Annotated in this window: 207 protein-coding genes and 3 pseudogenes (2 of these 210 cut by a window edge); 132 read left to right on the top strand and 78 right to left on the bottom strand. The window is 58.9% G+C overall.

Annotated elements, in window-relative coordinates:
* A protein-coding gene (locus ROLI_RS07770; RefSeq protein WP_187429769.1) for a 2Fe-2S iron-sulfur cluster-binding protein crosses the window boundary here: on the bottom strand, positions 1–484 show its 5' end (the start). 683 nt of this gene lie to the left of the window's left edge; 484 of the gene's 1,167 nt are visible here — the first part of the coding sequence; the start codon lies at positions 482–484; its stop codon lies off the left edge, out of view.
* A 434-nt stretch (positions 485–918) separates the two neighbouring features.
* Here ROLI_RS07770 and ROLI_RS07775 point away from each other — a divergent pair, with 434 nt between their 5' ends.
* Both ROLI_RS07775 and ROLI_RS07780 read left to right on the top strand, forming a co-directional pair.
* Entirely contained in the window at positions 919–1,623 is a 705-nt protein-coding gene (locus tag ROLI_RS07775; protein WP_187429768.1) for a CoA transferase subunit A, read from the top strand.
* On the top strand, positions 1,623–2,246 hold the full coding sequence (locus tag ROLI_RS07780) for a 3-oxoacid CoA-transferase subunit B (protein ID WP_187429767.1): 624 nt from the start codon (positions 1,623–1,625) through the stop codon (positions 2,244–2,246). The genes ROLI_RS07775 and ROLI_RS07780 overlap by 1 nt, the downstream gene beginning before the upstream one ends.
* Positions 2,247–2,372: 126 nt before the next feature.
* Here the strand turns inward: ROLI_RS07780 and ROLI_RS07785 are convergent, their stop codons facing one another.
* The 4 genes from ROLI_RS07785 to pcaQ form a co-directional block, all read right to left on the bottom strand.
* Positions 2,373–3,743 carry an aspartate aminotransferase family protein gene (locus ROLI_RS07785; protein ID WP_187429766.1) on the bottom strand — a complete coding sequence of 457 codons (1,371 nt, stop codon included), beginning with the start codon at positions 3,741–3,743 and terminating at the stop codon, positions 2,373–2,375.
* Between the two features lie 27 nt (positions 3,744–3,770).
* Complete coding sequence (gene doeB / locus ROLI_RS07790) at positions 3,771–4,766, bottom strand: N(2)-acetyl-L-2,4-diaminobutanoate deacetylase DoeB (protein ID WP_187429765.1); 996 nt, start codon at positions 4,764–4,766, stop codon at positions 3,771–3,773.
* Between the two features lie 2 nt (positions 4,767–4,768).
* Positions 4,769–5,944, bottom strand: coding sequence for an ectoine hydrolase DoeA (doeA, locus tag ROLI_RS07795; protein WP_187429764.1), 1,176 nt, complete (start codon positions 5,942–5,944; stop codon positions 4,769–4,771).
* Positions 5,945–6,331: 387 nt separating this feature from the next.
* Positions 6,332–7,261, bottom strand: a complete 930-nt coding sequence (gene pcaQ / locus ROLI_RS07800; protein ID WP_187429763.1) for a pca operon transcription factor PcaQ — start codon at positions 7,259–7,261, stop codon at positions 6,332–6,334.
* 87 nt (positions 7,262–7,348) lie between these two features.
* On the opposite strand from pcaQ, the gene pobA reads away from it, so the two are divergent.
* Positions 7,349–8,518 (top strand): 4-hydroxybenzoate 3-monooxygenase, encoded by a 1,170-nt coding sequence (pobA, locus tag ROLI_RS07805; protein ID WP_338469250.1) that lies wholly within the window; start codon positions 7,349–7,351, stop codon positions 8,516–8,518.
* 1,252 nt (positions 8,519–9,770) lie between these two features.
* Here the strand turns inward: pobA and ROLI_RS07810 are convergent.
* On the bottom strand, positions 9,771–10,805 hold the full coding sequence (locus ROLI_RS07810) for a LacI family DNA-binding transcriptional regulator (RefSeq protein WP_187430871.1): 1,035 nt from the start codon (positions 10,803–10,805) through the stop codon (positions 9,771–9,773).
* 135 nt (positions 10,806–10,940) lie between these two features.
* Here ROLI_RS07810 and ROLI_RS07815 point away from each other — a divergent pair, with 135 nt between their 5' ends.
* Genes ROLI_RS07815 through ROLI_RS07825 form a run of 3 tightly spaced genes read left to right on the top strand, consistent with a single transcriptional unit; the run spans position 10,941 to position 14,555 of the window.
* Positions 10,941–12,470 carry a sugar ABC transporter ATP-binding protein gene (locus ROLI_RS07815; protein WP_187430870.1) on the top strand — a complete coding sequence of 510 codons (1,530 nt, stop codon included), beginning with the start codon at positions 10,941–10,943 and terminating at the stop codon, positions 12,468–12,470.
* Positions 12,457–13,479 carry an ABC transporter permease gene (locus ROLI_RS07820; RefSeq protein WP_187430869.1) on the top strand — a complete coding sequence of 341 codons (1,023 nt, stop codon included), beginning with the start codon at positions 12,457–12,459 and terminating at the stop codon, positions 13,477–13,479. Before ROLI_RS07815 ends, ROLI_RS07820 begins: the two co-directional genes overlap by 14 nt.
* 26 nt (positions 13,480–13,505) lie before the next feature.
* Positions 13,506–14,555: a substrate-binding domain-containing protein gene (locus ROLI_RS07825; RefSeq protein ID WP_187430868.1), complete on the top strand. Its 1,050-nt coding sequence runs from the start codon at positions 13,506–13,508 to the stop codon at positions 14,553–14,555.
* Between the two features lie 913 nt (positions 14,556–15,468).
* Here ROLI_RS07825 and ROLI_RS07830 read toward each other — a convergent pair.
* Positions 15,469–18,219 (bottom strand): methyl-accepting chemotaxis protein, encoded by a 2,751-nt coding sequence (locus ROLI_RS07830; RefSeq protein WP_262386561.1) that lies wholly within the window; start codon positions 18,217–18,219, stop codon positions 15,469–15,471.
* A gap of 179 nt (positions 18,220–18,398) precedes the next feature.
* Here ROLI_RS07830 and ROLI_RS07835 point away from each other — a divergent pair, with 179 nt between their 5' ends.
* On the top strand, positions 18,399–19,823 hold the full coding sequence (locus ROLI_RS07835) for a DUF2235 domain-containing protein (RefSeq protein ID WP_187430867.1): 1,425 nt from the start codon (positions 18,399–18,401) through the stop codon (positions 19,821–19,823).
* Between the two features lie 204 nt (positions 19,824–20,027).
* Here ROLI_RS07835 and iolG read toward each other — a convergent pair whose 3' ends face one another.
* Genes iolG through iolD form a run of 5 tightly spaced genes read right to left on the bottom strand, consistent with a single transcriptional unit; the run spans position 20,028 to position 25,545 of the window.
* Positions 20,028–21,017 (bottom strand): inositol 2-dehydrogenase, encoded by a 990-nt coding sequence (gene iolG, locus ROLI_RS07840; protein ID WP_187430866.1) that lies wholly within the window; start codon positions 21,015–21,017, stop codon positions 20,028–20,030.
* Position 21,018: 1 nt separating this feature from the next.
* Complete coding sequence (locus tag ROLI_RS07845; RefSeq protein ID WP_187430865.1) at positions 21,019–21,849, bottom strand: class II fructose-bisphosphate aldolase; 831 nt, start codon at positions 21,847–21,849, stop codon at positions 21,019–21,021.
* A complete protein-coding gene (locus ROLI_RS07850; protein WP_187430864.1) occupies positions 21,846–22,688 on the bottom strand; it encodes a 5-deoxy-glucuronate isomerase in 843 nt (280 codons plus the stop codon). Before ROLI_RS07850 ends, ROLI_RS07845 begins: the two co-directional genes overlap by 4 nt.
* Positions 22,689–22,699: 11 nt before the next feature.
* Positions 22,700–23,677 carry a 5-dehydro-2-deoxygluconokinase gene (gene iolC / locus ROLI_RS07855; protein WP_187430863.1) on the bottom strand — a complete coding sequence of 326 codons (978 nt, stop codon included), beginning with the start codon at positions 23,675–23,677 and terminating at the stop codon, positions 22,700–22,702.
* Positions 23,677–25,545 carry a 3D-(3,5/4)-trihydroxycyclohexane-1,2-dione acylhydrolase (decyclizing) gene (gene iolD / locus ROLI_RS07860; RefSeq protein ID WP_187430862.1) on the bottom strand — a complete coding sequence of 623 codons (1,869 nt, stop codon included), beginning with the start codon at positions 25,543–25,545 and terminating at the stop codon, positions 23,677–23,679. The genes iolC and iolD overlap by 1 nt, the downstream gene beginning before the upstream one ends.
* A 123-nt stretch (positions 25,546–25,668) precedes the next feature.
* Here iolD and ROLI_RS07865 point away from each other — a divergent pair, with 123 nt between their 5' ends.
* From ROLI_RS07865 to ROLI_RS07875, 3 genes are read left to right on the top strand one after another with little or no spacing between them, the layout of a single operon-like run.
* Complete coding sequence (locus ROLI_RS07865; RefSeq protein WP_187430861.1) at positions 25,669–26,763, top strand: Gfo/Idh/MocA family protein; 1,095 nt, start codon at positions 25,669–25,671, stop codon at positions 26,761–26,763.
* Between the two features lie 28 nt (positions 26,764–26,791).
* On the top strand, positions 26,792–27,685 hold the full coding sequence (locus ROLI_RS07870) for a sugar phosphate isomerase/epimerase (RefSeq protein ID WP_187430860.1): 894 nt from the start codon (positions 26,792–26,794) through the stop codon (positions 27,683–27,685).
* 12 nt (positions 27,686–27,697) lie between these two features.
* Complete coding sequence (locus ROLI_RS07875) at positions 27,698–28,852, top strand: Gfo/Idh/MocA family protein (RefSeq protein WP_187430859.1); 1,155 nt, start codon at positions 27,698–27,700, stop codon at positions 28,850–28,852.
* On the opposite strand, the gene ROLI_RS07880 is transcribed toward ROLI_RS07875, so the two are convergent.
* Positions 28,845–29,843, bottom strand: coding sequence for a LacI family DNA-binding transcriptional regulator (locus ROLI_RS07880; protein WP_187430858.1), 999 nt, complete (start codon positions 29,841–29,843; stop codon positions 28,845–28,847). The genes ROLI_RS07875 and ROLI_RS07880 overlap by 8 nt on opposite strands.
* A gap of 186 nt (positions 29,844–30,029) precedes the next feature.
* Between ROLI_RS07880 and ROLI_RS07885 the strand changes: the two genes are divergently transcribed.
* The 5 genes from ROLI_RS07885 to ROLI_RS07905 all read left to right on the top strand — a co-directional run bounded on the left by ROLI_RS07885 (position 30,030) and on the right by ROLI_RS07905 (position 34,072).
* Positions 30,030–30,980 carry a sugar ABC transporter substrate-binding protein gene (locus ROLI_RS07885; protein WP_187430857.1) on the top strand — a complete coding sequence of 317 codons (951 nt, stop codon included), beginning with the start codon at positions 30,030–30,032 and terminating at the stop codon, positions 30,978–30,980.
* Between the two features lie 85 nt (positions 30,981–31,065).
* Positions 31,066–32,178, top strand: coding sequence for an ABC transporter permease (locus ROLI_RS07890; protein WP_187430856.1), 1,113 nt, complete (start codon positions 31,066–31,068; stop codon positions 32,176–32,178).
* A gap of 1 nt (position 32,179) precedes the next feature.
* The gene (locus ROLI_RS07895) at positions 32,180–32,959 is read left to right on the top strand and encodes an ATP-binding cassette domain-containing protein (RefSeq protein WP_187430855.1); all 780 of its coding nucleotides are present in this window, start codon (positions 32,180–32,182) and stop codon (positions 32,957–32,959) included.
* Between the two features lie 304 nt (positions 32,960–33,263).
* Positions 33,264–33,728, top strand: coding sequence for a hypothetical protein (locus tag ROLI_RS07900; RefSeq protein ID WP_222869584.1), 465 nt, complete (start codon positions 33,264–33,266; stop codon positions 33,726–33,728).
* Positions 33,729–33,730: 2 nt separating this feature from the next.
* Positions 33,731–34,072, top strand: a complete 342-nt coding sequence (locus ROLI_RS07905) for a hypothetical protein (RefSeq protein ID WP_187430853.1) — start codon at positions 33,731–33,733, stop codon at positions 34,070–34,072.
* Positions 34,073–34,133: 61 nt separating this feature from the next.
* On the opposite strand, the gene ROLI_RS07910 is transcribed toward ROLI_RS07905, so the two are convergent.
* Complete coding sequence (locus ROLI_RS07910; protein ID WP_187430852.1) at positions 34,134–34,538, bottom strand: hypothetical protein; 405 nt, start codon at positions 34,536–34,538, stop codon at positions 34,134–34,136.
* 80 nt (positions 34,539–34,618) lie between these two features.
* On the opposite strand from ROLI_RS07910, the gene ROLI_RS07915 reads away from it, so the two are divergent.
* Both ROLI_RS07915 and ROLI_RS07920 read left to right on the top strand, forming a co-directional pair.
* A complete protein-coding gene (locus ROLI_RS07915; protein WP_338469251.1) occupies positions 34,619–35,398 on the top strand; it encodes a peptidoglycan-binding protein in 780 nt (259 codons plus the stop codon).
* 710 nt (positions 35,399–36,108) lie between these two features.
* Positions 36,109–47,007 (top strand): hypothetical protein, encoded by a 10,899-nt coding sequence (locus ROLI_RS07920; protein WP_187430850.1) that lies wholly within the window; start codon positions 36,109–36,111, stop codon positions 47,005–47,007.
* A gap of 2 nt (positions 47,008–47,009) precedes the next feature.
* Here ROLI_RS07920 and ROLI_RS07925 read toward each other — a convergent pair whose 3' ends face one another.
* The 3 genes from ROLI_RS07925 to ROLI_RS07935 all read right to left on the bottom strand — a co-directional run bounded on the left by ROLI_RS07925 (position 47,010) and on the right by ROLI_RS07935 (position 52,006).
* Positions 47,010–48,317: an HlyD family type I secretion periplasmic adaptor subunit gene (locus tag ROLI_RS07925; RefSeq protein WP_187430849.1), complete on the bottom strand. Its 1,308-nt coding sequence runs from the start codon at positions 48,315–48,317 to the stop codon at positions 47,010–47,012.
* Entirely contained in the window at positions 48,314–50,509 is a 2,196-nt protein-coding gene (locus ROLI_RS07930) for a type I secretion system permease/ATPase (RefSeq protein WP_316247465.1), read from the bottom strand. Before ROLI_RS07930 ends, ROLI_RS07925 begins: the two co-directional genes overlap by 4 nt.
* A 63-nt stretch (positions 50,510–50,572) precedes the next feature.
* Positions 50,573–52,006: a TolC family outer membrane protein gene (locus ROLI_RS07935; protein WP_187430848.1), complete on the bottom strand. Its 1,434-nt coding sequence runs from the start codon at positions 52,004–52,006 to the stop codon at positions 50,573–50,575.
* A 141-nt stretch (positions 52,007–52,147) separates the two neighbouring features.
* Here ROLI_RS07935 and ROLI_RS07940 point away from each other — a divergent pair, with 141 nt between their 5' ends.
* Complete coding sequence (locus tag ROLI_RS07940; protein WP_187430847.1) at positions 52,148–52,825, top strand: OmpA family protein; 678 nt, start codon at positions 52,148–52,150, stop codon at positions 52,823–52,825.
* An 82-nt stretch (positions 52,826–52,907) separates the two neighbouring features.
* Here the strand turns inward: ROLI_RS07940 and ROLI_RS07945 are convergent, their stop codons facing one another.
* The 4 genes from ROLI_RS07945 to ROLI_RS07960 form a co-directional block, all read right to left on the bottom strand.
* Positions 52,908–53,660, bottom strand: coding sequence for a hypothetical protein (locus ROLI_RS07945; protein ID WP_187430846.1), 753 nt, complete (start codon positions 53,658–53,660; stop codon positions 52,908–52,910).
* A gap of 253 nt (positions 53,661–53,913) precedes the next feature.
* Positions 53,914–54,651, bottom strand: a complete 738-nt coding sequence (locus tag ROLI_RS07950; RefSeq protein ID WP_187430845.1) for an aspartate/glutamate racemase family protein — start codon at positions 54,649–54,651, stop codon at positions 53,914–53,916.
* A complete protein-coding gene (locus ROLI_RS07955; RefSeq protein ID WP_187430844.1) occupies positions 54,651–55,814 on the bottom strand; it encodes a Xaa-Pro peptidase family protein in 1,164 nt (387 codons plus the stop codon). The genes ROLI_RS07950 and ROLI_RS07955 overlap by 1 nt, the downstream gene beginning before the upstream one ends.
* Positions 55,811–56,857, bottom strand: coding sequence for a pyridoxal-phosphate dependent enzyme (locus tag ROLI_RS07960; protein WP_187430843.1), 1,047 nt, complete (start codon positions 56,855–56,857; stop codon positions 55,811–55,813). The genes ROLI_RS07955 and ROLI_RS07960 overlap by 4 nt, the downstream gene beginning before the upstream one ends.
* Before the next feature lie 415 nt (positions 56,858–57,272).
* On the opposite strand from ROLI_RS07960, the gene ROLI_RS07965 reads away from it, so the two are divergent.
* The 3 genes from ROLI_RS07965 to ROLI_RS07975 are packed head-to-tail and all read left to right on the top strand — an operon-like array spanning position 57,273 to position 58,685.
* Positions 57,273–57,950 (top strand): sugar phosphate isomerase/epimerase, encoded by a 678-nt coding sequence (locus ROLI_RS07965; protein ID WP_262386560.1) that lies wholly within the window; start codon positions 57,273–57,275, stop codon positions 57,948–57,950.
* 31 nt (positions 57,951–57,981) lie between these two features.
* Positions 57,982–58,470 (top strand): PfkB family carbohydrate kinase, encoded by a 489-nt coding sequence (locus tag ROLI_RS07970; protein ID WP_316247464.1) that lies wholly within the window; start codon positions 57,982–57,984, stop codon positions 58,468–58,470.
* Entirely contained in the window at positions 58,425–58,685 is a 261-nt protein-coding gene (locus ROLI_RS07975) for a hypothetical protein (RefSeq protein WP_262386559.1), read from the top strand. Before ROLI_RS07970 ends, ROLI_RS07975 begins: the two co-directional genes overlap by 46 nt.
* 231 nt (positions 58,686–58,916) lie before the next feature.
* Here the strand turns inward: ROLI_RS07975 and ROLI_RS07980 are convergent, their stop codons facing one another.
* Both ROLI_RS07980 and ROLI_RS07985 read right to left on the bottom strand, forming a co-directional pair.
* Complete coding sequence (locus ROLI_RS07980; RefSeq protein WP_262386558.1) at positions 58,917–59,051, bottom strand: hypothetical protein; 135 nt, start codon at positions 59,049–59,051, stop codon at positions 58,917–58,919.
* A gap of 18 nt (positions 59,052–59,069) precedes the next feature.
* Positions 59,070–60,098 carry an aldo/keto reductase gene (locus ROLI_RS07985; protein ID WP_222869582.1) on the bottom strand — a complete coding sequence of 343 codons (1,029 nt, stop codon included), beginning with the start codon at positions 60,096–60,098 and terminating at the stop codon, positions 59,070–59,072.
* 97 nt (positions 60,099–60,195) lie between these two features.
* Here ROLI_RS07985 and ROLI_RS07990 point away from each other — a divergent pair, with 97 nt between their 5' ends.
* The 5 genes and pseudogenes from ROLI_RS07990 to ROLI_RS08005 all read left to right on the top strand — a co-directional run.
* Complete coding sequence (locus tag ROLI_RS07990; protein WP_187430842.1) at positions 60,196–60,996, top strand: BtpA/SgcQ family protein; 801 nt, start codon at positions 60,196–60,198, stop codon at positions 60,994–60,996.
* A complete protein-coding gene (locus tag ROLI_RS07995; protein WP_187430841.1) occupies positions 60,993–62,087 on the top strand; it encodes a M42 family metallopeptidase in 1,095 nt (364 codons plus the stop codon). Before ROLI_RS07990 ends, ROLI_RS07995 begins: the two co-directional genes overlap by 4 nt.
* Positions 62,087–63,574: an FGGY-family carbohydrate kinase gene (locus tag ROLI_RS08000; RefSeq protein ID WP_187430840.1), complete on the top strand. Its 1,488-nt coding sequence runs from the start codon at positions 62,087–62,089 to the stop codon at positions 63,572–63,574. The genes ROLI_RS07995 and ROLI_RS08000 overlap by 1 nt, the downstream gene beginning before the upstream one ends.
* Positions 63,575–63,985: 411 nt before the next feature.
* Positions 63,986–64,198, top strand: a complete 213-nt coding sequence (locus tag ROLI_RS23940; RefSeq protein ID WP_187431548.1) for a transposase — start codon at positions 63,986–63,988, stop codon at positions 64,196–64,198.
* Positions 64,199–64,368: 170 nt separating this feature from the next.
* Positions 64,369–65,294 (top strand): annotated as a pseudogene (locus ROLI_RS08005) (IS3 family transposase); the annotation flags it as partial.
* Positions 65,295–65,805: 511 nt separating this feature from the next.
* Here the strand turns inward: ROLI_RS08005 and ROLI_RS08010 are convergent.
* On the bottom strand, positions 65,806–66,114 hold the full coding sequence (locus ROLI_RS08010) for a transposase (RefSeq protein WP_338469252.1): 309 nt from the start codon (positions 66,112–66,114) through the stop codon (positions 65,806–65,808).
* Between the two features lie 90 nt (positions 66,115–66,204).
* Here ROLI_RS08010 and ROLI_RS23945 point away from each other — a divergent pair, with 90 nt between their 5' ends.
* On the top strand, positions 66,205–66,384 hold the full coding sequence (locus tag ROLI_RS23945; RefSeq protein ID WP_405048998.1) for a hypothetical protein: 180 nt from the start codon (positions 66,205–66,207) through the stop codon (positions 66,382–66,384).
* Positions 66,300–66,797 carry a transposase gene (locus tag ROLI_RS08015; RefSeq protein WP_405048999.1) on the top strand — a complete coding sequence of 166 codons (498 nt, stop codon included), beginning with the start codon at positions 66,300–66,302 and terminating at the stop codon, positions 66,795–66,797. Before ROLI_RS23945 ends, ROLI_RS08015 begins: the two co-directional genes overlap by 85 nt.
* Before the next feature lie 89 nt (positions 66,798–66,886).
* Here ROLI_RS08015 and ROLI_RS08020 read toward each other — a convergent pair.
* Positions 66,887–68,137: pseudogene (locus tag ROLI_RS08020) on the bottom strand (IS3 family transposase).
* 60 nt (positions 68,138–68,197) lie between these two features.
* A pseudogene (locus tag ROLI_RS08025) lies at positions 68,198–68,389 on the bottom strand (transposase); the annotation flags it as partial.
* Between the two features lie 123 nt (positions 68,390–68,512).
* On the opposite strand from ROLI_RS08025, the gene ROLI_RS08030 reads away from it, so the two are divergent.
* From ROLI_RS08030 to rbsK, 4 genes are read left to right on the top strand one after another with little or no spacing between them, the layout of a single operon-like run.
* A complete protein-coding gene (locus ROLI_RS08030) occupies positions 68,513–69,562 on the top strand; it encodes an ABC transporter ATP-binding protein (RefSeq protein WP_187428911.1) in 1,050 nt (349 codons plus the stop codon).
* Positions 69,563–69,567: 5 nt separating this feature from the next.
* Positions 69,568–70,215, top strand: a complete 648-nt coding sequence (locus ROLI_RS08035) for an SGNH/GDSL hydrolase family protein (protein ID WP_187428910.1) — start codon at positions 69,568–69,570, stop codon at positions 70,213–70,215.
* Positions 70,216–70,230: 15 nt separating this feature from the next.
* The gene (locus ROLI_RS08040; RefSeq protein ID WP_187428909.1) at positions 70,231–70,677 is read left to right on the top strand and encodes an RbsD/FucU family protein; all 447 of its coding nucleotides are present in this window, start codon (positions 70,231–70,233) and stop codon (positions 70,675–70,677) included.
* Positions 70,677–71,585 carry a ribokinase gene (rbsK, locus tag ROLI_RS08045; protein WP_187428908.1) on the top strand — a complete coding sequence of 303 codons (909 nt, stop codon included), beginning with the start codon at positions 70,677–70,679 and terminating at the stop codon, positions 71,583–71,585. Before ROLI_RS08040 ends, rbsK begins: the two co-directional genes overlap by 1 nt.
* A 31-nt stretch (positions 71,586–71,616) precedes the next feature.
* On the opposite strand, the gene modC is transcribed toward rbsK, so the two are convergent.
* From modC to ROLI_RS08080, 7 genes are all read right to left on the bottom strand, one after another.
* Positions 71,617–72,696 carry a molybdenum ABC transporter ATP-binding protein gene (gene modC / locus ROLI_RS08050; protein WP_187428907.1) on the bottom strand — a complete coding sequence of 360 codons (1,080 nt, stop codon included), beginning with the start codon at positions 72,694–72,696 and terminating at the stop codon, positions 71,617–71,619.
* Positions 72,693–73,388, bottom strand: a complete 696-nt coding sequence (gene modB, locus ROLI_RS08055; protein WP_187428906.1) for a molybdate ABC transporter permease subunit — start codon at positions 73,386–73,388, stop codon at positions 72,693–72,695. The genes modC and modB overlap by 4 nt, the downstream gene beginning before the upstream one ends.
* Positions 73,385–74,161 carry a molybdate ABC transporter substrate-binding protein gene (modA, locus tag ROLI_RS08060; protein ID WP_262386404.1) on the bottom strand — a complete coding sequence of 259 codons (777 nt, stop codon included), beginning with the start codon at positions 74,159–74,161 and terminating at the stop codon, positions 73,385–73,387. The genes modB and modA overlap by 4 nt, the downstream gene beginning before the upstream one ends.
* A 236-nt stretch (positions 74,162–74,397) precedes the next feature.
* Complete coding sequence (gene arsJ, locus ROLI_RS08065) at positions 74,398–75,672, bottom strand: organoarsenical effux MFS transporter ArsJ (protein WP_187428905.1); 1,275 nt, start codon at positions 75,670–75,672, stop codon at positions 74,398–74,400.
* Positions 75,669–76,667 carry an ArsJ-associated glyceraldehyde-3-phosphate dehydrogenase gene (locus ROLI_RS08070; RefSeq protein ID WP_187428904.1) on the bottom strand — a complete coding sequence of 333 codons (999 nt, stop codon included), beginning with the start codon at positions 76,665–76,667 and terminating at the stop codon, positions 75,669–75,671. Before ROLI_RS08070 ends, arsJ begins: the two co-directional genes overlap by 4 nt.
* Entirely contained in the window at positions 76,664–77,512 is an 849-nt protein-coding gene (locus tag ROLI_RS08075; protein ID WP_187428903.1) for an ArsR family transcriptional regulator, read from the bottom strand. Before ROLI_RS08075 ends, ROLI_RS08070 begins: the two co-directional genes overlap by 4 nt.
* A 180-nt stretch (positions 77,513–77,692) precedes the next feature.
* Positions 77,693–78,481 (bottom strand): nitroreductase family protein, encoded by a 789-nt coding sequence (locus tag ROLI_RS08080; protein WP_187428902.1) that lies wholly within the window; start codon positions 78,479–78,481, stop codon positions 77,693–77,695.
* A gap of 124 nt (positions 78,482–78,605) precedes the next feature.
* Here ROLI_RS08080 and ROLI_RS08085 point away from each other — a divergent pair, with 124 nt between their 5' ends.
* From ROLI_RS08085 to ROLI_RS08115, 7 genes are read left to right on the top strand one after another with little or no spacing between them, the layout of a single operon-like run.
* Entirely contained in the window at positions 78,606–79,334 is a 729-nt protein-coding gene (locus ROLI_RS08085) for a 2Fe-2S iron-sulfur cluster-binding protein (RefSeq protein ID WP_316247405.1), read from the top strand.
* A gap of 3 nt (positions 79,335–79,337) precedes the next feature.
* On the top strand, positions 79,338–79,679 hold the full coding sequence (locus tag ROLI_RS08090) for a succinate dehydrogenase (RefSeq protein WP_187428900.1): 342 nt from the start codon (positions 79,338–79,340) through the stop codon (positions 79,677–79,679).
* Positions 79,676–80,014: a succinate dehydrogenase, cytochrome b556 subunit gene (gene sdhC / locus ROLI_RS08095; RefSeq protein WP_187428899.1), complete on the top strand. Its 339-nt coding sequence runs from the start codon at positions 79,676–79,678 to the stop codon at positions 80,012–80,014. The genes ROLI_RS08090 and sdhC overlap by 4 nt, the downstream gene beginning before the upstream one ends.
* A gap of 2 nt (positions 80,015–80,016) precedes the next feature.
* Positions 80,017–81,774, top strand: coding sequence for an L-aspartate oxidase (locus tag ROLI_RS08100; protein WP_187428898.1), 1,758 nt, complete (start codon positions 80,017–80,019; stop codon positions 81,772–81,774).
* A gap of 11 nt (positions 81,775–81,785) precedes the next feature.
* Entirely contained in the window at positions 81,786–82,130 is a 345-nt protein-coding gene (locus ROLI_RS08105) for a hypothetical protein (RefSeq protein ID WP_187428897.1), read from the top strand.
* On the top strand, positions 82,127–83,083 hold the full coding sequence (locus ROLI_RS08110; protein WP_187428896.1) for a fumarate hydratase: 957 nt from the start codon (positions 82,127–82,129) through the stop codon (positions 83,081–83,083). Before ROLI_RS08105 ends, ROLI_RS08110 begins: the two co-directional genes overlap by 4 nt.
* Complete coding sequence (locus tag ROLI_RS08115; protein WP_187428895.1) at positions 83,080–83,748, top strand: fumarate hydratase C-terminal domain-containing protein; 669 nt, start codon at positions 83,080–83,082, stop codon at positions 83,746–83,748. Before ROLI_RS08110 ends, ROLI_RS08115 begins: the two co-directional genes overlap by 4 nt.
* 74 nt (positions 83,749–83,822) lie before the next feature.
* On the opposite strand, the gene ROLI_RS08120 is transcribed toward ROLI_RS08115, so the two are convergent.
* Entirely contained in the window at positions 83,823–84,566 is a 744-nt protein-coding gene (locus ROLI_RS08120) for a sulfite exporter TauE/SafE family protein (protein WP_338469253.1), read from the bottom strand.
* Positions 84,563–85,468 (bottom strand): LysR substrate-binding domain-containing protein, encoded by a 906-nt coding sequence (locus ROLI_RS08125; RefSeq protein ID WP_187428893.1) that lies wholly within the window; start codon positions 85,466–85,468, stop codon positions 84,563–84,565. The genes ROLI_RS08120 and ROLI_RS08125 overlap by 4 nt, the downstream gene beginning before the upstream one ends.
* 149 nt (positions 85,469–85,617) lie before the next feature.
* On the opposite strand from ROLI_RS08125, the gene ROLI_RS08130 reads away from it, so the two are divergent.
* The 11 genes from ROLI_RS08130 to ROLI_RS08180 all read left to right on the top strand — a co-directional run bounded on the left by ROLI_RS08130 (position 85,618) and on the right by ROLI_RS08180 (position 95,368).
* A complete protein-coding gene (locus tag ROLI_RS08130) occupies positions 85,618–86,592 on the top strand; it encodes a tripartite tricarboxylate transporter substrate binding protein (protein ID WP_187428892.1) in 975 nt (324 codons plus the stop codon).
* A 95-nt stretch (positions 86,593–86,687) separates the two neighbouring features.
* Entirely contained in the window at positions 86,688–87,179 is a 492-nt protein-coding gene (locus ROLI_RS08135; protein ID WP_187428891.1) for a tripartite tricarboxylate transporter TctB family protein, read from the top strand.
* Entirely contained in the window at positions 87,176–88,690 is a 1,515-nt protein-coding gene (locus ROLI_RS08140; protein WP_187428890.1) for a tripartite tricarboxylate transporter permease, read from the top strand. Before ROLI_RS08135 ends, ROLI_RS08140 begins: the two co-directional genes overlap by 4 nt.
* A gap of 212 nt (positions 88,691–88,902) precedes the next feature.
* Entirely contained in the window at positions 88,903–90,513 is a 1,611-nt protein-coding gene (locus ROLI_RS08145; protein ID WP_187428889.1) for a glutamate synthase-related protein, read from the top strand.
* On the top strand, positions 90,510–90,887 hold the full coding sequence (locus ROLI_RS08150; RefSeq protein ID WP_187428888.1) for a hypothetical protein: 378 nt from the start codon (positions 90,510–90,512) through the stop codon (positions 90,885–90,887). The genes ROLI_RS08145 and ROLI_RS08150 overlap by 4 nt, the downstream gene beginning before the upstream one ends.
* Positions 90,884–91,945, top strand: a complete 1,062-nt coding sequence (locus ROLI_RS08155; RefSeq protein ID WP_187428887.1) for a Rieske 2Fe-2S domain-containing protein — start codon at positions 90,884–90,886, stop codon at positions 91,943–91,945. Before ROLI_RS08150 ends, ROLI_RS08155 begins: the two co-directional genes overlap by 4 nt.
* The gene (locus tag ROLI_RS08160; protein ID WP_187428886.1) at positions 91,942–92,703 is read left to right on the top strand and encodes a hypothetical protein; all 762 of its coding nucleotides are present in this window, start codon (positions 91,942–91,944) and stop codon (positions 92,701–92,703) included. Before ROLI_RS08155 ends, ROLI_RS08160 begins: the two co-directional genes overlap by 4 nt.
* Complete coding sequence (locus ROLI_RS08165) at positions 92,700–92,984, top strand: hypothetical protein (RefSeq protein WP_187428885.1); 285 nt, start codon at positions 92,700–92,702, stop codon at positions 92,982–92,984. Before ROLI_RS08160 ends, ROLI_RS08165 begins: the two co-directional genes overlap by 4 nt.
* 166 nt (positions 92,985–93,150) lie before the next feature.
* Positions 93,151–93,855, top strand: coding sequence for an ABC transporter permease (locus ROLI_RS08170; RefSeq protein ID WP_187428884.1), 705 nt, complete (start codon positions 93,151–93,153; stop codon positions 93,853–93,855).
* Positions 93,849–94,565 carry an ATP-binding cassette domain-containing protein gene (locus ROLI_RS08175; RefSeq protein ID WP_187428921.1) on the top strand — a complete coding sequence of 239 codons (717 nt, stop codon included), beginning with the start codon at positions 93,849–93,851 and terminating at the stop codon, positions 94,563–94,565. The genes ROLI_RS08170 and ROLI_RS08175 overlap by 7 nt, the downstream gene beginning before the upstream one ends.
* Positions 94,562–95,368 carry a substrate-binding domain-containing protein gene (locus tag ROLI_RS08180; protein WP_187428883.1) on the top strand — a complete coding sequence of 269 codons (807 nt, stop codon included), beginning with the start codon at positions 94,562–94,564 and terminating at the stop codon, positions 95,366–95,368. The genes ROLI_RS08175 and ROLI_RS08180 overlap by 4 nt, the downstream gene beginning before the upstream one ends.
* A gap of 106 nt (positions 95,369–95,474) precedes the next feature.
* On the opposite strand, the gene ROLI_RS08185 is transcribed toward ROLI_RS08180, so the two are convergent.
* Genes ROLI_RS08185 through ROLI_RS08200 form a run of 4 tightly spaced genes read right to left on the bottom strand, consistent with a single transcriptional unit; the run spans position 95,475 to position 97,944 of the window.
* Positions 95,475–95,969, bottom strand: coding sequence for a DUF6505 family protein (locus ROLI_RS08185; RefSeq protein WP_187428882.1), 495 nt, complete (start codon positions 95,967–95,969; stop codon positions 95,475–95,477).
* Entirely contained in the window at positions 95,966–96,670 is a 705-nt protein-coding gene (locus ROLI_RS08190) for a biotin/lipoate--protein ligase family protein (RefSeq protein WP_187428881.1), read from the bottom strand. Before ROLI_RS08190 ends, ROLI_RS08185 begins: the two co-directional genes overlap by 4 nt.
* Positions 96,667–97,737 (bottom strand): Mrp/NBP35 family ATP-binding protein, encoded by a 1,071-nt coding sequence (locus ROLI_RS08195; RefSeq protein WP_187428880.1) that lies wholly within the window; start codon positions 97,735–97,737, stop codon positions 96,667–96,669. The genes ROLI_RS08190 and ROLI_RS08195 overlap by 4 nt, the downstream gene beginning before the upstream one ends.
* Positions 97,738–97,743: 6 nt before the next feature.
* The gene (locus ROLI_RS08200) at positions 97,744–97,944 is read right to left on the bottom strand and encodes a DUF6494 family protein (protein WP_187428879.1); all 201 of its coding nucleotides are present in this window, start codon (positions 97,942–97,944) and stop codon (positions 97,744–97,746) included.
* Positions 97,945–98,081: 137 nt separating this feature from the next.
* On the opposite strand from ROLI_RS08200, the gene ROLI_RS08205 reads away from it, so the two are divergent.
* Positions 98,082–98,780, top strand: coding sequence for a hypothetical protein (locus ROLI_RS08205; RefSeq protein ID WP_262386408.1), 699 nt, complete (start codon positions 98,082–98,084; stop codon positions 98,778–98,780).
* On the opposite strand, the gene ROLI_RS08210 is transcribed toward ROLI_RS08205, so the two are convergent.
* Complete coding sequence (locus ROLI_RS08210; protein ID WP_187428877.1) at positions 98,774–100,729, bottom strand: 4Fe-4S binding protein; 1,956 nt, start codon at positions 100,727–100,729, stop codon at positions 98,774–98,776. The genes ROLI_RS08205 and ROLI_RS08210 overlap by 7 nt on opposite strands.
* 329 nt (positions 100,730–101,058) lie before the next feature.
* Here ROLI_RS08210 and ROLI_RS08215 point away from each other — a divergent pair, with 329 nt between their 5' ends.
* From ROLI_RS08215 to ROLI_RS08250, 8 genes are all read left to right on the top strand, one after another.
* Positions 101,059–101,634 carry a DUF3305 domain-containing protein gene (locus tag ROLI_RS08215; protein ID WP_262386402.1) on the top strand — a complete coding sequence of 192 codons (576 nt, stop codon included), beginning with the start codon at positions 101,059–101,061 and terminating at the stop codon, positions 101,632–101,634.
* Positions 101,631–102,233: a DUF3306 domain-containing protein gene (locus tag ROLI_RS08220; RefSeq protein ID WP_187428876.1), complete on the top strand. Its 603-nt coding sequence runs from the start codon at positions 101,631–101,633 to the stop codon at positions 102,231–102,233. Before ROLI_RS08215 ends, ROLI_RS08220 begins: the two co-directional genes overlap by 4 nt.
* Complete coding sequence (locus ROLI_RS08225) at positions 102,230–102,838, top strand: molecular chaperone (RefSeq protein WP_187428875.1); 609 nt, start codon at positions 102,230–102,232, stop codon at positions 102,836–102,838. Before ROLI_RS08220 ends, ROLI_RS08225 begins: the two co-directional genes overlap by 4 nt.
* A 51-nt stretch (positions 102,839–102,889) precedes the next feature.
* Complete coding sequence (locus ROLI_RS08230) at positions 102,890–103,081, top strand: twin-arginine translocation signal domain-containing protein (protein ID WP_187428874.1); 192 nt, start codon at positions 102,890–102,892, stop codon at positions 103,079–103,081.
* 78 nt (positions 103,082–103,159) lie between these two features.
* A complete protein-coding gene (locus ROLI_RS08235; RefSeq protein WP_187428873.1) occupies positions 103,160–106,126 on the top strand; it encodes a formate dehydrogenase subunit alpha in 2,967 nt (988 codons plus the stop codon).
* 15 nt (positions 106,127–106,141) lie between these two features.
* Positions 106,142–106,738 carry a formate dehydrogenase FDH3 subunit beta gene (gene fdh3B / locus ROLI_RS08240; protein ID WP_187428872.1) on the top strand — a complete coding sequence of 199 codons (597 nt, stop codon included), beginning with the start codon at positions 106,142–106,144 and terminating at the stop codon, positions 106,736–106,738.
* Positions 106,739–106,818: 80 nt separating this feature from the next.
* Complete coding sequence (locus tag ROLI_RS08245) at positions 106,819–108,000, top strand: formate dehydrogenase subunit gamma (RefSeq protein WP_187428871.1); 1,182 nt, start codon at positions 106,819–106,821, stop codon at positions 107,998–108,000.
* Positions 107,997–108,122, top strand: coding sequence for a hypothetical protein (locus tag ROLI_RS08250; protein ID WP_262386401.1), 126 nt, complete (start codon positions 107,997–107,999; stop codon positions 108,120–108,122). Before ROLI_RS08245 ends, ROLI_RS08250 begins: the two co-directional genes overlap by 4 nt.
* A gap of 2 nt (positions 108,123–108,124) precedes the next feature.
* Here ROLI_RS08250 and ROLI_RS08255 read toward each other — a convergent pair whose 3' ends face one another.
* Positions 108,125–108,781 carry a GntR family transcriptional regulator gene (locus ROLI_RS08255; RefSeq protein WP_187428870.1) on the bottom strand — a complete coding sequence of 219 codons (657 nt, stop codon included), beginning with the start codon at positions 108,779–108,781 and terminating at the stop codon, positions 108,125–108,127.
* A 132-nt stretch (positions 108,782–108,913) separates the two neighbouring features.
* Between ROLI_RS08255 and dctP the strand changes: the two genes are divergently transcribed.
* The 4 genes from dctP to ROLI_RS08275 all read left to right on the top strand — a co-directional run bounded on the left by dctP (position 108,914) and on the right by ROLI_RS08275 (position 113,397).
* Positions 108,914–109,900, top strand: a complete 987-nt coding sequence (dctP, locus tag ROLI_RS08260; protein WP_187428869.1) for a TRAP transporter substrate-binding protein DctP — start codon at positions 108,914–108,916, stop codon at positions 109,898–109,900.
* A 61-nt stretch (positions 109,901–109,961) separates the two neighbouring features.
* Entirely contained in the window at positions 109,962–110,510 is a 549-nt protein-coding gene (locus ROLI_RS08265) for a TRAP transporter small permease (protein WP_187428868.1), read from the top strand.
* Positions 110,510–111,826 (top strand): TRAP transporter large permease, encoded by a 1,317-nt coding sequence (locus ROLI_RS08270; RefSeq protein WP_187428867.1) that lies wholly within the window; start codon positions 110,510–110,512, stop codon positions 111,824–111,826. Before ROLI_RS08265 ends, ROLI_RS08270 begins: the two co-directional genes overlap by 1 nt.
* Before the next feature lie 56 nt (positions 111,827–111,882).
* Positions 111,883–113,397, top strand: coding sequence for a malonyl-CoA synthase (locus ROLI_RS08275; RefSeq protein WP_187428866.1), 1,515 nt, complete (start codon positions 111,883–111,885; stop codon positions 113,395–113,397).
* A 3-nt stretch (positions 113,398–113,400) separates the two neighbouring features.
* On the opposite strand, the gene ROLI_RS08280 is transcribed toward ROLI_RS08275, so the two are convergent.
* The 7 genes from ROLI_RS08280 to ROLI_RS08310 form a co-directional block, all read right to left on the bottom strand.
* Positions 113,401–114,360, bottom strand: coding sequence for a D-glycerate dehydrogenase (locus ROLI_RS08280; protein WP_187428865.1), 960 nt, complete (start codon positions 114,358–114,360; stop codon positions 113,401–113,403).
* 3 nt (positions 114,361–114,363) lie between these two features.
* Positions 114,364–114,558, bottom strand: coding sequence for a hypothetical protein (locus tag ROLI_RS08285; protein WP_187428864.1), 195 nt, complete (start codon positions 114,556–114,558; stop codon positions 114,364–114,366).
* 16 nt (positions 114,559–114,574) lie between these two features.
* The gene (locus ROLI_RS08290) at positions 114,575–115,915 is read right to left on the bottom strand and encodes an amidase (protein ID WP_187428863.1); all 1,341 of its coding nucleotides are present in this window, start codon (positions 115,913–115,915) and stop codon (positions 114,575–114,577) included.
* A complete protein-coding gene (locus ROLI_RS08295) occupies positions 115,912–117,279 on the bottom strand; it encodes a TRAP transporter large permease subunit (protein WP_187428862.1) in 1,368 nt (455 codons plus the stop codon). The genes ROLI_RS08290 and ROLI_RS08295 overlap by 4 nt, the downstream gene beginning before the upstream one ends.
* A gap of 22 nt (positions 117,280–117,301) precedes the next feature.
* Entirely contained in the window at positions 117,302–117,892 is a 591-nt protein-coding gene (locus tag ROLI_RS08300; RefSeq protein ID WP_187428861.1) for a TRAP transporter small permease subunit, read from the bottom strand.
* Between the two features lie 113 nt (positions 117,893–118,005).
* Positions 118,006–119,100 carry a TRAP transporter substrate-binding protein gene (locus tag ROLI_RS08305; RefSeq protein WP_187428860.1) on the bottom strand — a complete coding sequence of 365 codons (1,095 nt, stop codon included), beginning with the start codon at positions 119,098–119,100 and terminating at the stop codon, positions 118,006–118,008.
* Positions 119,101–119,402: 302 nt separating this feature from the next.
* Entirely contained in the window at positions 119,403–120,263 is an 861-nt protein-coding gene (locus tag ROLI_RS08310; RefSeq protein WP_405049002.1) for an IclR family transcriptional regulator, read from the bottom strand.
* Between the two features lie 207 nt (positions 120,264–120,470).
* Between ROLI_RS08310 and bhcA the strand changes: the two genes are divergently transcribed.
* The 12 genes from bhcA to ROLI_RS08370 all read left to right on the top strand — a co-directional run bounded on the left by bhcA (position 120,471) and on the right by ROLI_RS08370 (position 132,733).
* A complete protein-coding gene (bhcA, locus tag ROLI_RS08315) occupies positions 120,471–121,661 on the top strand; it encodes an L-aspartate--glyoxylate aminotransferase BhcA (RefSeq protein WP_187428858.1) in 1,191 nt (396 codons plus the stop codon).
* A 12-nt stretch (positions 121,662–121,673) separates the two neighbouring features.
* Positions 121,674–122,645, top strand: coding sequence for a beta-hydroxyaspartate dehydratase BhcB (gene bhcB / locus ROLI_RS08320; RefSeq protein WP_187428857.1), 972 nt, complete (start codon positions 121,674–121,676; stop codon positions 122,643–122,645).
* Positions 122,646–122,657: 12 nt separating this feature from the next.
* Positions 122,658–123,821, top strand: coding sequence for a 3-hydroxy-D-aspartate aldolase BhcC (bhcC, locus tag ROLI_RS08325; protein ID WP_187428856.1), 1,164 nt, complete (start codon positions 122,658–122,660; stop codon positions 123,819–123,821).
* An 82-nt stretch (positions 123,822–123,903) separates the two neighbouring features.
* The gene (bhcD, locus tag ROLI_RS08330) at positions 123,904–124,881 is read left to right on the top strand and encodes an iminosuccinate reductase BhcD (protein ID WP_187428855.1); all 978 of its coding nucleotides are present in this window, start codon (positions 123,904–123,906) and stop codon (positions 124,879–124,881) included.
* A 365-nt stretch (positions 124,882–125,246) separates the two neighbouring features.
* A complete protein-coding gene (locus ROLI_RS08335; RefSeq protein WP_187428854.1) occupies positions 125,247–126,248 on the top strand; it encodes an ABC transporter substrate-binding protein in 1,002 nt (333 codons plus the stop codon).
* A 58-nt stretch (positions 126,249–126,306) separates the two neighbouring features.
* Positions 126,307–127,092, top strand: a complete 786-nt coding sequence (locus ROLI_RS08340) for an ABC transporter ATP-binding protein (protein ID WP_262386400.1) — start codon at positions 126,307–126,309, stop codon at positions 127,090–127,092.
* A complete protein-coding gene (locus ROLI_RS08345) occupies positions 127,089–127,946 on the top strand; it encodes an ABC transporter permease (protein ID WP_187428853.1) in 858 nt (285 codons plus the stop codon). The genes ROLI_RS08340 and ROLI_RS08345 overlap by 4 nt, the downstream gene beginning before the upstream one ends.
* A complete protein-coding gene (locus ROLI_RS08350; protein ID WP_187428852.1) occupies positions 127,946–129,208 on the top strand; it encodes a cytosine deaminase in 1,263 nt (420 codons plus the stop codon). The genes ROLI_RS08345 and ROLI_RS08350 overlap by 1 nt, the downstream gene beginning before the upstream one ends.
* Positions 129,205–130,605 (top strand): FAD-binding oxidoreductase, encoded by a 1,401-nt coding sequence (locus ROLI_RS08355; protein ID WP_187428851.1) that lies wholly within the window; start codon positions 129,205–129,207, stop codon positions 130,603–130,605. The genes ROLI_RS08350 and ROLI_RS08355 overlap by 4 nt, the downstream gene beginning before the upstream one ends.
* 3 nt (positions 130,606–130,608) lie before the next feature.
* Entirely contained in the window at positions 130,609–131,190 is a 582-nt protein-coding gene (locus ROLI_RS08360) for an NAD(P)H-dependent oxidoreductase (protein ID WP_187428850.1), read from the top strand.
* On the top strand, positions 131,191–131,820 hold the full coding sequence (locus tag ROLI_RS08365) for an NAD(P)H-dependent oxidoreductase (RefSeq protein WP_187428849.1): 630 nt from the start codon (positions 131,191–131,193) through the stop codon (positions 131,818–131,820). It abuts the gene before it with no gap.
* Between the two features lie 139 nt (positions 131,821–131,959).
* Complete coding sequence (locus ROLI_RS08370) at positions 131,960–132,733, top strand: creatininase family protein (RefSeq protein WP_187428848.1); 774 nt, start codon at positions 131,960–131,962, stop codon at positions 132,731–132,733.
* 12 nt (positions 132,734–132,745) lie between these two features.
* Here ROLI_RS08370 and ROLI_RS08375 read toward each other — a convergent pair whose 3' ends face one another.
* Positions 132,746–133,507, bottom strand: coding sequence for a DeoR/GlpR family DNA-binding transcription regulator (locus ROLI_RS08375; RefSeq protein WP_187428847.1), 762 nt, complete (start codon positions 133,505–133,507; stop codon positions 132,746–132,748).
* A gap of 294 nt (positions 133,508–133,801) precedes the next feature.
* Here ROLI_RS08375 and glpD point away from each other — a divergent pair, with 294 nt between their 5' ends.
* The 10 genes from glpD (at position 133,802) to ROLI_RS08425 (ending at position 144,618) form a co-directional block, all read left to right on the top strand.
* The gene (glpD, locus tag ROLI_RS08380) at positions 133,802–135,406 is read left to right on the top strand and encodes a glycerol-3-phosphate dehydrogenase (RefSeq protein WP_187428846.1); all 1,605 of its coding nucleotides are present in this window, start codon (positions 133,802–133,804) and stop codon (positions 135,404–135,406) included.
* A gap of 13 nt (positions 135,407–135,419) precedes the next feature.
* On the top strand, positions 135,420–136,508 hold the full coding sequence (locus ROLI_RS08385; protein ID WP_187428845.1) for an ABC transporter ATP-binding protein: 1,089 nt from the start codon (positions 135,420–135,422) through the stop codon (positions 136,506–136,508).
* Complete coding sequence (locus ROLI_RS08390; RefSeq protein ID WP_187428844.1) at positions 136,508–137,593, top strand: ABC transporter ATP-binding protein; 1,086 nt, start codon at positions 136,508–136,510, stop codon at positions 137,591–137,593. Before ROLI_RS08385 ends, ROLI_RS08390 begins: the two co-directional genes overlap by 1 nt.
* Positions 137,593–138,468, top strand: coding sequence for a carbohydrate ABC transporter permease (locus ROLI_RS08395; protein WP_187428843.1), 876 nt, complete (start codon positions 137,593–137,595; stop codon positions 138,466–138,468). The genes ROLI_RS08390 and ROLI_RS08395 overlap by 1 nt, the downstream gene beginning before the upstream one ends.
* Positions 138,465–139,346 (top strand): carbohydrate ABC transporter permease, encoded by an 882-nt coding sequence (locus ROLI_RS08400; RefSeq protein ID WP_262386399.1) that lies wholly within the window; start codon positions 138,465–138,467, stop codon positions 139,344–139,346. The genes ROLI_RS08395 and ROLI_RS08400 overlap by 4 nt, the downstream gene beginning before the upstream one ends.
* Positions 139,346–139,753 (top strand): hypothetical protein, encoded by a 408-nt coding sequence (locus tag ROLI_RS08405; RefSeq protein WP_187428842.1) that lies wholly within the window; start codon positions 139,346–139,348, stop codon positions 139,751–139,753. Before ROLI_RS08400 ends, ROLI_RS08405 begins: the two co-directional genes overlap by 1 nt.
* 15 nt (positions 139,754–139,768) lie before the next feature.
* Entirely contained in the window at positions 139,769–140,041 is a 273-nt protein-coding gene (locus tag ROLI_RS08410) for a DUF2160 domain-containing protein (protein WP_187428841.1), read from the top strand.
* A 76-nt stretch (positions 140,042–140,117) separates the two neighbouring features.
* Positions 140,118–141,839 (top strand): ABC transporter substrate-binding protein, encoded by a 1,722-nt coding sequence (locus tag ROLI_RS08415; protein WP_187428840.1) that lies wholly within the window; start codon positions 140,118–140,120, stop codon positions 141,837–141,839.
* A gap of 143 nt (positions 141,840–141,982) precedes the next feature.
* Entirely contained in the window at positions 141,983–143,470 is a 1,488-nt protein-coding gene (gene glpK / locus ROLI_RS08420; protein WP_187428839.1) for a glycerol kinase GlpK, read from the top strand.
* Positions 143,471–143,475: 5 nt separating this feature from the next.
* Positions 143,476–144,618 carry an iron-containing alcohol dehydrogenase gene (locus ROLI_RS08425; RefSeq protein ID WP_187428917.1) on the top strand — a complete coding sequence of 381 codons (1,143 nt, stop codon included), beginning with the start codon at positions 143,476–143,478 and terminating at the stop codon, positions 144,616–144,618.
* Positions 144,619–144,622: 4 nt separating this feature from the next.
* Here the strand turns inward: ROLI_RS08425 and ROLI_RS08430 are convergent, their stop codons facing one another.
* Positions 144,623–145,822, bottom strand: a complete 1,200-nt coding sequence (locus ROLI_RS08430) for an ROK family transcriptional regulator (RefSeq protein WP_187428916.1) — start codon at positions 145,820–145,822, stop codon at positions 144,623–144,625.
* Positions 145,823–146,014: 192 nt separating this feature from the next.
* On the opposite strand from ROLI_RS08430, the gene ROLI_RS08435 reads away from it, so the two are divergent.
* The 16 genes from ROLI_RS08435 (at position 146,015) to ROLI_RS08510 (ending at position 169,326) form a co-directional block, all read left to right on the top strand.
* Entirely contained in the window at positions 146,015–147,037 is a 1,023-nt protein-coding gene (locus ROLI_RS08435; protein WP_187428838.1) for a sugar ABC transporter substrate-binding protein, read from the top strand.
* Between the two features lie 159 nt (positions 147,038–147,196).
* A complete protein-coding gene (locus ROLI_RS08440; RefSeq protein ID WP_222869401.1) occupies positions 147,197–148,228 on the top strand; it encodes an ABC transporter permease in 1,032 nt (343 codons plus the stop codon).
* Positions 148,228–149,004: an ATP-binding cassette domain-containing protein gene (locus ROLI_RS08445; RefSeq protein WP_187428836.1), complete on the top strand. Its 777-nt coding sequence runs from the start codon at positions 148,228–148,230 to the stop codon at positions 149,002–149,004. The genes ROLI_RS08440 and ROLI_RS08445 overlap by 1 nt, the downstream gene beginning before the upstream one ends.
* Entirely contained in the window at positions 149,001–149,645 is a 645-nt protein-coding gene (locus ROLI_RS08450; protein WP_316247402.1) for an AAA family ATPase, read from the top strand. Before ROLI_RS08445 ends, ROLI_RS08450 begins: the two co-directional genes overlap by 4 nt.
* 204 nt (positions 149,646–149,849) lie before the next feature.
* Positions 149,850–150,857 carry a type I glyceraldehyde-3-phosphate dehydrogenase gene (gene gap, locus ROLI_RS08455; protein ID WP_187428835.1) on the top strand — a complete coding sequence of 336 codons (1,008 nt, stop codon included), beginning with the start codon at positions 149,850–149,852 and terminating at the stop codon, positions 150,855–150,857.
* 52 nt (positions 150,858–150,909) lie between these two features.
* Positions 150,910–152,715, top strand: coding sequence for a phosphogluconate dehydratase (gene edd, locus ROLI_RS08460; RefSeq protein ID WP_187428834.1), 1,806 nt, complete (start codon positions 150,910–150,912; stop codon positions 152,713–152,715).
* A 13-nt stretch (positions 152,716–152,728) separates the two neighbouring features.
* Entirely contained in the window at positions 152,729–153,370 is a 642-nt protein-coding gene (gene eda, locus ROLI_RS08465; RefSeq protein ID WP_187428833.1) for a bifunctional 4-hydroxy-2-oxoglutarate aldolase/2-dehydro-3-deoxy-phosphogluconate aldolase, read from the top strand.
* 249 nt (positions 153,371–153,619) lie between these two features.
* A complete protein-coding gene (locus ROLI_RS08470) occupies positions 153,620–154,549 on the top strand; it encodes a carbohydrate kinase (protein ID WP_187428832.1) in 930 nt (309 codons plus the stop codon).
* A 94-nt stretch (positions 154,550–154,643) separates the two neighbouring features.
* Complete coding sequence (locus ROLI_RS08475) at positions 154,644–157,067, top strand: glycogen/starch/alpha-glucan phosphorylase (protein WP_187428831.1); 2,424 nt, start codon at positions 154,644–154,646, stop codon at positions 157,065–157,067.
* Between the two features lie 24 nt (positions 157,068–157,091).
* Positions 157,092–159,284, top strand: coding sequence for a 1,4-alpha-glucan branching protein GlgB (gene glgB, locus ROLI_RS08480; RefSeq protein ID WP_187428830.1), 2,193 nt, complete (start codon positions 157,092–157,094; stop codon positions 159,282–159,284).
* Positions 159,285–159,321: 37 nt separating this feature from the next.
* Positions 159,322–160,581, top strand: coding sequence for a glucose-1-phosphate adenylyltransferase (gene glgC, locus ROLI_RS08485; RefSeq protein ID WP_187428829.1), 1,260 nt, complete (start codon positions 159,322–159,324; stop codon positions 160,579–160,581).
* Between the two features lies 1 nt (position 160,582).
* The gene (gene glgA / locus ROLI_RS08490; RefSeq protein ID WP_187428828.1) at positions 160,583–162,043 is read left to right on the top strand and encodes a glycogen synthase GlgA; all 1,461 of its coding nucleotides are present in this window, start codon (positions 160,583–160,585) and stop codon (positions 162,041–162,043) included.
* Positions 162,043–164,130 carry a glycogen debranching protein GlgX gene (gene glgX, locus ROLI_RS08495; protein WP_187428827.1) on the top strand — a complete coding sequence of 696 codons (2,088 nt, stop codon included), beginning with the start codon at positions 162,043–162,045 and terminating at the stop codon, positions 164,128–164,130. Before glgA ends, glgX begins: the two co-directional genes overlap by 1 nt.
* Before the next feature lie 2 nt (positions 164,131–164,132).
* On the top strand, positions 164,133–166,157 hold the full coding sequence (gene malQ, locus ROLI_RS08500) for a 4-alpha-glucanotransferase (protein ID WP_187428914.1): 2,025 nt from the start codon (positions 164,133–164,135) through the stop codon (positions 166,155–166,157).
* On the top strand, positions 166,154–167,785 hold the full coding sequence (locus ROLI_RS08505) for an alpha-D-glucose phosphate-specific phosphoglucomutase (RefSeq protein WP_187428826.1): 1,632 nt from the start codon (positions 166,154–166,156) through the stop codon (positions 167,783–167,785). Before malQ ends, ROLI_RS08505 begins: the two co-directional genes overlap by 4 nt.
* Before the next feature lie 233 nt (positions 167,786–168,018).
* On the top strand, positions 168,019–169,326 hold the full coding sequence (locus ROLI_RS08510; RefSeq protein WP_187428825.1) for a cytochrome-c peroxidase: 1,308 nt from the start codon (positions 168,019–168,021) through the stop codon (positions 169,324–169,326).
* Here the strand turns inward: ROLI_RS08510 and ROLI_RS08515 are convergent.
* Together ROLI_RS08515 and ROLI_RS08520 are read right to left on the bottom strand one after the other, a co-directional pair.
* On the bottom strand, positions 169,323–170,795 hold the full coding sequence (locus ROLI_RS08515) for a CRTAC1 family protein (protein WP_187428824.1): 1,473 nt from the start codon (positions 170,793–170,795) through the stop codon (positions 169,323–169,325). The genes ROLI_RS08510 and ROLI_RS08515 overlap by 4 nt on opposite strands.
* The gene (locus ROLI_RS08520) at positions 170,792–172,051 is read right to left on the bottom strand and encodes an ROK family transcriptional regulator (protein ID WP_187428823.1); all 1,260 of its coding nucleotides are present in this window, start codon (positions 172,049–172,051) and stop codon (positions 170,792–170,794) included. Before ROLI_RS08520 ends, ROLI_RS08515 begins: the two co-directional genes overlap by 4 nt.
* A 201-nt stretch (positions 172,052–172,252) precedes the next feature.
* Here ROLI_RS08520 and ROLI_RS08525 point away from each other — a divergent pair, with 201 nt between their 5' ends.
* The 6 genes from ROLI_RS08525 to ROLI_RS08550 all read left to right on the top strand — a co-directional run bounded on the left by ROLI_RS08525 (position 172,253) and on the right by ROLI_RS08550 (position 179,187).
* Positions 172,253–173,275, top strand: a complete 1,023-nt coding sequence (locus ROLI_RS08525; protein ID WP_187428822.1) for a substrate-binding domain-containing protein — start codon at positions 172,253–172,255, stop codon at positions 173,273–173,275.
* 127 nt (positions 173,276–173,402) lie between these two features.
* Positions 173,403–174,725 carry a sugar ABC transporter permease gene (locus tag ROLI_RS08530; protein WP_187428821.1) on the top strand — a complete coding sequence of 441 codons (1,323 nt, stop codon included), beginning with the start codon at positions 173,403–173,405 and terminating at the stop codon, positions 174,723–174,725.
* An 11-nt stretch (positions 174,726–174,736) separates the two neighbouring features.
* Positions 174,737–175,501, top strand: a complete 765-nt coding sequence (locus tag ROLI_RS08535; RefSeq protein ID WP_187428820.1) for an ATP-binding cassette domain-containing protein — start codon at positions 174,737–174,739, stop codon at positions 175,499–175,501.
* Between the two features lie 3 nt (positions 175,502–175,504).
* Complete coding sequence (gene xylB, locus ROLI_RS08540) at positions 175,505–176,944, top strand: xylulokinase (protein ID WP_187428819.1); 1,440 nt, start codon at positions 175,505–175,507, stop codon at positions 176,942–176,944.
* A complete protein-coding gene (xylA, locus tag ROLI_RS08545) occupies positions 176,941–178,245 on the top strand; it encodes a xylose isomerase (RefSeq protein WP_187428818.1) in 1,305 nt (434 codons plus the stop codon). The genes xylB and xylA overlap by 4 nt, the downstream gene beginning before the upstream one ends.
* Positions 178,246–178,257: 12 nt before the next feature.
* On the top strand, positions 178,258–179,187 hold the full coding sequence (locus ROLI_RS08550; RefSeq protein WP_187428817.1) for a glucokinase: 930 nt from the start codon (positions 178,258–178,260) through the stop codon (positions 179,185–179,187).
* 15 nt (positions 179,188–179,202) lie between these two features.
* Here the strand turns inward: ROLI_RS08550 and ROLI_RS08555 are convergent, their stop codons facing one another.
* The 10 genes from ROLI_RS08555 to ROLI_RS08600 all read right to left on the bottom strand — a co-directional run bounded on the left by ROLI_RS08555 (position 179,203) and on the right by ROLI_RS08600 (position 189,977).
* Complete coding sequence (locus ROLI_RS08555; RefSeq protein ID WP_187428816.1) at positions 179,203–181,101, bottom strand: beta-galactosidase; 1,899 nt, start codon at positions 181,099–181,101, stop codon at positions 179,203–179,205.
* Positions 181,098–181,958 (bottom strand): SMP-30/gluconolactonase/LRE family protein, encoded by an 861-nt coding sequence (locus ROLI_RS08560; protein WP_187428815.1) that lies wholly within the window; start codon positions 181,956–181,958, stop codon positions 181,098–181,100. Before ROLI_RS08560 ends, ROLI_RS08555 begins: the two co-directional genes overlap by 4 nt.
* Positions 181,955–182,560 carry a 2-dehydro-3-deoxy-6-phosphogalactonate aldolase gene (locus ROLI_RS08565; protein ID WP_187428814.1) on the bottom strand — a complete coding sequence of 202 codons (606 nt, stop codon included), beginning with the start codon at positions 182,558–182,560 and terminating at the stop codon, positions 181,955–181,957. The genes ROLI_RS08560 and ROLI_RS08565 overlap by 4 nt, the downstream gene beginning before the upstream one ends.
* A complete protein-coding gene (locus tag ROLI_RS08570; RefSeq protein ID WP_187428813.1) occupies positions 182,557–183,462 on the bottom strand; it encodes a 2-dehydro-3-deoxygalactonokinase in 906 nt (301 codons plus the stop codon). The genes ROLI_RS08565 and ROLI_RS08570 overlap by 4 nt, the downstream gene beginning before the upstream one ends.
* 4 nt (positions 183,463–183,466) lie before the next feature.
* The gene (locus tag ROLI_RS08575; protein WP_187428812.1) at positions 183,467–184,237 is read right to left on the bottom strand and encodes an SDR family NAD(P)-dependent oxidoreductase; all 771 of its coding nucleotides are present in this window, start codon (positions 184,235–184,237) and stop codon (positions 183,467–183,469) included.
* A gap of 94 nt (positions 184,238–184,331) precedes the next feature.
* Entirely contained in the window at positions 184,332–186,416 is a 2,085-nt protein-coding gene (locus ROLI_RS08580) for an alpha-galactosidase (protein ID WP_187428811.1), read from the bottom strand.
* A complete protein-coding gene (locus ROLI_RS08585) occupies positions 186,413–187,261 on the bottom strand; it encodes a carbohydrate ABC transporter permease (protein ID WP_187428810.1) in 849 nt (282 codons plus the stop codon). The genes ROLI_RS08580 and ROLI_RS08585 overlap by 4 nt, the downstream gene beginning before the upstream one ends.
* A gap of 1 nt (position 187,262) precedes the next feature.
* Positions 187,263–187,628: an MmcQ/YjbR family DNA-binding protein gene (locus ROLI_RS08590; RefSeq protein ID WP_187428809.1), complete on the bottom strand. Its 366-nt coding sequence runs from the start codon at positions 187,626–187,628 to the stop codon at positions 187,263–187,265.
* Positions 187,629–187,683: 55 nt separating this feature from the next.
* Positions 187,684–188,598, bottom strand: a complete 915-nt coding sequence (locus tag ROLI_RS08595) for a carbohydrate ABC transporter permease (RefSeq protein ID WP_187428808.1) — start codon at positions 188,596–188,598, stop codon at positions 187,684–187,686.
* Between the two features lie 122 nt (positions 188,599–188,720).
* Entirely contained in the window at positions 188,721–189,977 is a 1,257-nt protein-coding gene (locus ROLI_RS08600; RefSeq protein WP_187428807.1) for an ABC transporter substrate-binding protein, read from the bottom strand.
* Positions 189,978–190,221: 244 nt separating this feature from the next.
* Here ROLI_RS08600 and ROLI_RS08605 point away from each other — a divergent pair, with 244 nt between their 5' ends.
* The 11 genes from ROLI_RS08605 to ROLI_RS08655 all read left to right on the top strand — a co-directional run bounded on the left by ROLI_RS08605 (position 190,222) and on the right by ROLI_RS08655 (position 201,134).
* The gene (locus ROLI_RS08605; protein ID WP_187428806.1) at positions 190,222–191,013 is read left to right on the top strand and encodes an IclR family transcriptional regulator; all 792 of its coding nucleotides are present in this window, start codon (positions 190,222–190,224) and stop codon (positions 191,011–191,013) included.
* Positions 191,014–191,017: 4 nt separating this feature from the next.
* Positions 191,018–192,076: an ABC transporter ATP-binding protein gene (locus ROLI_RS08610; protein ID WP_187428805.1), complete on the top strand. Its 1,059-nt coding sequence runs from the start codon at positions 191,018–191,020 to the stop codon at positions 192,074–192,076.
* A 372-nt stretch (positions 192,077–192,448) separates the two neighbouring features.
* A complete protein-coding gene (locus ROLI_RS08615) occupies positions 192,449–194,068 on the top strand; it encodes an AMP-binding protein (RefSeq protein ID WP_187428804.1) in 1,620 nt (539 codons plus the stop codon).
* On the top strand, positions 194,065–194,886 hold the full coding sequence (locus tag ROLI_RS08620; protein ID WP_187428803.1) for a tryptophan 2,3-dioxygenase: 822 nt from the start codon (positions 194,065–194,067) through the stop codon (positions 194,884–194,886). Before ROLI_RS08615 ends, ROLI_RS08620 begins: the two co-directional genes overlap by 4 nt.
* A gap of 30 nt (positions 194,887–194,916) precedes the next feature.
* Positions 194,917–196,077 (top strand): kynureninase, encoded by a 1,161-nt coding sequence (gene kynU, locus ROLI_RS08625; protein ID WP_187428913.1) that lies wholly within the window; start codon positions 194,917–194,919, stop codon positions 196,075–196,077.
* A 71-nt stretch (positions 196,078–196,148) separates the two neighbouring features.
* Complete coding sequence (locus tag ROLI_RS08630; protein ID WP_187428802.1) at positions 196,149–197,297, top strand: ABC transporter substrate-binding protein; 1,149 nt, start codon at positions 196,149–196,151, stop codon at positions 197,295–197,297.
* 74 nt (positions 197,298–197,371) lie between these two features.
* Complete coding sequence (locus ROLI_RS08635) at positions 197,372–198,289, top strand: branched-chain amino acid ABC transporter permease (protein ID WP_187428801.1); 918 nt, start codon at positions 197,372–197,374, stop codon at positions 198,287–198,289.
* A 1-nt stretch (position 198,290) separates the two neighbouring features.
* Entirely contained in the window at positions 198,291–199,274 is a 984-nt protein-coding gene (locus ROLI_RS08640; RefSeq protein ID WP_187428800.1) for a branched-chain amino acid ABC transporter permease, read from the top strand.
* Entirely contained in the window at positions 199,267–200,022 is a 756-nt protein-coding gene (locus tag ROLI_RS08645; RefSeq protein ID WP_187428799.1) for an ABC transporter ATP-binding protein, read from the top strand. The genes ROLI_RS08640 and ROLI_RS08645 overlap by 8 nt, the downstream gene beginning before the upstream one ends.
* The gene (locus ROLI_RS08650; RefSeq protein ID WP_187428798.1) at positions 200,019–200,708 is read left to right on the top strand and encodes an ABC transporter ATP-binding protein; all 690 of its coding nucleotides are present in this window, start codon (positions 200,019–200,021) and stop codon (positions 200,706–200,708) included. Before ROLI_RS08645 ends, ROLI_RS08650 begins: the two co-directional genes overlap by 4 nt.
* 24 nt (positions 200,709–200,732) lie before the next feature.
* A complete protein-coding gene (locus ROLI_RS08655; protein WP_187428797.1) occupies positions 200,733–201,134 on the top strand; it encodes a RidA family protein in 402 nt (133 codons plus the stop codon).
* Here the strand turns inward: ROLI_RS08655 and ROLI_RS08660 are convergent.
* Genes ROLI_RS08660 through ROLI_RS08670 form a run of 3 tightly spaced genes read right to left on the bottom strand, consistent with a single transcriptional unit; the run spans position 201,131 to position 203,150 of the window.
* On the bottom strand, positions 201,131–201,922 hold the full coding sequence (locus ROLI_RS08660; protein ID WP_187428796.1) for a metal ABC transporter permease: 792 nt from the start codon (positions 201,920–201,922) through the stop codon (positions 201,131–201,133). The genes ROLI_RS08655 and ROLI_RS08660 overlap by 4 nt on opposite strands.
* Complete coding sequence (locus ROLI_RS08665) at positions 201,919–202,671, bottom strand: ATP-binding cassette domain-containing protein (RefSeq protein ID WP_187428795.1); 753 nt, start codon at positions 202,669–202,671, stop codon at positions 201,919–201,921. Before ROLI_RS08665 ends, ROLI_RS08660 begins: the two co-directional genes overlap by 4 nt.
* Positions 202,668–203,150: a transcriptional repressor gene (locus tag ROLI_RS08670; protein ID WP_187428794.1), complete on the bottom strand. Its 483-nt coding sequence runs from the start codon at positions 203,148–203,150 to the stop codon at positions 202,668–202,670. Before ROLI_RS08670 ends, ROLI_RS08665 begins: the two co-directional genes overlap by 4 nt.
* An 83-nt stretch (positions 203,151–203,233) precedes the next feature.
* Here ROLI_RS08670 and ROLI_RS08675 point away from each other — a divergent pair, with 83 nt between their 5' ends.
* Positions 203,234–204,373 (top strand): zinc ABC transporter substrate-binding protein, encoded by a 1,140-nt coding sequence (locus tag ROLI_RS08675; RefSeq protein ID WP_187428793.1) that lies wholly within the window; start codon positions 203,234–203,236, stop codon positions 204,371–204,373.
* Positions 204,374–204,429: 56 nt separating this feature from the next.
* On the opposite strand, the gene ROLI_RS08680 is transcribed toward ROLI_RS08675, so the two are convergent.
* On the bottom strand, positions 204,430–206,457 hold the full coding sequence (locus tag ROLI_RS08680) for a PhoX family phosphatase (RefSeq protein WP_187428792.1): 2,028 nt from the start codon (positions 206,455–206,457) through the stop codon (positions 204,430–204,432).
* Positions 206,458–206,616: 159 nt separating this feature from the next.
* Positions 206,617–207,816: an FAD-binding domain-containing protein gene (locus tag ROLI_RS08685; protein ID WP_187428791.1), complete on the bottom strand. Its 1,200-nt coding sequence runs from the start codon at positions 207,814–207,816 to the stop codon at positions 206,617–206,619.
* Between the two features lie 151 nt (positions 207,817–207,967).
* On the opposite strand from ROLI_RS08685, the gene ROLI_RS08690 reads away from it, so the two are divergent.
* From ROLI_RS08690 to ROLI_RS08715, 6 genes are all read left to right on the top strand, one after another.
* Positions 207,968–208,597, top strand: a complete 630-nt coding sequence (locus tag ROLI_RS08690; RefSeq protein WP_187428790.1) for an ATP-dependent Clp protease proteolytic subunit — start codon at positions 207,968–207,970, stop codon at positions 208,595–208,597.
* Positions 208,598–208,731: 134 nt separating this feature from the next.
* The gene (clpX, locus tag ROLI_RS08695; RefSeq protein WP_187428789.1) at positions 208,732–209,997 is read left to right on the top strand and encodes an ATP-dependent Clp protease ATP-binding subunit ClpX; all 1,266 of its coding nucleotides are present in this window, start codon (positions 208,732–208,734) and stop codon (positions 209,995–209,997) included.
* A gap of 884 nt (positions 209,998–210,881) precedes the next feature.
* A complete protein-coding gene (locus ROLI_RS08700) occupies positions 210,882–211,244 on the top strand; it encodes a Rid family hydrolase (RefSeq protein ID WP_187428788.1) in 363 nt (120 codons plus the stop codon).
* Positions 211,245–211,314: 70 nt separating this feature from the next.
* On the top strand, positions 211,315–211,698 hold the full coding sequence (locus ROLI_RS08705; protein WP_187428787.1) for an NADH:ubiquinone oxidoreductase subunit NDUFA12: 384 nt from the start codon (positions 211,315–211,317) through the stop codon (positions 211,696–211,698).
* Positions 211,699–211,706: 8 nt separating this feature from the next.
* Positions 211,707–212,153 (top strand): outer membrane lipid asymmetry maintenance protein MlaD, encoded by a 447-nt coding sequence (gene mlaD / locus ROLI_RS08710; RefSeq protein WP_187428786.1) that lies wholly within the window; start codon positions 211,707–211,709, stop codon positions 212,151–212,153.
* Positions 212,153–212,506, top strand: a complete 354-nt coding sequence (locus tag ROLI_RS08715; RefSeq protein ID WP_187428785.1) for a DUF2155 domain-containing protein — start codon at positions 212,153–212,155, stop codon at positions 212,504–212,506. The genes mlaD and ROLI_RS08715 overlap by 1 nt, the downstream gene beginning before the upstream one ends.
* Here ROLI_RS08715 and aat read toward each other — a convergent pair.
* The 9 genes from aat to ROLI_RS08760 form a co-directional block, all read right to left on the bottom strand.
* A complete protein-coding gene (gene aat, locus ROLI_RS08720) occupies positions 212,470–213,102 on the bottom strand; it encodes a leucyl/phenylalanyl-tRNA--protein transferase (protein ID WP_187428784.1) in 633 nt (210 codons plus the stop codon). The genes ROLI_RS08715 and aat overlap by 37 nt on opposite strands.
* Before the next feature lie 12 nt (positions 213,103–213,114).
* Positions 213,115–214,467 (bottom strand): acetyl-CoA carboxylase biotin carboxylase subunit, encoded by a 1,353-nt coding sequence (gene accC, locus ROLI_RS08725; protein WP_187428783.1) that lies wholly within the window; start codon positions 214,465–214,467, stop codon positions 213,115–213,117.
* Between the two features lie 11 nt (positions 214,468–214,478).
* Positions 214,479–214,970, bottom strand: coding sequence for an acetyl-CoA carboxylase biotin carboxyl carrier protein (accB, locus tag ROLI_RS08730; protein WP_187428782.1), 492 nt, complete (start codon positions 214,968–214,970; stop codon positions 214,479–214,481).
* Between the two features lie 421 nt (positions 214,971–215,391).
* The gene (locus tag ROLI_RS08735; RefSeq protein ID WP_187428781.1) at positions 215,392–216,036 is read right to left on the bottom strand and encodes a VPLPA-CTERM sorting domain-containing protein; all 645 of its coding nucleotides are present in this window, start codon (positions 216,034–216,036) and stop codon (positions 215,392–215,394) included.
* Positions 216,037–216,315: 279 nt separating this feature from the next.
* Positions 216,316–217,071: an ABC transporter ATP-binding protein gene (locus ROLI_RS08740; protein WP_187428780.1), complete on the bottom strand. Its 756-nt coding sequence runs from the start codon at positions 217,069–217,071 to the stop codon at positions 216,316–216,318.
* A gap of 64 nt (positions 217,072–217,135) precedes the next feature.
* Positions 217,136–217,900, bottom strand: a complete 765-nt coding sequence (locus tag ROLI_RS08745; RefSeq protein ID WP_187428779.1) for an ABC transporter ATP-binding protein — start codon at positions 217,898–217,900, stop codon at positions 217,136–217,138.
* 11 nt (positions 217,901–217,911) lie between these two features.
* On the bottom strand, positions 217,912–219,111 hold the full coding sequence (locus tag ROLI_RS08750) for a branched-chain amino acid ABC transporter permease (RefSeq protein ID WP_187428912.1): 1,200 nt from the start codon (positions 219,109–219,111) through the stop codon (positions 217,912–217,914).
* A complete protein-coding gene (locus tag ROLI_RS08755; protein ID WP_187428778.1) occupies positions 219,111–220,142 on the bottom strand; it encodes a branched-chain amino acid ABC transporter permease in 1,032 nt (343 codons plus the stop codon). The genes ROLI_RS08750 and ROLI_RS08755 overlap by 1 nt, the downstream gene beginning before the upstream one ends.
* A 78-nt stretch (positions 220,143–220,220) precedes the next feature.
* The gene (locus ROLI_RS08760) at positions 220,221–221,585 is read right to left on the bottom strand and encodes a substrate-binding protein (protein WP_187428777.1); all 1,365 of its coding nucleotides are present in this window, start codon (positions 221,583–221,585) and stop codon (positions 220,221–220,223) included.
* A 235-nt stretch (positions 221,586–221,820) separates the two neighbouring features.
* Between ROLI_RS08760 and ROLI_RS08765 the strand changes: the two genes are divergently transcribed.
* The 5 genes from ROLI_RS08765 to ROLI_RS08785 all read left to right on the top strand — a co-directional run bounded on the left by ROLI_RS08765 (position 221,821) and on the right by ROLI_RS08785 (position 227,901).
* Complete coding sequence (locus ROLI_RS08765; RefSeq protein WP_187428776.1) at positions 221,821–223,110, top strand: helix-turn-helix domain-containing protein; 1,290 nt, start codon at positions 221,821–221,823, stop codon at positions 223,108–223,110.
* Between the two features lie 116 nt (positions 223,111–223,226).
* Positions 223,227–223,610 (top strand): response regulator transcription factor, encoded by a 384-nt coding sequence (locus tag ROLI_RS08770; RefSeq protein WP_187428775.1) that lies wholly within the window; start codon positions 223,227–223,229, stop codon positions 223,608–223,610.
* A gap of 3 nt (positions 223,611–223,613) precedes the next feature.
* Positions 223,614–223,892: a hypothetical protein gene (locus tag ROLI_RS08775; protein ID WP_187428774.1), complete on the top strand. Its 279-nt coding sequence runs from the start codon at positions 223,614–223,616 to the stop codon at positions 223,890–223,892.
* Entirely contained in the window at positions 223,892–226,585 is a 2,694-nt protein-coding gene (locus ROLI_RS08780; protein ID WP_187428773.1) for a sensor histidine kinase, read from the top strand. The genes ROLI_RS08775 and ROLI_RS08780 overlap by 1 nt, the downstream gene beginning before the upstream one ends.
* Before the next feature lie 125 nt (positions 226,586–226,710).
* A complete protein-coding gene (locus ROLI_RS08785; protein ID WP_187428772.1) occupies positions 226,711–227,901 on the top strand; it encodes a FliM/FliN family flagellar motor switch protein in 1,191 nt (396 codons plus the stop codon).
* 7 nt (positions 227,902–227,908) lie between these two features.
* Here ROLI_RS08785 and ROLI_RS08790 read toward each other — a convergent pair whose 3' ends face one another.
* A complete protein-coding gene (locus tag ROLI_RS08790) occupies positions 227,909–228,340 on the bottom strand; it encodes a TIGR01244 family sulfur transferase (protein ID WP_187428771.1) in 432 nt (143 codons plus the stop codon).
* Positions 228,341–228,950: 610 nt separating this feature from the next.
* Here ROLI_RS08790 and ROLI_RS08795 point away from each other — a divergent pair.
* Positions 228,951–229,160, top strand: a complete 210-nt coding sequence (locus ROLI_RS08795) for a hypothetical protein (protein ID WP_338469264.1) — start codon at positions 228,951–228,953, stop codon at positions 229,158–229,160.
* Positions 229,161–229,220: 60 nt separating this feature from the next.
* Positions 229,221–229,709 (top strand): transposase, encoded by a 489-nt coding sequence (locus ROLI_RS08800; protein WP_338469254.1) that lies wholly within the window; start codon positions 229,221–229,223, stop codon positions 229,707–229,709.
* Between the two features lie 275 nt (positions 229,710–229,984).
* Here ROLI_RS08800 and ROLI_RS08805 read toward each other — a convergent pair.
* The gene (locus ROLI_RS08805; RefSeq protein ID WP_338469255.1) for an IS3 family transposase occupies positions 229,985–230,686 on the bottom strand; it runs 428 nt beyond the window's last position. Within the gene, positions 229,985–230,686 belong to an annotated coding region that runs on past the window's edge; the region does not span the whole gene.

Raw genomic sequence — 230,686 nt, forward strand, 5'->3', positions numbered from 1 at the left:
ACCAGGTGATCAGCCCCGCGCATCCGTGGATCCAGACCACAGAGAGCAAGATGACCTGCAAAAGTCCGATTTCGGGGCGGTCCACCCAGAAGAACTTGAGCGCGATGGCATAGTCGAATGGTATCCCGTTGAGCTTGAGCGACATAACACCGACGACATGCGTGGCCAGCAACGGCACGACACAAATCCCTGACAGCAATTGTACCAAATCCTGCGGGTTTGTGCGCAGGGTCGGGCGGCGATAGATCGCCCAGAGCCCGATCAGGAAATGCACCACCAACGCCGTGAGCAACAGGCTGCCCATGACCGGGTTCGACCAGATCCCCGTCAGGAACGGTTTGGCCTTGTTCATAGCGTCGCCTGAAAACACGCCAAGGCTGAGGTTCAGCAGATGCGCGGTGACGAACGCCAGCATGAACAAGCCGGAATACACCCGCGCCGTGCGGATGATGAGCCCTGATCTATTCGCGCCCGCCCGTGCCATATATGTGTTCTCCTTGAGAGCGGGTGGGGCCCCGAGAAGGGTCGGCCACCCTGATTGGGATCATGCGGCGAAACTCTCGGGACTCTGCGCGCGCATTGCAACCCCGCGCGTGATCATTTGGGGTGTCCCGGCCCGTTGCAGGGCACCCGAATGCGGCGCGGCGATATCATCCAGCCGCAGTATGGCATCTGTGAAGGTTCTGAGGATGACACATTGGTTTGGAAGCCCGCTAGCGATCAAAGTGTCGCGGCGTTTATGGCGCACCCTGTGGAGCACACCGGATAGGGGCCCGCCGTGGGTCTTGATGCAGTGTTTTAACTCTAAGAGGTTGCAAGATGGCTCTATGCAGAAGATTGTCACGAACAGATTCGATCCCCCTGACCGACCCCCCTGATGCGGATCAGATCAGGCAGATGACAAGCGAAGGAAGCACAATGAGCAAGATCTATTCCACGGCGTCTTTGGCCCTTGAGGGGGTGCTGGAGGACGGCATGTTGATTGCCGCCGGGGGCTTTGGGCTCTGCGGTATTCCGGAGTTGTTGCTCGGCGCGATCCGGGATGCGGGCACGCGCGATCTGACCTTTGCCTCCAACAATGCGGGCGTGGATGATTTTGGCATCGGCATCTTGCTCCAGAGCAAACAGGTCCGCAAAATGATCTCCTCCTATGTCGGGGAAAACGCTGAATTCATGCGACAATATCTGAGTGGAGAGCTGGAATTGGAGTTCAACCCGCAAGGCACATTGGCCGAACGCATGCGCGCAGGCGGCGCGGGTATTCCGGGGTTTTACACCAAAACCGGCGTTGGCACGGTGATCGCCGAAGGTAAGGAACATAAGGATTTCGACGGTCAAACCTACATCCTGGAGCGCGGGATCGTGGCGGATCTGGCCATCGTGAAGGCCTGGAAGGCCGATGACACCGGCAATCTGGTGTTTCGCAAAACGGCGCGTAATTTCAACCCCCCGGCGGCGATGTGCGGGCGCATCTGCGTGGCGGAGGTCGAGGAGATCGTGCCGCGCGGGTCGCTGGAACCGGATATGATCCATCTGCCCGGCATCTACGTGCACCGCATCGTGCAGGGCACCCACGAAAAACGCATCGAACAACGTACCACCCGCAAGCAGGAGACCGCATAATGCCCTGGGACCGCAACCAAATGGCCGAACGCGCCGCACAAGAGCTGAACGACGGGATGTATGTGAACCTCGGGATCGGCATCCCGACGCTGGTGGCCAATTACGTGGGCGACAAAGACATCACGCTGCAAAGTGAAAACGGCATGCTGGGCATGGGTCCGTTTCCGTTTGAGGGCGAAGAAGACCCCGATCTGATCAACGCCGGCAAGCAGACGATCACTGAACTAGGGCGTACGTCCTATTTCGACAGCGCCACCAGTTTCGGTATGATCCGCGGTGGCAAGATCGCGGCGGCCATTCTGGGCGCGATGGAGGTTGCCGAGAACGGGGACCTGGCCAATTGGATGATACCGGGCAAGCTGGTCAAGGGCATGGGCGGCGCGATGGATTTGGTGGCGGGCGTGGGCCGCGTGATCGTGGTGATGGATCACACCTCCAAACATGGCGACAGCAAGCTGCTCAAGGCCTGCACCCTGCCATTGACCGGCAAGGCGGTGGTGGACCGGATCATCACGAACCTCGGTGTTTTGGATGTGGTGGCGGGCGGCTTGCGCATTGTGGAATGTGCTGAGGGCGTCAGCGAGGAAGAGCTGCGCGCGGCAACCGACGCCACGATTGTTTGACCCCTTCGTTGACGCCTTGTTCTTGGGATCGCCTGGGATAGGCTGACCTGTCTCTTTGACGAAACCCATTTGTGTGCCTGGTCGCGGAGCTGCGTCGGGTGTGCTCATGGCAACGGGTGAACGGCTTTAGCCTAAAACGGCCTGAACCGCGTCTTTGGTCGCGGCCACGATCTTATCCGCCTCGCTTTGCGTCAGGCAGAAAGGCGGCGCGAAACCGACGATATCGCCCTGTGGCATGGCGCGCGCAATGATACCGTTTTGAAGCATCTGTGCCACCACCTGTACGTTGATTTTACGGGCGGGATCGAAGAAGGCCCGCGCGTCACGATCTTCGACAAACTCCACGGCGCACAACAAGCCGGCACCGCGAATATCACCAACATGCGGATGTGTGCCAAGCGCGTCTTGTAGTGCCGCCAGAAGATAGGCCCCCATCTTCTCGGCATTCGCCACCAGCCCAAGCTTGTCGATCAGATTAAGGTTTGCCACGCCCGCCGCCGCCCCGATGGGATGCGCGGAATAGGTCCAGCCGTGACCAAAAGCTCCGTTTTCATCGGTACCTTGCTCCAGAACCTTCCACATCTTATCCGACACGATGGAGCCCGAAAGTGGCGCATAAGCAGAGGTCAACCCCTTGGCGATGGTCATCAAATCCGGCTCCAGCCCGTAATAATCCGACCCAAAAGGCGTGCCGAGCCTGCCAAATCCTGTCACCACCTCATCCACGATCAGCAGGATATCATGCTTGCGCAGCACGGCCTGGATCGCGTCCCAATACCCCGCTGGCGGTGGCACGATGCCCCCGGTGCCCAGCACAGGCTCGCCGATGAAGGCCGCGATCGTATCGGCCCCTTCGCGTGCGATCAGCGCTTCCAGTTCCGCCGCGCAATGGGCGGTAAATGCCGCCTCGTCCATGTCCAGATCGGCGCGGTGATAGTAATAAGGCGCTTGCGTGTGTAGGACGTGCGAGAGGGGCAGGTCGAATTTCTTGTGGAACAAATCCAGTCCGGTCAGCGATCCGGTCATCAGCCCGGAGCCGTGATATCCACGCCAGCGCGAGATGATCTTTTTCTTTTGCGGACGGTTCAGGATGTTGTTGTAATACCAGACCAATTTGATGTTGGTTTCATTCGCATCCGATCCCGAAAGCCCGAAATACACCTTGGACATATTGGCAGGAGCGCGCTCGATTACCATTTTCGCAAGCGTCACCGAGGCCTCCGTGCCATGCCCGGCGTAGGCGTGGTAATAGGCCAGTTCACGCGCCTGATCGGCGATGGCATCGGTGATCTCTGACTGCCCATAGCCCGCGTTCACGCAATAGAGCCCCGCAAAAGCATCCAGCAGGCGCGTCCCGTCGCGGTCCTCAATGTAGACGCCGGAACCTGTCGTGATGATGCGCGTCGGCGTCTCGCCGCGCGCATGTTGGGCAAGGTGGGTCGAGGCATGAAAGAAATTCTCGCGGTCCCATTCGGCAAGCTGGTCGTTTCTGAGCATCGGTTTTCCTTTGGTCGTGGAGATCATTCAGGGCGAGTGTTCTACAGAGAGCACGGTAAGGCAATCACCTGCCTGAATAAGGCCGGGATGATGGCGCGCGGTGACGATGCCGTCCATCTGGGCTGGCACGACCAATGGTGCGTGATTGAGGTGATGAATACCCCAGATACGGGCCAGGGTGTCACCTTCCGTCACCTTGTCGCCCAAATGGACGTGAAACTCGATAAGGCCCGCGTCCTGGGCGAAATGGAAACATGCGCCGTCCGGTTGTGACAGGTGGCGCGTCGGGGCCAGGTCAAGCTCTTCAGCCAAGATGCCCGCGTGGATCAGCAGGTTGCGCACGCCCTTGCGCGCGATGGCGGTGGTATCGGGCGTCGCCGTCCCGCCACCGCCCAATTCCGTGGTCACGAAAATTTTACCAAGCCCTTCGGCGGCATCATCATACATGCCCAGCGAGTCGATTTCGCGCATTTCCAGGCTGAACGGTGCGTTGAAAGCATCGCGCGCGGCGCGGCACTGTGCTTCCTGTGCCTTGTCTTCCAGCACATGCGAGGCCGCAAAAGGCAGGAAATCCAGCGTTTTGCCGCCTGAATGAAAATCAAGCACGATGTCGGCCATGGGCAGCAGAATGCGCTGGAAATAATCCGCGATCTTCTGTGTGGGCGTGCCGTCGGGTCGGCCCGGAAACATCCGGTTCATATTGCCCTGATCCAGCGGGGAGACGCGTGTGCCAGCGGCAAAGGCCGGCTGGTTCATGAAGGGCAGGATGATCACGCGCCCCTTGATTTCGCGCGGTTGCAGGCTTTGCGCCAAGGCGCTCAGGGCCAAAGGTCCCTCATATTCATCGCCGTGGTTGCCCCCGGTGAACAACGCCGTTGGTCCCGCACCGTTTTTGAGCACACAGATCGGGATCATGACCGAGCCCCAGGCGCTGTCGTCCCGGCTGTGGGGCAGGCGCAGATGTCCATGTTGCACGCCGTCCTGGTCAAAATCAACGGATGCGCAGATCGGGTTATCCCGCATATTCACCCTTTCACAACGAGTTCGCGCGGCGTGGTGCACAGGCACTCAGCGCCGGTTTCAGTGATAAAGATCGGTTCGGTAATTTCCAACCCGCCATCCTCCAACCAAAGCGCGGGCATGAAGTGGAAAGTCATACCGGGTTGCAGAACGGTTTTATCCCCTGTGCGAAAGGACATGGTGCGCTCGCCCCAATCGGGCGGATAAGACAGCCCAATCGCATAACCGCAACGGCTGTCCTTTTGAAATCCGAGCCGGTTGAGCGTGGCGTTGAAGGCAATGGCGATGTCTTCACATAAATTGCCGGGGCGGGCCTGCGCCAGACCGGCCTCAATCGCCTCCAAGACGGCCTGTTCTGCATCGCGGTATTTCTGTGGAGGCTTACCCAGGAAGAGCGTGCGCGATTGCGGGCATTGATACCGGCGATGCGCCCCGGCGATTTCGAAAAACGTGCTTTCCCCCGCGCGCAGCGGTTGGTCATCCCAGGTCAGATGCGGCGCGGTTGCATCCAGACCCGAGGGGGCCATGGGCACAATCGCCGGATAATCCCCCCAATGCCCCTGTGCGCCCTGCACGGAGGCGTGATAAATCTCCGCGATCAGTTCGTTTTTGGGCAGACCGGGCTCGGCGCGCTCCCGAATGACGGCATGCATCCGCTCCACGATACGCGCCGCGCGCCGCATGTAGGTGATTTCCGTCGCGGATTTGATTGCGCGTTGCCAATTCACCAGCCCCGTTGCATCCGCAAAATTGGCCATCGGGAGGCCTTGGGCCAGCGCGCCAAAGGCTGCCGCCGTGAAGTAATAATTATCCATCTCCAAACCGATCCGCGCACGCTCAAGCCCGCGCACCCCCAGCAGGGTCGATAAATCCGCCATCGGGTGTTTGTCCGGGTTCTGGACATAGCTGTCATCATACCCGTGGATGTTGTCGGGGTTCAGATAGGTGGTGCGCATCGCCCCGACCGCATCCATCGCGCGGCCCCACCATAGCGGATCGCCCGATTGTGTTATCAAAACCCCCTGATGCACGTAAAATGACCAACCGTCATACCCGCTTAGCCACGCCATATTCGAGGGGTCCGTCACAAAGAGCGCCTCAAGCCCGTCGGTTTCCATCGCCTTTCGGGTTTTCGCGAGGCGGTCATCATACTCGCTCCGCTCAAAAGATAGGGTCGCCATCCGGTTTATCCCTTCATAGGTCCGCGCCGTAATGTGCAGTCGCTGCCGGTCGCGCCGCTCTCCAGGCTCAGAGTATGATCACGCTGTGCGATCCGAGCAGAGATGTGGAATTATCCATTCTCGAACCTGTTTGGCAAGGGGCGCGCGCGCCAAACCGATATGGGCCGTCAGGGCGCAAGTCGCCGTTTGGCCTGCGGTCCAACCCCCGCCGCGCAGAGCCAAAAAATCCGCCGCTGTAAAGGGATGTGCCTAATTGGACGGAAATTGCAAAACTGGTTTTGGCCTGCCTTGGAAGGCTGGGAAAAATTCCGACGTGACGCGTTTCAACGTCGTTGCACCCCATTGAGCGATCATCTTGCCCCTCAAAAAGCGCGTTTTAGCCGATGTTCAGGGGTGTTCCATGTGATGCAGGTTGCGCCCAAGAACATTCTGTACGGCGATTTTGAACACCTGGAGCAGGGGCGAGGCGGTCTGATCAGGAGGGGTCATTAGCCCCACGGGGCCTTGGGTGATGGTGGTATCAAAGGGCAGTTCGATCAGCCTTCCTTCGGCAATGTGATGCCCGACGACGCCGCGCGACGTGATCCAGATCGCATCCGTTTGAAGCGTATAGGCCAGCCCGAAATCTGCCGATACCGCTTCGATGCGGTTGCGCAGGTGCCCGATGCCAAATCCGATCATCATGCGCTCGACCAAGGGATAAATAGCAGCACCTTTGGGTGGGTAAACCACGCGCCAGTTTTCCAGTTGCGAAACATCGGGCGTCGCCAGAGCCGGATGCTCAGGGCGTACCACGCAGGTCACGCGCTCATGATAAAGCTGGGTAAATGAAATATTTTGCAGTGTATCGGGTTGTCCCAACTGACCGATCACCAGATCCAGATCACCATGGCGCAGCCCGTCGATCAGGAACCGGTGTGGGCCATCAATAATGCTCAACACCGCATCCGGCGCCAGCCCGGCAAACTCCACGGCCACCGCTGGCATGAACCACGCGGCAACACTGGGCCACAGGCCAATGGAGAGCCGCTCTTGTCCGGCACTCGCCTGGTGTTCGAGCCCGTCGAGCCCTTGTTGCAGGCTGGCCAGTGACATTTGCGCGAAATGCACAAACAGATCGCCCTGCTTTGTCATGTGCACGCCGGACCGGCTGCGATGCATCAATCTGGTGCCCAGAATCTCCTCCAACTCCTTGAGCGTCTTGGAAATTGCGGGTTGCGTCAAACAGAGCCGGGCGGCGGCTGCTTTCAGACTGCGCTCTCTGGCGATCTCGACAAAACACTGGATGTGGCGAAATTTGATCCGACGGTCGATCACATTATTTCCAATTTGCGAAAGTAACAGGGCCAAAAACTCATTTTACTTATCCATTTGTGAAATTCAAGCTGCGCCAGGGAGAGTTTCATGAGGACACAAGTGGCGATCATCGGGGGCGGCCCGTCAGGGTTATTGCTCAGTCAACTGCTGCATCGCCGCGGGATTGATACGGTCGTGATCGAGCGCAAATCCAAGGATTATGTGCTGGGCAGAATACGCGCTGGCGTTCTGGAAACCGGGCTGGTGGATCAAATGCAACGTGCGGGTGCTGGTGCCCGCATGCTGCAAGAGGGGCTTGTGCATAAGGGGACGGTGATTTCCTATGGCGAGCGGCAGATCAACATCGACTTTGAAGCGCACACAGGCAAGCATGTGCTCGTTTACGGGCAAACCGAGGTCACGCGCGATCTATATGCTGCGCGCGAGGTCGTGAATGGGAAATTGATTTTCAACGCCGACCATGTGCAGATCTGTGACGTCGACACCGAGACCCCCTTTGTGAGCTATGTCAGTAAGGGCACAACGCATCGGCTGGAGTGTGATTTCGTGGCCGGATGCGATGGTTTTCACGGGGTCAGTAGGCAGACCATTCCCAGATCTGCGCGACGTGAATACGAGAAGGTTTACCCCTTTGGCTGGCTGGGCATTCTGGCAGAAACCCCGCCGGTCCATGATGAGATTATCTACGCCAGTTCGGAGCGTGGCTTTGCGCTCTGCTCGATGCGCAACAGACACCTCAGCCGCTATTACATCCAGTGCGATCTGTCTGACAGCGTGCAGGACTGGAGTGATGACGCCTTTTGGGAGGCTCTTAAGCGGCGTATCCCTGAGCAACATGCAGAGCGTTTGATCACGGGGCCGTCGGTGGAGAAATCCATCGCGCGGCTGCGCTCCTTCGTGAGCGAACCGATGCGTTGGGGGCGGCTTTTTCTGTGCGGCGATGCGGCTCATATCGTGCCGCCCACAGGTGCCAAAGGGTTGAACACGGCGGCCAGCGACGTGCATTACCTGTCTGAGGGTTTGATCAGATATTATGCCGACAAGGATACAAGCGGTATTGATGGCTACTCGGCACGCGCATTGGCCAGGGTGTGGAAAGCGGAACGGTTCAGTTGGTGGATGACGAGCCTGCTGCACCGCTTTCCGGATCAATCGGCGTTCGACCTGCGTATGCAGCGCGCGGAAATCGACTACCTGTCCGAGGATAAGAATGCGCAGGCAATTTTGGCCAGCAATTACGTCGGATTGCCCTACTAAAACATTTTGCATTTAATCTGCGGCATATCCGGCAGCTTTGAGGAGGTTCCGGCATTCGCTTGGATCAAACAGATCACAAATGTCGCCGAGGGCCTGGAAGAGTGCATCGAACGTTTTTAGCCCGATCGGTCTCAGATGGGCTTTGAGAAAGCCATCTCGATCATTGGCCGTCAGGGTATTGTGCAGCAATGTCCCGAGAGGTGGGGTTGAGGTCGCGGGAGTAGGGCGGCAAGAACAGGAACCAGCACGCGCTTTCTTAACGCCTGCGCTGCGCGGGGGCTTTTGTGGGTGGAAAGATTGCCCCTTGCCCGGCAGTTGATTGCAAAGCAATTAAGGAGAGGAGAGAATGGCTACCGTTCCGGGTTCCAACGCAGGTGTCGAAGGCGCGCCCGTCCAGTGCACCCGTGATCACCCACGGCGCGATCAGCGCAGCCCGGCGATGAAAGTCTGCGTACCCCGTTTTCCAAAGGGCGCGGTGCCAAGGAGGCGCTCGCCTATAGGTGCCCGTCCGCACAGCCGCGTGACATTGGTTTTTACGGCTGTCTCATCCACTGGCCGTCAGGGTATTGCGCAGCAATGTCCCCAGAAGCAATAAAGACCAGTCTGTGTGGCTCCTGGCGCATGCGCGGCTGGCGGTGGTTGATCCACCCCCGCCTTGCCCTGCGCAGGGCAGGCCGATTACGTTCCCGTGCGATAAGTCCTTTTTTCATATAAGAACCCGGCGCGTACCAAGGCGCGGTGAATTGATGAGAGGTGAACAGATACGCCAGACGTGTCTTCCAGCGCGCCGGATAGTTCATGCAATGTTATGTCTGGTTCGGCACGGATAACCCCGATTAAGAAATCCTTATACGGTGCCAGCTGGCCAAATCGGCCCACCGGCCTGCCCTGTGGTCTGGGCGTGACGTCGCGCCGCTCTCGTTTGTCCGCAGCATAACGCACCCCCGTTGCCGCACTGACACCAAAAATACGCCCTGCTGCACGACAAAAGATCCCAGCAGCAACATACCCGCAAATCCGGTGCCGAAGATCTAAAGAAAGAGGTTTGCCCATCATCCACCTCCACACTGAAAATGAAGCAGACAAAGACTCCTTTGGGAAACACAAATCAATTCAGATTAAACGCAAACCGCTTTAAGGCTGAGGTGGTCTGACCACCGCCAGGTCGGACATGCTATTGTAGCACAGCAGCAAATTTATATCCCGGCTTACTAAGGCGGATTATGAATTCTGCGGGTCGCGCCGTGTTATATCACAAGACAACGGGGCGCACCGTTGCGCCGGGGATGAGATGAAAGCCAATGTCGCGGCAGGCGGCGACCGGCTCGCCAGAAAGGCGCGCGATCATCATTTCCGCCGCGGCCTGTCCAAGCTTCAGATGCGACACATGCACGGAGGTCATCCGTTTCTTTAGAACCGAGGCGATGGCCAAATCGCCCCATCCCGCGATGCCCATATCGCCTGGAACATCCAACCCTTTTTGCTCACAATATTGCAGCCCCCCGAAAGCCATTGAATCGTTTTGATAAAATATGCATTCTACCGCACCGTCCGAGGCCAGCAGTTGTTCGGTTCCATAAAATCCAGGGTAATAACTGGCCGTGTCATGCAGGCAAAGCTGCTTCATGACCCTGCCGCCACCATCCTGCACCGCCTTGGTAAACCCATCGAGCCTTGCGCTGGCCGCGTTTGCGGTGTCATGCGAGGTGCCGACAAACCCGAGGGCGCGATACCCGCGACCGATCAAGAACCGCCCGACGTCAAAGCCGCAATCAAAATGGTTGATCCCGACGCTCATATCGAGCGGGCTGGAGTTCAAATCCCAGATTTCCACAACAGGGATGCCCGCATTGCGCAACATATCATGGGAACGGGGCGAATGGGATCGGCCCGTCAGGATCAACCCGGCGGGTTGCCAGGACAATACGGTCCGTATCCAGTTCTCTTCTTCCTGAGCCGCGTGTTGCGTCAGGCCCAGAACGGTTTGATGCCCAAATGAGCCCAGCTTGCGATCGATGCCTTCGAGCACCTGGGCAAAAACCTCATTCCCCAGATCCGGAATGGATACCCCGACGAACGTCGAGTTCTGATCCCCCGCAAAAACGCTCGCCAGCCGGTTGGGCAGATAGCCGAGCTGGTCGGCCTTGGCCATGACTTTGGCTTCGGTCTTTTTGGAATACCCGCCATCCCCGCGCAGCACGCGGCTGGCGGTCATCTTGGACACACCCGCCGCCCTGGCAACTTCGGACAGGTTAATCTTGCTGGTCTTACCTTGCTTTTCGTCCATTCGGTGACAACCTACGTTACCGGTAACTTTGTGCTTGACACGTTCGGCCTTTGGCGGCGAGCATGGCACAACGTTACGGGTAACTCAACTTCCTTCGATCTTGCCCGGACGTCGGTATCGCGTTTGGGGGCACGCATGACTGAAAAGCTGCATATGGGTTTGTTTTTTGACGGGATCGACAAGCATTTTGGCGGGACCTATGCACTGAAAGACGTCTCCCTATCGGTGGGGCGCGGTGAGATCGTCGCGCTTTTGGGCGAGAACGGTGCCGGTAAATCCACTCTGATCAAGGTGTTGGGCGGCATTTATCAGCCCGACAGCGGACGGATGTTGATCGATGGTTTGACCTATCAACACCGGCCTGCGGGTTTTGGCGAACGCCAGAAGGTCGCGTTTATCCATCAGGACCTCGGCTTGATCGAGTGGATGACGGTGGCGGAAAACATTGCTTTGGCGTTGGGATATTCGAGACGTGGGGGGCTGATCCTTTGGCGTGACGTGGAGGAGTTCGCCGTTGCCGCGCTCGCAAAAGTCGATTGCGATTTTGATCCCACGACCCGCGTTGAGGACCTCACACGGACCGAAAAGTCACTTGTCGCCATTGCGCGTGCGCTTGCCGTTGACAGCGAGTTTCTGGTGCTCGATGAGCCGACCGCTTCGCTGCCAGCCGACGAGGTTGAGCGCCTGTTCAAGGCGTTGCGCCCGTTGCGCGCGCGCGGTGTCGGGATGATCTATGTCAGCCACCGCCTTGATGAAATTTTCCAGATTGCCGACCGTGTTGCGGTCTTGCGTGATGGGGTGATGGTTGGCGTGCGCCGTATCGAACACACGACCCCCGAGGAGTTGGTGCAAAAAATCGTTGGGCGCAAAACCCGCGCCACGATCAAATCGCAAACTGCCCCTGAAGACCCCATTTTACGGCTTCAGGATGTGAGCGTCGGGGAGGTCGGTCCGATGAGCATCACGCTGCGGCGCAATGAAATCGTCGGGCTTGTTGGTTTGCGCGGCGCGGGTCACGAGGTCATATCACGCGCGCTGTTTGGGCTGGCGAAACACACCGGCTCGATCACCCTTCTGAACGAAACGCCGGACCTTGGGTCATCACAATCCGCCTTGGATGCGGGCATTGGGTTGATCGCACGCGATCGCACCGAAGAGTCCGTGGCCATGAACCTGACCATCCGGGAGAATACATTCCTCAACCCTGCCGCGATCGGGCGTGGGATTTTGAATCTTTTGTCGTCCGGCAAGGAAGCGAAAAGGGCGGCACAAATCGGTGCCGATCTGGGGTTGTCGCCAAATGATCCTAGCCTCGCCATTGAGGCGCTTTCCGGGGGCAATCAACAAAAGGTCGTGATCGGGCGCTGGTTGGCGACGGGGCGCAAGCTGTTGATCTGCGAGGACCCGACGGCGGGGGTGGATGTTGGCGCGAAATCGGAAATCTATGCGCTGCTCAATCGTGCATTGGAGCAGGGGGTGGGTATTCTGGTGGTCTCCACCGATTTCGAAGAGATCGCAACCATTTGCCACCGGGCCATTGTTTTTAGCCAGGGCAAGCTGGTTGAGGAGCTGACAGGCACGCGGTTATCGACGGAAAACCTCATTCAATCGGCCTCCGCCGGCAACATCGCCCCGCAAAAGGAGCATGCACATGCAGTCACTTGAATCCGGTGCTTTGGAGCCAACACGCGCCGAATTGCAGGGCCTCAGCCGCAGCAGAAAACTCCTGAGATTGCTGCCAACCTATGGCCTCGTCATCCTGACGGTTCTGTTGATCGTGCTGTTTTCGATCCTGTTGCCCAACACCTTTCCGACCATGCTGAACCTGCGCGCCATCGTATCGGACAAGGCGATCATTGCGCTCCTCTCGCTGGGGGCGATGATCCCAATGGCTGCCGGGCGCATTGATCTGACTGTCGGATACGGCATCGTGCTGTGGCACATCCTCGCCATCAGTCTGCAAACGATGATGGGCCTTCCCTGGCCGATTGCGGTGGCGGTCGTTCTCGTGCTCGGCGCTGTTGCTGGTTTTCTCAACGGCCTGCTGGTTGAGGTTGCTAAGATCGATAGTTTCATCGCGACACTTGGGACGGGCACGGTGCTCTATGCGCTCGCGCTTTGGCACACCGGCGGGCGGCAAATGGTTGGCGTCTTGCCAGATGGGTTCTACGCGCTGAACACCACGTTTGTTTTTGGCCTGCCGATCACCGGATATTACCTGATCGCGATCACCATCGTGATGTGGATCGTGCTCGAATATACGCCGGTGGGGCGATATCTTTACGCCATCGGGGCCAATCAGCGCGCCGCCCAACTCAACGGCATCCCGACACGCAAATATGTCATCGCCGCTTTCGTGGCTTCTGGCACACTTACGGCACTGGCGGGCGTGTTGCTGGCGGCGAAATTGCGTATTGGGCAGGCCTCAGTGGGGCTTGAATTTCTGCTGCCCGCGCTGGTGGGCGCGTTTCTGGGGTCAACGACGATCAAGCCAGGGCGCGTGAATGTCTGGGGCACAATCGTTGGTGTTGCCATTTTAGCCGTCGGAATATCCGGCATCCAGCAGTTTGGCGGCTCATTCTGGGTCGAGCCGCTGTTCAACGGCGTCACATTGCTGATCGCGATCGGCATTGCAGGCTATGCACAGCGTCGTAAGGGTGCAAACAAGCGCTGAAACAACCATGAAACCGGGAGGAAAACATGAAGAGACGAACAGTTATAAGGACCTTATTGGCCAGCACTCTGATCGCAAGCTTTGCCGTGCCATCGCTTGCAGAGACGGCCTTTGACGGACCCACGTCGGGGCCGAAAGCCGCCGAAGGTAAAACGATTGTGGTGCTTGCCGCAGATCTGAAAAACGGTGGCGTTCTTGGCGTCACAAACGGTGTCGAAGAAGCTGCCGATGTCATCGGCTGGGATATCCGGGTCCTTGACGGGGCCGGTTCGGTACAGGGTCGCACCGCGGCGATCGGGCAGGCGATGGCTTTGCAACCTGACGGTATCGTCATAAACGGCTTTGATGCGGTGGAACAACAGGCCGCCCTGGAAGGGGTGGTCGCGGCAAACATCCCCATGGTGGCATGGCATTCCGGTCCGAAAATCGGCTGTGATGCCCCCGGAGGTATCTTTGCCAATGTCTCCACGGATGCGATGACCGTGTCCGAAGTTGCGGCAAAATGGGCGATTGAGGACGCAGGCGAAGACGTTGGTGCCGTGATATTCACCGATTCTACCTATCAGATTGCCATCGACAAGGCAGATCGTATCAAGGAAACCATCGAGGCGATGGGCGGTACGGTTCTGGAATATGTCGACACACCAATTGCGGATACATCCACGCGGATGGGCCCATTGACGACCAGTTTGTTGCAGAAACATGGGGCAAGCTGGACGCATGCATTGGCGATCAACGATCTCTATTTCGACTTCATGGGACCGGCACTTGCAGCCGCTGGTATCCCCGGTGATGGCGCGCCGAAAGCGGGTTCGGCAGGGGATGGATCAGAGGCGGCATTTCAACGGATTAGAAGTGGGCAATATCAAACCATCACTGTTGCCGAACCGCTGAACCTGCAAGGCTGGCAGCTGGTGGATGAATTGAATCGTGCCATTCAGGAGGAGCCTTGTTCGGGTTACATTACGTCGCCGGCTCTGGTGACGACGGAGGGCTTGGCCAAACTCGGCGATAGCAACTCCTTTGATCCTGATAGCCCCTATCGTGCAGCCTATTCTGAGATATGGGGTAAATAGCTTTGGGGCGGCGGACCATTTTTTGGTTCGCCGCTTCAGGTTGAGTTGTTCCGCGCGCGCGATGCATGAAAACAATGAAGGCGCGCCATCCGGCACCTATTTGGAGTGGGCGCAACCTCTAGTCTTTGTGATCATAAACAAGTCGTTCCAGCACTTGCGAGGTGAGGGTAATTTGCTGAAATACGGGCTGTTTTGAAACCAGAGCTAAAGCGGGGTGTGCAGATGTGGTGCTGATTGAACCTGCGCAACTGGGAATGCAGAGCAAAACAAATGAGATCCGGTCGTTAGTCTAGCCACGAGCAGGCACCGGTATTTTTCCGCTTCAAACATCGCGCAATTGTCGCAAGGATGAACCTGAGAAGGGCGGGCTGGCGCAAACTCAGGACTTCGGCGTGACCGAACCTAAACAAGCCCGAAACCGGCGCCTACACGGCGTCGTGAATTGATAGCACATGCAACTTCGACCAGATCAATGGCAGTGAGGTATATCGGGAGTTTAATTTCGCGGATTTTTCGAGCCTGTGACCATGCACGATCCGCTTAACCGCTAATTTCTACATCAAGCACCCAAAATGGAAGATTAAATGATTGAGGAAGTTTGTGGTTTTGGATTGCTTGCGGGCGCGTTTTGAGCTCAAATCATTATCTCTTCGAAGAGCCGCACCGTCCACATTTTAGCTTGCTGAAAAGAGGACGGTGTCAGATCACATCGAAACTAATTCGCTTTAGTTCACAAGAATGGACTTGGTCCAATGATGACTTCAACATTGAGCGATAGGTCGCTTATCCGAAACCTGAGGTCGGAAGTGCCGATATTCGTTTGTTACGTCCGTCTTATATATAATATAAAATTGGGGTTTTCATTTTACCCATTCGGCCTTATCAAATTTGTCTTTATCAGAATTTCCAACGTCTAAAACTCATTCCACCCAGTATATGCATCGGCACCGACGGCTTTTTCGGGGATGGCTCGGATAGCGGATTGTTGTTTCGCCGGTTCTGGTTTTTTGATTTGTACCACATTTTTTTCTTCCTGGATCTGAAAACGCGACGTCGCTTTGCGCAGATCTTGAGCTTCTTTTGCAAGTACGTGGCTTGACGCAGTGACTTCCTCGAACGCAGCCGCTTGTTTTTGAGTATTGCTGTCGATCTGAGTGACCGCCGAAGTAATTTCGCTGATCCCTGCGGATTGTTCTGAAATGGCGGTTGTCACTGAGTCGACGCTTTCTGAAATGTTCACGACGGTCTTTGCAATGTTTTCCAGAGAGTCCTTTGCACTCGCAACATTTGTGACGCCCTCCGCCACGGCTGTATCGCTTTGCGTGATAACTTCGGCGATTTCCTTTGCTGCGTTGCTCGCTCTTTGTGCTAATTGGCGCACCTCAGAGGCCACGACCGAGAAGCCGCGTCCCGCGTCGCCAGCGCGCGCAGCTTCAACACCTGCGTTCAACGCCAGCAGATTGATTTGGAAGGAGATGTCGTTGATTACACCGATAACGCGGGATATTTCTTTCGAACCATCTGCAATACGATCCATTGACATCGCGGCCTCAGCAGCGATGATCTCGCTGTCTGACGCTGTTTTTCGAGCCTCTTTAGCGCTTGTGCTCACCCCGGCAATATTGGCGCTGACCTGCTTGATGCTGGCCGACAACTCCTCAAGGGCTGCAGAGGTTTCTTCGACAGAGGCAGCATTTTGTTCCGCTTGGCGCGAAAGCGAATCCGCCGTTTGCTGCAATTCACCAGACGATCCCGACAGGGTGGCACCACTTTCCGAAATTTCTCCGATCAAAGTGGTGAGCGAGTCGAGCATCTCATTTACGTTGCCCTGAAGGTCGGCAAAGGAACCTTGAAAATTGCCTTCCATCCGCTCCGTCAGATCACCTTTTGCGACGCGTGCCAAAAGTGCGCCGGTCTGAGACAGCCCGTCATCTACGGCCTCCATCAGCATGTTGATGTTCTGCGCCAGCTCGATCAAAGTTTCATCCGCGAAATCGGATGCAACGCGGCTTGAAAACTTACCGGCAATCGCGTCGTTTACGACCTCGCCGAAGGAGCTTCCCAGGTTGCGCATCATTTCCGCGCGCTCTTGGGCCGCAATCTGGTCGGCTTCTTCCTTTTCTCTGGCCATTTCGATTTCGCGCTGAGCGGATTTCTCCCGCTCGGCGTTCAATTCCGTCATCTTTTCAGTCGCTGCTTTCTGTTCTTCATTCATTTTTTCGATACGCAATGCATTCTGCCTGAACACCTCGGCCGCGCGGGCAAGTTCACCGATTTCATCCTGGCGCTCGGTTTCAGGCACTTGGGCTTCGGTCGCGCCATTTGCCACTTCGTTCACTGCGTTCGTCAATGTTTGCAGCGGGCGGGTAATGCTGCGGGACAATAAGATCGAGATGAAAAGCGCGATTGCAAAGATCGCAACTGAAACAATGATCGCAATCTTCAGAGCCCGCTGAAGACCAGCAAAGAGTTCAGCGTTATCTTGATGAAGCACATAAACCCAGCGCGCGCCGAGAAACTCCAAAGGGATTTGATAACCAAGAACATCTTCTCCTGTGTGCGAAATAACGTCAAAGCTGCCTTCTTTCTGCCCGGCAAGCCCATGGGTGATGACGTCAAGATCAACAGATGTCTCCAGGATGTCGTTGACCTCGGAGCGGCGGGTATCAGTTCTCATGATACCGTCAAGCCCCACAAGATAGCCATCCGCCGTTTCTCCAAGGCCTTCCAGGTCATTCGCGGCGTGGTTTAAATGCTCAATCGGCATTTGATAGGCCAGTACCCCGAGCAATGTGCCCTGTTCATTAAAAACGGGCCGGGAAATGAAGGCTGCGGGGGCCATGAAACTGGGTGCATAGGGCGCAAAGTCAATGAAAGCTGGGGGATCATCAGGTGTGAGGTTTATAGCACCCCGGAAAGCCTCGCCCAGGCCAGATTCACTCCATTTGCCCGTCAGGATGTTGGTTGCAAAATCGTTTTCCTTGAAGACGCTGTAGACCAGATTTCCCTCCGTATCGAAAAGAAACACATCATAGTAGCCCATTTGTTGGCGCAGCGCCTCGAAGGAAGGATGGTAAACGGCGTGAATAAATCCGTAACTGGATCCGGTATCCGCTTTGACCAGTTGGTTTTTTTCACCCAGAGGAAATTCGCTTTCGGTAATGTAGACGCGGCGCAACACTTCTTCGGGGTTCTCGAGTGCGTTATAGCCATCTGCAAGTGCAATCAACGCCTGACTGGTTGATGGTGCATTGGCGCGTATGTAGATTTCACGTTCAATGCCTTCCAGCAATGATATTACTCGTTTCGACTTCAACTGAGCAATGCCCTCCAGCTTTTCATTGGCACTTGCGTTGACGGTATTTTTTTTAGAAGCAACGTTGGTGATCGTAAGTGTGATGATCGTCAGGGCGACCAAAAGTGTCATGACCGCCGGGAGCTTTACGCCAATTCGAATGGCGCTGATTGACTTTGGCATCAAGAGCTTCCTTTTAAAAACCAGAGATGTCACAGGACTTCCAGAAATGCCCGCCGCGGTCATTTCCATTGTCGCTGCAACCTTGTTAGTCACGGGCATTAGACGGAAAATATTATCATTTTCTGAATCCGGATGAAGGCCGCCCGTGACATTCATTAAAATGCGCAAAGCTACGACCAGGCGCATGACCGTGACGTAGTCACAGAGAAAACGAGGGATCGGACCCTATCGGATCGCCAAACATGCCGTTTCCGCCCCTACACCAGCTTTGCGTGTCTCACAGCTTGACCCAAACGCCATTGTTCATTTGACCCTTAGGGCCTGAGCGTCAATATTCATCCCTAACTGAATTTCATGGGGCTGTTATGCCAAAAAACATTCTTATTTTTTCGGATGGTACGGGGCAGCTTGGCGGCATGCGCCCGGATCAGCGTCTTTCGAACATCTATAAAATGTATCGTGCGATGCGACCGGGGCCAACATCACCCATCAGCCCTTTTGAACAGGTCTGTTTTTATGATCCGGGTTTGGGCACGGGGGAATCCGGGAGATCAAGTCTCAAACGATTGCGCGACGCGGTTTCCGCAGCCCTTGGCACGGGGATCGATGAAAACGTTATCGATTGCTATGAGAAGATCATTTCCTATTACGAGCCGGGAGACCGGGTGTTGCTGTTTGGGTTTTCGCGCGGCGCTTATACCGTCCGGGCGGTTGCAAATGTCATGAACCTCTGTGGTATCCCGACCGCGATGCCGGATGGGACGCCCGTGCCACGCCACGGAGACAGGTTGCGCAAGATCGCCAGCGATGCCGTGAATTTCGTGTATAATCACGGAAATGGGTTTTCGCGCGGGCAGGAGCCTTATTTCAGCCGGCGTGAAGAGTTGGGGCGCAGGTTCCGCCGTAAATACGCCAGTTTCATACCGGGTGCGGCTGAGGATGTCCAAGGCAACGTGCAACCCCATTTCATCGGCGTTTTCGACACAGTTGCAGCTCTTGGAAATGGGATCGTCCTCGCGGCTGCGCTGAGCGGAATTGTGGTATTGGTCCTGGCGCTGATTGGTGTGATCCTGGCGGGGCTGCATTGGGGGGGTGTCGGGGTCCTTGGTGCGGCTTTGGCGTTGATCCTGTATCATTATGCAAAGCTGCGGTGGTCTCAATTCAAGTATTTTTCGCCTGACCCGGAGCGACCGTTGAAGGTAACGAGATTGCGCGATTGGGCGGGTATCTGGAGACATGGCCATCACGCGGTCTGGAACCGAAGGAATTACGATAAATGGCTGGATTCGGACGTTCAATTTGCCCGCCACGCGCTTGCAATCGACGAAAACCGCCGCGACTTCCCACGGGTCAAATGGGGCATGGCTTCCGAGGCCAGAAAGACCACAGGGCGCAAGCCTGCATGGCTCAAACAGATGTGGTTTTCCGGTTGTCACAGCGATGTCGGTGGCAGTTATCCCGAACCGGAATCGCGGCTTAGTGATATTGCTCTGGGCTGGATGGTTGAAGAGCTGCGCGATTGCGTACCGCAGGTGCAGATCAATGAACAGATGCTTCACGTGAGCCCGGATCCGATGGGAATGCAACATGCGGAGACCTTTGTCTTTCGTTTCTGGCGGTTTACGAAAAAATGGCCGGTGAAACCGCGTATTGTTGATGCCGGGTTTCCGCTGCATCCCTCCGTCTTGACGCGGCTGAATGCTGAAGCGGTGTCGCACTCTGGTGAGATGAAACCTTATAGGCCTGCCCAACTGAAGGCCCACCCGGAGATGAAACAGTTTTATGAGTGAGCTTTCAAAAAGGGTGCCTCGGGGCGTGTCGATGCCCGTTTTGCGCAGGTGTCCTCAGGTCTTGGAGGGAAGCGACGCAGGGTCACGGACGGTTGGATAATTGCGCTCATCGCATCACGACCAGGACGGTCAATGAGAGGCACCGCCTTGGTTCCACACCACGCCCATATTGCAATGCACCGAAAGCGCTGTCACGTCAGAGGCTTACGCGATTTTTATGACGGTATTCTCTGCAAGAGACTGCGCGGCGGCATCCGCAAGGACCTGAGCGTGCAGCCCATCGCGAATACCCGGCAGGATTGGTTCACCCGCCGCGACGCTTTTTACAAAATGCCCCAATTCAGCCCGATAGGCTGCCGCGTAGCGTTCCAGAAAGAAATGCTGGGCGGGAGCTTTTTGGAAGCCATGGTGCGTGGCAATCTCAACGGTATTTTCGAGCATATTTTCCGCGCGCAGCAGGCCCTTGGAGCCATGCACCTCAATGCGCTGATCATAGCCGTAGGTGGCACGGCGCGAGTTGGAAATCTGGCAAATCTTACCGCAAGCCGTACTCAAAGTCACAGCGGCGGTATCCACATCCCCTACGACGCCGATGTCGGGGTCCACCAGCGCGGCACCAACGGCATAAACGCTGACCGGTTCCGCGCCCAATAAGAAACGCGCCATATCCAGGTCATGGATCATCATGTCGCGGAAAATGCCCCCGGAGCTTTTGATATAGCTGAGCGGTGGCGGGGCGGGATCGCGCGACAGGATCGTGACGATTTCCACATCCCCGATGTCGCCCTGCATGATGCGGGCGTGAAGCGCGGCGAAATTGGGATCAAACCGGCGGTTGAAGGCGGTCATGAAGGGCACGCCCGCCGCCTCAACCATCGCCATGCAGGTTCGGATACGGTCGGCGGACATATCCACCGGCTTTTCGCAAAAGATGGCTTTACCCGCTTGCGCGGCGGCATGGATCAGGTCGAAATGCGTATCCGTCGGGGTGCCGATGATCACCGCATCCACATCCGCGCTGGCAATCAGCGCCTCGGGCGACAAGACCTGCGCACCGGTATTCGCGGCCAGCGCCTCCGCGGGTTCGACAAAGGCATCGGCCACTGCGGTCACTCTTGCAGCGTCGATCTGGCTGATCGAGCGCGCGTGAACCTGTCCGATGCGCCCGCACCCCAAAATCCCGATGTTCAGCATGTCATGCTCCTTTGAACCCTTTCAAAACCGTGCGTGTGGCCGCGACCAGCGGGTCATGGGTGTCCTTGAGGATCGCCACGCGGTCAAAACGGTCGGGATCGCTGTTTATCGCCACGCGCAGGGCCGCACCGAAGGCCATCCGCAATTCGGTGCCGATGTTGAATTTGCACACAGACGAGCTGCGTGACAGCAGGCGGCGTTGTTCCAGCGGCACGCCGGAGCCACCGTGAATGACCAGCGGCACGGTTGTCACCGCCTCGATAGCGCGGATGCGATCCAGATCGAGCCCGCCTTCCTTATCTTGCTGCAAATGCACATTGCCGACCGATATGGCCATGGCATCCACACCCGTGTCGCGCGCAAATTCTGCGGCCTCTTCCGGGTCCGTCCCGGCGGAGGATTCACCCCCCGCATAACCGACAAAACCGATCTCGCCCTCACAGGAAACGCCCGCCTTATGCGCCATTTCGGCAATGGCTGCGGTTTGCGCGATGTTCTGAGCCAGCGGCTTGCGCGACCCGTCAAACATGATGGAGGTAAATCCGCTCTCAATCGCGATTTTGCACTCTTCAATCGTATAGCCATGATCCAGATGCGCCACCACGGGCACGCTGGCCAATTCCGCCAGATGCCGGAACATCGCCCCCAGGATCGGCAAGGGTGTGTGCGCTCGACAGGACGGGCCGGCTTGCAGGATCACGGGGACTCCCTCGGCTTCTGCGGCGGCCACATAGGCGCGCATATCTTCCCAGCCCAAGGTCACCAAACCGGCCACTGCATGGCCGTTTTTCAGAGCGGGTTGGAGCACATCCGCGAGGGTCGCCAGTGTCATTTGAACTTCGCTACCATATCCATGATGCCCGGAATGGTGTGGAGTTGTTCAGCATGTGTGGGCTGAAAATATTGCTTCAGGCTGCGCTGTGACAAACCGCCCAGAATGGTGAAATAATACATCTCATAGCCCGGCAAAACGGCGCAAGGGTGATAGCCCTTGTCGATCATGATCGTTGACCCATCGACGATGTGATAGGCATCCCCGGCTCTACCTTCCTCGCGCTGCAACATCTGCACGCCCGAGCCGTAGTTCGGTTTGAATCGGAAATTATACGTTTCGTCATGGCGGGTTTCTTCAGGCAAACGGTCCGTGTCATGTTTATGCGAGGGAAAGCCAGACCAGCCGCCTTGGCCCACGGTATAAAGTTCGCTGACCAGCAAACGGCCAACCTTGTCGTGATGGCTCGCGCCAAGGATATGTTTGATTTTACGATGGGTTTTTGTGTCATCCGAGCCGTATTGCACCTTGTCGAGCCCGTCTGCGCGCACGTCAAACGGCTCCAGCACCTTGTCATATTTCGCGCCCGCAATGAAGGTTTCGGTGGCATCGCTCAGGCAGGTGATGCGCACCCGCGCGCCCACAGGGACGTAAACGCCTTCGGGCTCGCCATCCCAGACATCGACCGTGCGATTGCCCAGTTTCGCAAAAGCCGCGCCCTCCACATCGACATCCACAGTACCCGTCGCAGGCACGATGCAGGTCTCATATCCGGGCACAGCATATTCAAACACTTCACCCTTCCTGAGCTTCACGATATTGAAGTAATTGAGCGGTACAAGGTCGTGATCCGCACCGACAATCGGTTTGTTCTGGTTGTCATAAGGCGCAATATGCATGGCGTTTCCTTTTAGCTCTCTGTGGGGCCGGGGTGTGTGGCCAGAAAATCTTCGAGGCCCTTGGTGTCGGGCATGGCGGGGGCGCAGCCGGTTTTTGCGACCACGATAGAGGCGCAGGCAGACCCGCGCAAAACGGCGTCTTTCATCGCGCGCCCCTCGGACAGTCCAGCCAGAAAACCGGCCATAAAACTGTCGCCCGCCCCGGTGGGCTTGACCGCTTGGACCGGATAGATACCGGTGCGCAATTCCGTGCCATCCGCAAAGGTGATCGCGCCCGCGTGACCCATTTTATAGATCACAATCGCCGCCGTTGTCGCGGCCAAGGCACGCGCCTTGTCGAGGCCCTTGTCGATGTCGCCTGCCATGAAGCCGAACTCTTCGTCATTGCCGACGATGACGTCCGACAGGGCACCGGCACGTGACAACACATCTTCGGCAACCTCGGGGGTGGGCCAGCTATAGGGGCGGTAATCCACGTCGAAAATGATCGGCAGGCCTGCGGCGCGCGCCAGTTCAAAGGCGCGGAACGCGGCAGAGCGGGAGGGTTCAGCAGCAAAGACCGTTCCAGCCGTGATCAAAGCGCCAAAGCGGGTGTAATCCACGGCTTCGACATCGTTTAGGTTCATTTGGAAATCAGCGGCATTATTGCGATAGATCACGCTTTGATGGTTGTCGACGCGCGTTTCATATACCGCGAGCGATGTGCGTTCCTCGCCGCTGATGCGCGACACATAGGTGCGCTCGACGCCGTAGCGATCCAATTGCCCCTCGCAATACCAGCCCACCGCGTCATCGGAAACGGACGTCACAAGTGCAGCCTTGCAGCCCAGTTTCACCAGCCCAGCGGCGATATTGGCGCTGCTGCCGCCCATGCCCACGACCATGGTTTCAGCATCGCGCGTGGAGGTGCCCGCAGGCTCGGGGCACAGGTCCATGCCGACGCGCCCAACCACCAGAAAGTTACGCTGTGCGATCCCCTCAAGCGTCATCACACGCCCTTTCGCTGTTTGTCACGGCTGGCTTCCCAATCTTTGTGCGCCGCCGTCACCTTGGGGTTGTCGCTGACATGGGGCGTGCCGACCTCCCACCAGGTGTGGCCCTGCGTGGTCCAACCATCATAGGCGTCCACCTTCATAACGATTACATGGGTGCGCGGGCTGGCCTTGGCGCGCTTGAAGGCTTCGCCTAATTCGGCGGGGCTGGAGACCGTTTCGGCAATCGCACCCTGCGCTGCCGCATGGGCTTCAAAATCCACGCCAAAGGGTTCCGGAATGGTCGGGCAATCCGCGATCAGATTGTTGAAGCTTTCGTTGCCGGTGTTGTTTTGTAACTTGTTGATCACTGCAAAACCGCCATTGTCGAGCACAAGAATGATCAATTTCTTCTGGCTGAGCACCGAGGAATAGATATCAGAATTCAACATCATATAAGACCCGTCGCCGACAAAGACGATGGTATCCTTATCCGCCTCGCGCTCCACCTGGGCGATCCTTGCTCCCCAGGCCCCGGCGATTTCATAGCCCATGCATGAGAAGCCAAATTCCACATCCACCGTCCCAAATCCCAAGGTGCGCCAATTGGCGGTGACTTCGGCGGGTAACCCCCCGGCGGCGGCAACCACCCGGTCGCGCGGATCGCATAGCGCGTTCACCACGCCAATCGCCTGCGCATAGGAATTAGGCCGATTGCCATGCGCCACGTTGTCGGCGACATAAGCGTCCCATTTCACGCGTTCTGATTGCGCAAATGCCACCCAATCGGGGGGTGTTTTGTATTCGAGGCCTTTTGCCATCGCCAAAAGGCTGGTTATCGCGTCCCCGACGATGGGCAAAGAGCGGTGTTTTGCAGCGTCATGGCGGGCTGCATTGAGTGAGATGATGCGCGCATCCTTGGCAAAGGCCGTCCAGGAGCCTGTCGTGAAATCCTGTAGGCGGGTGCCGACGGCAAGGATCACGTCTGCGGCCTCGGCGATGGTATTGGCGCTGTCTGATCCCGTCACGCCGATGGGTCCGATGTTGAGCGGATGATCGTTCAGCAGGTTGGCCCGACCGGCAATGGTTTCAACGACCGGGATGTGATGCGCCTCAGCAAATTGCGTCAACTCAGCCACCGCGCGGGAATATTGCACGCCCCCCCCGGCGATGATTATCGGGCGTTTGGCGGATTTCAGCAGCTCAACCGCATCCGCGATTTCCGCCGGATCAGGGGTCAGCCGCCGGATACGGTGCACCTTCTTCTCAAAGAAAACAGCTGGATAGTCATAGACCCACCCCTGTACATCCTGCGGCAGGCCCAGGAAGGCTGGGCCGCAATCCGCCGGATCGAGCAGGGTCGCAAGGGCGGCGGGCAGCGATTGGATGATTTGTGCGGGATGCGTGATCCGATCCCAGTAGCGCGACACGGGCCTGAAGGCGTCATTCACGCCCAAGGTCGGATCGCCAAAGTTCTCCATCTGTTGCAACACCGGGTCGGGCAGGCGGGTCAGAAACGTATCGCCACACAGCAAAAGCATCGGCAGGCGGTTGGCATGCGCCAATGCCGCCGCCGTCAACAGGTTCGACGTGCCCGGACCGGCGCTGGCCGTGCAAAACATGAACCGCTGGCGCAGCCATTGTTTGGTGTATCCGGCGGCGGCAAACCCCATGCTCTGTTCGTTCTGCCCGCGAAAAAGCGGCAATGCGTCCTGAACGCCATAGAGAGCCTCGCCAAGACAGGTAACATTGCCATGCCCGAAAATGCCAAAGCCGCCGCCACAAACGCGCATTTCCGCACCGTCAACTTCAATAAACTGATTGGCCAGCCAGCGAATGGTGGCCTGCGCCGTAGTCAGGCGAAGGGTGTCTGATGTGGATGTCATTGAGCCAAGGCCTCCTCAGAAAATTCGACAGGCGGATAAAACCATCTTGCGGGATTTCGAATCCCACGATACTGATTTTGCAACCGGTTGCAAATTGAATTTCCAAATAGGGGGAAGCCCACAGTGCCTCAGATCGGAATTGGTATCCTTGGGGGTGGCTACATGGGCAAGGCCCATGCGGTGGCCATGTCTGCGGTTGGCGCGGTGTTCAATACGACGTTGCGTCCGAGATTGGAAATGGTCTGCGCGTCCTCGAGGTCGAGTGCTGATACATATCGCGAGGCCTATGGGTTTGAGCGCGCAACGGGCGATTGGATGGAACTGGTCGACGACCCGCGGGTCGAGGCGATTATCATCGCATCGCCACAAGAAACACACCGTGCGGTGGCCGAAGCCGCTTTCAAACTCGGCAAGCCTGTGTTTTGTGAAAAACCACTGGGGGCATCGCTTGAAGACAGTGCCGCGATGGTCGCTGCCGCACAAGCTGCGGGCGTGGTCAACATGGTCGGGTTCAATTACATTCGCACCCCGGCCAGCCAGTTTGCCCGCCAGTTGATCGCACAAGGCGACATTGGCGATATCACCTGGTTTCGCGGTGAGCATACTGAGGATTTTTACGCCGATCCCGACACGCCCGCGACCTGGCGCACCCAGGGTCGCGCCAATGGCACAATGGGCGATCTGGCCCCGCATATGGTCAATGCGGCGCTGGCCTTGATGGGGCCGGTCACGCGGGTCATGGCCGAGATTGAAACCGTCCATAAAACCCGTCCGGGCGGTGCAGTCGATAATGATGACCACGCGCAGATGATGTGTCGTTTTGCCAATGGAGCGATGGGGCAGATGTATTTCAGCCGCATCGCCACGGGGCGCAAGATGGGCTATGCCTATGAAATATCGGGCACAAAAGGTGCTATTCGGTTCGATCAGGAAGATCAGAATGCGATCTGGCTTTACCGGATGGAGGGACCTGAAGCGGGGCGCGGGTTCACCAAGATTCTGACCGGTCCGGCGCATCCCGATTATCTGCCGTTTTGCCAGGGACCCGGGCATGGGACGGGCTATCAGGATCAGATCATCATTGAGGCGCGTGATTTTCTGCACGCGATTGAAACGGGCGAAAACCTCTGGCCCACGTTTCAGGATGGGCATGACGTGAATTGTGTGATTGATGCGGCATTTCGCTCGGCGCGGGCACAATCCTGGCAAAATATTTAATCGGTATAGGCGGAGGAAAGGTCTCCAGATGACAATCAGAATTGGCAATGCACCCTGCTCGTGGGGGGTCGAATTTGCGGATGATCCGCGTAACCCGTCTTGGCAATCGGTGCTCAAGGACTGCGCGGCGGCGGGGTATAAGGGCATCGAACTGGGGCCTGTGGGCTTTATGCCGGAAGACCCGGCAATTTTGGGCGATGCACTGGCCGAAAACGGTCTTGAATTAATCGGTGGCGTGGTGTTTCGCCCGTTTCATGAGGTCGAGGCCTGGGCGGATGTGCTGGATGGTGCGACAAGGACCTGCAAGGCGCTGAGCGCGCATGGGGCGCGGCATCTGGTGTTGATCGATTCGATTTCACCGCGCCGAGCGCCGACCGCTGGTCGTGTGTCTGAGGCGGAACAGATGGAGGCCGCGGAATGGGCCGCCTACCGCGACCGGATCGCAACAATCGCGCGGATGGGAGCGGAGGAATATGGCCTGAGCGTGGGTATTCACGCCCATGCTGGGGGCTTCATCGATTTTGAACCGGAACTGGAACGCTTGCTGGATGAGGTGGATGAAAACATCCTGAAAATTTGCTTTGATACCGGGCATCATTCCTACGCGGGTTTTGATCCGGTTGCCTTTATGAAACGGCATATAACGCGCATTTCCTATATGCATTTCAAGGATATTGACCCGACCGTCAAAGCGGATGTGATCGCCAAGCGAACCGGATTTTATGATGCCTGCGGGCAGGAGATTTTTTGCAATCTGGGGCAGGGGGATGTTGATTTTCCCGCTGTGCGTCAGGTGTTGCTTGATGCGGGGTTTGAGGGCTGGTGCACGGTTGAGCAGGATTGCGATCCGATGCTGGACCCTGACCCCGTTGGGGATGCCCGGGCGAACCGTGAATATCTTGAATCTATTGGTTTTAAATAAGGAAACCGGCGTATGCAAAAACTGAACTGGGGAATGATCGGGGGCGGTGAAGGCAGCCAGATCGGACCGGCGCATCGCCTTGGTGCGGGGCTTGATGGCGCGTTTGATTTCGTTGCGGGGGCGTTGGATCACCGTCCCGAGGCGGGGATCACATATGGGCAACGCATGGGGCTCGCAGATCGTGCCTACGGGAGTTGGCAAGACATGCTGGCGGGGGAAACGGCGCGCCCAGACAGGGTGGATCTGGTCACGGTGGCCACGCCTAATGCGACCCATTTCGAGATCACCAAGGCGTTCCTGGAAAACGGGTTCAACGTGCTTTGCGAAAAGCCGATGACCATGACCGTGGAGGAGGGCGAGGAGATTGTTAAACTCGCGCGATCCACGGGTAAAATCTGCGCGGTGAACTACGGTTATACCGGCTATTCTCTGGTGCGTCACATGCGGGCGATGGTGGCGCGCGGCGACATCGGTAAGGTGCGACTGGTCAAGGCGGAATTCGCCCATGGCCATCACGCGGATGCGGCGGATGCGGATAACCCGCGCGTGCGCTGGCGCTATGATCCGGCACAGGTCGGGGTGTCCGCGCAATTTGCCGATTGCGGGATACACGCGATGCATATGGCGTCTTTTGTCTGCGGACAGGAAGTCACGCGCCTCAGCGCAGACACGGTGTCCTGCATTGATGTCCGTGTGCTCGAAGATGACGCTATGGTCAATTTCCGCATGGATGGTGGGACTGTCGGGCGGTTGTGGACCTCCTCCATTGCACTAGGGCGTCAACACGGTTTGACTCTGCAAGTGTTTGGCGAAACCGGCGGGTTGCGTTGGGCGCAGGAGCAGCCCAATCAGCTGTATCACATGCCGCTGAACGGGCGTTTGCAGGTCATTGAGCGCGGTGAAGGCAACCTGTCCCCGGAAGCGGATCGCACGAGCCGTGTCACGGTCGGTCATGCTGAGGGCATGCCACTGGCCTTTGCCAATATCTACAGCGATCTGGCCGAAGCGATCCGCGCGCAAAAGGAAGGCAGCCCCATGGACCCGGCCGCAAACCTGTACCCGCGCGCCGAAGATGGGTTGCGGTCCATGGCCGCCGTTTACGCCGTCGCGGCGTCGGGCCAGCAAGACGGCGCGTGGCTTGACGCGCGCCCGCCGATGTTCAGATAAGGGGACGCAATGTCCCCCGCTCCACCACGGAGCAGGGGAAGATGCGCGCCTCCGGGTAGCGGTCCGGCTCATCCAGCATGGCGACCATCAGCTCTATGGAAGACGTCACGATTTGCTGGATGGGCTGGTGGATCGTGGTCAGATTGATGTTCTGCCAACGCGCCATTTCCATGTCGTTCAACCCGATGATGCCAATGTCACCCGGCACATTCAGATGGCTGTCCTTGATCGCGGATAAGACCCCAATGGACAGAACATCATCGCCACAAAAATAGGCCTCTGCCGGATCAGATTTGAGCAACCGTAGCATTTCGGTGCGGCCGGCATCGAATGAATAGGCCTCTGCAAAAGAGGAGCTGCTGTCGATTTCCGGCATCGTCTTGAGGACTTCAAAAAACCCGGCGAAACGGTCCTGCGTTGAGGTCGCATTTTCCGGCCCGCCCAGAAACGCCAGTTTGCGGTAACCGCGCGCGATCAACGTGCGGGCGGCCATGCGCCCACATTCGACGTTATCGATCCCGACGACATGCACCTGCGGCGCACTGGAAGAGCGCCCGAAACTATGCACCACCGGCACACCGGCATCCCGAAAGGCGCGCGCAAAATCAGGCAACAGCGTCGAGGAGGCCACGACGACCCCGTCCACGGAATATTGCCGCAGCATCCGCACGGAGGCGTCCGGGTCGGTTTCATCGGTCAAATTGACCAGCAACGGGCGCAGGCCCCGATCCTGTAATCCGCGCGTAAAAAGATCAAACACCTGGAGGAAAATCGGGTTGTGGAAGTTATTGGACACCAGTCCGATCAGTTTTGTGCGCCCGGTGGTCAGTGAGGAGGCCAGCGCATTCGGGCTATAACCAAGTTCCTTGGCGGCTTTTTCGACCTTGCGGCGCATTTTTTCGGACACGGACGCCCCATCGGTAAACGCGCGCGATACCGCCGAGCGGGAAACGCCGGCGCGTTCTGCAACCTCTTTCAACGTGATGGCCATGTTCGTTCTATCCGTTCATTGCGGTGTTCTGGGCCTGTTGTCTTGCGATAGGCTGCCCAGAGTATGAATTTCAAAGGGTATTTTTGCAACCGGTTGCAAAAAATATTAAGGTATGCTTATCATGAGTCGTAAAGGCGGCAGAGGTCGCACTTTTGCCATGAGAACGATAATCCTTGGGAGGAAAACATGACATCACTGATGAAGAAACTGGTGCTGGCCACAGCCATTGTCGCCGCACCCTTCGTAACCGCCACCAGCGCGGCCGCTGAAGGCGAAAAATACATCCTGGTCAGCCATGCGCCAGACAGCGACAGCTGGTGGAACACGATCAAGAACGGCATCGCGCTCGCCGGAGAACAGATGGATGTCGAGGTTGAGTATCGCAACCCGCCGACCGGTGATCTGGCCGATATGGCGCGCATCATCGAACAGGCGGCGGCGTCCCAGCCAAACGGGATCATCACAACGCTGGCCGATTTTGATGTGCTCAGCGGACCGATCCGAAACGCCGTGGATCAGGGGATCAACGTCATCATCATGAACTCCGGCACGCCCGAACAGGTGCGCGAAGTGGGGGCTTTGATGTTTGTGGGCCAACCCGAATATGACGCGGGACTTGCGGCCGGATTGCGCGCCAAGGGTGATGGCATTGGCAGTTTTGTCTGCGTCAACCACGTGATCTCGAACACGGTTGTCGGTGAGCGATGCCGCGGGTTTGCCGATGGGTTGGGCGTGGATCTGGGCGACAGCATGATCGATTCCGGCCAGGATCCGTCGGAAATCAAAAACCGTGTCATCGCCTATCTCACGGCCAATCCTGAAACGGATGCGATCCTGACACTGGGGCCGACCTCTGCGGACCCCACCATTGCGGCCGTCAAGGAAATGGGCATCGCGGGCGATATCTATTTCGGCACCTTCGATCTGGGCACCGAGATTGTGAACGCGATCAAGGAAGGCATCATCAATTGGGGCATTGATCAGCAACCCTTCCTGCAAGCCTATCTGCCGGTCGTCGTGCTGACCAACTATGACCGTTACGGCGTTCTGCCGGGCAATAATATCAACTCCGGGCCCGGCTTCGTGACCAAAGACGCGCTTGGCAAGGTTGAAGAATTCGCGGGCCAATACCGCTGATTCACACCAACGGGCGGCCCCTGCATGACGCGGGGGTCGCCCCTTCTTTTCCGCTCCCCGACATAAACCCGCAAAGGTCATTCAGATGTCAGATGCCCCCGCAACAGACGAACGCGTCAAGGAAATTTCCGGCCTGCGCAAGGCCCTGATCCGTCCCGAATTGGGCGGGATCGTCGGCACTGTCGCGGTCTTCACCTTCTTCCTGCTCTTTGCCTTTGACAGCGGCATGTTCAACGCCCAAGGCATCATGAATTGGACGGTTGTGTCCGCGCAATTTGTCATCATCGCCGTGGGCGCCTGCCTGTTGATGATCTCGGGCGAGTTTGATCTCAGCGTCGGCTCGATGATCGGTTTTGCCGGCATGATGATCGCCATTTTCGGGGTGACCATGGAATTCCCGATGTGGATGGCGATCCTGATCACCTTTGTGATCTGTGTCGGCTTTGGCGCGCTCAACGGGTATATTGTGGTCAAAACCGGCCTGCCAAGTTTCATTGTCACACTTGCCACGCTGTTCATCCTGCGCGGTTTCACGATCTTCATCCCGCAAACCCTCGAGCGCAAAACCATCATCGGCGGGATTCGCGAGGCAGCAGAGGGCGATTGGCTCGCGCCGCTCTTCGGGGCCAAGATATTTGGTGGCTTTTTCCAAATGCTGGGCGATGCGGGCATTATCGATGTGTTCGAGCGCGGCACACGCCAGGGTCAACCGGTTGTCGACGGTATTCCGATGCTGATCGTCTGGGCGCTGTTTCTGGTGCTGATCGGGCACATTCTGTTGACCCGGACCAAGTTCGGGAACTGGATCTTTGCCGCTGGCGGTGATCCGGAATCGGCGCGCAATTCCGGGGTGCCGGTGGACCGCGTCAAAATCACAATGTTCATGTTCACCGCCTTTTGCGCGACTGTTTTTGCGACCTGTCAGGTCATGGAATTCGGCTCCGCCGGGGCGGATCGCGGGTTGCTCAAGGAGTTCGAGGCGATCATCGCGGTGGTCATTGGCGGCGCGCTGTTGACGGGCGGCTATGGCTCGGTCATCGGCGCGGCTCTGGGTGCGCTGATCTTTGGGGTGGTGCAGCAGGGGCTGTTTTTCGCAGGCGTGGAATCGAGCCTGTTCCGGGTTTTTCTAGGTGTGATCCTGCTCTTTGCGGTGATCCTGAACACCTATATCCGCCGCATCATCACAGGGGAGCGCTAAGATGTCCGATCCAATCATTCAAATGGTGAACATCGAAAAACACTTCGGGCGTGTGATTGCCTTGGCCGGGGTCTCTGTGGACGTCTTTGCCGGGGAATGCCACTGCCTGTTGGGCGATAACGGTGCAGGCAAATCGACCTTCATCAAGACCATGTCAGGTGTGCATAAACCCACATCGGGCGAGATCATCTTTGAGGGCAAACCGCTTGATTTTGCCGATCCGCGTGATGCGATTGCCGCCGGGATCGCCACGGTGCACCAGCATCTGGCGATGATCCCGCTGATGTCGGTTAGCCGCAACTTTTTCATGGGTAATGAGCCGGTGCGCAAAATCGGGCCGATTGATTTCTTTGACCACGCCTATGCCAATCGCGTCACCATGGAGGAGATGCAGAAGATGGGCATCAATCTGCGCGGTCCCGACCAGGCCGTGGGGACATTGTCGGGTGGGGAACGCCAGACCGTGGCCATTGCGCGCGCGGTGCATTTTGGTGCAAAGGTCTTGATCCTGGATGAGCCGACGAGTGCATTGGGCGTGCGCCAGACCGCCAATGTCCTTGCGACCATCGACAAGGTGCGCAAGCAGGGCATCGCGGTGGTTTTCATCACCCATAATGTGCGCCACGCCATGGCGGTTGGTGACAGGTTTACCGTGCTGAACCGGGGCAAGACTTTGGGCACGGCAGAACGCGGCGAAATCACGCCGGAAGAGTTGCAGGACCTGATGGCGGGCGGGCAGGATATGGTTGCGCTTGAGGGGTCGCTCGGGGGGACGGTCTGAGCCCAACGGGAGGGGCGCAAGACATTTGCGCTTTGACACCCAAAGGTGGCTCAACGACAAACGGATTACCGGGGCAAGCCTCGCCGATCACAGAGTCGACCATCCGAAAATCGCGATCCATGAAGGTTGCGACCCTGCATTCGTGCCAGCGAGCGGGGCGGTTTTGACCCCTTCAAAACGCGAGCCTTGACACAAATGCCTGTGTGTTCTCTTTTAGGTAGCATCCAAACTTATATTTTTTGGAAAGATTTCAGATCGCATCGCCCTTATTTTATAGCGGTGCAAAGCACGTTGGAGGTATTGCGTGATGAACTCCCTGCGGCTGCCGATTCATATTTTATGGATTTTCGGGCTGGCATTCATGGTATTGGCCGGCTGTGAGAGGCTGGCGGATCCTTACTCTGCGGAAGCCTACAAACAGGCGACATCGCTCAAGGCGCGCAGTTTGGCGTTGGTGGCCAAAGGCACCGAACCCTATTCCAAACACGAGCAGATGGCGGATGCCTTGCTGATCGATGCCGCATCGGCTTTTGAATTTGCCAAGGGGCGCGGCAAGGAGGCGTCGCAAACCGCCGCCAAACAATGGGCCATCATCGTGGATCCCAATGGCGGATCGCTGGGCGATTTTGTGGCGCAATGGCGCAAGGCACCCAACCAGCGCATGGGGCAGTTTTTCGTGGATGAATTCTCGGAAATCCTAAGCGTTCAGTTCGACCGCATCATTGAATTGGAAACCGGTCGTAGATCGACCAGCAGCGGGGAGGGTTGAGCATGCCAGACTTAGAGGATGCATGGGATGTATTTGGAGCAACGGTGCAAAAAGGTGCCGGTGATCTGGCCAAGAACCTGTTTTCGGACTGGCAGGAACCGGCCAAGCAGGATGCGGCGGAATTCATCGAACTAGCGCGCGACAAGCTGCCCAAATGGACCAGGGCCCTGGCGCAGGGGCATTTGAGCAAAAATGAGTTCAGTCTGTTGCTGAGAAGTCTGGAAGGGCTGGCCGAGCTGAACGCGCTCAAGGCGAAAGGTATTGCAAAACAGAAGCTTGAACAATTCCGTATGGGTTTGATCAGCATAGTCGTCAATGCAGCACTTGCCACTGTCGGGTTGTGAACGGGGGCGCGCTGATCTCACGTCCTATTGGATCGCATCGCCGGTCATGCGGGCGCGGTGATCACTCGCTGGCGTGTGTCAAAATCGCCGGGTCCAAATCATACCGTTCAAGCCAGTCCATCGCGGGCATATCCGTGGAGCCAAAATCGAATTCGACCAATGCACCGCCATCTTTGGTATCTAACAGAGCGCAAAAATCATTGTTTTCATACGGTGCTGGGAGGCCTGTGGGTGCCACGACAAGGGGGGTACCATCAGGGTCGGTCACCGTGCCGCATATGAAACGCCAATTCTCAAACCTGCCGCGAAAATCGACGTCGATCGCCACAGGTCGCTCAAGCTTACCGGAGGCCGCGTTTTCAATCAGCGTCTCCAAACTGGCCGGGGACCGGTTGATCCACCACAACAGGAGGGCCGAAAACACGACCACTGAGATCAAAAGCAAGGGTTTCTGCGATAACGTCATGGCGTGATCACTACCAGCAAAATCGGTGGGTCGCAATTTCGACTTCACCCCATCCAATCAATTCAGAAAAGGGATTTCAAATGCATATTTCTAATAATGGTTTCAATAAACTCTCCGCGTGGATCCGCGATGAGATCACATTTCCTGGCCCCGTCGCGCGCGGCAAGCGCGGTATGGTCGCCAAACGTGTTCAAGAATGGCTATGCCTTCATCATCACCAGGTCGCCGTGGATGCCGATTTCGGCGGGGTGACCGAAGATGCGGTCAAGGATTTTCAACAGGCCCAAGGTATCAAAGTAACGGGGAGTGTGGACAAGGCAACACATGCGGTAATGGTGGCACCCATGATTGCGGTTCTGTCGATGCCAGTGACGGCGGGTATGACGCTTTCTCAAACCGCTCTGGCCTTTTCCAAGGTGCATCTGGCGCAGCACCCCCTGGAAGTGGGCGGGGCAAACGCCGGCCCTTGGGTGCGCCTTTATATGGAAGGCAACGAGGGAAGGCCCTGGGCCTGGTGTGCCGGTTTCACGAGTTTTTGCATGCATCAGGCGGCGCAGACCTTGGGGAAGAGCGTTCCGATCAGGGGGTCGTTTTCCTGCGATACCCTCGCCGCGCAAGCCAAAAAAGCGGGTCGCTTTTTGGCGGAGCGTGATGCGAAAGCGAATGGTATACCGGCGGGGTCGCTCTTTCTGGTGCGGCGGACCTCAACGGATTGGACCCATGTCGGCTTTGTCAGCGCCGCGCAGGCCGGCTCTTTCCAAACCATTGAGGGCAATACCAATGATGATGGGGACCGCGAGGGGTATGAGGTCTGCGCGCGCCGTCGGGGCTATGGAAAAAAGGACTTTATCCTGCTCTGATCGTTCTGAAGGTTGCAATGTGATGCACCACGTCTTGTGCGGTGGCATGTTGGCGCGTGGGCCTGCGCGCCATGCCGGGGCCGTTTTGGTAAAAGCAACGCTCTGGCTTGGACCAGCTAAGATCGCGCCTCTTGCAGGTTTTTGTTTTGCCAGTAGGCCCGCGTTTTAGACCCTGCAACCGCCGGGTGGTCCGCAGGTTGCTTTGGCGGATTGGGCGAAGCTGTGAGCGGCTCCGTTCGAGCCCGCATGTCGAACGTCTGACGATCCCCTACAGGGCCATCGCGTCTTGGCAAAACGCGCGTTAACGGCCTTGCGGCTTGTGCGGCCGACGCCCGGCCTACACCCCCAATTGCATTCACGCCCTGGGTCAGGATCGATCCTAACATTTGGCTCCCCACTGCCGACAGAATTGCGAATGACGCAGGGTTTGCGCAGAGGCGATTGCCTCCAGCTTGAGAACCCCGCGTCAAATCAATGCGATTAACCGAAAAAACCATTCAAATTTGATATGTATTCCATTAAATTGTATCAAGAACTTAAAGCGGGTTTTAGCGGACCTTTCGAGTGAAGGTCGCGCGGTCTGCAAGAGCTGAGACGAGGCGCGACGAGCCGAGCATTTTTGAGGGTCCGGATGGGATCAACAGATGGCCAGGCTGAGCAGCGCGACAATGGTAATCTGATGTTTTTACATCCTTATGAGGTATGTTCGGTTGAGCGATAAATTTGAAATTTCCGCAGAGACGACACAACAGGAATTGGCCGATATGATGGCCAGCTTCAAGGATGGGCAGGCCGATATCGATGTTGTGTTCATGGACGCCTCATCCAAGGCGGATGTGTATTTTCCCGAAGGCACCGTGATGTCCAAGCCTCTGTTGCTCGGGGATGATCTGCTTTTTGTGCAGCCGGATGGCCGTATCGTCGGCCTGCTGGACGGGGCAAAGGGTGATTTTCTGGTCACCGCCGACACGCTGAGCGTACCGTCCCAGAACATCGTCACCGTTGCGTTGGATCAGGCCGATTGGGAGACCATCGCTGATGCAATCGAGGTCAGCGTTTTCGCCCTGGCCGGTGCCGGGGATGGCCCGGCGGGCGGATCGGGTGAGCAGGATCCGGTCGAAATTGGCGATCCGTTGATTGGCATCGGTATTTCGCCACTGCTGCCCCCGACGGATTTCGCTTTTCCAGAATTTCGCGAACGCGATTTCGGGGTGGATGATGGCGCGGCCTTAACGGGTGAGCCGGATGTGCAGCTGGCCCTGTTGGGTGAGGCGCGTCTGATCGAGACGGACGCGGCGCTTGGCTTCCGCTTTGCCGATTACGTCGGTATCAGCGCGGGGAATGCAGCTGATGGAGAGCAGATCAGTGTGATCACCATCACGGTGCCGAACCTGCCATTTGGAACCACCGCAACGGGCGGGTCTTTCGTGTCCAACGGGGCCACGCAAACCTTTACGTTTACCGGCACACAGGCGGAATATGAGGCGTTGACGCTGAACTTCCCATCCGATTTCTCAAGCGAAAGCCGGGTGGACGGCACGCCGGGTGATCTGGACGTTGGCATCACGGCCACATCAAGCTTTGGCGGCAGTTCTGACGTGAATTTCCCGATCACGATTGAGGCGGAAGAAGACCTCGGCTTTGCGGGCACGGGTGTTTTGCAAGCGCTTGAAACGGATGGGCCGCTCGATGCGCCGCTCATTGTGCGCCCTGCGGATGCTTTGAGACCAATCGTCACGGATCCCGATGGCTCCGAGTTGATCGACAACGTTGAACTTGTTTTGAATGGTTTGCCTGTCGGGAGCGAGGTTTCATTCGATGGCGGGACGACGTTCGGGCCGGTTAACGGTCCCATCACTTTTACCGGCACGCTTGAAGAATATGAAAATTTGCAGGTGCGGCTGCCCAATGACTTCTCGACCACAAACCCGGATACGACCATCAGCGGCGTTCTGAGTGCCACAACCACCGAAGGCGGCAGCCAGACACGCCCGCTCGAGATTATTGTGCAGGCCGAACCCGATGTCGACATCGCGGCACCACCGGCAACCGGGATCGAGGATGGCGACGGGAGCGGCGTTACCGTCGATCTTGATTTGAACATTGCGATCAGTGACAGTGATGGGTCTGAATCCGACGCCTTGGTCAAGATTGATTTCACGAATATGCCGCCGAACACCGTCTTCAGCACGGGTTTGTTCAATCCAACTACGGGTCGTTGGGAGGGTACGCAGGCAGAAGCCAACGCGTTGAGCGTCACTTTCGAGGAGGATTTTTCTGGCATCATCACCTCCGTGATCACCGCCACGACTGATGAAGGCAGCGTGACATCCTCACAGACGATTACGGTTACCCCCACGGGTGATGTGGATTTTGCGCCTGGCAATATTCAAGAGGCTGAAACCGACGCGCCGGTGATCGTGAACCCAGCGGTCACCTGGTCCGTGAGTGTCAGTGATACTGATCCAGCGTTGCCACGCGAAGTGTTAGAGTTTGTGAGGCTTGAATTAACGGGCCTGCCCGCGGGCGTGGTTGTGCAGGGCGTGCCAGCAACAAACATCACCTATGACCCGGTTGCGGGTGGCGGTTTTACGTTTGAGGGCACGCTCGCTGAATACGCTGTGCTATCCCTTGAGTTTCCAATCGATTATTCGACCGGGCCGAACCCGATCACCGGCACGCTTTTTGCGCGCTCAAATGAAGGTGATAACCAAAGACCGGTCGAATTGGTGATCAGGCCGGAAGGGGATGCCGCAATCGACGTCTTGCCCTTTGCCGATCTTGTTGAGGAAGAAACCGCGCAGAGTTTCACGCTGGGCCAGCTTCTCGACCCGCGCGCGACCGATCTGGATGGGTCGGAGGAAATCGAAACGCTGGTTCTGACCATTACCGGTCTGCCCGGCGATACAACTTATACCCTGGCGGATTTTTCAGGCCTGCCCGCCAATGCTGCGCTCACCACAGCGGCGGATCAAACGCAAACACTGACCGCGACCTTTGATACCGCGACCGTGGGCGATGTGCGCGCGGCCTTCGCGGCGGTCTCCGTGTCTGTTCCGGCGGATTTTTCGACGGCCAACCGGGACGATGTGACAGGTGCCACGACCCTGCCAATTACCGTTACAGCCGCAATTACCACGGATGAGGATGCCCAGAACGGCGTGGATGGACCCGTGGATGGTCAGGTCACGGCATCAGCGCAGGTCAATGTCGGTTTCGTCAATGACATCGCCCTGACCGTGCCCCTGCGTGTGGATGCGCAGGAAGATGGCGGCGTCAATAACAGCAGCAGCGGTGTGCGTGTCCCGCTGGGTCTGAGCATTGCGATCACGGATGACGATGGCTCGGAAACCGAAGTGCCGGGCTCGGTGTTCAGCGCGGTTGTGACCATTGATTTTGGCAATCTGCCCGCAGGCACCACCGTCACCCAAGGCACATTATCGGGCGCGCAATGGACCGGCACGGTGCAGGAAGCGCGCGATCTGGCGCTGGATTTGCCGGGCAATTATTCCGGCACGCTCACCGCGGATGTAGTCGTCACCACCCTTGAGGGCAGCCAGAGCGGCAGCCAGGTGATCGTAGTCACGCCCACGCCCGATATCAATTTTGCGATTACCGACATTATTACCGCCGAAACCGATGCAACGGTCGAGGTGAACCCCGCCCAGGCCTGGCAGGTTTCGGTCGGGGCTGGAGAAACGCTGCAATCCATCACCCTGGAGCTTTCGGACCTGCCGCCCGGTGTGGTGATCCAAAACGTTCCGGCCTCAAGCGTTTCCTATGATCCCGCGACTGGCGGCACATTTACCTTCACCGGTACGCCTGCGGAATACGGCGCGCTGCGTCTGCAATTCCCGACGGATTATTCAACCGAATCTGTGACAGGTCCGGCCTTGCCCGGCGGTGCTATTACCGGAAACATCGCGGCGGTATCCTCTGATGGGACGGCCAATGTGCCCGTGACCCTGCGCATCACACCCGAGGGGGATGTGCGTATTGACGTCACCGCAACGGCGACGCTTCAGGAAACCGATGCCACGGTGGATTTCGCACCCTCCAGTTACCTCGCACCTGTGCCCACTGATGCGGATGGGTCCGAGACCGTGACGCAGGTGGATGTGACGTTCAACGCCCTGCCTTCGGGCACGCTGTTCTCGATCGATGGCGTGACTTTCACGCCGGCCTCGGCCACATTGAATTTCACCGGCACATTGGCACAATATAACGACCTGATCATCCGCCTGCCTGCGGATTACGCGACGCAATCGTTAAGCGGCGGGCTGACCGGCACCGTGGTCGCAACCACCAATGAGGGTGGTATCGCGACCGAGAGTTTCGACGTCACCGTGGCCCCGGAAGGGGATATCACGCTGTCGGGGCCGCGCACCTTGGTATTGTCGGAAAACGATGCGCCCGGTGTGGTCGATTCTGATACGACCTCGCAGGCCCCGCTGCAGTTCGCCCTTGCCAGCGCCTTGAGCGCCGTCGCCAGTGATGCGGATGGCTCGGAATCCATTGCGTTGGTCGATGTGGCCTTGACCGGCCTCCCGACGGGCAGCCAGATATCCTTTGACAACGGCGCAAGTTTCGCGGCCCTGACCGCCAGCACCTTCCCGCTGAGTGTGTCATCGCTTGCCGCCTATGAGGACATTATCCTGCGTCTGCCGGATGATTTTTCAACTGAGAGCCCGGCCAGCACAATTTCGGGGCAGGTCACATTCACCACCGATGAGGCCCTTCTGAATGGCGAGACCTTGAGCACCCCGAACGGCGGTGTGGCCTCTGACAATTTCTTCATCACCGTGACGGCTGAGGGCGATGTTGCCATCACCGGCTCCGAGCCGACCGTGATCGAAGACCTTGGCGCGCCGATTGATCTGGGTCTGGCCGTTGGGATCACCGACATTGATGGCTCAGAGGTCGCATTGGGCGGTGTGTCGGTCTCCTTCGCGGGGCTGCCTGCGAACGGGCCGACGTTGCTCTCTGATGGCACGGTCCTGACTGCGACCTCCAACATATGGACCGGCTCGCCCGCTGATCTTAGCAATTTGCAGATCGCGAGCCTGCCGCAGCATTTCTCCGGTGTGATCACCGTCACGCCGACGTTTGTGACCAATGAAACCGGCGCTGCGGGGCAATCTGCGTCCTTCCTGGTCAGCGTCACACCGGTCGCGGAGCCGGTTATTTCGTTGAGCGTGGATGCAAGCGAAGCGGCCGTCACGGCGGTCGGCACGGATAATTTCGTGGTAAAGGAGGATGCCTCTTTTCTGCTGGTGATTGAGGCCTCCACACCGGATATGGATGGATCAGAAGCGCTGCGTGATATCACGATTGAAAACGTCCCCGCCGGGTGGCTGCGGGCGGGCGACGGGGCGGTCAACCTGGCACTCTTCGAGCAGGGTGCGGGTGATATTGCGAGCGCAACGATCACCGGCAATACGCTGAGTATCACGCTCAATCCGAATGTGACCAGTTTTGATGCCGCCCTGCGCGTCACCCCTTTGGCGGATGATGACAGGGACGTTGAAACAGTTGTTGGCGACGATCTTTTGGCCACGGTCACGGCCGTGGATACTGCCGCCGGTTTGACGAATAACATCGCAACCGCACAGGATGGCGTGGATCTCGACGTGGATGCGGTCGTGGATCAGATTACCCTGTCCACGGTTAATCGTACCGAAAATGAAAACATCAATAACTTCAAATTCATTGATGCAGGTATCCGGCGCTTGTCGTTGCAGGACACGGACGGATCGGAACGTTTTGACGCCGTCACATTCACGGTCACGGTGGATACACAAAGTGCCGCTTTTGATCCGGCCAATGACGCTGATCTGTTTTTGAACTTTCGCGGTCGCAACCGTTTCGTGGATGTCACCAAGACCGATGCGGTGGCCGGCGATAATGTCGTTGCCTTCGAAGTTGCCCGCGCGTCCGGTGTGTCAGATGCGGATTTTGCGCAAGCTATCACGCGCATGCGCTTGCGCCTTCCTGAGAACTTCTCCGGCGTTGCCACTTTGGAGGGGGATGTCTCCTGGAGCGAAACCCGCACCGGGGACAGTGAAATCGACACGGGCGACAATACCGCCTCTCAGGCGTTCCAGACCGTCGTGACGGTCAGGCCAATAGCAGAAGCCTCGCTGGAAGCGGGGCTCTTTGTGACGGACGGCAATTTTGTCGCCAGCGGCAGCCTCGAGGAGATCATCCCCCAGGTTCTGGCGCGCCGCAATGATGCCTCCGTTACTGGCACTGAGACAGTGACCCTGCTGGAGAGCACAGCAGATGGCTCCGGCCCCGGACAGGTGCAGGCCTTCTTGCATCTGAATGCCGACACACCGGATACCGACGGTTCGGAGGCATTGAACACGCTGGTGATTTCCAATCTGCCCTCCTCGTGGATCGGGATTACGCAGACCGCGTCCAACGTCACGCTGACACAGGCGGATTTCTTTACGCTGGATGGCAGCGGCCCGATTTCCGCGAGCGAATTTGCCAAGATCGACAGCGCCGCCTATGACGCCAATACCGGCGAGCTGACGATTACCTTCCAGGCGGATGTGGTGTCGTTTGAGGGTGCCATCCCTGTCTACCCGGCGCTTTATGAAGATTATGACGTGGATCGCGGTGCGGGGGACCCGTTTAACGCGGATGGTACCTTCTTTGGGGGGGATCTGAACTTCGAATTGAACGTGACCGATGGCAATACGCTGACCACAGCAGATGTTGAGGCGGATATCACCATTGATGTTGATGTCGACCCGGTCAATAACCGCGGCCAGGTGATTTTGTTCCAAATCGGAAACGAGCAGGTCATTGATGATGCGGGCGGTGTGCTCCCCTTTGGATTCACGCCGTTTATTGATGATATGGACGGGTCTGAGACGATTATTTCCACGGTGCTGCGCGATATTCCCCGTGGCATCACGGTCTATGTGACCGATCCAGCCAACCCCACCGGACCCAAGGTCCCCGCCTTGCTGACCCGCCTGAACAGCGACGGTACAGCGGATTGGAGCCTTGAAAACGATCAATGGCTGGATGTGGAGCTCAGAGGCATCCCGCTGCATTTTGCCGGAAAAATCCCGATCGAAGTCGATATCGTGACGCAGGAAGCGGATGGCGGCGGTATTGGCAAGACCACGCTGGTCGATGTGAACATTGAGGTGACCCCCGTTGCAGATGGCGGTGATCCTTCCGAAACCATCAGCACGACCGAAGACACGGCGGTGCTGGTGCAATTGGATGGCAATATCATCGACAACGCCGGCAATTCTGCGGGCTCGCCCGAGAGCATTGCAGGTGATTTCACGATCACGAATGTGCGCAGTGACGCCGAAGGCCGCCTGCCGCGCTTCTTTGACGGCGCGCCCGATCAAACCGGCGTGGATGGCGCGGGAAATCCGCTCTACAGCAATGAGATTTTGCCGCAACCCGGCACGGTGGACACCTATCTGATATCGCAAACGCAAGCAGCGACCCTGTATGTGCTGCCGGGGCAGGACAGCAGCACTCTGGCAGGGCAACCCCCTGTCGTGTTTGATGTCACAGTGACCTATGTCGAGGATATTGACCCGCTGAACCCTGGCGATCCCGTCAACCCCCAAGCGCAGACCACGGCAACCGGCACCGTGACGATCAACGTCAAGGGCATCGCGGATGATCCGGTGGTGGATCTACAGCAAGCCGACCCCGATCAAACCTCGGGCGGCATTGCGGAATCGGACATCAATGCGGTCTACCTTCCAGGGCAGACAACGGATGGGATTTCGAATGCGGATTTGGTCTATGCCTATGCGGGCTATGACAATACCATATTTTCCCTGACCGAGCGGGTCAGTGATACGTTCTTGCAGAATGGGTTTGCGGGTGTCGCCGATCCATTTACCGCCGCTGATCCGATTACCGGTGCACGCAGTGAGATCACATTTACGGATGGTGATCCGGACGGTTCGGAAACGATCTACTTTTTGATCTCCGACATTCCCGCCGGCATCAGGTTTGCCGGGGGCACTCCGGTTGATCCAACCGCAGACAGTTTTGTCGTCTCACAGTCGCAGCTTAACACTCTGACCATCCGCCCGACGGAGGTCACCGAGCCGACCTATTACAATATGACGCTCAACGCGATTATCCTGGAAGCCGATGCGGATACAGCCAGCATCCCCAGTGTCGGGCCAGGGGTCAGCGTTCAGAATGTACTGGATGCGATCGAAGCCTTGCCGGGTGGCGCGGTGCAATCCGAGCCGCTGTCCCTGCTTGTCTTGCCATCGGGGAACTTTGTCGGGCCGGTTGTGTGTCCGCCGGATGATCCGCGCGTTCTGCCCGTGCCGGAATTCCGCTTGGTTGGTGTTGGCGAAGAAGACACGGCAAATGCCTTTCAAATCGAAATTGTGCCGAATGGTCCCTGGACGTCGATTGCTGATCTGACGAACCTGCCGCTTGGTGTTTCGGGCGACGTTGGTCTGGGCCTGAGCATCCCACCGGGTGCTACGCTTTCGGCTGATCCGGCAAGTGCTGTGTTGTTTGACCCGGTTACCGGCCAATATGTGATTGATTTCGCCCAATTGGGCGGCACCGGAACCGTGACTACGGGGAGCATTATCTACACGCCTCCGCCCAATGAATCCTCGCCCGATCCGTTTAACCCCGGCGAGACCCTCGGGACTGCGGACCCTTACGATGCGCTGCCGAATATCGAATTCACGACCGTTCTGAACAATTACACATGCAATGTTTTCTCCAGCGATGTGGGTGAGTTGCTGACGGTGATCAACCCCGTGGTCGATGGACCGTTGATCACCTTTAATGGCCCCGATTCTGTCCTGGAGGACACGAATTTTGCTGCCAATATCGACATATCGAGTGCGGATGGCGGCGAGCGCCAGACCGGTGATGTCATCGTCACGTTGGGCGGGGATACGGGCGCGCAACTTTTTGGTCCCTCTGGTTTGATCACACCGGATGGTGGCTCGGGCGCACAATATACATTGACGCCCGCCGATCTTGCAGGGCTCGAAATACGGCCCACGACCCATTTCAGCGGGGCACTGACGCTGAGCGTCACGGCAACAACACAAGACGTCGATAATTCCACGCTGACCAGTACCGTGACACGTACAATTGATGTGATCCCCGTCGCGGATACGCCGGTGTTTGATTACAATCCTGATCAGACGCCCACTGAGACCGGCCTGCCGCTGGTTACGGATCCGACCGGTGCCGTGCCGATTGTCACGATCGTCGAGGACAAGCCGCAGCTGCTCTCCGACATTATCCTGCCGGGCATTGGGCCGGATCAGGACGGCTCAGAAGCGGTATCCGCCGTGATTGGTCCGCTGCCCGACTACGTGGTGCTTGGGGGGAGTTTCATCAATAACGGCGATGGGACATTCACGGTGTCACGCGAGAATTTTGCAACGCTGACGATCGGCCTGAAGGATGAACACAGCCGCACACCGGACAGCCTGGATGCGGATATTCTGGCCGAAGTGCCGATTAACATCAGCGTGAATACGCTGGAACTTGCCAATTTCGACCAGGCATCCGCCTCGACTCAATTCATTCTGCGCGTCTTGCCGGATGCCGATAAACCTGATCTCACGGCCAGCCTGTCATCCCCCACCGGTGTTGAGGGCGACAACGCCGTCTATACTGTGGAGCTTGTCGGGCGCACACCCGACCCGCATGAAACGGTTTCCTTTGAGATCGAGGTGCCCGCGGGCGGCACGATTTTCCTCGACGGGGTTGCGCAAACCACGCCTGCGAGCGGCATCGTAACGATCCCGGGCGTGCTCAGCGGCTCTGCGACGGATCCGAATGGGGCATTCTTTGCGCCAGCGGGTGTTGTTACGTTCAACGCAGGTCCCGATTTTTCCGGAACAGCCGGTCTGAATGTGACCGCCGTCTCCACCGATACCAATGCAACCTATGGCTATACGGATACCGAGGGTTCCGATGTCTCGGCGCTCGGCTTTGCCATTACGCCGACGCCGGATCTGGCGATCACCATCACGGACCCTGTGCTCGAGGTTCAGGAATCCGATGCGCCGCTGAGCGTATCGCCGGCGTCCAACGTTGTGTTGCTGGTCTCTGACGCGGATGGCTCCGAGGTCATCTCTTCCGTGACCTTCACGCTGGCAGGGGTTCCTGCGGGCACTACCTATGATTTCGGCAATGGCCCGGTTTCAGTGTCCGGGACCTTGAATGTGACCCTCTCGGAGGCCGAATTCGCAGCCCTGTCGGTGACCTTCCCGGCCGATTTTGCCACCAACGCAACACCTCTGGCGGCCACCGTCCGTGCCACCACCAATGAGGGTGGCGATGTGACAGAGACCTTTGATCTCGCCGTATTGGGCGAGGTGGATATCGACCTGAGCACGTTAGTGATCCAGACGCCGCAAGACGCATCCAACGCCTATGACGTGCCGCTCGGCATCAGCGCCAGCGTGACCGATACGCAAGCGACGCCCTCGGAAACGCTGGACGAAGTGGTCGTGCGTTTTGATGCGCCGCTGGCAGGCGGGATCACCGCATCCGCAGGGGTATTTTCCCCTGATCGCCAAACCCTGACACTCAGCCGTGCAGCACTTGCGCCAGCGGATTTTGCACTGTTGGTCGCGGCCTTGGCCTTGACAGTGCCGCCGGGTTTCGCAGATCCGATTACGGGCACCGTGACAGCAACCTCCAATCACGGCACAACCGGGCCAGAGCCTTTGGATGTGACATTGGTGGTAAATGCGCCGCCCGTGACCCCGCTGAATTTCGACGTGGCAATATCGCCAACACTTGGCGAAACCAGCGTCAATGTCGCCGAGCCCGAACTGCTATCGGGAATGCAAAACACCGCAGGTATTTCGCTTGCGGCATCCGGTCCGAGTGATGTGCCTGTGGCTCCTACAGGTTCCGTGGTTGCCGGAGGTGGCGAGGCTGATGCGGGCGAGAGCCCCGCTGCACTGCTGGCGGGCGTTTCGGCGCCAGAGGGCATGAAGATGCACGATAGCGGCACAACCGCAACGGGCCCGGATGGTTTGACGCGCGTGGTTCTGTCGGATGTGACGGGTGATGCCGGGCAGGGCGGTACAATCGCGACCGGCACTGAGGCCGATGAGGCGGTCATCTGGGACGCGGTGGACCGGCCCTACGCGGGAATTGCCGAGTTCCAACTCATGGGCGGCAGCGATTTCGTGGATCTGCGCGGCGCAACGACGGGCTTCACCGTCGATTTGGGTGCCGGTGCGGATATCGCTATCGGTTCGGATCATGCTGACGTGTTGCGCGGCGGGCAGGGCGATGATCGCCTTGAAGGTGGCGGTGGTCTTGATACGCTTACCGGCGGTGCGGGGGCGGATGATTTCGTGCTGTCCTCGGGTCCGATTGATCTGGCCGATATCATCACCGATTTTGGGGCAGGGGACCGGGTGGACCTCAGCAACGCGATCAACGGCGTTGATGATATCGGCGCGCTTGCAAGCTATAATGCGGTGACCGGGGATATGGACGTCGGTGGCGTGACCGCGTTCAATATCGCCTCAGCAGGCGGCGGTATTCCAAAGCAGGTCGAGGTGATCTTTGAGGACAGCGTTGGCGCGGCCCAGACCGCCATCCTCTGAGATCAACGCTCGCGCAGGGCCTCAAGACGGGCCTTGCGCAGCGGCTTCAACAGATAATCGAGCACGGTGCGTTCGCCCGTGAGGATGTCGATTGACGCGATCATACCGGTGCGAATTTCATTGGTTTCATTGTTGCGCCTGAGCGTATTTGTGTCGGTGCGCACGATGATCGGGAAATAGGTCTCGCCTGTGGTCTCATCGCGTTCCGCATCCGCTCCGATGCGCACAACCGTGCCATCCAGCGCACCGTAGATCGTGAAATCAAAGGAGGTGAGTTTCACCTTGGCCGGTAAATCAAGCCGGATGAAGGCGATGTCCTCGGGGCGCACGCGCGCTTCGACCTCCAGCTTGTCCCCGGCGGGCACGATGCGCGCCACCTCTTCGCCCGGCGCAATGACCGAGCCCAGCGTATTGACGTTGAGCACGGAAATGATGCCACCGACCGGCGCGCGCAGGCTGGTGCGTGCCAGCACATCGGAGGCGCGTTTGAGCGTTTCGTCGATGATGCTAAGTTCGTTGAGTGTTTCGGAACGTTCCGCGTTGATTTCAGCGCGCCGGTTCAAGTTCAATTCCAACACGCGCGCTTCGGCTTCGCCAAGCGCGGTTTTGGCCTGTGCGCGTCGGCTCAGCACGCCATCGCGCTCTTGGCGTTTGACGGTGCGTTCGCGCTCAATCGGGATAATCTGTGCACGGGGTACGACGCCGGAATCGCTGCGCAGCTGGATTTCCTCATCCAGCAGCGTCAGGCTTTCGTCGATGCGGGCCAGAGAGCTGGTCAATTCCTCGATTTCCTGGGCGCGTTGGGAAACCTGCGACATCAGGATCGTGCGCTGTGACAGATCGGCGGCTTTGCGGCTGTCAAACAGCGCCAGTTCCCGCAGCGCCAACGGGTGATCGCTGGCCAGATCAAGGCCCGAGAAATCGGGTGCATTGCGTTGTAGGAGTTCCGCCTCAAGCCGCATGGCGCGGGCGCGCAGGGCATCGCGTCGCGCCGTGATTTCGCCCATGCTGGCAGCGGCGCCGATGTCATCAATGCGGATCAAAACCTCGCCAGCCTCGACGGTATCGCCTTCGGAAATCAAGATATCGCGGACGATCCCCCCCTCAAGGCTCTCGACATTGCGCGCCCGCCCGGAAGGGACGACAACACCCGTGGCGCGCGCGACGATTTCAACACGTGCCCAACTGGCCCAGGCGATGGCGAGCGCGGCAAAGGCCACCAGCAAGATCAGAAAGATCGTCAGAAACCATCCGCGCCCGGCGCGTGGGGCGGCGGGGTCCTGCTCAAAATTCCACTCGGACCCGCTCATGGCCTCGACTCCGGTGCAGGCTGTTTCAAGCGTGCCAGCACGTCATCCTTGGGACCGTGCTGTTGCACTTCGCCCTGCGCCAGAACCGCGACATGGGTTACAAGCTGCAAGAGTGCCATGCGATGCGTGGAAATAATCAGCGTCATGGGGCGGCGTTGCAGAGCACGTTCGACACCCGCGATGAACAGGGCTTCGGATTGCATATCCATCGAGGAGGTCGGCTCATCCAATATGAGGACGCGCGGGCGCGGTAGCAGCGCGCGCGCCAGCGCGACCATCTGGCGCTGACCGCCCGACAGGTTGCGCCCGCGCTCCGCGATCTGCATAGCAAAACCATCGGGATGGGCGGCGGCAATCCGGTCCACACCCGCATCACGCGCGGCGCGCAGAATGTCCTCATCGCGCGCGCCGGGCAGGCCAAATGCGATATTTTCAGCCAGCGAGCCCGAAAATAAAACCGCTTCCTGTGGCACCAGTTGCACCATGCTGCGCAGCGTTGCGGGGGCGATCTGTTGCGTGTTCAGACCATCCAGCAAGAGCAACCCTTCGCTCGGAGGCCACAGCCCCGCGATCACGCGAATGAGAGAGGTCTTGCCTGCCCCAATCGGGCCAATCACACCCAGGCGGCTTTCGGCGGCAATAGAGAGTGTGACGGTTTTGAGGGCGGGCAACACCGCGCCCTGATAGGTCAATGAGACGCCTTTGAGCTCCAGCGCACCCGTGCGTGAGGTCGTGTTGAGTGCACGCGGACGCGGGTCCGCATCGGAGGGTTTGTTCATCAAGGCATCCAGCGCGCGCAGGGTAGAGAGCGCGAAGCTCCCCCTGACGAATAAACCGGTTACGGCGGCAGTGGGGGCCAGCGCGCGCCCCGACAGGATCATGGCCGCGATCACGGCCCCCATGGTAATCTGGCCTTCCAGGGCGAGATAGACGCCGATGACGACGATCCCAATCGAGGAGGCCTGCGTGGCCAGCGCGGTGGCGGTGGTGGCGAAGGTCGCCAGATTGCGGCTTTGGGCTTGTGCCTGGGCGGCCTGCGCGCTCTGGATTTCCCAGCGTGCCTGCATTCTTCCCTGACCTGAAATCGCCTTCAGGGTTTCGATTTCAGCCACGGATTCGGCGGCCACGGTTGTTTTGGCCCCTCCGGTTGCGCGGTTTTTCTCCGAGGCACCGCGCAGCGGGCTCAGGATCAAAAGGCCCATGATCAACACAAACCCAAGCGCCACAGCCGGGGGCAGGGCGAGCGGGCCGCCGATATAATAGATCAGCAGAATGAACAGCACGGCAAACCCAAGGTCGATCAGATTGGCCAGCGTCTGTGAGGAGAAGAACTCTGCGACCTGCTCGTAATCCTTGAGCGTGTTCATCAAGGCCCCCGAAGCCGGGACTTCACCGTCCAGTTGCAGGTTGGCGACATGGCGAAACACACTCGCCGACACGCTGCGATCAACCTTGCGCCCAATGCGGTCGATGATCCCGGCGCGCACAAGTTTCAGGATGGCGTCAAAAACCAGCGCCAACCCCACACCGGCAACCAGCGACCAGAGCGTGATCAATGCCGCATTTGGAAACACCCGGTCATAAACATTCATGGTAAAAAGTGGCACTGCAAGGGCGAGCAGGTTGATCAGGATCGAGGCCAGGATGACCTGCGTATATTCCGGCCAGTAGGGGCGCAGGGCCCCCCAGAGCCAATGCCGCTCACCATGGGTTCGCGTCGTATCGGGCTGCAACTGCGCTTGTGGCTGAAGCAGGATCGCATGGCCGCAGTAGCTCTCCTCAAGGGCGGTAATCTTGGCGGTGACCGCCTCGCAGGATTGATTGGCCCGGAAAATCACACATGTGCCGTCCGGGTTGCGCCTCAACAAAACGCAGGCATCCTTGCCATTCAACAGCAAAACAACCGGCAGGCTCTCATCTGAAATATCACTCAGCCGGCGTCGCACCAACCGCGCAGGCATCCCGTTACGCTCGGCCGCAAAGACCGCAAGATCAGGCGTCAACCGGCCATCCGCTGGCAGGGCGAGCCCGTTTGTAAGCGTTTCAAGCGCCACATCCCGCCCGCAATGGCGCATGGCTTCCGCAAGGCTGGCCGCCAGAGGGTCTTGTGGGGGTGTTTCAAGCGCCCAATCGGGAACCGCCGCGTTTTGGGGCGCGGGGCCGGCTTCTTGTGGCACAACACGAGCGGACACATGGGCCGTGCGCGATTTCTTCTGTTGAGGGGGATCGGAAATTTCAGACCTCCGTTTCGCGCGTTATTCCGAGCGCAGGCTTTTGCGCCAGTCTCGAAAGCTGATCGCATCGTCACGAGACCTATCACCAGGTGCGTTAAGACCAGGTGCACGCTGATCATTCACCGCATAGGCCGCACTGTCTTCGGGCGGGGTGATGCCAAGGGCGGGCAAAAGGATACCCGCAGCGGCAAGCAGACGGTATTTCACAAAAACTTCAAGGGAGCGCGCATTCATCAGATTAACCTCGGCCTGAAACAGAGCGTTTTGGGTGTTCAGAACGTCGATGAGGGAGCGCGCACCAACATCAAATTCCCGCTCATAAGAGGCCAGCAAGTCACGCGACAGGGTTGCCTGCCGGTCCAAAAGGCCGACGCGCCGTTGCGTCGATTTCAGATTGGACCATGATTGGCGTACTTCGCGCTCCACCAAACGCGATTGGGTCAACAGGCGGGCGCGCTGCTCACTGACGCGCCGGATCTGTTCTTCACGCTGGCCACGTTTGCGGTTGCCCTGAATTTCATAGCGCAGCACCAGACCGATGGAGGCGTCGTTAACCTCGCCCTCAAAGCCACGCACGTCTTCTCCGTAACGGGTCTCGGCCTCCAGATCGAGTGTGGGAAAACGGTTGGCATTCGCCTGGCGCGACAATGCCTCAGCGGCCCCGATGTCGGATTGAAAAAATAGGATCGTCGGGTTGTGGCGCCAGGCAGTCGCGAGCGTATCATCAAGATTGCCGGGCAGGCGCGCCCCGATTTCAGGTACGGATTGCAGATTGTCCGGCGTGACACCCACGGTTTCCAAAAACAGAATACGCGCGTCCGTATCGGTCAATTCGAACTGGATCAGTGTGTCTTCGGCCAGAAACAGGCGCTCTTCGGCCTGTTGCAAATCCGCAATGCCCAGAACGCCGTTGTCATAGGCGCTTTGAATTCTGGCCATAATATCGCGGTGGTATGCCAGATTGAGCCGGGCCTTTTCGGTCAGGGCTTGCGTGCGTATCACGTCACTGTAAACCCGGATGGCTTCCAAAGACAGGAATTCGGAGCGTTCAAGTACGCGGTAGGCCGCCGCATCAATGCGGTAGGCCTGGCGTTCTATCTCCGAGCGGGTTGATTTGCCATCATATAGACGCTGCGTGATCCGCGCGGAAACCTCATATCCGAACAACGCATCATCGGATGCGCCCTGATCGGTTGTGCGTGTCCCGTTATTGATGCTGCCTTCGGAGCGCCCCTCAAATTCAACCCGCGGCGCCCAGAAACTGCGCGCCTGATCAAGTTCAAACTCGATGGCCTGTTTGTTGGCCTCCGCGGCTTTGATCTCAGGGTTCGTCTCCAACACGAAGAGGATCGAGTCCTCCAGTGAAAGAGCACCAGCCTGGTGACCCCATGTCAGCGATGCGCATAGCGCAACGGTCGGCAGCGCCCGGAGGCCCTTCAGTAGACATCTATTCATGTTTTTGCACCGATTACTGCTCAGTCACCCACCGTTGTGTGGGTATTATCATTGCATTAACAATAGGATCAGAACCAGCCTTGTTGCAACTGTGCAGGCAGTGGAATACGTTCGCGGCGAACAACCCAGAGGAAAACCCGCATGTTGTGTCGTTTTTTTGCCACGCTTTTGTTAACTATTTCCATGTCATTGCCGATGGTCGCCCTTGCTCAGGACGTCGGAACGATCAATTTTAAGTTCGACGCCGATCAACTGGATGCGCAAGGTTTGGCGCAGGTCGCGCAGATCGCAGAGCAACTCAAGGCACGTCAAAGCTATAAGCCGACCGTGGTTGTCGGCTTTACAGATGCAGTAGGAACAACGGGTTACAACGATGGCCTTGGATTGCGACGCGCCCAAAGCGTCGCCGCAGCACTCCAGGCGCAGGGGGTTCCGGTGGACCGGATCGGTTCCATTGCCTCGCGCGGGGAGCGTGAATTGCTTGTTAGCGTTACCGGCGCGGAGCGGGCCAATCGCCGTGTGACGGTGTCGCTTGAGGAAATCATGAGTGCTTGCCGCAGCTATCGCGAAATTCCGCTTACGCCGGCCTCTATCGGCGAAGAATTGCAGACGGATTTGCGTGTGCGCCTTGCCGAGGCGGTTCAGTCTTTTGATCAGATGGCGATCACAAGGCGGGACGGGGCGGCGTTCCAGATGGCCGGTGCGGCCCGCGAAGATTGCGGTATTGCCGTGGGGTATGATGCGGATGCCGTGCGCAAGACTGAATATGCGCAGAAGTGTTTTTGCAGCTCAGCGCGTATGCAGGCCGCCCTCAGATAGGCGAGAGCCCGGCAACGGCCAGCGCGCGATCTAAAACATGCAAAATGTGCCGCTTTGGCGCCAGCGGGGAAGGGCGTGGCGGTCAGAAGTTGAACGACACGCCCGCCATGAACCCTTGTTGCTGCAGGTCATGCGCTGATCCGGATGCGTTGCGCTCCACGGACATGTAACGATATCCGAGAACACCTGAAACTGTGCCGGTAAATTCATAGCCAACACCACCGAGGACATCGATCATCGCCTCTGATCCAGTGCCAAATCCACCGGCATAGGCCCATCCCGTTGCAAACCAGTGATGCCCCAAGTCGGAGCGGCCCCGCATCCCAAGGAGCGGATCAAACCAGCTGTCGCCCGCGGATACCGTGGTCGTTGGCTCGATCCCGGCGGTCAGGTTCAGGTCGGTCGACACATCCCAATAACGTACCCCCCCGCCGAGCCAGAGCGTGGTGTCCGCATCCGTACCCAGCCTGTATTCACCCAAGGCGGTTCCGATCACGGCGCTGGACGCGGTGTCTGTGCCAGCGGGATCCGTGGCGCGTGTGGTTGCCCCAGAGAGGGCATTGACGTTGTGATAGCCCAGCGAGAGCCCGTATCGGCCCGTTGTTGCGCTGAACATGACCATTCCGGTACGGTCACGGTTGTTCTGCTGTTCGGGGAAGGTGATGTTGATGGCGGTGCTGGGCAGGTCCGCCTCATAGCCCCGAGGTGTGTTTTCGCCTGTTTTCCAGACCTGCGAGCTGGCTTGCTTGCCTTGATGGCCATAAGATTGCGCCATCGCATAGGGGGCCGCCAGCAGCCACAGGCAGACCTGAAGACTTAACAGAAAATTATGCATTGGAGACGCTTTTTGGCACGGGCGGCGGGCTTTCGCAGAGATGTGTTCACGGGCAACGGCTGTGTGACACTTCTTGCAATAAAGGAACGAATACAGGGTTAAGGGCGCGACAAAAAACGCGCCCCAGAGGGAAATGATTTCCTATTGCCGCTTATTGTCTCAAAAAACCGGCAAATCCGAAAATGCACCCGGCCAGAACATCACAAAGGGTATGGCGAGGATCACGCAGGCGTCTAAGCGTTGCGATGAACGCTTACAGCAAATCACCCGGTTGGCTGTCTTGATCGATTGCACCGGTGGCCTGCAGCATGTGCCATGCCAAAACGAGGTTACTGGACAGGATCGGCAAACCGGTTGACCGGCTCAGCTGCGGTATCACCTCCAGGGTGCGCAGGTTCGTGCAGGATAAAAACACGGCCTGCACATTGGTCTCTTCGGCAAGTCGGCAGGTGGCGTCATAAATGGATGCGCTGTCGATCTGGGCGACGCGGGCTTCTTGTTCCTCGCAAAAGCTGCCAAAGGCGGGCGTCTGGATGCCGTGTGCGGCGAGCGTTTCGCGTAACGTGTTCGATACGCTTTCGATATAGGGTGATAAAAACGCGATCCGGGTCACGTCCAACGCGCCGCAAACGGTGACAAGAGCGGAAAGCGGCTCGCTCACCTGCCTGGCCTGCGTGCCCTGACGCAAGCACTGGGCAATCCGGGATGCGCCGATCTGTGCGGTGCCGGAGGTGCAGCCGTAGCCAAGCATGTCAAAACACAACCCCCGCGGGAACAGCCCTGCCGCTGCGGCCAGATGGTCTTCCATCTGCGCGAGGGTTTCGGCGGTAACGGTTTGCGCCGAGGGCACCCGCGAGACATGCAGGCTGACCGAGGCGGGCAGCAACTGGCGCATATCATCCTCAAGCGTCACATCTGATTGCAGGACGATCAGGCCTAATTGAGGCCGTTTTTTTGTGTCCAGCACGTAAGGAAATTGTTGGGAGGCCATTAGGCAAGCCTTGGAAGGTTGCGCGGCGCAGGTGTGGAAAGGTATTCAGCCCCCGTCGCGGTGATCACGATGTTCTCCTCATGGACCAATGTCTGGCCGGGGTTGATTTCGATGCCGGGCTCCAGGGTCAAGACCATACCGGCCTTCAGAACGGTCTCATCCGCCGGAATAAGCGAGGGCCATTCGGTCAATTGCATGCCCAACCCATGGCCCAGGCGCCCGGCGTCCGAGCCACCGGCACCACCCGTTACGATGACATCCATCCTCTGGAAAAGCTCTGATGCGGTAACGCCGGGACGCGCGCAGGTAAAGGCCTGATCACTGGCCTCGAGCAGGCGTGCATAGGCGTCATCTACGGCCCGATCGACCGTACCAATCGCGAAGTTACGATCAAAATCGCAGTAATACCCGTCATGCACCACACCGGTGTCCAGCATCAAAACATCACCCGGACAAAGTGGGCGCGCCACGGCCGGGGTGATCACATCGCCGTATCCACCCGGACCTGCGCCCCCGGCCAGATAACCGACCCAATCCGCGCCTTCCTCAAGGCACAGGATCTGAAACTGACGGAACACATCCGCAAGCGGCACCCCGGTTTGCGCGATTTCGCCAATGCGCGCGAAACTCCGGTCGGCAATGGTGCAGGCTTCGCGAATCTTGGCGATTTCGTAGTCTGATTTGACCGCTCTGAGATCGCGCAGGATGGCGTGATCCGATACCATTCGGCGCGCACCGATGGCCCCCCGCAAAGCATCCCAAGAGGCCAGCGGCATGCGCAAATGGCTTTCCAATCCACTAGGCACACCGATCCGCGCTTTTGCAGGCAGGCATTCGGCAATGGTATCGACCAGAAGCGTCACGCCGTCATCGTCGTAATCCGGCGCGCGCCATGTGCGAATATCCGTGATCCAGCTCTGCGCCATCAAATGCGCGCCGATGGAGGGGATCACGGCAATCGGATCGCCGCTTTGCGGTAGGAGGAGAAACCAGGGCCGCGTCGGGCTTTCCCAGAACCGCGTCAGGAAACCAGTGAAATACCGCACTTCGGGCTCGGTGCTCAGGAACAGGGCATCAAGTCCTACAACCCCCATGCGTTCTTGTGCGGCCTGCAGGCGTTGGCGGAATTCGGCCTCGGGAAAGCCACGCGGCTTTGGGCTCACGTCTCTGGGCTTTCGCTCAGGATCAGCAGCACGCGAGCGTTTTCATCCAAGCTCAATGTGGAACGATGGCGGGAACTGGCCAGCAATCCCGCCAACCCTGCCGCACCTGAAGGCGTTGAGGCTAAACCGCTTTCTTCTGCCAGGCGCGCGCCCTCCAACCCTTCCTCTTCACTCAGCGTGACGAAAAAATCGCCGTCCCGCGCCAGGCCCTTCAGCGCAATATAAGATGGCTCCTTGCAATCCAGCCGCCCCATCTGTGAACTTGGCCCAGAGGTTGCAACCGGCGCACCCGCCTCAATCGAGGCAAAAAGCGCAGGAGCCGCTTCGGGCTCAACGACAACCACCCGCGGCCCGTCACCCCAGTGATCGCGCACCATCGCCGCCGCCGATCCGGCCAGACCACCGACTCCAGCCTGCAAAAACACATGCGTCGGGGTTTGCACCATCTGCTCAAATACCTCAGCCATAAGCGCCAGATACCCCTCCATCAGGCGGTGAGGGCGCTCGACATATCCGGGCCATGAACTGTCGGAGAGCAATATTGCACGCTGTGCCTTAGCGGCGCGCGCTGCGGCCTGCATGCTGGCCTCATAGTCCGCACCTTCGCGCACCACTTGCGCCCCGACCTGCGCCAGGCGATCTGCAAAAGACTGCGGTACCGTTTCCGCGATATAGACCACGGAATACGCGCCGAACGCGGCGGCACCAGCGGCCACGGACATCCCGTGATTGCCCGCACTTGCCGTGATATAAGTCGCGCCACGTGCGATCCCGGCAGCGTGATCACAGGCAATCACATAGGCCGCGCCAAGCGCCTTGAAACTACCCAACCCCATACGGCTGCGCTCATCCTTCAAAATGACCTCGGCGACGTCACAGTGCTTGGCGAGCGTCTCAGACTGCGTCAGCGGGGTGACGCCTGCACGCGGACAGCGTTTGAGCAGATCCACAGGGCGTTGCCAGTCAAGGCTGGGGGCGGGAAAATCGGTCAGAGCCGGATTTGACATACCGACCCGGCGAAACGGGTTTTTGAGAATTTTCATCCACCAAGGCTGCGATAAAACCCGAGGCTCGTCAATTCAGCGTTCTGAAAATATGCATGCAAAAGCGAACTGCCTCCGCAAACGGCTTGAGGTAGGCTCGCGTGTATGAAAATGCCCACATCCCCCCGCTTCGCAACGCGCCTGAATGCGTTCAAAATCGGTGCCGATGCCTATTGGCCTGGCAAGAATACCGTGACGACGGCCGATCTTCTGGCACGCGCGGCATCGGCGGATTTGAACGCGGCTGATCTCAACTGCCCGGACGATTTCACACAGGACCGCCCGCTTGATCTGTCGCATGCACTTGATGATAACGGTATGGTGCTCAATGGCTTGGCGATGCGGTATTACACCGATCCGCGCTATAAATTAAGCGCTTTCACGCATCCGCAGGCCGACGTACGCCGCGCCGCGATTGAGGAAACCAAACGGGGTCTGGGATGCTTTGGCGGAAATGGGCGGGCATCTGATGACGCTCTGGATGGGACAGGACGGGTTCGATTATTCGTTTCAAATGGATTATGCGCAGGCCTGGGACCACACGCTGGCCGCCCTGGCCGAAGTCGCCGATCACACCCCCGACATCGACATTGCGCTTGAATATAAACCTAACGAGCCGCGCGCCTTTGCGCTGATGCCGGATGCCGCAACCACCTTGCTGGCGATCAAGGACGTCGGGCGGCGCAACATGGGCGTCACGCTGGATTTTGTCCATGTGCTTTACGCCGATGAAAGGCCCGCCTTTGCCGCCGCTCTTGTGGCGCGCCATTCGCGTATCTTGGGCGTGCATCTTAATGACGGTTACGGCAAATGGGACAACGGGTTGATGGTCGGCGCGGTGCACCCGATCCAGACCATCGAGCTTTTGGTGGAGCTGGAACGCGCGGGCTATGACGGGGCGATCTATTTCGACACCCTCCCGGATCACTCTGGCCTCGATCCGGTTGAAGAGGCGCGCACCAATATCGCGGTGGTGCAAAAACTGCGCGCGATCGCCGCGTGTTTGGTAAATGATACCGCTCTGCAAACGGCCATCGCACGGCAGGATGCCCCGATGGCCATGCCTCTGGTACAGGGCGTGATGCTGGCGTGAGCGTGTTTGTGGCGGGATCGCTGATCTGGACGTGGTTCTCAATGCGCCCCATCTGCCCGCGCTGGATGAGACCGTCACTGGGTCCTCGGTGGAATATGTCTTTGGCGGTAAGGGTGGCAATCAAGCGCTCGCCGCCGCACGGCTTGGCGCGTCGGTGGCATTTGCCGGGTGCGCGGGTCCCGACAGTTTCGGCGATATGATCCGCACCACCCTGCGTCAAAGCGGGATCGACCTGAGCCAATTGCAACGGGACGCAGGCCCAAGCGGCATGAGTGCGGCCATTGTGGATGCGCAGGGCGAGTACGGCGCGGTGATCGTTTCCGCGGCCAATCTGCATATTCATGCGGCGGCCATCGCGGTGCCCGTGGGGACACGCGTGGTGCTGTTGCAAAACGAAATCCCGCAGGAAGTGAACAGGGCCTCGGCGCAAAGGCGCGCGCTGCGGGCGCTCAGGTCTGACTCAATGCCGCACCAGTGCGCGCATTGCCGGAGGCTTTCACTGACCTCCTCGATCTGGTGATTGTGAACCGGGTTGAGGGCGCGGCCTATGCGGGGTTGGACGTCACAACCCTTGAAACGCGCGGCGCAGCGGGTCTGCGGTATGAAGGCGCAGATTATCCCGGCCATCCGGTGGTGGTGATGTCGACCCATGGAGCAGGGAATATGTTTGTGGGCGCATTGGCCGCGCGCTTTGCGGCAGGTCACCCGATTTCGCAGGCTATTCCTTTTGCCTAGGCCGCTGCGGCCCTGCATGTGTCGCTACCCCTTTCGGAGCGTTCCGGGATTAACACCGCTCGGGTTGCGGATTTCTTCGCGGCTCAGCCCATGCGTTGAAACCGCGCAGCGATGGTGCCAAAAATATCGGCGTTCTCATATATCCTGAGATACGCAATCAATACGTCGACCGTGTCGTGCCAAGCATCATATTCCGCCTGCCACCGGCATATCGGCCACCAAACCTTGACATCATGCCACCCGGCCCAAAACTGTCACCCCATGGCGCGCCAGCATGGCGGCAAAATCATCCGGTCCGCAACCACGGTTCAGCGTCACAGGATCCTGCGCCATCCCCTCGTGATCACCGCGCCGGGTCCCCCTCATACCTATGCGCGTGGATCTTTATGTGGGCGCATCCTCGCGCATCAGGCCCTTGGCCTTTAGATCCTTCCAGAGCGCGTTCGGAATTTTGGCCTGCGCGGCTTGCAGGTTGGCGTGCATTTCGGATACGCCCTGACCGCCGGGAATGACCGACACATGCGCCGGATGCAGCAGGGGGAAATGAAACGCCGCATCCACCATGCGCACGCCGTGATCCTTGCAGGTGGCCTCGATGGCATTCACCCGCTCGATGATGGTCTGCGGTGCGGGATCGTAATTGTAAAACGCACCGGGCCTGGCACCCGTGGCGAGGATGCCCGAATTATAGGGCCCGCCGGTCACAATGCCGATGCCGCGTTTTTCACACAGCGGCAGGAAGCTGTTCAGCGCCTCCTGTTCCAGCAACGTATAACGTCCCGCCAGCAGGAAGAGGTCGAAATCACCGCGCTCAGCCAGCGTCTGGCAGACCTCCCATTCGTTCACACCGCCACCGATGGCCCGGATCATGCCCTGATCGCGCAAAGACACCATCGCGTCATAGCCGCGCCCGCCAAAGAACTCCTCGATCCGCATGTCCGAGGCTTCCTTTGAGCCGTGGCTGAAGACGCACAGATCATGCACATAAAGAATGTCGATCCTATCCACGCCGAGGCGCGAAAACGAGTGTTCCACGGACCGCATGACACCATCATAGGTGTAATCATATTGCTCGCGCCGTTGCGGCACGTCGAACCATTTGCCCACACCGGCGCGATGCTCGGGCGCGCAATGCTGCATCAGGCGGCCGACCTTGCTGGAGAGCACGTAGTCATCGCGCGGCTTGTCGCGCAGAAACGGATTGAGCCGGGTTTCCGACAGGCCCAGCCCATAAAGCGGCGCGGTATCGTAATAGCGCACACCGCCCTCCCAGGCCGCATCTAATGTGGCACGCGCATCGCCGTCCGAAATCGCGCGGTAAAGATTGCCAAGCGGTGCCGTGCCAAACCCCAGCTCGGTGAAGCTGACACCCCCGTTGTCGATCCGGTCCCAATGTCGTGTTTTCAGTGTCATGCTGCTCTCCGATTTGCTTTGATCGAACCATAGAACACTTTCCCTTTGCGTGAACAGGGCGCAAAACCTAAGCTGGGCGCGGGAAGAGGGAGAGATCATGAATACACTTTTCCAAGCCGCCTTTGGCACGTCCAAACCGGTCATCGGGATGGTGCATCTGTGCGCATTGCCCGGCGCACCGCTTTTTGATCCGGATGTTGATCTGGTCGCGGCGGCGCGGGCGGATCTGGACGCCTTGCAGGGCGCGGGCTTTGATGCGGTGATGTTTGGCAATGAAAACGATCGCCCCTATGAGTTTCAGGTGGACCCTGCCTCATCGGCGATGATGGCCTATGTCATCGGGCAATTGCGCGGTGAGATTACCGTGCCTTTTGGCGTCAATATGCTCTGGGATCGGATGGCGAGCGTGGCGGTTGGCGCCACAACCGGGGCGGGTTTCATCCGCGAGATTTTCACCGGCACATATGCCTCGGATATGGGGCTTTGGTCGCCGGATGCGAGCAAGGCCATGCGCTATCGCGACCGATTGGGGCGCTCGGATATGGCGATGTTGTTTAATGTCTCGGCGGAATTCGTCCATTCGCTGGATGCGCGCTCCCTGCCGGATCGCGCGCGCTCTGCGGTGTTTTCTTCCATCCCCGATGCGGTGCTGGTGTCGGGCCAGATCACCGGCGAGGCGGCGGCGATGTCCGACCTTGAAGCGGTCAAAGCGGTGCTACCCGACACGCCCGTGATGACCAATACCGGCGTCAAACACGAGACCTTCGCGGATGTTCTGCGCGTGGCGGATGGCTGCATCGTCGGCTCGTCGTTGAAAGTGGATGGGGATACATGGCAAGCCGTTGATCCGGACCGCGCCCGCGATTTCATGGACCGGGTAAAGGCCGCACGCGGATGACGGATCGCACCGAACATGACCTGATGGATTTGATGCAGGTGCCGGGGTTGTCGGGCCATGAGGACCGTGTGCGCCGCGCGATTGCTGCGCGACTGGAGGAGATGGGGCTGGCGACCCGCACCGAAAGGCTTGGCAATCTGGTCACCACATTTGAGGGGCCCGGCCCGTCCGTCATGGTGTTCACCCATATGGATCAGCTTGGCTTCATCGTGCGCCGGATCGAGGATAACGGCTTCATCCGGTTGGTGCGTCTCGGTGGGGTTCCCGAACGCGCGTTGCTTGCCCGAGAGGTGTTGATCTGCGCAGCGCAGGGGTGTGATATCCTGGGCGTGATCGCCAACAAAAGCCACCATGCCACCGAACCGGATGAAAAATCCAGGGTGCTCGCGACATCAGAGCTTTATGTAGATGCAGGCTTCACGTCGCGCGAGGATGCCGAAGCAGCGGGCGTCCGGATCGGCGCGCCTGTGGTCTATGCCCCGCGCGCCTTCGAGCTGGGGCCGGATCGCATTTGCGGCACAAGCGTGGATGATCGCGCGGGCTGTGCGGTGCTGCTGGAAGTCGCGCGGGCTTTGAAAGACCGCAGCGGTGGCCCGACCGTATATCTGGCATTTACCGTGCAGGAAGAATTCAACCTGCGCGGCGCACAGCCGGTGGCGCAGAGCTTGCAACCGGATATGGCGATCCAGATTGATCTGATGCTGGCCAGCGACACGCCGGAAATGGGCGCGCGCGGTGACATGGTGCTCGGGGGCGGTCCGGGCATGAGCCTCTATTCCTTCCATGGCTGCGGTACGTTGAACGGGGTCATTCCGCATCCCGCCATTGTCGATTTGATCGAAAGGGCGGCAGATGCGGCAGGCATCCCGCTCCAGCGCTCCGCACAGGTGGGCATCTTGACCGACCTGTCTTATGTGCAATTGGTGGGGCAGGGTGTGGCCTGTGTCGATCTGGAGTTTCCCATGCGCTATTCGCATTTGGCGCGTGAGGTTTGTGATCTGCGCGACCTTGTGACTTTGGCGGATTTGCTGGTGCCTGCGCCGGCGCGGATTGACGCTGATTTTTTACTGAACCGGGATGAATACACCTGATGGCTTATACGCTTGGCATCGACATCGGCACCTATGAAACCAAGGGCGTTTTGGTGGATTTCACCGGGCGCATCATCGCGCAGGCCGCGCGTGGACACAAGATGCTGGTGCCGCAACCGGGATGGGCAGAACACCGCGCCGAAGAGGATTGGTGGGGTGATTTCGTCTATGTCTGCCAGAGCCTTCTGGCCAATAGCGGGATAGACGCGCGTGAGATCAAAGCGGTTGCTTGCAGCGCCATCGGTCCCTGCATGCTCCCCGTGGACGCAAGCGGCGCGCCTTTGATGAACGGGGTTCTTTACGGCGTGGACGGGCGCGCAGAAGCGGAGGTGCGGGAGTTGAGCGCGCGCATCGGTGAAGACACCATCATCGCGCGTTGTGGCAACGCGCTGACGTCCCAATCCGTGGGGCCAAAAATCCTCTGGCTGAAACGGCATCGCCCCGACATATATGCGAAAACGGCGCATATCCTGACCTCCACCAGCTTTCTGGTGCAGCGGCTCACGGGCGAAACCGTGATCGATCACTACACGGCGGCGAATTTTTCACCGCTCTATGATATCGCCACGCAAACCTGGGTGGATGATTTGGCGGATGACATCGTGGGGCTGGAAAAACTGCCACGGCTGATGTGGTCGGGCGATATTGCTGGGCAGATCACGCCCGAGGCCGCCGCGGCGACCGGGCTGGCCGCAGGGACGCCCGTCACCGCCGGCACGATTGATGCGGCCGCAGAGGCGTTTTCAGTCGGGGTCGATAAACCGGGCGACATGATGATGATGTATGGCTCGACCATTTTCATCATTCTGCGCACCAAGACCCGCGTGGCAGACTCCGCGATTTGGTACGCGCCCTGGCTATTTGAGGGGGAGCATGCCTCTATGGCCGGGCTGGCCACATCGGGGACGCTGACCCATTGGTTTCGTGACCAAATGGCGCGGGATCTGGAGATGGCTGAGGCATTCTCCATACTGGCGCAGGAGGCGGGGACCTCGCAGCCCGGTGCCAATGGCTTGCTGTTCCTGCCCTATTTCTCGGGGGAACGCACACCCATCCATGACATCCACGCCAAGGGCGCGTTTTTCGGACTGAACCTGACGCACACACGCGGTGACATGTACCGCGCCTTGATCGAAGGCATCGCTTACGGGACGCGCCATGTGACCGATACATTTGCCGATCTGGGACAACGCCCGACGCGGCTACTTGCGGTGGGGGGCGGGACGAAAAACCGGCTCTGGTTGCAGGCGACATCTGATATCACGGATATTGATCAGGCGGTCTGCGAAAAAATCACCGGAGCGAGCTATGGCGACGCCTTTTTGGCGGCGCTGGCGATTGGCACTGTCGCGCGTGCGGACATCGCCGATTGGAACCCGGTTCAGGAAACCGTGCAGGCCAAGTCGGACCTGATCTATGAAAAGCACTACGCGCTGTTTCGCCGCCTCTATGAGCAGACCAAGGATATTGGGAGAGAGTTGGGGTAGGGTCCGCTGTGCGGGTAACGCTGCCACTAAAATCTAGGCCAAATATGGATTTATTTGGACGGAGGTGGTAAAAACCTTTATACAACTACCGGTCGAATTTGTTTCAAAGACGACACAGGTAAGATCGTGAACTCTGAAAAATTCTTGAATTTTGAATAGCTTGGGATGCTCAGGTTCGATCCGTACAGCTGAAATTGTTTCAAACGCTATTACACCGAAGTTCATTGTTATATCAAGCGCGTAGACCATCGCCAGCAGCGTCCCGTAGCCCATGTTAGAGCGGTCGCGGTATTCGCGGAAAATGAAGCTGGTGACGCTATCCGTGGCACTACATCGCGCCCATACAGAGGTTGTCGCAAGATTTCGGACCAGTCGTTAAGGTGGATTAATTTGTGAAAGAAGTGATCCCAAATGACGAAACGAAAGAATTATTCGCCCGATTTCAAAGCTAAGGTTGCGCTTGAAGCAATTCGCGAGGAGATGACGTTGGCGGAGCTGTCCAAGAAATATGGCATTCACCCGACGCAGATTGGGACATGGAAATGCGCGGCGATAGAGAACCTGGCGACGGCCTTTACGCGCCGAGGGTCCGTCGCTGAGCAGGTGCAGCCCCAGAACAGGTGAGCATTGCGGACGTCGACAAGTTGCATTCTGTCAACCGGCAGGTGATTGCCTGCAATCACTGAGAGGGGAAGATCGGCCAGCTGGTGGTGGAGCGGGATTTTTTGGCCCCCTCCCGGCAGCATGCTGCGCATGCGCCTGTCGGGCAGTGGATGCCTCGCATCAGTTGCTCGGGACGCGAGGCAAAAATGGTGAGTAAGGAGCACAAGCTGAGTGTACGCCGTCAATGCAAGCTGCTGACGCTGACCCGATCCCACTTGTACTATGAACCGAAGGGGGAGAGCGCTGAGAACCTACGGTTCATGGAAATCATTCACTGCCCGGCAGGGTTATGCGAAGCATGATCCCGAGAGGGGATAAGCAATTCCTCGAAACGCCATGGTAGGGGTCACGTCAAATGGCGCGGTGCATGCAACGCAACAACCACAAATGCGGTCGCCATTGCGTGCGCCCTCTCATGCGGCTCATGCGTTTGGTCCCGATCTATCAGGAACCCAACACGAGCAAGAAACATCCCCAGCATAAGATCTGGCCGTATTTGCTTAGGAAAGCCGTGATCGACCGCCCGAACCAGGTATGGTGTGCTGACATTACCTACATCCCGATGCGGCGTGGCTTTCTGTATCTGGTGGCAATCATGGATTGGTACAGTCGCAAAGCCCTTGCTTGGCGGTTGTCCAACAGCATGGACGCGGACTTCTGCGTTGAAGCCTTGAAAGAGGCACTGGCAAAGCACGGCAGGCCAGAGATATTTAATACGGACCAAGGCAGCCAATTTACCAGTGGTGCTTGGATCGACGTGCTCACGGATGCAAAGATCAAGATCAGCATGCCTCTCGTGACATTGCTACGCAATGCACTGACGGTAATAGATGGCAAAGCTGCCTGGCGGGACAATCGCATGATTGAAAGGCTTTGGCGATCACTGAAATACGAATGCGTCTACCTGAACGCCTTTGAGGCGGGTTCAGAAATGCGGGCGGGGATCAGCAAATGGCTGACCTATTACAACTCTGAGCGCCCACATTCGACCCGCGGCATATTGACCCCCAATGAGGCCTATGTCAGCAAAACAGAACCAATGAGATTGGCAGCCTAAATGAAACCCTGATCCATCTTAACAAGGCTGCAAACTGGTCGGAAAAGTAAGACCAACTCGCCGACTTCCTACAAGCGTCGTGTCGGAGATCTGGAGACCGCTTGCAGTGAGATTAGCGCACTTTGAGAAAACATTCAGCCACCTGCGGACCTATGACTGAGAAGTCTAAAGCTGGATGCTTACAGATTATTGGTGATATCAGCATCCAGTGGTCAAAGGTTGAAGATGAGTTAAAGGCGATACTTTGGTATTATGTCGGCACTGACCGACAAGTTTTTGATGTTCTTTTCGGCAAGTCAAGAGGAAGGGATATTGAAGATATATTAGTGAGTGTTGCCAAGATAAGAGAGCCGGTCGCCGTCGCTTCAGACGACATCAAACTTGCCGTTCAGCGCGTCAGAGTGCTACGCAGAAATCGAAACACTATCCTTCACCAAATGCGTCACTCCCATGTGGACGACATTGAGGAATTGCACCCAAAGCTATCAGGTGCGCTATGGGCTGTTGACGTTCACCGCATTTGGATGATTGTCGCCGCAATCGAGATGAGGGTTTTGAAGCTCTGGTCTGTTTTGCACGAGCGCATGGCTATGCCTCTGTTTTCCTTCATTTTGCCGAAGTAGTTTTCGATCAGATGCCGCCATTTGCAGGTCTTCTTGTCGAACTCTGCCGGGAATTTCCGGTTAGATTTCGGGGATATGACCGGGATGATGTCACGATCCAGCAGGTCATTTCGCAGCCAATCCGCGTCAAAGCCCCTGTCCACGAGAAGATGTCCGCCAGTCAGATTGCGGATCAGTGTCGGTTTCGCGCAGGTCATGGGCTTGTCCGGGCATCACCGGAAGGAGAGCGTGAAGTTCCGGGCTTGTGGATCGCGGCCAATTAGGGGGCTGAATTCTGGCTCTCTGTGATGAACAATCTGCGCAACCGGGGCGTCGAAGACATCCTGATCGCAGTCATTGACGGCCTCAAGGGCTTCCTCCCTCTCATCGCTGCAAGCAGCGATTGCCGGGCAATGGACGCCATCACGCGGCCTTCCCGGACACGACGGTCCAGACCTGCATCGTGCATCTTGTGCGCCATTCCCTGAACTTCTGCGGCTGGAAGGACCGCAAGAATGTCGCCAAGGATTTGAAGCGGGTTTATCGGGCGGTAGATGACGGGAACGCCGCCAAAGCCCTTGATGATTTCGAGGCTGAATGGGGCCAGAAATATCCTTCAATCGCCCCAAGTTGGCGTCGGGCATGGCAAGAAGTGATCCCGTTCTTTGCCTTCCCGCCTGCCGTGCGCAAAATCATCTACACCACCAATGCCATCGAAAGCCTTAACCGCGTCATCCGAAAAACCACCAAAACACGCGGCAGCTTTCCAACAGATGATGCCGCACCCAAGCTGATCTATCTGGCGATCCGCAGCTTCGAGAAGGCTGGTAGGTGCGTCAGACAATTGGTGGACGCTCGAAATCGGTTCGCTATCCTATACCCAGAACGGTTCAGCAAATAACCCGTCTCAACCGCATGAGCTGAGCCTCATACACAGAGTTTCGGATACTCACTCTTGAGCAGCCCCACTTGGGTGGTCCAGTTTGAAAATTATTGCATGATTGGCGTTTGGTCCATCGGAACGATGGCCTCTGGCGCAGGTGGGCGGTAGCCCAGAGCACTATGTGGTCGTTTTGTGTTGTAATGGTTCCTCCATCTTTCAATAATAATCTGTGCTTCCCGCAGCGAGTAGGAGATTTCGCCGTTCAACAATTCATCACGCATTCTTCCGTTGAAGCTTTCGCAGTATCCGTTTTCCCACGGTGACCCAGTCTCGATATATGTAGTCTTTGTTCCAACCTTTGCCCGGCAGGCGATGCAAAGCATCGCTGAGAGGGGGCCTTGATCCAATCCCTGACAACCTCAGCAATAAACTCAGGGCCGTTATCAGACCTGATGTAGGCAGGAACACCGAGCAGGATGAACAAGTCCGTCAGGGCGTCGATGACCTCGGTCGAATTCAACTTGCGCTTCACCCGGATCGCTAGACATTCCCTGCTGTGCTCATCCAAGATGTTGAGCGTTCTAAAGGCTCTGCCGTCGTCGGTTCGGTAATGCACGAAGTCGTATGACCAGACGTGATTACGATACTCGGGACGCAGCCGCACACAGGAACCATCATTGAGCCAGAGCCGTCCCTTCTTTGGTTGTTAACGTCGTTTCGTGAAACGACGGAATTGGCACTTTAAGCACCTCACGCCGCCAAAGCCGTTCGACACGTTTGTCGTTCACCTGCCAGCCTGCATCTCTCAACAGGGCCGCAATCCGACGGTAGACGCACTTCATGCCGCGCTTGAAGATACTGAAGTAGCCCTCAATCGTGTTGGTGTGGACGACGCCACGGCCATACTCGCCCTTGCTGTGGGTGGTGAAGTCGTGGTCTGCAGAGTGCTTTGCGATGCCAGTGTATTTCTTGGCCTCATCAGTGTAGACCTTGGCTTCTTTAGCAATATTGGTTTGCAGGATCGGGATCAGCGTTGCCTTAGTCACATCCTTGACCACGAAAGGCTTAGACTGGCCTGTGGTGCGGTCTACCAGAGACAGCATGGCATTCTTATGAGCGTAACCGCGTGTACGCTCTTTCTTTTTGTGCTTTTGACCGATGAAAGTTTCGTCAACTACTACCACACCACCGCCAGAGCCGAACATCGGGCCACCATCGGAGCGCATTGCTTCACGGATGCGGTGAGACATAAACCATGCGGTTTTGAGTGTTACGCCAAGGGTGCGGTGCAATTGATCGCTGCTAATGCCTTTTTTGCTGGCGCACATCAGGTAAATGGCTTGCATCCACAGACACATTGAAACGTTGCTGGCCTCGAAGATGGTGCCGACCTTCACAGTGAATGGCTTGCGGCACTTGTAACATTTGTAGGCACCAACGCGGGTGGACTTGCCGCCCATCTTGCTCACACGCTCACGCTCTGCGCACTTGGGGCAAGTTGCACCATGTGGCCAAATGCGCGCCTCAACATATGCGTAGGCGGCTTTTTCCCCTGTGAAATTCGGGGCGGGATAGAACAGACATTGGGGTGCTTCCTTATTACCTCCTATTTATATCTCTTTCGTCTGGGTACGCAAAGTATAACACCGCCCAACAAAAGCTGCCCAGCGGGCGTGGACAAGGCAAACCCCTTTCTCTAGCATCAGATTTCGAACTCGGGGGGTAGGCTGCGCATGGCAGGGGTCAAAATTAAAGACATCCAGAAATCCTATGGCGCAGTGCAGCTCATCCACGGGTTGAACGTCGAGATCGCTGATGGAGAATTCCTCGCGCTTGTCGGCCCGTCGGGATGCGGCAAATCCACTTTGCTGCGCATGATCGCCGGGCTGGAGCCGATCAATGGTGGGACGGTTGCGATTGGTGAACGTGTCGCCAATAACCTGCCCCCGGCGCAGCGTGATATTGCGATGGTGTTCCAGACCTATGCGCTTTATCCGCATAAATCGGTGGGTGAAAACATGGGGTCCGCGCTCAAAGTGACCAAGGTGGAGCGCTCCGAAATCCAGCGCCGCGTCAGGGAGGCCGCTGAAATCCTGAGCCTGACGGAATACCTCGACCGCAAGCCCCGGCATTTTTCGGGGGGGCAGCGCCAGCGTGTGGCGATGGGACGCGCCATCGTGCGCGACCCGCAGGTGTTTTTGTTTGACGAGCCGCTCTCCAACCTTGATGCCAAGCTGCGCATCCAGATGCGTATGGAAATCAAGGAACTGCACCAACGGCTGAAAACCACGACCGTGTTTGCCACCCATGACCAGATTGAGGCGATGACGCTGGCGGATCGTATCGTGGGGATGCAGGCGGGCCGGATCGAGCAGATCGGCACACCGCTCGAGCTTTATGACAACCCGGCCAATGAGTTTGTGGCGACGTTTATCGGTGCGCCCTCGATGAATCTGCTGGGCGCGCAGCGAAACGGGGGGGTGGCGGATCTTGCGGGACATCGCGTGCAGGTGAAAGGCAGTTCGCATAGCGGCGACGTGCGCCTTGGCGTGCGCCCCGAACATCTGCGTCTGGTGGCAGCGGGAGAGGGTGTCGCCATGCAGGTCAAGGTGGTTGAACCGACGGGATCAGAAACCATGGTCTTCCTGCGCCATGACGATCAGGATATCACGGCGGTCTTTCGTGAACGTCACGCCTTTGCACCCGGTGAAACCGTTCACCTTGCGCCCGATCCCGATCACCTGCACTGCTTTGATGCGGCCTCCGGTCAGAGGGTTGGGTAAGCGACATGGAAGCGCGCACAATCCTTTGTTTTGGGGACAGCAATACACATGGAACAAGGGCCTTTCGCGATGTCGCAGACCGGCGTCGGTTTGACAAACCGCTGCGATGGACCTCGATCATGGCGGCTGAACTCGGCTCTGAGTATGACGTGATCGTCGAAGGACACCCCGGCCGCACAAGTGTTTTTGACGACCCCATTGAGGGGTCTCACAAAAACGGGCAGGCTGCGCTGCCGGCGCTCTTGGAGAGCCACCGCCCGATCGATCTGGTGATCGTGATGCTGGGGACCAATGACCTCAAAGCGCGCTTCAACGTTGCCGCGCATGATATTGCGCTGGGGGTGGAGCGGGTTGTGCTTGACATCCGGCGCAGCGATTGCGGAGCAGCGGGTGCGGCCCCGCAGGTTTTGCTCGCAAGTCCGGTTCCGGTGATCGAAGCCGGGATTTTCAAGGAGATCTTTGCCGGGGCAGCGCAGAAATCGCAGGCCTTGCCCGCGCTGTTGCGCACCGTCGCAGAGCGACAAGGCGTGGCATTTGCGGATATGGGCCAACACGCGACGGTAGATCCGGTGGATGGCATTCATCTGGACGCAGCGGCACATGGTGCCATTGGTATGGCCATGGCGGCAGCCGTGCTGGACAGTTTGACGTAACAGGAGGGAGACGACATGCTCATTGGAATAGACCCGATCTTGAATGCGGATGTGCTTTATGCGTTGCGGGCGATGGGGCATGGGGATGATCTGATCATTTGCGATACGAATTTCCCCGCCGATAGCGTGGCGCGGCAAACCGTGCTGGGCGAGGTATTGCGCATGGATCACCCCGCGGCTGAGGTGGTGCGGGCGGTGCTGTCGGTCTATCCGATCGATACCTTTGTGGATGACGCCGCCGCGCGGATGGAGGTCGTCGGGGAGCCTGATACCTTGATGCCCGTAATGGAGGAGGTGCAGGCGCAGATCACGGTCGTGCAGGGTCCAAAGATGATCGGGGTGGAACGATACGCCTTTTATGAGCGCGCCAAACAGGCCTACGCCGTCATCCAGACCGGCGAGCGGCGGTTTTACGGCTGTTTCGCCCTGCGCAAGGGCGTGATCCCGCCAGAGGCTGCGTGATGGGCAAGGTCACGATACTCGGCGTTTTCGTTGCCGACACGGCGTACCGTGCGGATCGGATGCCGCGCATGGGCGAGACGATCATGGGCAATTCCTTCTCTCTGGGGCCGGGCGGGAAGGGCTCCAATCAAGCGGTGGCCTGTGCGCGCATCGGGGCGCAGACGCATATGATCTCCAAGCTCGGGCAGGATGATTTTGCCAAGCTGGCCCTGGACACCTGGGCCGAAGCGGGCGTGGTGGCGCATGTGGATCAGGTCAGCGAGAGTTATACCGGCGCGGCCTATATTTTCATCGAGGAGAGCACGGGCGATAATGCGATCATCATAGCGCCGGGGGCGGCGGCGCTCATCCGCGTCGCCGATATCGAGGCAAAAGCCGATTTGATTGCCGGATCGGATGTGTTTGTTACCCAACTCGAACAGCCGATGGATGCCGCTCTGCGCGCTTTGCAGATTGCACGACAGGGTGGGGTCACCACCATCCTGAACCCGGCCCCGGCGGCGGCCTTGCCCGACGGCATGCTCGCACTTTGCGATTATGTCACACCCAATGAGACGGAATGCGAGGCCTTGACGGGCATTGCGGTGGAGAGTGAGGCGGATGCGCGCCGCGCCGCGCAGGCCCTATGTGACCTGGGTGTCAAAACGCCGATCATCACCATGGGCGAACGCGGTGCCTATCTGCACGGCCATGGGCTGGTGCCGGCGGTGCGCGCGGGGGCAGTGGTGGAAACGACCGGGGCGGGCGATGCTTTCAACGGCGGGTTCGCAGCGGTACTGTCGGAAGGGAAATCCGCGCTGGAGGCAGTGCGGATCGGCTGTGCGACCGCGGGGATTTCCGTGACGCGCGCAGGCACAGCCCCGGCCATGCCGAGCCGGGCGGAGGTGGAGGCGTTGCTTGGTGCCTAGGTATCGGATACGAAGCACCTCAGGAACGGTGCTAGCCCACGGCATCCCGCGCGACGGAGACGGCTTTGATGACGGCGAAGACTCTACGTCCGGGCTGCAAATCCAACGCCTGCGCCGAGCGCCGTGTGACCCGCGCGAGGATCAGCGCCGCGCCTAAGGACAGCTGCACGATGGCACCGGGACCGGAGCCCATGCGGACCTCACGCACGTCTACTTCCAGGATATTGAGTGCAGAAATCCCCTGCGGTCGCTGCGTGGCCAGCATGACATCCTGTGCTTCGATCCAGATCCGCAGCGCCGTGCCCGGTGGCTGATCCACGCGCGGCAGGAGCAGCATGCTGCCTTCGGTTTCCAGCGTGCTCAGCCCATCGGCGTGATGTTCCTTGACCCGCGCCTCCAACATGGCCCCCGCGGAGCGCACCCCGATGGGCGTGACCGCAGGATCGCTGAGCACATCCGCGGCGCGGCCCTGACGCGCGATCCGGCCCGCCTCCAGCGCCACAACCGTTGTCGCAATCCGCGCGACCTCGGCGGCGGCGTGGCTGACATAGAGGATCGGGACCTTGACCTCATCACGCATCCGCTCGAAATAGGGCAGGATTTCCGCCTTGCGCTGCGCATCAAGCGCGGCCAGCGGCTCATCCGCCAGAATGATACCCGGACTTGCCAGCAGCGCGCGCCCGATCGCAACCCGCTGTTTTTCACCGCCCGACAGATCGCCGGGCCTGCGGTTCAGCAAAGCCCCGATGCCAAGCATCTCGACAATCCGGTCCATATCCCCGCGCGGCGTGGATTTTGGCGCGAACCAGCGCCCGTAATTGAGGTTTTGCCGCACGCTGAGGTGCGGAAACAGCCGCGCGTCCTGAAAGATATAGCCAAGCCGGCGCTTGTGCGGTGGCAGCCAATGGTTGCGCGCCGTATCAAAAAGCTCCCATTCACCGGCTGCAACACGGCCCTGATCAGGTTTCAACAGCCCCGCAACGGCATTGATGATTGTGCTCTTACCGGCTCCGGAACGCCCAAAAAGGACCGTAATCCCTGGCGGCGCTTCAAAGGCCACGTCGATGTCGAACCCCTCAAAGCGGTGGTTTAGGGATACAGAAAGGCTCATATGCCGCCCACCCGTGTTGCGGCCTTGCGGGCCAGCCATTCCGACAGCAAAAGCGCGGACATGGCGATGGCGATGGAAATCAGAACCAGCCGCCAGGCGGAGGCTTCCCCGCCCGGCACCTGCAGGAACGCATAGATCGCCGAAGGAACCGTCTGCGTCTGGCCGGGGATGTTGGAGACAAAAGTGATCGTTGCGCCAAATTCACCCATGGCCTTGGCAAAGGCGAGGATGGCTCCGGCGATGATCCCCGGCAGGATCAGCGGCAGGGTGACGGTCAAAAACACCCAACCGCGCGAGGCCCCTAAGGTGCTGGCCGCCTGCTCCAGTTTCGGGTCCACCGCTTCGATGGAAAGGCGCATGGCGCGCACCATCAGCGGAAATGCCATGACGGCGGCGGCAAGTGCGGCCCCGGTCCAGCGAAAGGCAAAGGTGATCCCGAATTGTTGCAGCAACCCGCCAATGGGTCCGGTGGTGCCGAATGTCATCAGCAGCAAATACCCCGTGACCACGGGCGGCAGGATCAGTGGCAGATGCACCAGACCATTGAGCAGTTGTTTGCCCCAAAAGTCACGTCGCGCCAGCACATAGGCCACCCAAAGCCCCAGCGGCAGGCTGAGCAGGGTCGCCCAGAGCGATACTTTGAGCGACAAGGCGACCGCGCGCCATTCCTCGGGACCCAGCCATTCCGTCATGGGGCGGGGTCTGCCATGATAAAGCCGTGGCGTTCGAAGATCACGCGGGCCTGCGCGCTGCGCAAATGGTTGATGAACCGCGCGACCGGGGTTGAGGACCGCCCCTTGGTGACCGCGACGGGGTAGAGGATGGGGGCGTGGCTCTCCTCAGGGAAGGTTGCGATCACGCTGATGCGTGGTTCGGCCTGCGCATCCGAGGTATAGACGATGCCAAAGGGGGCCTCGCCACGTGCGACCAGCGCAAGGGCCGCGCGCACGTTGTCGCTCTGGGCGATCTGCGGTGCCAGAGCGTCCCAGAGGCCAAAATACTGCAAGGCCGATTTGCCGTAGATCCCCGCCGGGACAGCCGCTACCAGCGCCATGGCGATGCGGTCCTGGCCAAGGGTTTCCATCAGGGCGGTGCCGGTGGTTTCAACCAGCGTGCCGCCTGCGCCGTGCCGGATCAGGACGAGGCGATTGCTCAGCAGATCAAACCGGCTGGCCGGGTCGATCCTGTTTTGATCGGCCAACCAGTCCATCCAATCCAGGCTTGCCGCGATGAAAATATCCGCAGGCGCGCCGAACGATATCTGGCGGGCCAGCACGGGGGTGCCAGCATAGGAAATGGTGGTTGTGGGACCCTCGAACGCCGCTGCGACCTCGTCCAGGGCTGTTTTCAGGCTGGCGGCGGCAAAAATCGTGATGTCTGACGCGCGACCCGGCATGGCCAGACAGGCAAGGCTGATGCTTATCATCACGCCAGATCGCAGCGCCCGCCAGATTGCGCATACCATCACAGGGATGCTCCCGCAGGCCTTTGAGAGAGACAGATAGGCTCATGATATTCGGCTGGGATGCTTGGAGCAAAGATCATGGGAGATACCCTGTTTCAGCGCGCGAGAGGTTGCAAGGCCCCGCAGTCGCGTCAAAGAGCCTGATGCGGGCATATCGTCGTGATTTTCGCGCCCTTGCGCGGCGTTGTCCACAGGGAGAGGAGGCAGTAAACGTATCCCTGGCAGGGTGGTGCGGATCAATTTGAGGCGGTGTTTATCGCAGGGCCGGATCGCGGGCGCAAACGCGCCGCGCCAAATGCGCTTAGCGCCAGGAGCAAAGCTGCCGTGGCGAGGCATAGGGCCAGACCGCCGATCTGGTAGCTCAGGCCTGACAGCAGGGTGCCCATCAGCCTGCCGAGGGCATTTGCCATATAGTAAAACCCCACATCCATGGTGACCCGCGCCCCGCTGCTGAAGGCGAGGATCAGGTAAGAATGCAGGGCGGAGTTCACCGCGAACACTGCGCCAAACCCAAGGAGCCCGATGATCAGGGTTACCGTGAGCCACGGCGCGGGGTCGGGTGTTACATAGACCAGAAGCGCCAGTGCTGCGGGGATGAAAATCAGGCTGGCCGCCCATGTGCGGGCGCTGTTGATGATGTCGCCCTCAGGTCGGTTCCGCGCGTTCAAAAGTCGGGGTGCTGCGGCCTGCACCGCGCCGTAAAGGATGATCCACAGGGCCATGAAACTGCCAATGGTAAAAAAGGCCGCGCGGTTTGAGGCCTCTGATCCGTCCGACAGAACGGCATAAAAATAGATCGGGATGCCGACCACGAACCACACGTCGCGGGCACCAAAGAGGAAAACCCGCGCAAAGCTGAGCCAGTTCACATTGGCGTCTCCAGAAAACACCTCGCGAAATTTCGCGTCCCTGCGCCCAACCGGCAGGCCGGAGGGCATTTTGAGCACGATCACCACGAGGATCAGGCTGAGCAGGGCGGCCATGCCCAAGACCGCCACTTTCAGGCCGACCAGCCCGAGCAGCACAGCGCCGATCAGAAAACCAAAGCCCTTCACCGCGTTCTTTGAGCCGGTCAGTAGGGCCACCCAGCGAAACAGCCCGCCTTGTTCGGCAGGGGCGAGCAGTTTGACGGCAGATTTGGCGCTCATCTTGGCGAGGTCCTTGGCCACGCCGGACGCGCCCTGAACGGCCATCACAAAGGCGACGGAGGCGGGCAGCGTCCAGCCTGGGTCCAGCTGGGCCAGAGCGATCAATGCGGCGACCTGCAAGCCAAGCCCCGCATAAAGCGTAGAGGTCAGCCCGAAACGTGCGGCAATCCACCCCGCGCTGAGGTTGGTCACCACCCCGGCGATTTCATAGAGCACAAAGAGATAGGCCAACTGCACCGGGGAAAACCCCAGCGTGTGAAAATGCAACAGCACCAGCATGCGCAGCGCGCCATCCGTGAGCATGAAGGCCCAATAGGCCGCCGTGACCGCAACATAGGCTGGCCCTGCGCGGGCCGTGCTCATAGCGTGTCGCCAACCATCAGGGCCACATCCACCAGACGGTTGGCATAGCCCCACTCGTTGTCATACCAGACGTAAACCTTCAGCTGTGTGCCGTTGATCACCATCGTGGAGGGCGCATCAATGATCCCGGATCGCGGATCATTGGTGTAATCCGCGCTGACCAAGGGCCGTGTTTCATAGCCCAGAATGCCTTTGAGCGCGCCCTTGGCCGCCGTCTCGAACAGAGCGTTCACCTCTTCCACGGTGGTCGCGCGTTCAAGCTCAAAGACGCAATCCGTCAGCGAGGCATTCAACAATGGCACACGCACGGCATGGCCATTCAACCGCCCGGCCAGTTCGGGATAGATCAGCGTGATGGCTGTGGCGCTGCCGGTCGTCGTGGGGATCAGCGAATTCAACGCAGAACGCGCGCGCCGCAGATCCTTGGCCGGACGGTCCACGATGGTTTGGGTGTTGGTCACATCATGGATCGTCGTGATTGAGCCATGTTTGATCCCGAGGGTTTCATGCACGACCTTGACCACAGGCGCGATGCAATTGGTGGTGCAACTGGCGGCGGTGATAATGTCATGGCGCGCTGGATCGTAAATGTCATGGTTGACGCCAAAAACCACATTGGCCGTGGGGCCGTCCTTGACCGGTGCCGACACGATCACCTTCTTCACGCCCGCCGCGAAGTAGGGGGCCAGCGCGGCTTTGCTCTTGAAGGCACCGGTGCAGTCAATCACCACGTCCACACCCGAAAACGGCAGGCGGTCGGGTTGCGGTTCAATGTGCACAGGCAGGCGGGTGTCGTTGATTGTGATGCTATCCGCGTCCGCCTTGAAGGTCGCAGGCCAGCGCCCGTGCACCGTGTCGAATTCCAGCAGATGCGCATGCATCGCCGGATCCCCCACCGCGTCATTGATCCAGGCGATCTCGGCCCCGCGTTCCAGCAAAGGGCGCAGCGCCAGCTTGCCGATCCGGCCCAAACCGTTCAGCGCATAGACAGTCATGAGCAGGTTCCTTCCAAAGGGTGCGCGGCGATGTCATCAACGGCCGCTTGCAGCGAAATACGATTATGGGTGGCTAAGGGCAGGGCCGCAAAAGCCTCGATCCGGTTTTTGAGCGCGCCATAGGCGTGTTGAAACGCCAACTGGCGCTCGGAAAGGGTACCAGTTGCCGCGACCGGGTCGGGCACGCCCCAATGACCGCTGATCGGCTGGCCATCCCATGCGGGACACTCTTCATTGGCGGCGGAATCGCAAACGGTGAAGACGAAGTCCATTCTGGGAGCCGTGGCGCTTTGGAACTCCGAGATGTGCTTTGCGCGCAGGCGTGACGTGTCATGGCCTTTTGCCCGCAAAAGATCCACGGCCACAGGATTGAGCTCGGAACCGGGCGCAGTGCCTGCGGAATAGGCCGTGAAGCTGGTGCCCTCCAGATCATGCAGGATGGATTCGGCGAAAATGGAACGTGCGGAATTGCCGGTGCAGATGAAAAGGACGTTATAGGGCGGGCCGGGCATGACGGGGCTTGTCTGCTCAGGTGACCTCGAAAAGGGGGGGCATAATTCGGGGCGACCCCGGCAGCAGTCCGTAAAGATATACTCAATCAGGGCGCCTGCGGCTTGGGTGTTGGCACGGTATCGCAAAGAGGTGCCCACCCGGTCTTGCGTGATGAGATGGGTCTTGCAAAGTGCGGAAAGATACACCGATGCGGTCGATGCCTTGAGCTCCAGTGCGGCGGATATTTCCCCCGCCGGGACCGCATCAGGAAAGCGGCGCATCAGCAGTCGGAACACCGCCAGGCGTTGCGGGTGGCTCAAGGCGGAGAGACGGGAAAGGGCTTCTAGTTCCATACTTCATGAATAACGGAATTATAGATGTGTTTACAAGACTATTTTTGTGAATTTTCTGTGACGCCACATCTGTGGGTGTCGCTGTGATCTGGCGCATCCGCTCACCCGCTCTGTTGGCCTGCGCGAGAGGCCTTTGCGCGAGATGTTGAGCGCAAGCTGCGTATGACTATGAATGCCCGTTCAATCGAGCTTGAAGCCAATGCTCCGGATAAATGTGCCAAAATCCATCCGCTGTGGCACGGCATACATTTTCGCTTTCGCCGCAGACCACCCGATACCCGATGTATCGCCCAGTCGCCGCTTGTCATAGGCCTCAATGCCCTGTTTTGGCGTGTCGGAAAATCGGTTCTTATGCACCGTATGCGCCAGCGACAGTCGCGGGTTGATCGCAACCGCCGGGGCCGGATGACCCAAACCCATGGCCGCTACCGGAAAGACATGATCGGGCAAATGCAGCAACTTTGCGACCTCCTGCAAATGGTTTCGAATGGTGCTGATCGGGCAACATCCCAGTCCCGCGCCCTCAGCGGCGACCATGAAGAAAGCCAGCGCGATGCCCGCATCCAGGCTTGCGTTGAAAAACGCATCCAGATGGTCATTGGGAAAGGGTTGATCATGCTGTTGCTGTATCTGGCGTTGCCGCCTGTTATTGGCCAGGAAAACCACCATCGCCGGGGCATCGGCAATCCAGTCCTGCGCGCTGAGCAGCGATTTCAGAGCCGCGAGCAGCTCGGGATCGGTCACGATCAATATGTCACGTTGTTGCAGATCGCTTTTTGAAGGGGCGCATAGGGCCGCCGCACAGAGCGCTTGCAGCAAGGGTTCATCGACCGGTTCCGCGGTAAAGTGGCGACAGGACGCGCGGGCGGCAAGACGCCTCAATGTTTCATTCTGCGCCAAGTTTTCGGGCAGATGCGGCACGTCGCCGAACCGTTTTGCGAACAGGGCGCCAAGCGATACATCAGACATCTCGGCGCATCTGAATGTTGTAAGGGGTTCTTACGAAAACCATTAGAAACTATTCCTTCGCGTTAGCAAATCTAGCAGTTATATCATAAGACAGATGCCAATAGTCACAAGTCAGGAATTGCCAGTGGATGGACACGCCGAGCTTCTCCAGGTTTCTGTCTGGCGTGGCACTGCACAGAGCGGGTATTTTCAGGAATTCGAAGTGCCGGGTTTGGAAAATCAGACCGTTCTCGACGTTGTGTCATGGATTCAGCATTACGCTGACGCAACGCTGAGCTATCGGTTTGCCTGTCGGGTCGGGATGTGCGGGTCCTGCGCGATGATGGTGAACGGGCAGCCGCGCTGGACCTGCCGGACGCATGTGAACAAGGTATTGAAAGACCGCAAGGTTGAGATCGCACCGCTACGAAACCTTCCGGTTATCAAGGATTTAGCGGCGGATATGGATCCGTTCTTTGACAAATGGGTTGCGGCGGGTGGGGCGCATGTGCCCAGCAGTACGCGCGATGATCCAATTGCGCCGATTGATCCGATTGACGCCACCCGCGTCGAGGCCAGTGCCGGGATCGAGTGCATCAACTGTTCGATCTGTTACGCAGCCTGCGACACGGTTGCGGGCAATGCCGACTATCTGGGTCCAGCCGCTTTGCAACGCGCCTGGACCCTGTTGAACGATGAAAAGCACGGCAATCGCGCGGGCATTCTCGCGGCGGTTTCAGGCTCGGGAGGATGCCACAATTGTCACTCCATGGGCAGCTGTACCGTTTACTGCCCCAACGATCTCGACCCGATGTCGGCCATTGCGGGATTAAAACGCGAGACCACGAAATCCTTTTTCAGGAGGTCGAGATAGATCATGCTGGATCTGAGGCTATACATGCTGCAACGCCTCACCGCGCTGATCATGGCGCCGCTGACGCTGGGACATATCGCGGTGATGATCTATGCGGTGCAGGGCGGGTTGTCGGCCGAAGAAATTCTCGGACGCACGCAGGGCTCCGTCTTCTGGTTCCTGTTTTACGGGGTTTTCGTGCTGGCCGTTGCCATCCATGCGGCGATCGGTCTGCGCGTCATCATCCATGAGATATTTGGCTTGCGCGCGCGGATACTTGAAGGGATCACCTGGGGGATCGGAATACTTTTACTTATCATGGGGATGCAGGCGCTCTTTGCGGTGACATGGACGGGTGCCGCATGAAGCCGGCGCGTGCGCATCCGCTGTGGTTTGCCTTTGTGCTGCACCGGGTTTCGGGGCTGGCGCTGGCGCTGTTCCTGCCGGTTCATTTCTGGGTTTTATCCTATGCGTTGACGCAACCGGAAAAGTTAAATCGATTTCTTAACTTTGCTGATCAACCGTTTGTTAAATTAGCCGAATTTGGCCTCGTGTTTTTCTTGGCGGTGCATATTTTTGGCGGGTTAAGGCTGATGGCGATGGAATGGCTGCCATGGTCCGCGCCGCAAAAAACGCTGGCGGCGGGGGCGGTCAGTATCGCTTTTCTGATCTCGGGCACATTCTTTTTGCAGGTGGTGTAGCCATGGCGCAAGATATCGAACGGCACGACACGGATATCCTGATCCTCGGCACCGGTGGCGCAGGTCTTTTTGCGGCTCTGCACGCCCAGCAGGCCGCGCCCGAAGGGAGCAAAATCACGATTGCGGTCAAGGGGTTGATCGGCAAATGCGGCTGCACGCGCATGGTGCAGGGGGGATATAACGTTGCCCTTGGTGGCGGCGATACCGTCGAGCGGCATTTCATGGATACGATCGAGGGCGGCAAATGGTTGCCCAATCAGGATATGGCCTGGCGTCTGTGCGAACAGGCGGTGGTGCGCATCCGCGAGCTGGAAAACGAAATCGGCTGCTTCTTTGATCGTAACCCCGATGGCACGTTGCACCAAAAGGCATTTGCGGGACAAACCGCTGACCGGACGGTGCATAAGGGTGACCTGACGGGGATCGAAATCATCAACCGGCTGATGGAACAGGTCTTGAGCCGCCCCGTCGAGAAGTTACAGGAACACCGCGCCGTGGGCTTGATCCCGACGAAAGACGGCTCTGCGTTGGCGGGCGTTTTGATGATCGACATGCATACCGGTGGGTTCCGCTTTGTACGCGCCAAAACGGTGCTGATGGCGACGGGCGGCGGGCCAAGCATGTATAAATACCACACGCCCAGCGGGGATAAGACGATGGACGGGCTCGCCATGGCCCTGCGCGCCGGTCTGCCGCTGCGCGATATGGAAATGGTGCAGTTCCACCCCACGGGTCTGCTGGCCGGGGAGCATAGCCGCATGACCGGCACCGTGCTCGAAGAAGGCCTGCGCGGTGCGGGGGGGCAGCTGCTCAACGGGGCCGGGCAACGGTTCATGTTTGATTATGATGCCAAGGGCGAGCGCGCGACACGCGATGTGGTCAGCAGGGGCATCTATGCCGAAATGCGCAAGAGCAATGATCCCAAGCAGGTCGGCATGTTCATTTCGATGGCGCATCTTGGTCCCGACAATGTGCGCGCCAAGTTCAAAGGCATGGTGAAGCGCTGTGAGGACAGCGGGTTCGATCTGGCCGGTGGTCTGGTCGAAGTGGTGCCCACGGCGCATTATTTCATGGGTGGGGTCGTGGTGGATGTTGATACGCGCACAGCACTTGAGGGGCTTTATGTCGCGGGTGAGGATGCCGGGGGGGCGCATGGCTCCAACCGTCTGGGCGGCAATGGTGTTGCGAATTCAACGGTTTACGGGGGCATTGCGGGGGATGTGATGGGCCGTGATATCCGCACCATGCCTGCGCTGCGCGACCCGGATGAGGACGTCCTGGCGGCGGAATATGCGCGCGCGCGCCACCCGCTGACGCAACCGCCTGATCTGGTGCAGCCCCTGCGCAATCGCTTGCAGGAGGCCATGTGGGAAGACGTCGGTGTGATGCGTGATGCCGCCGGGATGACCCGGGGGTTGGACCGTGTGCAGGCCATTCGCGCGGATCTTTTGAATGTGGGCGTGGCCGCGGATAATCTGGCGTTTAACCTGACATGGCATGACTGGCTGAACATGGCGAGCCTGTGCGAGGTGTCCGAAGTGATCGCTAAGGCGGGGCTGGCGCGGGAAAATTCACGCGGCGCGCATTACCGTGAGGATTTTCCCGCGCCGGGCGATTTGACTGCATCTTACTATACCGTCGCGCAACAGATCGAAGGTAGGGTGAGCGTCACCCGGCAAGACGTTGATTTTAATATCGTTCGACCGGGTGATACGATCCTTCCCGAGGGTGAACCCGAAACTTTGGTGGCCGCGCAATAGAAGGAAAAACTATGATTGCTGAAATCGTACAGGCCTTGTCTATTGCCGGTGTGGGCTCTTTGGTCACTCTCTTGATCCAAGGATGGTTGGACAGGCGGCAAAAGAAATTTGATAGGCACCTTGAAGAAAAGCGTGAAGCATTTGTCGGATTAGTCGGTGCAATGAAGGATGTTCACCAGAAAAGAAACGAACAAAATTTGGCAGGATTGGCCTATTGGAGAATGCGCTGTGATCTTGTAGCAAGCAGCTACGTAAGAAAGGCAATAGCCGAGCGCCTCGATTCAGACGGTACCAGACCAGAGCTGCATGAGCAGCTTGTGGAAGCCCTGCGCAGAGATATGGGGTTGGTGAAATGATCTCGATCGACCTGATACAAAAAACCGCCGAAACCCTGATGGACAAAGCGGCGATTGAAATTCCGCAGGATTATCTGGATGGGTTGCGCGCGGCGGCCAAGACTGAAGACGGGGATCTGTCGTCATTTGTTTTGCAGGCGATGTTGGACAATTACGAGGCCGCCAAGGAAGACCGCCGCGCCATGTGTGGCGATACCGGTGTGCCGCGATGGTTCGTGAAAATGGGTAACGCGGCGCGGATCGAGGGGGGGCCGATTGCGCTGGAAACCGCGCTGCGTCGCGCGACCGCCAATGCGACCAAGGGCGTGCCGCTGCGGCCCAACCGGGTGCATCCGCTTTGGCGCACGGATCACAACAATAACGTCGGCATCGGCGCGCCGGAGATCGAATATGGGTTCGAACCGGAGGGCGATTGGATCGATCTGATCACGGTGCATAAGGGCGGGCTGTTTGGCACCGATTACCGCATGTTGTTTCCCAGCGACGGCATCCAGGGGATCAAACGGTTTTATCTCGACAGTCTGGTGGCTTTTGGCAAACGGGGACTTGCGTGCCAGCCCGCGATCATCGGGATCGGGCTTGGGGGCTCGAAAGACACCTGCATGGTGCTGGGCAAGCGGGCCTCGGTCCTGCGCGTCGTGGGCAGTCGCAACCCGGATCCCAAAATCGCCGCGATGGAGGATGAATTCAAGGAGTTGGGCAATTCCATTGGTATGGGGGCCATGGGATTTGTGGGCAAAAACATGGTGATAGATTGCAATATTGAAGTGGGCTATTGCCATACCGGGGGCATGCAGATGTCGGTGCATGCGTTTTGCCTGTCCTCGCGCCGGGCGGTGGCACGGCTCTTTCCCGATGGCCGCGTGGAACATCGCACCGACCCCGATTGGTTCACCGATTACCAGCGCCGCGAAACGGTCGAGTGGGAACCGGCACAGGAGGCGGCACAATGAGCCTGCGCGAAGTCACACTGTCCACCACCCCCACCGCCGAAGCCGTTGCCGATTTGCGGTTGGGCGATATCGTTTACTTGGACGGCTTGATCTATACCGCGCGCGAAGGCGTCTATATGCGCGCGTTGGAGCAGCAGGCCAATATTCCGATGGCATTGCCCTCCCAAAGTGCGGCTAATTTCCATTGCTCACCCGCGGCCGTGATCCGGGAGGACGGTTCGTTTGATCTGGGCGCGGTGACGGCGACGGCCAGTTTTCGTTTTGCCAAATGGTTGCCGGAATGGATGGCCAAGACCGGTGCGCGGCTGATCATCGGCAAGGGCGGGATGTCCTCAAAGGACTATAAGGAATATTTCGTCCCCAATGGCGCGGTCTATCTGTCCACCGTCGGCTATGGCACCGGTGCGCTTTTAGGGCGCGGGGTGGAGCGTGTTGAGGCGGTGCATTGGCATGAGGAATTGGGCATTGCCCAGGCGATGTGGGTGATCCGGGCGCGCCGGATGGGGCCGTTTATCGTGGCCTCCGACATGCAGGGCGCGTGCCTGTTTGAGCGCGAAAACGCCAAGATCGTGCAGAACCTTGACCGGGTTTATGAAGGCACAAGACCGGCCGTTCTCAAACGCTACGGCGAGACGGATGACCGGTCTGACGAAGTCATTGGCTAACGCTTGCTGCGCGTTCTTTGCGCGCGAAGATTCAAGAACGCCGCCGCGTCTGAATGCGTTGACCCCATGCAGTTTCAGATCAATTCGCGTACCAGCAGCACCGTGCCTGAGACCAGACAGATGGCGATCAGTAAGCGGCGGAAGACATCATCGTTGAGCTTACGAAACACAAATATCCCAAATTGTGCTGCAAGGACGGCGGTGGGGACTGCGACGCATAGGTGCAAAAGGGTGCGCGCGTGAAAAGCACCGCCCCAGGCGAGCATCACCGCCGTCAGCGCCAGGACGACAACGTTAAAGGGTTGCAGCACGGCGCGTGTTTCAAATTTTGGCCAGCCGCGCAGGGAGCACCACATCGTTGGCAGCGCGCCCGACAGCGAAGCAGCACCCCCCAGGATGCCACCAAAGAATCCGACGATCATGTCGATCACCGGGGTCGGGCGGTCAATTTTGGGCAGATTGCGCCGGAAGGTGAAGAAACCACCGTATAGAATGAGAAAGAATGCGATCACGTATTTCAGAACGGAGACGTCAATCTGTTTCAGCGAGGCGACGCCAAGCGGGATGCCGACCAGGGCCGGCAGCAGAAACCGTGCCAGGCGGCGCGGGTTTTGGGTAAGGGAGTGGCGTACGATCCATAGGCCCTGCAGGCCGCTGATCACGGAAATGGCGACGGTGATGGCGACGGCCTCAACCGGGGGCATGATGGTCAGGAAAAACCCCAGCGCAAAGAGCGATGTGCCAAACCCCGCCAGCCCGTTGATGAACCCGCCCGCCAGCCCGCCGATGATTAGAAAAGTGAGTTCATGCAATGTCATGCAGGCGCGTCTTTCGAGGCACCGAATGCGCCGAGAGACACCGATTTCAGGCAAAGGTCGTGCAATTCGGCGAGGACCTGACCGCGCGCGGTATCTTGTGGGTAGGCAAGCCCCAGTCGCCGCACCGGCGCATCCGGGCCCAGCGACAGGCGTTTCAGCGGCAGGGGGCTGTTGGTTTGCACCGCGCGTCTTGGGGCAATGGCAACGCCGAGATTGGCATAGACCATGCTGGAGATGGCCTCCAGACCGTCCAGTTCCATTGTTTCGTTCACCCGGATGTTTTTCTTTTGCAGCCAGCTTTCGATCATATGACCGACAACGGCCTCGCGGTTAAAGCGAATAAAGGGGTGTTTGGCAAGCAATTCGAAGGGGTCGTTGCTTGTCGTGTCCAGCGAGGCCAACAGATGGAGCGGCTCTTCGGCGATATCGCGAAACGCAAAGCCGGGGGGCATCATCTGGGGCCGTGAGATCAGGGCCGCATCCAAGGCACCCCGCTCCAGCTGTGACATCAATTGGTTGGTTAAACCGGGGTATAAGCGCACGTGGACCTCTGGATAAGCGCGCATCAGCATAGATATCGCCAAGGGCACCAGCGTCGTCAGTGTGGTCGGCAGAGCCCCCAACCTGACCTCGCCGCGGATGCCGTTTTCACCCAGAGCCGAGGGCAATAATTGATCATAGGCCCGCACCACTTCGCGCGCCTTAACCACCAATGCCCGCCCCAGCGGCGTGAGTTCCGGGGTGCGTCGCGACCGGTCAAAAAGCTGCACGCCCCAGGTTTCCTCAAGCCCACGCATTTGCTGGCTGACCGCTGCGTGGGTGACACATACGGCATCGGCTGCGGCGCTGAACGTCTTGTTATCATGCACCGCGATCAGGGTGCGCAACGTTCGGATTGACATGTGCCTTGGGCCTTTTGCGTTAGTATTTCTAACGGAATATGTAACATATTATTACTTCTATAAAGCATGTCTTAACGTTACCAATTGTCAAGGGTGTTATCGGCTGCGCCCGGGGAGCTTTTAAAGCCGGTCTTTCTGGGAGGAAAACGATGTCATTCAAAACACTTGGTGCGGTTTGCGCTTTGAGTATCGCCACGGTTGGGGCGGCCTGGGCGGAATACCCCGAGCGCGCGATCAATATGGTCATTCCATACGGTGCGGGCGGGGCCACGGATATTTCCGCGCGCACCATCGCCGAACCGCTGGGCGCGGCTGTGGGCAAGCCTCTGGTGATGGCGAATGTCACGGGTGCGGGCGGGGCCACGGGGTCGGTCGCGGTGCAAAACGCGAAACCGGATGGATATACGATGCTATTTGCGCGCGTCGGCTCGCATTCGGTGAACCCGGCGATGAAGGCGACACTGCCCTATACGCTGGATGATTTCCGTTTCGTGACGGTCTATGAAATCAACCCCTTTGCCTGCGTGGTCTCGACAAATTCCGACATTATGTCGATGGAAGACGCGCTTGCCGCAGCGCAGGGCGATGGCCTCAGCTTTTCGTCTTCGGGCGTTGGATCGGGGCCGCATTTGGCGGCAACGATGGTGCTGGATGCCTTCGGGCTTGAGGATGCGGCCAATGCGGCGATCCACATTCCACAACAGGGGGGCGGGGCCGCCGCCACGGCTGTTCTGAACGGAACGGCTGATTTTCTATGCACCAATACCTCCGCGCTGGTCGGCTTTGTCAGCAATGGCCAGATGCGCCCGCTTCTGGTCACGACGGCTGATCCTGTGGCCGGTTTTGATGCGCCAACGGCCACGTCGCTGGGGCATCCGGAACTGGAACAGATGGTTGGCTGGACCGGCATCGCGGGTCCTGCGGATTTGCCCGATGATGTTGCCGCCAAATGGGGTGACTGGATGAGTGCTGCGGCAGGTGATGCGGAATTCGTGGAGAAGATGGAGGCCCGTGGGTCGATCATTCGTGTGATGTCCCCCGAAGAGGCCAATACCTTCATTCGCGCCCAATATGAAACATTTCGGAAACTTGTTGACGATCTGGGCATGAGGATTGAAGGCTAGGCGTATCGCCTGAAAAACGCATAAGGCATTGCGCCGGGCAGCAGATGCGCCCGGCGTTTTTACGTGGTCCGGGATGCGGACGCGAAGGGACAAGCATGACACAGCGACAAATGCAAATGCGACTTGGTCTGGGGGCGATCATCGCCGCGGCCTTCCTCATTCTCTACGCGATACCCCAGTGGATTTCCTCGCCAAGCAATGTGCGCAACATCGTCTTGTCGCCGCTATTCTGGCCCTATGCGTTGGCGGGGTTTACCGGGCTTGCCGGGCTTGGTCTTGTCGCTTCCGGTGCGCGCTTGCGTGGGCCGGACACACTGGTCAATGAACCGGTACAGGACACGGGTGCTGCGTGGATGCGTCTGGCGGGCATGGCTGTGATCATGGTGGCGACCATGTTTTTGTTGCCGCGTCTGGGCATGGTACTGACCTCCATGCTGGTCTTTGTGGCCACCGCCTTTCTGGTGCGCACACGCCATCCGATCACCGCGCTTGTCTGTGCCGTGATCATCCCGCTGGTGCTCTATGCGTTCTTTGCCCATGTGGCCGGTGTCGCCATCCCGCAGGGTGAAATCCTGAGGTTGCCATGAGTTTTCTGGACAGCCTCGCCGCAGGGCTCAGCCTTGTTGGCAATATCGAAGCGTTCCTAGCGTTATTCGTGGGCGTGGCCATCGGCGTGGTCGGCGGCGCAATTCCGGGGATGTCGGCCACCATGGCCGTGGCGCTGACCTTGCCCTTTACCTTTGCGATGCAACCGATCACCGGCATCTTGTTGTTGCTCGGCGTCTATAAGGGCGGGATATTTGGCGGCTCCATCCCCGCGATCCTGATCAAAACGCCCGGCACGCCTGCGTCTTCTGCGACCATCCTGGATGGCTATCCGATGGCCGAAAAGGGGCAGGCGGGCAAGGCGCTTGGCATGGCGCTCTGGGCCTCCTGCACGGCGGATGTGATTTCCAATCTGGCGCTGATCCTCTTTGCGGGCTGGCTGGCCTCCTTCGCGCTCAGCTTTGGACCGCCGGAGTTTTTCACGCTGATCCTCTTCTCGCTCACCATCATCGCCGGGGTTTCGGGCGAAAGCCTGCTGCGCGGCGCTTTGTCGGCCCTGCTGGGCCTGCTGCTGGCGACGATCGGGCTTGATCTGGTTTACGGCACCAACCGTTTCACCTTTGGCGATCCCAACATGATGGGCGGGCTCAATTTCATCGCGGTGCTGATTGGCCTCTTTGCCATTCCTGAAATCATCGCGATGGTCTGGCATCCGACGGCGCATGTCGGCAAGGCGCGCAGCCTGGGCAAGAACTGGGTCACTTTCGCGGAATACCGGCGCTGCTTCAAATCCATCGTGCGGGGCAGTTTCATCGGAGTGTTCCTCGGCTCCATTCCGGGCATCGGTGCTGCCCCCTCGGCCTTCCTCAGCTATTCCGAGGCGCGCCGCACCTCCAAGAACAAGGAGAATTTCGGCAAGGGCGAGATCGAAGGCGTCGCGGCTTCCGAGGCGGGCAATAACGGCGTGGCAGGGGCGACCCTGATCCCGCTCCTGGCGCTCGGCGTGCCGGGGGATGTGATCACAGCGATCATCATCGGGGCCTTTATGGTGCATGGGCTGCAACCGGGGCCGATGATGTTCATCCTGAACGTGGATATCATCTATGGGTTGTTTATCGGCCTGATCGTCAGCTCCGTTTTCCTGTTTCTGATCGGGTCGGTTGCCATCAGGGGGTTCAAATATGTCGCCGATATCCCCAAGCGCATCCTGATCCCGGCGGTTCTGGTGCTGTGCATCTATGGGGTTTTCGCGGTCAACAATAACATCTTTGACGTGGGTGTGATGTTCGTCATGGGATGGGTCGGCTATCTGATGGTGCGCTATCATATTCCTGCGGCACCCTTTTTAATCGCCTTTATCCTTGGGCCCTTGCTGGAGGATAATTTCCGTCAAGCGATGTTGATGTCGGGCAGTGATCCGACGATCCTGTTCCGCGGTCCCATCACCTGGTTTTTCTGGAGCCTGACGGTGCTGACCATTGTGGCCATCGCGCGGGCTGGTGTGCGTGCGGTGAAGGCAAGCCGGTTCCTGCCCGAGGATCCGACCCGCTGATCCCGGCCCTTGCGCCGCGCGCCGCCCCTATGTTTGCTGCCCATTGCGCCCTGACGCAGGAATGCAACATCTCGCGCCATAGATTGCTATTTTGCGAAAATCAGAAATTGTGATTTGGTCTATGGGTGTTGCGTGTCGCACTCTTGGCCGATGAAGCCCGTTTGGCGCGCACCGCTGCACTGCGCGCTCCCGGAACAACAAGGAATTCTGAGATGACAGCAACATCCGTCGCCACGCTGAGCACCTTGCCTGACCGCGCCCCACACTATGCGATCATCGGCGAGGTCGATCTGGTTGTGGTGCGTTTTGATGCTCAGGTGTCGGTCTTTTATGGCCGCTGCTTGCACCGGGGCGCGCTGATGTCGGATGGTCATGTGCGCGGCAAGAACCTCATTTGCGGCGTGCATGACTGGGATTATCGGCTGGACAGCGGCGTGTCCTCCTATGCCAATGAGGAGGCGCTCCCGAAGTTCAAATCATGGATTGAGGGCGACCAGATCATGGTCGATGCCGATGAGATCATCCAATGGGGTCATGACAACCCGCAACCTTATAATCGTGACGCTTATCTGGGGCTTTATGCCGATCCCAGCCACGGCGACACGGGCGAGCCCTATACCGGGTTGATCCAGCAATATGCGCGCGACGGTCTGAGCAAGACAGGCCACCACGGGGTGGTCGACGCCATGGGTGTGCCACGGGCGCAACTGCCCGATTGGGACGACATTCAACTGCTGACGGCGCAACTGGCCAAGCCTCCGCTTCTGGATGATGCGGTGGTGGGCACCGGCGTGATCATTGGTCCCAATGCGCAAAAGCCGCTGCATCTGGAGATTCCGCTGTTTGTGTCGGACATGTCCTTTGGGGCCTTGTCCGAGCCCGCCAAGATTGCTTTGGCGTGCGGCGCTCAAATGGCCGGGACGGGCATTTGCTCCGGCGAGGGCGGCATGTTGCCCGAGGAACAGGAAGCCAATGCGCGCTATTTCTACGAACTCGCCTCGGCGCGCTTTGGTTTCAGCTGGGAGAAGCTGGACAAGGTTCAGGCCTTTCACTTCAAAGGCGGGCAGGGGGCCAAGACCGGAACCGGCGGTCATCTGCCCGGTGCCAAGGTTCAGGGCAAGATCGCGGATGTGCGCGGCCTTGAGGAAGGGCAGGACGCGATTTCGCCGTCGCGCTTCCCCGATTGGGCCGACCCCGCGCAGATCAAGGATTTCGCCGATGAGGTGCGCGACCGTACGGGTGGTATTCCCATCGGCTACAAGCTGAGCGCGCAGCATATCGAAAAGGACATCGACGCAGCCCTTGCGGTCGGGGTGGATTACATCATTCTGGACGGGCGCGGCGGCGGCACCGGGGCGGCCCCGGTTATTTTCCGCGACAATATTTCCGTGCCGACCATCCCCGCGCTGGCCCGTGCGCGGGCGCATCTGGACCGGCTGGAGCGGCGCGATGTGTCGCTCGTGATCACGGGCGGTTTGCGCAAGCCTGCGGATTTCATCAAGGCCATGGCGCTTGGGGCGGATGCGATTGCCCTGTCCAATGCGGCGATGCAGGCGATTGGCTGTCTGGCCATGCGCGCCTGCCACACCAACAATTGCCCTGTGGGGATTGCCACGCAGAAACCACATCTGGTCAGCCGGATCGTGGTTGAAAAATCCGCGCGCCAACTGGCGAATTTCTTTGAGGCGTCGGTGGGGTTGATGCAGGTCATGGCGCGTGCTTGCGGGCACAATCATTTGTCTGATTTTAACCACGCCGACCTGACGACGTGGAAAAAGGAGATGGCGGACCTCTCCGGTGTGACATTCGGGGGCGTGGCATGAATGAAGCCGAGGCCATCCTGACGGGGCTGCGCATCTGGGGCGGCATCGGGGCCGCCGTCGCCGCTATTTTCCTGACCATCGGCATGGACCGGATTGATGAGGACGCGCGTGGGGCTTATGTGTTTCGCGTGCTTTTGATCCCCGGTGTTTTGGTGATCTGGCCGCTGGTCCTGTGGCGCTGGCGTCTCTATGAAACCGGTGCGGAAAAATGGCGAAACCGCTATGATCCGCCTCGGCGCGCCCATTTCACGGTGGGGTGGATATTGCCCATCGGCATCTGCGCAATCATCCTGACGGGGCTCAGCCTGCGCCAGACCTGGCCCGCCGATATCGCGCCGGTGCGATTGTCCGCCCCCGCGGAGGTATCCCAATGAGCGTGAAGTACATCCCGGTTCAGTGGAACAACAACAAATATATCTATGACGCGGTCATGCTGCTCGGCGTCGGTCTGTTTCTCTATGTGTTCCTCTATGCCGCACCGGGCCTGCTGAGCCATGAACGCCCCATAAATCCGCAGGTTCATAACGCGCGCGCCTTCGGGGCTTGCGCCTTTGTGATGCTGAGCGTGATCCTGTGCATCGGCCCGCTCGCACGGCTCGATCCGCGTTTCTTGCCGCTGCTCTACAATCGGCGGCATTTCGGGGTGATGACGGTCTTCGTGGCCATCACCCATGCGGGATATATCATCGATTGGTATTTCGCTTTTTCATCGTCAAACAAATACGAAGCGCTGCTCTTCGCCAATACCAGCTACGGGCAGTTGGCCGGCTTCCCCTTCGAGATCTTTGGCATTTTCGCTTTGTTCACGCTGATTGTACTGGCCGCCACAAGCCATGATTTCTGGATGAAATTCCTCAGCCCGCCGGTGTGGAAACGTATCCACTACCTGATCTATCCCGCCTATCTGTCCGTGGTGGCGCATGTGTCCTTTGGCATCCTGCAAGACCAGCAAAACCATACCTTTACGGTGATTTTCATCGGCGGCGCCGCTGCGGTTGGTGTGTTGCATCTGATGGCGGCCCTGCACGAACGCCGCGTGGATCAGGCGATAAAAGCCGATGCCGTGGATTGGGTGCCGGTTTGCGATGTGGCGCAGATGCGCGAGGGCTTTGCCAGGATCAAGCTGTTGGCCAATGGCGAGCGCGTCGCGGTCTATCTCAACGAGGGCAAGCTCAGCGCCATCTCCAACGCCTGCGCGCATCAGAACGGACCGCTTGGCGAGGGTCGGATCATCAATTGCCTCGTCACCTGTCCCTGGCATGGGTTCCAATATGATGTGACCTCGGGGCGCTCGCCCGCGCCCTTCACCGAAATGGTACCGACGTATAATCTCAAAACCGACGGGGCCATGGTCCTGCTCGATCCCCGCGCAAACCCGCCAGGGACCTTTGTCGAACCGGTTCCGGCACCGGGCAGGGAGGCCAAACTATGAGCGATGATAACAAGCCTTTCTTTGTTGGATACCTGCCCGTGCCGCAGGCTCTGCGGGGTCTGCTGCTGGCGATCTGTGTGTTGTTGGTCAGCGGGTTTGCGGGGTTCGGGCTGGCACTTGGTGTGGCGCAGGATGATCCGGGCGAGGGGGCGTTTCGGTTTGATTACGGTCGTCAAACGGTGACGGGCGTGATTGAATTGACCCCCTATCCGTTGCTGCGCGTGACGCAAGGGAATGAGCGGATCAAGCCTGGACATACGCTGATGCTGGCGGGCGGAGGGAAGAATAATGTGGACTCCCGCGCGATCCCGCTGGAGGGGCAATTGGCGCAAGCCTCTGGCGTCATTCTGGAACGCGGTGATCTGGATATGATGCAGCTGCGCGGGGGACGGGGTGGCCTCGACGCAGCCGAGGGCGCGGCCCCGCAGATGGAGGTCGATCAGCTGGGGCGCTGGAAACTGGCGGGTGAAATCTGTGACGGTAAATGTCTGGCGGGCGCGATGCGTCCGGGGCGTGGCCTTGCGCATAAGGCTTGCGCCAACCTCTGCTTGCTGGGCGGGGTGCCGCCTGTTTTTGTGTCCACACGCCCTGTCGAGGGCTCGCAGTTCCTGCTGATTACCGGGCCCGACGGAGAACGCCTGCCTGAAAAAGCATATGATTACGTCGCGCAATTCATCTCGCTTGAGGGGGATGTGGAGCGGCGCGGTGATCTTTTGGTGCTGCGGATGGACCCTGACACGCTGGAGGTCCTGAAATGATGCGCCGTATCGTTATGCTGGCGAGTGTCGCGCTGCTTGTGGCCGTGCTGTTTTATCTGTCGCGCTTCTGGTTTTTGGCGCTCTGGCCGCGGGCGGGGTTGTTCGGCATCGAGGCATTGCGCCCCCAGGGCGGCCTGCTCGCCGTTTGGCTGCGCGGGACAGTTGCAGCCCCTTTTGAGCTGCTGGTCTGGGCCGTCGGGAGCTTTGCTGTGCTGACCTTTGGCCAGAAACTCCATGACCGCATGACGTCGCCGGATCAGACGCAAGACCCTGATCCCTGAGGGACGTTTGTGCCGTGCTGGAACCGGCTTCGCGCCCCCGGTTCCTCACCATATCGCAGCACAAGGACGGCGCGATGAAGCCCCCAGGCGATTGCACCGGGACAGTTCATGCCCTAGGACGGTGCAAGTGAAATCTGAACGCCTTGCACATGAGCCAGCCTGACACATGAACGATATCTATGAAGGGCTGGTTTCGGCGTTCTGGCTGGTGGTGAGCCTTGATCCCGATCTGATGGACATCAGCCTGCGCTCTTTGCAGGTCAGCCTCACCGCGCTGGTGATCGCCTCTGCCATCGCCCTGCCGCTCGGCACTTTTCTGGCGATCCGCCGTTTCCGGTTTCGCCGCCTGACGATATCGCTGCTCAATGCGCTCATGGGCCTGCCACCCGTGGTGGTGGGGCTCATCGTTTACATTCTGTTGTCGCGTTCGGGCCCCTTTGGTGTGTTTGGACTGTTGTTCACACCCACAGCCATGATCATTGCGCAGGTGGTGATCATCACGCCGCTGATTGCCTCAATCACCCATCAGGCGATGCGCGAGCTTTGGGCGGAATACCACGACCTGCTGATTTCACTGAACACCACAAACTGGCAACGCATCAAAACGCTGATCTGGGACGGGCGGCGCAATCTTCTGACGGCCTCGCTGGCGGGGTTTGGCCGCGCCATTGGGGAGGTCGGCGCGATCATGATCGTTGGTGGCAACATCGACAATGCAACGCGTGTGCTGACCACGGCCATTGCGCTGGAGACGGGCAAGGGCGATTTCGCGCTGGCGCTGGCGCTGGGGTTCGTGCTCATCGCCCTGGCCATCGGGATCAACATCTGTATTCACTGGTTGTCACGCACCGAACGGGAGGGGCGCTGGTGAGCACGATCCTGCCTCTGAGCCTGGTTGATGTCGCCGTATACCGGCGCGGCAAACGCCTGTTGGGTCCGGTGAACCTGACGCTTAAATCCGACGGGCTGACCATGATCATCGGCCCCAACGGCAGCGGCAAAACAACCCTGTTGCGGGTGATGCACGGCGTTGAACGCCTTAGCAAGGGCTCGGCGCAATGGTCCATACCGGAGGCCGAGGCGCGCAACCACCAATCCTATGTGTTTCAGACGCCGATCATGCTCAGGCGCAGCGTGGCCGATAATCTGCGCTATCCGCTGCAGTTGCAGGGCATGGCGCGCGGTGACATCGAAGACCGTGTGGCCCAATGGAGCGCGCGCGTTAATCTGAAGGATCGCATGAGCCTCTCGGCGACACGGCTTTCGGGGGGTGAAAAACAACGGCTCGCGCTCGCACGGGCGCTGATCCGCAGGCCGGATGTTCTGTTTCTGGATGAGCCCTGCGCCAATCTGGACGGGGCCTCGACGCGGGATATCGAAAGCATCCTGCAAGGTGCGTTGACGGAGGGCACGCGTATCATCATGACCACCCATGACCTTGGGCAGGCAAAAAGACTTGCGAGTGATGCGGTCTTTATGCTGCATGGGTGCGTGCATGAAACCGGTGCTGCCGAGTCGCTTTTCAGCGCGCCGCAAACTGTCGAATTACAGGCATTCTTCCGAGGAGACATCATCACATGATCGCACGTATCGTCGCCCTTATGATCGCATTTGTTCTCGGAACCGCCGCCATGGCACAAGAGATCAAATTGGCCGTCACGACCTCATTTGAAAATTCTGGCCTTGCGGATGTGCTGCTGCCCGCGATCAAGCAGGATATTGATCTGGACGTGCAATTGCTGGTTGTTGGGACGGGTCAGGCGCTGCGCTTGGGGCAGGCGGGGGATGTGGATGCGATCCTGGTCCATTCACGCGCGGCCGAAGAGGCGTTCGTTGCAAAAGGCTACGGCACCTACCGGCGCGAGATTATGTATAATGATTTTGTCTTCATCGGGCCATCAAATGATCCAGCGGCAATCGCGCAGTCCCAATCCGCCGCCGAAGCTCTCAGGCGGATCGGCGTGATCAAGCCCGCTTTCGTCAGCCGTGGCGATGACAGCGGGACGCATAAGAAGGAAATCGCGCTCTGGCGCGCGGCGGATCTGGCCCCGGAAACCTTTGGGCCGTGGTATCGCGCCGTCGGTTCCGGCATGGGCGCGAGCCTCAACACAGCGGCAGGCCTGGATGCCTATATTTTGGCGGATCGGGCAAGCTGGCTGAACTTTGGCAATAAGGCGAATCTGGCGCTGCTCTACGCAGGGGATGCTTCATTGTTCAATCAATATGCATTTTTGGCCGTCAACCCGGAAAAACACGCCCATGTGCGCAATGATCTGGCGGTGCAGTTGGAAAACTGGCTGGTCAGCCCGCGCGCGGCCGACCTGATCAACAGCTACACGATCAACGGCGAAACGCTCTTTACCTTCAACGCCAAGCCGGAATGACCCTATCGCGCTTTGCGGAAAAAAACCTGCCTCCCCCGCGCTGTTTGAGATCCCGGATTTCTACGCGTTACGGACGGTAAAGTTTTTGAAAACCGCGTGAAAGGCTTCAGTGTTGATGCGGTTCTTCGTCCAGTGATCCATGGATGGCGAATTGCTCGATGCCCGCGTCCTGCGGTTCGATCATCCGGTAACTTTCCTTCACGCCCGCGGGAGTCAATTCGCGCGTGACCGTGAGCAGGGTATTGAACGCCTGATCCTCACAAAGGTCGATCATCTGGTTGATCTCTTCCATGGCCACGCCCATCGCGGCCTCCAGCGAAGGTGCGCCGTAGATATCGACAAAATGCTGTGCCAGGGTTTGGGCAATCGCGTCGCGCTCGTTTTCTTCGATCTGGGTCACGGCGACGAAGCTGCTGCGCCCAAAGGTTTCCGCACCCATCCAGCCGGTGGTAAAGGCCTGCTTGGCCTTGCCCGTCAGATCCCCTTCTGACCAGTTGGAAAACTCAAAGCCGCCCGAAATGCACCACTCACCGGTACGCGCGGGGCTGGCAAAGACACGGGTGTCGCTCTCGTCGAAATGAATGGCGCGGGCGAGTTTCATGGGGCCTCCGTCAGGGTTTGAGTGATCGGTATCATCACTGTCTGCGCGTCCTGCTGCAAGAGCAATCCGAAGGTTTCATCGACACCGATATAGGTGCCGGATTGCGCGCCAAACGATAGGGTGTCGCCCTTGCCATGCGCCAGGCCGGTCCATTCAATATGTATGGGTCGCACGCCATCTTCATCCCAGCGGTTGAGCCAGACCAGACTGTGGCGCACCCAGGCCTCCAGAAGATGCACGGCATCCACTTCGCTGCACCCCTCATCATAAAGCGTTGTTTTATCGGGGGTATCGCCTTTGTCTTGCCCCGCAGACCACAGCTCCAGCGTCAATCCGACCACAAGCCAGTCCGGCTCCTGTTCCGGCTCCTGCGGGGAGGCGGCTACCTGCATCGCGCCACAAACGGCACCGTTCACGCGGATATTGCCCTGCCACTCAAGATGCACCGACACCTCCGGCGGGGCCAGCGCGCCAAGGGCGTTCTGAAAGCCGATCCCGCAGAGCGGCAGCATGACCATCGCATCGCGCAGAGGCACTTCGGGCGCAAACACAATCGCGGCCTGCAGTCTGTCCAACGTGATGTCATAGGTCACAAGCCCGGCATCACATCCTGCACGCGCTTCCGAGCAGGCCGCCGCAAATGGATCAGCTCCAGCGGTTGCAAGCCCTTGAAACAGCGGTGGAAAAGCCGGTCCGCTCATGCTTTGTCGTCAGCGATGAGTGCACGGGCCACCACACGGAACGCTTCGGCCTGCGGGCTGTCGGGTTTGGACACAACGATCGGCGCGCCGCCATCCGCTGCCATACGAATGTCCAGATGCAGTGGGATTTCCGCCATTAGCGGCACACCCAGTTTCTTTGCCTCCGCCGCGACGCCACCATGGCCGAACACATGTTCTTCATGCCCGCAATTGGAGCAGATATGCGTGGACATGTTCTCGATCATCCCGAGAATTGGCGTGTTCAGCTGGTTGAACATATCAATGCCCTTGCGCGCATCCAGCAGGGCCACATCTTGCGGCGTGGAGACGATGATCGCCCCGTCCACATGGGCCTTTTGCGCCAGCGTCATTTGCACGTCGCCCGTGCCCGGCGGCAGGTCCACGATCAGCACATCCAATGCGCCCCATTGCACCTGGTTCATCATCTGCTGGAGCGCGCCCATCAGCATGGGACCGCGCCAGACCACGGCCTGATCATCGTTTGTCATCAAGCCGATGGACATCATGGTCACGCCGAAATTGCGCATCGGCAGGATCGTTTTGCCATCCGGCGAGGACGGGCGCCCGGACACGCCCAACATGCGCGGTTGCGAGGGGCCATAGACATCCGCATCCAGCAGCCCCACGCGCCGCCCTTCAGCGGCCAGCGCACAGGCGATGTTGGAGGCCACGGTGGATTTCCCCACGCCGCCCTTGCCCGAGGCGATGGCGATGATCCGGTCGATGCCGGGGATTTTCTGCGGACCCGACGGGGCGGCTGATTTCTGCGGTTTCAGATCGGGAGGGGCGGCAGGCGTGCTATGGGCGGTCATGACGACCGAGACGGTGCCGACACCCGCGAGCTGTTTGACTGCCGCCTCGGCTGCGGTCTGCACCTCGCCGTAAAGCGTGGCTTGAGACGGGGGGACTTCGATCACGAAGCGCACATCCTGCGTGTCACTGACCGTCAGCGCCTTGACCAGCCCCGCGGCCATGATGTCGGTGTCACTCACCGGATCGGTGATTGTTTTGAGTACGTTGAGTACGTCGTCGCGCGTCAGGCTCATGGGGAGTTATCCGTTCTGCGGGCCGGTAATCTGACCGGTGACTGTGTGTTCAAGGTCCAGACCCTCGATGCTCAAAACGACCTTGGCGGTATAGGTCTTGCCGGCGGCCCCGTCGGCATGGCGCATGGCTTCCTCGATCGCCTGCTGTGACGTCACACCGACTTGCTTGAGGAATTTGCGCATGGACATGTTGAATTCATCGTTCATTCTGGGTTCCTTTTCGAGGGGGAAGGTGGGTTCTGGGAAAACTTGACGGTTTGGCGGGACTGGTTTTAGGGTGACGCAACAACTGGTGACAAATGGGAGTGCCTGTGCGGGTCTTTTTGGCGATTGTTTTGAGTTTGATGATCCACACGCCCGCTCTGGCGGAACAGCCGCTGAGGCTGGCTGTTCCGGAGGCCTTGGCACAATCGGGTTTCGCGCAATTCGTGGTGCCGCGCTTCGGTCTCAAAACCGGTCTGCGCATTGAGCGTGTCGGCGAAAATGAGGACGCGCAAATGCGGTTTGTCACCGAGGGACCCGTACTGTTTGAAGGGCTTGGGGCGCAATGGTCGCTGACGCATGACGCCAGCCCGAAGGCGGAACGCTTTGCGGCCTGGCTGCGCTCTGACATCGGCAAGCGGACCATCGAAAGCTATGTCGCCCCGGATGGTGCAACGTTTTCCAGCACGGTCGAAAAGGCCGTGGTCGTGCCGGTGGTGCGCTACGGCGGGGATGCGGATGAAGGTGAAAAACTGTCCTTGCAAATGTGCGGGCGCTGCCACGTCATCAACGCCAAAAATCGCATGAACGGCATGGGCTCGACGCCGTCCTTTGCCGTGTTGCGCGGCTTTAAGGATTGGGGGGAACGGTTTGAGACCTTCCATCTGCGCAACCCGCATCCCAGCTTTACCCAGATCGCGGATGTGACCGACCCCTTTGATCCCAGCCTGCCGTCCCCCATCGTGCCGATGGAAATGACGCAGGCCGATTTGACGGCAATCCTCACCTATGTCGGCGAGATGACGCCTGCTGATCTTGGGGCTCCGTTGCAAACTCAGTGATCCTTGCGCTTGCTGAGGTAGTCATCCGTGGTGCGGATCGCTGGGCGTTCCTTGCCTGCGAAAGGATTGTTTTCGGAATGATATTGCGCCTGAATGCGGCAATTGTCGCACATCTGGATCATGCGCGCGGTTTCCGGCTTGGCAAACATCGCGTGCTTGCCAGCCAGCTTTTCCATGATGCGCTCCACGGTTGATTTGGAGCCGAATAACACGCCGCATTCCACGCAGGCAAACGGCTCTTCTTCATGCATGACCTTCTGCGTGAAGGCTTCATCGCTCAGGTTGAGTTGCGGGGTCAGGGAAATCGCATCTTCGGGACAGATGTTGGCGCATAGGCCACATTGCAGACAGGCGTTTTCTTCAAAGCGCAACTGGGGTTTATCGGGATTGTCGCCCAAAGCCCCCGCGGGGCAAAGTGACACGCAGGACAGGCATAGCGTGCAGGCGTCCTGATCCACCAAAATCGCGCCGTAAGGTGCAGCGTCGGGCAGCGGGATCATCTCGGCTTCCGGTTGCAAGGCCTGAGCGGCGAGCCGCGTCACCTGGCGTCTTGTCCCCAGCGGCAGGATCGGCGTTTGGACCCGCGCGAGGTCATGCTCGCCGTATAGGTTTTCGCTCAGCGCATCGGGATCATTGACATCGATCAACTGGACGGCCGCCCGCCCGGCGATTGCGATGGCCAGTGCCGCTTCGCTTTGCAGGACCGGACGCTCGGTGCGCGGGGCCAGCAGGATGGAGACGTCGCCAAACCCACAGGCCAGTGCCGCCAGCATTTCGGCATGGCCAAAACCCGCCGGTGCCGGGACCGACAGTGGGATCACGTCCGCCGGCAGCCCGCGCCCAAAGCGCGCGGCCAGCGAAATCATCTCCGACCCGAAGCTGTCATCATGCACCAGCAGGCGGGGCGTGTCGCCGCCCGCCTTACGGTAGGTCCCCGACAGAGTGTTCAACCGCGCAAAAACATCCGAGACCGGCGGCGCATCATAGCTGATCGCGCCGGAGGGGCAAAGTGCCGAGCAGGCCCCGCACCCGGCACAGATCATCGGGTCAATCGCCACATGCTCGCCCGCGGATGTGATCGCGCCCGTGGGGCAGATGTCGAGGCACTTCGAGCAGGCCGCTTGTTCGGCGCGCGAGTGTGCGCAGAGGGATTCCTCGAGCCGTATATAGAGTGGTTTTTCGAAGGTCCCCACCATCATCGAGGCCCCAAGGACGGCTTTTGCGACGGCAGGTTGGCTTCCGGGGTCCGCGCGCAGGTAACCATCTCGTTTTTCCGGCGCCGCAAAGAGGGCAGGTTGAGCGCTCAAATCCAGGATGACGTCACATTCTGTCAGCGCCCCGTCCTTTGGGGGTGTCCATTGTGCGCCCGCGCGACCCCCGGCGATGATCTGCTGGAACTGGTCGATGCGCAGGCTGAACTGGCCCAATGTACCGCTGGCGCGCGCCAGGGTGCCGCTCACGATATCATAGGGCAAACCGGGGCTTGTCTCCTGGGGCGCGGGCATCAGGAGCGTCACGGCCAGCGTGGCGGAAAGATCCTGCGCCGCCTGCAGCGCGGCCTCACCCGACCCGAGGATCAGGCAGGCCCCGTTTGAGACCACATCCAAGGTACGCTCGGCGGGCCGCGCCAAGAGAGCCTCTGCGGTCAGCGCCGCCATCTTTGCGCTTGGGTTTGCGCCCTCATCGCCCCATCCGGCCCGGTCGCGCAGGTCGACAAAAGCGGGTTCGGGGGCTGCGATCTCTTCGGCCAATTCCCGAAATAGCGGCGCTTCCTGCTGGCAGGCGATCAATACATCGCCCTTGGCGATCAGCGCTGCTGCCTGCTCGATCTGCGCGCCGCAAGCCTCGGTGAACATCATCGGACAGGCGAGCCCGGTGGCATCGCTGACCTTCTGCGCATCAATCGACTGGCTGCCAAGGCAATCGCATAAAATAATTGTTTTCGTCATCTCTCCCCCGTCGGCGCACGCCAGATCAGACATCGAGCCCGCGCAGCGCCGGTGCTTAGGTAGTCAGGTATTTAGGGGCGCGTAAACTGGATTCGACCCCTGCAATTCAGAAAACCGCAAGGCAAAGCGCGTGCCATCCCGTGCGCGACCGCCGCTGTGCATTTATGCAGGATCGACAAAGGCGCGGGATTTCATGGCCTTGGCAAAATGCAAAACCTCAACGGACCGGTTAAAACGCAAGATTGTGTGCGGGAGTATGCAAATTTCACTAGGATAATGTCATTCTTTTGGTACAGTGTCAGGACTTACAGTGCGCGAGGAGAAAATTGTTGGGGATCGTCTACCCAAATTCACAATCTGTGAAGCTTGGTGTCGTTTTGCGCCGCTCACCCGGTGTGACCGCCTGGGTGAGGTGGGCCTGGAAGGCGACCGCAGTCTTGCCCGGCGCGCCGCAGGCGTCCTGGAAAATCCTGCGACAGGAAGGCGATGTCACCGAATATCACGCGTCGACGCATGATCTGACGCTTTATGTTTCCGATACCGAAGCCTATGCGCATGAGCTTCAGGCCGAACAGCCGTCGGTCTATGTGGTCCTGCGCCCAATCGAGGTGGAGGCAGACGCAGCACCGTGGAATATCCTGCACGTCACAGCCTCGCCATATGAGGCGCAGGATTATTGTGACAGCGGTGAGGAAACGGTAGAGCGCGTGGAAATGCCGGCACCTGTTTTGGCCTGGGTTTCCGAGTTCGTGGAACAGTTCCACGTCGAAGAAGAATTCGTGAAACGCCGACGTGATCGGTTGGATGTGGATCGCAAGGATCATGGCATCGGGGACGCGCGGATTTCGCAGGTCTCCGATGTGTACCGCGCACCGACCGTTCCCCCACGCGGAGCACCGGAATGAGCGTGCAAGCAACCTTCTGGGCGCGACGTCGCGCAGCCGTTCAAGCGGAAGAGGCCGCCGAAATACGCGCGCGCGACTTGCGTGACGCCGAAGCCCTGGCGTTGGAGCAATCTGAGAAAGATGATGCAACCTTGCTGGCCGAGATGGGATTGCCCGATCCCGAAGGATTGGCGGCGGGCGATGATTTTGCGGCATTCATGGCCAAAGAGGTGCCCCAGCATCTGAAGAACAAAGCGTTACGTGTTCTGTGGCGCAGCAATCCCGTGCTGGCCTGTGTGGATGGGCTCAATGATTACGACGAGGACTTTCACGCAGCGGCACTTGCGGCGGAACCGATCAAGACAGCCTATCAGGTTGGCAAGGGCATGATGGCGCATATCGAGGAAATGGCGCGTCAGCAGGAAGCTGCACAGGCGTCTGCGCTGATGCCCGAGCCGGAAGAGGCCCCGGCAGAAGAGATCGCGCAGGAGACCGTTTCCCAGCAGCCCGTTGTGCAGGACGCAGAAGACCCCGTGATGCAAGCAGAGGCAGAGCCCGAAAGTGATCACGACGCCCCGCCACGTCGAATGCGTTTTCGTTTTGAGGAGGCATCGGTATGACACTGGCCGAACAGAGTTTTGAGATCGATCCCGAAGACCGCCTGCGCGCGGATCTTTACAATTTTCTTGGGCTGTTGCTGGCGCGCCCAGCGGGGCAGATGTTACTGGATCAAACTGCGGAGTTGAGCGGGGATGCAGGGCCGATTGGCGAGGCGATCAACGGTCTGGCGCGGGTGGCAAAGGCGACAAAGCCCAAATCGGCGGAGCGCGAGTTCAATGCGTTGTTCATTGGTCTGGGGCGGGGTGAATTGCTGCCTTATGCCAGCTATTACCTGACCGGGTTTCTGAACGAAAAGCCGCTGGCGAAACTGCGCAGCGACATGGCCAGGCTGCAAATGACGCGGGCGGATAATGTGTTTGAGCCCGAAGACAGCATGGCGGCTTTGATGGAAATGATGGGTGGCATGATCGTGGGGCGTTTCGGACGGCCCGCCGATCTTGAGCAACAACGCATGTTTTTTAACAACCATATCGCGCCCTGGGCCACGCATTTTTATACGGACCTGGAGGCCGCGAAAGCATCGGTTTTCTATGGATCGGTAGGGGCTGTGGGGCGTGAATTCATGGCCATCGAAAAAGAAGCATTCAGATTGACGGCAGGCTGACCTGCCAGGAGAGGGCGGGACGCCGCCGGGAAAGACGAAAGGGAGAGACAGATGACAAAGACATCACAGGGCGACACAAATCGTCGCGATTTTCTGAAACTGGCAGGCACAGCGGCCCCGGCGGCTGTGGCCGTGGTGGCAGCAGGCACCAGCACCGCAGAGGCATCCCCGGTGGACCCCCTGTCCGAGACCATGCAGGATACCGCCCACACCAGAGCCTATCTCGACAGCACACGCTTTTAAGCCATTCGCGCTTGGGGTGAACGCCTCGGCGCAAGAAAATAACCTAGCCACCTGAATGGGGCAGCAAGGGAGGACTACATGCTAAGGAAAAAGACCAATCGGGTCTCGCATCGCGCAGGACGCACCAACATCCTGTCTGACGTGACACATAAATCAGTCGACCGGCGCGCGTTTTTGCGCGGATCGGGTCTGGCCATTGGCGGCTTGGCCGCGATTTCCGCAACCGGGGGCGCGGTGACGCAGGCCTCAGCCGCAACAGCGGTTAACGGCGCGGTTGAGACCATCAAAACCGTCTGTACCCATTGTTCGGTCGGCTGCACGGTAATCGCGGAAGTCTCCAACGGCGTGTGGACCGGCCAGGAGCCCGGCTGGGACAGCCCGTTCAACCTTGGCGCGCATTGCGCCAAAGGGGCGGCGGTGCGCGAGCACGCCCATGGTGAACGCCGCCTGAAATACCCCATGAAGAAAGAGAACGGCGAATGGGTTCGCATTTCCTGGGAGCAGGCGATCAACGAAATCGGCGATGGCATGAACAAAATCCGCGAAGAGAGCGGACCGGATTCAGTCTATTGGCTGGGATCGGCGAAATCAAACAACGAACAGGCCTATCTGTTCCGTAAATTCGCAGCCTACTGGGGCACGAATAACGTCGATCACCAGGCGCGGATTTGTCACTCCACCACCGTGGCCGGTGTGGCGAACACATGGGGCTACGGTGCCATGACCAACAGCTATAATGACATCCACAATTCCAAAGCGATGTTCCTGATCGGCGGCAATCCCGCAGAGGCGCACCCTGTTTCACTGCTGCACATGCTGAAAGCCAAGGAGCAGAATAACGCGCCGTTTATCGTGTGTGATCCGCGCTTTACCCGCACGGCGGCCCATGCGGATGAATACGTGCGCTTCCGTCCCGGCACGGATGTGGCGCTTGTCTGGGGTATCCTGTGGCACATCTTCGAGAACAGCTGGGAGGATAAGGAGTTCATCCGCACCCGTGTCTGGGGGATGGATCAGATCAAGACCGAAGTCGCCAAATGGAACCCCGAAGAGGTTGAGCGCGTCACCGGTGCACCCGGCAGCCAGCTCAAGCGGGTTGCGCGCACGCTGGCCAACAACCGTCCCGGCACCGTGATCTGGTGCATGGGCGGTACGCAGCACACCAATGGTAACAATAATACGCGTGCGTATTGTGTGCTGCAACTTGCGCTTGGCAACATGGGTACGGCGGGGGGTGGCACCAATATTTTCCGCGGCCATGACAACGTGCAGGGGGCCACAGACCTTGGCGTTCTGGCGGATACATTGCCAGGGTATTATGGCCTGTCCGAGGGATCATGGGCGCATTGGGCGCGGGTCTGGGAAGAAGATCTGGATTACCTCAAAGGCCGGTTCTCGGATGCGTCCTTTGATGGCAAATCGATGATGAACCTGACCGGTATTCCGGTCAGCCGCTGGATTGACGGGGTTCTTGAAGACAAAGAGAACATCGACCAGCCCGACAATACCCGAGCGATGGTTCTTTGGGGCCACGCACCAAACTCCCAAACCCGTCAGAAAGAGATGAAGACGGCGATGGAGAAGCTGGACATGTTGGTGGTGGTTGATCCATTCCCGACGGTCACGGCGGTGCTTCAGGACCGCGAGGATGGCGTTTACCTGCTGCCCTGCTCGACACAATTCGAGACGCGCGGTTCCGTGACGGCCTCCAACCGGTCGCTGCAATGGCGCGACAAGGTGGTTGATCCGCTGTTTGAATCCAAACCGGATCATGTGATCATCTCGCTCTTGGCCGAAAAATTCGGTTTCCACGACAAGATCTTCCGCAATATCGCCATGGATGGTGAAGAGCCGAATGTTGAGGACATCACCCGAGAATTCAACCGCGGCATGTGGACCATCGGTTACACCGGTCAAAGCCCTGAGCGTTTGAAAATGCACATGGCGAACCAGCATACGTTTGATCGCACCAGCTTGCGGGCGATCGGGGGACCGGCAGATGGTGATTTCTACGGTCTGCCATGGCCAAGCTGGGGGACGCCCGAGATGAACCATCCGGGCACGGCGAACCTCTATGATATGTCGATGCCTGTCGCGGAAGGTGGTTTGTCCTTCCGGGCGCGTTTCGGTGTGGAGCGGGATGGGGACAACCTGCTGGCTGAGGGCGTGTCCAACCCCGGCGCGGAAATTCAGGACGGATACCCTGAGTTCACCATGCAGATGCTGGTCGATCTGGGATGGGACAAGGATCTGACTTCTTACGAACGGCGCATGATCGAATGGGTATCGGGTTTCTCCGACGTACGTCCCGGTGCCGAGGAAGTCGGTGAAACGTCACAACAAGGCGAATTACCTTCCGATTACGTGTCCAAAGTGGGCGGTGTAAACTGGAAAACCGACCTGTCGGGCGGTATTCAGCGGGTTGCGATCAAGCATGGCTGCTCACCCTTTGGCAACGCCAAGGCGCGCGCGGTTGTGTGGACCTTCCCCGATCCGGTGCCGGTGCACCGCGAGCCGCTCTATACCAACCGCCGTGATCTCGTGGCCGATTATCCGACCTATGAGGACAAGAAGTTCTGGCGCCTGCCAACCATGTATAAGTCGATCCAGGATCAGGATTTCTCGCAGGACTATCCGATCATCCTGACCTCCGGGCGTTTGGTTGAATACGAGGGTGGGGGCGATGAGACACGCTCCAACCCTTGGCTGGCGGAGCTCCAGCAGGACATGTTTGTCGAAGTGAACACCCGCGACGCCAATAACCTTGGTATTCGGGATGGCGAGCAGGTTTGGGTCGAAGGGCCTGAGGGCGGCAAGGTCAAGGTTATGGCCATGGTCACCGAGCGCGTCGAAAGCGGTGTGGCCTTCATGCCATTCCACTTCGGCGGCCATATGGAAGGCGTTGATCTGAGGGATAAATATCCCGATGGCGCGGACCCCTATGTTCTTGGTGAATCCACCAACACCGCACAGACCTACGGCTATGATTCAGTGACCCAGATGCAAGAGACAAAAGCCACTCTTTGCAAAATCTGGGCAGCATAAGGGAGGACATGAAAAATGGCCGCTAGAGCAAAATTTCTCGTCGACGCTGAACGCTGCATCGAATGCAACGCCTGCGTTACAGCCTGTAAAAATGAGCATGAAGTGCCATGGGGCATCAACCGCCGCAAGGTCGTCACCATCAATGACGGCTCACCGGGCGAGCGGTCGATTTCCGTGGCGTGCATGCATTGTTCGGACGCGCCTTGCATGGCCGTCTGTCCGGTGGATTGCTTCTATCAGAACGAAGAAGGCGTCGTTCTGCACTCCAAGGACCTCTGCATCGGGTGTGGGTATTGCTTTTACGCATGCCCCTTTGGTGCGCCGCAATTCCCGCAAGCGGGCAATTTCGGATCGCGCGGCAAGATGGACAAATGTACCTTCTGCCAGGGTGGACCGGAAGAAAACCACTCCACCGCTGAATTCGCCAAATATGGCCGCAACCGCATCGCAGAGGGCAAATTGCCGATCTGTGCGGAAATGTGCGCGACCAAGGCGTTGCTGGCCGGGGATGGTGACATCGTTGCCAATATCTACCGCGAGCGCGTGGTGGCGCGTGGCTTTGGGTCCGGTGCCTGGGGCTGGGGAACAGCTTACGATCAGAAGGGCGGCTAAGCCCGCTTGAACGACATGTTAATCTGCGGGGCGGCTCTACGGGGTCGCCTCGCACCGTCTTAGCCAGGTTGGATATGCCCATGCTCCGTCTTCTTTGTTTCTTGGTGTTTACGCTGACCTTGTCGGTCTCTGTCCACGCCCAGGAAAACGCGCCCACCGACCGCAGCGCCACCGGCGGTGCGCAGACACTCGAAGACATCATGAAGCGTCAGCAGGGTCTGAAACTGGACAACAGCTTTCGCAGCGACGTGACCGGCAGTCCCGATCGCGCCGCGCCCACAACCGATCAACTGGGAACACTTGGCGGTGCATCCGATCCCGATCTATGGCGCGCCTATCGCTTTAATTCCGCCGACATCACAACACAGGTGCGCGGTCATGCAGCGGAGGTGTTGATCCAGGACGGTGGCATGCGCTGGCTTATCTTTCGTGAAGGGCCGCTGCTCACTTACGGGTCCTGGCTGATGGGGGGCATGACGCTTTTATTGGTGCTGTTCTATCTGATCCGGGGCCGTATCAAGATCGATGGCGAAAAGACCGGGCGCACCATCCTGCGCTTCAAATCCGCCGAACGCTTTGCGCATTGGCTACTGGCGGGGTCCTTCATCCTGCTTGGGATCACCGGGCTGATCTCGCTGGCGGGGCGCAAAATCATCATCCCGGCCTTCGGACACGAGGCCTTTTCCATTATCGCGATTGGTTCCAAATGGGTCCATAACAATGTGTCCTGGGCGTTCATCCTTGCGCTGGTTCTGATCTTTGTCTTCTGGGTTGTGCACAATCTGCCGGATCGCACGGATATCAACTGGATCATCAAGGGCGGGGGCATCTTCGGCGGCGGCCACCCGCCGGCCAAGAAGTTCAACGCCGGACAGAAACTCATCTTTTGGTCGGTGATCATCTTGGGCGGTTCGATTGCGGTGTCGGGTGTTTCGCTGCTCTTTCCCTTCGAGTTGCCGATGTTCGCCGCGACCTTTGAAACCCTTAATGCCTTGGGTTTACCGCAGCTTGTCGGTCTGGGGGAATTGAACACCAATCTCGCGCCGCATGAGGAAATGCAATACGCTCAGCTTTGGCACGCCATCGTCAGCTTTGTGCTGATGGTCATCGTCATTGCGCATATCTATATCGGGTCGGTCGGTATGGAAGGGGCTTATGACGCGATGGGCAAGGGCGAGGTCGAATTGCAATGGGCGCGTGAACACCACAGCATCTGGACCGCCGAAGTCGAAGAAAAAGAAAAAAAGGCGGGCTCGACATGAGAGAGATATTGCTCGCCGGTCTGGCCATGATCGTGATTTCCGTTGCCGCCAGCTTCGGCCTCAAGGAGATCGGGTTTTCTTCGGCGGATCAAAACACCGGGCAGGCGGTCCGGCTGGATTGAGCCTACTGCGCGGCCGTTCTGAGTTCCACCATAAGGTGTCGGAACTTGTCCCCCTGGATACCAACGTGATCGCGCAGCGCAGTTGCCGCGCGCATTTCATCCGCTGATTTAAGTGCGGCGACGATCTCTTCGTGTTCGCGCATGGATTGTGCCATACGTCCGCGCAGCCGCAGTTGCAAACGACGGAACGGTTTGAGCCTGCGATGCAGCCGCAGGGCTTGTCCGGCGAGGTAGCTATTGCCCGATTGGGCATAGATCATATGGTGAAACCTCTCGTTCTCCCGGTAATAGGCGTCGGTGTCATTCTCGGCAATCGCCGCGCGGCACAGCGCATTGGCGCAGTCCAATTCTGCCAGTGCCTCCTCTGAAATCCGCAAGGCTGCGAGCCGCCCGCAGACCCCTTCGATCTCCGCCATGGTCTCAAACATCTCCATCAATTCGACGGGACCGGGCTGGCGCACGAAAACGCCGCGCCGGGGGAGTTGTTCGGCAATCCCCGATGCCACCAGCCGCTGCAGCGCTTCACGGATCGGGGTGCGCGAGACGCCAAATTGTTTCGCCAGCCGGATTTCATCAAGCCGGTCCCCATCGTTGAACTGCCCGGTAAAGACCAGTTCTTCCAAAGCGTCGGCAATCCGGTCGGCGTGCTTGAGTTCCATCAGGTAAATATAGGATTGGTTTGCGCACGCAACAATGGTGTTCTTGTATACAAAAATATTGACTCTGGATGCGAGGCGCTAAATGCTGGCGCATAAGCTGGGCACCGAAGGTCAGCGATCTGGGAGGATAATATGAAAACCAAACTGCTTTGTGCAGCCTTTGCGGCTGCTATTGCCACTTTTACCGTATCCGCGCAGGCGACGGAACTGCGTCTGTCGCATCAATGGTCCAATAAGGACGTGCGCCATCATGTCGCTCAAATCATAGCGGATGAGGTTGCGGCGGCTGATGTGGATCTTGAGATCAAGATTTTCGGCTCCAAATCGCTGTTCAAGCCGCGCGAGCAATATAAACCGCTCAGCCGGGGACAGCTGGACATGACCGTGCTGCCGCTCAGCTACGCCGGGGGCCAGCAGCCCGCGTTTAATTTGACGCTGATGCCGGGCCTCGTGAAAAACCACGACCACGCCGCGCGTCTGAGCGATAGCCCCTTTATGGAAGCCCTTGAGGCCAAGATGGCGGAGGATGACGTCATGGTGTTGGTACACGGCTATCTGGCGGGCGGATTTGTGGGCAAGGATAAATGCATCACCAAGCCCGAAGATGTGGTCGGCCAGCAGACCCGTGCGGCGGGCAAGGCCTTTGAGCAGATGCTCGCAGGGGCAGGGGCCTCGATTGCTTCCATGGCCTCTTCCGAGATCTATAACGCCATGCAAACCGGCGTTCTGACGGCGGCCAACACATCGTCATCCTCATTCGTGTCTTATCGCATCTATGAACAGGTGGCCTGTTATACGCCAGCCTCGGACGTCGCTCTGTGGTTCATGTATCAGCCGGTTTTGATGAATAAATCCACGTTCGAGGGGCTGACACAAGCCCAGCAGACGGCCTTGCGCGACGCTTCTGCAAAGGCCGAAGCATTTTATCTCGAAGAGGCCAAGAAGCAGGACGCCGCATCGGTAAAGGTGTTCCAGAACGCAGGTGTCGAAATCGCCCAGATGAGTGCCGAGGATTTTGAAGCCTGGCGCGCGATTGCGACCGAAACCTCCTATAAGGCCTTCGTCGAAGAAGTTCCCGATGGGCAGGCGCTGCTTGATATGGCCTTTGCAGTCGAGTGACCCAAAAGGGGCGGTGTTGATTCACCGCCCTTTTTTACCCCCCCTCATCAGGATCGACATCATGGCCGGCTCACATACTGCGACCAATAATGCGGTCGGGGACCACCCGTTTCTGCGCGCGGTCGCGGCTCTTTCAACGGTTGCGGGCTGGTGTTCGGCGGCGATGATCGTGGCCGCGGTCGCGATCACATGTCAGATGATTTTTGTGCGCTTCGTGCTCAACGGCTCGACCGTCTGGCAGACGGAAATGGTGATCTATCTGGTGATTGGTGCGACGCTTGTGGGCTTGCCTTACGTGCAACGCCTGCGCGGTCATGTGAACGTCGATCTGATCCCGCTGGCCTTGCCTGCGCCCGCCCGCAAGGGGCTCGCCGTGCTGACGTTGTCGCTCTCCATCGCCATTATCGCGGTGATGCTGTGGTACGGGTTTGACTACTGGCACTTCGCCTGGGATCGCGGCTGGAAATCGGACACGGTCTGGGGCGTGCGGTTGTGGATTCCCTATCTGGCGCTGCCTGTCGGTTTTGGTCTTCTGCTCTTGCAGCTTATCGCGGATCTGGTGGGGGTGTTGACCGGCACCGAGGCCCCGTTTGGTTTGGAGAACGACTGATGGACCCGCTCCTCCTCGGCGCTCTGGTCGCCATTTCCACCATCATCGTGCTTTTCTCCGGCGTCTCCGTGGCGATGGGTCTGCTGATTGTCTCAGCCGGGTTCCTGATCATTTTTGATGGCATGCGCAGCCTGGAGCTGATGCCCGAAATCCTCTTTGGCAAACTCGATAACTTCGCCCTTCTGTCGATCCCGATGTTCATTATCATGGGCTCCTCCATCGCCTCGACGCGCGCAGGCGCAGACCTCTATGAGGCGCTCGAACGTTGGCTCACCCGCGTCCCCGGCGGCCTTGTCATTTCGAACCTCGGGGCCTGTGCGCTGTTCGCGGCGATGTCCGGATCAAGCCCCGCCACCTGTGCAGCCATCGGCAAAATGGGCATCCCCGAAATGCGCAAACGGGGCTATCCTGACGGGGTGGCGGCGGGCTCCATCGCGGCGGGTGGCACGCTGGGCATCCTGATCCCGCCCTCCGTCACCATGATTGTCTATGGCATCGCCACCGAAACCTCGATTGGCCGCCTGTTCCTTGCCGGAGTCATTCCGGGTCTGCTGCTGGTGGCGCTTTTCATGGCATGGTCGCTCTATTCCACCTGGAAATCCGGGGATGCGGGCCTGCTCACGGCGGGCAATTACACATGGCGCGAGAAATTCGAAATTCTGCCCCGCGTGCTGCCTTTCATCGGCATCATCATCGGCGTGCTTTATGCGATGTATGGCGGTATCGCGACGCCTTCGGAAACGGCGGCGGTGGGCGCGCTCCTCTGCCTGATCATCGCCATGGTGATCTATAGGCTCTGGCAACCCTCCGCCCTTTGGGTCGTGCTGCGCGACAGCACCAAGGAAAGCGTGATGATCCTCTTCATTATCGCCGCCGCCGGCGTGTTTTCCTATATGCTCTCCAGCCTCTTCATTACGCAATCCATCGCCGAATGGATCGGTACGCTCGATGTCAACCGCTGGGTCCTGATGGGGACGGTCAATGTCTTCCTGCTGATCGCAGGTTTCTTCCTGCCGCCAGTTGCGGTGATCCTGATGGCAGCCCCCATCCTGTTGCCCATTATCACCACCGCCGGGTTCGACCCGATCTGGTTTGCCGTCATCCTCACCATCAACATGGAAATTGGCCTGATCAGCCCGCCGGTGGGCCTCAACCTCTATGTGATCAACGGGATCGCGCCGGATATCTCGCTCAAGACCATCCTCATGGGGTCGCTGCCCTTTGTGGCCTGTATGGTCATCGCGATCATCCTGCTGTGCCTGTTTCCGGGGCTCGCCACCTGGTTGCCCGATGCGGTCATGGGGCCATCCTTTTGATGGCATCTCGGGAAACAAGCGCGCATTGAAAATGACACCGCACTAAGGATTAAACGATGGCAAATCCGCTTTTTGATACGCTCTTTGGACATCATGTCGGGCAGGATACGGTTTTCTTGCAAATGCCGGACGGGTCGACCCTGACCCACTCGGCGTTTCTCGACATGGTGGGCCGCTTTGCCAACGCCTTTGCCGATATGGGGTTGAAGCCGGGAGATCGCCTCGCACTTCAGGCGAAAAAATCTCCGCAATCTCTCGCGGTTTACGCGGCGGCGGTGCAATCGGGAATCATTTTCTTGCCGTTAAACACGGGATACACGGCGGCGGAAGTTTCCTATTTCGTGGAAAACAGCGGCGCGCGCCTGTTGATCTGTGATCCCGTCAACGCGGGTGGGTTGCAAGCTGCGGCTGATTCCGTAGGGGCCGCGCTCCAGACGCTGGGCGCGGATGGTACGGGATCATTGCCGGATCGCGCGAGCCGGTTGAGCGGACAATTTGAGACCGCATCCCGCAGGGCGGATGATCTCGCTGCATTCCTCTATACCTCGGGCACCACCGGCCGTTCCAAAGGCGCGATGTTGACGCAGACCAACCTTCTGTCCAACGCGCAGACGCTGGTGGAGGCATGGCGCTTCACCCGGAACGATGTGCTGCTGCATGCTTTGCCGATCTTTCACACGCATGGGCTGTTTGTGGCCACGAACATACAGCTGCTGACCGGCGGCTCGATGATTTTCTTGCCAAAATTTGATGTGGAGACGGTGATCGACGTCCTGCCTCGGGCAACGTCGATGATGGGCGTCCCAACTTTCTATACCCGGCTGATGGATGATCCGCGTTTCACGCAGGACCTTGTGTCGCATATGCGCCTGTTTATCTCGGGCAGCGCGCCGCTTCTGGCCGAAACACATGTGCAATTTGAAACCCGCACCGGCCACCGCATTCTTGAACGCTACGGCATGACGGAAACCAATATGAACACCTCCAACCCCTATGACGGGGTGCGCAGGGCAGGGACGGTCGGCTTTCCATTGCCGGGTGTCGAATTGAAAATCACCGATCCTGCCACGGGTGCCACTCTGCCGGACGGTGATATCGGCCAGATCGAAGTGCGCGGCGACAATGTGTTCAAAGGCTATTGGCAGATGCCCGAAAAGACACGGGAAGAGCTGCGCGAGGATGGGTTTTTCATCACCGGGGACCTCGGTTTGATCGACGATCAGGGATATGTGCAGATCGTCGGGCGCAACAAGGATCTGATTATTTCGGGCGGGTATAACATTTACCCTAAGGAAATCGAGGCGTTGCTTGATGATCAGCCGGGCGTGTTGGAAAGCGCTGTGATCGGTGTGCCGCATCCTGATTTTGGCGAAACCGTGGTTGGTTTCCTGGTGCCACAAAAAGATCAGCAACCCGATGTGAAGCAGATCGAAAGTGCCGCATGCACTCAATTGGCGCGGTTCAAACATCCGCGTAAATTAATTATTCTGACCGAACTTCCCCGCAATACGATGGGGAAGGTGCAAAAGAATGTTCTGCGCGATGACTATGGCGGGCTCTTCAGTGCTTGAGCGTCAGAGCGTGTCTTTCGGCGTCTCACCGGTGAAAAAAGCATCGAGATTATCCAAGGCCCGGAACCCCATCGCGTCGCGGGTGCGGGTAGTGGCCGATCCGATATGAGGCAGCATGAAGATGTTGTCATGCGCGGCGAAAGCGGGGTTTCCGCCGGGCTCGACCTGAAAACAATCCAGACCTGCGGCGGCCAATTGACCGGTTTTCAAAGCCGCAAGCAGCGCGCTTTCATCCACCAGCGCGCCGCGCGCAGAGTTCACCATGACAGCGCCATGGGGCAGCAGCGCGAAACGTTCGGCGTTCATCAGATTGGTGGTCTCGGGCGTTGCGGGGCAGTGGAGCGAGAGGAAATCGGCGACACCGAGCAGGCTTTCAACCGTGTCGTGATAGATCGCACCCTTGGCCTGCGCTGTGGGCAGTTCAGAGCGATTGTAGTAATGGATTTCCATATCAAAACCCCGCGCCTTGGCCGCAAAGGCACGACCGACGCGCCCCATGCCGATGATCCCCAGACGCGCGCCCGTCACCTGCTTGCCGACCATAAAGGAGGGTGACCAGAAGTCCCACTTGCCCTCACGCACGATACGGTCGCCCGCCACCGCATGGCGCGCCGCGCCCAACATCAGCAGCATGGCCAGTTCGCCCGTCGCATCCGAGAGCACATCCGGCGTGTTCGTCACAGTGATCCCGCGCGCCTTGAGTGCGGGCAGGTCGCAATGATCCACACCGACGGAATGATTGGCGATGATCTTGAGACGCGGGTCCAGTTGAGCGGCAACATCCGCGCTGAAGTGTTCGGAGTGGCAGGGGATGATCGCATCGAACTCTGCACTCGCGGCAATGATATCCTGCGCGCTGCCCGGTGTGTCATCATGGTTAACGACCGTGTCATAATCGCGCGCCGCACGTTCCAGCGTGGCGTCAGACAGGCGGCGTGTGATCCAGAGGCGTGGCTTGCTCATGGGTTATTTCTTTCGGATGCATTCGTCCCAGTAATCGTAGATCGCCATGGCGCAGACGATGATCACGATCACCATGAAGGGGAAGCCGCCCCAGAACCCGGCAAACCCGGTGGAAATGCTGTGCGAGAGTTCGCCGACGAAGATCACCAGCAAAGCGGTGCCGATGAGCCCCACGATCACTTTGACGATATATGACATCTTGATGTCCTTTGCTTCAGGCGGCCGCAGCCGCGATGTGGTTTTGCAGCCAGCGCGCGGTGCGCAACAGGCGGTCGTCTTTTTGCGCGGGGCCAATCAATTGCACGCCGATGGGCAGGCCGGTTTCCCCGACCAGCAGGGGCAGGGTCACACAAGGCAAACCCGCCAGCGTCCAGAGCGTGCAGAAGATCGGATCGCCTGTGCCTGCGCCGAAACGGGGTGCTTCGCCCGCCGCAGCGGGGGCGATGATGGCGTCATAGTCGGTGAAAAAGTCGTCAAAAAACACCTCTGCCGAGGCTTTGACGGCCAGCGCATCCTCGTATTCGGTTTTGCTGATCTGGCGCGCGCGGGTGATAATCGGCTTTAACGTGTCGCTGATCTGATCCCAGTAGGTGTCAAAAACCTCCGCCTGATGCTGCGCGATTTCATATTCGTGGATGCGGGCCTGCACGGCGACGAGGTTGGAGAGCTGATCCGCAGGCTCCATACGCGTCACGCGCGGCCCCATGATCTCCATCACACCGTCCAGGCCCTCGCGGGCGGCCTCGGACAAACGATCATTGAAGGGCAGATCAAACCAGATGAAGTCGGGGTCGACGGGTGCGTTCTGCGCCGTGCCCTTCGCCATGGCGGGGCGCGCATTGGCGAAACTCTCCGGATCGCGTTGATCATATGCGGCGATCACATCCGCAAGCAGCGCGGCGTCTTCCAACGTGCGCGCGAAAGTCCCGATCTGATCCAGCGAGACGGAGGTTTGCAACACGCCTGTGCGCGGTATCATCCCGCGTGTTGGCTTGAAGCCAAAAGTGCCACAGAAAGACGCGGGGCGGATCACCGACCCGTTGGTTTGCGTGCCGATGGCCAGCGGTACATGGCCAGCAGCCACGGCGGCAGCGGACCCACTGGAAGACCCGCCCGGCGAATGATCGGGGTTATGCGGGTTGCGCGTTTCATTGGCATGCACAAAGGCCAGTTCCGTAGTCACGGTCTTGCCCATGATCACCGCGCCCGCTTCGCGCAGCATCTCGACGATACGTGCGTCATCCTCGCTTTGGCGGTGCTTGAAGATGGGCGTGCCGCGCTCAGTTGGCATATCGCGCGTATCGATGATGTCCTTGAGCGCGACGGGAATGCCATGCAGCGGACCGGTGGCCAGACCCTTTTGGCGCAGCGCATCACAGGATGCGGCCTGGGCCAATGCGGCCTCAGCGTCCAGATGCGCCCAAGCGTGGACCGCCCCGTCCGTCTCAGAGATATGGCTCAGGCAGGATTGCACAAGCTGCGCGGATTTGAGCTGGCCGGAGGCGATGTAGCGCGCCGCCTCCGTGGCCGAGAGTGTATGTGGTTTGAGCTTCACGGGATGTAGACACCGAAGAGATAATCAGGGAACCACAGGGCGATGCCGGGGAATTGATACATCAGCACCATCGTGAAGATCACGATGCCAAGGTAGGGCATGATCCCGCGGAAGATTTCCATCAGTTCAATCTGATTTTTCAGCACCCCTTTGAGATAATAGGCCGACATGGCCATAGGCGGGGTCAGGAAAGAGGTTTGCAGGTTCAGCGCCACCAGCATCGCAAAGAAATAGGGGTTCACCCCAAAGACTTCGAGCAGCGGCAGGAAGATCGGCACGAAGATGATAAGGATTTCCGACCACTCCAAAGGCCAGCCTAACAGGAAGATGATGACCTGCGCCAGAACGAGGAACTCCCAGGGTTCCAGATCCATGCCGCCGACCCATTGGGCGATGATGTCATGCCCGCCGAGATAGGAGAAAACACTCGCAAAGGTCCATGAGCCGACGAAGAGCCAGCAGACCATCGCCGTGGCCTTGGCCGTCAGGAAAACGCTTTCCTTGAGCTTGGTCCAGGACATGGACCGGTAGAGGACAGCCAGCACCATGCCCCCCAAGGCTCCCATGGCCGCAGCTTCGGCGGGGGTGGCGAGGCCGCCCAAAATGGAGCCCAGCACCAGCGCGATGAGCACTGTCAGAGGCACGAAGCTGACCAGCAGGTTCAGGTAGATTTCGCGTGGTGGGGGTACGTCGTCGGATGTTGGTTTCGGGGCGAGTGCGGGATTGAAATACACCCGCACGATCACATAAACGATGTAGAGGCCCGCGAGTATGAGCCCTGGGAAGACCGCCGCTGCATAGAGCCGCAGCGGCGACAAATCTCCGATGGCCGAGTACACGATCAGCATGATCGAGGGCGGGATAAGTATGCCCAGCGTACCGCCTGCGCAGATCACGCCAGCCGCGAAGCTCTTGTTATAATTGGCGTTTGCCATGGCGGGGAAGGCCAACAGGCCCATCAGCGTGACAACCGCGCCCACAATCCCAGAGGCCGTCGAGAAAACCGCGCAGGTCAGCAGCGCGGCGATGGCGAGCGAGCCTGGCAGATTGCGCGCGGCCTGATAGAGCGAGAAAAACAGCTTGTCCACGATGTTGGCGCGTTCCACCACATAGCCCATGAACAGGAACAGTGGAATGGCGACCAGCGTCGGGTTTTCCATCACCGAATAGGTATTCTGGTTCAGCAAATAGAAGATGTTATTGTCGAAAATATCGCTGAACTGCTCGATCGGATGACCCTGGTGGTAGGCGTAATAGCCAAAGGCCACGCCCATCGCGAGCAGCGTAAAAGCAATCGGGAAACCCAGCAAAACCAGCAGGATGAACAGGCCCAGCATCAACAGGGCGACTTCGGGATTTGTCATTTTGTTATCTTTCTACGCGCTGCTATTTCTTGGCAGGGTGGATGGCTTGAATTTCAGCGATATCGAGCTCTGAGAGCAAGTCTTCCGTCTCCTTGACGTCGACCAAACGTTCGGGCCACTTGCCTGTCCGCATGGCCATCACACAGCGCACCAATTCGGCGACACCCTGTATCATCAGCAACACGCCTGCGACGGGGATCAGGGATTTGAAGAAATAAATCTGGATGCTGGCGGGGCTGTTGAAGCTCACTTCTTTCCAACGCCAGCTGTCGGAGGCGATTTCATAGCCGAACCAGGCAAGCGCCGTGATGCCGGGAAAGAAAAACAGGAAATAGAGCACGAAATCGAGGCCAGCCTGCACCTTGACCGGAAACAGCCGGTAAACGACGTCTGCGCGCACATGTGTATCCTGTGCCAGCGCATAGGCCCCGCACATCAAAAACAGCGCGCCATACATCTGGATCATCATGTCAAAGGCCCAAACGGTGGGCGCATTCAGCACGTAGCGCACGAAGACCTCATAGGACACCGACAGCGTCAGGATCAGGATGCACCACCCAAAAGCGCGACCGACCCAGAGGCTCAATCCTTCAATGGCGTGAACGAATTTCATGGTTTTTGCTTCCCCTGTCGTGGCGGTTCGGGTGTCTGCAGGGACACCGAAACGGCAAAAAAGAGGCCGGGCATCCCAAGGGGACGCCCGAACTCATTTGGTCGCTTAGCGGATCACCCGAAGTAGTGGTTATAGGCCAGCTTGTAGTCAGGCTGGTTCAGGTTCAGATAGTTCATCACATCCTTGGCATAGGCCTTTTGCGATTCCATTACCTTGGCAAAGAACGGGTCGTCCTCTGCAATCCGGTTTGCAACCTTATCCCAGGCCGCCAGCTGTGCCGCCATCACCGAATCCGGTGTGCGGTAGACGTTCACGCCATCCGATTCCTGAAGTTTGATCAGATCGTCGGAATAGCGCTTGGTGTTGTTCCAGTAGAACCCGGAATTTTCCGCCATGGACGCGTTCTTGATGATCGCCTTGTGCTCGTCGGAAAGCGCTTCGAACTTATCCTTGTTGATGGTGACCTCAAAGCACTCCTGGCTCTGGTGGAATGATGCAAGGTGGTAGTGCTTGGAAACGTCCTGCATCCCGAAATCACGATCAGACGTGGGGTTGTTGAATTCCGCCGCATCGATCAGGCCGGATTTCATCGCGGGCTGGATTTCACCACCCGGAAGCTGCACCACGGACATGCCCATTTCGAGCAGAACATCCGCGGCCAAACCAACTGTACGGTATTTCAACCCGTTCATTTGCGATGCGTCGGTGATTTCCTGCTGGAACCACCCCAGAGGCTGTGCAGGCATTGGCGAGTTGAAGAAGGATACGACGTTCAGGCGCAATTCGCCCATCAACTCGTCAAATAATTCCTGTCCGCCGCCCGCATAGACCCAGCCCAGCATTTCCTGGCTCGACCAGCCAAAGCAGGGGCCTGTGCCAAAAAGCGACGCTGCTTTGGATTTACCGTACCAATAGGCCGACACGTAATGCGCGGCATCCAGAACGCCGCGATGAACCGCATCCTGCATCTGGCTGGTTTTGACCACCGCATCGACCGAAAGCACTTCGATGGTCAGTGAGCCGCCGGACATTTCATTGACGCGCGCCGCGAAGGACTGAGCGTTTTCAAGGAAAATACCACCGCCCCAGGCCGCTTGCATCTTCAGCGTGGTGCCGCTGTCTTGCGCAATGGCGGGGGTGGCGAGGGCAGCTGCACCGGCAACGGCGGAACCGCGCAGGAATTTTCTGCGGTTAAGATTGTCTGTCATATTTCCTCCCAAGGAATGGGCGCATTGGCCCGGATCTGTGTTGAACGCGTGGCGCGTTCTTCTAAGCAAAAATTCGAAAAACCAGGCGTTTTATCCTGGCGCGCCGCTTCAACAGTCTTCTCCCGATCATATTGTGCAACAGCCTTTTCGAACCTGCGTAGGTGAAGATAACCTGTGATACCGCGCTGGCAAGAAAAAACGGTCACAAAACAAAATGTTAGTACAACCTAAAAGCGAAACTTGCTGGCTTTCCGTGAACGTTGGTTTTTGGTCTCCTTTAGTTGTGATTACAGTGTCAGATGTTACTGCGCCTGGTGCAAGTTCGTATTTGCTAAGGCGTTACCGGTGTCGCTGTGCGGCGCCCGCCCGCCGATCAGCGTTGTGATTTCCAGCGCGGCCTGCGCGACGGTCGCCCCGAGGGCAGGGACCCGCAGTGCGTCAAAACGCGTGCTGGGCCCGGAAATCGACACGCCGGCCACTGGATCGGTATGCTCATCATATATGACCGCGCCGATGCAGGACATACCATCATGGCGTTCTTCGCAATCAAAAGACCACCCGCGGGCCCGGGTCACGTCGAGATCGGCAAAAAGCGCATCCGGTGTGACCAGCGTATTCTGTGTGAAGCGCGTCAGGCCTGTGGCCATCAGTAATTTTCGCACCCGGTCGTGTTGCAACGCGGAGAGAATGGCCTTGCCGGTGCCGGAGGCGTGCATGGATGTGCGTGTGCCGCGCGCAAAGAACGCGCGAATCGGATTCTGGGTTTCGACCTGACCGACAAAGACAACCTCGCTACCGTCTGCGATCGCGAGGTTCGCAGTTTCGCCGGTCAGCTCCATCAAATGCCGCATGACCGGACGGCTGACCGCGCTCAACCCCGTCCGGTTCATGAACGATATTCCCGTGCGATAGGCTTCAATACCGATCACCCAATCCTGCCGCGCGTCATCAAAGGAGACAAAGTCGTGTTTCTGCAGGGTTGTAAGAATACGATGTGTGGTGGCGGTCGGCACGCCGAGAGACAACGAAAGATCAGTTAAGGTGGCGCGGTCTGAACGCGAGACGGCCTTGAGAATGCCAAGTGCGCGGTCAAGCGATTGTAATGTCCCGGCGGAACTTTCACGAAACTGAGATTTGGGCCGTCCGCGCTGTCGCTTTTCCATCTGTGACATCCATCCGAAAATTTTCAATTTCTTATTTCATATTTGAAAAATAAATTCAATTATATTAATAAATTCGTTTTTGAAAAATATAAAGCCGTTTAAAAACAAATGGTAATGTAATAAAATCAAAAAATGAAAAATAATTTCGAGAAAATTGATTTAGGTGCGAAATGAGGTAGAAGGATGTAAGCCTCAAAGGAGTTCGACATGTCAGACCAAAACCCGCTGTTTATCCCAGGACCAACCAATATTCCTGATCGGTTGCGCGCTGCAATGAATGTACAGACGCGTGACCATCGGGCCCCGGACTTCGTGGAGACCTTTGCACCTGTGCTAGCAGACACCAAAAAAGTGTTCGCGACAACGGAAGGGACAGTGATCACTTTTCCGGCCAGTGGCACCGGCGGGTGGGAAGCCGCAGTTTGCAACACACTCAGTCCGGGGGACAAGGTTCTGGTTGCGCGCTATGGCATGTTCAGCCACCGATGGATCGATCTGTGCCAGCGTCACGGTCTGGATGTTCAGATCATCGAATGTGACTGGGGCTCCGGTGCACCGGCTGATAAATTCGAGGCCGCCCTGAGTGCGGATAAAACGCGCGAGATCAAAGCCGTTCTGGTCACGCATAATGAAACGGCAACGGGCGTGAAATCGGATATTGCTGCGGTGCGCGCGGCGATGAATGCCGCGAGCCATCCCGCGATGCTTTTTGTGGATTGTGTCAGCTCGCTCGCCTCGATGGAGTTCCAGATGGACGCCTGGGGTGTCGATATTGCGGTTTCAGGGTCGCAAAAGGGCTTCATGCTGGCCACGGGGATGGCGATTCTCGGTGTGAGCCCGAAGGCGCTGGAAGCGATGAAGACCGCAAAGCTCCACCGGACGTTCTTTGATTTTCGGGATATGTTGGCGACCAATGCGTCGGGTGGTTTTCCCTACACGCCGCCGCTACAACTGATCTACGGTATGCGCGAAAGCCTCAAGATGTTGTTTGAGGAAGGGTTGGAAAATGTCTATGCGCGTCACTTCCGCTTGGCGGAAGGGGTGCGCCGGGCGGTGGACGCCTGGGGACTGAGCCTTGTGGCGCAAAGCCCGGACCTTTATTCCGACACGGTCAGCGCGGTCTATGTGCCCGAGGGGTTTGACAGCAACGCTTTGACCGAGCAGGCCTTCAACGCTTACGGCGTGTCCTTTGGCATCGGCCTGGGCGAAATGAATGGCAAGGCGTTTCGGATTGGTCATCTGGGGAGCCTCACGGATGTGATGGTGCTGTCGGGACTGGCGACGATCGAAATGGCGATGGCCGATCTCGATTATCCGATCGAGCTGGGCAGTGGGGTGGCTGCGGCGCAGGAATATCTGCGAAAGCATCGCGCCGCCTTGATCAAGACTGCAGCCTGAGGAGCGCATAAGATGTTAGATATAATCACGGGATCTGATCTGACCATCGAACATGTGCGCGCAGCACATGAGCGGATCAAACCTTATATCCACGAAACACCGATCCTGACATCGTCCTATTTCAACGATCTCACTGGGGCCGAGCTGTTCTTCAAATGCGAAAACTTCCAAAAAGCCGGTGCGTTCAAGGTGCGCGGTGCGTCCAATGCGGTCTTTGGCCTGAGCGATGCGGTGGCAGAGAAGGGCGTGGCAACGCATTCCTCTGGCAATCACGCGCTGTCGCTCAGCTATGCCGCAGGACGGCGGGGCATCCCGTGCCATGTTGTGATGCCACGGACAGCGCCGGAGGCCAAGAAAGCGGCGGTGCGCGGCTATGGCGGGATCATCACGGAATGCGACCCTTCAACGACCAGCCGCGAAGCTGTTTTTGCAGAGGTACAGGCGTCAACGGGCGCGGAATTCGTGCATCCCTACAATGATCCGCGCGTGATTGCGGGGCAAGCGACCTGCTCGCTTGAAATGCTGAGCCAGATCGACAACATGGACGCCGTGATCGCGCCCATCGGCGGCGGGGGGATGATCTCCGGCACTTGCCTGACGCTCTCCAATCTTGCACCGAAAATGGAAATCTATGCGGCGGAACCGGATCAGGCGGATGATGCGGCGCGCTCGTTCCGCGCGGGGCATATTATTGCGGATGATGCGCCAAATACGATTGCGGATGGGTTGAAAGTGCCACTCAAAGAGAACACTTGGCATTTTGTATCACATTTCGTAACCGACGTTTTGACCGCTTCAGAACAGGAAATCATCGATGCGATGAAACTGACTTGGGAGCGGATGAAGATCGTGATGGAACCAAGCTGCGCCGTACCGATGGCCGCCATTCTGCGCAACCCGGAGGTGTTCCGGGGCAAGCGCGTGGGGGTGGTCATCACAGGTGGCAATGTGGATTTGGATAAACTGCCCTGGACCTTGGGCTAAGGAGGACGCGACATGAACAAGCAAGTGAATTTCGAAGACTACGAAGTCGGCTATGACATCCCCGCTGCGATCGGCATGGACGCCGCGCAAATCCAGACGCCAAGCCTGGTGCTCGATCTGGACGCGCTCGAGCGTAACATCAAGAAGATGGGCGATTTCGCCAAAAGCCACGGGATGCGTCACCGCGTGCATGGCAAGATGCATAAATCCGTTGATGTGGCGCTCTTGCAGGAGAAACTGGGCGGCAGCTGTGGTGTCTGTTGCCAGAAGGTGTCAGAGGCTGAGGTTTTTGCACGCGGCGGCATCAAGGACGTGCTGGTCTCCAACCAGGTGCGCCAGCCCGAAAAGATCGACCGTCTGGCGCGGATGCCCAAGCTGGGCGCGCGCACGATCTGTTGCGTGGATGATCTCGAAAATATTGCCGACCTTTCCGAGGCGGCGACGCGGCATGGGACCCAAATCGAATGCCTCGTGGAAATCGACTGTGGCGCGGGGCGTTGTGGCGTGACGACGACACCAGCCGTGGTGGAAATCGCCAAAGCAATCGACGCCGCAGAGGGTCTGAAATTCGCAGGATTGCAAGCCTACCAGGGCGCGATGCAGCACATGGACAGCTACGAGGACCGCAAGGGTAAAACCCAGATCGCCATCGACATGGTGCGCGACGCGGTGGATGCGCTTAAGGCCGAAGGTCTGGAGTGTGACATCGTCGGCGGGGGCGGCACGGGTTCCTATTACTTTGAGAGTGGTTCGGGCGTGTTCAACGAATTGCAATGCGGATCCTATGCTTTCATGGATGCCGATTATGGCCGTATCCTCGATGAAAACGGCAACCGGATTGATCAGGGTGAATGGGAAAACGCGCTGTTTATCCTCACCTCGGTGATGAGCCATGCCAAGGCGGATAAAGCCATCGTTGACGCGGGTCTCAAGGCGCAGTCTGTGGACTCTGGCCTGCCGGTAATCTTTGGGCGCACCGACGTGGAATACGTCAAATGTTCAGACGAGCATGGTGTGGTCGCCGATCCCGATGGTGTGTTGAAGGTGAATGACAAGCTCAAGCTGGTGCCCGGCCACTGCGATCCGACCTGCAACGTGCATGATTGGTACGTCGGTGTGCGAAACGGCAAGGTAGAAACGCTGTGGCCGGTTTCGGCACGCGGCAAAGCATTTTAAGCCATCCAATCGACAGAATACTGCGCGTCCGGACTCTCCGGGCGCGTCCATATGTAAAAGACAAAAAGACAGGAACTCCCAAATGTCCGAAGGATTGTTGATCGTAGGCGAAGAGGTCTGCGCGCAGGTGGTGAACAGCAAGGACGCCTTTGATGCCGTCGAGGCCGTGTTTGGTGCCATGGCCAGGGGAGATGCATATAATTTTCCGGTGATCCGCGAAGCCATCGGATACGCCGACGCGCTTTACGGGTTCAAATCCGGGTTCGACAAGGCGGGCAAAACGCTGGGTGTGAAATCGGGCGGATATTGGCCCGGCAACATGGCCAAGGGGCTGACAAACCACCAATCCACGATTTTCCTGTTTGATCCCGATACGGGCATGTTGCAGGCGCTGGTGGGGGGCAATTATTTGACGGCGGTGCGTACCGCGGCCTCCTCATCCGTTTCCATCGCGCATCTGGCGCGCAAGGACGCAAAGGTTTTGGGCATGGTGGGGGCCGGGCATCAATCCACCTTTCAATTGCGCGCCGCCGCAGAACAGCGTGATTTCGAGAAGGTCGTGGCGTGGAACCCGCACCCCGAGATGTTGCCGAAGCTGGGCGCGGTGGCCAAAGAGTTGGGTCTGGATTTTGAGGCGGTGACACAGGAAGAGCTGGGTGCGCAGGCAGATGTGATCATCACCATCACCTCCGCCTTTGAGCCGCTGATGATGAAAGATTGGATCAAGCCGGGCACGCATATCGCCTGCATGGGGACCGACACAAAAGGCAAGCAGGAGGTCGATCCCGCGATCCTTGCCAGTGCGCGCGTTTTTGCTGATGAAATCGCGCAATCCATTACCATCGGCGAGGCGCAACATGCGATTGCGGCCGGTCAGATCGCAGAGGCGGATATTACCCCCATCGGTGCGGTTATCAACGGCGATCACGCTGGACGCAGCAGCGCTGATGAAATCACCCTGTTTGATGGGACCGGTGTTGGCCTCCAGGATCTGGCTGTGGCTTCCGTCGCCGCGCATCAGGCCGAAAAACAAGGCAAGGCCACCCGCGTCGCTCTTTGACAGACGCACGCCTGACGTTTTGACCCGAGCCCGTCCGCAGATATTTGGGCGGGCTTTTTGGTGGGACGCATCAGGGCGTCGCGGTCCCCTTGGGATGCGCCCTACTTGCCTTATCGGAACGGCCCGCTTGTGATTTCGATGTTGTAGAAATGGATCAAAACCGCCGGGTTGATAGGTTTCTGAAGCCCCCTTTTTCCGGTGCCGTTGAACGCGGATTCCGACCCGCCTAAATTATTAACAAAACGATGGATTTCGCGTAGAGTTTGAGCAATTGTCTGAGTGTAAGAGTTTTTTTTGGTGCCGCAGGCTTCCCCTAAAAGCGCCTACTTCAGACGGTAAATACAAATCCAAAACCGGAGGTTGGTATGATCCTTTCAAAAATTCCCTACGCGCTGTGCGCTCTCGGTCTGAGTGCTACTGTCAGCTTGGCGGAGGGTGAATTGACCCCCACCGTTTTTGGCACCAACTGGTTGGCGCAGGCCGAACATGGCGGGTTTTATCAATCGGTTGCCGATGGCACCTATGCGGCATGCGGTCTGGATGTCGAGATCATCTCGGGCGGTCCACAGGTTAACAACCGCGCTTTGATGCTCGCCGGAAAAATTGATTTCCACATGGGCGGTGACATGCTTCAGGCCTTTAATGCGGTCAAGGAAGGCATCCCGGTTGTCTCGGTCGCGGCGATCTTTCAAAAACACCCGCAGGTCATTCTGGCCCATCCCGGGCAAGCAGAAAGCTGGGAAGATCTGAAAGACCTGACCTTGCTGATCGGCGACAACGGGTTCAGTTCCTATTACCAATGGATGATCGCGGAGCATGGTTTCACAGTAGAGCAACGCTTGCCCTACACGTTCAACCCCGCGCCCTTTATCGCGGATAAAGAAAAGGGAATGCAGGGGTATTTGAGTTCGGAACCCTATGCTGTCCTGAAAGAGGCCGGGTTTGAGCCAAATGTGTTTCTGATCGCGGATGCGGGCTATTCATCCTATGCGACCACGATCGAAACCATGGCGGCAACGATCGAAAACGCCCCCGAGAAGGTCGCGTGTTTTGTCGATGGATCGCTCACTGGGTGGTATAATTACCTCTACGGTGACGGCGCTGCGGCGGATGAGCTCATTCTGGCGGCCAACCCCGATATATCGCAGGATAAACTCGATTTCGCCAAAAAGATGCTGCTGGAACAGGGTATTGTGGACAGTGGAACCGCCCTTGAAACCGGGATCGGATCGATGACAGATGAGGTCATTGGCGATTTTTACGGTAAAATGGTCGCGGCGGGCGTGCTTGAAGACGGGCTTGACTGGAAGGCGGCCTATACGCTGGATTTCACCAACAAGTCTGTTGGCAAAGAGATCAAACCCTAATTAACCAAAGATCCGCATGCGGGCCGCCTGGCCTGCGTGACCCAGGGGCGGGATAGTCATGACTGAACCGATAACGTCACTGCACCAGCGGCCTGAATTGTTGCGCATGGAGCAGATCGACAAGACGTTTAACGGCGATGTCATAGCGCTCAGGGGTATGAGCCTGCAGGTGCGGGAGGGGGATTTCATCTCGCTTCTGGGGCCGTCAGGATGTGGTAAATCGACTGCGCTGCGGTTGATAAGTGATCTTATCCACCCCACTGCCGGGCGCATTTCATGGTATGGCGGACATGACACGGGCGACCTTGGTGTGGTGTTTCAGGAGCCGACGCTTATGCCCTGGGCAACCGTGGCCCAAAACGTCTGGCTGCCGTTCCGTTTGCGTGGCAAGCCTTATAGCGCGGTCAAGGATGACGTGCTGGAGGCGCTCAAACTGGTCGGGTTGGAGGCGTTTCAGAACAGTTACCCGCGCGAATTGTCGGGGGGGATGAAAATGCGCGTCTCCATCGCGCGGGCCATGGTCACGCGGCCCCGGCTGATTTTGATGGATGAACCCTTTGCCGCGCTGGATGAAATCACCCGGTTCAAACTGAACAATGATCTGCTGAAGCTGAAAGCGGCGATTGGATGCACGGTGGTCTTCGTGACCCATTCGGTTTTTGAATCTGTGTTCCTGTCGGATCGCATCATTGTCATGGCCGCACGCCCGGGGCGGGTCATCTGTGAGCTGGAGGTAGACGCACCCTATCCGCGCGATCAGGATTTCCGAACATCGCCGGAATATGCAGCCTATACCCGGCGCACCACCGACGCGCTGCATCAGGCGATGGGGGAGGCGGCATGAGCATTGCCGATCCCACCAGCGCGCCTGTGCCGGTCGATGCCGAGGAAACCGCCCGCCTCAAGCGCAGACGGTTTGAGAAATTCGGCAAATGGGTTTTGCCCGTGCTGGTGCTGGGGGTGATGTTGATTGCCTGGGACCGTACGGTGGTGTGGAACGAGATACCGCATTACATATTGCCCGGACCGGGGTTGGTGTTTGAAACCTTGATCAAGGATTGGGCGCTTTTGTTCGAGGCGCTTCTGGTCACCTTGCAGATCACCCTGATGGCGCTGGCCGTTGCGGTGGTGGGCGGTGTGGGGTTGGCCGTGCTTTTTACGCAATCGCGTCTGGTTGAGATGAGTTTCTACCCCTACGCGGTGATCCTGCAAGTCACGCCGATTGTGGCCATTGCGCCGCTGATCTTCATCTACGTCGACAGCCGCATCGCGGGGTTATTGCTCTGCGCATGGTTGGTCGCATTCTTTCCGGTGCTCAGCAACACGACCCTGGGTCTGAACTCAGCCGATCACAATCTGCGCGATCTGTTCCGGATCTATGGCGCGTCGCGCTGGCAGACGTTGCGGTTCTTGCAATTGCCCTCGGCGCTGCCGTATTTCCTTGGTGGGTTGCGCATCGCGGGCGGCTTGTCCTTGATTGGCGCGGTGGTGGCGGAATATGTTGCGGGGACGGGCGGGCTCAAATCCGGGCTGGCGTTTCGCATATTGGAGGCGGGATACCGGCTCAACATCCCGCGCATGTTCGCGGCCCTCATATTGATCGCGGTGGCGGGGGTCGTCATTTTTGCGGGCCTTAGTTTCCTGAGCCATATGCTGTTGCGCAAATGGCATGAAAGCGCATTGAAACGGGATCATTGATGGATTTTGCCAAACTGCCAGCGGGGCCTTTGACCCTGCAAAACCTGACCGTTGCGGACTGCCTCGTAGGCGGTTCGGGGGATTTGACGCGCATGGATTTACACCTGCGGGAGGGCAAGATCACCGACCAACCCGGACAGGTGGTCGACATGAAAGGCGCGATGGTCTTTCCCGCCTTCATCGACATGCACACCCATCTGGACAAGGGGCATATCTGGCCGCGTGCTGGCAATCCAGACGGCAGTTTTGCGGGGGCGCTTGCGACCGTCGGGGCGGACAGGCAAGCCAATTGGAGCGCAAAGGACCTGCGCACGCGGATGGATTTCGCGCTGCGCTGCGCCTATGCGCATGGCACCCGCGCGATCCGTACCCATCTCGATAGTATCCCGCCCCAGGACGATATTTCATGGGACGTCTTCAAAGAAATGCGCGCGCAGTGGAAGGGGCGGATCGACTTGCAAGCGGCCTGCCTTCTGGGTTGTGATCAGGTCTCGCGCGATGGTCCATTTGTGCATACCGCCGATCTGGTGGCGCAGGCGGGCGGCGTTTTGGGTATGGTGGCCTATCCGGTGGCCGACATCAAAGACCGCGTCCGTGCTTTCTTCGAACTCGCCGCCGCGCGGGGGCTGGAGGCGGATTTCCACGTCGATGAAACGCTTGATCCGACATCTGAGACGCTGCGCGTGGTGGCGCAAACGGTGCTGGATATGGGGTTTGACGCACCCGTGACTGTGGGGCATTTATGCTCACTGTCAACGCAGGATGCAGGCCGCGCGGCAGATACGATGGATCTGGTGGCGCGCGCCGGGTTGAATGTGGTGTCATTGCCCATGTGCAACCTTTATCTTCAGGACCGCCGCCACGGTACGCCCCGGTCGCGGGGCATCACGCTGGTGCATGAGATGAAAGCGCGCGGGATCAATCTGTGTTTCGCCTCCGATAATACGCGCGATCCGTTTTATGCCTACGGCGATCTGGATATGATCGAAGTCATGCGCGAGGCCACGCGCATCGGGCATCTGGATCATTCGGGCCACGACTGGGCGCATGCTTTTCTGACCAATCCGGCGGCGGCCTGCGGGTTTGAGGCACCCGGTCTGGTGCCCGGCGCGCCTGCCGATCTGGTCATATGTCGTGCGCGCAGCTGGACCGAGCTTTTCGCGCGCCCGCAAGCCGATCGCATTGTGTTGCGCGCCGGGGTCCAGATCGACCGCACCCTGCCGGATTACGCCGAACTTGACCATTTGATGAGGACATCATGACGCCAAATATTGCCGCCGCCAAAGCCGCCCTGTCACATCTGGATATCGAAGAAAACACCGCGGCGATCAAATCCAAGAGCCGCGATTTCTTTTGGTACTCCCCGGTGCTCAAGGCGCGCCTTGACGGTGTGGTCGCCGATTTCGTGGTCAGCCCGCGCAACGAGGGGGAGGTGATCGAGGTGCTCAAAACCTGCTACGCGCATGACGTGCCGGTCACCACGCGCGGGGCGGGGACGGGCAATTACGGTCAGGCGATGCCGCTGGCGGGCGGCTGCGTCATGCACCTGCGCCATATGTCGGCGGTGCGCGATATCCAGCCGGGGCGCGTGATCGTCGAGCCGGGGTGCCTGCTCAAGGACCTTGATGCGGCTTGCAAGGACCATTCGGGTCAGGAAATCCGCATGTTTTCCTCGACCTGGGCCACGGCGACCATCGGCGGGTTCATTGCCGGGGGCTCGGGCGGTGTCGGCTCCTGCACCTGGGGCTCGCTGCGCGATCTGGGCAACATCATCCGCCTGCGGGTCGTGACGATGGAAGAAGAGCCGCGCGTCCTGGAGTTTCAGGGCGAAGAACTGGCACGGGTCAGCCATGCCTATGGCACCAATGGGATCATCACCGAAATCGAAATGCCGCTGGCCCCGGCCTATGAGTGGATTGAGATGTTCGTGGCCACGGATGATTTCATGGATGCCGCGCGTTTTGCCGAAGAACTCGCCAATGAGGATGGTATCCTGATCAAGCTGGCCACGGTCTTTGAGGCCCCCATCGCCAAGGATTATTTCCAACGCGTCGCCCCCCATGTGGAAAGCGGCACAAACCTGATCGGGTTGATGGTGGCACCCCATTCCATGGACGGGTTCGCCACATTTCTGGGCCGCCGTCCCGGCGCGCGGCTGATCTATCGCAGTGACGCTTCGGATTGGGACCGTGGTCCGGGCATGGTGTTTGAATATGGCTGGAACCACACAACCCTGCGCGCGCTTAAGGTCGATCCGTCGATTACCTATCTGCAAGTGCGCTATGGGTTTCCTCAACATCTGCCGCTGATTGAACAGATGCGCGAGGCCTTGAGCCCGGAAGTCCTGCAACATCTAGAAGTGCTCAAAGAGGGCGGTAAGGTCATGTTCGCGGGCCTTAGTCTGGTGAAATTCACCTCGGAGGCGCGGCTCGATGAAATCGTGAAAATCCACGAGGAGGCTGGCGCTATGGTCTTCAACCCCCATCGCTACACGCTGGAGGAGGGGGGGCGGCAAACCGTCGATGATCGCCAGCTGGCGTTCAAGCGCGAGGCCGATCCCAAGGGGTTGCTCAACCCTGGCAAGATGATCGCCTGGGATGATCCGGATTGGGCGTTTGATGAGATGTATGCCTATCCGAAAATCCGCGCGGCGGAGTGAGACATGACACGTGCGCTGGTCCTATTTGCCCATCCCTGTGCTGAGAGTTTCTCAGCGGCTTTGCATGGGTGTGTCACGGATCGTTTGGCGGCGTGCGGCTGGGAGGTCGATGATTGCGATCTGAACGCTGAAGGTTTTGCGCCTGTTTTGACGGCTGAAGAACGGCGCGGGTATCACGAGGAGGGTTCAAACGCGGGCCCTGTTGCCGATTATGTCGCACGTTTGCGGGCGGCGGATGCGCTGGTGATGGTTTTCCCGGTGTGGAATTTTGGCTATCCCGCCATCCTCAAGGGATTTCTGGACCGGGTATTCCTGCCCGGCGTTTCGTTCAAATTAGAGGGCGGCCAGGTGGTCCCGAACCTGCGCAATATCCGCAAACTGGCCGCCGTGACGACCTATGGCGGGACGCGCCTGCGGGCTTTGATGGCCGGTGACCCGCCGCGCAAATCCGTGACCCGCGCGGTCTGGCACGTCTGCCGCCCCGACAAAACGCGATATCTGGCGCTTTATGACATGAACCGGGCCACGCATGAGCATCGCACAGCCTTCCTTACGCGTGTGGGTGCGGAAATGGAGGCATTCTGAATGCGGGCGCTCGTTGTCTATTGCCATCCAAAGGAGACCAGTTTCACCGCCGCCGTGCGCGATCAGGTGGTGTCAAAACTTGCGCAGGCCGGTGCGGAAGTTCGGGTTCAGGACCTGTATCAAGACGGGTTTAACGCAGTCATGTCCGCGACAGAATTTGACCGTTACGAAGACACCCCGCGAAACCGTGCGCCGGTGGCAAAGGCAACGGAAGATGTCCTGTGGTGTGATACGCTGATTTTTATCTATCCAACCTGGTGGTACGGGATGCCGGCCATGCTCAAGGGCTGGATGGACCGCGTTTTGTTACCCGATGTGGCGTTCTTGATGCCGGATGGAGACAGCGACAACATTCGTCCGGGCTTGACGCAAATCACCGGGTTGGGCGTGTTCACCACCTGCGGGGCGAGTTGGGGTTTGACCCAATTGATCGGATCACCGGGCAAACGCATCATTCTGCGCGGGATCAGGTCGATCTGCGCGCGCAGCTGCAAAACGGTATTTGCCGCGCATTACCTGATGGACAGCTCAACCGATGCCTCCCGCCGCGCGCATCTGGCACGGGTCGGGCTCAAAATGGAAAAATTCCTGCGCAGAACGCGTGATCGACCCAGAGCGGTGCGTGCATGATCCATATGTACGATTGGCACCGCACCGAAGGGCCGCAGTTAGAAATGCCCCGGCGTTCTGGCAGTTTCGGGGCGTGCGGAAATCGAGCTGGGCGGTTGCTTGGCTCTGAACGATCAGAATGGAGCGAGGGTTTAATATCATGAGCGTCAAATGCGACTGGGCCGATTTTCGAGCCCCTGATTTCGAGGCGATTGATCCGATGAAGACAATCGCGATCCTGCCAACGGCGGCGATTGAACAGCACGGGCCACATTTGCCCGTGGGCACCGATACCCTGATTGCGCAGGGGATGCTGGCGCGACTGCGCAGGGAGGCACCGGATGATTTGGATCTGCGTATCCTGCCGGTGCAAGCCGTTGGCAAATCGAACGAACACTTGTGGGCAGCGGGTACTTTGAGCCTGTCTGCGGCGACGGCGCTGTCGGTCTGGACGGAAATTGGCCTCTCTGTCGCCCGTGCCGGTATCCGCAAAATTGCGATCGTAAATTCGCATGGCGGAAATTTGGACTTGGTGTCGATCCTGTCACGCGAGCTGCGTGTGCAGGCCAATATGCTAGCGGTCAAATGCCAATGGGGCGCGTTTGGCACACCGGCTGGGCTCTTTTCCGAGCAGGAAAATACATTTGGCATCCATGGCGGGGATGTGGAGACGTCGCTCATGCTGCATTTGCGTCCGCAGACGGTGGACATGAGCAAGGCAAAGGATTTTCGCTCCACAGCTGAAACCAGCGCAATTTCCCCGATTGGCGCGATTTCATATGGGTGGATCGCCAGCGATCTGAATGCGGAAGGGACAGTTGGCGAAGCTCATCTGGCGACAGCCCAGAAAGGCGCGGCGACGGCGGCTCATCAGGTTGCGGGGTTCATAGATCTGCTGCGCAAGATCGAAGCCACGGGCTTGCCGCGCGCCTGACCGACAGCACGCTCAGCAAGCGACAACCACCCCGGTGCCCCATTCCGCGCAGCGTTTGGCCAGACCGGGCGAAAATGCCTGATCTGTGAAAACTGTGGTGAGATCGCGCATGGAGGCGATGCGGGCCGGGGCGGTGCGGGCGAATTTTGAGCCATCAGCGACGAGAAAGCACTTGCGGGACTGGTGGATGATCGACTGGCTGACACCGACTTCCTGGATATCAAAATCCAGCAGGTCACCGTCCTGATCCAATGCAGAACATCCGATGACCGCGACATCGAATTTGAACTGACGTATCGTATCCGTGGTGATTTTTCCCACGAGGCCGCTGTCGGACCGACGCAATGCCCCCCCCGTGACAATGATTTCACACTCGGGGTTTTCGACCAGAATACTGGCGATATTCATGTTGTTCGTGACCACCATCAGGTCGCGGTGGCGCAGTAATTCGCGCGCGACGGCCTCCGTGCTGGTGCCGATGTTCATGAAAATCGAACAGCCTTCCGGGATTTGCGCCGCGCAGGCCTGTGCGATCGCGAGTTTGGCGGGCTGGTTCAGGTTGCGCCGTTCTTCATATTCGATATTCGTGGTACCGGAGGGTAAAATCGCCCCTCCGTGTACACGTTCGAGTTTGTTCGCTTCTGCCAGTTCGGTGAGATCCCGGCGAATGGTTTGCAGCGTGACACCAAAGTGATCCGCAAGCGCCTCAACGGTCACTTTGCCTTCGCGTTGCGCGATTTTCAGGATGTCCGGATGACGGAACGTTTGCGACATGGATGTTCTCCTGCCAAAGAGATAAGCGTAAAGCGATTGTATTTCCAACATATTTTTCAAAGTGCTTTCAAGGCAGTGAGGAACGAGTGGAAAACCACGACCGTTTTTCGGTCACGAACCCTTAGAGGCTCAAACGATATGTGCCCTCATTTAACGGTGGATCCTGTAGCGTGCTTCAGGTGCCAAATCGGACAATGAATCCAAAACGAACAAAAACGAATAAAAACGCTTGATTGCGCAAACGCACTGCGTTAACCATCGCAAAGTTAATGCACGTATGGATTGGGGGATCTGGTGTCGCAGGCGAATTCATCACCAAAGACATATGACCTCTTTGTTGTTGGTGGCGGCATCAATGGATGCGGCATCGCACGCGACGCGGCGGGCAGGGGCATGAGTGTGGCGCTGGCGGAGATGAACGATCTCGCTTCGGCAACCTCATCGGCCTCCACCAAGCTTTTCCATGGCGGCCTGCGGTATCTGGAATATTTCGAGATCAACCTGGTACGCCATGCGCTGGCCGAACGCGAGGTGCTCCTGAGCGCCATGCCGCATATCAGTTGGCCGATGCGCTTTGTGTTGCCCTACCACAAGGATATGCGCTTTGAGGGTGATACGCCGACGTCGCGAATCCTCAATGTGATCATGCCCTGGATGAAGGGGCGTCGCCCGGCCTGGCTGATCCGCTTTGGGTTGCTGCTTTATGATAACCTGGGAGGGCGCAAGATCCTGCCGGCCACGAAAACGCTGGCCCTAAAGGGTAGCGTGGAGGGCGCGCCTCTCGAGGGTCGTTTCGAGAAGGCCTATGAGTATTCTGACTGCTGGATCGAGGACTCCCGGCTGGTGGTTCTGAATGCGCGCGATGCCGAGGCGCGCGGCGCGGATATCATGGTGCGCACAAAGGTCACAAGCGCGGCGCGTGTCGAGGATCACTGGGAGATTACCGTCGAGGATACGCAGGGCGGTGGCGTTAAATCGATCAAAGCCCGGATGTTGATCAACGCGGGTGGCCCTTGGGTGGGCGACATCATCCAGCAAAAGGTGCGGATCAATTCAACCGAGGGCGTGCGTCTGGTGCGCGGCAGCCATATCGTCACCAAACGGCTTTATGATCACGATAAATGCTATTTCTTTCAAGGCACGGACGGGCGGATCATCTTTGCCATTCCCTATGAAACGGATTTCACGCTGATCGGTACTACGGACGCCGAACACCATGATCCCAGCGTCAAACCCGAATGCACGGCGGAAGAGCAAGCCTATCTGATCAATTTCATCAATCAATACCTCAAGAAGGATATCGGCCCGGATGATGTGGTCTGGACCTACTCGGGGGTGCGCCCGCTTTATGATGATGGCGCAAGCAGCGCGACGGCGGCGACGCGGGATTACACCTTGAAGGTCGATGACACGGGCGGCGCGCCGATCCTGAATGTCTTTGGCGGCAAGATCACGACCTATCGCAAGCTGGCTGAGGATGCGATGGACAAGATCGTGCCGTTTTTTCCGGGCACCTCGGGGCATTGGACCGCTGGGGTTGCCTTGCCCGGCGGCGATTTCGCCGTGGATGGGTTTGACGGGCTGGTCACGCGCTTGCGCGGCGACTTCCCGTTCCTGAGCGCGTTCTGGGGCCGGCGTCTTGTGCGTGCCTATGGGACCGAGGCCTGGGACGTTCTTGCGGGTGCCACGGATGAGGCCGATCTGGGCCAGTCCTTTGGGGCGAGCTTGAGTGCGCGTGAGGTGCTCTGGCTGATAAACAATGAATACGCCCGCACCGCCGAGGACATCGTCTGGCGGCGTAACAAGCTTGGGCTGAGACTGAAGACAGAAGAAATTGCCGCCTTGGATGAGTTTATGAGCACACAACCGGGTGCGCAGGACAGCAAGGCCGCAGAATGAAGAGGGGGCGGACATGACCTTGATTTTGGAAGGGGTGTCCAAAACCGTTGGCGGGGAAACCCATATTTATCCAACGGACTTGGAACTGCAAAAGGGTACGATGAACGTGCTTTTGGGGCCTACGTCGTCGGGCAAAACATCCCTGATGCGCCTGATGGCGGGGCTGGATGTGCCGGCGACCGGTCGCGTGATCTGGCAAGGGCAGGACGTCACGGGCATGCGGGTGCAGGATCGCAAGGTCGCGATGGTCTATCAGCAATTCATCAATTACCCGTCCATGAGTGTTTATGATAACATCGCCTCGCCGATGCGGCTTTTGCGCCAGTCGCGCGCCGAGATTGATAAACGCGTGCGCGACACGGCCGATCTGATGAAATTGACGCCGATGCTGGATCGCAAACCGCTGGAATTGTCTGGTGGGCAACAACAACGCTGCGCGCTGGCGCGTGCTTTGGTCAAGAACGCCGGGTTGGTCTTGCTGGATGAACCGCTGGCCAACCTTGATTACAAGCTGCGCGAGGAATTGCGCGCGGAAATCCCGAAAATTTTCGAGGAATCCGGATCGATTTTTGTTTATGCGACGACGGAGCCCGAAGAGGCGCTGTTGCTCGGCGGGAATACGGCAGCGCTCTGGCAGGGCAATGTCACGCAATTCGGGCTGACGCCATCCGTCTACCGCAAGCCGATCAATGCGACGACGGCGCGGGTGTTTTCCGATCCGCCGATGAATTTCCTCAAGATCATCAAGAAGGACGGCGCGCTGTCCTTTGGTGAGGGGCAGGCGATCCCGGCCCCGTCCGGTTCGCAAAACCTGCCTGATGGGGCCTATATCGCCGGGTTCCGTCCCAACCATCTGGAACTCTCACCCCATGCCGCAGGCGCGATGGCGTTCAACACCAAGCTGAGCGTCACGGAGATCACCGGTTCAGAGACGTTTGTGCATCTTGAGCATCATGGCGAGCGGTGGGTCGGGTTGGTGCATGGTGTTCAAAGCCTGCAACCCGGTCAGGATCTGGAGGTCTTTCTGGACCCTGCGCATGTTTATATTTTCGGGCAGGACGGCAATCTGGTCGCCGCAGCCCCCTATGCAGAGGCCGCATAATGGCAAAGATCACGCTTGATAACCTGGCGCATTCTTATCTGGCCAAACCGACGTCCGAGGATGATTTCGCGCTCAAGGAGCTCAATCACGACTGGGTCGATGGCGAGGCCTATGCGCTGCTCGGTGCCTCGGGCTGCGGTAAATCCACCTTGCTCAACATCATCTCGGGGCTGTTGCACCCCAGTCAGGGGCGCATCCTGTTCAATGACCGCGATGTGACGCATGCGCCTACCGCCGAGCGCAACATCGCGCAGGTGTTCCAGTTCCCGGTCGTCTACGACACGATGAGCGTGCATGATAATCTGGCCTTTCCGCTGCGCAATCGCGGGGCTGATCCGACCTATGTGGCCGGGCGGGTGAACCAGATCGCCAAGATGATCGGTATGGAAGCCGAATTGAACCATAAGGCGCGCGGGCTGACCGCAGATGCCAAGCAGAAGATTTCTCTGGGCCGTGGCATGGTGCGCGAGGACGTGAACGCCTTGCTCTTTGACGAGCCGCTCACCGTAATCGACCCACATATGAAGTGGGAGTTGCGCACGCAGCTAAAATCCCTGCACCATGAATTTGGCCACACCATGATCTATGTGACGCATGACCAGACCGAGGCGCTGACCTTCGCGGATAAGGTGGTGGTCATGTATGACGGGCGCGTGGTGCAGATCGGCACGCCGCAGGAATTATTCGAGCGCCCCGCGCATACTTTCGTGGGCTATTTCATCGGCTCGCCGGGGATGAACCTGTTTGATGCGGAAATTGACGGGGCGGCGGCGCGTATTGCGGGTGTCACCGTGCCGTTGGGGGCCGGATACGCGCCCGCCAAGGGTAAATTGCAAGTCGGTGTTCGGCCTGAATTCATCAAGCTGAGCGGGGCGGCGGATGGAGTCCCCGCGCGGGTGAAACGTGTTGAGGATGTCGGGCGTCACAAGATCGTGCGCCTTGATGTCGAGGGGCGCGAAATCAGCGCTATCGTGGGGGAAGGCTCTGCGATTTCGGATGGGACACAGAACATCACTTTTGATCCCGATGGCATCAACGTCTACGCCGACGACTGGCGCATTGCACCGGAAGGGGAGGCCGCCTGATGAACAAGACAGTCAATCAAAAAGCGTGGTTTCTGGTATTGCCGGTGCTCGTCTTGGTCGCGTTTTCTGCCGTAATTCCGCTGATGACGGTGGTGAATTATTCGGTGCAGGATACATTCGGGAACAACGTGTTTTTCTGGGCAGGGCTCGAGTGGTTCGAGATCATGCTGGCCGAAGAGCGCATGTGGAATGCGCTTTGGCGGCAATTGATGTTCTCGGGCATCATTCTGGCCATCGAAATTCCGTTGGGAATATTCGTGGCGCTCAACATGCCCAAATCCGGCTTCTGGGCGTCGCTCTGTTTGGTGCTGATGTCCTTGCCCTTGTTGATCCCGTGGAACGTGGTCGGCACCATCTGGCAGATCTTTGGGCGCGTGGATATTGGCCTTCTGGGCTACACGCTTGATAAGATGGGCATTTCCTACAATTATACGCAGGATATATTTGCCGCCTGGGTCACGGTCATCGTGATGGATGTCTGGCACTGGACCTCGCTGGTGGCGCTTCTGGCCTATGCCGGTTTGCAATCCATCCCGGACGCCTATTACCAAGCCGCCAAGATCGATCAGGCCAGCCGCTGGGCCGTGTTCCGCTATATCGAGCTGCCCAAGATGGCGGGCGTGTTGATGATCGCGATCCTGTTGCGCTTCATGGACAGTTTCATGATCTATACCGAACCGTTTGTGGTCACCGGTGGGGGCCCTGGCAATGCGACGACCTTCCTGTCGATTGATCTGGTGAAAATGGCGCTGGGGCAGTTTGACCTTGGACCGGCGGCGGCCTTCTCGCTGATGTATTTCCTGGTCATCCTCGCGATTTCATGGGTGTTTTACACCGTCATGACCAACCTTGATAAACGGGATGGCATCAAATGACCGACACAACCGTTCAAACCGTAATCCCCGGCGATCTGGCCCCGAGCGAGGTGAAACCCGCGCGCCGCAAGCGGCCTAAGATCAACGGGTCCGCCGTCGTCATGGGGCTTTATCTGCTGTTCCTGTTGCTGCCGATCTACTGGCTGCTGAACATGAGCCTGAAGACGAATACCGAAATTCTTGGCTCCTTTTCGCTCTTCCCGCGTGATCTGACGCTGGCGAATTACGTCAAGATTCTGACGGATGAGAGCTGGTATATCGGCTATATCAACTCGCTGATTTATGTTGTGATGAATACGGTGATCAGCCTCGCCGTCGCGCTGCCCGCCGCCTATGCCTTCTCGCGCTATTCCTTCATGGGCGACAAGCATCTGTTTTTCTGGTTGTTGACCAACCGGATGGCTCCGCCTGCGGTTTTCGCGCTGCCGTTCTTTCAATTATACTCCTCTGTGGGGCTGTTTGACACGCATATCGCGGTGGCACTGGCGCATTGCCTGTTCAACGTGCCACTGGCGGTCTGGATATTGGAGGGCTTCATGCGCGGCGTCCCGAAAGAGATCGACGAGACGGCCTATCTAGACGGCTACTCCTTCCCGCGCTTCTTTGTGCAGATCTTCACGCCGCTGATCGCGTCTGGGATCGGTGTCGCCGCCTTCTTCTGCTTCATGTTCTCATGGGTGGAACTGCTCTTGAGCCGGACGCTGACCACAGTGGACGCCAAACCCATCGCTGCGATCATGACCCGGACCCAAGGGGCCGCAGGCATCGACTGGGGGGTGCTGGCGGCAGCCGGCATGTTGACCATCGTGCCGGGTGCGCTGGTAATTTATTTCGTGCGCAACTATATCGCTAAGGGCTTTGCCCTGGGGAGGGTGTGATGGCGTGCGACACTCTTTCTGATAGTGAAGCGATGATCGCGAAGATTGTAGCGTTTCTCGCGGAAAAAGGGGTCCGCCTGACAGATGTGAGCGCTGTGGAACTTGGTTATCCGCGTGAACAAGGTGCCGATACACTATTCGAAAATGCAATCGAGTGGTTGATCAGCGAAAACATAATCCGCCAACGCGCTCTTCACCGCACGCAGGGTGGCAAACTGCATGAGACCGTTGCCAAGTCTTGTGTTTTGACATCCCATGGCTTTGCCTTGTTGGCAGTCCCATTTGATAAGAATTTATCATTGGGCGCAGCGGTTAGACAAACGGCTGAGGAAGGCTCCGGATTTTCTAATGCCGGAAGCTTTTTTGGTGGACTTCTTGGCAGTTTCACCAAATCAGTAGCAAACTAAGAAGGGGATGAACTAATGGCCTGGATGGCATGGACCGTACCGACGGCGCTCTTTTTCGCTGTGATCGCAAGCCTGTTGATCATCTTCACAATTCTCGCCATCAAATATCCCGAGACGCCCCGCACGGGCATCTTGCGGATCGAAACAACGCGGGGGGATCGTTTGTTCATCACCCTGCTGGGCTCAGCCTTTATCAATCTGATCTGGCTGGGTCTTGAGGTCGCACCACAGCCCTATGCGCTGCTGGCGTGTCTGGTCTATGCCGTAGCGGTGTTCCGCTGGGTATGAGACAAGAAGAATGGGGCGTCCGAACCATCGGGGGCCTCAAATAAAAACAGTTCAATAATGTCTTGGGAGGACTCACATGAACTTTTCACTAAAATCAACCACAGCCATGGGTGCGCTGGTCGCGTCTCTGGCAATGCCGGCCTGGGCCGACATGGAGGCGGCGAATGCGTTTCTCGATAACGAGATCGCGGGTCTTTCCGTGCTCGACCGCGCCGCTCAGGAAGCGGAGATGCAATTCTTTGTTGATGCCGCGGCACCGTTTGCGGGCATGGACATCAAGGTTGTGTCGGAAACGATCACGACCCATGAGTATGAATCTCAGGTCCTCGCACCGGCCTTCACCGCCATCACCGGGATCAAGGTTACGCATGATTTGATCGGCGAAGGCGACGTTGTTGAAAAGCTGCAAACACAAATGCAGTCGGGCGAAAACATCTATGACGCCTATGTCAATGACTCTGATCTGATCGGCACGCATTGGCGTTACAAGCAGGTGCGTAACCTGACCGACTGGATGGCGGGCGAGGGTGCCGATGTGACGCTGCCGACGCTTGATATGGAAGACTTCATTGGTCTGTCTTTCACCACTGGCCCGGATGGCAAAGTCTACCAGATGCCAACGCAGCAGTTCGCGAACCTTTATTGGTTCCGTTATGATTGGTTCAACGACGCACAGAACAAAGCCGATTTCCAAGAGAAATACGGCTATGAACTGGGCGTTCCGGTGAACTGGTCGGCTTACGAGGACATCGCGGAATTCTTCACCGGTCGCGATCTGTCGCGCATGGGCGTTGATGGCGACGTCTTTGGCAACATGGATTACGGCAAGAAAGATCCGTCCTTGGGCTGGCGTTATACGGACGCGTGGATGTCCATGGCAGGCATGGGCGACGTCGGTGAGCCAAACGGTCTTCCCGTGGACGAATGGGGCATCCGGGTGAATGAGAATTCACAACCCACCGGTTCCTGTGTGGCCCGTGGTGGTGCGACGAACTCGCCCGCCGCTGTTTATGCCGTGACCAAGGCCATTGAGTGGCTGCAAAAATACTCGCCACCCGCCGCGGCAGGTATGACATTCGGCGAAGCGGGGCCAATCCCGGCACAAGGCAACGTGGCCCAGCAGATGTTCTGGTACACGGCGTTTACGGCCGCGACGGTTCTGCCTGATCTGCCCGTGATGAACGAAGATGGCACGCCCAAATGGCGCATGGCCCCTTCGCCGCATGGTGTCTACTGGAAAGAGGGCCAAAAGATCGGCTACCAGGATGCCGGCAGCTGGACACTGATGGAATCCACACCCGTTGACCGTGCCAAGGCCGCGTGGCTTTATGCACAGTTCGTGGTGTCCAAAACGGTCGATCTGAAGAAATCCGACGTGGGTCTGACGTTCATTCGCGAATCCACAATCGATGCGGAGCACTTCACCGAGCGCGCACCACGCCTTGGCGGTCTGGTAGAATTCTACCGCTCACCAGCGCGCGTTGCATGGTCGCCAACCGGCACCAACGTTCCGGATTATCCAAAGCTGGCACAGCTGTGGTGGCAGAACATCGGCGATGCAATGTCCGGTGCAAAGACCCCACAAGAAGCGCTTGATGCGCTGTGTTCCGATCAGGAGCGTGTGCTTGAGCGTCTTGAGCGTGCGGGTGTTCAGGGTGATCTGGGTCCGGTCCTGAACGAGGAAATGAGTGCAGAGCACTGGTTTGCTCAGCCGGGCGCGCCTTTCCCCAAGCTTGAGAACGAAGACGAAGAGCCACAGACCGTCAGCTATGACGAGCTGATCAAATCCTGGCAGTAAGTCTTTTGTTTTTAGCCGGGGCGCTTGGTTGCGCCCCGGCCGTTTTTTGACATCGCCGTCATCCTCGGGCTTGTCCCGGGGATCTTCAGCCACACAGATCCTCGGGACAAGCCCGAGGATGACGCACGCAGAAAGGGGACGCCATGACCCATATTCTCGCCATTGATCAGGGAACCACATCGTCCCGCGCCATCGTCTTTGACGGCGACATGAAGATCAAAGCCAGCGCGCAGGAAGAGTTCCCGCAGCATTTCCCCGATAGCGGTTGGGTCGAGCATGATCCGGGTGATTTATGGTCCACTACCGCGGGCACCTGCCGCGCAGCGATTGAAAAGGCCGGACTGGGGCCGGATGACATCGCTGCCATCGGCATCACCAATCAGCGCGAAACCGTGGTTGTTTGGGATAAAGAAACAGGCCAGCCGATTTATAACGCCATTGTTTGGCAGGATCGCCGTACGGCAGAGTATTGCCGCGAATTGCGCGACGCTGGTCATGATAAGATGATCACGGCCAAGACCGGGTTGCTGGCCGATCCCTATTTTTCCGGCACCAAACTCAAATGGATCCTTGATCATGTGGACGGTGCTCGGGAGCAGGCCAAAAATGGCGAATTGCTGTTTGGGACGGTGGATTGCTTCCTGATCTGGAAACTCACCGGCGGCGCGGCCCATGTGACAGATGCCACCAATGCCGCGCGCACCTCGCTTTATGACATTCACAAGGGCCGCTGGAGCACGTCGATCTGCGCGCTATTCGACATCCCGATGCAGATGCTGCCCGAGGTCAAAGACTGCGCCGCTGATTTCGGCATGACGCGCTCGGACCTCTTTGGCCGTCCGATCCCGATTTTGGGCGTGGCGGGGGATCAGCAGGCCGCCACCATTGGCCAGGCCTGTTTTGAGCCGGGCATGTTGAAATCTACTTATGGGACGGGGTGTTTTGCACTGTTGAACACGGGCGAAACGGCTGTGACCTCCAACAATCGATTGCTGACAACAATCGCTTATCAATTTGACGGCACGCCGACCTATGCGCTTGAAGGGTCCATTTTTGTGGCAGGGGCCGTGGTGCAATGGCTGCGCGACGGGCTCAAAATCATCCGCGCGGCGTCCGAAACCCAACCCCTGGCCGAACAGGCGGACCCCAATCAGAACGTCGTTCTGGTGCCGGCCTTTGTGGGCCTCGGTGCGCCCTATTGGAACGCGGAATGTCGCGGGGCGGTTTTCGGGCTGACCCGGAATTCGGGACCCGAGGAATATGCCAAGGCCGCCCTTGAAAGTGTGGGCTATCAGACCCGCGATCTTCTGGAGGCGATGCAGGCGGATTGGCAGGGTACGGGCGCAAAAGCAACGCTGCGGGTGGATGGCGGCATGTCCGCTTCCGATTGGGCGATGCAGTTCTTATCCGACATCATCGGCGCGCCGGTGGATCGACCGGAAGTGCTCGAAACCACGGCTTTGGGGGCCGCATGGCTCGCCGGGCAACGTGCGGGACTTTACCCTGATATGAAAGGTTTCGCGCAAAGCTGGGCGCTGGAGCAGAAATTCAGCCCCCAAATGGAGGACGGCGCGCGCAGCCGCAAATACGCCGCGTGGAAGCGGGCGGTGGCCGCGACCATGAGCTTTTGACGCTGATGGGGTTTGATTTCCTGTCGCCCGGCCGGATCGCGTTCGGGCGGGGAGCGCGCGCGCAAACAGCACAACAGACACGTGCATTCGGCCAAAACGTGATGCTCCTGCGCGGCAGTTCTGTGGCTTGGGTCGATACGCTTGAAAGGGACCTTCGGGACCGGGGCTGTGTCGTCTCCACCGTTTTGAGCAGCGGCGAACCGAGTGTGGCAGAGGTGCAAAACGCCGTACAAAAGGGGCGCAACGCCGGGATCGAGGTGGTGCTTGCCGTCGGTGGGGGGGCCGTGATTGATCTGGGCAAAGCGGTGGCTGCTTTAATGCCGGCCCCCGGCGATATCATGGATCACCTTGAGGGTGTTGGCGCGGGCAAACCGCTGGTGGTGGACCCAGTGCCCTTGATCGCGTTGCCCACGACCTCAGGCACGGGGGCCGAAGTCACCAAAAACGCTGTGATCACCGTGCCCGACGCGGGGCGAAAAGTCAGCCTGCGCGATGATCGCATGCTGGCCAGGCTTGCCATCATCGACCCCGCGCTGACCGATCAAATGGCGCGTGGCCAGACGCTTGCCTCGGGTCTCGACGCGTTGACGCAGGTCATCGAGCCTTATCTCTCCAGCCGTGCGAACCCTCTGACGGACGCGATTTGCCGCTCGGCAATTCCGCAAGGTGTCACGGCTTTGGCGCAATTGGCCCAAGGCGAAGATCCGACGGCGCGCGACCAGATGGCTTTTGTCAGCCTGTCCGGCGGGCTGGCGCTTGCGAACGCGGGACTGGGGGCGGTGCATGGTCTTGCGGGCGTTCTTGGCGGGCGGTTGGGCGCGCCGCATGGTCTGATATGTGGGCGCTTGTTGGGTCCGATCCTGGCCGCAAATGCCGCCAAAATGCGCGAAATGGATGCCGATCTGGCGCGGTTTGATGAGGTGGCACGCTGGTTGGGGCAGGGGTTTGACCGGGAGGCGGACGTGGTTTTTGACGCGCTTCCGGCGATTTTGGACAGCTGGCAGGTGCCGCGTCTGGACCAATGGGTGCGCGGGGATGTCGATCTGGAGGCCATCGCCCTTGAGGCGGCCTCGGCCTCCTCGATGAAATCCAACCCCTGCGGATTAAGTGTTCCAGCGCTGGTGCATGCCATGCAACGGGCGCTCTGAGGGATCAGATCGAGGACAGCCCCGCGTTGGTGTTCAGGAAGAACTGAGAGAATATCGGCCCGCTTGCGGCCCCGATGGCACGGGCGTTGAACCCGATCACGCCCTGTTCGATGCGCGGCACCAGCACCCCGCGCGTGTCCTGTGTGACCAGATAGCGGCGCACCCGTTCAACCAGATCAGAGCGTACCGCATCGGGAAACGCACCGTCGATCAGGATCGCTTCGAAATCGATGACGGAACAAATCGACAGGGCTGCTTTGGCAAGTTCCTGGGCGGTTTCACCGATCCAGGGGTCGACATAACGGCTCAGCGCGTCCCAATTCTGTGGAATTTGCCACAACTGTTTGGGATCAAGTCCGGCCTCCACCAGACGCCCCTCCAACAGGTGCAAAGAGGCGACATCGATCAATTGGCGGCTTTCGCCCAGAGGCCCCGTACTGCGCAGCGATCCTAATGCGCCCGCATTGCCCTGGTTGCCCTCGAAAACCGTGTGGTTGAGCACCACACCGCCCCCGACGAAAGAGCCGATATAGAAATAGGCGTAATCGCGGTATTCCTTGCCTAATCCATAAAGATGTTCTGCGCGGCAGGCCGCCGTGGCATCATTGCACACAAAGATCGGCAGTTCGGTGAATTTTGCCACCTCTTGCGCGAAACGGATGTTGCGCCAGGCGCTGAAATCATCCGCCTCCGGACCCGACAGGTCGTGCCATTTCCACAGCTCGAAGGGCGAGGCCACGCCGATGCCGCAAATTCTGGCCCGCTGCGCGTCACTCAAAGGACGCATCAGATGGTCCATGCCATCCTCGAGAAACCCGAAAACGGTTTCGGGCTGCGGGTAGGGGTAGGCGAGGTGCAGCTGCTCGATGACATCGCCCCTGAAATTGAGCAGCAATAGCTCCGCACTGCGTCGCCCGATCTTGAGGCCAAGCGCCAACACGCCTTCGCCCGATAAATCCATCGGCACCGAGGGCTTGCCCACCTTGCCCCGTTGCGGGTCACCCCGCGCCAACAGCCCGTCCTTTTCAAGTTTACGAAGGATCACGGAGACGGTTTGCGGTGACAGACCCGCCCTGCGCGCAAGGTCGCTGCCGGGCATCGGACCATGGCGCATGAACATCGACAGCAACAGGCGTTCGTTATAGTTGCGCACGCCGCGTTGATTCACGCCGCTGCTCAATCCCTTGACCTTGCTGCCGTCCATAAGGTCGCCCATGCTCGTTTTTACCTCATGAATATCAGCCTGTCTAATTAATAAATCAAGTTTATTTATTTATTGACAGAGGGTCTGAAATACTGTCGTGTCAGGACACCCCGGCCGAGGAAGATTCGACGGGGCGGGAGCATTTAAAGCATCTCGAAAAACAAGAATTCAAAATTTCCTTGGGAGGAAAACATGAAAAGACTTCTCGCCAGCACAATCCTGGGTCTGAGCGCATTGGGCGCGACAAGCGGCGTGGCGCTTGCGGATAACGTCACGGCCTGCCTGATCACGAAAACGGACACGAACCCGTTTTTTGTCAAGATGAAGGAAGGCGCAGAAGCCAAAGCCGCCGAGCTTGGCATGACGCTGAAATCTTTCGCAGGCAAGGTGGATGGTGATCACGAGACGCAGGTGCAGGCGATTGAAACCTGTATTCTGGATGGTGCCAAGGGTATCCTGATCACGGCCTCCGATACGTCATCCATCGTATCCGCTGTGACCCAGGCGCGCGACGCGGGTGTTCTGGTCATCGCGCTGGACACACCGCTAGATCCAATTGACGCCGCCGATGCGACCTTTGCGACGGATAATTACAAGGCCGGCGTTCTGATTGGTGAATGGGCGCGTGCGCAATTGGGCGATGCCGCAGATAGCGCAAAGATCGCGACGTTGGATCTCAATGTGAGCCAGCCCACGGTTGATGTTCTGCGCAACCAGGGTTTCCTGGAGGGCTTTGGCGTTGATCTGGCCGACCCCAATGTCATCGGTGACGAAACCGATGCGCGTATTGTCGGCAGCGATGTGACGGATGGCAATGAAGAGGGGGGCCGCCGCGCCATGGAAAACCTCCTGGCCAAGGATCCAACCATCAATGTGGTGCACACGATCAATGAACCCGCCGCTGCCGGTGCCTATGAGGCGCTTAAGGCGATCGGGCGTGAGAAAGAAGTGCTGATTGTATCGGTCGATGGCGGTTGCCCGGGCGTGCAAAACGTGGCTGACGGTGTGATCGGTGCGACCTCGCAGCAATATCCGCTGTCCATGGCCGCCTTGGGTGTTGAGGCCATCAAGAAGTGGGCGGATGAGGGCGTGAAGCCGGAACCCACACCGGGCAAGGCGTTCTTTGATACGGGCGTGGCACTTGTGACGGATGCGCCTGCGGAGGGCGTGGAGTCGATTTCCGTCTCCGAGGGCAAGGACCTCTGCTGGGGCTGACCTCTGCATAAAGCGGTGCGCGTAGATATGCGCGCCGCGGCGGGTGCGATTGACGCAAAGCGTCTCGGACCCGCCGTTTCGTGATATTCATCTACACCTGCCAAGTGGGAGAACCCCGTGTCAGAGCCCTCTGGAAATTCGCAAAATTTCGAAACCAACCTGAAGAAGAACCCCGAAAGCGTCGCCGAATTCACCGATACAAGGCGTGGGTTTGTGGCCACGATCCAGCATCTGTTGCATGTGAACCCTTCCCTGGTGCCGTTGATCGTCCTGCTCGCCTCGATGGTGATTTTCGGGCTGCTGCTGGGCACCAAATTCTTCTCTCCTTTCGCGCTGACCCTGATCCTGCAACAGGTGCAGATCGTGGGGATTGTGGCCGCCGCTCAGAGCCTGGTGATCCTGACCGCAGGCATTGATCTCAGTGTTGGCGCCATTATGGTGATGTCCTCGGTGGTGATGGGCCAATTTACATTCCGCTACGGTATTCCGGTCGAGGTCGCCGTGGCCTGCGGGTTGCTCTGCGGCACTATGCTTGGCTTCATCAACGGCTGGCTGGTGGCAAAGGTCAAACTGCCCCCCTTCATCGTGACGCTGGGCATGTGGCAGATCGTTCTGGCCACGAACTTCCTCTATTCAGCCAATGAAACCATCCGCTCGCAGGACATTGAGACACAGGCCCCATTGCTGCAATTTCTGGGCACCACCATCGAATTTGGCGGGGCGCGCCTGACCTATGGCGTGGTGTTTATGCTGCTGGTCGTTTTCTTTCTGGCCTATGCGCTCAAACACACGGCCTGGGGGCGGCATGTCTATGCCGTCGGGGATGATCCCGAAGCTGCCGAACTCTCGGGCGTGGACGTCAAACGCACGCTGATCTCTGTCTATATGCTCGCTGGTCTCATCTGTGCCTTTGCAGGCTGGGCGCTCATCGGGCGGATCGGATCGGTCTCGCCGACCTCCGGTCAATTGGCCAATATCGAAAGCATCACCGCCGTAGTGATCGGCGGCATATCGCTCTTTGGCGGGCGCGGCTCGATCATGGGCACGTTGTTTGGTGCGCTGATTGTGGGCGTGTTCAGCCTCGGGCTGCGCCTGCTGGGGGCGGATGCGCAATGGACCTATCTGCTGATCGGGGTTCTGATCATCGCAGCGGTCGGTGTGGATCAATGGATCAGAAAGGTATCGGTCTGATGGAACCTATTCTCAAAGGGCGCAATCTCGTCAAGCGCTATGGCAAGGTGACGGCGCTGGATCATTGTGATTTTGACCTGATGCCCGGTGAAATTCTGGCGGTGATCGGGGATAACGGCGCCGGAAAATCCTCCCTGATCAAGGCGGTCTCCGGTGCGGTGATCCCGGATGAGGGCGAGGTCTGGTTGGAAGGCAAGCAGGTTAAATTCACCTCCCCCATCGACGCGCGCAACGTCGGGATCGAGACCGTGTACCAGACGCTTGCCATGTCACCCGCCCTGTCAATTGCGGATAACATGTTCATGGGGCGCGAAATTCGCAAACCGGGGTTTCGCGGCAAATGGCTGCGCCAATTGGACCGTTCCGAAATGGAACGTCTTGCGCGTGACAAGCTGACCGAACTGGGTCTGATGACAATCCAGAACATCAACCAGGCGGTGGAAACGCTCTCGGGCGGTCAACGTCAGGGCGTCGCCGTGGCGCGGGCCGCGGCTTTTGGCTCCAAAGTTATCATTCTGGATGAGCCCACGGCGGCGCTCGGCGTCAAGGAATCACGCCGTGTTCTGGAGCTCATTCTGGACGTGAAATCACGCGGTATCCCGATCATACTGATCAGCCACAATATGCCGCATGTCTTTGAGGTCGCGGATCGCATTCACGTGCATCGCCTTGGCAAACGCCTTTGCGTGATTGATCCCAAGGATTATACCATGTCCGATGCCGTGGCCTTCATGACCGGCGCAAAGGAACCTCCCAGCGAGCAGGTCGCGGCTTGAGCCTGACGCTGGAGACACTCGCCGGGCTGAGCGACTTTATCCGCGAGGCGCCGCGTAAATCGGAGCGGCGTATCGTGGCAATCGCGGGCGCACCGGGCAGTGGGAAATCCACCTTGGCGCAGCGTCTTGCCGAGAAATTAACGTATATGGGCACTCAGGCGCAGGTTGTGCCGATGGACGGCTTCCACCTTGATAACCGCATCCTCGACGGTCTTGGCCTGTTCACGCGCAAAGGCGCACCGGAGACCTTTGACGTTCACGGTTTCAAACGTCTGGTCGCAGCTCTTGGCTCAGGTTCCCCAGTCTATTACCCCCTGTTTGATCGAACACGCGACCTGTCGATCGCAGGGGCCGGTGTGCTGAGCGCGGATTGCGACACGGTGATTGTTGAGGGTAATTATCTGTTGCTGGATGCACCCCATTGGCGCGATCTGTCCGATGTCTGGGATGTCCGGGTCAACCTGTCGGTGCCTTTGGATATTCTGCGCCAGCGCCTCACAGCGCGTTGGCTCGCGCAAGGCTTGGCACCGGATGCGGCCCTGGCGCGCGCTGAGGGTAATGATCTCGTCAATGCGCGCCGGATATTGGATGCGGCTTTGCCCTGTGATGCCGTCTTCAAAAACACCGGTACGCCCGCCTGATGTATCATTTCGGATGCGCGGTCGGATTTGTGTTATGCATACCCCAGATCACGCGCCGATGGATCATTCTGCGCTCGGTCGTATCATTACACGCGCTCATTGCGAATTCTGCCATTGATGTTTCGGTCAGAATGTGTTCGTTAGCGCTAACAAGTGCGGATTGCGCTCCTTTGCGCAAAGCAGAGTGAATTCTGGAGGAATAAGATGTCTCATACAGTCGCAATAAACGGGTTTGGACGCATTGGACGCGGCGTCTTGCGCGCAATGGTTGAAAACGAGGTTGCCGATATGGAAGTCGTTGGGATCAACGACCTTTCATCGCCGGAAACCCTCGCACATCTGTTGAAATACGACAGCGTCCATGGCCGTTTCAAAGCAGAGGTCGAGGTCAAGGGCGACGCGCTCATCGTCAATGGCCGCAGCATTCAGGTGAGCGCCATCCGCAACCCCGCGGAATTGCCATGGGACGGTGTCGATGTTGCGATGGAATGCACCGGGTTCTTCACCGCGCGTGAAAAGGCAGCGCAGCACCTTGAAAACGGATCGCGCCGCGTGCTGATTTCTGCGCCGGGTGCCGGAGCGGATCGCACGGTGGTTTACGGGGTGAATCACAAGGATATGACCAAAGACGACATCGTCATTTCCAATGCCTCCTGCACCACCAACTGCCTGGCCCCCGTCGCCTATGTTCTGGACCGCGAATTCGGGATCAAGACCGGGTATATGACAACCATCCATGCCTATACGGGCGATCAGCCCTCCCACGACGCGCCGCATAAGGATTTGTATCGCGGACGTGCCGCCGCCGTGTCCATGGTGCCGACGTCAACAGGTGCCGCCAAGGCGATTTCGCTGGTTTTACCGCATCTTGAGGGGCGTCTTGAAGGGTCTGCCATAAGGGTGCCGACGCCGAATGTCTCACTGGTTGATCTGGCGTTCATTCCAGAGAAACCCGCGACAAAAGACGCCATCAATGCCGCGATGAAGGCTGCGGCGGAGGGTGAACTCAAAGGCGTGCTTTCCTATGAAACCGACCCCACGGTATCGATTGATTACAACCATGACCCCCATTCTTCGAGCTTTGCAGCCCCCCAGACCAGCGTCACACAGGACGGGTTGGTGCGTGTTGTGAGCTGGTATGACAACGAATGGGGTTTTGCCAACCGCATGATCGACACTGGTCGCCGTCTGGCGGAATTGTCGAAAACCTGAACAGCCGCACACCGGGCTTGACCCGGTGCCTTTTGGTTTGAAGGACAGATAGATGATCTTGAATGACACAATTGCCCGCGTCACGGACCGCATCATCGCGCGCAGCGCAGGGCCGCGCGGTGACTACCTGACCCGTATGGCTGCGGCGCGTAAAAAGGGGCCCGCGCGCGGGCATCTGAGTTGCAGCGGGCAGGCGCATGCCTATGCCGGGGCCGGGGCGGATCAATCCGCGCTGGTCAATGAAAGCGCGGGCAACCTCGGCATTATCACCACCTATAACGACATGCTGTCGGCGCATCAGCCGTTTGAGCGCTTCCCGGATCTGATCCGGCACGCAGCCCGCGATGTGGGCGCCACGGCGCAGGTGGCGGGCGGGGTGCCTGCCATGTGTGATGGTGTGACGCAAGGCGAGCCGGGCATGGAGCTGAGCCTGTTTTCGCGTGATTTGATTGCTATGGCGACCGGCATCGCGATGAGTCACAACACTTTTGACGCCGCCGTGTATCTTGGCGTCTGCGACAAGATCGTGCCGGGTCTGATCATCGCTGCACAGACCTTTGGCCATATTCCGACCGTATTCCTGCCTGCGGGGCCGATGACTTCAGGCCTGTCCAACGATGAAAAAAGCCAGATACGCCAGAAATTCGCCGCCGGTGAAGTTGGCCGTGATGAATTGATGAAGGCCGAAATGGGTGCCTATCATGGACCGGGAACCTGTACCTTCTATGGCACGGCAAACACCAACCAGATGCTGATGGAATTCATGGGCATGCATTTGCCGGGGTCCAGCTTTGTGACACCCAACACGGGCCTGCGCGATGCGCTGACGAAGGCCGGGGCGCAACGCGCGCTGTCGCTTTCTGATCTGGGGGATAATTACCTGCCCGTCAGCGATGTGCTGGATGAAAAAGCCTATGTAAACGGGATCATCGGGCTCAATGCGACGGGGGGGTCTACCAATCTGCTGATCCACCTTGTGGCGATGGCGCGGGCGGGCGGTATCATTCTGGATTGGCAGGATTTCTCCGATCTCTCCGAAGTCACGCCGTTGCTGGCGCGGGTTTATCCCAACGGTCTGGCCGATGTGAACCATTTCCACGCGGCGGGCGGTCTTGGCTATTTGATCCGTGAACTTCTGGGCGCGGGTCTGCTGCATCCCGATACCAAGACCGTGGGCGGTGGCGGCCTTGAGGTCTATACGCAGGAACCGAAATTGCGCGACGATATGGTCGTTTGGGAGGAAGGCACCACAGAGAGCCTCAACCTCAAGATCGTGCGCCCGGCGTCCGATCCGTTCCAGAGCACGGGCGGTTTGAAGCGCCTGAACGGGACCCTTGGCAATGCGGTGATGAAGGTCTCCGCCGTCAAACCCGAGCACCAGATCGTAGAGGCTCCCGTGCGGGTGTTCAATGATCAGGAAGAAGTCAAAACGGCCTGCAAAGCGGGTGAGATCGTGCAAGACACCGTCGTGGTGGTGCGTTTTCAGGGACCCAAGGCCAATGGCATGCCCGAATTGCACAGCCTCACACCCTTGCTGAAAAACCTCCAGGCCAAGGGCATCAACGTGGCTCTTGTGACGGATGGGCGGATGTCGGGGGCCTCCGGGTCGGTTCCGGCGGCGATCCACGTCAGCCCCGAAGCGCTTGACGGCGGGGCCATTTCCAAGCTGCAGGACGGTGACGTTTTGCGTGTGGATGCGGTTGCGGGCGTTCTGGATATTCTGACGGAAGGGGTGCTTGACCGTGCGCCGGTAAGGGTCAATCTGGACGCAAATGAATTTGGCATCGGGCGCGAACTCTTCGCGCAATTCCGCCGCTCCGTCGGGTCTGCCGATACCGGTGCCAGCGTGCTTTTTTAAGAAGGAACATCCAATGACACCCCAAGACGCCAGCAAACGCGCCCGCGAAATCTGTGGCTTGGCCCCGATTGTGCCGGTTCTGGTTGTGGATGACGTGGCACATGCACAGCCCCTGGCCGAAGCGCTTGTCGCCGGGGGCCTGCCCGCGTTGGAGGTGACGTTGCGCACGCCTGCCGCTTTGGATGTTATCGCCGCCATGGCTAAGGTTCCCGGCGGGGTTGTTGGTGCGGGGACGCTTGTGACGCCACAGGATGTCAGAGATGCCAAGGCGGCGGGGGCGCAATTCGGTGTGTCTCCCGGTGCCACGGACGCGTTGATCGCGGCTTGTGAGGCAGAAGGGCTGCCGCTGCTTGCCGGGGCCGCGACGGCCTCCGAGGCGATGCGATTGCTGGAACGCGGCTATGATGTGTTGAAGTTCTTCCCTGCCGAAGCCTCGGGCGGGGCACCGGCGCTCAAGGCCCTTGGTGGCCCCTTGCCGCAAATCTCCTTTTGCCCCACCGGTGGCGTCAGCACGCAAAACGCACAAAGCTATCTATCCCTATCCAATGTGATCTGCGCCGGGGGCAGTTGGGTGGCACCGCCTGCCATGGTCACATCGGGCGATTGGGAAGGCATCCAGACCCTTGCGCAGGAGGCGAGCCAGATCAAGATCTGAGGCGCAGCAAAGGTCATGCACACGCGAATGCTGCGCGACAAACATTCAAAACGCTTTACGGGAGAGCATCTGAGATCAACATATGCGGTCTGATGCGATTGCATTTAGGGCACCCCGTTGACTATCGCCCGTTTGGATTGGAGGATTTTGCAGTGCATGCGGGTCCCCTAGATTGACACCGCGTCTATGTTAGCGATAACGAAGCCGCGATCAGAGAATAAGACAGAACATGAGGCCGGGAGCCGGGAAATGATTTTATGTTGCGGTGAAGCCTTGATCGACATGATTCCGCAGCCCACGCAAGGCGCGCAAACGTGTTTTACGCCGCATGCGGGGGGGGCGGTATTCAATACGGCGATTGCTCTGGGGCGGCTGGGGTCAAAACCGGGGTTCGTGACCGGCCTGTCGCGCGACCTTTTTGGCGTGCAATTGGCTCAGGCTCTGGAAGAAAGCCACGTTGATTGCGACCTCGTGATCCGCTCTGATTTGCCCACAACACTGGCGTTTGTCGAATTGAACGACGGGCAGGCGCGTTATACCTTTTATGATGAAAACACGGCAGGGCGCAGTTTGAGCCCGGATCACTTGCCGGATATTCCCGCCTCTGTGACGGCGCTTTATTTCGGCGGGATCAGCCTGATCAGCGAACCCTGCGCGGATTTCTACGCGGCTTTGGCCCTGCGTGAGGCGCCCGGACGGGCGATCATTATCGACCCAAATATCCGCGCGGCTTTCATCCGCGATGAGGTGCTGTATCGCGCGCGACTGGACAAGATGATCGCCGTGGCCGACATCGTGAAGGTGTCGGATGAAGATCTGGATTGGATCATCCCCGGACCTGAGGCTCTGGCGACAAAGGCCCGGAAATTGCGCGCGCAAGGTCCGCATGCGGTCATCGTCACACGCGGGGGTGACGGCGCGCTGGCCTTCGGGGCGGGGGATGAAGCCGTAGAGGTGCCGGCGAAACGCGTGTCCATCGTCGATACCGTGGGGGCTGGCGATACCTTCAACGCGGGCGTTCTTGCGAGCCTCATGGCGGCGGGGCTGCTGAGCAAAGCGCGCATGAAGGACATTGGTCCGAGCGCCATGCGCGCAGCCCTGATGCATGGTGCCTGTGTGGCCGCCGTCACCGTATCGCGCGCCGGGGCCAATCCCCCCTGGGCGCATGAGTTGCCATAAACCGGTTTCTGCCCAAGCAACAAACCTGCTAGGGCTTGCACCACCATCACGTTTTTCAATTTCGATCCCCAAACGCCCATAGCAAAGAGATCATATGTCCAAATCGAGCGTCCCAACCATTTCCGTTTCCGACTTCAGCGCCGATATTCTGCGGCATCTGAAACAGTCGCTGGGCAAGGACGCGCGCCACGCGTCGCTTTATGACTGGCGCATGTCGCTGTCGCTGGCTTTGCGCGATCACGTGGTGGATCCGTGGTTTGAAAGCACGCGCAAGACCTATGAGGCGCGCGGCAAGCGGGTCTATTACCTGTCGATGGAATTCCTGATCGGGCGGCTGATCGAGGATGTTGCGGTGAATCTGGGGTTTGATGCGATCGCCGCGCAGGCGATGCAAAGCCTGGGTCAGGATTACGCCGAGGTGGTCGCCAATGAGCCGGATGCGGCCCTCGGTAATGGCGGTCTGGGGCGGTTGGCGGCCTGTTTCATGGATTCACTCTCCACCTTGGGCATTCCGGCTTATGGGTATGGCATCCGCTATGAGCACGGGTTGTTCGAGCAGCATTTCGAGGATGGTGCCCAGATGGAAACGGCCGAAACCTGGCTGGCGCAGCGCCATGTCTGGGAGTTCGAGCGCCCCGAGGTCAGCTATCCCATTCATTTCGGCGGCGATGTCGTCGAGGAAATGGGCAAGACGATCTGGCGGGCTGGTGAAACCGTCATGGCGTCGGCCTATGACACGCCGGTTGTGGGCTGGCAGGGGCGTTGGGCCAATACGCTGCGCCTTTGGGCGGCCACACCCACCACCGCCTTTGATCTGGAGAGTTTCAACCGCGGCGATTACATGGCCGCCAGCGCGCCCGAGGCGCTTGCACGCACCATCAGCCGGGTGCTGTATCCCGATGATACCACCGATATCGGCAAGGAATTGCGCCTGAAACAGGAGTATTTCTTTACCTCAGCTTCCATCCAGGACCTGTTGCGGCGGTTCTTGAGCGAAGGGGGTGATCTGCGCGCTTTGCCCGATCACGTCGCGATCCAACTCAACGATACGCACCCCGCGATTGCCGGTCCGGAACTGGTGCGCATCCTGATGGATGACCACGGGTTCGAGGTGGCGCAAGCCATCAGCACCGCGCGCGGCTGTCTGGCCTATACCAACCACACGCTCTTGCCCGAGGCCTTGGAGCGCTGGCCCGAGGATCTGTTCATCCGGGTCTTGCCGCGCCATCATCGCATCATCCAATTGATCGAGGCGGCGCATCTGGCCGCCACCACCAGCGACATCCGCATTCTGGAACATGGCGAGGTCAAGATGGGTGAATTGGCGTTCATCATGGCGCATCATGTGAATGGCGTATCGGCGCTGCATTCCGACCTGGTGAAGGAAACCGTCTTTTCTGATCTGCATGCTGATTATCCCGGTCGGATCATCAACCAGACCAACGGGATCACGCCGCGCCGCTGGCTTTATTCCTGCAACCCGCCCTTGCGCAATCTGATCAACGAAACGATTGGAACCGGCTGGCCGGATGATTTGCAACAATTGGACGGTTTGAGCGATCACGTGGGCGATGCCGGTTTCATCGAGAAGTTCCAGGTGGCCAAGGATGCCAATAAAGCGCGGCTTTGCGATTGGTTGCACAAGCGCGATGGCGTCTCATTGGACCCGCATGCGATGTTTGATGTGCAGATCAAACGCATCCACGAATATAAACGCCAATTAATGAACTTGCTTGAAACGGTCGCGCTATGGAATGAGATTCGCGAAAATCCGAATGCGGGCTGGACGCCAAGGGTCAAGATTTTTGGTGGTAAGGCTGCGCCCGGTTATGTGGTCGCCAAGGAGATCATCCATCTGATCAACGACGCCGCCACGATCATCAATGCCGACCCTGTGACGCGTGATTATCTGCAAATCGTCTATCCTGAAAACTACAACGTCTCAATGGCCGAAATCCTGATCCCGGCCACCGATCTGTCTGAACAAATCTCAACCGCAGGCAAGGAAGCCTCCGGCACCGGCAACATGAAATTTGCATTGAACGGCGCGCCGACCATCGGCACGCTGGATGGGGCGAACGTCGAAATTCGCGACTGTGTGGGGGCGGATAATTTCTTCCTCTTCGGGTTGACGGCGGCGCAAGTCACCGAACGACGCAGCGTGCCGGAATATGCGCGCCGCGCGGTGGAGGCGAGCCCGCGTCTGGCGCGGGTGCTCAAACAGATCGAAAGCGGCGTGTTTTCGCCCTCCGACAAGGCGCGCTATCACGGGCTGGTGCAGGGTCTGATGAACCACGATTATTTCCTCGTGACCTGCGATTTCGACAGCTATTTTGATACGCAGCGGATTGTGGATAAGGCCTTTGCGGATCAACCTTCCTGGACCCGCATGGCGGCGCTCAACACGGCGCGCGTGGGCTGGTTCTCCTCGGATCGCACGATCAGCGGTTATGCGCGCGACATCTGGAAAACACCAAGTCTGATCGCCTCCATGGGATCGCGCAAAGACGTGGCTTGAAAATAGCCTAGAAAGGAGACGCTTGTGGCACTCTCACCGCAGGACGCCAAGGATATCATCGCCGGTTGCCACGCAGATCCGTTTTCCGTGCTCGGGCTGCATGAGGTCGCGGGTAAACTGGTGGTGCGCGCCTTTGTGCCCGGCGCGCAGGAAATCGACGCGGTCGATCCCAAGACAGGGCGCAAGATCGCGAGCCTGACACCCCTCGGCGAGGGGCTGTTCGAGGGCACCGCGACCCGGCGTAAAAAGCGTTTTGCCTATCACCTGAACGTCACCCAAGACGGGCATGAATGGCGCGCGGATGATCCGTATCGCTTTGGCCCGGTCATGGGCGAATGGGACGAATACCTGCTGGGCGAAGGCACACATCGGCAACTCTGGCACGTTCTGGGCGCGCATGTGATGACCCACGAGGGTGTGGCAGGCACGCATTTCGCGCTCTGGGCTCCGAATGCGGCGCGCGTGTCTATCGTGGGGGATTTCAACACTTGGGACGGGCGGCGGCATTTGTTACGCAGACGCGGACAGACGGGCGTTTGGGAGACTTTCGTGCCGGCCATCGGCGAGGGTGACGTTTATAAATTCGAGGTGCTGGACTGCAACCGCCAGCTCTTGCCGCAAAAGGCCGACCCGGTGGGCTTTGGCTCGGAACACCCGCCGCGTACCGGCTCTGTCGTGCGCCAATTGTCGGGTCATAGCTGGCAAGACAAGGGCTGGATGTCCAAGCGCGGTGCAATCCAGCGTTTTGACAAGCCGATCTCTGTCTATGAGGTGCATCTGGGCTCCTGGCGGCGCGTTCCTGAGGAGGGCAACCGCCCGCTGAGCTACGCCGAACATGCGCAGCAATTGATCGCTTATGTGAAGGACATGGGTTTTACCCATATCGAATTGATGCCGATCTCCGAGTTTCCCTTTGACGGCTCTTGGGGATACCAGCCGGTCGGGCTTTTTGCCCCCACGATCCGGCACGGCACGCTTGAGGAATTCCGCGCCTTCATCGAGGCCGCGCACCGCGCCGACATCGGTGTGATTCTGGATTGGGTGCCGGGGCATTTCCCCGAAGACCCGCACGGTCTAGCCAAGTTTGACGGCACCGCGCTTTATGAACACGCCGATCCCAAGGAGGGGTTTCACCCGGATTGGAACACGATGGTGTTCAACTATGGGCGCGCGGAGGTTTCCAACTATCTGATCGCAAACGCGCTTTACTGGCTTCAGGAACACCATATCGACGGGTTGCGCGTGGATGCGGTGGCCTCAATGCTCTATCGCGATTATTCGCGCAAGGACGGCGAATGGATTCCCAACAAGGACGGCGGGCGCGAGAACCTGGAGGCCATCGCCTTTCTGCAAAACATGAACAGCACGGCTTACGGCGCAGTCGAGGGCATCATGACCGTGGCCGAAGAATCCACCGCCTTTCCGGGTGTGAGCGCCCCAACCGATGCGGGGGGCCTTGGGTTCGGGTTCAAATGGAACATGGGCTGGATGAACGACACGCTCGCCTATATGGGCGAGGATCCGATCAACCGCAAATATCACCATTCCAAAATGACCTTCGGGCTGCACTACGCGTTTTCGGAAAATTTCTTCCTGCCGCTCAGCCATGATGAGGTCGTACATGGCAAGGGTTCGCTTTTGGACAAGATGCCGGGGCAGGGGGCGGATAAATTTGCCAATCTGCGCGCTTATTACGGGTTTATGTGGGGCCATCCGGGCAAGAAGCTGATGTTCATGGGCTGCGAATTTGCGCAAGGGGTGGAGTGGAACCACGATTCCAGTCTGGACTGGCATTTGTTGGATCACCCTTTGCATGCGGGCATGCAGGCGCTGGTGCGGGATCTGAATGGGATCTATTCTGCGCATCCGGCGTTATACGAGTTGGACGCGAAATCGGAAGGTTTTGAGTGGATTGAGGAGAACAACGACGCGGAATCCGTCTTTGCCTGGATCAGGCGCGGTCATGGGGATCAGCCGCCGATCCTGGTCGTGTCCAATTTCACCCCTGTGGCACGTTTGGAGCGCCGGATTGGTGTCCCGGAACCCGGACATTGGGTTGAGCGTTTGAATACGAATTCGGAGTTTTACGGCGGGGATGGCCTTGGCAATATGGGGGGCGTTCAAAGCGATCAAGTCGCGGCCTCCGGGCGCGCGGAGTCGATTAAACTGACGCTGCCGCCTTTGAGCACGTTGTTCTTCGAGTTGGAGCGACGCTAGGGTACTAAAGATATAATAACGAGGGGGAGGGAAACCAATGGACAGAGAAACACAGAGGCTTGCACAGCAAACGATGGCCTTCGTCCTGGCGGGGGGCCGGGGCAGCAGATTATATGAATTAACCGACAGGCGCGCCAAACCGGCAATGTATTTCGGCGGCAAAAGCCGGATCATCGATTTCCCCCTCTCCAACGCCGTGAATTCCGGCATCCGGCGCATTGGTGTGGCGACACAGTATAAGGCCCACTCGCTGATCCGTCATTTGCAGCGGGGGTGGAGCTTTTTTCGCGCCGAACGCAATGAATCGCTCGATATCCTGCCCGCTTCCCAGCAGATGGGAAATGAAAACTGGTACAAGGGCACGGCCGATGCGGTCGCCCAAAATCGCGACATCATCGAAGGGTACGGACCCAAATACATCGTGATCCTCGCAGGGGATCATATCTATAAACAGGATTATTCGCTGATGATCCGCCACCATGTGGACAGCGGCGCGGATGTCACGGTGGGTTGCATTGAGGTGCCCCGGATGGAGGCGCGCGGTTTCGGCGTGATGAAGGTCGATACCGAAGACCGCATCCTCGATTTCGTCGAAAAGCCAAATGACCCGCCCGCCATGCCGGGCCATCCTGATCACGCGCTGGCCAGCATGGGTATTTACGTTTTTGAGACGGAATACCTGTTTAAACTGCTCGATGAATGCGCGGCGGACCCCGATTACAACCATGATTTCGGCGGTGATGTAATCCCGCGGATCGTGCGCAACGGCAAGGCGGTGGCGCATCCTTTCAGCCGCTCATGTGTGCGTTCGGGTATTGAGGAGAAAGCCTATTGGCGCGATGTGGGGACGGTGGATGCTTTCTGGCAGGCCAATATTGATTTGACGGATTTCAAGCCCGAACTGGACCTTTATGACAACGAATGGCCGATCTGGACTTATTCGGAACTGACGGCCCCGGCGAAATTCATCCATAACGAAGAGGGGCGGCGTGGTCATGCCGTGTCCTCGATGGTATCGGGGGGCTGCATCATTTCCGGTTCGCGGCTGGATCGATGCCTGTTGTTTACCGGTGTCAAAACCCATTCGTTCTCCCAGCTGAACGGGGTTGTCGCGTTGCCTTATGTGGAAATAAATCGCAAGGCCCGCCTCACCAACGTGGTGATTGACCGGGGTGTTGTCATCCCGCAGGGACTTGTCGTTGGAGAGGACCCGGTGGCGGATGCCAAGCGGTTCCGGCGCACGGATAATGGCGTTTGCCTGATTACCCAACAGATGATTGATAAACTGGACGGTTAACGTGAAAATACTGTTTGTGGCCTCGGAATGCGCCCCCTTCGTCAAGACGGGCGGGCTTGCGGATGTGATCGGTGCGGTGCCTAAAGCCCTGGCTGCGTTGGACGTGGAGGCGCGCGTGTTACTCCCCGCCTATCCGGCTTTTGACGCGCTGGTGGCGTCCGGCGAAACCATCTGGCGGTCTGCAGACCTGCACGGCGGGGCCGCGCGCCTTGTGGCCTGCCACGCCGAGGGCATCGAGTTGCTCTTGCTGGATGCACCGCATCTTTTTGCACGCCCCGGCAATATCTATCTTGGCCAGGACGGGCAGGATTGGCCCGATAACGCGCAACGTTTCGCAGCGCTCTCCTTTGTCGCCGCACAGATCGCAACCGGGGCCTTGCCGGACTGGCAACCCGACGTCGTGCACGCGCATGATTGGCAGGCCGGGCTGGTGCCGGCTTATCTCTATGCCCATAAAGGGACAACGCCGCCCTGCGTGCTGACCATCCATAATATCGCGTTTCAGGGGCTGTTTGATCCGTCGCTGATCAGTGCCTTGGGGCTTTCCCCCGCACTCTATACCCCGGAAGGCATCGAGTATTTTGGCCATATCGGGTTTTTGAAGGCAGGCCTTGCCTTCGCCGATAAGATTACCACCGTCAGCCCGACCTATACGCGCGAATTGATGGTGCCGGAGTTCGGAATGGGGTTGGAGGGGGTGATGCAGGCGCGGGCGTCGGATTTATCGGGCATCCTCAACGGTATTGATCTGGAGGTCTGGAACCCGGAAACGGACATGGACCTCGTCGCCCCCTATTCGGTGCGCCGCCTCAAACCCAAGGCTAAAAATCGCGCGGAAGTCCTGCGCCGATTTGGACTGAACGACGATCAAACCGGCCCGCTGTTCTGTGTGGTCAGCCGATTGACCACGCAAAAGGGGCTCGATCTGCTGCTCGAAGCGCTGCCGACGCTCGTGGCGCGCGGTGCCAAACTGGCCGTGCTGGGCAGTGGGGACAAGGCCCTCGAGGCCGGGTTCGTCGGGGCCGCGCACAGCTATGCGGGCTCTGTCGGGGTGATCATCGGCTATGATGAACCCCTGTCGCATCTGATGCAGGGGGGCAGTGACGCCATTTTGATCCCTTCGCGCTTTGAGCCTTGCGGTCTGACGCAATTATATGGGTTGCGCTATGGCACGATCCCCGTGGTGGCGCGCACGGGTGGTCTTGCGGATACGGTGATCGACGCGAATGAGGCGGCGTTAACGGCAAAATGCGCCACCGGTGTGCAATTCGCGCCCGTTACCAAAGCGGCTCTTGAGCAGGCGATCTTGCGCAGCTGCGATCTTTTTGACCAACCGGGAGTATGGTCGGCGATGATGCGGCGCGCCATGCGCCATCCCGTCGGATGGGATGTCTCTGCCGGGGCCTATCGGGATATCTATAGCGAGATGATAGGCGCAAAATCACAGCGGGATGGATCCTGATGGAATATGGCATTGCCTCTGGAACACCCCATCGGATGGGGGCGCATCTTGAGGGCGATACCGTCAATTTTGCGGTGTTTTCGGCCCATGCCACCCGGATTGACCTGTGCTTGTTTTCGCCGGACGGCGCGCGTGAAACGGCGCGGCTGAGCCTGCCGGAGCGCACTGGGGACATCTGGCACGGATCCGTCGCGGGCCTTCCGGCCGGAACGCTCTATGGGTATCGCGCTCATGGCAGCTATGCCCCCGAGCACGGGCACCGCTTTAACGCCAATAAATTGCTGCTCGACCCTTACACGCGTGAATTGCGCGGCAGGTGGATCAACGATCCGGCGGTGCTGGGGTATGATTTGAAATCCAGCGCGCTGGATTTATCATTTGACAGCCGCGATTCGGCGCGGTTTGTGCCAAAATCCGTGGTTTCAGACCCCGAGACCTTTGCAGCCATCACAACGCCGCTGGGCCGTCCTTGGGAAGAGACGCTGATCTATGAGACCCACGTCAAGGGCGCAACGCAGCTGCATCCCGACGTCAGCGCGGCGCTGCGGGGCACCTATGATGGGCTGGCCTCGGATGCCGTGATTGAGCACTTGCAAAAAATGGGCGTTACCGCGGTCGAACTTCTGCCCGTCCAGAGCTTCATAAATGACGGGTTTTTACTTGAAAAAGGCCTGACAAACTATTGGGGTTACAACACAATCGGGTTTTTTACGCCGGAACCGCGCTATTTTGGCCCCGAAGGCCTGCAAGGGTTTCGCAACATGGTGCGCCGCTTTCATAACGCGGGCATCGAGGTCATTCTCGACGTGGTGTATAACCACACCGCCGAAGGCGATCATCGCGGCCCGACCCTGTGTTACCGGGGGCTGGACAATGCCTCCTATTACCGCCTGATCAACGGCCAGCCGCGCTATTACGTCAACGATACGGGCACCGGGAACACGGTGAATGTTTCGCATCCGCATGTGTTGCGTATGGTGATGGATTCGCTGCGGTTCTGGGTGGAATGCATGGGCGTGGACGGGTTTCGCTTTGATCTTGCCACGACGCTGGCGCGTGAAGATCACGGCTTTGACGTGCAGGGTGGGTTTCTGGATGCGCTGCGCCAGGATCCTGTGCTGGCCGGGATCAAGATGATCGCCGAGCCGTGGGATATTGGTCCGGGCGGCTACCGTCTGGGTCAGTTTCCGCCCAAATTTGGCGAATGGAACGACGCTTACCGCGATACCGTCAGGCGTTTCTGGAAGGGCGAGGCACATTCGGCGCAAGAGCTTGGCGCGCGTTTGCTGGGCTCGGCTGGTGAATTTGACCGGGGCGGGCGGCGCGCCTGGTCGTCGGTGAATTTTCTGGCGGCACATGATGGTTTCACCCTGGCCGATATCACCCGCTATGCGCGGCGTCACAATGAGGCGAATGGCGAGGAAAATCAGGACGGCCATAACGCCAATCATTCCGATAACTGCGGGGTTGAGGGCCCAACGGAGGATCCCGAGATTACCGATATGCGCATCCGTCGCCAACGCAATATGCTGGCCACGCTGTTTTTATCGCAGGGCACGCCGATGCTCCTTGCCGGGGATGAAATCGGCAATACCCAATGGGGCAACAACAACGCCTATTGTCAGGACAACGAGATTGCTTGGCTTGATTGGGCGGCGGGGGACGCAGAAATGGCGGATTTTGTGGCCATGCTGGCGGCGCTGCGCAAGGCGCATCGCGTGTTGCGTCAGTCCCGCTTTTTGCATGCTGCGCAGCGCCCTGCAGATGGGCTGAGAGATGTCGAATGGATGGATTTTCAGGGCCACCCGCTCAATTGGCGCGATCCCAACCTCTCCAGCCTATGTTTGATGTTGCGCGCCTCGGCTGAAGCGGCGGCACATAGCGATCACAACGAGGCCATTTTCGCGATTTTTCACCGGACGGGGACCTGCGAAAAGGTCTCCGTGCCCGCAGCGCCCAGCGGCTTCCAATGGCAAACCTGTCTCGATACGGCATCAACATCGCGGGGTGTGGATAATGTACAGCACAGCGCGCTCACATTGCAGGGGCCATGCGTGGTCGCGCTTGCCCTGATGCCGGAGACCTGAAAATGCGCTCGGATCAGAGGCTTGCCGATCTCGCGGCGCTATGTGGTGTTTTTCCGGAATTCACGGATTTATCGGGGGATATTTGCGCGACAAACCCGGAAACGCAACGTGCGCTGATCAAGGCGAATGGGCTTGAAGCGGATACCGATCGCGCCATCGCGGACACGCTTGCGCTGTTGCGTGCGGAGGCGGTCGAGCGTCTTTTGCCTCAGGACGTTGTTGTGACCTGTGAGCAGCGCGCGCGCGTTCCCTGCGCCTGTCCGACGCAGTGGCAGGTGGTTCTTGAAGGGAGCCAAACCATTGGCGCTGAGGGGAAAAGTGAGGGCGATATCGAATTGCCCGGCCTGCCCGCCGGCGTGCATGAGTTGATCGTTCAACACGCCAACACCCGCCAGAGCGTGACATTGATCGCCGCCCCCGAGCGCGCGCCGTCCTTGCAGGATATCGCGGGCACAGATCGGATTTGGGGGGTGGTTACCACGCTTTACGGGATCAGATCGGATAAAAGCCGTGGATTGGGCAGCTTTGACGATCTGGCGCGGCTGGGAGAGGTTTTGGGTGCACAGGGCGCGGGCTTTATCGGTATTAATCCCGTGCATGCTTTTGGGTGGGGTGACGGCGCGACGATCAGCCCCTATTCGCCGACCCACCGCGGGTTTTTGAACATAAACCACATCTGCATGGATGAAATTCCGCAGGTGCCTGTGCCTGCGCGCTCACAGGCTGGGGATCAAGAGCTGATCGACTACCGGGGTTTTGGCCAGCAGCACCGCGCCGCTTTGCGCGCGGGTTACGCGGCGTTTCAATCGACGGCATCGCCGGATCACCGGGCCGACTTGCAGGGTTTTACGCAAGCAGGCGGGTGCGCTTTGGCTGATTTTGCCCTGTTTGAAACGCTCAGTGAAACCCATGGGCCGGAGTGGCGCGAATGGCCCGATGCGCTGAGGCAACCAAATTCGGCGTATCTGGCCGTCCCTGATTTGGATGTGACGTTTCATATCTGGCTTCAATGGCTTGCAGCGCGCCAGCTTGCCGCAGCCCAGCAGCGCAGTCAGGACAGTGGCATGGCGCTGGGGCTCTATCTCGACCTGGCTGTGGGCGCGCGCCTGGACGGGGCAGAGGCCTGGGCGGGTGCGCAGACGCTGGCGCGGGGGGTCTCCTTGGGGGCACCGCCAGACCATCTCAGCCCGGCGGGACAGAACTGGCAGCTGGCCGCCTATGCCCCCCGCCTGCTGCGCGCGCATAAATACGCACCGTTTCGACAAGTTTTGTGGCAGGTCATGCAGCATTGTGGCGTTTTGCGGATTGATCATGCCTTGGGGTTAAACCGCAGCTATTGGATCCCCGACAATGGCGCGCCCGGTGGCTATATTCGTCAGCCCTTTCAGTCGCTCATGGCGATCATCGCCATCGAGGCGCAGCGGGCGGGGACGGTGATCATTGGCGAAGACCTCGGATTGGTGCCGGATGGGTTTCGCGAAACGATGATGGCCAAGGGGCTTTATAGCTATACGGTCGTGCAATATGAAAAGACGGAAAACGACGCGTTTCGCAAGGCGCGCGATCTGCGGCCGCAATCGCTGGCCTGTTTCGGCACCCATGATACCCCGACCGTAAAGGGGTTCTGGGACGCGGATGACATTGCCTGGTGGCACCGGCTGGGGTGGATCAATCAGGGCGAAAAAACCGCCGCGCAAAAGCGGCGTGCGCGTGAAAAAGCCGCGCTGATGGGCGGGCCGCAAAAGGCTTTGCCGGGGCTGGATGCGTGTGATCTGGCGGACCGCGTACATGGGGATCTGGCGATGGGGCCAACCGCGCTTGTGGCTGTGCAGCTTGATGATGTGATTGGTGTGCGCGATGCGCAGAACTTGCCCGGCACGATTGATGAACACCCCAACTGGCGTCGTAAGCTGCCACTGTCCATCGCCGAATTGGCGCAACACACCGGGCTGCGCGATACCGCCACCGTCATGGCACAGGCCGGGCGTAGCACCCGTGATAGAAAACCCCGAAAGGAGCAACCATGAGCATTCAGAGCATTTCCAAAGGTCCGTTTGAGGGCCAGAAACCGGGCACCTCGGGGCTGCGCAAAAAAACGCGCGTTTTCATGGAGCCGGGCTATCTGGAGTGCTTCGTGCAAGCGACGCTGAACGCGATTGGCGGGGCGACCGGGAAGAGCTTTGTCATCGGGGGGGACGGGCGGTTTTTCAACCGCGAGGCCATCCAGATCATCCTGAAGATGGCCGCGGCCAATGGGGCCTCCAGGGTGGTTGTCGGGCAGGGTGGGTTGCTGTCCACGCCCGCGGTGTCCAACCTCATTCGGCAACGCAAAACCGACGGTGGTTTTGTGCTCTCCGCGAGCCATAATCCAGGCGGGATCGATGCGGATTTCGGCATCAAATATAACGTGAGCAATGGTGGTCCGGCCCCTGAAAACATTACACAATCAATGTTTGAACAGACACAGGTGATCTCCGAATACCGAATCATGGATGCGCCCGATATTGACCTGTCAAACATCGGAACAACCCCGCTTGGCGATATGCAGATCGACATAGTCGATCCGGTGGTGGATTACCTGGCGCTTATGGAAACGCTGTTTGATTTTGCCAAGATCCGCGCGTTGTTTACGGGTGGGTTTACCATGCGATTTGATGCCATGCATGCGGTCACGGGGCCCTATGCAACGGCGATCCTGGAGGGGGCATTGGGTGCGCCCAAGGGCACAGTGATCCACGCAATCCCCAGCGAAGATTTCGGCGGGGGGCATCCTGATCCAAACCCGGTTTGGGCCAATATCCTGATGGATGAGATGATGTCCGGCACCGCGCCGGATTTCGGGGCGGCTTCGGATGGGGACGGGGATCGCAACATGATTGTCGGGCGCGCCGCTTATGTGACCCCATCAGATAGTCTCGCGGTGCTGGTGGCCAATGCGCATCTGGCACCGGGGTATAAGGCAGGCTTGGCGGGTGTGGCGCGTTCCATGCCCACAAGCGGGGCGAGCGACAAGGTCGCCGAACGCCTCGGGTTAAATTGTTTTGAAACACCGACGGGCTGGAAGTTCTTTGGCAATCTGCTGGATGCAGGAAAAGTGACGCTTTGTGGGGAGGAAAGCGCCGGGACCGGGTCCGATCACGTGCGCGAGAAAGACGGGCTTTGGGCGGTCTTGCTCTGGCTCAATATTCTGGCAGAGCGCAGGCAATCGGTCGCTGAGATCATGCGTGATCACTGGGCCACTTACGGGCGCAACTATTATTCGCGCCATGATTATGAAGCCGTGCCGGTGGAGGCTGCGAACGCGTTGATGGAGGGGTTGCGCGCCACGCTGAGCGATCTGCCGGGAAAAACAGTTGGTGGGATTGAAATCACCAGCGCGGATGAGTTTTCCTATCACGATCCGGTGGATGGGTCGGTCAGTCACAATCAAGGATTGCGCATCGGATTTGCCCGCGAGGCGCGCGCGGTACTGCGCTTGTCTGGAACCGGCACCGAAGGGGCGACCTTGCGGGTTTATCTGGAGCAATACGTCCCACCCGAAGCCGAACACGGATTGGCGGTGGATGTTGCGCTGCAACAGGTGCGCGATGCGGTGATAGAAGTCACCCGGATGCAGGCGCTGATTGGTCGGATCGAACCCGATGTGAAAACCTGATCTGGGATGTGGGGCTTGGCGGGCGTAGTTGCACAAAAAACCGGGGTTTGCGGATCGTATCATTGGTGTTTGACGCCACCCTCTGCGCCGCAAATCGCCACCAGCACACAGGTGAAGCCTTGCCCGCTCCCTTTTGCGCTGCCATTCTTTGAGGGGGCGATCCGCGCCACCACCGGGCGTGTGATCCGGGCAGGCCACTGTGCGGGAGCAAACAGATTTTTCGGGTTCTACTGATGCGATTATTGACGATCTTCAGCGCCGCAGTATTTGGTGCGGCGGCCTGTGCCGAGCTTCCGGCTCCGATCACCGATGGCGATTACATGGACGTGGAGCAAGCACAGGTCCGCCTGGGCCAGATGCTGTTTTATGACCCGATCCTGTCGGGCAATCGCAACATCTCCTGTGCCACCTGCCACCACCCGAAATTCGCAACCGCCGATGGTGTGGCCCTGTCGCTGGGCGAGGGGGGCATTGGGCTTGGGCCGCAGCGCCATGCCAGTGTGGACAACACCCCCGAACAACGAATCCCGCGCAATGCGCCAGCCCTTTTCAATCTTGGGGCGCATGAATTCACCCGCATGTTCCATGATGGCCGCATTGAGGTGGACCCGAGCAAACCGGGTGGCTTGCGCACGCCGATGGGCGCGGAGATGACGCAGGGCTTTGCCAATCTTTTGTCCGCACAGACCATGTTTCCGGTGCTGAGCCCGGATGAAATGGCCGGGCATTACAGCGAAAACGACATCTCTCAGGCGGTGCGGCAAGGGCGGATCACGGGACCGGGTGGCGCGTGGGACAAATTGAGCGCGCGGGTGTCGGACACGCCGGGCTATGCGCCCTTGATTGCGCAGGCCTTTCCGGACGCGAGGCACCTGAGCTTTACCGATATATCCGATGCGATTGCCGCTTTTGTCGCCTTTGAGTGGCGCTCCGACACCAGCCCTTTTGACGCCTATTTGCGCGGGACGGCGCAGATGCCAGCACCGGCCAAACTGGGCATGGCGCTGTTTTACGGCGACGCAGGGTGTGGCACCTGCCACGGCGGCAAATTCCAGACGGATCACGGGTTTCACGTCATGGGCGTGCCGCAATTCGGCCCCGGCAAGGCCGCGCGGTTTGAAAGCCATGCGCGGGATAGGGGAAGGATGCGTGTGACCGGGCGCGCCGCGGATGCCTATGCGTTTCGCACACCGTCCCTGCGCAACGTCGCGCTGACCGGTCCCTACGGGCATACCGGCAGCCATGCGGATCTGGCCGCATTCATCCGCGATCACGCCTCCCCTGCGCAGGCGCTGGCGCGGTTTGATCCCGCAGCCGTGATCCTGCCGGATTTGCCGGAGGCACAGGATTGGCGGCACATAGAAGACCCTGTTGAGCAGGCGGCCTTGCGTGCTGCGATCCAGATCGCACCTGTTGCCTTGACGCCTGCGGATATCGCGGCCTTGGTCGCGTTCTTGGAGCAATTGAGCGACCCGCAAGCCCTGGAGGGGCGTTTGGGCATTCCTCAAGCCGTGCCGAGCGGTTTGCCGATCGACCGTTAGGGGCGCAGCACCAGCCGTTGATCCACCGTGATATCGCGATGTTCGGTGATGCGCCCATCGGGCCAGGTGATTTTCAGCTGCGCGCTGTCCGCAGCACCCAGACCAAAGTGCAAAGGTCCCGCCTGACCGCCGGCATGACCGCCACCGATTGTGATTTCCTGGACCTGGGTCACACCGCCTGCGGTGAGCGCGACCAAAGCGCCCACGGCCCTTGTGTTCGGCGCTTGCATGCGCAAATCGACCGCTAACCAATGCCCCGTGTCCCGCGTCACGTTCCGGTAAAGCTCCATGGGCGCGCGCCGGTTCATCACCACCAGATCAAGCCGCCCATCCCCGTCCAGATCGACCAGCGCCGCACCGCGCGACCGATCCACTGTGGCAACGCCGGCCTCGATTGAACGCTCGACAAAGATGCCATCGGGCTGTTGGATCAACAGCGAATTGGGATCCTCCATCGCCAGCCCCGGCATTTGATCCACATTACCCTTGGCGATAAACAGATCGGGGCGCGCGTCATTGTCCAGATCGCCAAATTCAGCGTGCCAGCCCGTCGAGGGGCGCCCGTCATCACCCAGATGCGGGCGCTGCGCATAGGTGCCAAGCCCGTAAGGCGCGCGGGTATAGAGCCCGTCCGCCCCGGCGATCTGCATCAGCTGATCCCCCATCGAGGTCAGCATCACTTCGGCGCGCCCATCCCCGGTGATGTCGCGGCTGGCGATGCCCATGCCCCAGAGCCGGATGCGCTCCCAACCATCTTCGACCCCGAGAAACCTTGCGAGGCCGAGGTCATACATCTGCTCGGACCCGGCGCGTACGTAATAGTGGCGATCATTGGAGATGCGCAGGCGCTTGGTGCCGCTGGCATCACGCGCAAACAGCATCGAGAGCGCGCAAAACCCCGGTTCGAGCCGTTGGCGATCAAAGCCGCCATCGCGCCAGACATGCAGCGCGTTTGTATCACAGGCCTCGAACGGACCGTCCGGGTCGTTGCGATCCACATAATTGCCTACGGCCATGACCGGCCCGTTGTCTTCCCATGTGGCGGAGAAGGCTGTGGACCATTGATCCTGCGGCGCATAGCCCCAGAGGTCATTTGCGGGCGCAAAACCACAGGCCCCATCCCCGCGCAGCAACTGGTTTTCACCCACGCGCAGCAGCATCACATCAAGGTGGCCGTCCCCATCCACATCCAGCGGATAGGCTCCGGTGGTCCCGGTGAATCCGGGCAGGGGGGCGGTGGTAAATTGCATTTCGCCCTGGTTGACCATCAGGTGCGCCGGATTCTCGCCGCCTGCGGCCAGCAGATCGGGCAGCCCGTCCCCGTTACAGTCGAACACCGCAACGCCGCCGCCGACAAAATGCTCCCACCCTCCGGTGTATTGGTGCTCGGGCAGGTGGGCCGACAGGTCCTCGAAAACCACCTCGGCCTGGGCGGTCTGCGCGATCATGCACAGGGCAAGGAGCCTCATACCCGCCGCTCCGCCATGGCGTCTGCGATTTCCGAAAGAGCCAGCGCCGCCGCCCCATGCGCCCACATCAAATCGCCCCAGGCGTGGGTTTCGACCTGTTGCGGGGCCGCGTCCCGGTTCAGAGACAGGCTGTGCATCTCGCGCAGCACCTCATCGGCATAAAGGTAATCATATTGCATACGTTCCCCCGCCAAAATGATCAGGGGCGGGTCAAACAGGTTCACGATATTGGCGAGCCCCAGTGCCAGAAACCGACCGGCGCGCCGGAAGATAACGCGGGCCGCCTCATTGCCCGCCTTGGCCTGTTCATAGAGCTGTTGCAGCATCACATCGGGCGCGACAGTGCCCAGATCCGAGGGGTCCAGCGCGGTGGAGGCCTCCCGCACCAGCGCGTAATCGGCGATATAGGCCTCCAGACATCCGCGTTGCCCGCATTGGCACAGCGCCCCGTCCATCTGCACCTTGGTGTGGCCAAGCTCCATGCCCAGCGATCCAGCCCCGCGGTACAGGCGGTGGTTGATCACAAGGCCCATGCCGACGCCCTGTTCCACAGTGACCACCGCGAAATCAGCCATGGCGCGGCCCTTGCCGAACCACAGTTCCGCAAGGGTCACAAGGTTGGCGTCGTTATCGACCGCGACGGGCACCCCAAAGGCATCCTCTGCCAGCGCGCGCAGGGGGCGGTTTTTTTCCGTGAGCAGCGGGGACCAGACCATCTGACCCGAGGCGTGATCAATCATGCCGGGCATACCGAGACCGATGCAGGCGATATCGGCGCGCGACAGGTTGGCTTGTTCCAGCAGAGCATCCAGGACCTGCCCGGTTTCGGTGATCATCTGCGCCAGTGACCGGCGCCGGAGCGCGCAGGCAAGGCTGGCCTGCGCCAAAGGCCGACCGGCGGCATCCACCAGCAGGGCGGTATGCTGTGCGCGTGCCAGTTTGATGCCCACGACATAGCCCGCGTCCGGCTGTACGGAAAGCGCGACAGGGGGGCGGCCACGGGTCGTGGTGCGGGTGGTGTCCTGACTTTCGCGCAACAACCCCAGATCCAGCAATTCAGCCACAAGTGCCGTAATGGAGGCGGGGCTGACGCGCAGTTGTTTGGCCAGATCAATGCGTGAAATCTGCCCTGCCGAGCGGACCTGTTCGAAGACGCGGTGACGCAGGCTGGCCCCGCTGGCATCGGGTTCAGGGCGAATCGGACCACAGCCCAACAGGGGCTCTTCATCGTAAGGTTGAGAAATCTCGATATTCATTTATTCACCCGCCAAAAATAAAACCGGCAATTTTGTCCGTTTTACCAAGGTATAAAGGCATTTTTTGAGATATGCCCAATATTTTTGCTCAAACAGCATAAATTTATTTTGACAGCTGAATTAAAACAGTCAATCCTTTTCACCATGCCAAAATGAAAATGGGCATCCACAGTGAATTGAACTGTCCTTTGGGAGGATATCATGAAGAAGATCATAGTCATGGGCGTCGCCATTTCGGCCGCCCTGAGCACCGCCGCCTATGCCGAAGAGCTCAAGATCGGCGTCAGCTGGTCCAACTTTCAGGAAGAGCGCTGGAAAACGGATGAGGCCGCAATCAAGGCGGCGCTGAACGATGCCGGGGCGACATATATGTCCGCTGATGCACAAAACTCGGCCGCCAAACAGTTGACCGATGTCGAGGCGCTGATCGCACAGGGTGCGGATGCTTTGATTATCCTGTCCGTGGATAAGGATGCCGTTGGCCCCGCCGTGGACAAAGCCGATGCCGAAGGTATTCCGGTTGTGGGCTATGACCGTCTGATCGAAGACCCGCGCGCGTTTTATCTGACCTTTGATAACAAAGGTGTGGGCCGCATCATCGCCGAAACCGTGGTTGCGGCGCAGCCAAATGGTAACTTTGCCATCATCAAGGGCGACAAGGGCGATCCAAACGCCGGTTTCCTGCTTGAGGGGATGATGGAAGTCATTGGCGAAAAGGTCGAAGCTGGCGAGATCAAAATTGTGGGTGAGGTCTTTTCCGACGGCTGGAAGCCTGACAACGCTCAGAAAAACATGGAACAGATCCTGACCGCGAACGACAATAACGTCGATGCGGTGCTGTCCCAGAACGATGGTATGGCAGGCGGCGCGATTGCCGCATTGGCGGCACAAGGTCTGAACATTCCGGTCGGTGGCCAGGACGGCGATCATGCGGCGCTCAACCGTGTGGCACGTGGCGAGCAGACCGTTTCGGTGTGGAAAAACTCCCGCGCACTTGGGGCCGCGGCGGCCAATATCGCGCTGGATCTGGCAAGTGGTACGGCCTTGGCGGATGTCAAGAACGCGGTCAAATGGTCCGGTGGCGAGAATGGCGTTGAAATGAACGCGATCTTCCTGTCCCCGACGCCGATCACAGCGGGCAACCTGAGCCAGGCAATTGACGCCGGGCACATCTCTCAGGAAAAAGCCTGTGCGGGTGCGATGGCTGGCGTTGCGGGCTGCTGATCTGCCTTGATCCTGCCGGGCGTGGTTGAGCACGCCCGGCTTTTACCAAAATTCTACATTGTCGATGTGATTTTCCTGCGTGTTCGCACGCAATCGGGAAAACCATATCTTGAACGGGGCGCGACACATGAGCGATCAAACCACCCAACCGACGGGTTCAAAGCCCGAAGCAGAAGGCGCCGTGGCGCGGTTTTTCCGCGAAACCGAACTGGACACACGCCTGTTGGGCATGTTGGGCGCGCTGGCGCTGATCTGGATCGGTTTCCATTTTTATGGCCAGATGTTTCGCGGCGGCGGCTTTTTCCTGACGCCGCGCAACCTGTGGAACCTGTCGGTGCAAACCGCCTCCATCGGGATCATGGCGACGGGGATGGTGCTGGTCATCATCACGCGCCACATTGACCTCTCGGTCGGATCGATCCTGGGGTTCTGCGCGATCATCATGGGGGTGGTGCAGGTCAATATACTGCCGCAATACCTTGGCCTCGGACATCCGCTGATCTGGATCATTGCGATCCTGGTGGGCATCATCTGCGGCACCTTTATCGGGGCCTTTCACGGCGCGCTGATCGCTTATGGCAAGATCCCCGCGTTTATCGTAACGCTGGGCGGCTTGCTGGTCTGGCGCGGCGCGGCTTTCCTTGTGGCGCGCGGCGAGACCATTTCGCCGGTTGATCCGACGTTCGCCTTGCTGGGGGGCGGGCCTTACGGGGCGATCGGTGCCACGGGCAGCTGGATCGTGGGGCTTCTGGGCTGCGCGGCGGTGCTCGGCCTGATCATAATGGGCCGCCGCAAACGCAACAGCTTCAACATCGCACAGCGCCCGGTCTGGGCGGAGAGCTTCATCGCCATTGTCGGCTGTGGTGCTGTGATCGCCGCCGTCCTGCTGGTCAACGCCTACCCCTGGCCGCGCGGCATCGTGCGCCGTTACGCCGAAGCCAACAGCATCGAAATCCCCGATGGCGGCTTGTTCATCTCGCATGGTTTCGCCATTCCGGTTCTGATCCTTGTGGCCGTCGCGATCTTCATGACCATCCTGATGTCGCGCTCGCGGTTCGGGCGTTACGTCTATGCCATCGGGGGCAACCCGGAGGCGGCGGAGCTTGCAGGCATCAATACCCGCTGGATGACTGTGAAAATCTTCGCGCTGATGGGTGCTTTGACCGGGCTTTCCGCCGTGGTGGCTTCGGCCCGCCTCGGCTCGGCCACCAACGCGCTTGGCACGCTGGACGAACTTTATGTGATCGCCGCCGCCGTGATCGGGGGTACATCACTCGCGGGCGGTGTGGGGACGATATACGGGGCGATCCTCGGCGCGCTGGTGATGCAATCCTTGCAAACTGGTATGGTGCTGATCGGCTTTGACGCGGCCATGCAGCAGATCGTCGTCGGCTCGGTGCTTGTCCTTGCCGTCTATCTCGACATTCTTTACCGCCGCAAATCGAAGTGAGGGGAAAAACCATGACAACCCAACGCACCGAAACCCCGCTTGTCCAACTCAAGGATATTTCGATCTCCTTTGGCGGCATCCGCGCGGTCGATCACGTCAGCCTCGATCTCTATCCCGGCGAAGTCGTCGGCCTTCTCGGCCATAACGGTGCCGGTAAATCGACGCTGATCAAGATCCTCGCGGGGGCCTATCAAAAAGACAGCGGCGAGATATGGATCAACGGTGAAAGGGCGGAAATCACCAGCCCGCGTGATGCGCGCGATTACAACATCGAAACCATCTACCAGACGCTGGCGCTGGCGGATAATCTCGATGCAGCCTCCAACCTGTTTCTGGGGCGTGAATTGGTCACCGGCATGGGCTTTGTCGATGACGCCAAGATGGAGAGCGAGACTGCCAAGATCATGGCGCGCCTCAATCCCAACTTCAAGAAACTCAAAGAGCCAGTCAGCGCGCTGTCGGGCGGGCAACGTCAATCGGTGGCCATCGCGCGCGCGGTCTATTTCAACGCTAAAATCCTGATCATGGATGAACCCACGGCGGCGTTGGGCGTGCATGAAACGCAGATGGTGGCCGAGCTCATTCACGAGTTGAAAAAACAGGGTCTGGGTATTTTCCTGATCAGCCATGACACCCGCGAAATGCTGGACTTATGCGACCGCGTGTCGGTGATGAAAAACGGCCAGATGATCGGTACCGAGCGCGTCGAGGATGTGACCGAGGATGACATTCTGAGCATGATCATTATGGGCAAAAAGCCGGATCAGGCGGCGTAAATCATGTATCTGGGACTCGATCTGGGGACTTCCGGGCTCAAGGGCGTGGTGATCGACGCGGATCAACGCATACTTGCCGAGGCCACCGCACCTTTAAGTGTCACGCGGCCCCAGAGCGGCTGGTCTGAGCAGAATCCGGCGGATTGGCTGGCAGCTGCTGAAACGGTCATGACGGCCCTTGCTGCGCAGCGCGACCTGAAAGATGTGCGCGGTATGGCCCTGAGCGGCCACATGCATGGGGCGACGTTGCTGGGCGGTGCCGATAATGTGCTGCGGCCCTGCATGCTCTGGAATGATACGCGCAGCTACCGCCAGGCCGCGCGCCTTGACGGCGACCCGCAATGGCGCGCGCTGAGCGGCAACATCGTGTTCCCAGGCTTCACCGCACCCAAGGTCGCATGGGTGCGCGATAATGAACCCGAGGTTTGGGAAAAGACATTTAAAATCCTGCTGCCCAAGGACTACCTGCGTCTCTGGCTCACGGGCGAGGCCGTATCGGAAATGTCCGATGCTGCCGGAACCAGTTGGCTCGACACGGGCAAGCGCGATTGGTCGGATGCACTTTTGACAGCCTCTGGATTGAGCCGCGATCACATGCCGAGGCTGGTAGAAGGCTCCGAAGTTTCGGGCCACCTGCGCGACACATTGGCGATGCGTTGGGGCCTGCCCAAAGGCGTGGTGGTCGCGGGCGGGGCGGGGGATAATGCCGCCGCCGCCGTGGGTATGGGCGTCGTAAAACCGGGTCAGGCGTTTATTTCGCTGGGCACGTCGGGTGTGCTTTTTGCGGCCTCTGCGTCCTATCAACCCGATGCGCCCAGTGCGGTGCATAGTTTCTGTCACGCGCTGCCCGAGACATGGCACCAGATGGGGGTCATCCTGGCCTGTACGGACGCGCTCAATTGGTACGCCCAATTGGTCGGTTCGGATGCAAATGCGCTGACGCAAGGGCTTGGCGCGCTGGAACCGCCGTCTGAAACCCTATTCCTGCCCTATCTGGGGGGCGAGCGGACGCCGCATAATGATGCGGCGGCACGGGGGGCGTTCCTTGGGCTGTCCCATGCCACCGATCAGACCGCCGCCACCCGCGCCGTACTGGAGGGCGTCAGCTTTGCGTTTAAGGACTGCCATGATGCGCTGGCCAGCACGGGCACGCAGATCAACAGCCTTGTTGCCGTCGGCGGGGGCAGCAAATCCGACTATTGGCTGAGCCTTCTGGCCACGGTGCTGGATATGCCCATTGATGTACCGCGCGACGGTGATTTTGGTGGCGCCTTCGGCGCGGCGCGTCTGGCGCAGATGGCCGCGACGGGGGCCGGGGCCGAACTGGCAACCGCGCCCGCAACCGCCCGCACGATCGCCCCGCAACCGGCGTTGCAGGAGGCCTTCAGCGCGCGCCATCACCAATATCGCTCAGCCTATCAAGCCCTTAAGGAGGCCCTATGACCGACTTCTTCGCAGGCATTTCGCCCGTTACCTATGCCCCGGACGCGCCCGTGGATCAATTGGTCTATCGCCACTATAACGCCGATGAAATGGTCATGGGCAAGCGGATGGAAGACCATTTGCGCTTTGCCGTGGCCTGGTGGCACAGCTTTGCCTGGCCCGGTGGCGATCCCTTTGGCGGGCAGACGTTTGAGCGCCCGTGGTTCGGCGATACGATGGATCTGGCGCGGCTCAAGGCGGATGTGGCCTTTGAGATGTTCGCCCTGCTGGGCCAGCCCTATTTCTGCTGGCACGACGCGGATATCCGCCCCGAAGACGACAGTTTCGCCGCCAGCAAACGCAATTTCGAAGAGATCATCGACTATATTGGCACCAAGATGGAAGCGCAGGGGACCAAGCTGCTCTGGGGCACGGCGAACCTGTTTTCGCACCGTCGTTTCATGTCGGGAGCCGCGACGAATCCCGATCCGGAGGTCTTTGCCTGGTCGGCGGCTACGGTCAAGAACTGCATGGATGCGACCCATAAGCTCAAGGGTGAAAACTACGTGCTCTGGGGCGGGCGCGAGGGGTATGAAACCCTGCTGAACACGGATTTGAAACGCGAACGCGCGCAGGCCGGGCGGTTCCTGCAAATGGCGGTGGAATACAAACACAAGATCGGCTTCAAGGGCGCGATCCTTATTGAGCCGAAACCGCAGGAGCCGACCAAGCATCAATATGATTACGACGTCTGCACCGTCTACGGGTTCCTCAAGGAATTCGGTCTGGAAAATGAGGTCCAGATGAACATTGAACAGGGCCATGCAATCCTTGCCGGTCATAGCTTTGAGCATGAATTGGCCATGGCCTCGGCGCTGGGGATTTTCGGCTCCATCGACATGAACCGCAATGATTACCAATCTGGCTGGGACACGGATCAATTTCCCAACAATGTGCCTGAGGTGGCGCTGGCCTATTACGAGGTGCTGAAGGCTGGTGGGTTCAGCACGGGGGGGACGAATTTCGATGCGAAGCTGCGCCGCCAGAGCCTGGACCCGCTGGATTTGATCGCAGCACATGTAGGGGCGATGGACATCTGCGCGCGTGGGCTAAAGGCCGCGGCGGCAATGATCGCGGACGGTGGGCTGGAAGCTGCGCGCGACGCGCGGTACATAGGCTGGGATGATCCGCGCGCGCGCGATTGGTTGGCCGATGGCACGTTAGAGCAGATCGAAACGGCTGTCTGTGAGGGTGGGATCGACCCGGAACCGCGGTCCGGACAACAGGAAATCCTAGAAAATTACATCAATCGCTTCGTCTAAGGACAGAATATCATGGCATTAATTCTGGCAGATGTAGGCGGTACGAATGTACGGTTTGCCTGTGCGCGTGGCGGGGTCATTGACGCCGCGCTGACCCGGCGGTTTCAAAATGATGATTGCGCAAGCTTTGATGCGGCGCTCGCGGCCTATCTGGGGCAGGTGAAAGTACGCCAGATTGAGGCGCTTACCGTGGCGGTGGCCGGGCCGGGAAACGGCGTGAGCGCGCGGCTGACCAATCGTGATTGGCAGTTTGACACGCGCGACCTGGCCCGTTCTCTGGATATCGACCGGGTAAATTTAATGAATGATCTTGGGGCTTTGGGGTATGCTCTTGATCTTTTGGATGAAGATGGGGTGCGCGTTTTATTGCCCGCTGAACCGAGCCTCGCCGCGCAGATGCAGCGCCTTGTGGTCGGGATTGGCACCGGGTTTAATGTCAGCCCGGTTTTATCGCACAGTGGCGGTGTCACTTGCCTGTTGGCCGAAGCGGGTTTGGGCAGCCTCCCAAGCCGTATGCGCACACCCCTGGAGGCCTATTTGGACAAACCGGCCCCTTGGGTGCGCTGTGTTGAGGATGTGATCTCCGGCCCGGGCCTGTCGCGCTTGCATCATGAAGCGACAGGTGTTCGGTTGGACGCGCGCGTCGTGCTGGAGCGTGCGGCGCTCGGGGATGCGGCGGCGATGGCCAGCCGCGAAGTCTTTGCTCATATGTTGGGCGAATGGGTGCAGGATTTGCGCCTGCTTTACATGCCGACGGGCGGTATTTTTCTGGCCGGTTCCGTGGTGCGCGCGCTGCTCGACAGCCCCGCGCGCGATATTTTTGTGCAAACCGTAAGCGCGCAACCCACGGTGAAATCCACGCTACCCCCGGTGGCAATTTCGGTGATCACACAGGATGAGGCCGCACTTTTGGGCTGTTTGGCTTTTAGCCTGTCGGCCTGATGCGTCCGGGCGGATCTAGACCGGCCACCAATGCACCCCGGCTGGCGGGATCGTAACCCCATCAAATGCCACCGCTTCAGCGTTGTAATTAAACGCAAAGACATGTGTTTGTGTCGCGCGCAGGCGTACGCCTTCGGGCATCTCTCGGGTGTTAACCCCGGCCTGTTTTGCCAGATCCGCAACCAGCCGCGCCCACAGCGTCGCATCAGGCCAGCCCGCCAGATAATGTAGATTGCCTGTGTGCTTGACGACGGCCTGCCCGTTGTCGGTTTCATAAGAGGTCTGCGCGGTCCCTTCGAGCGTTTCGACCCAATGATGCAGCGCCCCGCCGCCCTTGACAGTGCGCGCGATTTGGGGCGGTAGGGTTTCAACCTGCGTGACGGTGACATCAAGCCCCGCAAGGTTCGGCCCCATCGGCAGCGGGATCGAGATTTCGGGCGTCACGGCGTTCGCGCGCGGACCAATGAGGGTCACAGCCCCCGTCAAGGCGGCCTCCAAACCGTCGGGTAATGTCGCAAGGCCCGGTGCCAGCACAAGGCGATATCCCGAAAGGTCGCGGACCGTGGAGGGCAGGATGTCGATAGACAGCCCTTGCGCGCGCAACGCCCTGTAAGCATCTAGCATTAAAGCGAAATAGCTAAAACCCTGGCCTTGGGGCAGGGTGGTCCAGGCCCATTCAGAGGGGTAGTCAAAGATCAAGGCGACCTCGGCTTGTTGTAGCGCGATGTCGGGCATTTGTGCGATTTCGCGTGCGACCTGCGTGACCTCGGCCAGGCCGGGTGCTGGGGCGTCATCCGGGCGGCGCAGGCCTGCGTGCATCTGTTCCTGCGCAAAAGGGGCCTGGCGCCAGCGGAAATAGCTCACAACCTCAGCCCCATGCGCAAAGGCCTCCCAGGACCACAGGCGCACCATGCCAGGCAGAGGCGCGGGGTTAAAAGGTGCCCAATTCACCGGGCCGGGCTGTTGTTCCATCACCCACCAGCGCCCCTCCTTACCGACCGCGCGGTAAAGGTCATGGTGAAACCCCTGCATGTCGGGATCGCCCTGTTGCAGATAGCGGATCTTATGCGCGGCGCTGGCCTCCAGGCGGTCAGACAGGAACCCGATCGGATAGCTGTCCCAGCTGGCAATATCGAGCGCGGCGCCCACTTCGAAATGATCAAAATCCAGCACGCGCCCCATGTAATTATGGATCAAAGGCCTGTCGGTGCGCACCCGCAGTGCGGCGACCTGCACCTCGTGATAACGCACGACCTGATCAGAACTGAAACGCCGGAAGGCAAGTTCGTGACTGGGATTGGGTTGGGTTACGGTCAGGTTAGGCAGGTCGATTTCGTCGAAATCACCGTATTCCATCGACCAAAATACATTCCCCCAAGCCGCGTTCAGCGCCTCAACCGTGACATAGCGCGCCGCAAGCCAGTCTCGAAACGCATCCCGCGCGGCATCCGAATAGGACAGAACCGTGTCGTGACACCCGTATTCATTGTCGATTTGCCAGCCATGAATGCGCGTATCGCGCCCGTATCGGTCGCCCAGAATTTCTGCAATCCGCCCGCTGGCGGCGCGGTACCCTGCGTGGCTGAAACAATAATGCCGCCGCGCGCCGAATTTGCGGGGCTGGCCCTGCGCGTCCAGGGCCAGCATGTCGGGAAACTGTTCCAGCATCCGGCGCGGTGGCGTGCAGGTCGGCGTGCCGAGGATGATTTTAAGGCCCGCGTTGCTGAGGACCTCAATCGCGCGGTCCAGCCAGTCGAAAGTGAAAACCCCCGCACTCGGCTCCAGCCGGCTCCAGGCAAACTCACCAATGCGCACCCATGAAATGCCAGCCTCCGCCATGTGGGCGGCGTCCTGTGTCCACATTTCTTCGGGCCAGTGTTCGGGGTAATAACACACGCCAAGCGCGCGTTTCACAGCAGCACCTGCGGTTCGGCAATCCCGGCCCCGGCACCGGGAATGGCAAAGGTCTGCCCATGCCAGTGTTCCAGGCGCAATCGTTCTGGATCAATGCCTTGCATGGCAGTGGTTACGAATAAGGTGGTCATATCTTCGCCTCCGAATGCGGGGCAGGTGGTCTGTGTCGGTGGGATTGGCAGGCTGTGCTGGAAAACACCTTCGTGCGAATAAACCGCGACGCGCGCAGCCCCCCATTGCGCAATCCAGAGCGCGCCGTTTTGATCCACGACAGCCCCATCCGGGTTCAGCTTATCCGTCCTGAAATCGATTAAAACGCTTGGCGTACCAGCAGGCCACCCTTCGCGGTCCAGCGGTGCCGTCATGAGCCGCGCGTCGGCGGTGTCCGTGAAATAGGCCAGAGTGCGGTCGGGCGCAAAGCAGATGGCGTTGGGGATGGTGATTGCGTCAAACAGCCTGCGTATTTCGCCGCGGTAAAAGCGATAAATCGCCCCGGCACCCGGCTGCGCATTGAGGCCCATCGTTCCAATCCAGAACCCGCCCCAGGGGTCCGCGCGCCCGTCGTTGGAGCGTGTTTCGGGGTTTGAGCCTTCCAGTGGCTCGATCAGGGTTTTGTCGCCCTCATTCAGGTTGAAACGCCATAAGCCGGTGGCGGAGGCGACAAGCAAATTATCCTCATCAATCCACCCGGCGGCGGAGACGGGTTCGTCAAAATGCCATTCCAGCGGGATACCGGCATTCTGGCTCAACAATCTGTGGCCAGTAATATCAAACCAGAACAATTGCTTGCGTATGGGGTGCCACAGCGGGCCTTCGCCAAGCTGACAGCGGCGGGTGTCAAAGGGGGCGGGTGTCACGCGGTGGCCTGTTGATAGGCCTCGACGATGCTTTTGGCATGGCTTGCGACGTCCCGGACGCTCATGCCCGGCTTGTAGAGGGCGGAGCCAAGCCCGAACCCATCCGCGCTTGCCTTGATCCAATCGGCAAAATTTTCAGGCCCCGCCCCGCCGACCGCAAAGACCAGCGTGTCTTTGGGCAGGATCGGGCGCATGGCGGCAAGCCCCGCCGTGCCCGCCATAGCACCGGGGAAGAGTTTCAACCCATCCGCTCCGGCCTTCAGGGCGGCGAAGGCTTCGGTGGGCGTGAAAATGCCGGGCCAGCTTTGCATGCCAAGCGATTTGGTTGCACAGATCACATCGACATTGCAATTGGGCGATACGATGAGCTGGCCGCCTGCCTCTGCAACCGCGTTGACTTCGGCCACGCTCAAAACCGTTCCGGCCCCGATCAGCGCGCGATCCCCAAAGCTGCGTGCCAGAATGGCGATGCTTTCCAGCGGGTGGGGCGAGTTCAGCGGGACTTCGATCTGGGTGATGCCAGCGTCCAGCAGGGCTTGAGCGATGGCGGGAGCCTCGGGCGGTGTGATCCCGCGCAGAATGGCGATCAGGGGGAGTGTCATAACGTGGCCTTCGTTGTTTTATATGCCGTCGTCAGCCCGGCAAGGGTTGCGCGTTCGCTATCGACGCGCATGGCCTCAACGCCCTGTGCGCGCAGGGCGGATTGATAGGCCCGCGCCTGTGTGCCGGTGCCCAGGATCGCGGTGTTCTGACCCAGCCAATAGGGTCGTGCAGCGGCCAGCTCGCCGCCAATCAAAAGGCCCGATAGTGCAGCGCGGCTGACGGATGCGGCGGTCCCATGCAACAGATCAGCTGCGCGCAGAGAAAACAGCCGTGCGGCCAGCCGTTCGGGGTGGGACATGGCATCGCTGACCGCGGCTTCAAAAGCGCCTGCGTCCCAGCCTTCACCGATAACACTATGACGCAGCACGGAATTCTGGCTGATCAGGGCAAAGAGCTCGCCGGACATGAAGGTCTGGAAACTGACCACTTCACCCGCGCTGAGGTGAACCCATTTGGTATGCGTTCCGGGCAGACACAGCACCCCGTCCCAGCCGGGGTTGAGATGCAGGAAACCGGCGACCTGGGTCTCTTCGCCGCGCATGACATCCGCGGGGTTGTTTTGGGACAGGCCGCAGATCACCCGAACCTCCAGGCCTTGCGTGGTGGGGGCTGTCGTCAGCGTGTCCGTCAATGGCGCGCAAGGCACCGCGCGATAGGGGGCCTCGACCCACCCCTGACGCGATCCGACCATGCCACAGGCGATCACAGGCACGTTGCCACCTGCCAGCCAATCGCCGATCAATGCGCGCAGGGCGGGTTCGAAATCTGCGGGTTTCAAACGGCCCATCCCATCGTCCGATTTCGCGCGCGAAACAACGGTTGCGCCCTGCATGGCATAGGCGCGCAGATGGGTTGTGCCCCAATCCACGGCGATCCAGTCTGGAGCGCATTTTTTGTTCATTTACTCATCCCGTGCTCACCACGCCGCCGTCCACAACCATGCATTGCCCGGTCATCATCCGGCTTGTTTTTGAGGCGAGAAACAGGGTGGCGTCAACCACATCCTGGGGGTCGAGGTGAGTTTTGAGGCATTGGCGCTCAAGATGTGCGGCGAGCCCTTCGGGGGTTGCCCATTTATCGAGCTGTTTCGGTGTCAGCACCCAGCCGGGTGCCAGCGCGTTCACGCGGATGCCATCGGGGCCAAGTTCGCGCGCCAGCGAGCGCGTCATGGCGGTGATGCCGCCGTTCGCCGACGTATAGGCCGGGTAGCCCGCGTTGCCCATCATGTAGCTGATCGAGGAGAAGTTGATGATCGAGCCGGATCCCCGTTTGATCATGCCGGGGGCGACGGCCTGGGCGGCAAAGAAATAGGCCTTGAGGTTGATAGAGAGCAGAAAATCCCACTCCTCAGGCGTCAGTTCCAGCCAGTTATGACGGCGGTCATTGGCCGCGTTGGAGACCAGCGTGTCGATGGGGCCGTGCGCTTCCTCAGCCGCCGCAACGCTCTCGCGCAACCTTTCCGTGTCGGTGATGTCCCCTTGGAGAAACAGCGGTGCACGCCCGTGTTTTTCGCTCATTTCAGCGACGAAATCGCTGGCATCCGAACGCCCGATAAAGGCGACATTTGCGCCCTGGGCCAGGAAGCCATCGGTGAGGTCCGCGCCGATCCCAGAGCCGCCCCCGGTGATGTAAATCGAGGCGTTTTTGAGGTCGTGGAAAGTAGCGTTCTGGCTCATTTGGCACCTTTGGGATGTGGCGTTTGCGATGTGTGCCGCCCGTGCACACCTTGTATACGGGCGGCACAGCGCGTGGATAATTTCGTTGACCGGCTCACAGCCGCCTGCCTTCCAGCACCCAGATGCTCTCGGGGAAACTCCAGGGCAGCGTCAGACCGTTTTGCATCAGCGCAGCACCTGTCAAGGTCACCGGACCCTCCTTGATCGCCAGCGTGCCGCGCGACAATGGCGTGGCAGAGGCGCGGTTGCGCAGGGAAATCTCATAACGTGCGGCGGGCTCCAGCCGGGTCAGGCGCAAAGGGCGCGGCGCGATCTGGCCGGAGGTCGCGGCCTTACCGGCAAAGACCACGAACTGGCTGCCGTCGCGGGCCTGCTGCTGCTCGGCGATAACGGCCCGGTCAGAGGCATCCAGCCGCAGGACGTCCGCGCCATACATCCAGTCGCGATTGGCCTTCCACCAGGCGGTGACATCCGCAAGAACCGCCGCCTCGTGATCGCTCAATTCGCGCGGGTCCATCTCAAAGCCCATGTGCCGCCCAGCCGCGATCCAAGCACGGAATTCAATGTCGAGCGTGCGCCCCGACGTATGACAGCGCCGCGGACCCACGTGACTGCCGGTCACGGCACCGGGCAGGAAAAGTGCTGCGTTATGCTGCATCTTGAGCCGTTCCAGCGCGTCATTGCTGTCGGACAGCCACACCCTTTGCGTGCGCGCGAGGATGCCAAAGTCGATGCGCCCGCCGCCCGACGCACAGCTTTCGATCTCCACATGCGGGAAATCGGCGCGCAGCCGGTCGATCAGCGCATAAGACCCGCGCGTCTGCGCCGCATCGGGCATCGGCAGCACGCGGTTGTGGTCCCATTTGATATAATCGATGGGGTGGCTCGCCAGCAGCGCGGCAATCCGGTCATAGAGGAAATCGCGCACTTGCGGCAGGGCCATGTTCAGCGCCTTTTGCTGGCGGCCCAAGATTTGATCCTCCGCCCCCAACGCCCAGTCGGGATGGGCGCGGTGGATATTGGAATTTGGGTTGATCATTTCGGGTTCAAACCAGATACCGAAACTCATGCCTTGCCCGTGAACATAGTCGATGAGCGGAGCAAGTCCGTCGGGGTATTTGCGCGGATCAACCTCCCAGTCGCTCAAGGAGGAGGTGTCGTCATCGCGCTGCCCGAACCATCCGTCATCCAGCACAAAACGCTCCGCGCCCAAGCGCGCGGCACGCGCGGCGATGTCCTTGAGGACCGGCAGGTCATGTTTGAAATAGACCGCTTCCCAGCAGTTATAATGCACCGGGCGCGGGCGGCCTTTGTCGGTCCAGGTCACAATCCGGTCGCGCAGGTGACGTTGAAAGGACACAGCACATCCGTTCAGCCCGTCGCTGGAATAGACCGCATAAAGCGGCGCTGTGCGGAATTGCGTGGCGGGCGCGGTTTCCATGCGCGCGGCGTGGCCGAACTGGATCTGGCGACGCCCATCGGGCAGTTCCTCGGCGATCATCCGGTGCCCGCCCGACCAGCCGTAATGCAGCGCATAGGCCTCGCCGCTGGTATTGGTCGCGCCAAAACAAGGCACCAACAGGCCGGGGAAATGTTCATGCCCCGTGCGCCCGGTGCGGTTTTCACGATACCGGATGCCCGCAGACCAGGGCGTGCGGTTGAGTTGGAATTCACCACACCAGCGCCCGGCGAGATCAATCATTTCATCACTATGTTGCGGCGCGGGCAACACAGGCGCGGCCAACCAGTGCAGATGCAGCGGGCGGTCCGCAGAGAGCGCAGCACGCATGGCGATCACATGGGTGTCAGGGTCCAGCGCAAATTCGGCCACATAGGTCAGATTGTTGGTCGAATCGATGCAGGTGACGGTGAGGCCCCGGTCAGTTTGATCAACAGTGTGCAGTTTGAATTTGGGCAAAAGCGGCGTGCCACCCGTATCGCGGATGACCATGCCGGGTTGGCCGGGAAAGCTGCGCGCAGCCTCAGGGCACAGCGACAGATCCGGGTTTTGATCCAGCATCCCGCCGGTCACATCCAACGTACAGACGCTGGCAAGGGCGGCAAGATCCTCATCCGCGGGCAAAGGCGCGCCCCAATATATGACCTGCGGACAGCGCCCGCCCATGGAGGCGAGCGCCAGAGTTTGACGCGCGTCATCCAACCGCCAGCATTTTGTCACTTTACGGCTCCAAGGGTCAGACCCGCGATGAAATGACGTTGCATCAGGAAGAACATCAAGACGGGCGGCAGCGCCGCGACAATAGAGCCCGCGCTCATGAGGTGATAAGCGGCGCGGAATTGCGCGTTAAACGACGTGATACCAGCGGTCACAGGTTGGCTTTCGGGCCCTTGCGTCAACACCACCGCCCAGAAATAATCGTTCCAGATGAAGGTGAAGATCAACACCGACAAGGCCGCAATTGCCGGTTTCATCAGCGGGATCACGACGTACCAAAAGATTTTCCACTCTGCGATGCCCTCCACACGGGCCGCCTCGATCAGCTCATAGGGCAGTGCGCGGATAAAATTACGCATAAACAGCGTGCAGAATCCGGTCTGAAAGGCGATGTGAAACAGCACCAGGCCGGTCTTGGTATTATAAAGCCCCATGTCGAGCGTGAGGTCGCGCACCGGCACCATCAGGATCTGGAAGGGTACGAAGTTCCCGGCCACAAACATGAAGAAAATCCAGATGTTGGATTTGAATTTATAGATACCGAGAGCAAAGCCCGCCAGGCAGGACAGCGTCACGGCCCCGATGACGGTGGGCACGGTGATCAGCACGGAATTCAGCATGTAGCGCGGCATGTCGGAGTCAAAGAAGACCTTGCCGTAGTTGTTGAACAACTCGAAGGATGACGGCATGCCCCAGTAGTTACCTTGGGTGAAATCCACCGCCGGTTTGATTGAGAAGGTCGCCACCGCGATCAGCGGCAGCAGCCACATGATCAAGGCAACCGGGAGCAGGGATTGATAGGTCAGCTGCCAGGAGCGGGATGTTTTTTCGATGGGTGTCGGGAACATATCAGGTCTCCTCGCAGGCGGGCAGGGCGGCTTGTGCCTTTTTGGTCAGGCCCGCCCGGATGGTGGTGTAGGACACGGCGATCCGGTGGGCGGCCTCCGTTACATTCAGGGAGGCCAGATCCAGCCGGACCCAGGCGCCGCGAAAATAGGCGGGCTTTCCGGCGGCCCCGGTTTCGATCAGCATCCGCGCCATTTCCGTGTCTGCACAGCGCACCACCGTGTGATCGTCATTGGTGGCACGGGTATCGGTGTGACCGAAGCAGGTGAACATCTTGCCGCCGATTTTCCATGCATCGAGTTCGCCAGGACCGGACAAGATCGCGCCGGGCTGAACCGCACACAGCATATCAAACTCAGAACGTGTCATGAGCATACTCTTTCTTTTGGCCAAAAATACTCAAATGCACGACATCCCATCCCACTCACCGGCCTTTTTCCTCACGCCACATCGACCACAGGAAATAGGCGATGAAGACGAGCATGATCAGGAACAGGATCACGGCGATGGCCGCCCCATATCCCATGCGGAAGCCGTATTCCGAGAGCGCCTTTTCGAACATATAAAACGACAGCACACGGGTTTGCCCGAAGGGGCCGCCATTGGTCATGATCGAGATGAGGTCAAAGGAGCGTAGCGCGCCGATGATCGTCACCACAAAGGCGATAAAGGTCGCGGGTTTGAGTTGCGGGATGATGATGTACCACAGCATTTTCCAGCCCTTGGCATTGTCCAGACGCCCGGCCTCAATCTGTTCGGGGTCCACGGCGTTGAGGCCGGTGAGGTAGAGGATCATGCAATAGGCGGTTTGCGGCCAAAGCCCGGCGGCGATGATGCCATAGGTGGCAAGGTCCGGATCCCCCAGCACGTTGATGGGGCCGAGACCCACAAGTCCGAGCACGCCGTTCAACAGGCCCTCATTGGGCAGGTAGAACCAGGAGAAGACGAGACCCACGACGACCTGGCTGATCACGAAAGGAAAGAAGAAGAGCGATTTATAGAGGCGGATGCCGGTCACGGTCTGGTTGAGGAAGAGCGCGATGAACAAGCCACCTGGGATCGCCAGCAGATAAAACAGCAGCCATTTGAGGTTGTTCCACAGCGAGACCTCGAAGGCACCGTCATCCATCAGTTCGACATAATTGCCCATGCCGATGAAGGTGGCATCCCCCAAGCCGTCCCAGTCGTAAAAGGAGATCATGATCGACTGATAGATCGGCCAGATCACATAGAAGGCAAAGAACAGCATCGCAGGGGCCAGAAACAGCCACGGTGTCACGGCAATTTCATTGCGCTTGTACCAGCTGCGCGTGGCGGGCGCGGGATTCGGGGCTGTCATGGGCGCATCTCCTCGATTTTTCGCGTTTGGGGTGTCGGCGCATGGGACAGCGTGGAGGTCACGCTCTGCGATGGGCCGGAGGGTCGGCCGGGCGCTTGGAAGTCGCCCGGCCGGATCGTCATTTATTTGTAGACGCGTTCCTGAACCTTGTTGAGGCGGTTCAGGATGTCATCAAGGTTGTCAGGAATCACCATGAATTCCTGAAGACCCTGCATGGCTTCGGCGGCCATTTCCGCAGGGAAGTCGCGGTCAAAGAACTGCGCGACACCACCTGAGGCATTTGCCGACAGCATTTCAAACCCCTCGTTGAGGAATTTATCGTCATCTACGGAGGCCGAGGCATTCACCGGCAGCTGGCCGAGGTTGTCGCCATTGTTGATCTCGGTCTGAACATCAGCCGATACCGCATAGCGCAGGAATTCGCGCGCGGCTTCTTTGTTGGACGCATTGGCCGGGATGTGGAACGTATCCGTGGGCGCGTCTTCGGCCAATGCGACATCCGGGTTGATCGCCGGGAACTGGTAGAAATCCAGCTGGTCATCGCTCAGGCCCGCTTCGCGCAGAGGGGCGACGGCGAAGTTACCCATCAGGTAAGCGGCGGCTTCGCCCTTGACCATGAAGGGCAGAGCTTCTTGCCAGGAATAGTTCTGGTGGTTTTCCAGAAATGCGCCCATGTCGATCAATTCGCGCCAGTTGGCGAAGGTTGCGCGCACGCGGTCATCGGTCCATTTGACGTTGCCCGCGGCCAGCTCCATGTGGAAATCAAAACCGTTGGTGCGCATGTTGAGATAGTCAAACCAGCCGCCCGCCGTCCACAGGAACTTCGACCCGATGGTGTAACAGGCGCGACCCGAATCGATGATCGCCTGACAGTTGGATTTCATTTCGTCGAAATTGGCAGGCTCATTGAGGCCGAGTTCGGCGTAGATGTCCTTGCGATAATAAATGCCCCACTGGTAGTAGGTATAAGGCACGCCCCATTGTTTGCCATCAATCGTCATCGCGCCCTTGGTGGAAGAGAGGTTTTCGGCAATCTCAGGCTCCGCCCAGAGGTCCGAGACATCCTCAAACAGCCCGGCGTTTACATAGGGCGTCATCCTGTTGGCCGCATACCATGTCGCCACATCGGGCGAATCGGCGGTCAGGAAGTTGCGGATTTGGGTCTTGTAAGCTTCGCGGTCAATCACCGTGGTTTCGATGTTGAGACCGGGGTGCAGCGCGCCGAAATCGCCGATCATCTTTTCCATTGTCGCACGCGGCGCGGGGTTGGATGTATCAAGGAAAATCTTCAGATCGCCCGTGAGTTCGGCCTGTGCCATGCCCGCAAGCATGGTCGATCCTGCCAATGCCAGAGCCATTGATTTTGTGGTGAAACGCATGGTGTCCTCCCTAAGGTGCGTGTCGAGATGTGCTGGACTGTCGGTCCGTTGTTTGGTTCCATTATATGAAACTTTGTTTTATATATTGAAAACTACACTGCAATCTGCATAGACTGTCAACAGTGTTCTTGAGGAAACTGGTGAACACATCGGGCGCTCGGGGAGGCGGAACTGATCTTAACCGCATGATGTTAAGGCAAAGTTCCGAAAGGCGAGGCCCGTTTGGTAGGGGAGGTGATTGCATATGTCCGGCGACGGAACCGTGGGCAAGGCATTGGATGTGCTGGAGCAGGTGGCGGGTTATGGGCGTCCTGTGCGCTTTGGCACCCTGCTGGATGCCAGCGATTTCCCCAAGGCGACGCTCTATCGGTTTTTGCAAACGCTGACCTCGCAGGGGATGCTGGCGTATGATCCGGACCGCCAAACCTACAGCCTGGGCATGCGCCTGGTGCGTCTGGCCCATGCGGCCTGGACACAAAGCTCGCTGGCCCCGATCGCGCGCCCGTTCATTGATCGTTTAAGTGCCGAGACCGGACAGACCGTGCATCTGGCCCAGCTCGACAATGCGCAGGTGCTCTATGTGGATAAGCGCAACGCCGCCCAATCCATCGAGATGTTCAGTGACGCAGGTAAGATCGGTCCAGCCTATTGCACCGGGGTGGGCAAGGCGATGCTGGCCTTTATCGCGCCGGATGATCTGGAGCGGGTCATCGCCCAGCAGAGCTTTCACCGCTTTACAGAACATACCTATACAACGCCTGAGGCGCTGAGCGCGGAATTGAGCGCCATTCGCAAACGCGGATACGCCTTTGATCGCCAGGAACATGAGCCGGGCATCATCTGCATCGCTCACCCCATTCTGACGGATCGGGGGCGGGTGCTGGGGGCGATGTCGATCACCGGCTCGGCTGAAACAACCAATCTGACGCAACTGGAAACCTGGGTGCCGCGACTGGCGCGGACTGCTGAAGCCATTGCCCAAGAGGCACAGGCCTGGCGCTTCCCCGATTCCCACCTTCAACAAACAGGGACATAGATAAATGACCGGTGTAACGCTGAGTAATGCGATCAAACGCTATGGCGATGTGCAAGTGATCCATGGGGTCGACCTCAAGGTCGAAGATGGGGAGTTCTGCGTTTTCGTGGGGCCATCGGGGTGCGGGAAATCCACGTTGTTGCGTATGATCGCGGGGTTGGAGGAAACCACCGAAGGCGTCATGCATATTGGTGCGCGTGACGTGACGCGGATGGACCCGTCCGAGCGCGGCGTGGCGATGGTGTTTCAGACCTATGCGCTTTATCCGCATATGACGGTCAAGGAAAACATGGGGTTTGGCCTCAAGATGAACGGCTTTCCCAAGGCGGAGATCGACCAGAAGGTCAAGGCCGCCTCTGATGTGCTGAAGCTGGAGGATTATCTGGACCGCAAACCCGCCGCCTTGTCGGGTGGCCAGCGCCAGCGCGTGGCCATTGGGCGGGCGATTGTGCGCGGTCCCGAAGTGTTTCTGTTTGATGAACCGCTGTCAAATCTGGACGCAGAATTACGCGTGGAGATGCGCGTGGAGATCGCCCGGTTGCACAAGGAAATTGGCGCGACAATGATCTATGTCACGCACGATCAGGTCGAGGCGATGACGCTGGCCGATAAGATCGTGGTGCTGCGCGCGGGCGTGATCGAACAGGTTGGCGCGCCGCTGGAGCTTTACCGCAACCCGGATAATAAATTCGTAGCGGGCTTCATCGGTTCGCCTGCGATGAATTTCCTGGAGGGTGTTGTGGGGCAGGGCGGTGTCGATGTTCCCGCCCTGGGTCGCAGCGTAGCGCTCAGCGTGGATTTGCCCGCGCCCGGCACAAAGGTCACGCTGGGCGTGCGCCCTGAGCATCTGGAGGTCCATAAGGGTCGGGGGGATTTGCATGCGGATCTCTCCGAGGCGTTGGGTGGGGTGTCCTATCTGCATCTGGTGGCAGGCACGGGTGAGCGCCTCATTGCGGAGGAACGCGGCGATGATCGCGCCGCGGCGGGGGATACTGTCGACATCAGTTTCGAGCCCCACCGCGCGATGGTTTTCGCCCATGACAGCGGGTTGCGCATCCGCTGAGTTTGATCGCAGGCCCGGCGTAATTATATTTTAGGCTTAAAATATTTTTGCTTGAAGCACATTGCAAACCGCCCTAGTCTTTTGCAAAAGGCGAAGTGGCAATGGGCTTTTGGGGCAGGGAGTGATCTGTGTGGGGTTAGAGCGCGTTTGGACCTGTTTACCGGGCCTGCATGATGTATCCGCCTTGCGCCAGATTTCGATCTGTTTGCGCTTTATATGTTCGATTTGTGAAGGGAAGGCGGGGTTTATACCCAGATTTTGCCCTTATAATCTCAAATATTTCTTATATGTGCGCGCCGTTTCGGGGGTGAACCCGATTGCAAGCCCCACCGCGGCGCGATCAGCCGCCCCGCGTCGGGGGGGCGTAAATTGATGCTGCGCCCTTCCGGTCATCATGACAGTTTCGCGCGCGATCATCTGCCGCCCGAGGAGACATGGCCGGATTTATTGCTGGAGAATTTCGACTATCCTGACCGGTTGAATGCCGCCGTCGAACTGACCGATGCGATGGTTGCGCGCGGCTTTGGCGATCATACCGCACTGATCGGGAATGGGCGGCGCAGGACCTATAAGGAACTCAGCGACTGGACCAACCGGCTGGCGCATGTGCTGGTGGATGATCTGGGCGTGAAGCCGGGCAACCGGGTGCTGATCCGGTCGGCCAATAATCCGGCGATGGTGGCCTGCTGGCTGGCGGCGACCAAGGCGGGGGCGGTGGTGGTCAATACCATGCCGATGCTGCGCGCAGGCGAATTGGCGGGTATCGTGGATAAGGCGGAGGTCAGCCACGCGCTCTGTGACACGCGCCTGATGGATGAGATGACCGCCTGCGCGAAATCGAGCGGGTTTTTGACATCGGTCGTTGGTTTTGACGGCACCTCCAATCATGATGCGGAACTCGACCGGCTCGCACTTGAGAAGCCCGTGCAGTTCGAGGCCGTGGCCACGGCGCAGGATGATGTGGCGCTGCTGGGCTTCACCTCCGGCACCACGGGGGATGCCAAGGCGACGATGCATTTCCATCGCGATTTGTTGATCATCGCGGATGGCTATGCGCGCGAGGTGCTCGGCGTGGTGCCCGAAGATGTGTTCGTCGGCTCGCCCCCCTTGGCCTTTACCTTCGGACTTGGGGGTTTGGCGATTTTCCCACTGCGTTTTGGCGCGGCGGCGACCTTGCTGGAAACGGCCTCTCCGCCCAATATGATCGAGATCATCGAGAAATACCGCGCCACGGTCTGTTTCACAGCCCCGACGGCGTATCGCGCCATGCTGGCGGCGATGGAGGAGGGCGCGGATCTGAGCAGCCTGCGCGCCGCCGTGTCCGCCGGGGAAACCCTGCCCGCGCCTGTGTACGCCGAGTGGCAGGAAAAGACCGGTAAGCCGATGCTTGATGGGATCGGCGCGACGGAGATGTTGCATATTTTTGTCACCAACCGCTTTGACGATCACAGGGCGGCCTGTACCGGGAAACCGGTGCGCGGCTATGAGGCCAGGGTGATCGATGCGGATGGGGCGGAAGTGGCGCGCGGCACCGTGGGGCGTTTGGCCGTGCGCGGGCCGACCGGGTGCCGGTATCTGGCGGACACCCGGCAGGCATCTTATGTGCAGGACGGCTGGAACATCACGGGCGACAGTTTTTCGATGGACGCGGATGGGTATTTGCATTTTGCCGCGCGTAACGATGATATGATTATATCGTCGGGGTATAATATCGCCGGTCCTGAGGTGGAGGCGGCGTTGTTGTCGCACCCGGCGGTGGCCGAATGTGCGGTCATCGGTGCGCCCGACCCTAGGCGCGGTGCGATCGTTGAGGCGCATATTGTTCTGAACAATGAACATATAGGGGGGGATATTTTGATCAAAGCCTTACAAGAGCACGTGAAGGCGGCGATTGCGCCTTATAAATATCCGCGCAGCGTTGTGTTCCGCGACGCCTTGCCCAAAACGGCAACGGGGAAGATTCAGCGCTTTGCTCTCAGGGAACGGCCATGAGTGATACGCCGTCTGAGGGGGCGAAAATGGATTTCGCCGCTGATATGTCCTATGGCGATTACCTGCGGCTGGATCCGCTTCTGGATGCGCAGCACCCCTTGTCGGATGCACATGACGAGATGTTGTTCATCGTGCAACACCAGACGTCGGAATTATGGATGCGGCTGGCAATTCACGAGTTGGAAGCGGCGCGCGTAGCGATCCAGGGCGGAAATTTGCGGCCCGCGTTCAAGATGTTGGCGCGTGTGACCCGGATTTTCGAACAGTTGAACGGGGCCTGGGATGTGCTGCGCACCATGACGCCGAGCGAATATACCGCATTCCGCCCGTCTTTGGGCAATTCATCGGGGTTTCAATCGCATCAATACCGCTTGATCGAGTTTATCTTAGGCAATCGTAATGCTGGTTTGATGGCGCTGCATAAGCACAAGGCTGCGGCCACGGCGGCGTTGCGCGGCGAGTTGGCGCAGCCCTCGCTTTATCAGGTCGCCCTTGATTTGCTGGGGGAACGCTTTGAGGTGGCGGGGCTGGCGGGGCCTGTGGCAGCGGTTGCGTGGGAGCCGCGCGCGGATGTTCAGGATCTGTGGCAACGGGTTTACGAAGACCCCGCACCCCATTGGGAAATATATGAACTGGCGGAAAAGCTGGTGGATCTGGAGGATTATTTCCGGCGATGGCGGTTCAACCATGTGACCACGGTGGAGCGGATTATCGGGTTCAAACGCGGCACCGGGGGCACGTCGGGTGTTGGCTATCTGCGCAAAATGCTGGAAGTTGAATTATTTCCGGAACTCTGGCACGTGAGAGGGGCCCTGTAGGTGACAAATATATTGCGAAAAGAGGCGTTTATGCTGCCCGAAGGGATGGTGTATCTGGATGGCAATTCGCTGGGGCCGATGCCGAAGGTTGTGCCGGATCACCTGTCGGGGATGTTGACGGATGAATGGGGCGCTTTGCTGATCAAGGGCTGGAATGCCGCCGGGTGGATGGAGCAGCCCACGCGGGTCGGCGACCTTGTGGGCCGTCTGATCGGTGCGCCCGGCGGATCGGTGGTGATGGGCGATACGCTCTCGATCAAGGTCTATCAGGGCGTCGCGGCGGGGCTGAAGATGCGGCCCGAGCGCCGTGTGATCCTGTCTGATACTGGGAATTTCCCGACGGATTTGTATATGGTCGAAGGGCTGATCAACACGCTGGATCAGGGTTATGAGCTGCGTACGGTGGCGCCTGAGGAGGTCGCAGGGGCGATCACGCAAGAGGTCGCCGTGGTGATGCTGACGCAGGTGGATTACCGCACCGGGCGCATGCACGACATGGCGGCGATCACGGCGCAGGCCCACGCACAGGGCGCGGTGATGCTTTGGGATCTGGCGCATTCTGCCGGGGCGGTGCCGGTTGATCTGGCCGGCTCAAACGCGGAAATGGCGGTGGGCTGCACGTATAAATACCTCAATGGGGGACCGGGTGCGCCTGCGTTTATCTATGTGCGCCCGGATTTGGCGGATACGGTTGAACCCGCGCTCAGCGGCTGGCTGGGTCATAGCGCGCCGTTTGATTTTGCGCTGCATTACGCGCCCGGCGGGGGGATCGAGCGCATGCGCGTTGGCACGCCACCGGTAATGCAGATGAGCGCGCTGGAGGCGGCTTTGCGGCTTTGGGACGACGTGGATATGGACGCTTTGCGCGCGGCCTCGATTGCCTTGCAGGAACAGTTCATCGAGGAGGTCGAGGCGCGGATTCCAGCGTTGGACCTGGTCAGTCCGCGCGATCCGAATGTCCGGGGTAGTCAGGTGTCGTTCCGTTTTGAGCACGGCTATGCGGCGATGCAGGCCTTGATCGCGCAGGATGTGATCGGTGATTTCCGCGCCCCTGATATCATGCGTTTTGGGTTCACGCCGCTGTATATCGACGCGCATGATGTCCGCATTGCGGTTGACCGGCTGGTCAAAGTAATGGACGAAAAGCTGTGGGATGATCCAAAGTACCGCATGCGGGGGCGGGTCACATAAATATAATCCGGGCAAAAACCCCGGCACAAGAAAGAGGCCGAAAGTGCCTTGAACAACATGGGAGATACGAGATGAAGATGAGATCACTGGTTTTGGCTGCGGCATTGGCGGCATTGGCAAGCGCGGGTTTCGCGGATGGGCATGGCGGCAAGGTGAAGGTCGGCATGATCACGACCTTGTCGGGCGGCGGTGCGGGCCTTGGCATTGATGTGCGCGACGGCTTCATGCTGGCCACGAAGATGGCCGGAAATGACAATCTGGAGGTGGTGATTGAGGACGATCAGCGCAAACCCGAGATCGCCGTGCAGCTGGCCGATAAGATGATCCAATCCGAGAAGGTCGATGTGATGACCGGCATCATCTGGTCCAATCTGGCGATGGCCGTGGTGCCAGCCGCCACCGCGCAGGGTAAATTTTACCTCTCGCCCAATGCCGGACCGTCGGCGCTGGCGGGCAAGGGGTGCCATCCACTGTATTTCAACGTCGCCTGGCAGAATGACAATCTGCATGAGGCCGCCGGGGCCTATGCGCGCGAGATCGGATACAGCAATTCCTTCATTCTCGCGCCGAATTATCCTGCCGGACAGGACGCGCTCACCGGGTATAAACGCACTTATGGCGGGGCGTTGGCCGGTGAGATCTACACCAAGCTGGGCCAGACCGATTACGCCGCCGAAATCGCGCAAATCCGGGCCTCCGGGGCCGATAGCGTGTTTTTCTTTCTGCCCGGCGGCATGGGGATTTCATTCCTGAAACAATACGCAGGCTCGGGCGTGGATTTGCCGGTGGTCGGTCCCGCGTTTAGTTTTGATCAGGGGATTTTGCAGGCCGTGGGCGACGCGGCTCTGGGCATCAAGAACACCAGCCAGTGGAACAAGGACATCGATAATGCCGCCAATAAGGCCTTTGTCGAAGGGTTCCAGGCGGAATACGGGCGTCTGCCCTCGCTTTATGCAAGCCAGGGCTATGACACGGCGAACCTGCTGCTGAGCGCCATGGCCAAGGCCGATGTTGCGGATGCCGATGCCTTCCGCGCGGCACTGGCGGAGGCGGATTTCGAATCGGTACGCGGGGATTTCAAATTCGGTCCCAACCAGCACCCGATCCAGGATTATTACGTGCGCGAAGTGATCAAGGATGGCGATGTCTTCACCAATAAGATCATCGCCACCAGCCTGACCGATCACGGTGACGCCTATGCGGGCGAATGTTCGTATTGATCTGAGCGCTGCCCCTTTTCCGGGGCAGCATCCCTTCCGACACGAACGCGCCGGGGTGCGCGCGCGGAGCTTTCATGTCCACCATCCTGCTCATCGAACAGATCCTGAACGGCTTGCAGTTCGGCGTCATGCTGTTCCTCATGGCCGCTGGGTTGACGCTTATTTTTGGCGTCATGGGGCTGATCAACCTCGCGCATGGTTCGCTCTATATGGTCGGGGCCTTTGCTGCTGCTGCGGTGGCGGGGGTGACGGGGTCTTTTGTGTTGGCCTTGATCGCCAGTCTGGTCGCGGCGGCGGCAGCGGGGGCGCTGGTGGAACTGCTGGTGATCCGGCGGCTTTACGCGCGCGATCATCTGGATCAGGTGCTGGCGACCTTCGCGCTGATCCTGATCTTCTCCGAAGGTACGCGCTGGCTGTTCGGTTCCTTCCCGCTGTTTCTGGATATTCCGACGGCTTTTGCGGGGCCGGTGATGCTGCCCGGTGGCATCCAATATCCCGCCTACCGTTTGCTGATCATCGCCATCGGGCTGTTGATCGCCTTTGGCCTGTTCCAGCTGATCGCGCGCACCCGCATCGGCATTCAAATCCGTGCCGGGGAAAGTGACCGGGAAATGATTGCAGCGCTTGGCGTGGATATCTCCAAACTCTACACCATCGTCTTTGCGCTTGGCGCGGGGCTGGCCGGGCTGGCGGGCGCGCTGGTGGGTGCGATCCAATCGGTGCAGGTCGGCATGGGTGAACCGGTGCTGATCCTCGCCTTCGTGGTGATCGTGATCGGCGGCATCGGCTCGATCAAGGGCGCGCTGGTGGGCGCGTTGCTGGTGGGGCTGACGGATACGCTCGGAGGGGTGTTATTGCCCGAACTCTTTGGCACTTTCATGGAGGCGTCGGCGGCCACGGCGGTCGGTTCCTCATTGGCGTCCATGTCGATTTACATCCTGATGGCGGGGGTGTTGCTGTTCAAACCCACCGGCCTCTATGGGCGTGCCTGAGATGGGCCGCGCAACCCTCATCAACGCGGCGCTCTTTGCGATGCTGCCGCTGACGGCGCTGATGGCATTGCTCCTGGATGAGCCCTTCATCATCACGCTGACCACCAAGGTCGCTATTCTGGCGCTGGCAGGTGTGGGCCTCAACATCGCGCTGGGTCTGGGCGGTTTGGTCAGCCTTGGGCATGCGGCGTTTTTCGGGATCGGCGGTTATGCGATGGGAATCCTTGCACATCACGCCCAGACCTACACGCCACTGATGGAGGCACCGTTTTTGCTGGAGGGGAGCAATTCAATGCCCCTGATCTGGCTGGTGGCGGTGATTGCCGGGGCCTTCGCGGCAATGGCCATCGGCGCGCTGTCCTTGCGCACGTCTGGCGTCTATTTCATCATGATTACGCTGGCTTTTGGACAGATGCTCTATTATTTTGCGATCAGCTGGCCCGCTTATGGCGGCGAAGACGGGCTGTCGATCTATGTGCGCAATGGTTTTCCGGGGCTTAACACGCTGGTTCCGATCCAGTTTTTCGCGATCTGCTTTGCGGTGCTTGCGCTTGTACTCTTTGGTGTGGGGCGGCTGGCCGCATCGCCCTTCGGGCTGGCGCTGGCGGGGGCGCGGCAAAACCCCGAACGGGTGCAGACCGTCGGCCTGTCACCCTATCGGCTGCGCCTCCTGGCCTTTGTGATTTCCGGCGCGATCACGGCGCTGGCGGGCGCGCTCTTTGCCGATCTCAACCGCTTTGTCAGCCCCACAATGCTCAGCTGGCATATGTCGGGTGAGATCATGATCTTTGTGATCCTGGGCGGCGTGGGGCGTCTGTTCGGCCCGGTGGCGGGGGCGGCGCTGTTCATCTTGCTGGAACATGTCTTGGGCGGATTGTCCGATTATTGGCACGTCTATCTGGGCATTTTGCTGCTGCTGGTTGTACTCTTTGCGCGCGGCGGTCTGATCGGCACATTGGCGGGCCGGGAGGTCGCGCATGACTGAGACTTTGTTGGATATCAAGGGGCTGCGCAAGAGCTTCGGGGCGCTGGTGGCGACGGATGATGTGTCGCTGACGCTGAACCCGGGGGAAATCCACGCGCTGATCGGACCCAATGGGGCGGGTAAATCGACGCTGATCAAACAGGTCGCGGGCGGGCTGGCACCGGATGCGGGGCAGGTGTGGTTTGCCGGGCGTGACGTCACGGGTTTCAACACTGCGGCAAGGGCGCGCGCCGGGCTGGGGCGCACGTTTCAGATCTCCTCGCTCGCCATGGAATACACGGTTTTGCAAAACGCGGTGCTGGGGGCTTTGGGTGCGCGCGGCACGGTGTGGCGGTTTTTCAGGCCGGTGATGCAGGACGCGGAATTGCGCGGCGTGGCGGAGGCGGCGCTTGAACGCGTCGGGCTGATGGATCACCGCGACAAGCGCACGGCCGAGCTCAGCCACGGACAGCGTCGCTTGCTGGAGGTCGCCGTGGCGCTGACCCTGAAGCCGCGGGTATTTTTGATGGATGAACCGATGGCAGGCCTGGGCGCGGGGGGCTCCAAACGGCTCACTGGCTTTCTGGATGGGTTGCGCTCTGAGGCCCCGATCCTGCTGGTGGAACACGATATGGATGCGGTTTTCGCGCTGGCGGATCGCATTTCGGTGCTGGTTTACGGCAAGGTCATCGCGACCGGCACGGCGTCAGAGATCAAAGCCAATCGCGATGTGCGCGAGGCCTATTTGGGGCAGGAGGAGGCGTCATGAGCTTTCTGTCCTTGCAGGGGATCGAGGCGTCCTATGGCCCGACGCAGGCGCTTTTTGGTGTTGATCTGAGCCTTGAGGAGGGCGCGGTTTGCGCGCTGATGGGGCGCAACGGGATGGGAAAATCCTCCACGGTGAAGGTCATTTGCCGCCTTTTGAAACATTCCGTCGGTCAGGTGTATTTTAAGGGGCGCGACATGGCGATGTTGCCGCCGCATAAAGCCGCGCAGGCCGGCATGGGGTTGGTGCCGGAGGGGCGGCGGTGTTTTCCAAACCTCACGGTTTATGAGAACCTGATTGCGGCGGCGCGCACCGGTCATTGGGATTTCGCGCGGGTCACGGGGCTTTTCCCGCGCCTTGCGGAGCGGCGGGATCAATCCGCGGCCTCGCTGTCGGGCGGGGAGCAACAGATGCTGGCGATCGGGCGCGCGCTGATGACCAACCCGCGTCTGTTGTTGCTGGATGAGGCCACCGAAGGGCTGGCCCCGGTGGTGCGGCAGGAAATCTGGGCGGCGCTGCGGATATTGAAATCGGAAACGGGAATGGCCCTGCTGGTGGTGGATAAATCGCTGCGCGACTTACGTCAGGTCGCGGATAGCGCCGTCATTCTGGAGCGCGGCGCGACGGTTTGGGCCGGCGCCATAGGCGATGTCACGCCCGCCGTGGCGGATCAGTATTTGGGCGTGTGAGCGCGCCATCGGAGAGGAAACATTATGACACACCGAATCATCCATCCCGACGGTTGGAAACCTGCCAAGGGCTATGCCAACGGCATGCTGAGTGAAAACGGCACGCTTTATGTCGGCGGGCAGATCGGCTGGACGGCGGATCAGGTGTTTGAGGCGGATGATTTCATCGGCCAGATGCGACAGGCCTTGCAGAACATTCGCGCCGTGGTGGAGGCCGCAGGCGGGCAGCCCGAGCATGTCACGCGGTTGACGTGGTATGTGACCGATAAGGCGGAATATCTCGCGCATCAGGGCGAGATTGGGGCGGCCTACCGGGAGGTCATGGGGCGGCATTTTCCGGCGATGACGATGGTTGTGGTTGCGGGCCTGATTGAGGATGAGGCCCGCGTCGAGATTGAGGCCACCGCCGAAATTCTCCGCGCTTAGCCGCGCACAATCTGAAGCCCCTGTGTCATGGCGAAGAGCGCGGCCGCGGTGCTGACGATTGTGGGACCTGTGGGCGTGTCAAAGGCGAAAGACAGCCATAGCCCGCCCAAAGCCGAAGTTACGCCAATGACCATGGCCGCCCCTGCCATGGCTTCGGGACCGCGCACGAGCGGGCGGGCGGCGGCTGCCGGGATGATCAGCAGCGCGGCGATCAGCAGCGCGCCAACGACTTTGATCGCCACGGCCACGGTGATGGCCAGCGCCAGCGTCAGGATCAGCTGTTCGCGCCTGGGGTCAAGTCCGCTTGCACGCGCCAGATCGGGACTGAGCGTGGCGGAAAGAAGGGCCGACCAGCGCCAGGCGACAAGGGAGAAGACCGCCAGCGCCCCGCTCCAGATGACCACCAGATCCGAGACCGACACGGCCAGGATGTCGCCGACAAGATAGCCCATCAGATCAAGCCGCACGCCCGGCAGGAAGGAGACCGCAACCAGCCCGATCGCCAGCGTCGCATGGGCCAAAACGCCCAGAAGCGCGTCATTTGTGATGTTACGCCCACCAAGCGCGCTGAGCAGAAACGCAACACTCAAAGCGACCACCAGTACCCCGCCAAAGATCGGCAGGTCCAGCGCCAGGGCCAGCGCCACGCCCAGGATCGCCGCATGCGAGGTCGCATCGCTGAAATAAGCCATGCGTCGCCAAACCACGAAGCACCCCAGAGGGGCTGCGGCCAACGCGACACCAACCCCGGCAAGGGCGGCGCGCAGCAGGAAATCATCCAGAATCATTCAGCCGCCCTCTGTGGCGCGTCATGGTCACATTCGGGACCATGCGAATGCGTATGTTCATGACGATAAAGCGCGAGCGTGCCTTGCGTTCCGGTGCCGAAAAGCGCGCGGTATTCCGGGGCGCTGGCGACGATTTCGGGCGTGCCTTCGCAGCAGATATGACCGTTGAGGCAGAGCACCCGATCCGAGGCGGCCATGACCACGTGCAGATCATGGCTGACCATGAGCACCGCGCAGCCCTTGTCACGCCGCACCGCTTCAATCTGGCGGTAGAATTGCGCTGAGCCGGGTTGATCTAGGCCCTGCGTCGGCTCGTCCAGAATGAGCAGATCTGGCTCATTGAGCAGCGCGCGCGCCAGCAGGACGCGTTGGAATTGCCCGCCCGACAGATCGGTCATTTGCTGGCGGGCGAGGTCGGGCAGGCCGGCCTCGCTCAGAGCGTGGGTGATTTTCGCCGAGGTCATGCGGCGCGGCAGGTTCAGGAAGCGCGCAACGCTCAGGGGCAGGGTGGCATCAATGGCCAGGCTTTGCGGCACATAACCGATTTTCAGGCCTGGCCTACGGGTCACATGCCCCTGGGCCGGGACAAGCGCGCCGATCATAGCGCGGATCAGGCTGGATTTGCCCGAGCCGTTGGGCCCGACGATGGTGACGATTTCGCCCGGCGAAATGCCAAAGCTGACGTCGTGCAGGACGGTGCGCCCGTGATAGGCTAAGGCCAGGTCGCGGGCCTCCAGCAGGGCGTTCACGGGGCGGGCTCCTGACAGGCGGGACAGAGGCCCTGGGCCTCTACCACCGTATGCTCGATGGCGAACCCTGCCGCGCGCGCCGCCTCTCCCAGCCGCCCCGACGCAAGGCCGGTGTCCGCTTCCGCCACGGCATTGCACGTGCGGCAGATCAGAAAGGCGGGCGTATGGGCGGTGCGGGCCTGCGTGCAGGCGACATAGGCGTTGAGCGCCTCGATCTTATGGGCGAGCCCCGCCTTGACCAGAAAATCAAGCGCGCGGTAGGCGACGGGGGGCTGATGCGCGCCGTGCCCGTCCTTTGAGAGTTGTGCCAGCAGCTCATAAGCCCCCAGCGCGCGGTGTTCACGCAGCAGGATTTGCAGCGCGCGCTGTCGCACAGGAGTGAAATTCAGCCCCTCCTGCGCACAGATTTCATGCGCCAGCGCCATCATATCGGTCACGCAGGTGTCGTGATCATGGGCGCAAAAACCGAGGGCAGACATTTATTGCAACTCCGTTCATCTCGGGATTGATGTGTTATAATATAACTGTTAGCAGATGCGGGATATAACAACAAGGTGATGATATGCGTGTTTTCAGTCTTCTTCTGGCCGCTACCTGTCTGAGTGGCCCGGTTTTTGCGCAAACGCCGCGCGTGGCGAGTGACATCGCCCCTGTGCATGGTTTGGTGAGTCGCGTCATGGCGGGGGTTGGTGTGCCCGATCTGATCCTGCCCCCCGGTGCCTCGCCCCATTCCTATGCCATGCGCCCCTCTGAGGCGCGCGCGTTGGCGCAAGCCGATATGGTGGTCTTGGTCGGGCCTGCGCTGACGCCCTGGCTGAGCGGATCGCTGGAGGCGCTGGCCCCGGATGCCGTGCGCCTTGAATGGATGCAGAGCGCGACACTCTTGCCATTTCGAGAGGGTGCACTTTTTGACGGGCATGACCATGCGCATGGGTCTGAGGCAGACGGGCACGAGGATCACGATGCGCATGACGATCACGATGCGCATGAGGATGAACATCACGCCGCAGATGAGCACCAAACCCACGACGACCACGCCGCAAAACATGAAGACCACGATGCGCACGGGCATGAGGACCACGCCACACAAGGGCATGAAGATCATGACGCAAAAGACCATGCGGAGCACGCGCCAAAAGGGGATGATGAACACCACGCTGAGGATCATGCCGCGCAGTGGGACCCTCATGTGTGGCTCGATCCGGCGAATGGGTCGGCTTTTCTGATGCGCATTGCACAGGAACTTGGCGCGCTTGATCCGAAAAACGCAGAAACCTATCTCAGCAATGCGCGCGCGGGGCAGGCGGAGCTTGCAGCGCTGACAGACCGGATCGCGTCGGAAATGACGGCGGTGCAGGGGCGTCCCTTTGTGGTGTTCCATGACGCCTACCACTATTTCGAGGCCCGCTTTGATGTGGAAGCGGTGGCCTCGATCAATCAAGCCGATGACAGTGCTGCAAGTGCGGGGCGCCTGGCAGAGGTGCGCGACGCCGCGCAAACCGCAAACATCGCTTGCTTTTTCACGGAACCACAAGCCCCCGAAGGCCTCGTCGAAGCGGTGGCCGGAAGAGAGGGCGCGCGGATCGGCATCATCGACCCGATCGGCGCAGAGATCGCATTGGGCGCGGATTTCTACCCGGCCCTGATGACGCAGATCGCCACGTCCTTTAGCGAATGCCTGTCGGAGGATGCACAAAAATAAGGCCCCGCAGAGATGATGCGGAGCCTTTGGGCCGTTTCGATTATGTCACCGTCGTGTCAGACTGCGATCTTACCACCGCCCTGTTTCGTGACCACGACCACGGAGGGGCGCGGTGGCATGGCGGCATCGAAATCCGGCCAGCGGGTAGCCGGGTCCTCGAAGGTCGAATCGCGCTCGAACCCTTTGAGGTCCTTGGTGCCATCCGTGCCGGGGTGCTGTACCGCCAGAAACAGGGTTTCGCCGCTGTCATGGAAGTAGGGGCCGCAAAGCTCGCCCCCCACCGGGCAGCGGAAGAACAGCTTGGACGTGCCGCGCAGATCGCCGTCCGTTTCAACCCCGTAAAGCCCGTCCGATTTGCCGGTCTTGCCCCAGCTTGAGCCTTGATCCGTGGAGACCCACAAACGCCCCTCGGCATCGAAGGCGCAGTTGTCCGGTGAGCCAAACCAGCCGTTCTCAGAGGTTTCTGGGTTCCACTGCGCGCCGACTTCCTCGATGGTGGGATCGCCGCATTTCACCAGAATGGACCAGGTGCCAGTGGTGGCGGCATGATCCTCACCCGCCTCCTTGATCTCGATGATGTGGCCAAAGGAGGACTCCGCACGCGGGTTGGCCGCATTGACCTGATCCGCCTTGCGCCGGGTGTTGTTGGTCAACATCACATAGGCGGTGCCATTGGGACCGGGGTTGGCATCCTCGGGCCGGTCCATCGGGGTGGCCCCGAGATAATCCGCCGCAAGACGCGTGTCGATCATCACATCGGCCTGATCGTTGAACCCGTTCTCAGCGGTCAGTGGACCGGTCCCATGCACCAGCGGCAACCAGGCGATGGTGCCGTCCTCGTCAAAGCGCGCGACATAAAGCGTGCCATCCGAGAAAAGCGAACTGCCAAAAACGGCCGTTTCATCCGTAACATCCCCGCCCGATACATATTTATACATGTAATCAAAGCGGTTATCGTCGCCGGAATAGACAACAAGCTTGCCGCTGGAAGATATGGTCGATTCCGCACCCTCATGGCGGAACCGCCCCAGCGCGGTGTGTTTGATCGGCTTGGCATCCGGGTTGCGCGGGTCCACCTCCACGATCCAACCCCAGCGGTTGGGCTCATTGGGCTCCTTGTCGATGTTCCAGCGGTCATGATGCTGCCCCCAGGCATACCAACGCCCCGGCACGCCGTAACGCTTCATGCTGGTGGCCTCGGGCTGCGCGGAGACGTCGGGTTTGTCCTCGCCGTCCACTACATCGCTCCAGAAATAGCCGTGGAAGTTCTCCTCCGCCATCAGGTACGTGCCCCAGGGGGTCATGCCACCCGCGCAATTGTTCACCGTGCCGATGACGGTCATGCCTTCGGGGTCCGCGTTGGTTTGCATCCGGGCGTGACCGGCGGCGGGGCCGTCGATGGTCATTTCGGTGCTATGCGGTGTGATGCGGCGGTTGTATTTGCTGTCACGCACCAGCGCCCATTTGCCGTCCTCGCCTTGGGCGATTTCAACAACCGAACCGCCATGCGCGGCCATTTCGATGTCCACCAGCTCCTTGGTCATGCCTGCAAAACCGGCGCGGTCCTGACGGCCAAGGCCCGGAAACATGACTTCTTCATTGGTGTATTCATGGTTCACGCAGAGCAATCCGCGCGTGCCCTCATCATTGAGCGCCGTGAAGCCGACATAGTCGTTGTTATAGCCGAATTGCTGTAATTGCGCCTCGGCGCTCTGGTTCATGACGTCAAATTCCGGCGCATCCGCGGTGATCGGATCACCCCAGCGCAGCAGGATATCGGCGTTATAGCCTTCAGCGATATGGTGGGTTTCATCGTTGCCCCATGCCAGCTCTTCGAAATTGTAGCGCCCCTGCGTTGCGGCAGCGGCCTGTTTCGGCGCGATCATCGCCGAGGTGCCAAACAGCGCGGTCGTCGCAGTAACGCCCAGCACACCCTTGAGCATGTCGCGGCGCCCATAGCGGCGGTTGATCACATCCCCGATGGTGCGGGTCAGGTTGGGGTTCGTCGGAATATCGTCAAAGGCCTCAAAGGCTTCTGCTTTGTTGCCGATTGTCGGGTCTTGGATGATGTCTTTACGGTCCATTGGCTTCCTCATGTTGGTAACTAGGGGACGAACATGGTCGCGGGGTCGCGCCACGTGTTGTACGCCTGACATGACTGCGCCGTGTAACGACGGTATGACGGATCAGGCGGGTTTTTTTGGGTTTCCCGCGTTAACTGTACCTTCAACCGATGCGTGAAATCAAATGATCCGTGAGAGGAGGTCGGGAATGTGCTTTCTGAAAGGGAAAAAGCCCTTTGTTGCCAGCGGCCAGGAAGCATCGTCATAGGGACGGCGCATGGCAATGAGGCTTGGCGCATCCGGGTGATTGCGCAGGGAGTGCAGAACTGCGGCAATTGGTCCCACCGGTGCATGGGGCGTGACGATCTGGTCCAGGCCTTTGGTTGCGGCCCAGGTGATGATGTCCTGGGCGGTGGTCAGGTTTTCGCGCTCCCCCAACCTGTCCGACCAGCGCGCGGTGACGTCGTTCATGGCTGCCCCGCGAAAATCCGCGACATGCGGCGCGGGTGTCTGTGGGCTGTATCCGTTTTCAGGAGACAGTGTGGCCGTGGCGAGGGGCGCGATCTGCTCCAGGACGAATCCGGGGCTGAGGTCTTCGGAATGTAGCAGCAATCCCGTTCTAAGTGCAGGATCGGGTGTGGTGGTGGGCGGCAGGGCGCGCGGCGGGTGCGGCGCAGTTGCGAGCAGCGGGGCGGCATGGGTGGCGAGCCCCTGTGGTCTGAAACGGCCTTCGGTATATTTTTCAATGTTGTCGGCGCGCGCCAGATAGGTTTTGCCCTGTGTCTGCTGGCCCGAGACCCAACGCCAGCTGAGCGTGTTGGAGGCCGGATCCCCGTCCAGTAGGTGGCGCAGAAAGAAATCCGCCCCCAAGCTCCAGGGCAGGCGCAACGTAAAGACCCAGATGGAGGCGAACCACATGCGCGCGTGATTATGCAGATACCCCGTCTGCACCAATTCCCGCGCCCAATGATCAAAGCAATCGATCCCGGTGGTGCCGAGACAGGCGCTTTCCCATCGCGCGCGCAGTCCGGATTGAGTTTGCAAATCGTCAACATCCCGCTGCAGGTCTGCGCGGTATTGCTCCCAGACGCCGGGGCGCAATTCCAGCCAGCCTTTCCAATAGGTGCGCCAGAACACTTCCTGAATGAATTTTTCCGCCGCCGCTTGGCTATGACGGGCCAGTACGGCCTCCAGCACCTCTGCTTCGGTGATAAGGCGGCAGCGCAGATAAGGCGAGAGCGTCGATACGCCCGTATGGCCCTGCGCCCCAAGGTCATAGTTGCGCCGCGCCGCGTAACTGCGCCCGGCGTTGGGGATGAAACGGGCCAGCCGTTCGAGGGCGGCCGTGCGGGTCGGGGGGAATATATCCAATGCGCTCATTGGGGGGCAGATAAGGCGCGCGCAACATTGATCAACAGGATTACCTAAGATTGAACCGGCCCCCCTTGCGGCCCCCGTTTGGCAATACTAAGCTTTGGGTAACGGTTCGCGGAGTATGGTCTTAGCGAACACCAATGAACAGGCATCCCACATGAACGATCCCATCGACACCTATATGAACCTTGTCCCCATGGTTGTGGAGCAAACCAGCCGGGGCGAGCGGGCTTATGACATCTTTTCGCGCTTGCTCAAGGAACGGATTATTTTCATCAATGGTCCGATCCACAGCGGCATGAGCCACCTGATTGTTGCGCAGCTGCTGCATCTGGAGGCGGAAAATCCGTCCAAGGAAATCAGCATATACGTCAATTCGCCCGGTGGTGAGGTAACGGCAGGCCTGTCGATTTATGATACGATGCAATATATCCGGCCCAAGGTATCGACCCTGATCTGCGGTATGGCCGCCTCGATGGGGTCGGTCATTGCGATTGGTGGCGAGAAGGGGATGCGGTTTGCCTTGCCGAATGCGGAAGTGATGATCCACCAGCCCTCGGGCGGCTCGCAGGGCAAAGCCGAGGATATCCTGATTTCCGCGCGCCACATCGAGCGGACCCGTGAGCGGATGTATCACCTTTATGTCAAGCACTCTGGCCAATCGCTTAAGACCGTGCAAAAGGCGCTGGACCGGGATCTGTGGATGACGCCCGAAGAGGCCAAGGAATGGGGTCATGTCGACGAGATCGTCGAGAGCCGCAGTAGCGAAGATGATGACAAGAAATAGGCAGCACGGGACGCGGCGCGTTTACCAATTAGCGATTGTGGACCTGAAAACGCTGGCCTAAACTGCCAAGATAAGTTCGAACGTCCCAGAACATGGGGCGACACAGATGACACGCGAGACCTGAAAGAGTTGATATGGCTACGAATTCGACGGGCGACAGCAAGAACACCCTTTATTGCAGCTTCTGCGGCAAGAGCCAGCATGAGGTGCGCAAGCTGATTGCTGGTCCGACCGTCTTCATCTGTGATGAATGTGTCGAGCTTTGCATGGACATTATTCGCGAGGAAACAAAGGCCTCCGGTTTGAAGGCGACGGATGGTGTTCCGACGCCCAAGGACATTTGCGAGGTCCTGGATGATTATGTGATCGGTCAGGCCACGGCAAAGCGGGTTCTGTCGGTGGCGGTGCACAACCATTACAAACGGTTGAATCACGCGCAAAAGGGCGGCGATATCGAGCTGGCGAAGTCCAACATCCTGCTGATTGGCCCAACGGGTTGTGGTAAAACGCTTTTGGCACAGACGCTTGCGCGGATTCTGGATGTGCCGTTCACCATGGCCGATGCCACCACGCTGACCGAAGCGGGATATGTTGGGGAGGACGTTGAGAACATCATCCTCAAGCTGCTGCAATCCTCCGAGTATAATGTGGAGCGGGCGCAGCGTGGTATCGTATATATTGACGAGGTCGATAAGATTACGCGTAAATCGGAAAACCCCTCGATTACCCGCGATGTGTCGGGCGAGGGTGTGCAGCAGGCCTTGTTGAAACTGATGGAGGGCACCGTGGCCTCCGTCCCGCCTCAGGGCGGGCGCAAACATCCCCAGCAGGAATTCCTGCAAGTAGATACAACGAATATCCTGTTTATCTGCGGTGGTGCCTTTGCGGGGCTGGACAAGATCATTGCGGCGCGTGGCAAAGGATCGGCCATGGGGTTTGGGGCGGATGTGCGTGATAATGATGCGCGTGGCGTTGGCGAGATATTCACTGATCTTGAACCGGAAGACCTGCTCAAATTCGGCCTGATACCGGAGTTTGTTGGCCGTTTGCCGGTTCTGGCAACGTTGGAAGATCTGGATGAGGATGCTCTTGTCACGATCCTGACGCAGCCGAAAAACGCTTTGGTCAAGCAATATCAGCGCCTGTTCGAACTCGAAGATACAGAACTGAGTTTCACAGATGACGCGCTTGCGGCAATCGCCAAGCGGGCGATTGAGCGCAAGACCGGTGCGCGGGGCCTGCGCTCGATCCTGGAGGACATCCTGCTTGATACGATGTTCGAGCTTCCTGGACTCGATAGCGTCAATGAGGTCGTGGTGAATGAAGAGGCGGTCAACTCTGACGCAGCACCTTTGATGATCCATTCTGATGCTGAAAAAGAACCTGCAAGTGCTGGCTGAGACTGCGGCGTTCGAACATTAAGTCTGACCAGAGGGTTGCGTTTTTAGAGAAATGTGATGAGCCGAGGAAGTGGTCTTCGGCCCGCGCCGGGTAAATAGCCCGTGGCTGCCCCGGCGTGCCAATTGTCTATTGTGAAGGTCTGAGGAACAGGATCACCGACGCAGGCAGGTATCGTAAAGCTTTGATACTATGTTTTGATGCGCCCGTAATATGCGACTTGGTCGGAGTATCGATCGGGATATTCATGCCGGCGGAAATAAAAAAAAATTTGTTTATAACGACTTGACGAAGACGTGGCCAGCAAGGCGGGGCTGATACGAAGTGTGGCCAAAGGGAAGCCAGCAAGAGCGCAATGATCGTGCGATAGGGAACCACCTTTTCAGAAACGTATTTTGGAGAGCCTCCAAGTGGCGGGAGTCTCGGGCCATGCGCTAAGTTTTTTGGCGCCGTGGTGTGAAATGTCAGCGGACCAAGCGTCACTCGCTACGTTATGATGATAAACGCCGGGCCTATCGTTAAGGTGCTTCGACGAAGAGCATCGGGTCGTCTTTTAGGAACAAGCCGTGAAAACGACCCGTTTACTCTATCGCTGGGTCATCCGGAATCCGCAATCGTTTGCGCAATAGCGTCGCAAAGCTTGCCGCTTTTGCAGCGATACGCGCCAAGGTCTTGGTAGGATCCGGGTGTCACCGCTCCAAGCGCCACCAGGCTAGACCCAATAGCTAAGAAATGTCCAGCCTTTCGCGAGTTCTGTAAGAGCTCCGCTCACAACCTCGCGTCTTACACGTCGATTCGTGTCGGAACCAATGGCACGCGTTATTTTCAATGACGTTGTATTAAGGGTTATGGGCTATACTCTTGTGGAAACCCTCGTGGAGCCCAAGTGACAATTCGACGTATCAAATCTGGTGGCATATTTGAGGAAAAAATCGGCTATTGCCGGGTGGTGGTGGCGGGCGGTTGGGTATATGTCGCGGGTACTGTAGGGCAGGGAGATACCGTGCAAGCGCAGTGCCAGTCTGCGCTCGATACGATCAGAGCCGCATTGCTCAGGGCGGGGTGTGACTTTTCAGACGTTGTGCGCGTCACCTACATGCTGCCAGAGGCTGCGGAATTTGAACTCTGCTGGCCGCTGCTTGTGGCGGCTTTTGGAGATAATCCTCCCGCGGCCAAGATGATCGAATGTGGGTTGATTGATCCTAAATATCGGATCGAAATCGAGGTGACAGCGATGCTGCACGAATAGCCTTGCATCTATCTGGACGTTTCGTCGGTTATCCTGCATATGTAAATTAACAATGCACCGGAGGCATTTCATGGGAATTCTGACATCTATTTTGCGGTCGGTCACGTGGTGGAACGGGCAGACGCTCAACACCCAACTGTGGACGTGGCGCAATGGTGCCAAGGTCGGAGAAGACAGCCAGGGCAATATTTTTTACGAAAACAAGGATAAGTCACGCCGCTGGGTGATCTATAATGGCGAGGCAGAGGCGAGTAGGGTAGATCCCGATTGGCACGGCTGGTTGCATCATACCTGGGATACAACCCCGACGGATTCGCCTTTGCCACATAAATCCTGGGAAAAACCACATCAGGAAAACCTGACGGGCACCGCGATGTCTTATGCGCCGAAGGGGTCCATTCGACGCTCTGATCCCGCACCGCGCAGTGACTATGAGGCCTGGTCGCCGGAGTAAAAGAATAAATGTCTGAGAACACTACAGAAGTTATCGTTGGAGCGGGGGTGCTGGCCGCCGCTTTGGCCTTTGTTGTCTATGCCGGACAGGTATCGGATTTTTCAAGCGGTGGCACAAGTTACCCGCTGGAAGCTAGTTTTCGCAGCCTTGAGGGCGTGAACGTCGGCACCGACGTGCGTCTTGCAGGCGTGCGTGTCGGCTCGGTCACGCAGGTCGATCTGAACGCGGAAACCTACCGGGCGGATACAACCGTTTCCGTTCAGGAAGGAATCGAAATCCCGGATGACAGTGCGATTGTGATTTCCTCAGAAGGGTTGCTCGGCGGGAATTTTGTCGAAATTGTACCGGGCGGATCGCCTTTCTTTTTCGAACCTGGCGACACGATCGAGGATACGCAAGGGGCCGTGAGCCTGGTGTCGCTTTTGCTCAAATTTGTGAGCGGATCGTCGGAGTGATGCTGCGGCTCGCTTTAGCTCTTGGCGTGAGCGCGGGGGCAGCGACGGCGCAGCAGGTCAGCGAAGCGGAGGGTGTCATCCTGCGGGGTCTCGATAAGATCAGTGGGCAAGTATATGATATTGAAATGAAATCTGGCCAAACCGCAGCTTTTGATGCCTTGCAGATCACGCTTAACTCCTGTCGTTACCCCGTCGGAAATCCATCAGGCGATGCCTTTGCCGCACTTAAGGTCGTGGATATTAACAAAAGCGAAACGGTGTTTTCAGGTTGGATGGTCGCCTCAGCACCGGCTCTATCGGCGATGGACCACGCGCGCTACGACCTCTGGGTCATGCGCTGCACGACTTCCTGAGGCGCGCGCAAGGGGGGCGCGTTGAAATGAGCCTCCCCCGCAAGCGCCTGTTTCAGCGCCCTGTGATATAGCGCTCGGCTTACTTCGATCCCCCCCAGAGAGGCAAGATGCTCGGTAACGAACTGCGTGTCAAACAGCTGAAACCCGCCTTCCAACAAACGATCCACGAGACAGGCGAGCGCGATTTTTGATGCATTACTGCGTCGCGAAAACATGCTTTCACCAAAGAAAGCCGCCCCTAATGTGACGCCATAAACGCCGCCGACGAGGTTTGAGCCATCCCATATTTCAAGGGAATGAGCTTGACCGCGTTCGTGTAAGGTAATGTAAAGGCTGCGAATTTCGGCATTGATCCAAGTGTCCGCGCGATCCGCACAGCCATCCACCACACCAGCAAAATCCTGATCAACACTGACTTCAAGGTGGGTCTGGCGCATGGCGCGGCGCAATGAGCGGGAGGCATGAAACCCATCAAGCGGCATGACCCCGCGCCGTTGCGGATCGACCCAGAAAATTTCGGGGTCATCGCGGTGCTCTGCCATGGGAAAGATCCCCTTGGCATAACCTTGCATCAGAACCTCCGGCATCAGGCGCATAAGCTGCGCGGATCAGCTGTTGGTGAGATTGGTTTCCAACCAATGCTCCAGCCAATGGATGTTATAGCCCCCGGTCAATACGTCCTTTTCTTGCAGCAATGCGTGGAACAAGGGCACGGTGGTGTCCACGCCGTCCACGATCAATTCGCCCAGAGCGCGTTGGAGCCGTGCGAGGGCTTCGGGACGGTCGCGCCCATGAACGATGAGTTTACCGATCAGGCTGTCGTAATAGGGCGGGATCGAATAGCCGTCATAGAGCGCGGAATCCATCCGCACGCCAAGGCCACCGGGCGCGTGGTATTGGGTGATCCGACCCGGACAAGGCGCAAAATTCGGCAGTTTCTCGGCATTGATGCGCACCTCGATGGCATGGCCGTTGATCTGGAGGTCTTCTTGCGTGAAAGACATGTCCAGCCCGGCGGCCACGCGGATCTGTTCGCGCACCAGATCGACGCCAAATATGGCCTCGGTCACGGGGTGTTCAACCTGCAAGCGCGTGTTCATTTCGATGAAATAAAATTCGCCGTTTTCATAAAGGAACTCGATGGTGCCTGCGCCGATATAGTTGATCCGGGCAACCGCATCCGAGCACACTTTACCGATGGCGGCACGTTCCTCCGGCGAAATAGAGGGGCCGGGGGCTTCTTCGAACACCTTCTGGTGGCGGCGCTGCAACGAACAATCCCGCTCGCCAAGATGCACAGCCCCCCCTTTGCCATCGCCAAACACCTGAATTTCGATGTGACGCGGGGTGGTGAGATATTTTTCGATATAAACTTCGTCGTTGCCGAAGTTCGATTTCCCTTCGGCGCGCGCGGTCATGAAGGCGCGCTCCATATCGGCTGCGGTTTGTGCGACTTTCATGCCGCGCCCGCCACCGCCCGCCGTGGCTTTGATGATCACGGGATAACCGATTTCTGCGCCCAGACGCTGCGCCTCTTCAAGCGTTGGCACACCACCCTCAGAGCCCGGAACACAAGGCACGCCGAGTTTCTTCATCGTGTCCTTGGCGGTGATCTTGTCACCCATCACCCGGATGTGTTCGGCGGTGGGGCCGATAAAGGTCAGGTCGTGATCCTCGACTACCTGCACGAAATCGGCGTTTTCGCTCAGAAAGCCATAGCCTGGATGGATCGCTTCGGCTCCGGTGATTTCGCAGGCGGCGATGATGGCTGGCACAGACAGATAGCTTTGCGTGGCCGATGGGGGGCCAATGCAGACGCTTTCATCGGCCATGCGCACATGCATCGCGTCACTATCGGCGGTGGAATGAACCGCGACCGTCTGGATACCCATTTCACGCGCAGCACGCACCACGCGCAGGGCAATTTCACCCCGGTTGGCGATCAGGATCTTTTGAAACATTGCGCGCGCCCCTACTCGAGGATCACAAGCGGCGTGCCGAACTCAACCGCGGCACCATCCTCGACAATGATCCGTTTAACCGTTCCGGCGCGCGGTGCGGGGATGTGGTTCATGGTTTTCATCGCCTCGATGATCAGCAGCGTATCGCCTTCAACCACGCTTGTTCCGACCGAAATAAAGGCAGGCGCACCCGGTTCGGCCTGCATGTACACGGTCCCCACCATGGGCGATGTCACCGCGCCGGGATCTTCGGCGGGGTCTTCGGTCGCGGCCGGTGCCGGACCAGCGGAGGGTGCAGGTGCTGTCGGTGCCGACAAAGGTGCCGCGGGCGGCGCCATTTGCGTCACAACCTGCTGGTGGTTGTGACGGCTGACACGTACGTTCAGGCTGTCATCGGCACCATAGTCGCGTTTGACTTGAAGCTCTGTGAGGTCGTTTTCACGCAGCAATTCCGCGAGCGCCTGAATGAAGGCGACATCAGCGTCATGGTTCTTTTTTGTCATGTAATCCTCAACCGTTCGGGAGAGCCTTGTTCTGTGCGGCTCTTGTTCCTGCGCTTTCGTTATAGGGGAAGGGCGCGGGCATGAAAACCCGCCTCTTGCAGGCTCGGGGGTGTGACTTGAAGGGGGCTTTATATTGGGCGCGGGCAGAGCAAAGCTGGATTGATGCTGCTCGTTTTGACTCCAAGGCATATGGTTTCGCGAACGAGATTCGTTTGAGCGCGCAGTCTAGGAAGCGCGGATGTACAAAAGGTGGCATAAATCCGGTTGCAAACATGGCCATATCAAAGACTGAAGGGACACAGAGTGTGCGGCTTTGGCCGAGCCGGCCATCAAGAGGATTATGTAGTCCAATCCAAAAAAAAGGCACCCGCTGATTAAAACGGGTACCTTTGGTCTTTTGGTAAAGCCGTAAGCGTGCCAATCAGGCGTTATTTTTTTGCTGTTTACGGCGGGAGAGGTACGCGATCCCACCTAGAGCGGTCAAAATCAGCGGTAATCCTGCCGGTACAGGCACAGGCGCAACTGTTACGTTGGCAAATTCAAACGCATTGACCGCGTTGCCGCTGCCATTCTGCGACGTGAAACGCACGGTATCAAAGTACTCCGAAGCACTATCCGCGCTGATTGTCACAAATGAAGCTTCCAAGGCGATGACGTTGAATTGCGAACCCAGGATAGTTGCAACCAAATTAATACCATTGAAAAGTTCCAGCGTATTGTATCTGTCAGGGGATCCCCATAACAGGCTGATTGACTTTGACAGGGAGTTCAGCGCGAGCTCCGCAGGATTGGACGTTCCTACGTATTGGCTACCCCCGCCTACCGTGTAGTATCCGGCAGAGTTTTCACCGTCTGTCTGAAAGGGGGAGCGGAAGGCACCTGAAATGCTGGCGTCTGGATTGACCGTCCGAGGCGCAGCGGTCCACACACCGGGAAGCGCGAGCGACTGGTTTTGATCAACTTCCGCCAGCGCCAAGGTATAATCGTTTATCGCGGATACCGTTGCCGCTGAGGCGAGGACTGGAGTAGCAACCAGAGTGGCTGCCAATAGGGCTTTCTTAAACAAAACTAAGTTCCTTTATACTCTAATTCAGATTAAATTCGTACGTTTAGATTAATGTCTTTGAAATATTCAATTTCGTCTGACGTGCACGACCAACTAATTTTTTTAATAACCCGTTAACGCCTAGTTTTCAAGCGCGAAGCTGCCGGAAACCCAAGTTCTACGTGGCGATCTTTGCGTGCAATCATGGGTTGGGTTGTTTGGCGAAAAACATGGCAAACAACACGTCGAATTCACCCTTGGACTAGCAGCGTGTCATGTCTTTTCATGTTCGCATAAGGATTAGATTGCCAGGTATTCTTCACGCAGTTCCTTATTCTCAAGCACTTCGGCCGCGGTGCCGTCAAACACAATTCCGCCCGTGTCGAGAATCACCGCCCGGTCCGCCAGTTGCAGCGCGCGCACGGCGTTCTGTTCAACCAGAATCGTCGTGATGCCTTGATCCTTGATGATGCGCAGCGTCTTTTCGATCTCATCCACGATCACCGGTGCCAACCCCTCATAGGGCTCATCCAGCAATAAAACCTTGATGTCGCGGCACAGCGCACGCGCGATGGCCAGCATTTGTTGCTCGCCCCCCGACAGGGTCACGCCTTCCTGTGTGCGCCGCTCGCGCAGACGCGGAAACAGCTCATACACCCGATCCAGCGACCAGCCCACGGGCGGTGCGATCTGGGCCAGTTTCAGGTTTTCCTCGACGGTCAGACCCGCGATGATGCGGCGGTCTTCTGGTACCAGACCCAAACCGGCCTGCGACGCCTGGTAGCTCGACATCGTATGCAACGGCTGGTGGTCAAGCCATATTTCACCGCGCTTAACCTCCGGGTCGGCCAGCCGTGCAATGGCGCGCAGGGTGGAGGTCTTGCCCGCCCCGTTACGCCCCAACAGAGCGAGGATTTCGCCCTCATGCACGTTGAAACTGACACCCTGCACGATGTAGCTTTCGCCGTAATAAGCATGCATGTCCCAGATGGACAAAAATGCAGGGGCCGTGGCGGCCTGATTGGCGTTCTTGGAAAAGTCAGGTTTGACGTTCATCGCTATGTCCTCGGTGTTGCGCCGTAAGGTGGGCTTTCAGGCCACCTCGACGGGAAAGGGGGGATCAGGCCGCGTCCTGTGTTTCACCTAAGTAAGCTTCGCGCACCTTCGGGTGACCCTTGATATTGTCGGGCGTGTCCTCGACCAGCGGTGTGCCTTGCGCCAGAACGGTGATGCGCTGCGCTAATGAAAACACCACATGCATGTCATGCTCGATGATAGCGATGGTGATGTCGCGCTCGTCGCTGATCTGTTTCAACAGATCGATGGTGTTATTCGTATCCGCACGGGCCATCCCGGCCGTGGGCTCATCCAGCAACAACAGACGCGGCTCCTGAGAAAGACACATACCGATCTCGAGGCGCCGCTTGTCCCCGCGCGACAGGGAGCCTGCGTGCATATGGCGTTTGTCGGCCATGTTCATATCCACCAGCATCTGTTCGGCGGTCGCATGCACGTCTTTCTGGCTGTCGACACTGGCGATTCCATTCAACTCAAAGGCCCCATCGCGTTTGGCAAAGCAGGGGATCATCATGTTTTCCATAACGCTGAGATCGGCAAAGATCTCTGGTGTTTGGAACACCCGCGAAATGCCCATCTGGTTGATCTCATAGGGTTTGCGCCCCAGCACGGATTGCCCATCAAACATCACCGATCCGGTGTCCGGGATCAGCTTGCCCACAAGGCAGTTGAGCAGGGTGGATTTGCCCGCCCCATTGGGCCCGATGATGGCATGCACGGATCCTTCGGCAATTGACAAGTTCACATCGCCAAGCGCCTGAAGACCGCCAAACCGCTTGCCGACATTTTTGACTTCAAGAATTCCCATCTGTCGTCTCCTTATTCGGCTGGGGTTGTTTTACCGTCGGGTTTGTCATCCGCTGGCTTTTTACGTTTGAACAGTCGTGCGACACGTTGGCCGCCCTCCACGAGACCACCGGGCAGGAAGATCACCACCAGCATGAAGATGATGCCGAGTGTGAGGTGCCAGCCTTTGCCGATAAAGGGATAGACAATCGCCACGAGGAAATCCTCGATCCCGTCGGGCATGAAGGCAAACCATTGGTGCAGAATACTCTCATTGATCTTGGAGACGATGTTCTCGAAGTATTTGATGAAACCGGCCCCCAGAATTGGGCCGATCAACGTTCCGGCACCGCCAAGGATGGTCATCAGAACGACCTCGCCAGAGGCGGTCCAGAACATGCGTTCCGCGCCCACCTGCGTGTCCATCGCCACCAGAAGCCCGCCCGCCAGACCGGCGTACATGCCGGAGATGACAAAGGCGGCCAGTGTGTAGGGTTTGGAGTTCAGTCCCGTGTAGTTCAGGCGTTGCTGATTGGATTTCACCGCGCGCAGCATTAGCCCGAAAGGCGAGCGGAAGATGCGGATCGAGAGATAAAAAGCGATCAGCATCACGGCGGCAGCCACATAGTAGCCCGCGTTGAAGGTAAAGACCCAATCCGCGACCTCCAATTCAAAACTCTGCTTCATATCAAGGCCAAAGAGGTTTGCACGCGGCGTCTGACCCGGTTCCAACGCGCCGTCGAGGATGCGCGGGTCGGTATATTTGGGCTGCAATCCGGTCTCACCGCCGGTGATCGGTGTCAGCACCGAATAGGCCAGCGCATATGACATCTGAGCAAAGGCCAGCGTCAGGATGGAGAAGTAAATGCCCGAACGGCGCAGCGAAATCCACCCCACCAGCAGGGAGAAGAGACCTGCAACTGCCACGGACACGATGATCGCGGGGATGACGTTCATCGTGAGCAGCTTCATCATCCAGATCGCGGCATAGGAACCCACACCCAGGAAAGCGGCATGTCCGAAGCTGAGATAGCCGGTGAGGCCGAAGAGGATGTTGAACCCGATGGCAAAGATGCCAAAGATCACGAGGCGCTGCATCAGGTCGGGATAGCCCGCGTTGAACTGCGCCATGGCCGAGCCTTCGGGGAAGGGGTTTAGGATGAAGGGCGCGAAAATCGCGAGGCACGCCACGATGATCAGGAGGGTGAAGTCTTTTTTGGTAAGGCCCATGATTATTCCTCCATCACGCCCTTGCGGCCCATGAGGCCCCGCGGACGTGTCAGCAAGATGATGATTGCAACCAGATAGATGATGATCTGATTGATGCCCGGCAGGGCTTCGAGCACAGCGGACATGGAGGCGAAGCTTTCAAGGATGCCGAGCAGGAAGCCTGCCAGCACCGCGCCCGAGAGCGAGCCCATGCCACCGACGACGACCACCACGAAGCTGAGCACCAGAAAATCCATGCCCATGTGATAATTGGGCGAATTGATGGGGGCATACATGACCCCCGCGAGCCCCGCCACGGCGGCGGCAATGCCGAACATGATGGTGAACCGCTTGTCGATATTGATGCCCAGCAAGCCTACTGTTTCGCGATCCGCCATACCGGCGCGCACGACCATCCCGAAGGTGGTGAATTGCAGGAAGGCAAAGACAGCACCGATGATCAGCGCGGAGAAAGCAAAATAAACCAGACGCCAATAGGGGTAGATGATCGTATTGGCATCAAAACCCATTGCGGCACCAAAATCAAAGGAGCCGCGGAACGCTTCGGGGGCAGGCGTCGGGATCGGGTTGGCACCGTAAAAGTACTTGATGATTTCCTGCAAAACGATGGCCAGGCCGAAGGTCACGAGGATCTGGTCGGCATGCGGACGCTTGTAGAAATGCTTGATCAAGCCGCGCTCCATGGCGAAACCGATGAAAACCATGACCGGAATGGCAAAAAGGATCGAGATCGGCACCGCCCAGTCGATGATCGCGTCCCCCGTGGCCTGCCCGAAAATGTCATAGATATAGGGCACTTCGACCTTGAGAGGGTTGCCCAGGAAATCTTTTTGCGTGTCATCGATGATCGTGTGGCTCAGCGTCAGAAACTTGCTGACGGTCACGGCGCAGAACGCCCCGATCATGAAAAGCGCGCCATGCGCGAAGTTCACCACCCCAAGGGTGCCGAAAATGAGTGTCAGCCCAAGCGCGATCAGCGCATAGGCGGAGCCTTTGTCCAGGCCATTGAGAATTTGCAGGATAATTGCGTCCATGGTCCCACCTTCATGAAACGGTTTTGGCCCGGTGGCCGAAAGGGCAGGGCGGAAGTTGTTTCCGCCCTGCGCGTGTTTTTAAGCGCCTGCGTTGCAGGTTCCGAGAGAGCCGCCCGCAAACTGCGGGTGATCCGGTGCGTAGGTTACTTGCTCCGTTGGCGTAACTTCGACGATTTCGACCAGGTCGAATTCATTCTCTGGGTTTTCTTTACCCTTCACGACGACAACGTCCTTGAAGCACTGGTGATCGTCCCCGCGATAGAGCGTTGGCCCGTTGCCCATGCCGTCAAATTCGAAGTCCTTGAGGGCTTCGCCAACGGCGCAAGGGTTGAACGAACCCGCACGTTCCACGGCATCCGCATAAAGCAGCGCCTGGACGTAACCGGTATGCGCGGCCTGGCTGGGCGGGAAGCCGTATTTCGTACCGAAGGATTGCACGAAAGCGTTGGTGCCCACGTAACGTTCGCCCAGCTGGTTTTCGAGTTTCCAATCCCAGTTTTGCGAACCAAAGATGCCTTTCACGTTGGCACCCGCACCGCGTGCCATAAGCTCGGAGTAGAGCGGTACGACGATCTCGAACTGTTTGCCGTTGACCATCTTGTCGCGCAGACCGAATTGCACCGCGTTGGTCAGTGAGTTGACCATGTTCCCGCCGTAGTGGTTCAGCACCAGAACATCCGCACCCGACTGCAGAACCGGTGCGATATAGGAGGAGAAGTCGGTCTGTGTCAGCGGTGTCAGAACCGTGTTGACGGTTTCCCAACCCAAAGCTTCCGTTGAAGAGCGCACGGCTTCTTCGGTAGTGTAGCCCCAGTTGTAATCCGCCGTCAGGTGATAGGCCTTGCGGTCTGCACCGTAATTATTGACCAGCACGGGCGCGAGGGCCGCACCGGACATGTAGGAGTTAAAGAAGTGGCGGAAGCCATTGGCCCGCTTGTCTTTTCCTGTGGTGTCATTGGCGTGGGTCAGACCTGCCATGAAGATCACACCGGCTTCCTGGCACAGCGCCTGCACAGCGACGGCCACACCGGAGGAGGAGCCGCCGGTGATCATCACCGCGCCGTCTTTTTCGATCATGGACTTTGCGGAGGCGCGGGCCGCATCAGATTTCGTCTGCGTGTCGCCAGAAACGAATTCGACCTTCTTGCCCATGATACCGTTGCCTTGCAGGGCCTTGGACGTGAAGGTGTTCATCATGCCGCCGTCGCCTTCACCGTTCAGGTGTTCGACAGCAAGCTGGTAGGCGCGCAGCTGGTCCGCACCCTCATCCGCATAGGGGCCGGATTGCGGGACGTTGAAGCCCAGTGTCACGGTATCGCCTGTCGGCTCATTGGTGAAGGCCGAGGCGCGGCCGGCGGTGAAGATCGTTGGCAGAGCAAGACCTGCGCCACCCAACGCACTGGTCTTGATGAGACCACGACGCGTAAGTTTCGAATTGGACATTGAAATCCTCCCAGGAGTTAAATTCACACGACAACCAACTTCCACAATGGCGGCCATGCGAGGCACAATGGTGCAAAGGTGTTATCGCCCGAGATAAGAAAATATCGCAACAAGTGCTTTGAAATGCTCATTAATTTTGTAAACGAATCTACAAACACTCTGTATAATGTGTAAATTAACTGATATTGCGGCGCAGAAACCTGTTGAAAACGCATGATAATACCAAGGAGGGGTCATGGCCAGAGAAGGATTGACCGGCAGCCGCATTCGCGAGCGTCGTTCTGTTGCCGGGCTGCGCCAGGCGGATCTGGCGCGGGCGCTGGGTATTTCGGCCTCTTATCTCAACCTGATTGAGCATAACCGGCGCAGAATCGGGGGCAAACTGCTGCTGGACATCGCGCGGCTGCTTCAGGTGGAGCCGTCGATGTTATCTGAGGGCGCGGAGGCGGCGCTGATTGCGACGCTGCGCGAGGCGGCGGTGAATGCCAATCTTGCCGTCACCGAAACCGAGCGGGCGGATGAATTGGCGGGGCGGTTTCCGGCATGGGCGGAGGTGCTGGCGGCGGGGCATCGGCGCATCGCCACGCTCGAGCGTACCGTCGAGACGTTGTCGGACCGGTTGACGCATGATCCGCATCTGGCCGCGTCGGTGCATGAACTGCTCTCCACCGCCGCCGCGATCCGCTCGACTGCGGGCATTCTGGCCGATGAGGCGGATTTGACGGAGGAATGGCGCAATCGCTTTCACGCCAACATCAACCAGGACAGCCGCCGTCTTGCGGAAAGCTCCAAGGCGCTGGTGGAGTATCTTGATGCCAATCAGGGCGTCGAAGATGCTGTTGCCAGTCCGCAGGATGAGCTTGAGGCATTCCTCAGCGCGCATGATTACATGTTCGATGCGGTGGAGGCGGGCGAGGCCAGCCCCGAGAGCGTTATTTCCAGGGCCGCCACTCTGAAATCAAATGCCGCGCGGCATATGGCGCGCGGCGTTCTGGCCCAAATCCAGCAGGATGCGCAACAGACATCGAAGCGTGACTTTGAGGCGGCGCTGAAAGCGCATGGACCCGACCCGGTGCGCCTGGCGCAGACTTTGGGTGTCCCGGTGTCCGTGGTGATGCGGCGCATCGCGCGCGCGCCTGCATTGGAGGCTGGTTTTGTGATCTGTGATCGTGCGGGGAGTTTTCTGTTTCGCAAACCCGCGCAGGGCTTTGTCATTCCGCGTTTTGGTGCGGCTTGCGCGCTTTGGCCTCTTTATGCCGCCTTGGGCCAGCCGGGACGGATTATTCATACACCGCTTGTGCAACTGGGGCGCGGCCGTGCGCGGTTTGATTGTTATGCCTATGGTGAAACTATCGGGACGCCGGATTACAATCAGATGCCCCTGGTACAGGCGTCAATGCTGCTGCTGCCAAATCCCGCAATCGAGGACAGCCATGCGCTTGAGGTTGGCGCGACCTGTGGAGTCTGTCCGCGCGAGGCCTGTCCGGGTCGGCGCGAGACCTCGCTCTTGAGCATGCGCCCGTGAACCGCCTGGCACAGCTTAGGTTTTGACAGCTTGCCGAAAACCGTTGATAGTTTGACATCCGCACTGAGGGAGGCAGGCCGCAGGTCTGACAGGGCGGGATCTGGAGGGAGACCAGCATGAGCAAGCGCGTGCTTCTGGTGGAGGATGAATTGAACATCGTCGAGGCGATCCGGTTTTTGCTGACCCGCGAAGGGTGGCAGGTGGATACACATTCTGATGGTGCGGATGCGGTTGAGGTGATCCGCGCGCGCAAGCCTGATCTGGTGGTGCTGGACGTGATGCTACCCGGCAAAAGCGGGTTCGATATTCTCGAAGAGCTGCGCAGCAATGCGCAAACCGCCGATTTGCCCGTTCTGATGCTGACCGCGCGCGGTCAGAGCCGGGATCGCGAGATGGCAGAAAAAGCCGGTGTCAGCCGTTTCATGACCAAGCCGTTTTCCAATACCGAAGTGCTCACAGCGGTGCGCGATCTGCTCTATGTGCATGGGCAAAGGAGCTGAGGCATGGCGCGACCGGGCACACCTGTGTTTCTGGAACGCAGCCGGTATCGCCAGCGTCGCATGATGGATGCGGTCCGGTTACTGGCGGTTTTGGGGGCGGGCCTGTGGATGCTGCCCTTGCTGTGGCCCTCAGCCGGTGTGGGCACCAGCGAGAGCCTGCCGATGTCGCGCGCCTTGCTCTATATCTTTGGTGTCTGGTGGGTGCTGATCGCGGCGGCCTATCTGCTGGCGCGCCAGCAGCGCAGAATGCCCGAGACGTCGGATGATGCCGGGCCTTTGTGATGGCGTCACTTAACGTCCTCGTCACCGTTTCGCTGGCCTATGTGTTCGTGCTGTTTTGCGTGGCCTTCGCAGCGGAGCGCGCGGGCGCGCGGGGGCGGGCGGGGCGGCTGTTACGCTCGCCGCTGGTCTATACATTGTCGCTCTCGATCTATTGCACCGCCTGGACGTTTTACGGCGCGGTCGGCTATGCGGCCCGCTCGGGGCTTGAATATCTGACCATTTATCTCGGCCCCAGCCTTGTCATTATCGGCTGGTGGTGGATTCTGCGCCGCCTCGTGCGCATCGGGCGCAGTCACAGGGTCACCTCCATCGCCGATCTGATTTCCTCGCGTTATGGCAAGTCAAATGGGCTTGCGATTGTCGTGACCGTGATGGCCGTCATCGGCGTCACGCCCTATATTGCGCTGCAATTCCAATCAGTCACGGCCTCGCTGTCGATTTTCGTGGCCGCCGGGCAGGATGGCGTCTCTGACGGGGCAGGGGTGCGTACTGCCGGGCTGTGGGTCGCGATTGGTCTTGCGGTTTTCACCGTGTTGTTTGGCACACGCAACCTCAACGTCAATGAACGCCAGCACGGCGTGGTGATCGCTGTGGCGCTGGAGGCGGTGGTCAAGCTGGTAGCCCTGCTGGCCGTCGGCGTCTTTGTGGTCTGGGGCATTGCGGGCGGCGTGGGCGAGACGCTGGCGCGCATTGATGCCTCGGCGCTGGGGACCTGGGAGATGGATGGCAGCCGTTGGGCCGGGCTGACCTTTGTCTCTGCGGCAGCGTTCTTATGCCTCCCGCGGATGTTTCAAGTCATGGTTGTGGAAAATGACGACGAACGGCATCTGCAAGTCGCCAGCTGGGCCTTTCCGCTTTATCTGATGTTAATGAGCCTCTTTGTGGTGCCCATCGCCGTCATCGGGCTCGATCTTCTGCCCGCAGGCTCCAACCCGGATTTCTTCGTGCTCAGCCTGCCCCTTAGTCAGGGACAGGATAAGCTCGCCATGCTCAGCTTTCTGGGCGGTTTTTCTTCGGCGACCTCGATGGTGATCGTAGCGACACTGGCGCTCTCGACGATGGTGTCCAACCATGTGGTCATGCCCATCTTCCTTTACGCGCGCCAGGGCGGGGCGACGCAGTCGGGGGATGTGCGTAATGTCGTGATCCTGTCACGTCGCCTCTCCATCCTGGCGATCATCGGTTTTGGCTACCTCTATTACCGTCTTTCCGGCGGATCGGGCGCCTTGGCGGCCATCGGGTTGATCTCATTTGCCGGTGTTGCACAGTTTCTGCCCGCAATGCTGGGCGGGATCTTCTGGCGTGGCGCGACACGGGTCGGGGCGCTGGTCGGGCTGGGGGTCGGGTTTACGCTGTGGGTCTTCACCATGCTGCTGCCCAGTTTCGGCGTTGGGACTGTGCTGAGTGCTGCGACGTTTGAAACCGGCCTCTGGGGTCTGGCGTGGCTGCGCCCGGAGGCGCTTTTTGGGATTACCGGGCTCGACCCGACCGTGCATGCAATTTTGTGGAGCCTCCTGCTCAATGCCCTCAGCTTCGTTCTGGTATCACTGGCGAGTTTTCCCGATCCGTTGGAGCGCTTGCAGGGCGCGCAATTCGTGAATGTGTTCGACCATTCGGGCCAGACGCGCGGGTGGCAGGCTTCGGTGGCGGAAAGCGAAGATCTGATGATCATGGCGCAACGCATCCTGGGCGCGCGTGAAGCACAACGCTTGTTTCGCGCGGAAGCCGAAGCCCAGGGGCGTGGTGATGACCTGCCCGAACCCAATGCGGATTTCCTGCAACGACTGGAGCGCGAATTGGGCAGTTCGGTGGGGGGGGCGACGGCCCACGCCATGATCAGCCAGATCGTGGGGGGCAGCGCGGTGTCGGTCCAGGATTTATTGGCGGTCGCAGATGAATCCGCACAGTTGATGGAATATTCCAACCAGCTGGAGGCCAAGTCGCGTGAACTCAGCCAGACCGCAGCGCAGCTGCGCGATGCCAATGCGAAACTGGTGTATCTGAGCAATCAAAAGGATGCCTTCCTAAGCCAGATCAGCCATGAATTGCGCACGCCAATGACGTCGATCCGGGCCTTTTCCGAGATCCTGCGCGACACGGAGGGCCTGGGCACGTTGGAGAAAACCAAATACGCCAATATCATCCACGTCGAGGCGATCCGTTTGACCCGGCTTCTGGATGATCTTTTGGACCTGAGCGTGCTGGAGAACGGTCAGGTCACGCTCAATCAGCAATCCGGTACACTGGTAGAGGTTCTGGATCAGGCTATCGCCATGGCGCAGGCGAGCGAAGGGCGCAGCATTGCCTTAAAGCGCAGGCGCGTGCAGGAAACCGTTACATTGCATACCGATCTGGACCGCCTCAGTCAGGTTTTTATCAACCTGATTACCAATGCGCAAAAATACTGCGCCTCGGATGCGCCGCAACTGCGCATTGAGGTTGGTCAATCCGGCGACGGTATCACGGTTGATTTTATCGATAATGGCGAGGGAATCGTTACTGCATCCCGCGATGTCATGTTCGAGAAATTCAGTCGGATTGGGGCGCAGGATGGCAAGGGGGCCGGGCTCGGCCTGGCAATTTGTCGCGAAATCATGACCCGGCTGGGCGGCGATGTGCGGTATCTGGAGGGCACAGGTGGGACGGCTTTTCGTGTCACTTTACCGCGCGCGCAGGCCTTGGCGGCTCAATGACTTTTTTGCGATTATTTAACCGGGTGTCGGGTAACATAAAGGCTATGGTAACGATTGGCCCTTATCCCAAAGAGAACATTACTGCGCACCCTTTGATGCGTGGGTTATCTTGACAAGGGCCGAAGATGTCAGTTTTGCAGCGCAAGGCGCAGGCAGGAAAACAGGAACATCAGGCGCGGGCAATGTCCGTGCCAAAAGCTCTGCGCGTCAGCATCGCAAAGGTGGCTGACGAAATATTCGAAATGGCACTGGCGGTGATTGGCGCGACGCAAGAGCTATGCGGCGGTGATGATTTGAGCACCAAGATAGAAGAAGGGTCCTTACTTGTCCTGCTGGATGGTCCACGCGGCTGTGCAGGAGGTGCCATTTTGGGGCCGGAGCTCGTCGCTGCCGTGATACAGCAACAGACAATGGGCAAGGTGTTTGATGTTTCATCGTCCGATCGCGAGTTAACCGAGACGGATGCAGCACTCTGCGCGCCGCTTCTGGATGCGGTATTTCAACGCGCACATGGTCTTTTGGAAAGAGATTCGGACCGAGATATTCTGTGCCCTTACAAATTCGGCGCACGGGTGGAGACGCCACGGTTGTTTGCGCTGGCTTTGGATGAGTTGGAGTATCACTTGTTCAAGCTGACGATCGATATCGCCGGCGGGACCGGTCAATCCGGGCTGACGCTTTTGTTGCCGGTGCTGGAAAAGGGGGCAGGCGCGGCAGAGCCTGATGAACCAGAGGTGCCCAAGCCCGTCCAGACCCTTGAGAAATCCGTCATGAATATCAAAGCGGAGCTGACGGCCGTTCTGGCACGCCTCCGTATTCCGATCGTCGAATTGGGACGATTGTCTCCTGGTGATGTCCTCACGCTTGACCCTGATGCTTTTGACTCGGTCGAAATCGTGACGCGTGACCGGCGGGTGATCAGCCGTGGCAGCATGGGACAACTGGAGGGCAAACGCGCGGTTCAGTTGGAAAACAGAGATAGTGATGCGGGGCGATCGAATAAACCACTCGAACAGCGAGGCCCTATGGGGTTACCGAATCGCCCAGCGGTGCCCGGACCGGCTGTGGGCAACGCCTCAGAAGGCCTGCCCGAAATTGGTTTGGACGCAATCGAACATGAATCTTTCGAGGTTCCCGATCTACCCGACCTGCCAGCCCTTGATGACGCTGGCGATTTGCCGGATTTCTCCGACTTGCCGGGCTTGTCTGAAGATGGGGGCTTGCCAGAATTGCCGGATTTACCAGATTTGCCGGACCTGGAAGGTGACGGCACACTGCCTTCTTTGGAAGACCTTCCTGACTTCAAGATCGCTTGATCGCGGCTCAGTCTTTGGAGGCCTCAAGAGCCAGCAGCGTTGGGCGAAGATGCTCCAGATCATAGCCCCCCGTGCGTGCGGCATTGATGATTGCATCCGCCGACATACCCTTTGTCGCCCCAAGGGCCCAGGCAATCGTAGACCTCGTGCCGGATGCGCAATAGGCCAGAACCGGACCGTCACAGGCATCGATCAAAGCAAAATTGGCCGCAATCACATCCGGCGTCATGTTTTGATGCGTGAGCGGCTGCACAACATAGTCGACACCGGCCGCTGCCGCAGCCTGCGCCAGGGCGGCAGCCTGCAGGTCCGGTGGAATTTCACTGTCGGGTCGATTGCATAGCACGAGTTTGATCCCATAAGCCGCAATTTGTGGCATATCCTCTGCTACAATCTGGGGCGCTGTGAAAAAATCGGGCGTTATCTGACGAATATCCATGTCAAAGGCTACGAAAGCCCGGCGGGCGTGTCCAGCCTGATAAGACCCTCGAAAACGCGGAACATGTCGCCAGTTCTTGACGCCAAGAAACCGCTCTGGACCTGTCGCGTTTTGGTGCTGCTGACTTGAAAGCATTTACTGCATCAAAGCAGCTTGGGTCTGGAGCTTAAACGGATTGACGCAGTGCGCATCGTGCTGTCGAGCGGGCATCACACGGATCAAGGCAGCCAATACAATTCTGGCGGGCACCAGAAACGGGTGAAGGACCGCGGCTTTCTGGTATCAATGTGTGGCGAAGGCAATTGCCATGACCGTGAGTATGGTATTGCGGCTTGATGGCCTGACCCATGCTACGATTGATTGCGTGTCATTGCGTTGACGTGTCGACCGTCCGTTGCCTGGCAGTCGAAACATAGTTTCGATGAGAAGGAAGTCGCCCCGGCAACAGGCGAGATGTGACTTTATAGGAGCCTGACGGTCAGCGTATCATCACAGTCCTGTCCGCTCGGATCGGTGCCGGGGCATTCTTAGCAATGAGGGCATCACGAAGACCATACATCCAATCATTATCGGCATTGATACGCATAAGGCCAGCCACGTCGCCGTTGCGATAGATACGCGAGGTGCCCGTTTTGCTGCGCTGTCCATTCCGACGCATCCGAAGGGATATCTGGAGTTGGAAGGTTGGTCGCGATCTTTTGGGAAGGTTCTGGCATTCGGAATCGAAGGGGCTGGTTCGCATGGTGCGGGCCTTTCACGGTCTTTGTTGGCTCAAGGGTTCATCTTCGCAGTGAAGCTGCAGAGTCCATGCGCTTTGTAGGGAGACCGCGACCGGCTTATCAGGCTACGCAAGGATCTTGAGGGACACGTCCGGGGGATGTTGAAGATTTTTGGCATTCGTATGATCGGTGTCAACAAGGGGCGATTGCGCCAGGGATTTCGGGATCAGCTGGCAGCTGCAGGCGAAACGGATCCTGTGCTGGAGACGATTGCAGATGCTTTCATTTTGATCCACGAGACACTCTGCGCAGATGCTGGTGCTCTGGATAAAGAAATACTCTGCGTCGCTCGCAAGAGCACCCTGTGTCGACGATTGATGACAAACCCCGGCATTGGGTCCATTGTTGGGCTCAGCGTCATTGCCCACGTCTATGATGCGAACAGGTTTCGAAAAACAGCGGATATCGGTGCCTTCCTTGGCTTAACACCCTGGCGGCACCGGTCTGGTGAGATTGATTACTCTGGGCGAATATCGAAATGTGGAGATGTGCAAATGCGTGGCCTATTGTTTGAGGCTGATTGGTTTGGTCAAGCGGTTCTCGCCAATAAAGACTTGGGCTGTAAGGCTTGCCGCTCGCAAGGGTTTTAAAAAGGGCGCGGTCGCAACAGTTCGAAAAATGGCGGTGCTGATGCTGACGCTTTGGAAAAACGAAACCGAATTCTGTTGAAAAGGAATCGCTATTACCTGAAACGAAACACCGAAATTCCACTGGAGGAGGCGGCTGGGAGCAAAGTCCCAAGGAGCGGAGCCAGGTTGATCTTGCGGGTGCAGTTGGGCAGAAAGCTAACCGCTTGATGACCCCGCGCATGACATTTGGAGACAATCTGGTCTTGTCGCGGTTGCGTTCCGGTCTCTCAACTCATTTAGGCAGCCTTTCGTTCGAAGGCCAAGGGGCTTTTGCCACCTAATGACGAGTGCCGCCGTCGTGGATTGTAGAACCCATTGATATACTGGAAAATCGCCCCTTCGGCTTTACGCCTGGTTTCCCAGCGGTTGCGCCAAATCAGCTCTGCCCTGAGTGATTTGAAGAACGTTTCAACCATGGAATTGTCGTAGCAGTTTCCCTTACCGCTCATCGAAACTTGGAAGCCGTGTTTAGACAGCCGTTTCTGATAGTCGCCTGAACAATATTGCGACCCGCGATCCGTATGATGCATGCAGCCCTTCGGCGGTTGCCGCAGTGCCACAGCCATATCCAATGCTCGGATCGCCAGATCCCGCTTCATACGATTGCTAACCGCCCAACCGATGACACGACGGGAATACAAATCAAGGATCACTGCCAGATACAACCAGCCCTCACTGGTCCAGATGTAGGAAATGTCATCGGCCCACTTTTGGTTTGGACCATCTGCAAAGAAGTCCTGGCCCAGCAAGTTAGGGGCGATGTTAAACGCATGATTGCTGTCGGTCGTAACCTTGTATTTCTGGGTCCTGATGATTTTGATGCTATTCTCCCGCATTAAGCGGCCCACGCGCCGGTGCCCAACTTGCAGACCCAGTTCTTGCAGTTCTTCGGTCATGCGAGGCCCGCCATAGCTTTGCAGGCTTAAGCGGTGCTGTTC

The organism is Roseobacter fucihabitans (genome assembly GCF_014337925.2).
Taxonomy (GTDB): Bacteria; Pseudomonadota; Alphaproteobacteria; order Rhodobacterales; family Rhodobacteraceae; genus Roseobacter; species Roseobacter fucihabitans.

What these genes read in the sequence shown, in the direction of transcription:
- ROLI_RS08645 (WP_187428799.1), top strand. Translation starts at nt 199,267, where the DNA reads ATGACTGAGACTTTGTTGGATATCAAGGGGCTGCGCAAGAGCTTCGGG.
- ROLI_RS08140 (WP_187428890.1), top strand. Translation starts at nt 87,176, where the DNA reads ATGAGTTTTCTGGACAGCCTCGCCGCAGGGCTCAGCCTTGTTGGCAAT.
- ROLI_RS08235 (WP_187428873.1), top strand. Translation starts at nt 103,160, where the DNA reads ATGCTAAGGAAAAAGACCAATCGGGTCTCGCATCGCGCAGGACGCACC.
- ROLI_RS08690 (WP_187428790.1), top strand. Translation starts at nt 207,968, where the DNA reads ATGAACGATCCCATCGACACCTATATGAACCTTGTCCCCATGGTTGTG.
- ROLI_RS08635 (WP_187428801.1), top strand. Translation starts at nt 197,372, where the DNA reads ATGTCCACCATCCTGCTCATCGAACAGATCCTGAACGGCTTGCAGTTC.
- ROLI_RS08310 (WP_405049002.1), bottom strand. Translation starts at nt 120,263, where the DNA reads ATGGAAAAGCGACAGCGCGGACGGCCCAAATCTCAGTTTCGTGAAAGT.
- ROLI_RS08565 (WP_187428814.1), bottom strand. Translation starts at nt 182,560, where the DNA reads ATGACACTCCCCCTGATCGCCATTCTGCGCGGGATCACACCGCCCGAG.
- fdh3B (WP_187428872.1), top strand. Translation starts at nt 106,142, where the DNA reads ATGGCCGCTAGAGCAAAATTTCTCGTCGACGCTGAACGCTGCATCGAA.
- modB (WP_187428906.1), bottom strand. Translation starts at nt 73,388, where the DNA reads ATGACGGAATGGCTGGGTCCCGAGGAATGGCGCGCGGTCGCCTTGTCG.
- ROLI_RS08200 (WP_187428879.1), bottom strand. Translation starts at nt 97,944, where the DNA reads ATGAACGATGAATTCAACATGTCCATGCGCAAATTCCTCAAGCAAGTC.
- ROLI_RS08385 (WP_187428845.1), top strand. Translation starts at nt 135,420, where the DNA reads ATGACCTTGATTTTGGAAGGGGTGTCCAAAACCGTTGGCGGGGAAACC.
- ROLI_RS08090 (WP_187428900.1), top strand. Translation starts at nt 79,338, where the DNA reads ATGCTGGATCTGAGGCTATACATGCTGCAACGCCTCACCGCGCTGATC.
- ROLI_RS08300 (WP_187428861.1), bottom strand. Translation starts at nt 117,892, where the DNA reads ATGAAATTCGTTCACGCCATTGAAGGATTGAGCCTCTGGGTCGGTCGC.
- dctP (WP_187428869.1), top strand. Translation starts at nt 108,914, where the DNA reads ATGAAAACCAAACTGCTTTGTGCAGCCTTTGCGGCTGCTATTGCCACT.
- ROLI_RS08655 (WP_187428797.1), top strand. Translation starts at nt 200,733, where the DNA reads ATGACACACCGAATCATCCATCCCGACGGTTGGAAACCTGCCAAGGGC.
- ROLI_RS08430 (WP_187428916.1), bottom strand. Translation starts at nt 145,822, where the DNA reads ATGGACGGCAGCAAGGTCAAGGGATTGAGCAGCGGCGTGAATCAACGC.
- ROLI_RS08595 (WP_187428808.1), bottom strand. Translation starts at nt 188,598, where the DNA reads ATGACAGCCCCGAATCCCGCGCCCGCCACGCGCAGCTGGTACAAGCGC.
- modA (WP_262386404.1), bottom strand. Translation starts at nt 74,161, where the DNA reads ATGGTATGCGCAATCTGGCGGGCGCTGCGATCTGGCGTGATGATAAGC.
- ROLI_RS08135 (WP_187428891.1), top strand. Translation starts at nt 86,688, where the DNA reads ATGACACAGCGACAAATGCAAATGCGACTTGGTCTGGGGGCGATCATC.
- ROLI_RS08650 (WP_187428798.1), top strand. Translation starts at nt 200,019, where the DNA reads ATGAGCTTTCTGTCCTTGCAGGGGATCGAGGCGTCCTATGGCCCGACG.
- ROLI_RS07780 (WP_187429767.1), top strand. Translation starts at nt 1,623, where the DNA reads ATGCCCTGGGACCGCAACCAAATGGCCGAACGCGCCGCACAAGAGCTG.
- clpX (WP_187428789.1), top strand. Translation starts at nt 208,732, where the DNA reads ATGGCTACGAATTCGACGGGCGACAGCAAGAACACCCTTTATTGCAGC.
- ROLI_RS08210 (WP_187428877.1), bottom strand. Translation starts at nt 100,729, where the DNA reads ATGACGAAAACAATTATTTTATGCGATTGCCTTGGCAGCCAGTCGATT.
- glgC (WP_187428829.1), top strand. Translation starts at nt 159,322, where the DNA reads ATGGACAGAGAAACACAGAGGCTTGCACAGCAAACGATGGCCTTCGTC.
- ROLI_RS08220 (WP_187428876.1), top strand. Translation starts at nt 101,631, where the DNA reads ATGAGCGTGCAAGCAACCTTCTGGGCGCGACGTCGCGCAGCCGTTCAA.
- ROLI_RS08415 (WP_187428840.1), top strand. Translation starts at nt 140,118, where the DNA reads ATGAACTTTTCACTAAAATCAACCACAGCCATGGGTGCGCTGGTCGCG.
- ROLI_RS07775 (WP_187429768.1), top strand. Translation starts at nt 919, where the DNA reads ATGAGCAAGATCTATTCCACGGCGTCTTTGGCCCTTGAGGGGGTGCTG.
- ROLI_RS08535 (WP_187428820.1), top strand. Translation starts at nt 174,737, where the DNA reads ATGACAACCCAACGCACCGAAACCCCGCTTGTCCAACTCAAGGATATT.
- ROLI_RS08250 (WP_262386401.1), top strand. Translation starts at nt 107,997, where the DNA reads ATGAGAGAGATATTGCTCGCCGGTCTGGCCATGATCGTGATTTCCGTT.
- ROLI_RS08755 (WP_187428778.1), bottom strand. Translation starts at nt 220,142, where the DNA reads ATGGACGCAATTATCCTGCAAATTCTCAATGGCCTGGACAAAGGCTCC.
- ROLI_RS08075 (WP_187428903.1), bottom strand. Translation starts at nt 77,512, where the DNA reads ATGGAACTAGAAGCCCTTTCCCGTCTCTCCGCCTTGAGCCACCCGCAA.
- ROLI_RS08115 (WP_187428895.1), top strand. Translation starts at nt 83,080, where the DNA reads ATGAGCCTGCGCGAAGTCACACTGTCCACCACCCCCACCGCCGAAGCC.
- ROLI_RS08160 (WP_187428886.1), top strand. Translation starts at nt 91,942, where the DNA reads ATGAGCGATGATAACAAGCCTTTCTTTGTTGGATACCTGCCCGTGCCG.
- ROLI_RS08360 (WP_187428850.1), top strand. Translation starts at nt 130,609, where the DNA reads ATGACACGTGCGCTGGTCCTATTTGCCCATCCCTGTGCTGAGAGTTTC.
- iolG (WP_187430866.1), bottom strand. Translation starts at nt 21,017, where the DNA reads ATGCTGAACATCGGGATTTTGGGGTGCGGGCGCATCGGACAGGTTCAC.
- gap (WP_187428835.1), top strand. Translation starts at nt 149,850, where the DNA reads ATGTCTCATACAGTCGCAATAAACGGGTTTGGACGCATTGGACGCGGC.
- sdhC (WP_187428899.1), top strand. Translation starts at nt 79,676, where the DNA reads ATGAAGCCGGCGCGTGCGCATCCGCTGTGGTTTGCCTTTGTGCTGCAC.
- kynU (WP_187428913.1), top strand. Translation starts at nt 194,917, where the DNA reads ATGCTGCCCGAAGGGATGGTGTATCTGGATGGCAATTCGCTGGGGCCG.
- ROLI_RS08570 (WP_187428813.1), bottom strand. Translation starts at nt 183,462, where the DNA reads ATGAACAAAAAATGCGCTCCAGACTGGATCGCCGTGGATTGGGGCACA.
- ROLI_RS08630 (WP_187428802.1), top strand. Translation starts at nt 196,149, where the DNA reads ATGAAGATGAGATCACTGGTTTTGGCTGCGGCATTGGCGGCATTGGCA.
- xylA (WP_187428818.1), top strand. Translation starts at nt 176,941, where the DNA reads ATGACCGACTTCTTCGCAGGCATTTCGCCCGTTACCTATGCCCCGGAC.
- ROLI_RS08740 (WP_187428780.1), bottom strand. Translation starts at nt 217,071, where the DNA reads ATGAACGTCAAACCTGACTTTTCCAAGAACGCCAATCAGGCCGCCACG.
- ROLI_RS07895 (WP_187430855.1), top strand. Translation starts at nt 32,180, where the DNA reads ATGTCCGATCCAATCATTCAAATGGTGAACATCGAAAAACACTTCGGG.
- ROLI_RS08680 (WP_187428792.1), bottom strand. Translation starts at nt 206,457, where the DNA reads ATGGACCGTAAAGACATCATCCAAGACCCGACAATCGGCAACAAAGCA.
- ROLI_RS08070 (WP_187428904.1), bottom strand. Translation starts at nt 76,667, where the DNA reads ATGACTGTCTATGCGCTGAACGGTTTGGGCCGGATCGGCAAGCTGGCG.
- ROLI_RS08190 (WP_187428881.1), bottom strand. Translation starts at nt 96,670, where the DNA reads ATGAGCGGACCGGCTTTTCCACCGCTGTTTCAAGGGCTTGCAACCGCT.
- mlaD (WP_187428786.1), top strand. Translation starts at nt 211,707, where the DNA reads ATGTCTGAGAACACTACAGAAGTTATCGTTGGAGCGGGGGTGCTGGCC.
- ROLI_RS08675 (WP_187428793.1), top strand. Translation starts at nt 203,234, where the DNA reads ATGCGTGTTTTCAGTCTTCTTCTGGCCGCTACCTGTCTGAGTGGCCCG.
- rbsK (WP_187428908.1), top strand. Translation starts at nt 70,677, where the DNA reads ATGGGCAAGGTCACGATACTCGGCGTTTTCGTTGCCGACACGGCGTAC.
- bhcD (WP_187428855.1), top strand. Translation starts at nt 123,904, where the DNA reads ATGTCCGAAGGATTGTTGATCGTAGGCGAAGAGGTCTGCGCGCAGGTG.
- ROLI_RS08120 (WP_338469253.1), bottom strand. Translation starts at nt 84,566, where the DNA reads ATGACATTGCATGAACTCACTTTTCTAATCATCGGCGGGCTGGCGGGC.
- ROLI_RS07890 (WP_187430856.1), top strand. Translation starts at nt 31,066, where the DNA reads ATGTCAGATGCCCCCGCAACAGACGAACGCGTCAAGGAAATTTCCGGC.
- ROLI_RS07820 (WP_187430869.1), top strand. Translation starts at nt 12,457, where the DNA reads ATGCAGTCACTTGAATCCGGTGCTTTGGAGCCAACACGCGCCGAATTG.
- accC (WP_187428783.1), bottom strand. Translation starts at nt 214,467, where the DNA reads ATGTTTCAAAAGATCCTGATCGCCAACCGGGGTGAAATTGCCCTGCGC.
- ROLI_RS08000 (WP_187430840.1), top strand. Translation starts at nt 62,087, where the DNA reads ATGGCTTATACGCTTGGCATCGACATCGGCACCTATGAAACCAAGGGC.
- ROLI_RS08685 (WP_187428791.1), bottom strand. Translation starts at nt 207,816, where the DNA reads ATGAGCGCATTGGATATATTCCCCCCGACCCGCACGGCCGCCCTCGAA.
- ROLI_RS07905 (WP_187430853.1), top strand. Translation starts at nt 33,731, where the DNA reads ATGCCAGACTTAGAGGATGCATGGGATGTATTTGGAGCAACGGTGCAA.
- ROLI_RS08185 (WP_187428882.1), bottom strand. Translation starts at nt 95,969, where the DNA reads ATGAAACTCGCCCGCGCCATTCATTTCGACGAGAGCGACACCCGTGTC.
- ROLI_RS08470 (WP_187428832.1), top strand. Translation starts at nt 153,620, where the DNA reads ATGATTTTATGTTGCGGTGAAGCCTTGATCGACATGATTCCGCAGCCC.
- ROLI_RS08355 (WP_187428851.1), top strand. Translation starts at nt 129,205, where the DNA reads ATGACGCCAAATATTGCCGCCGCCAAAGCCGCCCTGTCACATCTGGAT.
- ROLI_RS08275 (WP_187428866.1), top strand. Translation starts at nt 111,883, where the DNA reads ATGGCAAATCCGCTTTTTGATACGCTCTTTGGACATCATGTCGGGCAG.
- ROLI_RS08130 (WP_187428892.1), top strand. Translation starts at nt 85,618, where the DNA reads ATGTCATTCAAAACACTTGGTGCGGTTTGCGCTTTGAGTATCGCCACG.
- ROLI_RS07985 (WP_222869582.1), bottom strand. Translation starts at nt 60,098, where the DNA reads ATGACACTGAAAACACGACATTGGGACCGGATCGACAACGGGGGTGTC.
- ROLI_RS07995 (WP_187430841.1), top strand. Translation starts at nt 60,993, where the DNA reads ATGACGGATCGCACCGAACATGACCTGATGGATTTGATGCAGGTGCCG.
- ROLI_RS07925 (WP_187430849.1), bottom strand. Translation starts at nt 48,317, where the DNA reads ATGAGCGGGTCCGAGTGGAATTTTGAGCAGGACCCCGCCGCCCCACGC.
- ROLI_RS07885 (WP_187430857.1), top strand. Translation starts at nt 30,030, where the DNA reads ATGACATCACTGATGAAGAAACTGGTGCTGGCCACAGCCATTGTCGCC.
- ROLI_RS07850 (WP_187430864.1), bottom strand. Translation starts at nt 22,688, where the DNA reads ATGCATATTGCGCCTTATGACAACCAGAACAAACCGATTGTCGGTGCG.
- ROLI_RS08375 (WP_187428847.1), bottom strand. Translation starts at nt 133,507, where the DNA reads ATGTCGCAAACGTTCCGTCATCCGGACATCCTGAAAATCGCGCAACGC.
- ROLI_RS08395 (WP_187428843.1), top strand. Translation starts at nt 137,593, where the DNA reads ATGAACAAGACAGTCAATCAAAAAGCGTGGTTTCTGGTATTGCCGGTG.
- ROLI_RS23945 (WP_405048998.1), top strand. Translation starts at nt 66,205, where the DNA reads ATGAACAATCTGCGCAACCGGGGCGTCGAAGACATCCTGATCGCAGTC.
- ROLI_RS08525 (WP_187428822.1), top strand. Translation starts at nt 172,253, where the DNA reads ATGAAGAAGATCATAGTCATGGGCGTCGCCATTTCGGCCGCCCTGAGC.
- ROLI_RS08775 (WP_187428774.1), top strand. Translation starts at nt 223,614, where the DNA reads ATGGCGCGACCGGGCACACCTGTGTTTCTGGAACGCAGCCGGTATCGC.
- ROLI_RS08285 (WP_187428864.1), bottom strand. Translation starts at nt 114,558, where the DNA reads ATGTCATATATCGTCAAAGTGATCGTGGGGCTCATCGGCACCGCTTTG.
- ROLI_RS08445 (WP_187428836.1), top strand. Translation starts at nt 148,228, where the DNA reads ATGGAACCTATTCTCAAAGGGCGCAATCTCGTCAAGCGCTATGGCAAG.
- ROLI_RS08475 (WP_187428831.1), top strand. Translation starts at nt 154,644, where the DNA reads ATGTCCAAATCGAGCGTCCCAACCATTTCCGTTTCCGACTTCAGCGCC.
- ROLI_RS08040 (WP_187428909.1), top strand. Translation starts at nt 70,231, where the DNA reads ATGCTCATTGGAATAGACCCGATCTTGAATGCGGATGTGCTTTATGCG.
- ROLI_RS08670 (WP_187428794.1), bottom strand. Translation starts at nt 203,150, where the DNA reads ATGTCTGCCCTCGGTTTTTGCGCCCATGATCACGACACCTGCGTGACC.
- ROLI_RS08035 (WP_187428910.1), top strand. Translation starts at nt 69,568, where the DNA reads ATGGAAGCGCGCACAATCCTTTGTTTTGGGGACAGCAATACACATGGA.
- ROLI_RS08515 (WP_187428824.1), bottom strand. Translation starts at nt 170,795, where the DNA reads ATGAGGCTCCTTGCCCTGTGCATGATCGCGCAGACCGCCCAGGCCGAG.
- ROLI_RS08400 (WP_262386399.1), top strand. Translation starts at nt 138,465, where the DNA reads ATGACCGACACAACCGTTCAAACCGTAATCCCCGGCGATCTGGCCCCG.
- ROLI_RS07980 (WP_262386558.1), bottom strand. Translation starts at nt 59,051, where the DNA reads ATGAGGGGGACCCGGCGCGGTGATCACGAGGGGATGGCGCAGGATCCT.
- ROLI_RS08365 (WP_187428849.1), top strand. Translation starts at nt 131,191, where the DNA reads ATGCGGGCGCTCGTTGTCTATTGCCATCCAAAGGAGACCAGTTTCACC.
- ROLI_RS08225 (WP_187428875.1), top strand. Translation starts at nt 102,230, where the DNA reads ATGACACTGGCCGAACAGAGTTTTGAGATCGATCCCGAAGACCGCCTG.
- ROLI_RS07880 (WP_187430858.1), bottom strand. Translation starts at nt 29,843, where the DNA reads ATGGCCATCACGTTGAAAGAGGTTGCAGAACGCGCCGGCGTTTCCCGC.
- ROLI_RS07960 (WP_187430843.1), bottom strand. Translation starts at nt 56,857, where the DNA reads ATGAAAATTCTCAAAAACCCGTTTCGCCGGGTCGGTATGTCAAATCCG.
- ROLI_RS07825 (WP_187430868.1), top strand. Translation starts at nt 13,506, where the DNA reads ATGAAGAGACGAACAGTTATAAGGACCTTATTGGCCAGCACTCTGATC.
- ROLI_RS08080 (WP_187428902.1), bottom strand. Translation starts at nt 78,481, where the DNA reads ATGTCTGATGTATCGCTTGGCGCCCTGTTCGCAAAACGGTTCGGCGAC.
- ROLI_RS08255 (WP_187428870.1), bottom strand. Translation starts at nt 108,781, where the DNA reads ATGGAACTCAAGCACGCCGACCGGATTGCCGACGCTTTGGAAGAACTG.
- ROLI_RS07935 (WP_187430848.1), bottom strand. Translation starts at nt 52,006, where the DNA reads ATGAATAGATGTCTACTGAAGGGCCTCCGGGCGCTGCCGACCGTTGCG.
- ROLI_RS08295 (WP_187428862.1), bottom strand. Translation starts at nt 117,279, where the DNA reads ATGACAAATCCCGAAGTCGCCCTGTTGATGCTGGGCCTGTTCATCCTG.
- ROLI_RS08350 (WP_187428852.1), top strand. Translation starts at nt 127,946, where the DNA reads ATGGATTTTGCCAAACTGCCAGCGGGGCCTTTGACCCTGCAAAACCTG.
- ROLI_RS08195 (WP_187428880.1), bottom strand. Translation starts at nt 97,737, where the DNA reads ATGAGCCTGACGCGCGACGACGTACTCAACGTACTCAAAACAATCACC.
- ROLI_RS07915 (WP_338469251.1), top strand. Translation starts at nt 34,619, where the DNA reads ATGCATATTTCTAATAATGGTTTCAATAAACTCTCCGCGTGGATCCGC.
- accB (WP_187428782.1), bottom strand. Translation starts at nt 214,970, where the DNA reads ATGACAAAAAAGAACCATGACGCTGATGTCGCCTTCATTCAGGCGCTC.
- ROLI_RS07815 (WP_187430870.1), top strand. Translation starts at nt 10,941, where the DNA reads ATGACTGAAAAGCTGCATATGGGTTTGTTTTTTGACGGGATCGACAAG.
- ROLI_RS07810 (WP_187430871.1), bottom strand. Translation starts at nt 10,805, where the DNA reads ATGGACGAAAAGCAAGGTAAGACCAGCAAGATTAACCTGTCCGAAGTT.
- ROLI_RS08370 (WP_187428848.1), top strand. Translation starts at nt 131,960, where the DNA reads ATGAGCGTCAAATGCGACTGGGCCGATTTTCGAGCCCCTGATTTCGAG.
- ROLI_RS07845 (WP_187430865.1), bottom strand. Translation starts at nt 21,849, where the DNA reads ATGACACTGGCGACCCTCGCGGATGTGCTCCAACCCGCTCTGAAAAAC.
- ROLI_RS08145 (WP_187428889.1), top strand. Translation starts at nt 88,903, where the DNA reads ATGACAGCAACATCCGTCGCCACGCTGAGCACCTTGCCTGACCGCGCC.
- ROLI_RS08010 (WP_338469252.1), bottom strand. Translation starts at nt 66,114, where the DNA reads ATGACCTGCGCGAAACCGACACTGATCCGCAATCTGACTGGCGGACAT.
- arsJ (WP_187428905.1), bottom strand. Translation starts at nt 75,672, where the DNA reads ATGAGCACGGCCCGCGCAGGGCCAGCCTATGTTGCGGTCACGGCGGCC.
- ROLI_RS08510 (WP_187428825.1), top strand. Translation starts at nt 168,019, where the DNA reads ATGCGATTATTGACGATCTTCAGCGCCGCAGTATTTGGTGCGGCGGCC.
- ROLI_RS08610 (WP_187428805.1), top strand. Translation starts at nt 191,018, where the DNA reads ATGACCGGTGTAACGCTGAGTAATGCGATCAAACGCTATGGCGATGTG.
- eda (WP_187428833.1), top strand. Translation starts at nt 152,729, where the DNA reads ATGACACCCCAAGACGCCAGCAAACGCGCCCGCGAAATCTGTGGCTTG.
- ROLI_RS08620 (WP_187428803.1), top strand. Translation starts at nt 194,065, where the DNA reads ATGAGTGATACGCCGTCTGAGGGGGCGAAAATGGATTTCGCCGCTGAT.
- ROLI_RS08410 (WP_187428841.1), top strand. Translation starts at nt 139,769, where the DNA reads ATGGCCTGGATGGCATGGACCGTACCGACGGCGCTCTTTTTCGCTGTG.
- bhcB (WP_187428857.1), top strand. Translation starts at nt 121,674, where the DNA reads ATGTTAGATATAATCACGGGATCTGATCTGACCATCGAACATGTGCGC.
- malQ (WP_187428914.1), top strand. Translation starts at nt 164,133, where the DNA reads ATGCGCTCGGATCAGAGGCTTGCCGATCTCGCGGCGCTATGTGGTGTT.
- ROLI_RS08705 (WP_187428787.1), top strand. Translation starts at nt 211,315, where the DNA reads ATGGGAATTCTGACATCTATTTTGCGGTCGGTCACGTGGTGGAACGGG.
- ROLI_RS08520 (WP_187428823.1), bottom strand. Translation starts at nt 172,051, where the DNA reads ATGAATATCGAGATTTCTCAACCTTACGATGAAGAGCCCCTGTTGGGC.
- ROLI_RS08165 (WP_187428885.1), top strand. Translation starts at nt 92,700, where the DNA reads ATGATGCGCCGTATCGTTATGCTGGCGAGTGTCGCGCTGCTTGTGGCC.
- ROLI_RS07910 (WP_187430852.1), bottom strand. Translation starts at nt 34,538, where the DNA reads ATGACGTTATCGCAGAAACCCTTGCTTTTGATCTCAGTGGTCGTGTTT.
- pobA (WP_338469250.1), top strand. Translation starts at nt 7,349, where the DNA reads ATGAGGACACAAGTGGCGATCATCGGGGGCGGCCCGTCAGGGTTATTG.
- ROLI_RS08265 (WP_187428868.1), top strand. Translation starts at nt 109,962, where the DNA reads ATGGCCGGCTCACATACTGCGACCAATAATGCGGTCGGGGACCACCCG.
- ROLI_RS08110 (WP_187428896.1), top strand. Translation starts at nt 82,127, where the DNA reads ATGATCTCGATCGACCTGATACAAAAAACCGCCGAAACCCTGATGGAC.
- ROLI_RS08105 (WP_187428897.1), top strand. Translation starts at nt 81,786, where the DNA reads ATGATTGCTGAAATCGTACAGGCCTTGTCTATTGCCGGTGTGGGCTCT.
- ROLI_RS08605 (WP_187428806.1), top strand. Translation starts at nt 190,222, where the DNA reads ATGTCCGGCGACGGAACCGTGGGCAAGGCATTGGATGTGCTGGAGCAG.
- ROLI_RS08280 (WP_187428865.1), bottom strand. Translation starts at nt 114,360, where the DNA reads ATGAGCAAGCCACGCCTCTGGATCACACGCCGCCTGTCTGACGCCACG.
- edd (WP_187428834.1), top strand. Translation starts at nt 150,910, where the DNA reads ATGATCTTGAATGACACAATTGCCCGCGTCACGGACCGCATCATCGCG.
- ROLI_RS07870 (WP_187430860.1), top strand. Translation starts at nt 26,792, where the DNA reads ATGACAATCAGAATTGGCAATGCACCCTGCTCGTGGGGGGTCGAATTT.
- ROLI_RS07785 (WP_187429766.1), bottom strand. Translation starts at nt 3,743, where the DNA reads ATGCTCAGAAACGACCAGCTTGCCGAATGGGACCGCGAGAATTTCTTT.
- ROLI_RS08530 (WP_187428821.1), top strand. Translation starts at nt 173,403, where the DNA reads ATGAGCGATCAAACCACCCAACCGACGGGTTCAAAGCCCGAAGCAGAA.
- modC (WP_187428907.1), bottom strand. Translation starts at nt 72,696, where the DNA reads ATGAGCCTTTCTGTATCCCTAAACCACCGCTTTGAGGGGTTCGACATC.
- ROLI_RS08390 (WP_187428844.1), top strand. Translation starts at nt 136,508, where the DNA reads ATGGCAAAGATCACGCTTGATAACCTGGCGCATTCTTATCTGGCCAAA.
- glgX (WP_187428827.1), top strand. Translation starts at nt 162,043, where the DNA reads ATGGAATATGGCATTGCCTCTGGAACACCCCATCGGATGGGGGCGCAT.
- ROLI_RS08585 (WP_187428810.1), bottom strand. Translation starts at nt 187,261, where the DNA reads ATGTTCCCGACACCCATCGAAAAAACATCCCGCTCCTGGCAGCTGACC.
- ROLI_RS08030 (WP_187428911.1), top strand. Translation starts at nt 68,513, where the DNA reads ATGGCAGGGGTCAAAATTAAAGACATCCAGAAATCCTATGGCGCAGTG.
- xylB (WP_187428819.1), top strand. Translation starts at nt 175,505, where the DNA reads ATGTATCTGGGACTCGATCTGGGGACTTCCGGGCTCAAGGGCGTGGTG.
- ROLI_RS08345 (WP_187428853.1), top strand. Translation starts at nt 127,089, where the DNA reads ATGAGCATTGCCGATCCCACCAGCGCGCCTGTGCCGGTCGATGCCGAG.
- ROLI_RS08715 (WP_187428785.1), top strand. Translation starts at nt 212,153, where the DNA reads ATGCTGCGGCTCGCTTTAGCTCTTGGCGTGAGCGCGGGGGCAGCGACG.
- ROLI_RS08600 (WP_187428807.1), bottom strand. Translation starts at nt 189,977, where the DNA reads ATGCGTTTCACCACAAAATCAATGGCTCTGGCATTGGCAGGATCGACC.
- ROLI_RS08550 (WP_187428817.1), top strand. Translation starts at nt 178,258, where the DNA reads ATGGCATTAATTCTGGCAGATGTAGGCGGTACGAATGTACGGTTTGCC.
- ROLI_RS08170 (WP_187428884.1), top strand. Translation starts at nt 93,151, where the DNA reads ATGAACGATATCTATGAAGGGCTGGTTTCGGCGTTCTGGCTGGTGGTG.
- ROLI_RS23940 (WP_187431548.1), top strand. Translation starts at nt 63,986, where the DNA reads ATGACGAAACGAAAGAATTATTCGCCCGATTTCAAAGCTAAGGTTGCG.
- ROLI_RS08790 (WP_187428771.1), bottom strand. Translation starts at nt 228,340, where the DNA reads ATGGATATTCGTCAGATAACGCCCGATTTTTTCACAGCGCCCCAGATT.
- ROLI_RS07830 (WP_262386561.1), bottom strand. Translation starts at nt 18,219, where the DNA reads ATGCGCCTGGTCGTAGCTTTGCGCATTTTAATGAATGTCACGGGCGGC.
- ROLI_RS08590 (WP_187428809.1), bottom strand. Translation starts at nt 187,628, where the DNA reads ATGACACGTTCTGAGTTTGATATGCTGTGTGCGGTTCAGCCCGGCGCG.
- ROLI_RS08155 (WP_187428887.1), top strand. Translation starts at nt 90,884, where the DNA reads ATGAGCGTGAAGTACATCCCGGTTCAGTGGAACAACAACAAATATATC.
- ROLI_RS08765 (WP_187428776.1), top strand. Translation starts at nt 221,821, where the DNA reads ATGGCCAGAGAAGGATTGACCGGCAGCCGCATTCGCGAGCGTCGTTCT.
- ROLI_RS08150 (WP_187428888.1), top strand. Translation starts at nt 90,510, where the DNA reads ATGAATGAAGCCGAGGCCATCCTGACGGGGCTGCGCATCTGGGGCGGC.
- bhcC (WP_187428856.1), top strand. Translation starts at nt 122,658, where the DNA reads ATGAACAAGCAAGTGAATTTCGAAGACTACGAAGTCGGCTATGACATC.
- ROLI_RS08745 (WP_187428779.1), bottom strand. Translation starts at nt 217,900, where the DNA reads ATGGGAATTCTTGAAGTCAAAAATGTCGGCAAGCGGTTTGGCGGTCTT.
- iolC (WP_187430863.1), bottom strand. Translation starts at nt 23,677, where the DNA reads ATGACGCTTGAGGGGATCGCACAGCGTAACTTTCTGGTGGTTGGGCGC.
- ROLI_RS07940 (WP_187430847.1), top strand. Translation starts at nt 52,148, where the DNA reads ATGTTGTGTCGTTTTTTTGCCACGCTTTTGTTAACTATTTCCATGTCA.
- bhcA (WP_187428858.1), top strand. Translation starts at nt 120,471, where the DNA reads ATGTCAGACCAAAACCCGCTGTTTATCCCAGGACCAACCAATATTCCT.
- ROLI_RS08180 (WP_187428883.1), top strand. Translation starts at nt 94,562, where the DNA reads ATGATCGCACGTATCGTCGCCCTTATGATCGCATTTGTTCTCGGAACC.
- ROLI_RS08340 (WP_262386400.1), top strand. Translation starts at nt 126,307, where the DNA reads ATGACTGAACCGATAACGTCACTGCACCAGCGGCCTGAATTGTTGCGC.
- ROLI_RS08205 (WP_262386408.1), top strand. Translation starts at nt 98,082, where the DNA reads ATGATCCACACGCCCGCTCTGGCGGAACAGCCGCTGAGGCTGGCTGTT.
- aat (WP_187428784.1), bottom strand. Translation starts at nt 213,102, where the DNA reads ATGCGCCTGATGCCGGAGGTTCTGATGCAAGGTTATGCCAAGGGGATC.
- ROLI_RS08760 (WP_187428777.1), bottom strand. Translation starts at nt 221,585, where the DNA reads ATGTCCAATTCGAAACTTACGCGTCGTGGTCTCATCAAGACCAGTGCG.
- ROLI_RS08270 (WP_187428867.1), top strand. Translation starts at nt 110,510, where the DNA reads ATGGACCCGCTCCTCCTCGGCGCTCTGGTCGCCATTTCCACCATCATC.
- ROLI_RS08785 (WP_187428772.1), top strand. Translation starts at nt 226,711, where the DNA reads ATGTCAGTTTTGCAGCGCAAGGCGCAGGCAGGAAAACAGGAACATCAG.
- ROLI_RS08780 (WP_187428773.1), top strand. Translation starts at nt 223,892, where the DNA reads ATGGCGTCACTTAACGTCCTCGTCACCGTTTCGCTGGCCTATGTGTTC.
- ROLI_RS08425 (WP_187428917.1), top strand. Translation starts at nt 143,476, where the DNA reads ATGGGGTTTGATTTCCTGTCGCCCGGCCGGATCGCGTTCGGGCGGGGA.
- ROLI_RS08245 (WP_187428871.1), top strand. Translation starts at nt 106,819, where the DNA reads ATGCTCCGTCTTCTTTGTTTCTTGGTGTTTACGCTGACCTTGTCGGTC.
- ROLI_RS08640 (WP_187428800.1), top strand. Translation starts at nt 198,291, where the DNA reads ATGGGCCGCGCAACCCTCATCAACGCGGCGCTCTTTGCGATGCTGCCG.
- doeA (WP_187429764.1), bottom strand. Translation starts at nt 5,944, where the DNA reads ATGGCGACCCTATCTTTTGAGCGGAGCGAGTATGATGACCGCCTCGCG.
- ROLI_RS08505 (WP_187428826.1), top strand. Translation starts at nt 166,154, where the DNA reads ATGAGCATTCAGAGCATTTCCAAAGGTCCGTTTGAGGGCCAGAAACCG.
- ROLI_RS08575 (WP_187428812.1), bottom strand. Translation starts at nt 184,237, where the DNA reads ATGAGCCAGAACGCTACTTTCCACGACCTCAAAAACGCCTCGATTTAC.
- ROLI_RS08335 (WP_187428854.1), top strand. Translation starts at nt 125,247, where the DNA reads ATGATCCTTTCAAAAATTCCCTACGCGCTGTGCGCTCTCGGTCTGAGT.
- ROLI_RS07835 (WP_187430867.1), top strand. Translation starts at nt 18,399, where the DNA reads ATGCCAAAAAACATTCTTATTTTTTCGGATGGTACGGGGCAGCTTGGC.
- ROLI_RS08770 (WP_187428775.1), top strand. Translation starts at nt 223,227, where the DNA reads ATGAGCAAGCGCGTGCTTCTGGTGGAGGATGAATTGAACATCGTCGAG.
- ROLI_RS08615 (WP_187428804.1), top strand. Translation starts at nt 192,449, where the DNA reads ATGCTGCGCCCTTCCGGTCATCATGACAGTTTCGCGCGCGATCATCTG.
- ROLI_RS08100 (WP_187428898.1), top strand. Translation starts at nt 80,017, where the DNA reads ATGGCGCAAGATATCGAACGGCACGACACGGATATCCTGATCCTCGGC.
- ROLI_RS08125 (WP_187428893.1), bottom strand. Translation starts at nt 85,468, where the DNA reads ATGTCAATCCGAACGTTGCGCACCCTGATCGCGGTGCATGATAACAAG.
- ROLI_RS08305 (WP_187428860.1), bottom strand. Translation starts at nt 119,100, where the DNA reads ATGACAGACAATCTTAACCGCAGAAAATTCCTGCGCGGTTCCGCCGTT.
- ROLI_RS07990 (WP_187430842.1), top strand. Translation starts at nt 60,196, where the DNA reads ATGAATACACTTTTCCAAGCCGCCTTTGGCACGTCCAAACCGGTCATC.
- ROLI_RS08660 (WP_187428796.1), bottom strand. Translation starts at nt 201,922, where the DNA reads ATGATTCTGGATGATTTCCTGCTGCGCGCCGCCCTTGCCGGGGTTGGT.
- ROLI_RS07950 (WP_187430845.1), bottom strand. Translation starts at nt 54,651, where the DNA reads ATGGCCTCCCAACAATTTCCTTACGTGCTGGACACAAAAAAACGGCCT.
- iolD (WP_187430862.1), bottom strand. Translation starts at nt 25,545, where the DNA reads ATGACATCCACATCAGACACCCTTCGCCTGACTACGGCGCAGGCCACC.
- ROLI_RS07945 (WP_187430846.1), bottom strand. Translation starts at nt 53,660, where the DNA reads ATGCATAATTTTCTGTTAAGTCTTCAGGTCTGCCTGTGGCTGCTGGCG.
- ROLI_RS08405 (WP_187428842.1), top strand. Translation starts at nt 139,346, where the DNA reads ATGGCGTGCGACACTCTTTCTGATAGTGAAGCGATGATCGCGAAGATT.
- doeB (WP_187429765.1), bottom strand. Translation starts at nt 4,766, where the DNA reads ATGCGGGATAACCCGATCTGCGCATCCGTTGATTTTGACCAGGACGGC.
- ROLI_RS08230 (WP_187428874.1), top strand. Translation starts at nt 102,890, where the DNA reads ATGACAAAGACATCACAGGGCGACACAAATCGTCGCGATTTTCTGAAA.
- glpK (WP_187428839.1), top strand. Translation starts at nt 141,983, where the DNA reads ATGACCCATATTCTCGCCATTGATCAGGGAACCACATCGTCCCGCGCC.
- ROLI_RS07875 (WP_187430859.1), top strand. Translation starts at nt 27,698, where the DNA reads ATGCAAAAACTGAACTGGGGAATGATCGGGGGCGGTGAAGGCAGCCAG.
- ROLI_RS08435 (WP_187428838.1), top strand. Translation starts at nt 146,015, where the DNA reads ATGAAAAGACTTCTCGCCAGCACAATCCTGGGTCTGAGCGCATTGGGC.